At 70.9% G+C, this 226,694-nt stretch carries 200 protein-coding genes, 3 tRNA genes and 1 other RNA gene (1 of these 204 running past the window's edge); 124 read left to right on the top strand and 80 right to left on the bottom strand.

Annotated elements, in window-relative coordinates; all coding sequences use genetic code 11:
• Nucleotides 1-1,364 carry the start of an AsmA family protein gene (locus LH62_RS14295; protein ID WP_043362292.1) on the bottom strand. The gene continues 1,462 nt to the left of window position 1, outside the view, so 1,364 of the gene's 2,826 nt are visible here — the first part of the coding sequence; the start codon lies at nt 1,362-1,364; its stop codon lies beyond the left edge, outside the window.
• The gene (locus tag LH62_RS14290) at nt 1,364-5,002 is read right to left on the bottom strand and encodes a hydantoinase B/oxoprolinase family protein (protein ID WP_043362289.1); all 3,639 of its coding nucleotides are present in this window, start codon (nt 5,000-5,002) and stop codon (nt 1,364-1,366) included. The genes LH62_RS14295 and LH62_RS14290 overlap by 1 nt, the downstream gene beginning before the upstream one ends.
• Before the next feature lie 100 nt (nt 5,003-5,102).
• Here LH62_RS14290 and LH62_RS14285 point away from each other — a divergent pair, with 100 nt between their 5' ends.
• From LH62_RS14285 to LH62_RS14175, 25 genes are all read left to right on the top strand, one after another.
• Complete coding sequence (locus LH62_RS14285) at nt 5,103-5,612, top strand: winged helix DNA-binding protein (protein ID WP_236552551.1); 510 nt, start codon at nt 5,103-5,105, stop codon at nt 5,610-5,612.
• Nucleotides 5,613-6,117: 505 nt separating this feature from the next.
• A complete protein-coding gene (locus LH62_RS14280) occupies nt 6,118-6,921 on the top strand; it encodes a TerB family tellurite resistance protein (protein WP_043362282.1) in 804 nt (267 codons plus the stop codon).
• Nucleotides 6,918-7,613: an N-acetylmuramoyl-L-alanine amidase gene (locus tag LH62_RS14275; RefSeq protein WP_255360021.1), complete on the top strand. Its 696-nt coding sequence runs from the start codon at nt 6,918-6,920 to the stop codon at nt 7,611-7,613. The genes LH62_RS14280 and LH62_RS14275 overlap by 4 nt, the downstream gene beginning before the upstream one ends.
• Nucleotides 7,614-7,648: 35 nt before the next feature.
• Nucleotides 7,649-8,075: RNase P RNA component class A (gene rnpB, locus LH62_RS28735), an RNA gene on the top strand.
• Between the two features lie 402 nt (nt 8,076-8,477).
• Nucleotides 8,478-8,915 carry a division/cell wall cluster transcriptional repressor MraZ gene (locus tag LH62_RS28425; RefSeq protein ID WP_052214464.1) on the top strand — a complete coding sequence of 146 codons (438 nt, stop codon included), beginning with the start codon at nt 8,478-8,480 and terminating at the stop codon, nt 8,913-8,915.
• The gene (gene rsmH / locus LH62_RS14270) at nt 8,912-9,889 is read left to right on the top strand and encodes a 16S rRNA (cytosine(1402)-N(4))-methyltransferase RsmH (RefSeq protein ID WP_043365837.1); all 978 of its coding nucleotides are present in this window, start codon (nt 8,912-8,914) and stop codon (nt 9,887-9,889) included. Before LH62_RS28425 ends, rsmH begins: the two co-directional genes overlap by 4 nt.
• Nucleotides 9,886-10,932, top strand: coding sequence for a hypothetical protein (locus LH62_RS28420; protein ID WP_052214462.1), 1,047 nt, complete (start codon nt 9,886-9,888; stop codon nt 10,930-10,932). Before rsmH ends, LH62_RS28420 begins: the two co-directional genes overlap by 4 nt.
• Nucleotides 10,929-13,097: a penicillin-binding protein 2 gene (locus LH62_RS14260; RefSeq protein ID WP_052214460.1), complete on the top strand. Its 2,169-nt coding sequence runs from the start codon at nt 10,929-10,931 to the stop codon at nt 13,095-13,097. The genes LH62_RS28420 and LH62_RS14260 overlap by 4 nt, the downstream gene beginning before the upstream one ends.
• Nucleotides 13,098-13,116: 19 nt before the next feature.
• Nucleotides 13,117-14,544, top strand: a complete 1,428-nt coding sequence (locus LH62_RS14255; protein WP_144404662.1) for a UDP-N-acetylmuramoyl-L-alanyl-D-glutamate--2,6-diaminopimelate ligase — start codon at nt 13,117-13,119, stop codon at nt 14,542-14,544.
• Nucleotides 14,541-15,908: a UDP-N-acetylmuramoyl-tripeptide--D-alanyl-D-alanine ligase gene (murF, locus tag LH62_RS14250; protein WP_043362278.1), complete on the top strand. Its 1,368-nt coding sequence runs from the start codon at nt 14,541-14,543 to the stop codon at nt 15,906-15,908. The genes LH62_RS14255 and murF overlap by 4 nt, the downstream gene beginning before the upstream one ends.
• The gene (gene mraY / locus LH62_RS14245; RefSeq protein ID WP_043362277.1) at nt 15,905-16,993 is read left to right on the top strand and encodes a phospho-N-acetylmuramoyl-pentapeptide-transferase; all 1,089 of its coding nucleotides are present in this window, start codon (nt 15,905-15,907) and stop codon (nt 16,991-16,993) included. Before murF ends, mraY begins: the two co-directional genes overlap by 4 nt.
• On the top strand, nt 16,993-18,366 hold the full coding sequence (gene murD, locus LH62_RS14240) for a UDP-N-acetylmuramoyl-L-alanine--D-glutamate ligase (protein WP_043362274.1): 1,374 nt from the start codon (nt 16,993-16,995) through the stop codon (nt 18,364-18,366). The genes mraY and murD overlap by 1 nt, the downstream gene beginning before the upstream one ends.
• On the top strand, nt 18,363-19,547 hold the full coding sequence (locus LH62_RS14235) for a putative peptidoglycan glycosyltransferase FtsW (protein ID WP_144404489.1): 1,185 nt from the start codon (nt 18,363-18,365) through the stop codon (nt 19,545-19,547). Before murD ends, LH62_RS14235 begins: the two co-directional genes overlap by 4 nt.
• Entirely contained in the window at nt 19,544-20,671 is a 1,128-nt protein-coding gene (gene murG, locus LH62_RS14230) for an undecaprenyldiphospho-muramoylpentapeptide beta-N-acetylglucosaminyltransferase (RefSeq protein ID WP_043362270.1), read from the top strand. Before LH62_RS14235 ends, murG begins: the two co-directional genes overlap by 4 nt.
• On the top strand, nt 20,671-22,107 hold the full coding sequence (gene murC, locus LH62_RS14225) for a UDP-N-acetylmuramate--L-alanine ligase (protein ID WP_043362267.1): 1,437 nt from the start codon (nt 20,671-20,673) through the stop codon (nt 22,105-22,107). Before murG ends, murC begins: the two co-directional genes overlap by 1 nt.
• The gene (gene murB / locus LH62_RS14220) at nt 22,104-22,997 is read left to right on the top strand and encodes a UDP-N-acetylmuramate dehydrogenase (RefSeq protein WP_043362264.1); all 894 of its coding nucleotides are present in this window, start codon (nt 22,104-22,106) and stop codon (nt 22,995-22,997) included. Before murC ends, murB begins: the two co-directional genes overlap by 4 nt.
• Nucleotides 22,994-23,917 carry a D-alanine--D-alanine ligase gene (locus LH62_RS14215; protein ID WP_043362261.1) on the top strand — a complete coding sequence of 308 codons (924 nt, stop codon included), beginning with the start codon at nt 22,994-22,996 and terminating at the stop codon, nt 23,915-23,917. The genes murB and LH62_RS14215 overlap by 4 nt, the downstream gene beginning before the upstream one ends.
• The gene (locus LH62_RS14210) at nt 23,907-24,809 is read left to right on the top strand and encodes a cell division protein FtsQ/DivIB (RefSeq protein ID WP_082012572.1); all 903 of its coding nucleotides are present in this window, start codon (nt 23,907-23,909) and stop codon (nt 24,807-24,809) included. The genes LH62_RS14215 and LH62_RS14210 overlap by 11 nt, the downstream gene beginning before the upstream one ends.
• A complete protein-coding gene (ftsA, locus tag LH62_RS14205; protein ID WP_043362258.1) occupies nt 24,806-26,101 on the top strand; it encodes a cell division protein FtsA in 1,296 nt (431 codons plus the stop codon). The genes LH62_RS14210 and ftsA overlap by 4 nt, the downstream gene beginning before the upstream one ends.
• A gap of 112 nt (nt 26,102-26,213) precedes the next feature.
• Complete coding sequence (ftsZ, locus tag LH62_RS14200) at nt 26,214-27,734, top strand: cell division protein FtsZ (RefSeq protein ID WP_043362254.1); 1,521 nt, start codon at nt 26,214-26,216, stop codon at nt 27,732-27,734.
• 257 nt (nt 27,735-27,991) lie between these two features.
• On the top strand, nt 27,992-28,966 hold the full coding sequence (gene lpxC, locus LH62_RS14195) for a UDP-3-O-acyl-N-acetylglucosamine deacetylase (RefSeq protein ID WP_144404488.1): 975 nt from the start codon (nt 27,992-27,994) through the stop codon (nt 28,964-28,966).
• Between the two features lie 75 nt (nt 28,967-29,041).
• On the top strand, nt 29,042-29,911 hold the full coding sequence (locus LH62_RS14190; RefSeq protein ID WP_043362253.1) for an outer membrane protein assembly factor BamD: 870 nt from the start codon (nt 29,042-29,044) through the stop codon (nt 29,909-29,911).
• Between the two features lie 6 nt (nt 29,912-29,917).
• Nucleotides 29,918-31,597, top strand: coding sequence for a DNA repair protein RecN (gene recN, locus LH62_RS14185; protein ID WP_043362250.1), 1,680 nt, complete (start codon nt 29,918-29,920; stop codon nt 31,595-31,597).
• Nucleotides 31,598-31,599: 2 nt separating this feature from the next.
• Nucleotides 31,600-33,756, top strand: coding sequence for an NAD-dependent DNA ligase LigA (ligA, locus tag LH62_RS14180; protein WP_052214990.1), 2,157 nt, complete (start codon nt 31,600-31,602; stop codon nt 33,754-33,756).
• A gap of 139 nt (nt 33,757-33,895) precedes the next feature.
• Entirely contained in the window at nt 33,896-35,020 is a 1,125-nt protein-coding gene (locus LH62_RS14175; protein ID WP_144404487.1) for a hypothetical protein, read from the top strand.
• Here LH62_RS14175 and LH62_RS14170 read toward each other — a convergent pair.
• Nucleotides 35,013-36,785 (bottom strand): aminopeptidase P family protein, encoded by a 1,773-nt coding sequence (locus LH62_RS14170; RefSeq protein WP_043362245.1) that lies wholly within the window; start codon nt 36,783-36,785, stop codon nt 35,013-35,015. The genes LH62_RS14175 and LH62_RS14170 overlap by 8 nt on opposite strands.
• 173 nt (nt 36,786-36,958) lie before the next feature.
• Between LH62_RS14170 and LH62_RS28415 the strand changes: the two genes are divergently transcribed.
• A complete protein-coding gene (locus tag LH62_RS28415) occupies nt 36,959-37,237 on the top strand; it encodes a DUF1127 domain-containing protein (RefSeq protein ID WP_052214456.1) in 279 nt (92 codons plus the stop codon).
• 14 nt (nt 37,238-37,251) lie between these two features.
• Here LH62_RS28415 and LH62_RS14160 read toward each other — a convergent pair whose 3' ends face one another.
• Both LH62_RS14160 and LH62_RS14155 read right to left on the bottom strand, forming a co-directional pair.
• Nucleotides 37,252-38,139: a 50S ribosomal protein L11 methyltransferase gene (locus LH62_RS14160; protein ID WP_043362243.1), complete on the bottom strand. Its 888-nt coding sequence runs from the start codon at nt 38,137-38,139 to the stop codon at nt 37,252-37,254.
• Complete coding sequence (locus LH62_RS14155) at nt 38,139-40,358, bottom strand: ATP-dependent helicase (protein ID WP_043362240.1); 2,220 nt, start codon at nt 40,356-40,358, stop codon at nt 38,139-38,141. The genes LH62_RS14160 and LH62_RS14155 overlap by 1 nt, the downstream gene beginning before the upstream one ends.
• 269 nt (nt 40,359-40,627) lie before the next feature.
• Between LH62_RS14155 and LH62_RS14150 the strand changes: the two genes are divergently transcribed.
• Both LH62_RS14150 and LH62_RS32520 read left to right on the top strand, forming a co-directional pair.
• Nucleotides 40,628-41,047, top strand: coding sequence for a hypothetical protein (locus LH62_RS14150; RefSeq protein ID WP_144404486.1), 420 nt, complete (start codon nt 40,628-40,630; stop codon nt 41,045-41,047).
• Nucleotides 40,945-42,450 carry a family 16 glycosylhydrolase gene (locus LH62_RS32520; protein ID WP_082012570.1) on the top strand — a complete coding sequence of 502 codons (1,506 nt, stop codon included), beginning with the start codon at nt 40,945-40,947 and terminating at the stop codon, nt 42,448-42,450. Before LH62_RS14150 ends, LH62_RS32520 begins: the two co-directional genes overlap by 103 nt.
• A gap of 37 nt (nt 42,451-42,487) precedes the next feature.
• On the opposite strand, the gene LH62_RS31535 is transcribed toward LH62_RS32520, so the two are convergent.
• Both LH62_RS31535 and LH62_RS14135 read right to left on the bottom strand, forming a co-directional pair.
• Nucleotides 42,488-42,967 (bottom strand): DUF2171 domain-containing protein, encoded by a 480-nt coding sequence (locus LH62_RS31535; RefSeq protein WP_082012569.1) that lies wholly within the window; start codon nt 42,965-42,967, stop codon nt 42,488-42,490.
• 53 nt (nt 42,968-43,020) lie between these two features.
• Nucleotides 43,021-43,833, bottom strand: a complete 813-nt coding sequence (locus tag LH62_RS14135) for a phytanoyl-CoA dioxygenase family protein (protein WP_043362232.1) — start codon at nt 43,831-43,833, stop codon at nt 43,021-43,023.
• A 118-nt stretch (nt 43,834-43,951) separates the two neighbouring features.
• Here LH62_RS14135 and LH62_RS14130 point away from each other — a divergent pair, with 118 nt between their 5' ends.
• On the top strand, nt 43,952-44,920 hold the full coding sequence (locus tag LH62_RS14130; RefSeq protein ID WP_043362231.1) for a tripartite tricarboxylate transporter substrate binding protein: 969 nt from the start codon (nt 43,952-43,954) through the stop codon (nt 44,918-44,920).
• Here the strand turns inward: LH62_RS14130 and metF are convergent.
• Nucleotides 44,892-45,860 carry a methylenetetrahydrofolate reductase [NAD(P)H] gene (gene metF / locus LH62_RS14125; protein WP_043362228.1) on the bottom strand — a complete coding sequence of 323 codons (969 nt, stop codon included), beginning with the start codon at nt 45,858-45,860 and terminating at the stop codon, nt 44,892-44,894. The two genes, LH62_RS14130 and metF, sit on opposite strands and share 29 nt — an antisense overlap.
• A 352-nt stretch (nt 45,861-46,212) precedes the next feature.
• On the opposite strand from metF, the gene LH62_RS14120 reads away from it, so the two are divergent.
• Both LH62_RS14120 and LH62_RS14115 read left to right on the top strand, forming a co-directional pair.
• Nucleotides 46,213-47,031, top strand: a complete 819-nt coding sequence (locus LH62_RS14120; RefSeq protein ID WP_052214453.1) for a VacJ family lipoprotein — start codon at nt 46,213-46,215, stop codon at nt 47,029-47,031.
• A gap of 24 nt (nt 47,032-47,055) precedes the next feature.
• The gene (locus LH62_RS14115) at nt 47,056-47,694 is read left to right on the top strand and encodes a phospholipid-binding protein MlaC (RefSeq protein WP_043365823.1); all 639 of its coding nucleotides are present in this window, start codon (nt 47,056-47,058) and stop codon (nt 47,692-47,694) included.
• On the opposite strand, the gene LH62_RS32375 is transcribed toward LH62_RS14115, so the two are convergent.
• The 5 genes from LH62_RS32375 to ettA all read right to left on the bottom strand — a co-directional run bounded on the left by LH62_RS32375 (nt 47,691) and on the right by ettA (nt 51,062).
• The gene (locus LH62_RS32375; RefSeq protein WP_255359993.1) at nt 47,691-47,903 is read right to left on the bottom strand and encodes a DUF305 domain-containing protein; all 213 of its coding nucleotides are present in this window, start codon (nt 47,901-47,903) and stop codon (nt 47,691-47,693) included. The genes LH62_RS14115 and LH62_RS32375 overlap by 4 nt on opposite strands.
• A gap of 26 nt (nt 47,904-47,929) precedes the next feature.
• Complete coding sequence (locus LH62_RS32370) at nt 47,930-48,379, bottom strand: DUF305 domain-containing protein (protein ID WP_201445501.1); 450 nt, start codon at nt 48,377-48,379, stop codon at nt 47,930-47,932.
• 288 nt (nt 48,380-48,667) lie between these two features.
• Nucleotides 48,668-48,814 carry a hypothetical protein gene (locus LH62_RS31520; RefSeq protein ID WP_201445500.1) on the bottom strand — a complete coding sequence of 49 codons (147 nt, stop codon included), beginning with the start codon at nt 48,812-48,814 and terminating at the stop codon, nt 48,668-48,670.
• Nucleotides 48,815-48,849: 35 nt separating this feature from the next.
• On the bottom strand, nt 48,850-49,374 hold the full coding sequence (locus LH62_RS14105) for a GNAT family N-acetyltransferase (RefSeq protein ID WP_043362225.1): 525 nt from the start codon (nt 49,372-49,374) through the stop codon (nt 48,850-48,852).
• 8 nt (nt 49,375-49,382) lie between these two features.
• On the bottom strand, nt 49,383-51,062 hold the full coding sequence (gene ettA / locus LH62_RS14100) for an energy-dependent translational throttle protein EttA (protein ID WP_043365822.1): 1,680 nt from the start codon (nt 51,060-51,062) through the stop codon (nt 49,383-49,385).
• 163 nt (nt 51,063-51,225) lie between these two features.
• On the opposite strand from ettA, the gene LH62_RS14095 reads away from it, so the two are divergent.
• From LH62_RS14095 to LH62_RS14080, 4 genes are read left to right on the top strand one after another with little or no spacing between them, the layout of a single operon-like run.
• Entirely contained in the window at nt 51,226-51,798 is a 573-nt protein-coding gene (locus LH62_RS14095; RefSeq protein WP_043362223.1) for a carboxymuconolactone decarboxylase family protein, read from the top strand.
• 50 nt (nt 51,799-51,848) lie between these two features.
• Nucleotides 51,849-53,840 (top strand): FUSC family protein, encoded by a 1,992-nt coding sequence (locus tag LH62_RS14090; RefSeq protein WP_052214449.1) that lies wholly within the window; start codon nt 51,849-51,851, stop codon nt 53,838-53,840.
• Nucleotides 53,837-54,046 carry a DUF1656 domain-containing protein gene (locus tag LH62_RS14085; protein ID WP_043362219.1) on the top strand — a complete coding sequence of 70 codons (210 nt, stop codon included), beginning with the start codon at nt 53,837-53,839 and terminating at the stop codon, nt 54,044-54,046. Before LH62_RS14090 ends, LH62_RS14085 begins: the two co-directional genes overlap by 4 nt.
• Nucleotides 54,043-54,888, top strand: coding sequence for an HlyD family secretion protein (locus tag LH62_RS14080; RefSeq protein WP_043362217.1), 846 nt, complete (start codon nt 54,043-54,045; stop codon nt 54,886-54,888). The genes LH62_RS14085 and LH62_RS14080 overlap by 4 nt, the downstream gene beginning before the upstream one ends.
• Nucleotides 54,889-54,892: 4 nt before the next feature.
• On the opposite strand, the gene LH62_RS14075 is transcribed toward LH62_RS14080, so the two are convergent.
• A tRNA-Ile gene (locus LH62_RS14075) sits at nt 54,893-54,965 on the bottom strand.
• Between the two features lie 58 nt (nt 54,966-55,023).
• Between LH62_RS14075 and LH62_RS14070 the strand changes: the two genes are divergently transcribed.
• The 3 genes from LH62_RS14070 (at nt 55,024) to LH62_RS14060 (ending at nt 57,262) form a co-directional block, all read left to right on the top strand.
• Nucleotides 55,024-55,449 carry a CoA-binding protein gene (locus LH62_RS14070; RefSeq protein ID WP_043362215.1) on the top strand — a complete coding sequence of 142 codons (426 nt, stop codon included), beginning with the start codon at nt 55,024-55,026 and terminating at the stop codon, nt 55,447-55,449.
• Between the two features lie 107 nt (nt 55,450-55,556).
• Complete coding sequence (locus LH62_RS14065) at nt 55,557-56,357, top strand: DUF2076 domain-containing protein (RefSeq protein WP_043362212.1); 801 nt, start codon at nt 55,557-55,559, stop codon at nt 56,355-56,357.
• A 35-nt stretch (nt 56,358-56,392) separates the two neighbouring features.
• Nucleotides 56,393-57,262 carry a LysR substrate-binding domain-containing protein gene (locus LH62_RS14060; RefSeq protein ID WP_043362210.1) on the top strand — a complete coding sequence of 290 codons (870 nt, stop codon included), beginning with the start codon at nt 56,393-56,395 and terminating at the stop codon, nt 57,260-57,262.
• An 11-nt stretch (nt 57,263-57,273) separates the two neighbouring features.
• Here LH62_RS14060 and LH62_RS14055 read toward each other — a convergent pair whose 3' ends face one another.
• A complete protein-coding gene (locus tag LH62_RS14055; RefSeq protein WP_052214446.1) occupies nt 57,274-57,672 on the bottom strand; it encodes a DUF350 domain-containing protein in 399 nt (132 codons plus the stop codon).
• Nucleotides 57,669-58,919, bottom strand: a complete 1,251-nt coding sequence (locus tag LH62_RS14050) for a glutathionylspermidine synthase family protein (RefSeq protein ID WP_236552550.1) — start codon at nt 58,917-58,919, stop codon at nt 57,669-57,671. Before LH62_RS14050 ends, LH62_RS14055 begins: the two co-directional genes overlap by 4 nt.
• Before the next feature lie 211 nt (nt 58,920-59,130).
• Here LH62_RS14050 and LH62_RS14045 point away from each other — a divergent pair, with 211 nt between their 5' ends.
• The 5 genes from LH62_RS14045 to LH62_RS14025 are packed head-to-tail and all read left to right on the top strand — an operon-like array spanning nt 59,131 to nt 63,992.
• Nucleotides 59,131-60,366: an MFS transporter gene (locus LH62_RS14045; RefSeq protein WP_052214444.1), complete on the top strand. Its 1,236-nt coding sequence runs from the start codon at nt 59,131-59,133 to the stop codon at nt 60,364-60,366.
• A gap of 9 nt (nt 60,367-60,375) precedes the next feature.
• Complete coding sequence (locus LH62_RS14040; protein WP_201445499.1) at nt 60,376-61,002, top strand: trimeric intracellular cation channel family protein; 627 nt, start codon at nt 60,376-60,378, stop codon at nt 61,000-61,002.
• Between the two features lie 50 nt (nt 61,003-61,052).
• A complete protein-coding gene (locus LH62_RS14035; RefSeq protein WP_043362206.1) occupies nt 61,053-62,015 on the top strand; it encodes a tripartite tricarboxylate transporter substrate binding protein in 963 nt (320 codons plus the stop codon).
• A 1-nt stretch (nt 62,016) separates the two neighbouring features.
• Nucleotides 62,017-62,982, top strand: coding sequence for a tripartite tricarboxylate transporter substrate binding protein (locus tag LH62_RS14030; protein WP_052214441.1), 966 nt, complete (start codon nt 62,017-62,019; stop codon nt 62,980-62,982).
• 29 nt (nt 62,983-63,011) lie between these two features.
• The gene (locus LH62_RS14025; RefSeq protein WP_043362205.1) at nt 63,012-63,992 is read left to right on the top strand and encodes a tripartite tricarboxylate transporter substrate binding protein; all 981 of its coding nucleotides are present in this window, start codon (nt 63,012-63,014) and stop codon (nt 63,990-63,992) included.
• A gap of 4 nt (nt 63,993-63,996) precedes the next feature.
• Here LH62_RS14025 and LH62_RS14020 read toward each other — a convergent pair whose 3' ends face one another.
• From LH62_RS14020 to LH62_RS14000, 5 genes are read right to left on the bottom strand one after another with little or no spacing between them, the layout of a single operon-like run.
• Nucleotides 63,997-64,839: a (Fe-S)-binding protein gene (locus LH62_RS14020; protein WP_043362194.1), complete on the bottom strand. Its 843-nt coding sequence runs from the start codon at nt 64,837-64,839 to the stop codon at nt 63,997-63,999.
• Nucleotides 64,830-65,237: a hypothetical protein gene (locus tag LH62_RS28410; RefSeq protein WP_052214438.1), complete on the bottom strand. Its 408-nt coding sequence runs from the start codon at nt 65,235-65,237 to the stop codon at nt 64,830-64,832. The genes LH62_RS14020 and LH62_RS28410 overlap by 10 nt, the downstream gene beginning before the upstream one ends.
• Nucleotides 65,238-65,286: 49 nt before the next feature.
• Entirely contained in the window at nt 65,287-66,594 is a 1,308-nt protein-coding gene (locus LH62_RS14010) for a dicarboxylate/amino acid:cation symporter (RefSeq protein ID WP_043362190.1), read from the bottom strand.
• A gap of 11 nt (nt 66,595-66,605) precedes the next feature.
• On the bottom strand, nt 66,606-67,706 hold the full coding sequence (locus tag LH62_RS14005; protein ID WP_043362187.1) for an alanine racemase: 1,101 nt from the start codon (nt 67,704-67,706) through the stop codon (nt 66,606-66,608).
• The gene (locus LH62_RS14000) at nt 67,703-68,839 is read right to left on the bottom strand and encodes a pyridoxal-phosphate dependent enzyme (RefSeq protein ID WP_043362184.1); all 1,137 of its coding nucleotides are present in this window, start codon (nt 68,837-68,839) and stop codon (nt 67,703-67,705) included. The genes LH62_RS14005 and LH62_RS14000 overlap by 4 nt, the downstream gene beginning before the upstream one ends.
• A gap of 46 nt (nt 68,840-68,885) precedes the next feature.
• Between LH62_RS14000 and LH62_RS13995 the strand changes: the two genes are divergently transcribed.
• Together LH62_RS13995 and LH62_RS13990 are read left to right on the top strand one after the other, a co-directional pair.
• Nucleotides 68,886-69,983, top strand: a complete 1,098-nt coding sequence (locus LH62_RS13995) for a M20/M25/M40 family metallo-hydrolase (RefSeq protein WP_043362182.1) — start codon at nt 68,886-68,888, stop codon at nt 69,981-69,983.
• Nucleotides 69,984-70,071: 88 nt separating this feature from the next.
• Entirely contained in the window at nt 70,072-70,674 is a 603-nt protein-coding gene (locus LH62_RS13990) for a glycine zipper family protein (RefSeq protein ID WP_144404481.1), read from the top strand.
• A 4-nt stretch (nt 70,675-70,678) separates the two neighbouring features.
• Here LH62_RS13990 and LH62_RS13985 read toward each other — a convergent pair whose 3' ends face one another.
• A complete protein-coding gene (locus LH62_RS13985) occupies nt 70,679-71,668 on the bottom strand; it encodes a tripartite tricarboxylate transporter substrate binding protein (protein ID WP_043362180.1) in 990 nt (329 codons plus the stop codon).
• 147 nt (nt 71,669-71,815) lie between these two features.
• Here LH62_RS13985 and phbB point away from each other — a divergent pair, with 147 nt between their 5' ends.
• From phbB to LH62_RS13950, 6 genes are all read left to right on the top strand, one after another.
• Entirely contained in the window at nt 71,816-72,538 is a 723-nt protein-coding gene (gene phbB / locus LH62_RS13980; RefSeq protein WP_043362177.1) for an acetoacetyl-CoA reductase, read from the top strand.
• A 76-nt stretch (nt 72,539-72,614) separates the two neighbouring features.
• Nucleotides 72,615-72,857, top strand: coding sequence for a hypothetical protein (locus LH62_RS13975; RefSeq protein WP_201445498.1), 243 nt, complete (start codon nt 72,615-72,617; stop codon nt 72,855-72,857).
• 69 nt (nt 72,858-72,926) lie between these two features.
• Nucleotides 72,927-73,577, top strand: a complete 651-nt coding sequence (locus LH62_RS29345) for a YciI family protein (protein ID WP_082012565.1) — start codon at nt 72,927-72,929, stop codon at nt 73,575-73,577.
• Nucleotides 73,574-74,185: a GDSL-type esterase/lipase family protein gene (locus LH62_RS13960; RefSeq protein WP_043362175.1), complete on the top strand. Its 612-nt coding sequence runs from the start codon at nt 73,574-73,576 to the stop codon at nt 74,183-74,185. The genes LH62_RS29345 and LH62_RS13960 overlap by 4 nt, the downstream gene beginning before the upstream one ends.
• 138 nt (nt 74,186-74,323) lie before the next feature.
• Entirely contained in the window at nt 74,324-75,319 is a 996-nt protein-coding gene (locus LH62_RS13955; protein WP_052214437.1) for a glycosyltransferase, read from the top strand.
• A gap of 124 nt (nt 75,320-75,443) precedes the next feature.
• Nucleotides 75,444-76,373, top strand: a complete 930-nt coding sequence (locus LH62_RS13950; RefSeq protein WP_082012563.1) for an aminotransferase class IV — start codon at nt 75,444-75,446, stop codon at nt 76,371-76,373.
• On the opposite strand, the gene LH62_RS13945 is transcribed toward LH62_RS13950, so the two are convergent.
• Nucleotides 76,370-76,711: a phage holin family protein gene (locus tag LH62_RS13945; protein ID WP_043362171.1), complete on the bottom strand. Its 342-nt coding sequence runs from the start codon at nt 76,709-76,711 to the stop codon at nt 76,370-76,372. The genes LH62_RS13950 and LH62_RS13945 overlap by 4 nt on opposite strands.
• Before the next feature lie 66 nt (nt 76,712-76,777).
• Here LH62_RS13945 and LH62_RS13940 point away from each other — a divergent pair, with 66 nt between their 5' ends.
• On the top strand, nt 76,778-77,617 hold the full coding sequence (locus LH62_RS13940; RefSeq protein WP_043365809.1) for a DMT family transporter: 840 nt from the start codon (nt 76,778-76,780) through the stop codon (nt 77,615-77,617).
• Here LH62_RS13940 and LH62_RS13935 read toward each other — a convergent pair whose 3' ends face one another.
• The gene (locus tag LH62_RS13935; RefSeq protein ID WP_236552549.1) at nt 77,618-78,430 is read right to left on the bottom strand and encodes an aspartate dehydrogenase; all 813 of its coding nucleotides are present in this window, start codon (nt 78,428-78,430) and stop codon (nt 77,618-77,620) included. It lies immediately after the preceding gene.
• Nucleotides 78,431-78,545: 115 nt separating this feature from the next.
• Here LH62_RS13935 and LH62_RS13930 point away from each other — a divergent pair, with 115 nt between their 5' ends.
• The gene (locus LH62_RS13930; RefSeq protein ID WP_052214431.1) at nt 78,546-78,902 is read left to right on the top strand and encodes a hypothetical protein; all 357 of its coding nucleotides are present in this window, start codon (nt 78,546-78,548) and stop codon (nt 78,900-78,902) included.
• A 19-nt stretch (nt 78,903-78,921) separates the two neighbouring features.
• On the opposite strand, the gene LH62_RS13925 is transcribed toward LH62_RS13930, so the two are convergent.
• From LH62_RS13925 to LH62_RS13915, 3 genes are all read right to left on the bottom strand, one after another.
• On the bottom strand, nt 78,922-79,707 hold the full coding sequence (locus LH62_RS13925) for an SDR family oxidoreductase (protein WP_043362168.1): 786 nt from the start codon (nt 79,705-79,707) through the stop codon (nt 78,922-78,924).
• A 63-nt stretch (nt 79,708-79,770) separates the two neighbouring features.
• Nucleotides 79,771-79,843, bottom strand: a tRNA-His gene (locus LH62_RS13920).
• 47 nt (nt 79,844-79,890) lie between these two features.
• Nucleotides 79,891-81,087, bottom strand: a complete 1,197-nt coding sequence (locus LH62_RS13915; RefSeq protein WP_043362166.1) for an aminotransferase — start codon at nt 81,085-81,087, stop codon at nt 79,891-79,893.
• A gap of 467 nt (nt 81,088-81,554) precedes the next feature.
• Here LH62_RS13915 and LH62_RS13910 point away from each other — a divergent pair, with 467 nt between their 5' ends.
• The 5 genes from LH62_RS13910 (at nt 81,555) to LH62_RS13890 (ending at nt 86,620) form a co-directional block, all read left to right on the top strand.
• Nucleotides 81,555-81,893, top strand: coding sequence for a P-II family nitrogen regulator (locus tag LH62_RS13910; protein ID WP_043334525.1), 339 nt, complete (start codon nt 81,555-81,557; stop codon nt 81,891-81,893).
• Between the two features lie 216 nt (nt 81,894-82,109).
• On the top strand, nt 82,110-83,531 hold the full coding sequence (glnA, locus tag LH62_RS13905) for a type I glutamate--ammonia ligase (RefSeq protein WP_043362164.1): 1,422 nt from the start codon (nt 82,110-82,112) through the stop codon (nt 83,529-83,531).
• A 106-nt stretch (nt 83,532-83,637) separates the two neighbouring features.
• On the top strand, nt 83,638-84,837 hold the full coding sequence (locus tag LH62_RS13900; RefSeq protein ID WP_144404480.1) for a CaiB/BaiF CoA-transferase family protein: 1,200 nt from the start codon (nt 83,638-83,640) through the stop codon (nt 84,835-84,837).
• Nucleotides 84,834-86,006: an aminotransferase gene (locus tag LH62_RS13895; protein WP_043362160.1), complete on the top strand. Its 1,173-nt coding sequence runs from the start codon at nt 84,834-84,836 to the stop codon at nt 86,004-86,006. Before LH62_RS13900 ends, LH62_RS13895 begins: the two co-directional genes overlap by 4 nt.
• Before the next feature lie 77 nt (nt 86,007-86,083).
• Entirely contained in the window at nt 86,084-86,620 is a 537-nt protein-coding gene (locus LH62_RS13890; protein WP_043362156.1) for a hypothetical protein, read from the top strand.
• Here the strand turns inward: LH62_RS13890 and LH62_RS13885 are convergent, their stop codons facing one another.
• From LH62_RS13885 to LH62_RS13870, 4 genes are read right to left on the bottom strand one after another with little or no spacing between them, the layout of a single operon-like run.
• On the bottom strand, nt 86,621-87,577 hold the full coding sequence (locus tag LH62_RS13885) for a tripartite tricarboxylate transporter substrate binding protein (protein WP_043362153.1): 957 nt from the start codon (nt 87,575-87,577) through the stop codon (nt 86,621-86,623).
• On the bottom strand, nt 87,574-88,230 hold the full coding sequence (locus tag LH62_RS13880) for a polysaccharide deacetylase family protein (RefSeq protein ID WP_043362150.1): 657 nt from the start codon (nt 88,228-88,230) through the stop codon (nt 87,574-87,576). The genes LH62_RS13885 and LH62_RS13880 overlap by 4 nt, the downstream gene beginning before the upstream one ends.
• Nucleotides 88,231-88,232: 2 nt before the next feature.
• A complete protein-coding gene (locus LH62_RS13875; RefSeq protein ID WP_043362147.1) occupies nt 88,233-89,522 on the bottom strand; it encodes an NCS2 family permease in 1,290 nt (429 codons plus the stop codon).
• Nucleotides 89,523-89,524: 2 nt separating this feature from the next.
• Nucleotides 89,525-90,745 carry a polyhydroxyalkanoate depolymerase gene (locus LH62_RS13870; RefSeq protein WP_043362143.1) on the bottom strand — a complete coding sequence of 407 codons (1,221 nt, stop codon included), beginning with the start codon at nt 90,743-90,745 and terminating at the stop codon, nt 89,525-89,527.
• A gap of 109 nt (nt 90,746-90,854) precedes the next feature.
• Between LH62_RS13870 and LH62_RS13865 the strand changes: the two genes are divergently transcribed.
• Nucleotides 90,855-91,565: a glutathione S-transferase gene (locus tag LH62_RS13865; protein WP_052214429.1), complete on the top strand. Its 711-nt coding sequence runs from the start codon at nt 90,855-90,857 to the stop codon at nt 91,563-91,565.
• 88 nt (nt 91,566-91,653) lie between these two features.
• Nucleotides 91,654-93,255: an MFS transporter gene (locus LH62_RS13860; protein WP_043362137.1), complete on the top strand. Its 1,602-nt coding sequence runs from the start codon at nt 91,654-91,656 to the stop codon at nt 93,253-93,255.
• Here the strand turns inward: LH62_RS13860 and LH62_RS13855 are convergent, their stop codons facing one another.
• Nucleotides 93,256-93,450: a hypothetical protein gene (locus tag LH62_RS13855; RefSeq protein WP_043362134.1), complete on the bottom strand. Its 195-nt coding sequence runs from the start codon at nt 93,448-93,450 to the stop codon at nt 93,256-93,258.
• Between the two features lie 243 nt (nt 93,451-93,693).
• On the opposite strand from LH62_RS13855, the gene dps reads away from it, so the two are divergent.
• The 4 genes from dps to LH62_RS13835 all read left to right on the top strand — a co-directional run bounded on the left by dps (nt 93,694) and on the right by LH62_RS13835 (nt 99,773).
• A complete protein-coding gene (gene dps / locus LH62_RS13850) occupies nt 93,694-94,200 on the top strand; it encodes a DNA starvation/stationary phase protection protein Dps (RefSeq protein ID WP_043334499.1) in 507 nt (168 codons plus the stop codon).
• Nucleotides 94,201-94,310: 110 nt separating this feature from the next.
• Complete coding sequence (gene parE / locus LH62_RS13845; protein ID WP_043362132.1) at nt 94,311-96,305, top strand: DNA topoisomerase IV subunit B; 1,995 nt, start codon at nt 94,311-94,313, stop codon at nt 96,303-96,305.
• A gap of 78 nt (nt 96,306-96,383) precedes the next feature.
• A complete protein-coding gene (locus LH62_RS13840; protein WP_043362129.1) occupies nt 96,384-96,833 on the top strand; it encodes a hypothetical protein in 450 nt (149 codons plus the stop codon).
• 63 nt (nt 96,834-96,896) lie between these two features.
• Nucleotides 96,897-99,773: a PAS domain S-box protein gene (locus LH62_RS13835; protein WP_144404478.1), complete on the top strand. Its 2,877-nt coding sequence runs from the start codon at nt 96,897-96,899 to the stop codon at nt 99,771-99,773.
• Here the strand turns inward: LH62_RS13835 and LH62_RS13830 are convergent, their stop codons facing one another.
• Nucleotides 99,774-101,630, bottom strand: coding sequence for a sensor histidine kinase (locus LH62_RS13830; protein ID WP_144404477.1), 1,857 nt, complete (start codon nt 101,628-101,630; stop codon nt 99,774-99,776). It lies immediately after the preceding gene.
• A gap of 135 nt (nt 101,631-101,765) precedes the next feature.
• Nucleotides 101,766-103,928: a PAS domain S-box protein gene (locus tag LH62_RS28405; RefSeq protein WP_052214427.1), complete on the bottom strand. Its 2,163-nt coding sequence runs from the start codon at nt 103,926-103,928 to the stop codon at nt 101,766-101,768.
• A gap of 275 nt (nt 103,929-104,203) precedes the next feature.
• On the opposite strand from LH62_RS28405, the gene LH62_RS28400 reads away from it, so the two are divergent.
• On the top strand, nt 104,204-107,017 hold the full coding sequence (locus LH62_RS28400; RefSeq protein WP_052214424.1) for a PAS domain-containing protein: 2,814 nt from the start codon (nt 104,204-104,206) through the stop codon (nt 107,015-107,017).
• Between the two features lie 7 nt (nt 107,018-107,024).
• Here the strand turns inward: LH62_RS28400 and LH62_RS13815 are convergent, their stop codons facing one another.
• Nucleotides 107,025-107,723, bottom strand: a complete 699-nt coding sequence (locus LH62_RS13815; RefSeq protein WP_043365804.1) for an alpha/beta fold hydrolase — start codon at nt 107,721-107,723, stop codon at nt 107,025-107,027.
• A gap of 140 nt (nt 107,724-107,863) precedes the next feature.
• Between LH62_RS13815 and LH62_RS13810 the strand changes: the two genes are divergently transcribed.
• The 16 genes from LH62_RS13810 (at nt 107,864) to nth (ending at nt 124,304) form a co-directional block, all read left to right on the top strand.
• The gene (locus LH62_RS13810) at nt 107,864-109,858 is read left to right on the top strand and encodes a DEAD/DEAH box helicase (protein WP_082012561.1); all 1,995 of its coding nucleotides are present in this window, start codon (nt 107,864-107,866) and stop codon (nt 109,856-109,858) included.
• Nucleotides 109,859-109,961: 103 nt separating this feature from the next.
• Complete coding sequence (locus LH62_RS13805) at nt 109,962-111,164, top strand: acyl-CoA dehydrogenase (RefSeq protein WP_043362122.1); 1,203 nt, start codon at nt 109,962-109,964, stop codon at nt 111,162-111,164.
• A gap of 27 nt (nt 111,165-111,191) precedes the next feature.
• Complete coding sequence (locus LH62_RS31150; protein WP_160299837.1) at nt 111,192-111,368, top strand: hypothetical protein; 177 nt, start codon at nt 111,192-111,194, stop codon at nt 111,366-111,368.
• Nucleotides 111,369-111,425: 57 nt separating this feature from the next.
• The gene (locus LH62_RS13800) at nt 111,426-112,673 is read left to right on the top strand and encodes a class I SAM-dependent RNA methyltransferase (RefSeq protein ID WP_236552548.1); all 1,248 of its coding nucleotides are present in this window, start codon (nt 111,426-111,428) and stop codon (nt 112,671-112,673) included.
• Nucleotides 112,674-112,747: 74 nt separating this feature from the next.
• On the top strand, nt 112,748-113,746 hold the full coding sequence (locus LH62_RS13795) for an MBL fold metallo-hydrolase (RefSeq protein WP_043362118.1): 999 nt from the start codon (nt 112,748-112,750) through the stop codon (nt 113,744-113,746).
• Nucleotides 113,747-113,846: 100 nt separating this feature from the next.
• Nucleotides 113,847-114,425 carry a PadR family transcriptional regulator gene (locus LH62_RS13790; protein ID WP_043362116.1) on the top strand — a complete coding sequence of 193 codons (579 nt, stop codon included), beginning with the start codon at nt 113,847-113,849 and terminating at the stop codon, nt 114,423-114,425.
• A 5-nt stretch (nt 114,426-114,430) separates the two neighbouring features.
• Entirely contained in the window at nt 114,431-114,724 is a 294-nt protein-coding gene (locus tag LH62_RS13785) for a DUF2218 domain-containing protein (RefSeq protein WP_043362114.1), read from the top strand.
• A gap of 70 nt (nt 114,725-114,794) precedes the next feature.
• On the top strand, nt 114,795-115,706 hold the full coding sequence (locus LH62_RS13780; protein WP_043362111.1) for a 1-acyl-sn-glycerol-3-phosphate acyltransferase: 912 nt from the start codon (nt 114,795-114,797) through the stop codon (nt 115,704-115,706).
• Between the two features lie 177 nt (nt 115,707-115,883).
• Nucleotides 115,884-117,287: a tRNA (N6-isopentenyl adenosine(37)-C2)-methylthiotransferase MiaB gene (gene miaB / locus LH62_RS13775; RefSeq protein ID WP_043362109.1), complete on the top strand. Its 1,404-nt coding sequence runs from the start codon at nt 115,884-115,886 to the stop codon at nt 117,285-117,287.
• A complete protein-coding gene (locus LH62_RS13770; protein WP_369796771.1) occupies nt 117,284-118,378 on the top strand; it encodes a PhoH family protein in 1,095 nt (364 codons plus the stop codon). The genes miaB and LH62_RS13770 overlap by 4 nt, the downstream gene beginning before the upstream one ends.
• Nucleotides 118,353-118,868 carry an rRNA maturation RNase YbeY gene (ybeY, locus tag LH62_RS13765; protein WP_082012560.1) on the top strand — a complete coding sequence of 172 codons (516 nt, stop codon included), beginning with the start codon at nt 118,353-118,355 and terminating at the stop codon, nt 118,866-118,868. The genes LH62_RS13770 and ybeY overlap by 26 nt, the downstream gene beginning before the upstream one ends.
• Complete coding sequence (locus LH62_RS13760) at nt 118,865-119,770, top strand: hemolysin family protein (protein ID WP_043362108.1); 906 nt, start codon at nt 118,865-118,867, stop codon at nt 119,768-119,770. Before ybeY ends, LH62_RS13760 begins: the two co-directional genes overlap by 4 nt.
• 17 nt (nt 119,771-119,787) lie before the next feature.
• Nucleotides 119,788-120,222 (top strand): hypothetical protein, encoded by a 435-nt coding sequence (locus LH62_RS13755; protein WP_043362107.1) that lies wholly within the window; start codon nt 119,788-119,790, stop codon nt 120,220-120,222.
• Nucleotides 120,223-120,350: 128 nt separating this feature from the next.
• On the top strand, nt 120,351-121,868 hold the full coding sequence (locus tag LH62_RS13750; protein WP_201445497.1) for an ATPase domain-containing protein: 1,518 nt from the start codon (nt 120,351-120,353) through the stop codon (nt 121,866-121,868).
• Nucleotides 121,849-123,534 (top strand): ATP-binding protein, encoded by a 1,686-nt coding sequence (locus LH62_RS13745; protein WP_043362103.1) that lies wholly within the window; start codon nt 121,849-121,851, stop codon nt 123,532-123,534. Before LH62_RS13750 ends, LH62_RS13745 begins: the two co-directional genes overlap by 20 nt.
• Nucleotides 123,531-124,304, top strand: a complete 774-nt coding sequence (gene nth / locus LH62_RS13740) for an endonuclease III (RefSeq protein ID WP_236552547.1) — start codon at nt 123,531-123,533, stop codon at nt 124,302-124,304. Before LH62_RS13745 ends, nth begins: the two co-directional genes overlap by 4 nt.
• Here nth and LH62_RS13735 read toward each other — a convergent pair.
• The 6 genes from LH62_RS13735 to radA are packed head-to-tail and all read right to left on the bottom strand — an operon-like array spanning nt 124,225 to nt 130,339.
• Complete coding sequence (locus tag LH62_RS13735) at nt 124,225-125,202, bottom strand: NAD(P)H-dependent glycerol-3-phosphate dehydrogenase (RefSeq protein WP_043362101.1); 978 nt, start codon at nt 125,200-125,202, stop codon at nt 124,225-124,227. The genes nth and LH62_RS13735 overlap by 80 nt on opposite strands.
• A 15-nt stretch (nt 125,203-125,217) precedes the next feature.
• Nucleotides 125,218-126,045, bottom strand: a complete 828-nt coding sequence (locus tag LH62_RS13730) for a 23S rRNA (adenine(2030)-N(6))-methyltransferase RlmJ (protein WP_043362099.1) — start codon at nt 126,043-126,045, stop codon at nt 125,218-125,220.
• Nucleotides 126,042-126,755, bottom strand: coding sequence for an SDR family NAD(P)-dependent oxidoreductase (locus LH62_RS13725; protein ID WP_043362097.1), 714 nt, complete (start codon nt 126,753-126,755; stop codon nt 126,042-126,044). The genes LH62_RS13730 and LH62_RS13725 overlap by 4 nt, the downstream gene beginning before the upstream one ends.
• Nucleotides 126,755-128,236: an amidophosphoribosyltransferase gene (gene purF, locus LH62_RS13720; RefSeq protein WP_043362094.1), complete on the bottom strand. Its 1,482-nt coding sequence runs from the start codon at nt 128,234-128,236 to the stop codon at nt 126,755-126,757. The genes LH62_RS13725 and purF overlap by 1 nt, the downstream gene beginning before the upstream one ends.
• Nucleotides 128,237-128,246: 10 nt before the next feature.
• On the bottom strand, nt 128,247-128,846 hold the full coding sequence (locus LH62_RS13715) for a CvpA family protein (protein ID WP_236552546.1): 600 nt from the start codon (nt 128,844-128,846) through the stop codon (nt 128,247-128,249).
• A 47-nt stretch (nt 128,847-128,893) separates the two neighbouring features.
• Nucleotides 128,894-130,339 (bottom strand): DNA repair protein RadA, encoded by a 1,446-nt coding sequence (radA, locus tag LH62_RS13710; protein WP_369796769.1) that lies wholly within the window; start codon nt 130,337-130,339, stop codon nt 128,894-128,896.
• 62 nt (nt 130,340-130,401) lie between these two features.
• On the opposite strand from radA, the gene LH62_RS13705 reads away from it, so the two are divergent.
• The gene (locus tag LH62_RS13705) at nt 130,402-130,980 is read left to right on the top strand and encodes a tyrosine phosphatase family protein (protein WP_043362088.1); all 579 of its coding nucleotides are present in this window, start codon (nt 130,402-130,404) and stop codon (nt 130,978-130,980) included.
• Nucleotides 130,981-131,151: 171 nt separating this feature from the next.
• Here the strand turns inward: LH62_RS13705 and LH62_RS13700 are convergent, their stop codons facing one another.
• From LH62_RS13700 to LH62_RS13685, 4 genes are all read right to left on the bottom strand, one after another.
• Nucleotides 131,152-131,820 carry a glutathione S-transferase family protein gene (locus LH62_RS13700; RefSeq protein ID WP_043362086.1) on the bottom strand — a complete coding sequence of 223 codons (669 nt, stop codon included), beginning with the start codon at nt 131,818-131,820 and terminating at the stop codon, nt 131,152-131,154.
• Nucleotides 131,821-132,308: 488 nt separating this feature from the next.
• Nucleotides 132,309-136,841, bottom strand: coding sequence for a glutamate synthase large subunit (gene gltB, locus LH62_RS13695; protein ID WP_043362083.1), 4,533 nt, complete (start codon nt 136,839-136,841; stop codon nt 132,309-132,311).
• A gap of 5 nt (nt 136,842-136,846) precedes the next feature.
• Nucleotides 136,847-138,286 carry an NAD(P)-dependent oxidoreductase gene (locus LH62_RS13690; protein WP_043362081.1) on the bottom strand — a complete coding sequence of 480 codons (1,440 nt, stop codon included), beginning with the start codon at nt 138,284-138,286 and terminating at the stop codon, nt 136,847-136,849.
• Nucleotides 138,287-138,501: 215 nt separating this feature from the next.
• Nucleotides 138,502-139,461, bottom strand: coding sequence for a complex I NDUFA9 subunit family protein (locus LH62_RS13685; RefSeq protein ID WP_043362079.1), 960 nt, complete (start codon nt 139,459-139,461; stop codon nt 138,502-138,504).
• Nucleotides 139,462-139,608: 147 nt separating this feature from the next.
• On the opposite strand from LH62_RS13685, the gene LH62_RS13680 reads away from it, so the two are divergent.
• The 7 genes from LH62_RS13680 to hpf all read left to right on the top strand — a co-directional run bounded on the left by LH62_RS13680 (nt 139,609) and on the right by hpf (nt 145,250).
• Nucleotides 139,609-139,695: transfer RNA gene (locus LH62_RS13680), tRNA-Leu, on the top strand.
• 140 nt (nt 139,696-139,835) lie between these two features.
• Nucleotides 139,836-140,408, top strand: coding sequence for a ribonuclease D (locus LH62_RS13675; RefSeq protein ID WP_082012849.1), 573 nt, complete (start codon nt 139,836-139,838; stop codon nt 140,406-140,408).
• A gap of 166 nt (nt 140,409-140,574) precedes the next feature.
• Nucleotides 140,575-141,273, top strand: a complete 699-nt coding sequence (gene lptC, locus LH62_RS13670) for an LPS export ABC transporter periplasmic protein LptC (RefSeq protein ID WP_236552545.1) — start codon at nt 140,575-140,577, stop codon at nt 141,271-141,273.
• Nucleotides 141,270-142,265 carry an LptA/OstA family protein gene (locus LH62_RS13665; RefSeq protein WP_052214422.1) on the top strand — a complete coding sequence of 332 codons (996 nt, stop codon included), beginning with the start codon at nt 141,270-141,272 and terminating at the stop codon, nt 142,263-142,265. The genes lptC and LH62_RS13665 overlap by 4 nt, the downstream gene beginning before the upstream one ends.
• Entirely contained in the window at nt 142,262-143,038 is a 777-nt protein-coding gene (gene lptB, locus LH62_RS13660; protein ID WP_043362074.1) for an LPS export ABC transporter ATP-binding protein, read from the top strand. Before LH62_RS13665 ends, lptB begins: the two co-directional genes overlap by 4 nt.
• A 54-nt stretch (nt 143,039-143,092) precedes the next feature.
• Entirely contained in the window at nt 143,093-144,577 is a 1,485-nt protein-coding gene (rpoN, locus tag LH62_RS13655; RefSeq protein WP_043362072.1) for an RNA polymerase factor sigma-54, read from the top strand.
• 79 nt (nt 144,578-144,656) lie between these two features.
• Nucleotides 144,657-145,250: a ribosome hibernation-promoting factor, HPF/YfiA family gene (gene hpf / locus LH62_RS13650; RefSeq protein ID WP_043362070.1), complete on the top strand. Its 594-nt coding sequence runs from the start codon at nt 144,657-144,659 to the stop codon at nt 145,248-145,250.
• A gap of 41 nt (nt 145,251-145,291) precedes the next feature.
• Here the strand turns inward: hpf and LH62_RS13645 are convergent, their stop codons facing one another.
• Both LH62_RS13645 and LH62_RS13640 read right to left on the bottom strand, forming a co-directional pair.
• Nucleotides 145,292-145,546 (bottom strand): DUF1150 family protein, encoded by a 255-nt coding sequence (locus LH62_RS13645; RefSeq protein ID WP_043362068.1) that lies wholly within the window; start codon nt 145,544-145,546, stop codon nt 145,292-145,294.
• 64 nt (nt 145,547-145,610) lie between these two features.
• Complete coding sequence (locus LH62_RS13640; protein ID WP_052214986.1) at nt 145,611-146,081, bottom strand: Hsp20 family protein; 471 nt, start codon at nt 146,079-146,081, stop codon at nt 145,611-145,613.
• 187 nt (nt 146,082-146,268) lie between these two features.
• On the opposite strand from LH62_RS13640, the gene def reads away from it, so the two are divergent.
• Genes def through truA form a run of 3 tightly spaced genes read left to right on the top strand, consistent with a single transcriptional unit; the run spans nt 146,269 to nt 148,462 of the window.
• Complete coding sequence (gene def, locus LH62_RS13635; RefSeq protein ID WP_043362063.1) at nt 146,269-146,799, top strand: peptide deformylase; 531 nt, start codon at nt 146,269-146,271, stop codon at nt 146,797-146,799.
• Entirely contained in the window at nt 146,796-147,701 is a 906-nt protein-coding gene (gene fmt / locus LH62_RS13630; protein ID WP_043362061.1) for a methionyl-tRNA formyltransferase, read from the top strand. The genes def and fmt overlap by 4 nt, the downstream gene beginning before the upstream one ends.
• The gene (gene truA, locus LH62_RS13625) at nt 147,701-148,462 is read left to right on the top strand and encodes a tRNA pseudouridine(38-40) synthase TruA (protein WP_043362059.1); all 762 of its coding nucleotides are present in this window, start codon (nt 147,701-147,703) and stop codon (nt 148,460-148,462) included. The genes fmt and truA overlap by 1 nt, the downstream gene beginning before the upstream one ends.
• 99 nt (nt 148,463-148,561) lie before the next feature.
• On the opposite strand, the gene LH62_RS28395 is transcribed toward truA, so the two are convergent.
• Genes LH62_RS28395 through dapD form a run of 3 tightly spaced genes read right to left on the bottom strand, consistent with a single transcriptional unit; the run spans nt 148,562 to nt 151,129 of the window.
• Nucleotides 148,562-149,119, bottom strand: a complete 558-nt coding sequence (locus tag LH62_RS28395; RefSeq protein ID WP_052214419.1) for a hypothetical protein — start codon at nt 149,117-149,119, stop codon at nt 148,562-148,564.
• 32 nt (nt 149,120-149,151) lie between these two features.
• Entirely contained in the window at nt 149,152-150,285 is a 1,134-nt protein-coding gene (gene dapE / locus LH62_RS13615) for a succinyl-diaminopimelate desuccinylase (protein ID WP_043362055.1), read from the bottom strand.
• Nucleotides 150,286-150,292: 7 nt separating this feature from the next.
• Nucleotides 150,293-151,129: a 2,3,4,5-tetrahydropyridine-2,6-dicarboxylate N-succinyltransferase gene (gene dapD / locus LH62_RS13610; RefSeq protein WP_043362051.1), complete on the bottom strand. Its 837-nt coding sequence runs from the start codon at nt 151,127-151,129 to the stop codon at nt 150,293-150,295.
• 200 nt (nt 151,130-151,329) lie between these two features.
• Between dapD and LH62_RS28390 the strand changes: the two genes are divergently transcribed.
• Entirely contained in the window at nt 151,330-152,691 is a 1,362-nt protein-coding gene (locus LH62_RS28390; protein ID WP_052214416.1) for a GGDEF domain-containing protein, read from the top strand.
• On the top strand, nt 152,691-153,866 hold the full coding sequence (locus LH62_RS13600) for a DUF2336 domain-containing protein (protein ID WP_052214414.1): 1,176 nt from the start codon (nt 152,691-152,693) through the stop codon (nt 153,864-153,866). The genes LH62_RS28390 and LH62_RS13600 overlap by 1 nt, the downstream gene beginning before the upstream one ends.
• Here the strand turns inward: LH62_RS13600 and argB are convergent.
• From argB to rpmH, 6 genes are read right to left on the bottom strand one after another with little or no spacing between them, the layout of a single operon-like run.
• Entirely contained in the window at nt 153,856-154,740 is an 885-nt protein-coding gene (gene argB / locus LH62_RS13595) for an acetylglutamate kinase (protein ID WP_043362046.1), read from the bottom strand. The two genes, LH62_RS13600 and argB, sit on opposite strands and share 11 nt — an antisense overlap.
• A 55-nt stretch (nt 154,741-154,795) precedes the next feature.
• Entirely contained in the window at nt 154,796-155,497 is a 702-nt protein-coding gene (gene yihA, locus LH62_RS13590; protein WP_082012558.1) for a ribosome biogenesis GTP-binding protein YihA/YsxC, read from the bottom strand.
• The gene (yidC, locus tag LH62_RS13585; RefSeq protein ID WP_052214411.1) at nt 155,497-157,284 is read right to left on the bottom strand and encodes a membrane protein insertase YidC; all 1,788 of its coding nucleotides are present in this window, start codon (nt 157,282-157,284) and stop codon (nt 155,497-155,499) included. Before yidC ends, yihA begins: the two co-directional genes overlap by 1 nt.
• Before the next feature lie 9 nt (nt 157,285-157,293).
• Nucleotides 157,294-157,533 carry a membrane protein insertion efficiency factor YidD gene (yidD, locus tag LH62_RS13580; protein WP_043362043.1) on the bottom strand — a complete coding sequence of 80 codons (240 nt, stop codon included), beginning with the start codon at nt 157,531-157,533 and terminating at the stop codon, nt 157,294-157,296.
• On the bottom strand, nt 157,530-157,889 hold the full coding sequence (gene rnpA / locus LH62_RS13575) for a ribonuclease P protein component (protein ID WP_043362041.1): 360 nt from the start codon (nt 157,887-157,889) through the stop codon (nt 157,530-157,532). Before rnpA ends, yidD begins: the two co-directional genes overlap by 4 nt.
• Before the next feature lie 22 nt (nt 157,890-157,911).
• Entirely contained in the window at nt 157,912-158,046 is a 135-nt protein-coding gene (gene rpmH, locus LH62_RS13570) for a 50S ribosomal protein L34 (protein WP_043334407.1), read from the bottom strand.
• A gap of 221 nt (nt 158,047-158,267) precedes the next feature.
• On the opposite strand from rpmH, the gene LH62_RS13565 reads away from it, so the two are divergent.
• Genes LH62_RS13565 through LH62_RS13555 form a run of 3 tightly spaced genes read left to right on the top strand, consistent with a single transcriptional unit; the run spans nt 158,268 to nt 161,626 of the window.
• Nucleotides 158,268-159,722 (top strand): NAD(P)/FAD-dependent oxidoreductase, encoded by a 1,455-nt coding sequence (locus LH62_RS13565; RefSeq protein ID WP_201445496.1) that lies wholly within the window; start codon nt 158,268-158,270, stop codon nt 159,720-159,722.
• Between the two features lie 39 nt (nt 159,723-159,761).
• On the top strand, nt 159,762-160,556 hold the full coding sequence (locus LH62_RS13560) for a 3-hydroxybutyrate dehydrogenase (protein WP_043362037.1): 795 nt from the start codon (nt 159,762-159,764) through the stop codon (nt 160,554-160,556).
• Nucleotides 160,556-161,626, top strand: a complete 1,071-nt coding sequence (locus LH62_RS13555) for a patatin-like phospholipase family protein (RefSeq protein ID WP_043362034.1) — start codon at nt 160,556-160,558, stop codon at nt 161,624-161,626. Before LH62_RS13560 ends, LH62_RS13555 begins: the two co-directional genes overlap by 1 nt.
• Here the strand turns inward: LH62_RS13555 and LH62_RS13550 are convergent.
• The 3 genes from LH62_RS13550 to LH62_RS13540 form a co-directional block, all read right to left on the bottom strand.
• Entirely contained in the window at nt 161,617-162,009 is a 393-nt protein-coding gene (locus LH62_RS13550; RefSeq protein ID WP_052214409.1) for a DUF3293 domain-containing protein, read from the bottom strand. The two genes, LH62_RS13555 and LH62_RS13550, sit on opposite strands and share 10 nt — an antisense overlap.
• Nucleotides 162,006-163,202 carry a class I SAM-dependent rRNA methyltransferase gene (locus tag LH62_RS13545; RefSeq protein ID WP_043362033.1) on the bottom strand — a complete coding sequence of 399 codons (1,197 nt, stop codon included), beginning with the start codon at nt 163,200-163,202 and terminating at the stop codon, nt 162,006-162,008. The genes LH62_RS13550 and LH62_RS13545 overlap by 4 nt, the downstream gene beginning before the upstream one ends.
• A gap of 121 nt (nt 163,203-163,323) precedes the next feature.
• On the bottom strand, nt 163,324-163,698 hold the full coding sequence (locus tag LH62_RS13540; RefSeq protein WP_043362031.1) for a hypothetical protein: 375 nt from the start codon (nt 163,696-163,698) through the stop codon (nt 163,324-163,326).
• A gap of 52 nt (nt 163,699-163,750) precedes the next feature.
• Between LH62_RS13540 and LH62_RS13535 the strand changes: the two genes are divergently transcribed.
• Nucleotides 163,751-164,293, top strand: a complete 543-nt coding sequence (locus LH62_RS13535; protein WP_043362028.1) for a hypothetical protein — start codon at nt 163,751-163,753, stop codon at nt 164,291-164,293.
• A 79-nt stretch (nt 164,294-164,372) separates the two neighbouring features.
• Nucleotides 164,373-165,197, top strand: a complete 825-nt coding sequence (panC, locus tag LH62_RS13530; RefSeq protein WP_043362026.1) for a pantoate--beta-alanine ligase — start codon at nt 164,373-164,375, stop codon at nt 165,195-165,197.
• 73 nt (nt 165,198-165,270) lie between these two features.
• Here the strand turns inward: panC and LH62_RS31515 are convergent, their stop codons facing one another.
• The 4 genes from LH62_RS31515 to gluQRS form a co-directional block, all read right to left on the bottom strand.
• On the bottom strand, nt 165,271-166,368 hold the full coding sequence (locus LH62_RS31515; protein WP_201445495.1) for a DUF4336 domain-containing protein: 1,098 nt from the start codon (nt 166,366-166,368) through the stop codon (nt 165,271-165,273).
• A gap of 7 nt (nt 166,369-166,375) precedes the next feature.
• Complete coding sequence (locus LH62_RS13520) at nt 166,376-167,101, bottom strand: family 16 glycosylhydrolase (RefSeq protein ID WP_160299836.1); 726 nt, start codon at nt 167,099-167,101, stop codon at nt 166,376-166,378.
• A gap of 119 nt (nt 167,102-167,220) precedes the next feature.
• Nucleotides 167,221-168,174: a type I pantothenate kinase gene (gene coaA / locus LH62_RS13515; RefSeq protein WP_043365790.1), complete on the bottom strand. Its 954-nt coding sequence runs from the start codon at nt 168,172-168,174 to the stop codon at nt 167,221-167,223.
• A gap of 13 nt (nt 168,175-168,187) precedes the next feature.
• The gene (gene gluQRS, locus LH62_RS13510) at nt 168,188-169,036 is read right to left on the bottom strand and encodes a tRNA glutamyl-Q(34) synthetase GluQRS (RefSeq protein WP_043362021.1); all 849 of its coding nucleotides are present in this window, start codon (nt 169,034-169,036) and stop codon (nt 168,188-168,190) included.
• A 44-nt stretch (nt 169,037-169,080) separates the two neighbouring features.
• Here gluQRS and LH62_RS13505 point away from each other — a divergent pair, with 44 nt between their 5' ends.
• Together LH62_RS13505 and LH62_RS13500 are read left to right on the top strand one after the other, a co-directional pair.
• On the top strand, nt 169,081-169,740 hold the full coding sequence (locus LH62_RS13505) for an alpha/beta hydrolase (protein WP_043362019.1): 660 nt from the start codon (nt 169,081-169,083) through the stop codon (nt 169,738-169,740).
• Between the two features lie 213 nt (nt 169,741-169,953).
• Nucleotides 169,954-170,511, top strand: coding sequence for an HNH endonuclease (locus tag LH62_RS13500; protein ID WP_043362017.1), 558 nt, complete (start codon nt 169,954-169,956; stop codon nt 170,509-170,511).
• Here LH62_RS13500 and LH62_RS13495 read toward each other — a convergent pair.
• On the bottom strand, nt 170,508-171,116 hold the full coding sequence (locus tag LH62_RS13495) for an HdeD family acid-resistance protein (RefSeq protein ID WP_052214407.1): 609 nt from the start codon (nt 171,114-171,116) through the stop codon (nt 170,508-170,510). The two genes, LH62_RS13500 and LH62_RS13495, sit on opposite strands and share 4 nt — an antisense overlap.
• A gap of 165 nt (nt 171,117-171,281) precedes the next feature.
• Between LH62_RS13495 and LH62_RS13490 the strand changes: the two genes are divergently transcribed.
• Nucleotides 171,282-173,300, top strand: coding sequence for a TRAP transporter fused permease subunit (locus tag LH62_RS13490; protein WP_043362014.1), 2,019 nt, complete (start codon nt 171,282-171,284; stop codon nt 173,298-173,300).
• Between the two features lie 68 nt (nt 173,301-173,368).
• On the opposite strand, the gene purD is transcribed toward LH62_RS13490, so the two are convergent.
• Nucleotides 173,369-174,637, bottom strand: coding sequence for a phosphoribosylamine--glycine ligase (gene purD, locus LH62_RS13485; protein ID WP_043362012.1), 1,269 nt, complete (start codon nt 174,635-174,637; stop codon nt 173,369-173,371).
• A gap of 45 nt (nt 174,638-174,682) precedes the next feature.
• Between purD and xseA the strand changes: the two genes are divergently transcribed.
• From xseA to LH62_RS28385, 5 genes are all read left to right on the top strand, one after another.
• On the top strand, nt 174,683-176,140 hold the full coding sequence (gene xseA, locus LH62_RS13480) for an exodeoxyribonuclease VII large subunit (RefSeq protein WP_043362009.1): 1,458 nt from the start codon (nt 174,683-174,685) through the stop codon (nt 176,138-176,140).
• A complete protein-coding gene (locus LH62_RS13475) occupies nt 176,137-176,943 on the top strand; it encodes a M23 family metallopeptidase (RefSeq protein ID WP_043362007.1) in 807 nt (268 codons plus the stop codon). Before xseA ends, LH62_RS13475 begins: the two co-directional genes overlap by 4 nt.
• Nucleotides 176,944-176,998: 55 nt before the next feature.
• A complete protein-coding gene (locus LH62_RS13470) occupies nt 176,999-177,757 on the top strand; it encodes an SDR family NAD(P)-dependent oxidoreductase (protein WP_043362005.1) in 759 nt (252 codons plus the stop codon).
• 98 nt (nt 177,758-177,855) lie between these two features.
• Nucleotides 177,856-178,551, top strand: coding sequence for an FkbM family methyltransferase (locus tag LH62_RS13465; protein ID WP_043365788.1), 696 nt, complete (start codon nt 177,856-177,858; stop codon nt 178,549-178,551).
• An 11-nt stretch (nt 178,552-178,562) separates the two neighbouring features.
• Entirely contained in the window at nt 178,563-179,444 is an 882-nt protein-coding gene (locus tag LH62_RS28385; RefSeq protein WP_052214402.1) for a beta-1,6-N-acetylglucosaminyltransferase, read from the top strand.
• Nucleotides 179,445-179,465: 21 nt separating this feature from the next.
• On the opposite strand, the gene LH62_RS13455 is transcribed toward LH62_RS28385, so the two are convergent.
• Entirely contained in the window at nt 179,466-181,094 is a 1,629-nt protein-coding gene (locus tag LH62_RS13455; protein WP_201445494.1) for an ABC transporter substrate-binding protein, read from the bottom strand.
• Nucleotides 181,095-181,207: 113 nt separating this feature from the next.
• On the opposite strand from LH62_RS13455, the gene LH62_RS13450 reads away from it, so the two are divergent.
• Nucleotides 181,208-181,747, top strand: a complete 540-nt coding sequence (locus LH62_RS13450; RefSeq protein ID WP_052214400.1) for a cytochrome c — start codon at nt 181,208-181,210, stop codon at nt 181,745-181,747.
• A gap of 9 nt (nt 181,748-181,756) precedes the next feature.
• On the opposite strand, the gene LH62_RS13445 is transcribed toward LH62_RS13450, so the two are convergent.
• The 5 genes from LH62_RS13445 to LH62_RS13425 are packed head-to-tail and all read right to left on the bottom strand — an operon-like array spanning nt 181,757 to nt 185,462.
• Nucleotides 181,757-183,382, bottom strand: coding sequence for a CopD family protein (locus LH62_RS13445; RefSeq protein ID WP_043362002.1), 1,626 nt, complete (start codon nt 183,380-183,382; stop codon nt 181,757-181,759).
• Nucleotides 183,379-183,891, bottom strand: a complete 513-nt coding sequence (locus LH62_RS13440) for a YcnI family protein (protein ID WP_043361999.1) — start codon at nt 183,889-183,891, stop codon at nt 183,379-183,381. Before LH62_RS13440 ends, LH62_RS13445 begins: the two co-directional genes overlap by 4 nt.
• 15 nt (nt 183,892-183,906) lie before the next feature.
• Nucleotides 183,907-184,389, bottom strand: a complete 483-nt coding sequence (locus LH62_RS13435) for a copper chaperone PCu(A)C (RefSeq protein ID WP_043361996.1) — start codon at nt 184,387-184,389, stop codon at nt 183,907-183,909.
• 26 nt (nt 184,390-184,415) lie between these two features.
• Complete coding sequence (locus LH62_RS13430) at nt 184,416-185,030, bottom strand: SCO family protein (RefSeq protein WP_082012556.1); 615 nt, start codon at nt 185,028-185,030, stop codon at nt 184,416-184,418.
• Between the two features lie 60 nt (nt 185,031-185,090).
• Nucleotides 185,091-185,462 carry a DUF2946 family protein gene (locus tag LH62_RS13425; protein WP_043361993.1) on the bottom strand — a complete coding sequence of 124 codons (372 nt, stop codon included), beginning with the start codon at nt 185,460-185,462 and terminating at the stop codon, nt 185,091-185,093.
• A gap of 97 nt (nt 185,463-185,559) precedes the next feature.
• Here LH62_RS13425 and LH62_RS13420 point away from each other — a divergent pair, with 97 nt between their 5' ends.
• The gene (locus LH62_RS13420) at nt 185,560-186,684 is read left to right on the top strand and encodes a hypothetical protein (RefSeq protein WP_043361991.1); all 1,125 of its coding nucleotides are present in this window, start codon (nt 185,560-185,562) and stop codon (nt 186,682-186,684) included.
• 54 nt (nt 186,685-186,738) lie between these two features.
• On the opposite strand, the gene LH62_RS30335 is transcribed toward LH62_RS13420, so the two are convergent.
• Nucleotides 186,739-187,020, bottom strand: coding sequence for a hypothetical protein (locus tag LH62_RS30335; RefSeq protein WP_144404476.1), 282 nt, complete (start codon nt 187,018-187,020; stop codon nt 186,739-186,741).
• A 146-nt stretch (nt 187,021-187,166) separates the two neighbouring features.
• A complete protein-coding gene (locus LH62_RS31510) occupies nt 187,167-187,382 on the bottom strand; it encodes a hypothetical protein (RefSeq protein ID WP_144404475.1) in 216 nt (71 codons plus the stop codon).
• A gap of 246 nt (nt 187,383-187,628) precedes the next feature.
• Between LH62_RS31510 and LH62_RS13415 the strand changes: the two genes are divergently transcribed.
• The 3 genes from LH62_RS13415 to LH62_RS13405 all read left to right on the top strand — a co-directional run bounded on the left by LH62_RS13415 (nt 187,629) and on the right by LH62_RS13405 (nt 204,260).
• Entirely contained in the window at nt 187,629-201,125 is a 13,497-nt protein-coding gene (locus tag LH62_RS13415; protein ID WP_043361989.1) for a putative Ig domain-containing protein, read from the top strand.
• 79 nt (nt 201,126-201,204) lie between these two features.
• Entirely contained in the window at nt 201,205-202,965 is a 1,761-nt protein-coding gene (locus LH62_RS13410) for a type I secretion system permease/ATPase (RefSeq protein ID WP_043361987.1), read from the top strand.
• A complete protein-coding gene (locus tag LH62_RS13405; protein WP_043361984.1) occupies nt 202,962-204,260 on the top strand; it encodes an HlyD family type I secretion periplasmic adaptor subunit in 1,299 nt (432 codons plus the stop codon). The genes LH62_RS13410 and LH62_RS13405 overlap by 4 nt, the downstream gene beginning before the upstream one ends.
• Before the next feature lie 130 nt (nt 204,261-204,390).
• On the opposite strand, the gene gyrB is transcribed toward LH62_RS13405, so the two are convergent.
• The 3 genes from gyrB to LH62_RS13390 form a co-directional block, all read right to left on the bottom strand.
• Nucleotides 204,391-206,838: a DNA topoisomerase (ATP-hydrolyzing) subunit B gene (gene gyrB, locus LH62_RS13400; RefSeq protein ID WP_043361981.1), complete on the bottom strand. Its 2,448-nt coding sequence runs from the start codon at nt 206,836-206,838 to the stop codon at nt 204,391-204,393.
• A 64-nt stretch (nt 206,839-206,902) separates the two neighbouring features.
• Nucleotides 206,903-208,081: a DNA replication/repair protein RecF gene (gene recF, locus LH62_RS13395; RefSeq protein WP_043361978.1), complete on the bottom strand. Its 1,179-nt coding sequence runs from the start codon at nt 208,079-208,081 to the stop codon at nt 206,903-206,905.
• 21 nt (nt 208,082-208,102) lie between these two features.
• Nucleotides 208,103-208,429 (bottom strand): TIGR02300 family protein, encoded by a 327-nt coding sequence (locus tag LH62_RS13390; protein ID WP_043361975.1) that lies wholly within the window; start codon nt 208,427-208,429, stop codon nt 208,103-208,105.
• A 124-nt stretch (nt 208,430-208,553) separates the two neighbouring features.
• Here LH62_RS13390 and aroA point away from each other — a divergent pair, with 124 nt between their 5' ends.
• The 4 genes from aroA to LH62_RS13370 all read left to right on the top strand — a co-directional run bounded on the left by aroA (nt 208,554) and on the right by LH62_RS13370 (nt 213,402).
• Complete coding sequence (gene aroA / locus LH62_RS13385) at nt 208,554-209,903, top strand: 3-phosphoshikimate 1-carboxyvinyltransferase (protein WP_043361972.1); 1,350 nt, start codon at nt 208,554-208,556, stop codon at nt 209,901-209,903.
• Entirely contained in the window at nt 209,900-210,559 is a 660-nt protein-coding gene (gene cmk, locus LH62_RS13380) for a (d)CMP kinase (RefSeq protein WP_043361970.1), read from the top strand. The genes aroA and cmk overlap by 4 nt, the downstream gene beginning before the upstream one ends.
• A gap of 255 nt (nt 210,560-210,814) precedes the next feature.
• Entirely contained in the window at nt 210,815-212,533 is a 1,719-nt protein-coding gene (rpsA, locus tag LH62_RS13375; protein ID WP_043361968.1) for a 30S ribosomal protein S1, read from the top strand.
• Nucleotides 212,534-212,622: 89 nt separating this feature from the next.
• Entirely contained in the window at nt 212,623-213,402 is a 780-nt protein-coding gene (locus LH62_RS13370; protein WP_043361967.1) for an enoyl-CoA hydratase/isomerase family protein, read from the top strand.
• Between the two features lie 2 nt (nt 213,403-213,404).
• Here LH62_RS13370 and LH62_RS13365 read toward each other — a convergent pair whose 3' ends face one another.
• Nucleotides 213,405-214,388 carry a tripartite tricarboxylate transporter substrate binding protein gene (locus LH62_RS13365; RefSeq protein WP_043361965.1) on the bottom strand — a complete coding sequence of 328 codons (984 nt, stop codon included), beginning with the start codon at nt 214,386-214,388 and terminating at the stop codon, nt 213,405-213,407.
• Nucleotides 214,389-214,416: 28 nt separating this feature from the next.
• Nucleotides 214,417-215,619: an MFS transporter gene (locus LH62_RS13360; protein WP_043361962.1), complete on the bottom strand. Its 1,203-nt coding sequence runs from the start codon at nt 215,617-215,619 to the stop codon at nt 214,417-214,419.
• Between the two features lie 239 nt (nt 215,620-215,858).
• On the opposite strand from LH62_RS13360, the gene leuC reads away from it, so the two are divergent.
• The 6 genes from leuC (at nt 215,859) to LH62_RS13330 (ending at nt 221,053) form a co-directional block, all read left to right on the top strand.
• Nucleotides 215,859-217,274, top strand: coding sequence for a 3-isopropylmalate dehydratase large subunit (gene leuC / locus LH62_RS13355; protein WP_043365781.1), 1,416 nt, complete (start codon nt 215,859-215,861; stop codon nt 217,272-217,274).
• Nucleotide 217,275: 1 nt separating this feature from the next.
• Nucleotides 217,276-217,881 (top strand): 3-isopropylmalate dehydratase small subunit, encoded by a 606-nt coding sequence (gene leuD / locus LH62_RS13350; RefSeq protein ID WP_043365780.1) that lies wholly within the window; start codon nt 217,276-217,278, stop codon nt 217,879-217,881.
• Complete coding sequence (gene bla / locus LH62_RS13345; RefSeq protein WP_043361957.1) at nt 217,878-218,720, top strand: class A beta-lactamase; 843 nt, start codon at nt 217,878-217,880, stop codon at nt 218,718-218,720. The genes leuD and bla overlap by 4 nt, the downstream gene beginning before the upstream one ends.
• Before the next feature lie 216 nt (nt 218,721-218,936).
• Nucleotides 218,937-220,322 (top strand): aminotransferase, encoded by a 1,386-nt coding sequence (locus LH62_RS13340; protein ID WP_043361953.1) that lies wholly within the window; start codon nt 218,937-218,939, stop codon nt 220,320-220,322.
• A gap of 12 nt (nt 220,323-220,334) precedes the next feature.
• The gene (locus LH62_RS13335) at nt 220,335-220,604 is read left to right on the top strand and encodes a type II toxin-antitoxin system Phd/YefM family antitoxin (RefSeq protein WP_236552544.1); all 270 of its coding nucleotides are present in this window, start codon (nt 220,335-220,337) and stop codon (nt 220,602-220,604) included.
• The gene (locus tag LH62_RS13330; protein ID WP_043361949.1) at nt 220,601-221,053 is read left to right on the top strand and encodes a PIN domain-containing protein; all 453 of its coding nucleotides are present in this window, start codon (nt 220,601-220,603) and stop codon (nt 221,051-221,053) included. Before LH62_RS13335 ends, LH62_RS13330 begins: the two co-directional genes overlap by 4 nt.
• On the opposite strand, the gene argJ is transcribed toward LH62_RS13330, so the two are convergent.
• Both argJ and LH62_RS13320 read right to left on the bottom strand, forming a co-directional pair.
• Nucleotides 221,041-222,276, bottom strand: a complete 1,236-nt coding sequence (gene argJ, locus LH62_RS13325) for a bifunctional glutamate N-acetyltransferase/amino-acid acetyltransferase ArgJ (protein ID WP_043361947.1) — start codon at nt 222,274-222,276, stop codon at nt 221,041-221,043. The two genes, LH62_RS13330 and argJ, sit on opposite strands and share 13 nt — an antisense overlap.
• Before the next feature lie 19 nt (nt 222,277-222,295).
• Nucleotides 222,296-223,153 carry a peptidylprolyl isomerase gene (locus LH62_RS13320; protein ID WP_236552543.1) on the bottom strand — a complete coding sequence of 286 codons (858 nt, stop codon included), beginning with the start codon at nt 223,151-223,153 and terminating at the stop codon, nt 222,296-222,298.
• Between the two features lie 343 nt (nt 223,154-223,496).
• On the opposite strand from LH62_RS13320, the gene secA reads away from it, so the two are divergent.
• Nucleotides 223,497-226,214: a preprotein translocase subunit SecA gene (gene secA / locus LH62_RS13315; RefSeq protein WP_043361942.1), complete on the top strand. Its 2,718-nt coding sequence runs from the start codon at nt 223,497-223,499 to the stop codon at nt 226,212-226,214.
• Between the two features lie 139 nt (nt 226,215-226,353).
• Nucleotides 226,354-226,569, top strand: coding sequence for a hypothetical protein (locus LH62_RS28380; RefSeq protein ID WP_052214394.1), 216 nt, complete (start codon nt 226,354-226,356; stop codon nt 226,567-226,569).
• The last annotated feature ends 125 nt before the right edge of the window (nt 226,570-226,694 follow it).

Genomic DNA, 226,694 nt, shown 5'->3' with positions numbered 1-226,694 from the left:
AGGCCGCCGAGGTCGAGCCGGTCGAGGGTGAGGCCGAGTCCGACCTGGGGCCGGGCGCCGCCGAGGCGGAGCGAGCCGGCGCCGGTGACGCGGGTCTCGTCCACGGTCGCCGTGATGTCGGAGAGGGTGGCCTGCCCGTTCTCCAGGGCAAGGCGGAGGCGGCCTTCGGCGGAATGGAGGCGGGCCGGGTCGGTGCCGGCGAGCGGCAGGCCGAGGGCGGTCAGCGTCTCGCGCAGCGCCCGTCCGGAGAAGCGGAGGGCGAGTTCCATGCGCGGGCCGGCGGTGGCGCCGGCGACGTCCAGCTCCATCTCGCCGGGTAGCAGGGCAGAAACGTCGGAAAGGGTAAGGCGGTCGCCTTCGAGGAAGAAGCCGCCGCGCAGCCGCCGCAGCGGGATGCCGCCGAAGCCCGTCGCCTCGGCCGAGAGGTCGATGCTGACCGGAATGGGCAAAGCGCGGGCACTGCCGCGGGTCTGGCGGAGGGCGGCAAACCAGGCATCGAGGTCGAGCCGGCCGGCGGCGAGGGCGACGTCGAGACGGGATTCGGGCGCGAGTCGGAGGGTGGCGGCGCCGCGGGCGGGCTGGCCGGCGAGGTCGATCGAAAGGTCGTCGGCGGCGAAGAGGTCGGCGGCGACGGTGAGGCGGCCAGTAGCGCGGAAGGCGCCGGGCGGGGCCGGCAGCAGTAGGGAAAGGTCGGGGCCGGCGGCATCCATCCGTCCGTCGAAACCGTCCGGGGCGAGAACCCCACGGGCGACGAGCGTCGAGCCGGCCAGGGCGAGCGAGAGGTCGAGCGGGGCGACGCCGTCGAAGCCGGCGCGGCCGAGCTGGCCGGCGAAGCGGATGGCATAGCCGCGCCAGGCGAGTGTGCCTTCCGCGCTCAGCGCCTCCGCGGCGGCGCCGGTCCGGAGCCGGGCGTTCAGCGCCTCGAACTGCAGGCCGCCGAGCTTCAGGCGGCAATCCTCGAGGCGCGCATCGAGGGCGGAGAGCCAGGTCGGCGGGCGCAGGCCCGGCAGGGCCGTGGGTGGCCAGGGCATGGCGATCTCGCCGCCGACGAGCGCGATCTCGCGCGGCTCCAGATGGCCGGCGAGGAGGGCGCCGAGATCGAGGCGGAGGCGCATGGCGCGCGCCGTGATGGTCAGCCCGTCATCGTTGGAGCCGATGGCGACGGCGGCGGCCTCGACGCGGGGCTGGGGCAGCAGCGTCAGGGTAATGCGGCCGCCGAGCGTCACCGGGCGGCCGAGCCGGGTGCTGGCGATCTCGGCGAGGCGCGCGCGGTAGGGCTCCCAGTCCAGCAGGCGGGGGCCGATCCAGAGCGCGGCGCCGAGCAGCGCCAGCAGCGGCAGCAGGATGGCCGCGAGGCGGCGCATCAGGCGGCGGGCGGACCCCAGCCGCCGCCGCCCGGCGTCTCCACCACCAACGCGTCGCCGATGGCGAGGTCGGCGCTGCCGCTGTTGCCGGGGATGGGCTCGATGCGGCCATCGGCGCGCTCGACCCATTGCCGGCCGGGGAAGCCGTCGGCGCCGCCCATCATCCCGTGCGGCGCGACGTTGCGGCGGGAGGCGACGACGATGGCCTGCATCGGGCGGAGGAAGCGGATGCGCCGCCGGGCACCATCGCCGCCGCGCCACTGGCCCGCACCGCCGGAGCCGCGGCGGATGGCGAACTCCTCCAGCCGCACGGGGTAGCGGAGTTCCAGGATCTCCGGGTCGGTCATGCGGGTGTTGGTCATATGGGTCTGCACCGGGCCCCAGCCGTCGAATCCAGGGCCGGCACCGACGCCGCCGCAGACCGTTTCATAATACTGATAGAGATCGTCACCGAAAATCACGTTGTTCATGGTGGCCTGGGCGGAGGCGCAGGCGCCCAGCGCCGCGAGCAGGGCGTTGCAGGTCATCTGGCTGACCTCCGTATTGCCGGCGACGACGGCGGCGCCTCCTCCTTCACCATGGGGCAGCGGCGAGAGGAAGGTGCCGGCGGGGACGACGATCTCCAGAGGCTTGAGGCAGCCGTCGTTCAGCGGGATCTCCTCGCCGACCAGGGCGCGGAAGCAATAGAGTACCACGGCACGGCAGACGGCGGCGGGGGCGTTGAAATTCGACGGGCGCTGCGGGCCGGTGCCGGTGAAGTCGATCACGGCGCGGCGCCGCTCGCGGTCGACGCGGACGGCGACGACGAGGGGAGTGCCATCATCGGTGGTGGTGCGGAACTCGCCGTCCTGGAGCCTCGCCAGGACGCGGCGGACGCTCTCCTCCGCATTGTCCATGACGTGGCGCATATAGGCGCGGACGGTGTCCAGGCCCTGCTCGCGGACGGCGCGGCGGAGTTCCTGCACGCCCTTCTCGTTGGCGGCGACCTGGGCCTTGATGTCGGCGACGTTCACGTCGGGGCTGCGCGCCGGGTATTTCGCCGAGGTGAGCAGGGCGCGGAATTCGGCCTCGCGGAAGCGGCCCTGCTCCACTAGGAGGAAGTCGTCGATGACGACGCCCTCTTCCTCCAGCGTGCGGGAGAGCGGCGGGGTGGAGCCGGGGGTGAGGCCGCCGATGTCGGCGTGGTGGCCACGGCTGCCGAGGAAGAAGAGGATCTCCTTGCCCGCATCGTCGAAGACGGGGGTGATGACGGTGACGTCCGGCAGGTGGGTGCCGCCGTTATAGGGGTTGTTCAGCGCCACCACGTCGCCGGGGCGGAGCGTCCTGCCGCGCTGGCGGATGACGGTGCGGACGCTTTCGCCCATGGCACCGAGATGGACAGGGACGTGGGGGGCGTTCGCCACCAGCCCGCCGGTCGCGTCGAAGATGGCGCAGGAGAAGTCCAGCCGCTCCTTGATGTTCACGCTGAGCGAGGTGTTCTGCAGGACGGCGCCGGTCTGCTCGGCGATGGACATGAAGAGGTTGTTGAACAGCTCCAGCATCACCGGGTCGGGGCGGCCGGTCGCCTCGGTATGCGTCGCCTCGCGCGGGGTGGTGCGGCGGAGGATGAGGTGGTTGAGGGGCGTCACCTCGGCGGTCCAGCCGGGCTCGACCACTGTCGTGGCATTGGCCTCGCGGATCAGCGCCGGGCCGGGCAAGCGGTCGCCGGCAAGGAGGGCTTCGCGGTCGTAGACGGGGGCGGCGTGCTCGGCGCCGGCGGCGAAGAGGGGAACGGTGTCGAGGAGCGGGGTGGCGTCACCCGGCGGGCGGGTCGGAAGCTTCGCCTCCTCGACCGATTCGCCGGCGGCCGTCACCTCGGCGATGCAGGCCTCGACGACGATCTGGCGCTCGGGCGTGGCAAAGCCGAAGCGGACTCGATGGGCGGCGGTGAAGGCTTCGACCAGCGCGGCGTGCTCGCCGAAGGGGATGGGAAGGAAGCTGTCGGTGCCGGCGTAGCGCAAATGCAGGCGGCGGGCGGCGGCGATGCGGCCGGCCTCGGCGCCCTGACGGAGGAGTTCGGCGCGGCCTTCCCCTGCGAGGCGGTCGAGGGTTTCGGCGAGGCCCGTCATCGAGTCCGGCGAGAGCGGGGCTTCGACGGCGGCCTCGCGGATCACCGTCTGGTCGGCGAGGCCCATGCCATAGGCGGAGAGCACGCCAGCGAAGGGGTGGATGAAGACGGTTTCCATCCCAAGCTCGTCGGCGACGAGGCAGGCATGCTGGCCGCCGGCCCCGCCGAAGCATTGCAGGGCGTGGCGGGTGACGTCGTGGCCCTTCTGGATGGAAACCTGCTTGATCGCGTTCGCCATGTTGGCGACGGCGACGCGGAGGAAGCCTTCCGCGACCGCGCGGGGCTCGGGCGCCTCGCCGGTGGCGGCGGCGATCTCGGCGGCCAGCGCGGTGAACTTCTCCCGCACCACATCGGCGTCGAGGGGCTGGTCGGCATCGGGGCCGAAGATCGGCGGGAAGTGGCGCGGCTGGATCTTGCCGACCATCACATTGGCATCGGTCACGGTGAGCGGGCCGCCGCGGCGGTAGCAGGCGGGGCCGGGCACGGCGCCGGCGCTCTCGGGACCGACGCGGTAGCGGGCGCCGTCGAAGGCGAGGACGGAGCCGCCGCCGGCCGCCACCGTGTTGATCGCCATCATCGGCGCGCGCATCCGCACGCCGGCGACCAGCGTCTCGAAGGCGCGCTCGAACTCGCCGGCATAAAGTGCGACATCGGTGGAGGTGCCGCCCATGTCGAAGCCGATGATGCGGTCGAGGCCCGCCATGCCGGCGGTGCGCGCGGCGCCGACGATGCCGCCGGCGGGGCCTGAGAGGATCGCGTCCTTGCCCTGGAAATGCCCGGCCTCGGTGAGGCCGCCATTCGACTGCATGAAGTAGAGGCGGACGCCGGGGAGTTCGCCGGAAACCTGTTCCACGTAGCGGCGGAGGATGGGGGAAAGGTAGGCATCGACCACGGTGGTGTCGCCGCGGGGGACGATGCGGGGCAACGGGCTGGCCTGGTGGCTGAGCGAGACCTGGGAGAAGCCGGTTTCGCGCGCGATCTCGCCGAGGCGAAGCTCGTGGGCGGGATGCGCCCAGGCATGCATCAGCACGACGGCGACGGCGCGGATGCCCTCGGCATAGGCAGCTTCGAGGGCGAGGCGGGCGGCGGCCTCGTCGAGCGGTTCCAGTTCCTCGCCCGAGACTGCGATGCGGCCGCCGATCTCGGCGACCCGCTCGTGCAGCAGGTCGGGGAGTTTCACTGCGAGGTCGAAGAGGCGGGGGCGGGCCTGGTTGCCGATGCGCAGCATGTCTGCGAAGCCGCGGTTGACCAGCAGCAGGACGCGCTCGCCCTTGCGTTCCAGCAGGGCGTTGGTGGCGACCGTCGTGCCCATCTTCACCGCCTCGATCATCCCCGGCGGCATGGCGGCATCGGCGGCAAGGCCCACCTCCCGCGCCAGGATCTGGCGGATGCCGGCGACGGCCGCGTCGCGGTATCGGCCGGGATTCTCGGAAAGCAGCTTCGCCGTGGTCAGGCGGCCGGCGGGGTCGCGGGCGACGATGTCGGTGAAGGTGCCGCCGCGATCGATCCAGAACTGCCAGCCTGCGTCCATGATCGCCTCCGTTCGCGCCGTGATGGCGCCCCCTCGCCCGACGCGCAAGGCCGCCGCCGCCTCGTTGACGATTTATCGATATTTTGTCAATGTCTCACGCATGGCCGAGCCCCGCCCCGTCGTCTCCTCCGCACACCTGGCCGCCGGCGCCTCGCCTGGCCTGTCCGAGGTCGAGTACGGGCTGATCCTCGCCGGGCATGCCTTCCAGCGCTGGATGGTGCTGTGCGCCGCGGCGGCGGGGGCGGCGGGGCTGTCGCCGGTCGAGGTGCTGATCCTGCACACGGTGCACCATCGCGGGCGAGCGAAGCGGCAGGCGGAGATCCTGCTCGCGCTTGGCATCGAGGATGCGCATATCGCCACCTATGCCATCCGCAAGCTCGATGCGGCGGGGTTGGTGGCGACGAGCCGGCAGGGCAAGGAGAAGCTGGTCTCGGCGACGCCGGCGGGGGCAGCCTTCTGCGCGCACTATGCCGAGGTCAGGGAAAGGCTGCTGGCCGGAGCGGTGCGCGACAGCGGGCCGCCGGCGGCGGCGCTTTCGGAGCTGGCGGGGCTGCTGCGCGCCCTGTCGGGCTTCTACGACCAGGCCTCGCGGGCGGCGGCGACGCTGTAGCGCGGGCGGCTTGGCCTCCCGCCCTTAGGCCGGGGTCTACTTGCGCGCCTTCAGTTCGCCGATTTCGCCCAAAAGGCGACGGGCGACGCCTGGAAAACCGGAATTGGCGCAATCACCCGTCCGATGCCTAGTGAAACTCTCGATATCGCGAGCATGATGGGTATCAAGCCGCGCCGCGTCGACAGTCTTCGAGTCGGCCCGGCCCAATATTGATTGCCATTCGTCTAGTTCTCGCCATGAAAAACTCCGACACTCACATCGCGGAGGCTGTCTGCTGCTGTCGGTATTCGGTTCGGTTCGAAGCCAGCCATGGCGGCGGGGGCGGCATCGGCTGGCGACGACTCGGGTGGCCGCCATCCCGGGCCGAAGCCTGGGGCGGACGCCAACCTTTCGCGCCCGGCAGGGGCAACCCATCTAGCGGGCGAGCGGGGCCTCTCCCCGTCCGTCTCCGGCATGGTAAGGCTGGTCTGGCAAAGGCTGGGGCGAGAGCAATGGGGTGCGGCGCTTGACCCTCTGGGGCAAGATCATCGGCGGGGTGACGGGCTTCATGACCGGCGGGCCGCTCGGCGCCGTGGTCGGGGCGGCGCTCGGCCATGCGGCGGACCAGGGCGGGCGGGCGCCGGGCAACCCCTTCGGTGCCTTGTTCGGGCGCTCCGCGGTGCGGCAGGCGGCCGACGCGGCCGCGCTGATGGGCAGCAAGGAGCAGCTCTTCGCCATCACCGTCGTCGTGCTGGCGGCCAAGCTCGCCAAATGCGACGGGCCGGTGAAGCGCGAGGAGATCGACGCCTTCAAGCGGATGTTCCGCATCCCGCCCGAGAACCTGCGCGAGGTGGCGGCCCTGTTCGACCAGGCGCGGGACAGCGCCGACCCGCCGGAGCCCTTCGCCGAGAAGCTCGGGGAAAGCTTTGCCGACAACAAGGGGATGCTGGAGGACGTGCTCGGCGCGCTGTTCCAGATCGCCCGGGCGGACGGCCCGCTGACCAAGGCGGAGCTGGCCTTCCTCCAGGGAACGCAACGCGGGTTCGGCCTGGATGCGGCGGCCTGGGAGCGGGCGCGGGACGGGCGCAGCTCCCGCGCCGCGGGCGATTCGGCGGCGGCGAGCGGGCCGGACCCCTATACCATCCTCGGCGTGGCGCGGGATGCGCCGGACGATGCCGTGCGCCAGGCCTGGCGGCGGCTGATGCGGGAGAACCATCCCGACAGCCTGGCCTCGCGCGGGGTGCCGGCGGAGTTCGTCAAGCGGGCGACGGAGAAGGTGGCCGAGATCAACGCCGCCTGGGACCGCGTGAAGCGGGAGCGGAAGCTCTGAGGATCATCGACGCGCCGAGTCCGAACCAGGACGACCGGCCGGCGGGCGTGCCGGTTGATATCCTCATGCTCCACTATACGGGGATGCGGAGCGGCCGGGCGGCGATCGAGCGGCTGCGGGACCCGGCGGCGAAGGTTTCCTCACACTACGTCGTCGAGGAGGATGGGGCGGTCTTCCGGCTGGTGGCGGAGGAGCGGCGGGCCTGGCATGCCGGCATCTCGCACTGGCGCGGGCGGCGGGGGCTGAACGACCGCAGCGTTGGCATCGAGATCGTCAATCCGGGGCACGAATTCGGCTATCGCCCCTTCCCTGCCCTGCAGATGGCGGCCGTCTGCGACCTGTGCCTGGAGATCATCGCGCGGCATCCGGTGGCGCCCTGGGACGTGGTGGGGCACAGCGACGTGGCACCGGACCGGAAGCAGGACCCCGGCGAGCTCTTCGACTGGGAGGGGCTGGCGGCAAATGGAGTCGGCCTCTGGCCTGCGGCGGAGGCGGGGCCAGCGGAGGCGGGGCCGGAGGTGTTGCTGGCGGCCATCGGCTACCGGGGCGACCTGCCGATGCCGGTGCTGCTCACCGCCTTCCAGCGGCGTTGGCGGCCGGAGCGGGTGGATGGCCTCGCCGATGCCGGCTGCCTGGCGCGCCTGGCGGCCGTCGCCGCGATGATTCCGCCGGTGCCGCCGGAAGCCGGTTGACGCGGGGCTGACCGGGGGCGCATGACGCCGCCGCGTCAGGTGGCCGGGCGGCCGCTGGCGGGGCTGCGAGGCCCCGCTGGAGGAAAGTCCGGGCTCCACGGGAATACGATGCCGGCCAACGGCCGGCGGGGGTCGAACCGCAAGGGACGGCCTTCAGGGAAAGTGCCACAGAGAAGAGACCGCCGGGCCGCCGCGAGGCCGCCCGGCAAGGGTGAAACGGTGCGGCAAGAGCGCACCGCGCCCCCGGCAACGGGGGCGGCAGGGCAAACCCCATCGGGAGCAAGGCCGAATAGGGGCGACCGGCGCGGGTGGGTTTCGGCCCGCCTGGCGCAGGGGCATTCCCGCCCCGTCGCCCGGGTTGGCCGCGTGAGGCGCACCGCGAGGTGCGTCCCAGAGGAATGGTCGCCTCGTCCCCGGTTTTCCGGGGGCGGACAGAACCCGGCTTACAGGCCACCTGGCGCATTTTCCCCACAGCTTCATCCACGGAACCGCCCACAGCAGTCCGATGCGGGGAAGGAACAAACCGGGTAAGTATAACATATTGCTTTCGATCGCAGATGATTTCTCATGCGGTAGCGATGCCGGCCGCTAAGGCCTTAGGAATCGGGCAATTTGTCGGGCGCATTTAGTGCGTCGAAACGGTATTCGTGCTTGTGGTCCCACGAAATCCCGTGCTATCCCAAGTCATCCCGACGATGGGTCCAAAGCTCGGGGGGGCGAGGGATCCAAAGCGGGATGGTCGGGCGAGCCGGCGGGGTCGGGGGGCCCCGCCGGCCCGCTAACCCCAGGGGCCGCAAGCGTCCCTGAGCGCATCCTCCCGAAGGGCAAGTCAACAGGCGGTCACTGGGGGGCGGTCGCTGGGCGATGTCCGAGTTCATAGGCACCGTAGGCGGGGGGTACGACGCGAAGAAGGGGCGCATTTCGGTGCCTTCCCTCTTCCGCAGCCAGATCGCCGGCCCGGGTGCCCTGGAGATCATCCTGCGCCGTTCGCGCCACAAGCGCTGCATCGAAGTTTGGCCCAAGGCGGATTACATGGCCGAAGTGGATGCCCGCGTCGAAGGGCTCAGCAAGCTCTCCGCGGAATACCAGTCGGTGATGCGCAAGCTGGTCGGCAAGATCCATACCCTGACCCTCGATCCGGATGGCCGCGTGGTGATGCCGAAGGAGCTCGCCGAGCATGCGGGCTTCGAGGGCGAGCTGCAGTTCAGCGGGCGCGGCGCCTATTTCGAGATCTGGAACGCCGCGGCCTTCGCCGAGGAAGAAGCGCGGCTCGATGCCGAGGACGAGGGGGGCGACGTATGAGCGGCGCGAGCCCCCTTGGCGGGCATGTCCCTGTGATGCTGGCCGAGGTGCTGGAGCAGCTCGCGCCGCGCGACGGCGCCACCTATTGCGACGGCACCTTCGGCGGCGGCGGCTATGCCGGCGCCATCCTCGATGCGGCGCGCTGCACGCTCTTCGCCATCGACCGCGACCCGGAGGCGATCGCGCGCGGCGCGGCGCTGGCGGCGCGGCATGCAGGGCGGCTGCATCTCGTCGAGGGACGGTTCGGCGAGATGCTGGCGCTGCTCGCCGCGCGCGACGTCGCGCGACTCGACGGCGTGGTGCTCGATCTCGGTGTCTCCTCCTTCCAGCTCGACGACGGCGCGCGCGGCTTCTCCTTCCGCGGCGACGGGCCGCTTGACATGCGGATGTCGAAGCAGGGGAAGTCCGCCGCGGACCTCGTCAACACGCTGGACGAGTCGGAGCTGGCCGACATGCTCTATCAATTGGGCGAGGAGCGGTATTCGCGGCGCATCGCGCGCGTCATCGTCGCGGCGCGGCGCGAGGCGCCGATCGACACCACGGCGCGGCTCGCCGCCCTGGTGCGCGGCTGCATCCCCCGCGACCCGTCCGGCATCGACGGCGCGACGCGGAGCTTCCAGGCGCTGCGCCTCGCGGTGAACGACGAGTTGGGCGAGGTCGAGCGCGGGCTCGCCGCCGCGGCGGCGCTGCTGGCGCCGGGCGGGCGGCTCGTCGTTGTCGCTTTCCACTCGCTCGAGGACCGGCTGGTGAAGCGCTTCATGGCAGATGCCGCCGGGCGCCGCGCCGGGGCCTCGCGGCATGATCCGGCTTCGCTCGCCGGCCGCGCCGCGCCGGCCGGGTTCCGCCTGCTGACGCCGCGGGCGCTGCGCCCCGGCGCGGCCGAAACCGATGCCAACCCTCGCGCCCGGTCCGCCCGGCTGCGCGCGATCGAACGCCTGCCCCTCGACCACCCCGCCGCCCGGGATGCCGCATGATCTTCCGCCCCTTCACCTCGCTTTGCCTTGTCGCCTTCCTTGGCGCCGGGATGCATGTCTACAGCACCAAGCACGAAGCCGCGGTGATGGACCGGGAGCTGCGCTCGATCGCCCGCAAGGTCGAGGAGGCGGAGGCGCGGACGCAGACCCTGCAGGCGGAGTGGGCCTGGCTGAACGAGCCGGAGCGGCTGCGCGCCGTGGCGCAGCGGCACCTGCCGGAGCTGGAGGCGATGCAGCCGGCGCAATTCGTCCGCGCCAGCGAGGCGGAGCGGCGGCTGCCGGCGGTTGCGGCCTATGACGGGCCGGTCGCGCTCTTCGCGCCGCGCGAGCCGGCGCTGCCGGCGGGGAACACGGCGCTTGCCCTGCTGCCGCGCGTGGCGGAGCCGGTGCAGGTGGCGGTGGTGGCACCGAAGCCCGTACCGCTGGCGTCGCCCCTGGCCGCATCGGTGACCGCGCCGGCGCCGGTCGTGGCCCCTGTCCCGCTGCTGGCCATGATGCCGGCGGTGCCGGAGCTCGACCTGGCCGCGCTGCCCTTGCCGCCGCCGGAGCCGGCGGCGCCGCCGCCGCTGGTGCGGCTCGCCCTGCCGGTGTCGAAGCCGGTAGAGGCGGCGCCGCCGCGGCCGGCGCTGATCGACCTTGCGCGGGCGACGCTGCCGCGGCCCGCCGAGGCGCGGCCGGTGGAGGCGCCGCGGGCTGCCGAGCCGGTGCGGCCGGCGCAGCTCGAACTGGCGCGGGCGACGCTGCCGCGGCCGGCGCCGAAGCCGGCGGCGCGGCCGCCCGAGATTGCCGCGCTGCCGCCGGTCGCCGCCCCGGCACGGGCGCCGATGGCGAGCCCGGTGACGCAGGTGGCGGCCGCGGCCGCGCCGCGGGTGGCGCCGGTGCAGCCGGCCGTCGCGCCGGCGCGGGCGGCGGCGGTGCCGGCCTACCCGGCGCTTGGCGGCGGCTCGGCGCTCGGGCTCGGTGGCGGACAGCCGTTGCTGCCGCCGCCGGTGCCCTTCGGCAGCGCCTCGGCGGCAACGTTGAACGGGGGGATGGGCCGGTGAGCGGGCCGCAGGACGAGCTGCGGCTGCCACCTTCGCCGGATCAGGCGCCGGCCGGGCGGCCCAGGGGGTCGAATATCGGGGCGAGCCTCGCCGCCTCGCCTGCGCGTGCGCTGGTGCGCATCGCGGCGCCGGAGCTGGCGAAGCGGGCGCAGATGGAGAAGACGCGCGGGCGGTTGGTCATCGCCGCCGGCGGATTCGCCGTGCTGTTCGGCGCGGTGACGCTGAAGCTCGCCTTCGCCACGCTGATCGACCCGCTGACGCCGAAGCCGCGCGCCGCGGTGCGCATGCCGACCGGCGAGTCGAGCAGCGGCCGTGCGGCGATCACCGACCGCAACGGCGAGGTGCTGGCCGTCTCGCTGCAGGTGACGGAGCTTTATGCGAATCCGCAGGAGATCAACGACCCTGCGGAGGCGGCGGAGCGGCTGCTGACCGTGCTGCCCGGACTCGACCGCGAGCGGCTCATCGCGCGCATCAGCCCGCGCATGGTGCCGGGCACGGAGCGGCCGGTGGAGTTCGCCTATATCGCCCGCAACCTGCCGCCGCGGCAGCAGCAGGCGATCAACGACCTCGGCATCGCCGGCTTCCATTTCCGCCCGGCCGAGCGGCGCTTCTACCCGCAGGGTTCCGCGGCGGCGCATGTGCTCGGGCAGGTGGATGTCGACGGGCGCGGCATCGCGGGCGTGGAGCGCAGCTTCGACGAGCGGCTCAGGACGGAGCGCGGGCCGCTCAGGCTTTCGGTCGACGTGCGGGTGCAGGTGGCGCTGCGCGAATCGGTGCAGAAGGCGATCGCCGACTACAACGGCATCGGCGGCGCGGGCGTGGTGATGGACGTCAACACCGGCGAGGTGCTGGCGATGGTCAGCCTGCCGGATTACGACGCCTCCGACCCCGGCGGTTTGCAACGGCGCGAGGGGCAGGGCCAGGCGGCTGGTCAGGCAGCGGCAGGGCAGGCAGGGGCGGGGCAGCCGCTGCTGCGCCAGGCGGTGGCGCGGCCGATGGCCGCCGCCGGCACGGCCAAGCAGGACCAGGACCCGCATTTCAACCGGGCGACGGTCGGGCTCTACGAGCCGGGCTCGACCTTCAAGCTGCTGACCGCGGCGATGGCGCTCGATGCGGGCACCGCGAATATCTGGAGCACCTACGACGCGACCCGCCCGATCCGCTACGGGCGCTTCACCATCAGCGACTACAAGGGCAAGAACCGCGTCCTCAGCCTGCCGGAGGTGATGGCCTATTCCTCCAACCTCGGCGCGGCGCATATGGCGGTCGCGGTGGGGCCAGCGCGGCACCGCGAGTTCATGGGGCGGATGGGGATGCTCCAGCGGCTCGGCGTCGAGCTGCCGGAAGTGGCGCGGCCGCTGGCCCCCACGGCGAATGGCTGGCGCGACATCAACACCATGACCGTCGCCTTCGGCCATGGCATCTCGGTCTCGCCGCTGCATGTCGTCACCGGCATCGCGGCACTGGCCAATGGCGGCATCCTGCGGCCGCCGACGGTGGTGGCGCAGCCGGCGGACACGCAGCGCGAGGGCGTGCGCGTCATCTCCGAGCGGACCTCGGAGACGATGCGGCGGCTGATGCGGCTGGTGGTGACGGATGGCTCGGGCAAGGGCGCCGACGTGCCGGGCTACTTCGTCGGCGGCAAGACGGGCACGGCGCAGAAGGTCGGGCCGCGCGGCGGCTATCTCCAGGACAAGCGCATCGCCGCCTTTGTCGGTGCCTTCCCGCTGAATGCGCCGCGCTATGCGATCTACGTGATGGTCGACGAGCCGAAGCCGAATGCGCAGAGCCATGGCTATGCGACGGCGGGCTGGGTGGCGGCGCCGGCGGCGGGGGCGGTGATCCGCCGCGTCGCGCCGATCCTCGGCCTGGTGCCGGAGACGGGCGAGCGCATCCCGCAGATCCAGCAGACGCTGGCAATTCCCATGCAGCCGGGGCGGCCGCCGCGCGCCGCGCCGCCGGTCGCCGGGGCACCCTCACCCGGGCCGCGTGGGACGCCGGCCGCGGCGCCGCCGACGGCGCCCACCACCGGCGTCGCGCCGGGACCGAGCCTTGTGCCCCCTGCCCCCGCGCTGCGCCGCACCGACGCGGAGCCGCCCTCCGGCCTGCTCCGCTTCGCGCTCGGACCGGCCTCTCCGCGCGAGGCCGGCCTTGCGCCTCGGTGATCTCCTCCGGGCGGGCGGGCTGGCGCCGGATGCCGCGGGCGATGCGGCCGGGCGGCTGATCCGCGGCGTCACCGCGGATAGCCGGGCGGTGGCGCCCGGGATGCTGTTCGTCGCGCTGCCGGGCACGCGCCAGGACGGGCGTGCCTTCGTCGCCGATGCGGTGGCGCGGGGCGCGGTGGCGGTGCTGGCGCCGGAAGGCACGCAGGCCGCCGCAGGAGTGCCGGTGATCGGCGCCGTCGATCCGCGGCGGAGCCTCGCCCTGATGGCGGCATCGCTGGCGGGGGCGCAGCCGGCCACCGTTGTCGCGGTGACCGGGACCAACGGCAAGACGAGCACGGTCGATTTCCTGCGCCAGCTCTGGGCGCTGACGGGGCAGCGGGCGGCCTCCCTCGGGACGCTCGGACTGATCGCGCCGGGCTTCCCTGGCGGGGCGAGCCTGACGACGCCCGACCCGGTGGCGCTGCATGCGCAATTCGCGGCGCTCGCCCAGGCCGGGTTCGGGCATGCGGCGATTGAGGCTTCCTCGCACGGTATCGAGCAGCGGCGGCTGGACGGGGTGCGGCTGGCCGCGGCGGGCTTCACCAACCTGACGCGAGACCATCTCGACTACCACCGGACGATGGAGGCCTATCGGGCGGCGAAGCTTCGGCTGTTCGACACGCTGCTGGACCCAGGGGCGGCGGCGATCGCCTCGACGGAGATGGAGGCGGAGACGCTCGAGGCGCTGCGGGGGATCGCGCTGCGGCGGGGGCTGGAGCTGCTGACGGTCGGCGAGGCCGGCGAGGTGGTGCGGCTGCTGGCGCATCATCCGCTGCCGGACGGGCAGGCGCTGGAGATCGAGGCCTTCGGCCAGCGGCAGGCGGTGCACCTGCCGCTGCCGGGGCGGTTCCAGGCGGACAACGTGCTGATGGCGCTGGCGCTCGGAGTCGCCACCGGGATCGAGCCGGGCCGGGCGATGACGCTGCTGCCGCGGCTGCTCGGCGTGCGCGGGCGGATGGAGCTGGCGGCGCGGCTGCCGAACGGGGCGGCGGTCTATGTCGACTACGCCCATACGCCGGATGCGTTGGAGCGGCTGCTCGGGGCGCTCAGGCCGCATGTGGCGCCGGGCGGGCGGCTGCACGTCGTCTTCGGCGCGGGCGGCGACCGCGATCCCGGCAAGCGGCCGCTGATGGGCGCGGCGGCGGCGCGGGGCGCGGACCGGGCCTGGGTGACGGATGACAATCCGCGCAGCGAGGACCCGGCGGCCATCCGCGCGGCGGTGCTGGCGGGGTGTCCGGGTGGCATCGATGCCGGGGAGCGCCATGGGGCGATCGCGCGGGCGCTCGGCGATCTCGGGCCGGGGGATGTGCTGGCGGTCGCCGGCAAGGGGCATGAAAGCGGGCAGACCATCGCGGGCGTGACGACGCCTTTCGACGATGCCGAGGTGGTGCGGGAGCTCGCGGCATGAGCCTCTGGACGGGCGATGCGCTGCGGGCGGCGACGGGAGGGAGCCTCGCGGCCGAGGTCGCGGTGGGCGGCGTCTCCATCGACAGCCGGAATGTCGGGCCGGGCGAGCTTTTCATCGCGTTGCGCGATGCGCGCGATGGGCATGAGTTCGTCGCCGATGCTCTGGCGCGCGGGGCGGCGGCGGCGATGGTTGACCGCGATCCGCCGGGCGTCGCGCCGGGGGCGCCCTTGCTGTGCGTCGGCGATACGCTGGCGGGGCTGACGGCGCTCGGCGCGGCCGGGCGGGCGCGCTGTGCCGCGCGCGTCGTCGCCGTGACGGGCAGCGTCGGCAAGACCGGGACCAAGGAGATGCTGCGGCTGCTGCTCTCCGGCGCGGGCGGGACGCATGCAGCGGTCGCTTCCTACAACAATCATTGGGGCGTGCCGCTGACACTCGCCCGCATGCCGGCGGAGAGCAGCTTCGCCGTCGTCGAGATCGGGATGAACAATCCCGGCGAGATCGCCCCCCTCACCCGTCTTGCCCGGCCGCATGTGGCGATGGTGACGAATGTGGGCGCGGCGCATATCGGGCATCTCGGCAGCCTCGAGGCGATCGCGCGGGAGAAGGGCAGCATCGCGCTCGGGCTCGAGCCGGACGGCGTCGCCGTGCTGCCGGCGGAGGATGCGATGCTGCCGGTGCTGCGCGAGGCCGTAGGCGCGGGGCATCGCGTCATGACCTTCGGGGCGGGCGGCGAGGTCGAGGTGCTGGAGGTGCGCGCCGATGCCGAGGGGAGCGACGTCGTCGCCGGCATTGCCGGGCAGCGGGTCGCCTTCCGGCTCGGCGCTCCGGGGGCGCATCTGGTGCGGAATGCGATCGGCGCGCTGGCGGCGGTGCGGGCGCTCGGCTGCGACGCGGCGGCGCTGGCTCCCCGGCTCGGCGAGTACCGGGTGATGCAGGGGCGCGGGGCGCTGGAGCGGATCGCCACCCCGGATGACGGGACGGCGACGCTGCTCGACGAGGCCTTCAACGGGCAGCCGCCCTCGGTGCGGGCGGCGCTCGCCGTGCTGCGGCTGCTGCCGGCGCGGCGGCGCGTGGCGGTGCTGGGGCAGATGGGGGAGCTTGGGGATTTCAGCGCGGCGGAGCATGCCGCGCTGGCGCCGCATGTGCGGGAGGCGGCGGATGCCGTCTTCCTTTGCGGCAGGGACATGCCGCACCTGGCCGCGGCGCTGCCGCCGGAGCTGGTGCTGGCGGTGACGGAGAATTCGGCTGAGCTGGCGCCGCTGGTCGCGGCGGCGCTGCGGGATGGGGATGCGGTGCTGGTCAAGGGAAGCAAGGCGACGCTGATGGGCAGGGTGCTCGCGGCGATCAGGGGGACTCGGGCGTGATCTTCAATCTCTTCGCGCCCTATGCGGAGGATTTTCCCCTCTTCAACCTGATCCGCTACACGACCTTCCGGGCGGGGGCGGCCTGCCTGACCGCGCTGGTGCTCTCGCTCGCCCTCGGGCCGACGGTGATCAATTGGCTGCGCGGCTTCCAGCGCGGCGGGCAGCCGATCCGCGCCGATGGGCCGGCAAGCCACCTCGTTACCAAGAAAGGCACGCCGACCATGGGGGGCGTGCTGATCCTGCTCGCCCTCGTGCTCGCCACGCTGCTCTGGGCGGATCTGCGGAACGGGCTGGTCTGGGCGGCGCTGTTCGTGACGGTCGGCTATGGCGGGCTTGGGTTCGCCGATGACTGGCTGAAGGTGACGAAGCGGAACACCAAGGGCGTCTCGGCGCGGGGCAAGCTGGTCTGGCAGGCGGGCGTCGGGCTGGCCGGGGCGATCTGGATCGTGCTGCTGCTGCCGCCGGCGGTGGCGACGGGGCTCGCCTTCCCGGTCTTCAAGGAGACGCTGCTGCCCTTTGGCTTCCTCTTCCCGTTGGTCGGAATGCTGGTGCTGATGGGAGCGTCGAATGCCGTCAACCTGACGGACGGGCTGGATGGGCTCGCCATCGTGCCGGCGATGATCGCGGCGGCGGTCTTCACGCTGATCGCCTATCTCGTCGGCAACCGGGTCTTCTCCGAGTATCTGCAACTGCATTCGGTGCCAGGGGCCAATGAGTTGGCAGTGTTTTGCGCGGCACTGATCGGAGCGGGACTCGGCTTCCTCTGGTTCAATGCGCCGCCGGCCGCCGTCTTCATGGGAGATACGGGGTCGCTGGCGCTCGGCGGGGCGCTCGGCGCCGTTGCCGTCGCCACCAAGCATGAGATCGTGCTGGCGATTGTCGGCGGCCTGTTCGTGGTCGAGACGGTCAGCGTCATCATCCAGGTCTTCTGGTTCAAGCGGACCGGGCGGCGCGTCTTCCTGATGGCGCCGCTGCACCATCATTTCGAGAAGAAGGGCTGGGCCGAGGCCACCATCGTGATCCGCTTCTGGATCATCGCCATGGTGCTCGCGCTGGTCGGCCTGTCGACGCTGAAGATCCGCTGATGACGGCGCCCTTCACCCCTTTCGCTGGCGAACGCATCGCCCTGGTGGGGCTCGGCAAGGCCGGGCTGCCGGCGGCGCTGAGGCTCGTCGAATGGGGGGCGGAGGTTTCCTGCTGGGACGACAGGGAGGAGGGGCGCGTCGCGGCGAGCGAGGCCGGGCTCGCGGTCGAGGATCCTTCGCTCGGCGCGTTCCGCTGGGATGCGCTGCTGCTTTCGCCGGGCATCCCGCACCGGCTGCCGCGGGTGCATCCGGCGGCGGCGGCGGCGATCGCGGCCGGGCGGCCGGTGCTCTGCGACGTCGATTACCTTTATCGCGCCGTCCGCGCTGCGGGCTCGGCGGCGCGCTTCACCGGCATCACCGGGACGAACGGGAAGTCCACCACGACGGCGCTGTTGCACCACTTGCTGCGCGCGGCGGGGCGGGATGCGGAGGCGGGTGGGAATCTTGGGCCGGCGGCGCTTTCCCTCAATATCTTGGGAAGGGATGGCGTATACGCACTCGAGATGTCGTCATACATGTTGGAGCGAATTCAAAGCGTGCGCTTCAACCAAGGCATTATGCTGAACCTCTCGCCAGACCATCTCGACCGGCATGGCGGCATGGCGGGCTACCTGGATGCGAAGGCGCAGGTCTTCGCGCGGCAGGCGCGCGAGGATCTCGCGGTGCTCGGCATGGACGATGGCTGGAGCACGCAGCTGCGCGGGCGGCTGGTGGGGCGTTTCTGCCCGATCTCCGGCGAGGCGCGGCAGGCGGGCGGCCTCTGGGCCGAGGGACGGATGTTGCGCGACGATGGCGGCGCGATCCTCGACCTCGGCGAGGCCCCTGCCCTGCCCGGCAGCCACAATGCGCAGAATGCGGCGGCGGCGGCGGCCTGCGCGCTCGATCTCGGGCTGACGCGCGACGAGGTGGCGGCGGGGCTGCGCAGCTATCCGGGGCTGCCGCATCGGCAGGAGCGGGTCGGCACGTGGCGCGGCGTCGCCTTCGTCAACGACAGCAAGGGGACGAATGCGGATAGCACGGCGCGGGCGCTTGCCAGCTATGGGCGCGTCGTCTGGATCGCGGGCGGGACGGCGAAGGAGGGAGGCATCGAGAGCCTGGCCCCCTTCTTCCCGCGCATCGCGGAGGCGCTGCTAATCGGGCGGGATGCGCCGGTGCTGGCGGCGACGCTCGCCGCGCACGGCGTGAAACATCGCGTGGTGGGTACGCTGGACGTCGCTGTCGCCGAGGCAGCGGCGAGCGCCATGGCGGGCGCGGCGCCGGTCGTGCTGCTGTCGCCGGCCTGCGCGAGCTGGGACCAGTTCACCGGATTCGAGCAGCGGGGGGAGCGGTTCCGGGCGTTCGTCGCCGCGCTGGCCGAAGGGAGGGCCGCCTGATGGCCATTTCGCGCTCCGACAATTCCGTTCTTGGCCGCTGGTGGTGGACGGTCGACCGCTGGACCCTGGCGGCGCTGCTGATCCTTATCGGCTTCGGCTACGTCATGATGCTGGCGGCGAGCCCGGCGGTCGCGGAGCGCGTCATCGGCAGCGGGTCGCGCGAGCTGCTGTTTGCCAAGCAGGTGGTGTTCCTTGTCATGGCCGCGGCGCTGATGGTGATGGTCTCGCTGCTGACACCGCGGAACATCAAGCATCTGGCGATTCTCGGCTGCCTCGGGGCGCTGGCGCTGACGGCGGCGACGCTGGTGATCGGTTTCGAGACCAAGGGGGCGCGGCGCTGGCTGGCCCTGCCGCTGATGGGGACGATGCAGCCCTCCGAATTCCTCAAGCCCTGCTTCGCGGTGGTCGTCGCCTGGATGCTGGCCGAGGGCAAGGCGGCGGCGGCACGGCGTGCGGCGGCGGGCGAACGCGGGCTGGCGCTGCTGCATCCGCAGCGGCTCTGGCCCTTGGCAGCCTTCGGGCTGCTCGGCGTGGTCACCATCGTGCTGAAGTCGCAGCCGGATTTCGGCATGCTGATGGTCGTCGTCTGCATGTTCCTGGCGCAGTTCTTCGTCGCCGGGCTGAACCTCGCCTTCGTCGGCGCGCTCGGGGTGGGCGGCGTGGCGCTGGCCATCGGCGCCTACTTCACGCTGGACCACGTGCGGAGCCGCGTCGATCGCTTCCTCGACCCGTCCTCGGGCGACACCTTCCAGATCACCAAGGCGATGGAGGCCTTCGGCAATGGCGGGTTGTTCGGCCGGGGTCCTGGCGAGGGCCGCGTCAAGAACGCGCTGCCGGATGCGCATGCCGACTTCGTCTTCGCCGTCGCGGGGGAGGAATTCGGCTTCATCGTCTGCTTGGTGATCCTGGCGCTCTTCGCCTTCGTCGTCGTGCGGGGGCTGATCCGGCTTCTGGGCGAGGCGGAACTCTTCGTCATCCTGGCGGCGACGGGGCTGCTGGCGCAGTTCGGGCTGCAGGCCTTCGTCAACATGGCCTCCTCGCTGCACCTGATCCCGACCAAGGGGATGACGCTGCCTTTCGTCTCCTATGGCGGCTCCTCCGTGCTCGCCATCGCGCTGGGCATGGGAATGCTGCTGGCGCTGACGCGGAAGCGGACTTCCCGCATGGACGTGGTCGAATGAGAGGGCCCGCGGTGCATCCGATCATCATCGCGGCGGGCGGAACGGGCGGGCATCTGTTTCCCGCCGAGGCGCTGGCGGCGGAGCTGCTGGCGCGCGGCGAGCGGATCGCGCTGATGACGGATGCGCGCTCGGCCGCCTTCGAGAGCGCGGCCTTCGCCAATGCGGAGCGCTTCGTGCTGAAGGGCTCCGGCCTGTCGGGACGCGGGGCGGTGAGCGCGGCGCGCGGCGCGGTGGCGCTGGCCGCGGGCACGATGCAGGCGCGGGGGCTGGTGCGCCGGCTGGATGCCTCGGCGGTCGTCGGCTTCGGCGGCTATCCGAGCGTGCCGCCGCTGCTCGCGGCGCTCAGCATGGTTGGGCCGCGGCCGGTGACGGTGCTGCACGAGCAGAACGCCATCCTCGGCCGGGCCAACAGGCTGCTGAGCCGGCGGGCGGATGCGCTCGCCCTGTCCTATGCGGCGACCGGGCGGGTCCCTGCCGGCGCGCCGGTGCATGTGGTCGGCAACCCGGTGCGGCCGGCGCTGGCGGCGCTCGCGGGCCAGGGTTATCCGGGGACGGAAGGGGCGCTGCGGTTGCTGGTGGTCGGCGGCTCGCTCGGCGCACGCATCTTCGCCGATGTGGTGCCGGCGGCGGTGGCCGCGCTGCCGGAGGGGCTGCGCGGGCGGCTGGTCGTCGCGCAGCAATGCCGCGCGGAGGATCTCAACCGGGTGCGGGAAGCCTATGCCACGGCCGGCGTGCCGGCGGAGCTCTCGCCCTTCTTCCCCGATGTCGCGGGACGGCTGGCGACGGCGCATCTCGTCATCGCCCGCGCCGGCGCGGGGACGGTGGCGGAGCTCGCCTGTGCGGGGCGGCCCTCCATCCTCGTGCCGCTGCCGCATGCGATCGACGACCACCAGAAGGCCAATGCGCGCGCCATCGCCGAGGCGGGCGCCGCCACCGTCATGCCGCAGGGGGATTTCACCCCGGCGGCGCTCTCGGCCCAGCTTGCGTCCCAGTTCGGCGACCCGCCTGGGCTTGCCCGCGCCGCCGCCTCGGCCGCCCGCCTCGCCCAGCCGGATGCGGCGAAGCGGCTGGCCGACCTCGTCCTCTCGCTCGTCAGGGCGCGTGCCGCCCAGGAAACCCGTTGATGCGTGCGCTGCCCCTGACCATCGGTCCCATCCACTTCGTCGGCATCGGCGGCATCGGCATGTCCGGCATTGCCGAGGTCCTGCACAACCTGGGCTACCAGGTGCAGGGCAGCGACATCGCCGAGGGCTACAACACGGCACGGCTGCGTGGGGCGGGCATCCCCGTCGCCATCGGGCACGCGGCAGAGAATCTCGGCGGGGCGCAGGTCGTCGTCGTCTCGACCGCCGTGAAGAAGGACAACCCGGAGGTGCAGGCGGCGCGGGCGGCGCTCATCCCTGTCGTTCGCCGGGCGGAGATGCTGGCGGAGCTAATGCGGCTGAAATGGTCGGTCGCGGTCGGCGGGACGCATGGCAAGACAACGACGACCAGCCTCGTCGCCTGCGTGCTCGAGGCGGCGAAGATCGACCCGACCGTCATCAATGGCGGCATCGTCAATGCCTATGGCACCAACACCCGCCTCGGCGAGGGCGAGTGGATGGTGGTCGAGGCGGATGAGAGCGATGGCAGCTTCCTCCGCCTCCCTTCCGTCGTCGCCATCGTCACCAACATGGACCCAGAGCATCTGGACCATTGGGGGACGGCGGAGGCGATGAAGGACGGGTTCGCGCAATTCGTCTCGAACATCCCCTTCTACGGCTTCGCCGTGCTTTGCCTCGACCATCCCGAGGTGCAGGCGATGATCCCAAAGCTCGACCGGCGTATCGTCACCTATGGCTTCTCGCCGCAGGCCGATGTGCGGGCCGAGCGCGTCATCACCGACCGGATGGGCGCGACCTTCGAGGTCGTGGTGCAGGACCGGGCGACCAAGCGCAGCCGGACGATGAAGCCCTTCCGCCTGCCGATGCTCGGGCAGCACAATGTGCAGAATGCGCTGGCGGCGATCGCCGTCGGCGTCGAGATGGAGATCGACGAGGCGACCATCCGCAGCGCGCTGGCCGGCTTCAAGGGGGTGAAGCGGCGCTTCACCCGGGTCGGCGAGGCGGGCGGCATCACGGTCATCGACGACTACGGTCATCATCCGGTCGAGATCGCGGCGGTGCTGAAGGCGGCGCGGCAGGCGGGGGCGCGCGACGTGATCGCCGTGGTGCAGCCGCATCGTTACAGCCGCCTCGCCACGCTCTTCGAGGATTTCTCGAAATGCATGAATGATGCGGGGACGGTGATCGTCGCCGATGTCTATGCGGCGGGCGAGCAGCCGATTCCCGGCATGGACAAGGATGGGCTGGTCGAGGGGCTGCGCTCGCATGGGCACCGCAGTGTCGTGGCGCTGCCGGGGCCGGAGAGCCTGGCCGAGATGATCCATGCCATCGCCAAGCCGGGCGATTATGTCGTCTGCCTCGGGGCGGGCGACATCACCGCCTGGGCGCATGCGCTGCCGGAGCAGCTGGCCGCCTTGCAGCCGGGCTTGCGCGCGACGCCGCTGAGGCGGGCATGAGCGCGCGGACGATGCAACGCGCCATCCCGCATCTCCGCGGGCGGGTCCGGGCGGGGGTGGCGCTGGCGCCGCTCACCTGGTTCCGCGTCGGCGGGGCGGCGGAGTGGCTGGTGAGGCCGGCGGATGCGGAGGATTTGGTCACGCTGCTCGCCGGCGTTGCGCCGGGGATGCCGGTGACGGTGCTCGGGGCAGCGTCGAACCTCATCATCCGCGATGGCGGGTTGCCGGGGGTGGTGCTGCGGCTGGGCGGGGCCTTCGGCGAGGTCGTCGCCGAGGCGGATGGCGTCGTCGCAGGGGCTGCCGCGCTGGATGTCACCGTGGCGGAGCATGCGGCGGCGGCGGGGCTGAGCGGCCTCGAATTCCTTTGCGGGATTCCGGGCAGCATCGGCGGGGCCGTGGCGATGAACGCGGGCGCCTATGGGAGCGAGCTGCGCGACGTGCTCGATTGGGCTGAAGTGGCGACCAGCGCCGGCCTCGTGCGGCTGAGCGCCGGGGAGCTGCAGCTTTCCTACCGCCATGCGGTGCTGCCGGCGGGCGGCGTCGTCGTCCGCGCCCGCTTCCATGCGCGGCCGGGGGATGCGGCGCCGCGCATGGCGGAGATCCGCGCGGCGCGTGAGGCGGCGCAGCCGGTCCGGGCGCGCACGGGCGGCTCGACCTTCAAGAACCCGCCCGGCCAGAAGGCCTGGGCGCTGATCGATGCGGCAGGGTGCCGAGGCCTCATGCGCGGCGGCGCGCAGGTCTCGGAGAAGCACTGCAATTTCCTGCTCAATACCGGCACTGCCACGGCGGCGGAGCTGGAAGCGCTCGGCGAAGAGGTCCGCGCCCGGGTGCTCGACCACAGCGGCATCTCCCTCGACTGGGAGATCAAACGGCTTGGAGTTGCGGCATGACCCATGTGGTGGTCCTGCACGGGGGGATTTCGGCGGAGCGCGAGGTCAGCCTCGCCTCCGGCCAGCAATGCGTGGGGGCGCTGCGCGAGGCCGGCTTCGAGGTGACGCCGATCGATGTCGGACCCGATCTCGCCGTGACCATCGCGGCGATCCGGGCGGCAAAGCCGGATGTCGTCTTCAACGCGCTGCATGGGCGGTTCGGCGAGGACGGCTGCATCCAGGGCGTGCTGGACTGGATGGGCATCCCCTATACGCATTCCGGGCTGCGCGCCTCGGCGCTGGCGATGGACAAGGTGGCGGCGAAGGCGGTGTTCCATGCCGCCGGCCTGCCCGTGCCGGCTCATCGGCTGCTGGAGCCGGAGGAGCTGGAGGCGGATGACCCCCTGCCCCGGCCCTATGTGGTGAAGCCGGTGAACGAGGGCTCCTCGGTCGGGGTGCATATCCTCAGGAAGGGCGACAACCGCCGTGCCGAGATCGCGCAGGGCTGGCGCTTCGGCCGGACGGTGCTGGCGGAGGAGTTCATCCCCGGGCGGGAGCTGACGGTCGGCGTGCTGGGCGACAGGGCGCTCGCGGTGACCGACATCATCGCGGATGCGGGCGAGTTCTACGACTATTCGTCGAAATATGCCGAGGGCGGCTCGCGGCATGTGGTGCCGGCGGCGGTGCATCCCACGATCCGCGAGCAGGCGATGGAGGTGGCGCTCGCCGCCCATCGCGCGCTCGGCTGCCGCGGGGCGACGCGGGCGGATTTCCGCTACGACGACACGGCGGGGGAGCCGGGGCGGCTGGTGCTGCTCGAGGTGAACACCCAGCCGGGGCTGACGCCGACTTCGCTGCTGCCGGAGCAGGCTGCCCATGCCGGCATCGATTTTCCCGCGCTTTGCGCCTGGATGGTGGAGCAGGCCCGCCATGGCTCTTGATACGCCGCGCCCCCGCAACAAGGCACCGGTCCGTCGCAGCAAGGCGGAGGCCGCGCCGTCGCGCCCGAGCCGGCTGCGGCTCTGGCTGCGGCGCCGTCGCGGGCTGCTCCGTCCGGCGGGACTCGCCATCGGCATCGGCGGGCTGCTGACGGCCGCCGCGCTGGCGACGATGGCGGCCGACCCCTATGGGCGGCTGACGGCACTCTGGGACGGCGCGGCGGAGATCGCCGGGAATGCCGGGCTGACCGTGCATGAGGTGATGCTCGAGGGCAGCCGCAACACGCCGCCCGAGCTGGTGCTGGAAGCGCTCAACATCCGCCGTGGCGACCCGATCCTTGCCTTCGACCCGCAGGTGGCGAAGGAACGGCTGGAGCTGATCGCCTGGGTCGATGCCGCGCATGTGGAGCGGCACCTGAACGGCACCATCCGGGTACGGATCACCGAGCGGCAGCCCTTCGCCATCTGGCAGCGGGACGGCCGTTTCTCCGTCATCGACGAGAAGGGCGAGGTGGTCGCCAATGAGAATATCGGCGCCTTCGGCCGGCTGCCGCTGATCGTCGGCACGGGGGCCAACCGCATGGCGGCGCCGATGGTCGCGCTGCTGCGCACGGTGCCGGAGGTGCAGGACCGCACCCATGCCCTGGTGCGGGTGGCGGAGCGGCGGTGGAACCTGCGCCTGCGCAACAACGTCGACGTGCTGCTGCCGGATGGGCAGGAGGCGGCGGCGCTGGCACGGCTTGCCGAGCTGCATCAGAAGCAGGGGCTGCTCGACCGGCCGCTGGCCTCGATCGACCTGCGCCTGCCGGACAAGCTGGTGCTGCGCCTGCCTTCGCAGGCGGCGCCGGCGGCGCCGGAACCCACCGTGCAGCGCGTGAGGAGCGGCCGCGGATGAACCAGCTCGTGCGCCTTGGCCATCATGAGGGGCTGCCGGTGCAGGGGCGGCGCCGGCGCGGCGCGCGCAGCGGCATCTTCGGCGTGCTCGATATCGGCACGACCAAGATCGTCTGCGTCATCGCCCGCATCGAGAACGACGGCGAGCCGCGGGCGCTCGGCTTCGGCTGGCAGCGGGCGCGGGGGATCAAGGGCGGCAACATCGTCGACCTGGAGGAAGCCGAGCGCGCGATCCGCGCGGCGGTCGGCCAGGCGGAGGAGATGGCGGACACCCAGCTGAAGGGCGCCATCGTCAACCTTTCCTGCGGCCAGCCTGAGTCGCGGCAGCAGAACATCCAGTGGCCGATCGGCGGGCGGGCGATCACCGAGGCCGACCTACGCGCCATCATGGGCGAGGGGCGGCGGCGCAGCGCGGAGGACGGGCGCGAGACGGTGCATGCCTTCCCGCTCGGCTTCACCGTGGATGCGACGCCGGGCGCCGAAGACCCGCGCGGCATGATCTGCGAGACGGTGGCGGCGAAGCTGCACATGGTCGACGCGGCGCAGGCCTCGCTGCTCAACCTGGGTGCGACGCTGTTGCGCTGCGACCTCGTGGTCGAGGAGCTGGTCTCGGCGCCCTTCGCCGCCGGCCTCGCCACGCTGGTGGAGGACGAGAAGCAGCTCGGCGCGACCGTCATCGACATGGGCGGCGGGACGACGAGCATCTCCGTCTTCGCCGAGGGGCATCTGCTGCACACCTCCCAGATTCCGGTGGGCGGCTGGAACGTCACCAACGACCTGGCGCGCGGACTGTCCACGCCGATCGCCCATGCGGAGCGGCTGAAGACGCTGCATGGCGGCGTGCTCGGCGCGCCGGACGACGAGCGCGAATGGCTGCCGGTGCCGCAGGTGGGCGAGGAGGAGGACCAGATCGCCCGCATCCCGCGCGCGATGATCATCGGCATCATCCGGCCGCGGCTGGAGGAAACCTTCGAGCTGGTGAAGGACCGGCTGGAGGCGGCGGGGCTCAGCCAGGAAATGGGGCGGCGCGTGGTGCTGACCGGCGGCGCGAGCCAGCTCGTCGGCGTGCGCGAACTCGCCGCGCGCGTGCTGGAGCGGCAGGTGCGGCTCGGCCGGCCGCATCCGGTACGCGGCCTTCCGGAGACGGCGACGGGGCCGGCTTTCGCCGCGCCGCTCGGGCTGCTCGCCTGGGGCGCGGGCGAAGGACGTCCCTTGTTGGAACTGCTGCCCGGGCTCGAACGTCCTGCAAGCAGATTCCGCCGATTCGTCAACTGGCTGCGCGATCTCGCATGAGTGGATTGGTTAAAATTCTTTTGTGGATAACCGGGGCAAATCGCGGCGACGCGATGAAGTCCCGGTGCATGAACTGCCTCTCTCGTTTACGTTGCCGTGAGGAGATCCCCGCATGACCCTCAACCTCACCCTTCCCGTCGTCCAGCACACCGACTTCACCCCGCGCATCACCGTCATCGGCGTCGGTGGCGGCGGCACGAACGCGGTCAACAACATGATCGCCATGGGCCTCGAAGGGGTCGAGTTCGTCGTCGCCAACACGGATGCGCAGTCGCTGGTGCATTCCAAGGCGGAGAAGCGGGTGCAGCTTGGGCCGCACCTGACACAGGGGCTCGGCGCGGGCGCGAAGCCGGAGATCGGGCGCGCCGCGGCGGAGGAGGCGACGGAGGAGCTGGCGCGGCATCTCGACGGCTGCCACATGGTCTTCATCACTGCCGGCATGGGCGGCGGCACCGGCACGGGCGCGGCGCCGGTTATCGCCCGCATGGCGCGCGAGCGGGGCGTGCTGACGGTGGGCGTGGTGACGAAGCCCTTCGACTTCGAGGGGCCGAAGCGCAAGCGCGCCTCCGAGTCGGGCATCGAGGAACTGCAGAATTTCGTCGACACGCTGATCATCATCCCGAACCAGAACCTGTTCCGGATGGCGACGGAGCGCACCACCTTCGCCGAGGCCTTCAAGCTGGCGGACGAGGTGCTCTATGACGGCGTGCGCGGCGTCACCGACCTGATGATCAAGCCGGGCCTGGTGAACCTCGACTTCGCCGATATCCGCACCGTCATGGCGGAGATGGGCAAGGCGGTGATGGGCACCGGCGAGGCCGATGGCGACGACCGCGCGGTAAAGGCCGCCGAGCGCGCGATCAGCAACCCGCTGCTGGACGACGCCTCGCTGCGCGGCGCGCGCGGCGTGCTGATCAACATCACCGGCGGCTATGACATGACCCTCTTCGAGGTCGACGAGGCCGCCAACCGCATCCGCAAGGAAGTGGACGAGGATGCGCAGATCATCTTCGGCACCTCGGTCGAGGAGGACCTGAACGGGCGGCTGCGCGTTTCCGTCGTCGCCACGGGCATCGATGCGCAGGTGACGCAGGCGGCGGCGCCGGTCGCCGTGCAGGCGGCGCCGGTTGCGGCGGCCGCACCGCAGGGGGGCCTGACCATGCTGCCGGGCGGGCGCCCGGGCCGGCCGGCGATGACGGCGGCGGTGGCCGGTCCGCTGGGCGCGCCGCGGGTGATGCCGACGCGCAGCGGGGCGCTGCGGACGGCGGTGGCGGCGGCGCCCGTCGCCTCGGCGCCGGCCCCGGCCGCGCCGAACCTTCAGGTGATGATCCAGGCCGAGGAAGAGCCGGTCGCCACGGCGGCGCCCGTGACGGCGCCGGTTGCCGTGCAGCCGGTGGCCGCGGTGCAGGCGCCGGCCGTCCCGGCCCGGCCGGCAGGCGCGGGCGGCATCCGTGGCCTGTTCGGCCTCGTCACCGGCGCGGCGCAGAACGGCATGCGGCGGACGCTGACCGAGCCGACCCCGGCACCGGTCGCCCCGCGGCTCGACCAGCCGGTGGCGCAGCGCCCGGCCGAGGCGCCGCAAGGGCAGGTGGATTTCGAGATCCCGACCTTCCTGCGCCGCCAGTCGAACTGACACCAGGACATACTTCGTCGCCTGACGCGGGCCGCCCTGACCGGGGCGGCCCGTTTTGCGTCCGTGCTCATCACGGCTTGCGTGTGCAATGTGCGCCGCAAAAATCTCGCAAAATCAAAGCCTTATACCGTAATATGAAGTAATAAGCCTTGACTCGCGGAACCCCCGTTGTGGTGCCAGGTATTGGGCTGGGCAGACGCCTCAACGACATCCCGGCCGCTCCCTCCATGGGCGCCGGGTTTCCAACAGGGGTAGGCATGGACGGATACTTCCCGCTCGAGACAGGCCGCCGCCGGACGCTGAAGGCCGCCATCGGCTGCGTCGGCATCGGCCTGCACAGCGGCAAGCGCGTGAGCCTGACCCTGCGCCCGGCCGAAGCCGGGGCCGGCATCCGCTTCCGCCGCACCGACCTGGGGGTCGAGATCCCCGCCCTCTACGACCATGTGGTCGATACCCGGCTCTGCACCGCGCTCGGCCTCGCCGAGGCGCCGGAGGTGCGGGTCGGCACGGTCGAGCATGTGATGGCGGCGCTGGCCGGCTGCGGCGTCGATGACGCCATCATCGAGCTGGACGGGCCGGAGGTGCCGATTCTCGACGGGTCGGCGGCGCCCTTCGTCTTCCTCATCGATTGCACGGGCCTCGTCGCCCAGGCCGGGCTTGGCCTGCCGGAGGCGATCGAGGTGCTGCGGCCGGTGCAGGTGCAGGATGGCGAGGGTCCGGATGCGGCCTGGGCCATGCTGGAGCCAACCGGCGGCGACCGGCTGGAGGCGTCGCTCACCATCGATTTCCCGGGCACGGCGATCGGCCGACAGTCGCTCGAGGCGCGGATCTCGCCGCGCGAGTTCCGGGCGGAACTGGCCGAGGCGCGGACCTTCACCCTGGCAGAGGAGGTGGCCCGGCTGCGCGCCGCCGGCCTCGCCCAGGGCGGCAGCCTCGCCAATGCGGTGGTGGTCGACGGGCCGCTGGTGCTGAACCCGGGCGGGCTGCGCCAGGCGGACGAGTTCGTGCGGCACAAGCTGCTCGACGTGGTGGGCGACCTGGCGCTGGCTGGCGCGCCGATCCGCGGGCGGTTCAGCGGGCATCGCTCCGGCCATGCGCTGAACAACCGGCTGCTGCGGGCACTCTTCGCCGATCCGGCCAATTGGCGCGCGGTGCCCTCCTTCACCCTGCCGCAGGCGCTGCCGGCGGCCGAGTATGTGGCGACCCGGCAGCCGGCGATGGCGGTGGCCTGAGGCCGCGCCCCGGGTCCCTGTGGACCCGGGCGGCGGCGTGCTATAAGCCGGGCCCTCCCCTTCGACCGGTCCGTGATGATCCGACGCCTTTCCCCCTTGCTTTCCCTCTGGCTGGCCCTCGCGGCGCTGCCGGGCTGCTCGCTCTTCGGCGGCAATTGGGACGGCAAGCAATCGACCCTCGACAACGAGCGCCAGACCGCCGCGCGAACCAGCAACGTGCTCGACCGTTCGCCCGAGGGGTTGTACGCAGCGGGAATCGAGGCCTTGCAGGCGCGGCGCTACCAGGCGGCGGTCGATCTGTTCGACCAGGTGGAGCGGGACCATCCGCTCTCGGCCTGGGCGACCAATGCGAAGATCATGTCCGCCTATGGCGAGTACATGCGCAACCGCTACACCGAGGCCATCGGCGCGCTCGACCGCTTCATCCAGCTGCATCCGGCGCATCGCGACATCGCCTATGCCTATTACCTGCGTGCGCTCTGCTACTACGAGCAGATCGCCGAGGCGGACCGTGACCAGCGCACGACGGAACAGGCCATGGCGGCGCTGCAGGATGTGGTGAACCGCTTCCCCGACAGCGCCTATGCGCGGGATGCGCGGCTCAAGCTCGATCTCGGCCGCGACCACCTGGCAGGCAAGGAGATGAATATCGGCCGCTTCTACCAACGGCAGAAGCTCTATGGCGCCGCGATCGGGCGGTTCAGGAAGGTGGTCGAGGACTACCAGACCACCAACCACGTCCCGGAGGCGCTGCACCGGCTGACCGAGATCTACCTGACCCTCGGCCTGGTGGACGAGGCGAAGAAGACGGCGGCGGTGCTCGGCCACAACTTCCCCGGCAGCCCCTGGTACCAGGACAGCTACGCGCTGCTGGTCGATGGCGGGCGGCCCGCTCCGGGCGACCGGCCCGGCTTCGCGCGCCGGGCCTGGAACTGGATTTTCTAGCCAAGCATGCTCGCCTCCCTGGCGATCCGCGATGTGGTGCTGATCGAACGGCTCGACCTTTCCTTCGGGGTCGGGCTGACGGTGCTGACTGGCGAGACGGGTGCCGGCAAGTCGATCCTGCTCGACAGCCTTGGCCTCGCCTGTGGGCAGCGGGCGGAGGCGGGGATGGTGCGGTCCGGGCAGGCGCAATGCTCGGTCGCCGCCGGCTTCGTGCCACCCGAGGGGCATCCGGCCTATGCCATCCTTTCCGAGCAGGACATGGAGCCGGAGGAGACGCTGGTGCTCCGCCGCACCGTGCAGGCGGATGGGCGGAGCCGTGCCTTCGTCAATGGGCAGCCGGTCTCGGTCGGGTTGCTGCGCCGGCTGGCGGCGACGCTGGTGGAGGTGCAGGGGCAGCACGACCAGGTGGGGCTTGCCGATCCGGCGACGCATGCCGGGCTGCTGGATGCCTTCGGCGGGCTCGAGAGCAGGCGGACCACGGTCGGTGCGGCCTGGCGGGGCTGGCGGGAGGCGGAGCGCGGCCTCGCCTCGGCTCGCGAGGCGATCGCTGCGGCGCAGCGGGACGAGGAGTTCCTCCGCCATGCCGTGCAGGAACTCTCCGATCTCGCGCCAGTGGAGGGCGAGGAGGAAGAGCTGTCGCAGGAGCGGCAGCGCCTGCAGCAGGGCGAGCGGCGGGGCGAGAGCATCGCCAGCGCCCTGGCCGAGTTGCAGCCGAAGGACCGGCGCCGGGGCGGGCCGGCGGAGGCGCTGCGCAGTGCAGCACGCTCGCTGGAGCGGCTGCCGCCGCCCAATGAGGAAGCCCAGGCCATCGTCGCCCTGCTGGGCGCTGCGCAGGACTCGCTCGCCGAGGCGGAGACCCTGCTGCAACGGCTGATGCTGGAGGATGGGCCCGATCCGCGCCGGCTGGAAGTGCTGGAGGACCGGCTGTTCGGCCTGCGGGCGGCGGCGCGGAAGCATGGCGTGGCCGTGGTCGAGCTGCCGGGGCTTCTGGTGTCGTTGAAGGAGCGGCTCGGCGCTCTGGATGCCGGCAGCGGGCAGGTGGCGCGGCTGGAGCAGGCGGCGGGCGAGGCGCGCCGGGCTTATCTAGCGGCCGGCGAGGCGCTGTCCTCGGCACGGCGCGAGGCGGCGGGACGGCTGGAGCGGGCGCTGGCCAAGGAGCTGCCGCCCTTGAAGCTCGATCGGGCGCGCTTCTTTGTCGAGGTGGCGGCGCGGGACGAGAACAGCTGGGCGGCGGATGGGATGGACCGGGTGACCTTTCTCGTCTCGACCAATCCGGGGCAGACGCCGGGGCATCTGCAGAAGATCGCCTCGGGCGGCGAGTTGTCGCGGCTGATGCTGGCGCTGAAGGTGGTGCTGGCGCGCGGGTCGCCGGTGCCGACGCTGATATTCGACGAGGTGGATGCCGGCATCGGCGGCGCCACGGCGGCGGCCGTCGGCGAGCGGCTGGAGCGCGTGGCCGAACGGCTGCAGGTGCTGGTGGTGACGCACAGCCCGCAGGTAGCGGCGCGCGGGGCGCAGCAGCTGCGCGTCGCCAAGCAGGTGAAGGGCGAGCGGGCGACGACGGTGGTCGAGCCGCTCGACAAGCGCGAGAGGCGCGAGGAGATCGCGCGGATGCTGGCGGGCGAGCGGGTGACGGATGCGGCGCGGGCGGCGGCGGACAGCCTGCTGACGGGTGGGTTGCTGTGAGCCTGCGCAGCTTGCCGCCCGAGAAGCTGACAGAGGAGGAAGCGGCAGCCGAACTCGCCGCGCTCACGGCCGAGATCGCGGCGGCCGACATCGCCTATCACCAGAACGACGCGCCCGAGATCACCGATGCCGAATATGATGCGCTGCGGCGGCGCAACGCGGCGATCGAGGCGCGCTTTCCCGAGCTGAAGCGCAGCGACAGCCCGAGCGAAGCGGCGCCCGGCGCGGCGCCGGCGGCGGGCTTCGCCAAGGCGCGGCACGGCACGCCGATGCTGAGCCTCGACAATGTCTTCAACCCGGAGGAATTCGCCGAGTTCACGCGGACCATCCGGCGCTTCCTCGGCCTGCCGCAGGACGAGGTGCTGCGCTTCGTCGGCGAGCCGAAGATCGATGGGCTCTCGGTCAACCTGACCTATGAGAACGGCGCCTTTGTCCGCGGCGCGACGCGGGGTGACGGCACGCAGGGTGAGGACATCACCCGCAACCTCGAGACGCTGCGCGAGAGCGAGCTGCCGCGGCGGCTTGGGGAGGATGCGCCGGCGCGGATCGAGATCCGCGGCGAGGTCTTCATGGCGAAGGCCGACTTCATCGCCTTCCGCGACGAGCAGGCGCGGCTGGCGGAGGAGCGGGAGCAACGCCGCGCACGGGGCGAGAAGGTGGGGCCGGAGATTCGCATCCCGGCCAATCCGCGCAATGCGGCCGCCGGTTCGCTGCGGCAGCTCGACCCGGAGGTGACAGCGCGGCGGCCCTTGCAGTTCTTCGCCTATGCGCAGGGGGCGTCGAGCACGCCGGTGGCGGAGACGCATTCCGGGTATCTGGATGTGCTGAAGCGCTGGGGCTTCCGCGTCAACCCGCTCTCGGCGCCGCTGCCGGACGAGCATGCGGCGGCCGAGTTCCAGGCGCGCATGGGCACGGAGCGGGCCGGGCTCGACTACGATATCGACGGCGTCGTCTACAAGCTCGACCGGCTGGACTGGCAGTCGCGGCTCGGCTTCGTCGGGCGGGCGCCGCGCTGGGCGGTGGCGTGGAAATTCCCGGCGGAGCGGGCGACCACCACCCTGCTGCGGATCGAGATCCAGGTCGGGCGGACGGGGGCACTGACGCCGCGGGCGGTGATGCAGCCGGTCAATGTCGGCGGCGTCATGGTGCAGCATGCGACGCTGCACAACGAGGACGAGATCGCGCGCAAGGATGTGCGGCTCGGCGACACCGTCGTGCTGCAACGGGCAGGCGACGTGATCCCGCAAATCGTCTCCGTGGTGCTGGAGAAGCGGCCCGAGGGCGCCGAGCCCTTCGCCTTCCCCGAGCGTTGCCCGGCCTGCGGCAGCCATGCGGTGCGGGCGGCGGGCGAGGTGGTAAAGCGCTGCACCGGCGGGCTGATCTGCCCGGCGCAGACCGTCGAGCGGCTGAAGCATTTCGTCGCGCGCAACGCGATGGATATCGAGGGGCTTGGCGAGGAGAACATCCAGACGCTGCATGACGAGGGGCTGGTCAAGGGCCCGGCTGACATCTTCCGCCTCGCGCAGCATGCCGACCGGATGCGGCACTGGGAGGGCTGGGGCGCGCGCTCCAAGCGGGCGGAGGATTCGAAGAAGGTCTCGAACCTGCTTGCCGCCATCGAGGCGCGGCGGGCGCCGCCCTTCGACCGCTTCATTTTCGCGCTTGGCATCCGGCGCATCGGCGAGGCGAATGCCAAGCTGCTGGCGCGGCATTACGGCAGCCTCGTCGAATGGCGGGAGCGGATGCTGGCGGCGCGCATCGTCGGCTCCGAGGCAAGGGAGGAGCTGGGCTCGATCCAGGGCATCGGGCCGGCCATCGCGCAGGAACTGGTCGATTTCTTCGACGAGCCGCGCAACCTGGCGGCGCTCGACGATCTGGCGCAGGAGGTGACGCCGGTGCCGGTGGCGAGTGCCTCGGCCGCGGACAGCCCCTTCGCCGGCAAGACTCTGGTCTTCACCGGCACGCTTGAGACGATGACGCGGCCGGAGGCGGAGGCGCGGGCGGAGACGCTGGGCGCCAAGGTGACGAAGAGCGTCTCCGCGCGGACGGATTTCGTCGTGGTCGGGGCGGATGCGGGCAGCAAGGCGAAGAAGGCCGCGGAGCTTGGCCTTCGCGTGCTGACCGAGGCGGAGTGGCGGGACATGGCGGGGTTCGGGTAGGAACCCTTCCTTAACCCTCGCGGGGGCAAGCTGGGCGGGCAAAACGCATCGCAAGGCCATGCTCAGCGCAGCGGACCTCAGCTTCTGGGCCAGGCAGGCCTACACCCGGGCAACGCCGGCCACCGCCGGCGGCGGATCTGTGAGCGCGGCCACCACCCAACCCGCGGCTGGCGGGGGGACGCAGGACAGTGTCGAGCTGTCGGCGCAGGCGCGGCTGCTGCTCGGCCTCATCCAGGCGATGAATGGCGGGCAGGCGCGCCCCTCTGCGCCGCAGGTCTATGGGCCGCCGGGAATCAGGCTGACGGCGCCGGGATCGGGGACGCTCGGCGGGGCGGGCAGCATCGCGGCGGTATCGGGCGGCAGCCAGCCGCCGGCAGTGGCGGGCGTGCAGGTCGACCCGGCTTCGACAGGGAATGCCACCTCGACCGTCTCCATCACGCCGGCGGGCGGTGCGGTGGCGCAAGTCGCGGCACCGGCCGGGGATAACCTCATCAGCGCCCATGCCCTGGTTGCGGACCGGGCGCAGTCGGCGGCACTGCAGGTCACCACGGGCAGCGGGAAGGACCTGATCGCGGCGGATACGACGGGGCGGCTCAGCCTCGATGCCGGGGCGGGGGATGACCAGGTTTCGGCGCGCTTCGGCGACTTCAGCGATATCGACCTTGGCGATGGCGACAACATGGCGATCATCACCGGGCATTACGGCACGGTCCGCAGCGGCAAGGGCAATGACGTGATCTCGGTGCAGGGAATGGGGACGACTGTCTCGGCCGGGGCGGGCGATGACACGGTCAGCGGCGCGCAATGGGTGAATGCGGGGACGGGCCAGGACAGCGTCCATCTCGGCAATGCGGAGCTTTCGACACTGGTCTACCGGCCGGGCGACGGCTTGGATGAGGTCGTCCTGCCGCCCATCGAGAGCGGCGTGCAGCAGGGCGGCTCGCGGCCGGTGATCGGCGACGGGACTGGGTCCGTCGAGGCGCAGGCGATCGGGATCGACGACTGGGGCGGGTTCCGCATGGGGTTGCCATCCGCGGGCGAGCCGGGGCACGGCAGCGCTCATGCCGCGCTGGTGCTCCAAGGCTTCGGGACGCAGGATGTCACCGCCAGGCTGGATGGCACGGATCTCACCCTCACCCTGCCTGGCGGGCGCGACGCCATCACCATCCGCAACTACACGCCAGGGCGGGTCAGCTTCATCTTCGATGATCGGGCTTATGGCGGAGAGCTGACCGGGACGCGGACCCTGCCGGGCATCAGCTGAGCGGGCGGCAGGCCTCCTCCAGCCATGCGGAGGTGGCGGTGTCGCAGCCGGGGGCGACCAAGGCGAGGACGCGGGCGTGATAGGCGTCGATCCAGCCGCGCTCGGCCGCCGAGAGCAGGCCGGCATCGATCAGGGCGCGGGCATAGGGGGCGAGGGTCAGAGGCTCGAATTCGAGGAAGGGCTTCACCTGGTCAGGCTGCGGCTCGGCATCGCGGACAAGGAGGAGGTTCTCGATGCGGATGCCGTACTGGCCGGGCAGGTAGTAGCCGGGCTCGTCGGAAAGGATCATCCCGGCGGCGAGGGGGACGGGCTTCGCGGCGCGGCTGATGGAGGCGGGGCCTTCATGGACGGAAAGGAAGCTGCCGACGCCATGCCCCGTCCCGTGGTCGAAATCGAGCCCGGCCTGCCAGAGGGCGCGGCGGGCGATGGCGTCGATATGCGGGCCGGCGACGCCCTTCGGGAAGCGCAGCGTGGCGAGCGCCACATGCCCCTGGAGGACGCGGGTGTAGCGGGCGCGCAGCGCTTCGGGCGCCGGGCCGGGGCCGGTCCAAAGGGTACGCGTCACATCGGTGGTGCCGTCGAGGAATTGGGCGCCGCTATCGGTCAGGTAGCACTCGCCCGGGCGGATGGGGCGGTTGGTCTCGGGCGTCACGCGGTAATGGATGACGGCGCCGTTCTCGCCGGCGCCGCTGATGGCGGGGAAGCTTTCGGCCTGGAAAAGCGGCACCTCGCGGCGGAAGGCGAGCAGGCGCTCGGCGGCGCTCATCTCCGTCTCGCGGCCGGTGGGCGCGGCGGCGGCGAACCAGGCGAGGAAGCGGGCGAGCGCCACCGCATCCCGCCGGTGGGCGCTCCGGGCGCCCTCGCGCTCCACCGTGTTCTTGCAGGCGCGCGGCAGGCGGCAGGGGTCGTGGCCCGGGGCGATGGTGGCGCCGGCCTCGCGCAGGCGGGCAGCGAACCAGGCAGGCGTTGCATCCGGGTCGAGGCGGACCGTCTTCCCCGCAAGGCCCGACAGGGCGGCGGGGAGTTCGGAGCGGGGGCGGACCACCACGTCATTGCCAAGATGGCTGCGCGTCTCGGCCGGGACCTTGGCCGGGTCCATGTAGAGCTCGGCGGAGGCATCGGCGCGCAGCAGGGCGAAACCGAGGGCGAGCGGGGTGTGGTCGAGGTCGCCGCCGCGGATGTTCAGCAGCCAGGCGAGGGAGTGCGGGTCGGCCAGCACGGCGGCATCTTCGCCGGCGGCACGCAGGGACTCGGCGGCATTGGCGCGCTTCTCGGCGGCGGCGACGCCGGCATAGCGCAGCGGGTGCGGGCGGGCCTCGGCCATCGGCGGCGCGGGGCGGTCAGCCCAGACGGCGTCGAGCGGGTTGGCGACGAGCGGGACCAGGGCGACGCCGGGGCGCTCCAGCCGGGCCAGGGCGCCTTCGGCGTGGAGCCAGGGGTCGTAGCCGATGCGGCGGCCGGCGGCGTGCTCGGCGAGCCAATCGGCGGCGGGCTGCTCGGTGATGTGGCGCTGCTCCCAAAGCGTGGTGTCAGTCTGCTGGGCGGCCTGGGTGGTGTAGCGGCCATCGGTGAAGAGGGCGGCGCGGTCCATCAGCACCACGGCGAGGCCGGCGCTGCCGGTGAAGCCGGTGAGCCAGGCCAGGCGCTCGCCTGAAGGCGGGACGTATTCGCCGAGATACTCGTCGGCGCGCGGAATGAGGAAGCCGTCGACTCCGGCGCGGGCGAGTTCGGCGCGGAGAGCGGCGAGACGTTCGGCGGAATTCATCGGCAACCCTCACGAAATGGTAAAACAAAAATGCAGGGATCGTGGCAAAGCTCGGCGCCCGCCGCATGGCTCCACTGTGCTCTTCGCAGATGCAACAATCTGGTTTCGTGCCTAATTGCTGCACTGCGAAGCGAGACGGGAAAACCCGCCTCGCAAGGATTGGAACCCAAACCATGGACGCCCGCATGACCAAGGTGGAGGCAGCTCTGCTGCTCCCCCTGCCCCGCAACCCCGCCGCCGAGCAGATCGCCTCGCTGCGCGAGGCAGCCGGCCGCGCGAACCAGGCGGCCCTGCTGCACGGTCTGGCGCGGATCGCCGATGCGATCTTCGGCTGGCCGGCCCGGGCCCGGCTGCGCGCCGAGCTGGCCTCGCTCTCCGAGCGCGAGCTGAGCGATATCGGCCTGACCCGCGGCGATCTCGACCGCGTCGCTCGCGGTGAGCTGAAGCGCTAAGGCACGGGGCATCGCTACCGGCGCAGGACCAGCGTGGTCCAGGCGCCGATATCAATGCGCCGCTCCAGCCTGAGGCCCTGGCGGCGATGCGCCGCCAGCACCATCCGTGCCTGGGTGCCGAGCAGCCCGGCGAGGATGGCGGTGCCGCCCGGGGCCAGATGCGCCGCCAGCTCATGCGCCATGGCGCAGAGCGGCCGCGCAAGGATGTTGGCGAAGACCAGGTCGTAATTCCGGGCCTGCATCGCCCGGCTCTTCCAGCCATCCGCCAGGCGCGGATGCAGCAGGCGCTGTACCCCGTTCAGCGCTGCATTCTCCCGCGCGACGCGGACCGACCAGGGGTCGATATCCGTCGCCAGTACGGGGCGTTTCAGCCACAGCGCCGCGGCAAGGGCGAGGATCGCCGAGCCGGTGCCGAGATCGAGGATCCGGCGCGGGCGGCGATGCGCCATGCCCTCGAAGGCCATGAGGCAACCCTGCGTCGAGGCATGCTCGCCGCTGCCGAAGGCGAGGCCGGCATCCAGCCGCAGGACGATGCGGCCGTGCTCCCGCGGATTCGGCAGGTGGGTCGGGCGGATCAGGAAGCGGCGGCCGACCGGCGCCTCGGGGAAGCTCTCGATGGTGCGGGCGAGCCAGCCCTCGGCCTCGATCGGGCCGGCCTGGAGCGCGGGCATGTCGATGCCGGAGACCAGGGCCGCCAGGGCGAGCGCGCCTTCCAGCTCATCGTCACGCGCGCCGGCCTCGCGGACGCCTTCGAGGCGCCAAGTCTCGGCCGGCTCCTCGCGAAAATAGGCAACCGTGGCGCAGACGGTCTGCAAGGCGGCCTCGAAGGCAGGGATGGCCACCTCGGGCAAGCCTTCGATGGTGAGCACTTCCAACGGCTCGGCACGGCGGCGGGACAGCATCAGGCGCGCTCCAGGAAGCTGTCCAGCACCCGCTTGGGGTCGGATTTCTCGAAATCGACCTCGACGCGGTTGTCGTCCACCGCCGTCACCCGGCCATAGCCGAATTTCTTGTGGAAGACGCGCTCGCCGGGCTTCAGCGGCTGGGCGTGGGAGGGGCGGGCTTGGACTTCCCAGGCGCCGGCCTCGATCACCCGCGGCTTGCGGGATTGCAGCCCGCCGGCGCCGGTGAAGACGGAGGGCATCTCGGCGACGCGCTGGCGGGCCATGCTGGCGCTGCCTTCGCGCCGGATATGGGCGGCCGGCAGTTCCTCGAGGAAGCGGCTGGGGACGGAGGCGGACCAGTTGCCATAGATGCGGCGGTTGGCGGCGGCGGAGATGATGGCCTGCTTCCGAGCGCGCGTGATGCCCACATAGGCGAGGCGGCGCTCCTCCTCGAGCCCCTTCTCGCCGCCCTCCTCCATGGCGCGGGCATGGGGGAAGAGGCCCTCCTCCCAGCCGGGGAGGAAGACGGTGTCGAATTCCAGGCCCTTCGCCGCGTGCAGCGTCATCAGCGAGAGGCGGTCGCCATCCGAGTTCTCGTCGTTCTCCATCACCAGGGCGACGTGCTCGAGGAATCCGGCGAGGCTCTCGAACTCGCCGAGGGCCCGGATGAACTCCTTCAGGTTCTCGAGCCGGCCGGGGGCTTCGGGCGACTTGTCCTGCTTCCACATCTCCGTGTAGCCGCTCTCGTCGAGCAGCGTCGCGGCCACGACGACATGCCCTTCCTTCGACAGCCCTTCGCGCCAGCGGGCGAAGCCGTGCAGCAGCTCGCCGAGGGCGGCGCGGGGCTTGGCGGTGAGGTTCGGCAGCAGGCGATGGGCGGCTGCGGCGAGCGGGATGCTCTCGGCGCGGGCGATCTCGTGCATGCGGCGCATCGCCGTGTCGCCGAGGCCGCGCTTCGGCGTGTTGACGATGCGCTCGAAGGCCAGGTCGTCGGCCGGCTGGGCGAGGACGCGGAGATAGGCCATGGCGTCGCGGATCTCGGCGCGCTCGTAGAATTTGAGGCCGCCGATGACGCGGTAGGGCAGGCCGAGGGTGATCAGCCGCTCCTCGAAGGCGCGGGTCTGGAAGCCGGCGCGGACCAGGATGGCGATCTCGGCGAGCTTGTGGCCGCTGCGCTTGAAGGCCTCGATCCGCTCGCCGACCATCCGGGCTTCCTCCTCGGAATCCCAGAGCGAGACGACGCGGACCTTGTCGCCTTCGGCATCGTTGCGGCCGGCGCGCAGCGTCTTGCCGAGGCGGCCGCTGTTGTGGGCGATGAGGTGGGAGGCGGCGGCGAGGATCGGCTTGGTCGAGCGGTAGTTGCTCTCGAGGCGGACGACCTTGGCGTTCGGGAAGTCCTTCTCGAAGCGTAGGATGTTCTCGATCTCGGCGCCGCGCCAGGAATAGATCGACTGGTCGTCGTCGCCGACGCAGCAGATGTTGCGGTGCGACTGCGCCAGCAGGCGGAGCCAGTAGTACTGGACGAGGTTGGTGTCCTGGTACTCGTCGACCAGGATGTAGCGCAGGCGCCGCTGCCAGTCGGCCAGCACCTCGGGCCGGGTGCGGAAGATCTCCGTCACATGCAGCATGAGGTCGCCGAAGTCGCAGCAGTTGAGGTCGCGCAGGCGGGACTGGTAGGCGGCGTAGAGGCCGCGCGCCTTGCCCGCGGCGTAGTCCGTGTCCTCGGCCGGGGTGACGCGGTCGGGGGCGAGGCCGCGGTCCTTCCAGCGCTGGATCTGGCCCATCAGCCCCTGGGCGGGCCAGCGCTTCAGGTCGATGCCGGCGGCCTCCATCACCTGCTTGAGCAGGCGCATCTGGTCGTCGGTGTCGAGGATGGTGAAGGCGCTGGTGAGGCCGACGAACTCTGCATGGCGGCGGAGCATCCGCGCGCAGAGGGCGTGGAAGGTGCCGAGCCAGAGGCCTTCGGCCGGCTGGCCGAGGATGGCGGAAACGCGCTCGCGCATCTCGCGCGCCGCCTTGTTGGTGAAGGTGACGGCGAGGACCTGGCCGGGCCAGGCGCGGCCGGATTTCAGCAGATGGGCGAAGCGCGTGGTCAGCACGCGGGTCTTGCCGGTGCCGGCGCCGGCCAGGATCAGCACCGGGCCGTCAAGGGTCTCGACCGCCTCCCGCTGCTCGGGGTTGAGGCGGGCGAGGTAGTCGTCGCCGGGCGAAGGGGGGTGGGGACGTGGTGCGGACACCCCTCAGCTATAGAACCTTCGACGAACCTCTCCAACCGCATCGGCACCTCCTGCCTTGCCTGCCTCCTCAACTCGTCCGGGCTCCGTGACACGGTGCCGCTGGATCAGCGGGTGCGGCTGGCGCTGGCGGACCAGGCCTGGCCGGCGCTTGATGTAACTCACGCGGATTGGTTGCGATTCACGCGGTTTTAGTTTGACGGCCTTATCAACTTGAAGTTGTATACGGGGACAGGAGGGTGCTCCTCGGTTGTTGTTAGTGAGATCCCCCCATGCCCGTCATCACAGGTACCTCCAGCAAAGACACATTGAAGGGAGCAGCGGCGGCCGACACCATTACCGGCGGCACGGGCGCTGACCTGATGACCGGCGGGGCCGGGGCAGACCTGTTCGCCTTCAGGACCGGCGACGGGGCGGACATCATCAACGACTTCCAGCTCGGGGTGGACCGGCTGTCGATCGCCAGCGGCAGCTACAACCCCTGGGTGTACCAGACGACCGTCAACGGTATCCAGGGCGTCAGCGTCGTTTACAATGATTCCTGGAGCGATTCGATCTTTCTGGCCGGCCTGACCACCTCGAAGCTCGAATGGCTGACCAACCCGTCGCTGGTTCCGGCGGCGAATGTGGCGCAGACGAGCTTCAACCCCCTCTCCCTCACCGCCGGCAGCGGTCGGACAGCCTGGTCCTGAAGCTCACCCAGGATCACTGGCAGGGTAGCGCGCAGTACACCGTGAAGGTCGATGGCGTGCAGATCGGCGGCACCTTCACCGCCTCCGCGCTGCGGGGCTCGGGCCAGTACGACACGCTGACCCTGAAGGGCGACTGGACCGCCGGCACGCACAAGGTCGACGTCAACTTCCTCACCGACGGCGGCTCGGTGGCGCAGGACCGCAACCTCTACGTCGAGGGGGCGAGCTACGGTGGCGCCGACGTCTCGGATTCGAGCCTCTTTCTCGGCTCGACCGGGGTGAAGAGCTTCTCGTTCTTCGAGGCGCCGCCGCCCTCCGACACCCTCCTCCTCGCCGGCACGGCGGGCAACGACGTGCTCACCGGCAAGCTGGGCGCGGACACGATCAGCGGCGGCAGCGGCGGCGACACGATCACCGGCGGCCTCGGCAACGACAGCCTGGCCGGCGGCGCCGGCGCCGACGTCTTCGTCCTCAAGCCGGGCGACGGCGCCGACATCATTTCCGATTTCAGGCCGGGCGAGGACCGCCTCTCCATCACCACCGACGGAACCTTCTCCGTCTGGCAGGAGGCGGTGTCGGTGGGCGGCATCAGCGGCACGCTGGTGCATTACGGGCCGGGCTCGGGCGACACGGTGATGCTGGCCGGCGTCAGCGGCGCGGCGATGAACACGCTGGTCGACCCGTCCTGGACCTATGCGCCCTCCACGGGCTCCGGCGAGTTCGGCAACCTGATCTTCAACGACGATTTCAGCGGCACGCGGGTCGACTCGACCAAGTGGCCGATCAGCTATGGCGGCGCGACCTACTGGAACGGCGCCTTCCGCTGGGACAACTCGCAGGTCAGCGTCGGCAACGGGATGCTCGATATCGGCATCACCAAGATGGCCGACGGCAGCTGGGCGACGGGCGGCCTCTCCACCACGCTGAACCAATGGAACCCGGGCTTCGCCTTCACCTATGGCAAGGTGGAGATCATGGCGAAGATGAGCGCCGAGGTGACGGGGATGGGGCCGTGCTTCCTGCTCTGGCCGGCAGCAAACGGCGTCTGGCCGCCGGAGCTCGACATCCTCGAGACGCCGAAGGGCAACGGGATGGTCGCCCAGCACTGGCCCGACCCGGTGACCGGCGGCGACGTGTACGAGAGCCATATCTATGACATCGACCTGACCCAATGGCATGTCTACGGGCTGGAGTGGACGCCGGACCGGGTGTCGATGACCGTCAATGGCCAGGTGATGCACACCTACACGCAGAACGTCCCGACCATGAAGATGACGGTCGGGCTGCAGGGCCATGTCGGGGTACCGAGCGACACCTGGTATGGCGGCGCGCCGGGCGCGGATGCGCCGGCCCGCTACGACATCATGGTCGATTTCGTCCGGGTCTATGATTGGCTCGGGTGAACAAGGGGCGGGGCCGCCGCGCGGCGGCCCCTTCCGCCTACCGGTCCGGGTCGCCGCGGCCGCTCGGGTCCATGTTCGGGTCGTGGGCGATGCCGCCGCCGCTGCCCTGGCTGTAGGAGGCGGTGCCCCCTGCCCCGCCGCCGCTCGGCGCCATGGTGCCGCCGCCATGGATGTTGCCGGTGGCGCCGCCCTCCATCGGCGAGATGCCGGTGCGGTCCGGGCGGGCGATGCCGGCCTCGTCGGTTGCGGCGCTGCCCTCCTCCATGTCCTCCGGCGACTGGCCTCCGACGGCCATGGCGCGGGCCTGGCTGGCTGGCATGGTCAGCCAGACCCGGTCGCCCTCGATTATGCGGATGGCGCCGAGCGGGATGTGGTGGTGGTGCCGGCCGCTGCCGTCAGGGTCGTCCTGCTTCGTCAGCTTGATCGCGCCGCGCTCCAGCCCGTCCACCGTGCCGACATGCACGCCATCGGCGCCGACCACTTCCATATGTGGGCGAATCTCGCCAGAGCCTGACATCGCTGCCTCCTTTGCTGTCGGAGGCAGCAACGGGCGAGAGCCGGCGGGGATGCCTATTCGGCCGCCTGCTTCCAGCGGCGTGCGTAGTCGGTCAGCGCCTCGGCCGGGACCGGCTCGATCGGCGTGAAGTCGCGATGGGCGATCCAGTCCGGCCGGGTCGGGGTGCGGATGTGGTTCGAGACGGCGTTGAGCGTCAGGTAGACGATCTTGCGCGGATAGGGGGTGATGTTTGGCGCCGAGCCATGGACGAGATTGCCGTGGAACATCAGCACGCCGCCCGGCTTGCCGGTCGGGGCGACGATGCCGCCCTCCTGCACCAGCCGGGTCACCATGGCGTCATCGAGGGTCCAGAGCGGGTAGGAGGTGGTGCTGGTGTCGTGCCCGGCCTCCAGCGTGCCATGGGCCTGGCTGCGGGGGATCAGCATGAGGGGGCCGTTGATCGGCATCACCTCGTCGAGGAAGACGGCGATGTTCATGGCGCGGGGCTCGGGCATGCCGTCGTCGCGCTTCCAGGTGCCGTAATCCTGGTGCCACTGCCAGACATCGCCGGTGAAGGCGGCCTTCGCGTTGATCTTGAACTGGTGCATGTAGAGCCGTTCGCCGAAGATCTGCTCGACCGGGCCGACGAGGCGCGGATGGGCGCCGAGCAGGCGGAAGGCCTCGTTGAAGGTATGGGCGGCGAAGGCGGTGCGCGGGGCGCCCGACTTCTCGCGCCAGATCTCCGGGCGGTTCTCGGCATAGATCGCCTCCGCCTCGCGGGCGAGGACGGCGACCTCCTCCAGGCTGAAGGTCTCGGGGAGGAAAAGCCAGCCCTCCTCCTGGAATTGGCGGAGTTGTTCCGCATTCAGCGGGCCCTGGTGCTGCATCGCCGTTTCCTCCTGTGGCGTTGCCTGGAGTGTACGCCCGGTCAGGTCGCCCCCCAAAGCCTTTCGGGCGGCGGTGCTTGCCGGCAGGATGGGCCGCAACGCCAAGGGAGGTTCCGCCATGCCGCACCGCATCCCCCGCCGCCCGTTGCTGGCGGTGGCGCTCGCCCTGCCGCACCTGGCCCGCGCCGAGCCATGGCCGACCCGGCCGGTGCGGGTGGTGATCTCCTGGCCGCCGGGCGGTGGGGCGGATATCCCGATGCGGCTGGCGGCGCCCGCCATGCAGCAGGTGCTCGGCCAGCCGCTGGTGCTGGAGAACCGGGCGGGGGCGAGCGGCTCGGTCGGGGCCGGGGTGGTCGCCCAGGCGGCGCCGGATGGCTATACCACGCTGGCCGATACGGCGGCGGGGGCCGTGAACAACCTGCTGATCCCGGGCCTGCCTTATGACTTCGCTACGGCGCTGGTGCCGATCAGCCAGATGGTGAAGTCGCCGCTGATCTGCGTGGTACGCCAGGACCATCCGGCGCGGGACCTGCAAGGGCTGCTGGCGCGGTTGCGGTCGGCGCCGGGGCAGATCCCTTACGCGTCCTCCGGCACCGGGACGGCGACGCATCTGGCGCCGGCCATGCTGCTGCGGCAGGCGGGGGTGTCGGCCAACCATGTCTCCTACCGCGGCGGGGCGGCCTCCGTGGCCGGCGTCCTCGCCGGGGATGCGGAATTCGTCTTCTCCACCCTGCCCCAGGCGGCGCCGCTGGTGATCGAGGGGCGGCTGCGCGGCATTGCCGTCAGCACCAGGGAAAGGCTGGCGAACCTGCCGATGGTGCCGGCGGTGGCGGAGCAGGGTTTCCCCGGCTTCGACATCTATGACTGGCTCGGCTTCTACGCACCGCGGGGAACGCCGGAGCCAGCGGTCACCCGGCTGGCCGAGGCAGCGGCGGCCGGGATGCGCGACCCGGCGGCGGTGAAGCGGCTCGGCGAGATCGGCATGATCCCGGTCGGCAGCGGGCCGGACGAGTTCGGGGCGTTTTTCGCCGATCAGCGGCAGCGGATGGGAGAGCTGATCAAGGCCGAGGGGATCCGGGTGGAGTAGGCTCCGGCCGGGCGCCCAGGATATGGGCGATGGCATAGACCAGATCCGGCCGGTTCAGCGTGTAGAAGTGGAATTCATCGACTCCGTTCGCCTGCAGCAGGCGGACCTGCTCGGCCGCCATGATGACGGAGACCATCCGCCGCGTCTCCGGGTCGTCGTCCAGCCCTTCGAAGAGCCGGCCCATCCAGTCCGGCACGCCGGCGCCGCACATGGCGGAGAACTTCCTCATCTGGTTGAAGTTCGAGACCGGCATGATGCCGGGGACGATCGGCAGGGTGATGCCGGCCGCGGCGCAACGGTCGAGGAAGCGGAGAAAGACCTCGCTGTCGAAGAAGTACTGGGTGATTGCCCGGGTCGCCCCGGCATCGATCTTCCGCTTCAGGTTGTCGAGGTCATGATCGGAGGAGAGGGCTGTGGGATGCGTCTCCGGATAGGCGGCGACGCTGATCTCGAAGGGGGCGATGCGGGTGAGGCCGGCCACCAGGTCTGCGGCATAGGCATAGCCCTCCGGGTGCGGCTCGTAGCGCTCGGCACCGGCCGGCGCGTCGCCGCGGAGGGCGACGATGTGGCGGACCCCTGCATCCCAGTAGCCGCGCGCCACCTCGTCCACCTCGGCCCGCGAGGCACCGACGCAGGTGAGGTGGGCGGCCGGGGTCAGGCTGGTTTCCTTGACGATCCGTGCCACGGTCGCATGGGTGCGGGCCTGGGTGGTGCCGCCCGCGCCATAGGTGACGGAGACGAAGCACGGCCGCAGCGGCTCCAGCCGGCGGATGCAGGACCAGAGCTGGGCTTCCAGCGCATCGGTCTTCGGCGGGAAGAATTCGAAGGAGAGTTTGGGCGGCGGCAATTCCGCGAAGTTCGGCAGGCCACCGAAACGGGGGCCGGTCAGCCAGCGTTGCAGGGTTCCCTGCGGCGGAACTTCGGGAAGGGCATGGTCCATGGCGGACTATCTGCCCATTGCCACTCACCTCCGCAAGCGTCACGCAGGGAAACAGTTTGCAGCGTTATCGGTTACAGCAGATCAATGCTATACGTGTTCCGGAGCGGCTTCCGCCCGGCTGGGCCAGCGGGGATCACTCCGGATCGTCGTGAAAACGGGCGAATTGTCCCCCCCAGGTGATCCCACCTGTCCGAATTTTGTTTAGCGTGTTGTTTTGTCACATGATTTACGTCCCAGGCGATCATGCTTCAGCGGCGGGCCTATCGGCACGGCATGGGGATGCATGGCATCCTGCCGATGAATCCCTGGCTTCTCCGCAACCATGCCAAGACCGATGAGGGCAACCGGACCGATGCGTCAGCCAATCAGACTTCGCCCCTCCCGGGCCGCCCTCGCCGCCCCGCTCCTGGCGGCCGTGCTGCTCGCGGGCTGCGCGACGCGCCCGCCCGCCTCCGACCCCGATGCGACGGCCGAGTATCGGCAGAACAACGACCCGGCGGAGCCGACCAACCGGCGGCTCTTCGCCGTCCACCAGACGATCGACCAGTATGCGCTGCGCCCGGTGGCGGTCGGCTACCGGGCCGTGGTGCCGCAGCCGGTGCGGACGGGCGTCCGCAACGTGCTCGGCAACCTGCGGACGCCGGTGATCCTCGCCAACGACATGCTGCAGGGCGAACCCCGCCGGGCGGGCGACACGCTCGGGCGCTTCGTCATCAATTCGACGCTCGGCGTTGCCGGCATATTTGACGTCGCCGAGAGCTGGTTCGGCGTGCGGGGCCATGCCGAGGATTATGGCCAGACGCTCGCGCGCTGGGGCATCGGCGAAGGGCCGTACCTGTTCATCCCGGTGCTCGGTCCTTCCAACCCGCGCGACCTGGTGGGCTTCGGCCTCGGCATCGTCTCCGACCCGCTCAGCTGGTTCGGCCAGGGCGCGGTGGTGGATGGGCTGGTCTACGGCCGCGCCGGCGCGACCGTGGTCGATACCCGGGAGGGCCTCATCAACACCATCGACGACGTGAACCGCACCTCGCTCGACCCCTATTCCACCCTGCGCAGCGCCTATCGCCAGCGCCGTGCCGCCGAGATCAGCAATGCGGGAGAGGTTGCGCCCGCGGCGGCAACCAGCACGGGATTCGGCGTTGGCACCGGCATGGACCAGCAGCGCAGGTAAGGCCGGTCCGGGAGACAGATGACCATGCATGACCTCGACCGCCGTGCCCTTCTTGGCACGGCCCTCTTCCTCACCGTGGCGGGCTTCGCCGGGCCGGCGCAGGCCCAGGCGGATATCGGCCGCGCCTCCAACTTCATCCAGACCACCGGCCAGGAGCTGGTGGCGGCGATCAACGACCAGACCCGCGACCTGCCGGTGCGGCGGCAGCGTGTCGCCGCCGTCCTGCGTCGCGCCGTCGATGTGGAGCGCGTCGGCCGCTTCATCCTCGGCCGCTGGTGGAACCAGGCCTCGCCGCAGGAGCAGCAGGAGTACCTGAAGCTCTTCGAGGAGACGCTGATCCGCAACCTTTCCGCCCGCTTCGGCGAGTACCAGGGCGTGCGCTTCTCGCTCGGCCGGACGCAGCAGCGGACGGAGGACGACGTCCTGGTGAACACCGTCATCGAGCGGCCGAACACTGCCCCCTTCTCGCTCGACTGGCGCGTCGCCGATGTCGGAGGGCAGCCGAAGGTCGTCGACGTGATCGCCGAGGGGACCTCGCTGCGGCTGACCCAGCGGAGCGAGTATTCCAGCGTGATCCAGCGCAACAACGGATCGGTCGCGGCGCTGCTGACGGCGATGCGCGGACAGATCCAGCAGCTGGCGCAGCGGGAGCAGGGGCGCTAGGGCGGCTCCAGCCCGGGCGGCAGCGAACCGGGCTGATCCATCGCCGCCGCGCCAGCGGGAAGGAGCATGTTCCCGACCGCCGTCCGGACCGCGGCCCAGCCTTCGATCCCCTGCATGAGCGCGATCTCGCCCCGTTGCTCGTGGCGGACCGCATGCGACATCAGGCGGAGGCGTGGGTCGGCGGCCCGGCGGAGGGCTTCGTCTGCCATGGCGATTGCTCCACGGCGGTGGACGCTCATGGCGGCGACGAAGCCGGCGTCGAAAGCCTCGGCCGGGCGGCACGCAGCGCCCAGAATGTCGTCGAGGAGAGCATGCCGGGCATGGATGCGTGGTCCTCGTGACTCGCGGGCGGCAGGTCCGCACCGAACCAGCTTCGGTGCCATTGCGCCAGGATGGCGATCTCGCCGCGCTGCTCGGCCACCATCAGCCGGGCCAAGTCACGCAAGCGCGGGGCGGCGCCCCGCTCGGCGCCGAGTTCGGCGAGCCCCACGCCCTGGGCATGGTGGGCGGCCATCCGCCGAATACAGGCGGCATCGAAAGCAGTACCGGCACCCCAATGCGGTAGTTCGCGCCCCCGGCTGTCAAGCAGGGCCAACAGGGCGAGGCCCAATACACCCATACCCGCCAGCCCGACCCATAACCGGGTGAAGCGGCAGATACCGGGGCCCGGCTCGCGCCCGGCCATCCGCGCCTGGAGCCAGGGGAAGAGCGGATAAAGCGAGGCCGAGCCGAGATGGATGAGCAGGCCGATCCAATAGGCTTGGTTCAGGGTGAAGATCGGCTGCTAGAAGGGCAGCAGCGGCACCAGCACGAACCATTCGGTGGCGGAGGTGAGGACGGCCCAGGGCAGGCCGATCAGCAGGATCGGCCAGGGGCGAAGCCCGGCCGTCCACCGCCCCAGCAGGCCGAAGAAGGCGATGGCCCAGGAGCAGTCCGCCCAATGGTGGAACAGAATGCCGCCGAGCAGCGTGCCCTAGTCCGGGACCTGCTGCAGCACGCCGTCGCGCATCGGGATGGCGGCGACGATCATCCAGTCGACCGCCGCATCGCGCCCGATGCGGGCGGCGAGGAGCTGGGCAACCGCCGTCGAGAAACTGCTGGTGATGAGTCCGAGCACCATGGCCGCGCGCCAAGTAGGGCCCGGCGGCGGCAGGCTCATGCGAGGCTTTCGTAGACGATCATGCGGCGGTCGCGGTAGTCGAAGGCGTCGCACTGCGCCATGCCGATATCCGCCAGCACATGTCGGGAGGCATGGTTGTTCTCCCAAGCCACGGCGATGATGCGGGCGAGCCCGGCGCAATGTCCGAATTTCAGACCAGCCTTTGCCGCCTCGCGCGCATAGCCATGGCCGCGGCATTCCGGCCACAGGGCGAAGCGCAGCGCGATGCCGCGGCCATCCGGCCGCTCCATCAGTCCGGAGATGCCGAGGAATTCCCCGCTCTTGGTATGGAAGACGCACCAGGTGCCGTAGCCCCGCTGGGCCCAGAAGGCGATGTCATCCTCCAGCTCGGCCCGCGCCATCGCCTCCGTGCGGACGCCGTGAAGCATCAGCTCGAAGACGCGCGGGTCGCCCTTCAGCCGGACGAGGTCCGGCAGGTTCTCCTTGCCCGGTGGCGCGAGGGTCAGCCGCGCGGTGCGGACCAGCCGTGCCGGCAAGGGCACGGGATGCGCATGGCCCATGCCCTGCCCTACCGGGTCAGGGGGCGGTACTTGATTCGGTGCGGCTGGTCGGCCGCGGCGCCCAGGCGGCGTCGCTTGTCGGCCTCATAGGCCTGGAAGTTGCCCTCGAACCACTCGACATGGCTGTCGCCCTCGAAGGCGAGGATGTGGGTCGCCAGGCGGTCGAGGAACCAGCGGTCGTGGCTGATGATGACGGCGCAGCCGGCAAAGTCGGCCAGCGCCTCCTCCAGCGCGCGGAGCGTGTCGACGTCGAGGTCGTTGGTCGGCTCGTCGAGCAGCAGCACGTTGTGCGGGTTCTTCAGCATCTTGGCGAGATGCACCCGGTTGCGCTCGCCGCCCGAGAGCACGCCGACCGGCTTCTGCTGGTCGCCGCCCTTGAAGTTGAAGGCGGCGCAGTAGGCGCGGCTCGGCACCGTGCGCTTGCCCATGGTGATCTGGTCCTGGCCGCCGGAGATCTCCTGCCAGACGGTCTTCTTGTCGTCGAGGCTGTCGCGGCTTTGGTCGACATAGCCCAGTTGCACGCTCTCGCCGACAGTCATGGTCCCGGCATCGGGCTTGTCGACGCCGGTGATCATCTTGAACAGCGTGGTCTTGCCGGCGCCGTTCGGGCCGATGACGCCGACGATGCCGCCCGGCGGCAGCTTGAAGGACAGGTCGTCGATCAGCAGCCGATTGCCGAAGCCCTTGCGGATGGCGTCCGCCACGATGACGGTGTTGCCGAGGCGCGGGGCCGGCGGGATCTGGATTTCGGTTGGGTCGGGCGCCTTGTCCAGGCTCCGGGCCAGCAGCTCCTCATAGGCCTGGATGCGGGCCTTCGACTTCGCCTGCCGGGCGGAGGGGCTGCGGCCGATCCATTCCTGCTCCTCGGCGAGCTGGCGTTGGCGGGTGCTTTCCTCCTTCTCCTCCTGGGCGAGGCGCTTGCGCTTCTGGTCAAGGTAGGCGGAGTAGTTGCCCTGGTAGGGAATGCCCCGGCCGCGATCGACCTCGAGGATCCAGTTGGTGACGTTGTCGAGGAAGTAGCGGTCGTGGGTGACGATCAGCACGGCGCCGGAGTAGTCGCGCAGCGTCTTCTCGAGCCAGGAGACGCTCTCGGCGTCGAGGTGGTTGGTCGGCTCGTCGAGCAGCAGCATCTCGGGCTTCTCGAGCAGCAGGCGGCAGAGCGCCACGCGCCGCCGCTCGCCGCCCGAAAGGGTGGTCACGGGGCTCTCGGCCGGCGGGCAACGCAGCGCGTCGAGCGCGATCTCAACGGTACGGTCGATCTCCCAGCCGCCGCCGGCGTCGATCTTCTCCTGCAGGTCGGCCTGCTCGGCCAGCAGGTCGTTCATCTTGTCGTCCGACATCTCCTCGCCGAATGCGAGGGAGATCTCGTTGAAGCGGTCGAGATGGGCCTTCATCTCCTTGAAGGCGAGCATGACGTTCTCGCCGACGGTGAGGTCCGGCTCGAGATGCGGCTCCTGCGGCAGATAGCCGACGCGCACGCCCTCGGCCGCCCAGGCCTCGCCGCCATACTCCTTGTCCTGCCCCGCCATGATGCGCATCAAGGTCGACTTGCCGGCGCCGTTCGGGCCGAGCACGCCGATCTTCACGTCGGGCAGGAAGGACAGGGTGATGCCTTTGAAGACCTCGCGCCCGCCCGGATAGGACTTGGTCAGGTCTTTCATCACATAGGCGTACTGGTAGGAGGCCATGGGCATCGGTCCTGCGGGGCGTTTGGCTCTGGGTTCTAGCGAAGGGGGCCGGTGATTGAAAGCGGCGCCCGGGCATGGGACGGTCCGCGCCCCGATCAACGCGATGCCATGCGGCCGAGGGCCCCGGCCCACCGCCGGGCATCGCAACCGAGAGGATGTCACCATGCGCCTTCCCCTGATCAAGCCCGACGCGCTGACCGAGGAGCAGAAGCCGCTCTATGCCGACATGCGGGCCGGCATCGAGAAGAATTTCAAGGGTTTCGCCACCATCGACGGCGACGGTGCCCTGCTTGGCCCATGGAATCCCTGGCTGCACGAGCCGCAATTCGGCGGGCCGATCTGGGAGCTGACCAAGGCGCTTTCCTTCTCCACCAGCTTGCCGAAGCCGGTGCGGGAAATCGCCATCCTCGTCACCGGCGCGCATTTCCACTCGGCCTACGAAATCTATGCGCATGTCATCGCCGCCGAGCAACGCGGCCTCGCCGACGACACGCTGGCGACCATCGTCGCCGGCCAGCGGCCGGGCGACCTGCCGCGCGACCAGGCCATCGCCTATGACATTGCCTCCGCCTTGGTGAATGGCGGGGTGCTGCCGGCGCTGAGCTACAAGCAGGCCGTGGAGGCGTTCGGCCAGCATGGGGCGGCGGAGCTGATCTATCTGGTCGGGCTCTACTGCATGGTTTCGGTGACGCTGAACGGCTTCGACGTGCCGGTGCCGGAGACGGAGCGGCGCTGAACCGCACCATCCACGCCGCGTTGCCGGCCTGGCAGCGCGGAGGGATGGCATTGGAGCAATGGCTGCCTGGACGGCGGGAGTGGCTGTTCTCCCTCGTCACCTTCGCCGCGGCGGCCCTTGCGCTCTTCATCGCCTTCGGCACCGGGCTGGAGCGGCCCTACTGGGCGGCGACCACCGTCTATGTCACGGCGCAGCCCTCGGCCGGGGCGCTGCGGGCCAAGGGGATCTGGCGGCTCGGCGGGACCTTCGCCGGGGCCGCCTTCGCGGTGCTGGCGGTGCCGAACCTGGTCAATGCGCCGCCGCTGCTGGTGCTCGCCATGGCGCTCTGGGTGGGGGCCTGCCTCGCCGCGGCGCTGCTCGATGCGACGCCGCGCAGCTACGGCTTCATGCTGGCGGGCTATACGGCGGCCATCATCGGCTTCCCGGCGGTGGATGCGCCGGATGCGATCTTCATCACGGCGCTCCTCCGGGTGGAGGAGATCGGGCTCGGCATCGCCTGCGCCTGGGCGCTGCATGCGCTGCTGCTGCCGAACCCGGCAACGCCGCGGCTGCTGCGGCAGCTGGAGGCCTGGACGGCGGCGGTCGCGCGCCTCGCCGCCGATGCCCTGCAGGGTGCGAGCCTCACCGAGGACCGGCGGCGGCTGGCCATTGACGGGACGGCGCTCGACGCGCTGTTCCAGCAGGCGCGCTACGAGGATGGTGGTCGCGCGGCGCTGCGCTGGCTGCCGGTGCTGCGGGGCGAGGCGCGGCGGATGCCGGTGCTGGCGAGCTCGGCGGCCGACCGGGTGGCGGGACTCCGGGCGGCCGATCCGGCCGGCTTTGCGCGGGCCGAGCCGCTGCTGCGGGAGGTGACGGCGGCGATCGGGGCGCGGATCGGCGAGGCCGAACAGCGCTCGCTCGACGAACGGCTTGCCGCGGCGGAACGGGAGGCGGCGGCGGAGGGCGGCTGGCCGGGCCTGCTGCGCGAAGGGCTGCTTGCCCGGCTGCGGGAGCTGCTGGCGACCTGGGTGGCTTGCCAGGCCCATGCGGCGCGCATCGCCTCGCGGCATGCGGGGCGGGTGCCGGCGGCGCCGGCCGGACTGCCGGGCCATGCCGACCCGCTGCTGGTCGGGCTGTCGGGCCTCGCCGCGGCACTTGCCGTCATGCTCTGCTGCACCTTCTGGATCCTCGTCGGCTGGCCTGGCGGGGCGACGGCGGCGATGATGGCGGCGGTCGGGGCGAGCCTCTTCGCCCAGCTGGACGATCCCGCGCCGGCCATCCTGCGCTTCATGGAAGGTACCGCCATCGCCGTGGCGTTGGCGGGCCTGATGCTCTTCGCCGTGCTGCCGATGGTGGACGGCTTCGTGCCGCTCGTGCTCGTGCTGGGGGCGCTCTATCTGCCGGTCGGGGCACTGCTGGCGATGCCCGCCTTCCAGCCGCGGATGGCGCCCGTCGCCATCAACGGCTTCGCGCTGCTGGCCTTGCAATCGACCTACGGGGCCGAGTTCGACAGCTTCCTCGAGGGCGGCATCGCCATGATGCTCGGCTTCGGCGTGGCGCTGACGGTGACGCGGCTGGTGCGCGGGGCGGGCGTCGCCTGGCGGGTGGAGCGGCTGGTGGAGGCCGACCGGCGCGACTTGGTACGGTTGGCCGAGGGGCGGCGGCCAACCGACCTGCGTCGCATCGCGGCCGCCATGCTCGACCGGTTCGAGGCGCTCTCGGCCCGGCTCGGCGCCGCGGATGCGGCGGCGATGGGTCGGCGCGAACTGGCCGAGTTGCGCGCCGCCTTCAACCTGCTGCGGCTGCGCGCGGCGGTGCCGGCGCTGGCGGCGGCGGAGCAGCGGGCAGTGGAGGCGGCGATCGCGGCAACCGCCGGCTCGGTCCGCGGCAGCGTGCCGAAGGATGCAGCGCTGGCGCGGATCGATGCGGCGCTGCTCGCCACCCTCCATCCGGGTGATGCAGCGGCCCGGGCGGCGGCGCTGGCGCTCAGCGGGCTGCGCATGGCGCTGTTCCCGGAGGCGGCGCCGCCGGTGCTGCCGGGGCCGGTGGCGCTGGCGGCATGATCGCGGAACTCGACATCCTCGGCGTCTTCGTCCCGGCGCTGCTCGCCTGGGTGGTGCTGGCGCTGCTGCTGGCGGTGTTGGCCCGGCGCGGACTGCGATGGGCGGGCCTCTACCGGCATGTCTGGCATGCACCGCTCTTCGATGCGGCGCTCTTCCTTGTTCTGCTCGGCGGGATCGTCGCGCTGGCCCATGGGATCGGTTTATGAAGCGCCTTGCCCTGACCCTGCTCGCCGCAGCACTCGCCGGCCTCGTCGGCTGGCAGCTCTGGGACTATTACATTCTCGCGCCCTGGACGCGGGACGGGCGGGTGCGGGCGGATGTGGTCGGCGTCACGCCGGATGTCTCGGGCCTCGTCGCCGCGGTGGCGGTGCAGGACAACCAGGTGGTGGAGCGGGGGGCGCTGCTCTTCGAGATCGACCGGGCGCGCTTCGAGCTGGCGGTGCAGCAGGCGGATGCGGCGGCGCAGTCGCGTTGGGAGGCCTTGCAGCAGTCGCAGCGGGACGCCCGGCGGGTGACGCGGCTCGATCAGAGCGCGGTTTCCGTCCAGACGCAGGAGCGCGCGGTCTCGGACGCCAACCAGGCGGCGGCAGCCTATGCCCAGGCGATCGCCGAGCGGGACGTGGCGCGGCTCAACCTGGAACGGTCGCGGGTCATGGCGCCGGTCAGCGGGACGGTGACCAACCTGGAGCTGCGGCCGGGCGATTACGTCACGGCGGGCCGCGCGGTGCTGGCCCTGGTGGACCGGGACACCATCCGCATCGAGGGGTATTTCGAGGAAACCAAGCTGCCGCGCATCGCCCCCGGCGCCCCGGCGCAGGTGCGGCTGATGGGGGAGCGGGCGGATATCCGCGGCCATGTCGACAGCATCGCCGGCGGCATCGAGGACCGCGACCGGGCGGCAGGCCCCAACCTGCTGGCCAACGTCAACCCGACCTTCAGCTGGGTGCGGCTGGCGCAGCGCGTGCCGGTGCGGATCGCGATCGACAGCGTGCCGCAGGGCGTGCGGCTGTTGCCGGGACGGACGGCCACGGTGAGTATCGGCGAATGAGCGATGGGCCCGGCAGGACTCGAACCTGCAACCAAACCGTTATGAGCGGTCCGCTCTGACCATTGAGCTACAGGCCCTCGCCCGTGCAGGAATGCCGGGCGGCGCGGCGGAAGGCAAGCATCGGAGGCGAGGTCCATGAGCGATGACGAGATCCGCGACATCCTGCTGACCACGAGGCGCATCGCCGTGGTCGGCGCCTCGGCGCGTCCGGAGCGGCCGAGCTACGGCGTCGCCGGCTTCTTGGTCGGGCGCGGCTATGCGGTGACGCCGGTCAATCCCGGCCTCGCCGGCGGGGTCTTGCACGGGGCGGCGGTCGCGCCGAGCCTCGATGCGGCTGGGCCCCTCGACATGGTCGACGTCTTCCGCCGCAGCGAGGAGGCGGGGGCGGTGGTGGACGAGGCGATCCGCCTCGGCGCCCGCAGCGTGTGGTTGCAGCTCGGGGTGCGCGATGACGCGGCTGGGGAGCGGGCGCGGGCGGCCGGGCTGCGCTTCGTGCAGGATCGCTGCCCGGTGATCGAATGGCGGCGGCTTGGGCTGCCCGGGCGCATCGACGCCGCTTGAAACGGTTCGGGTGCCGGACCACTTCGCCGGCTATGGCACCGATGGCCGGACCAGCCCGGCAACAGGGCGGCGGCCGCCGGGAACGGGGCCAGGGAGACACGAGGACCATGAACGACGAGGAACGCCGGATCATCAGCCAGTTCGTGGAGCGGATCGCGGGCGCATCGCCCGCCGCGCCCGCGCCGGGGCCATGGGGCGGCAGCAGCGTGCCGGCGACCCAGTCGCGCCCCCCCCTGCCGCCGGTCGACCGTGAGGCGGATTCGCTGATCAGCGACCTCTTCTCCCGCTATCCGGAGGCGCGCTACCGCATCACCCAGACCGCCTTCGTGCAGGAGGCGGCGCTGGTTGAGGCGCAGAACCGCATCCGCCAGCTGGAATGGGAGGTGCAGAATGCCCGCACCCAGGCCCAGGCGGCGCAGCAGCCGCGCAGCGGTGGGCTGTTCGGCGGCATGTTCGGCGGGGGTGGTGCCAGCCGGCAGTCGCCGCAGATGCCGCCTCCCCCGCAGCCGGTCTATCCGCCGGGCTACAATCCCGGGATGCTGCAGCCGCAGCGCGGGGGCTCCGGCTTCCTCGGCACGGCGCTGACCACGGCGGCGGGCGTGGCCGGCGGCATGGTGGTCGGCAACATGCTGATGAACGCCTTCTCCGGCAGCCATGGGTCGGCGGCGGCGGCCACCGCGTCCGACGCGACCGGGGGCGGTGCCTTCGGGCAGGAAGCGGTGCCGGCCTCCTCCCCCTGGACCGATCCGGGCACGGCGGCGGCCGACCAGGGCTGGGGCAGCGGCGGCGGCCAGGATTATGCCTCCACCCAGGACGCGACCGGCGGCGGCTACGACACGGATACGAGCAACTACGACACCGGCGGCGGCATGGATGATGCCGGCGGCGGCTATGACGAAGAGGTCTGATTGAAGCGGCGCATGGGCTGAGGGAAGCTCCGCCCATGCGCATCCCCGATCTCGATCTCGACCTGCTCCGCTGCTTCGTCGCCGTGGCGGAGCGGGGCGGCTTCACCGCTGCGGGGGCGGCGCTCGGCCTCACCCAATCCGCCGTCAGCCTGAAGGTGAAGCGGCTGGAGGAGGTGGTGCAGCGCCGCGTGCTGGAGCGGACCAGCCGCAGCGTCGTGCTCACGCGCGATGGCGAGACGCTGCTGGCCTATGCGCGGCGCATCCTGGCATTGAACGACGAGGCGGTGCGGCGGATGGTGGCCCCGCCGGTGGCCGGGCGGCTGCGGCTCGGCGTCGCCGATCATTTCGTGCCGCGCAACCTGGCGCCGCTGCTGGCCCGCTTCGCCCGGACCTATCCCGAGGTGGCGCTGGAGGTGGAGGTCGGCCGCAGCCATGAGCTGCGGGCGGCGCAGGAGCGAGGCGCGCTCGACCTGGTGCTCGGCAAAAGGCGCGATGGCGAGACCGAGGGGCGGCCGATCTGGACCGAGGCCGTGGTCTGGGTCGCGGCGCCTGATTGGGCGGCGCCAGCCGGCCGGCCCCTGCCGCTCGCCATGCTACCGCCCGGCTGCATGTTCCGCGACCGGGCCCTGGCGGCGCTGGCGCGGGCGGGAATGGGTTTCGAGGTGGTCTATGTCTCGGCCAGCCTGCTCGGCGTGGCGGCGGCGGCACAGGCCGGCTTCGCGCTGAGCGTGCTGGGGCGGAGCGGGATGCCGCCCGGCCTGGTCGAGGTGCCGGGCCTGCCGGCGCTGGGGACGGCGGAGATGTGCGTCTTCGGCGATGCGGCGGGGCAGAACCCGCTGGCGGAGCCGCTGATGCGATTCATTCGGGAAAGCCTGGACGGGCCAGGGCTGGCAGCGGCGGCTTGAAGGGCCTGTGGCTAGGGGACCATCGCAGCCGCGTTCAGCAGGCCGACCGCGATCGCGACCGCGGCCTTCAGCGCCGCCGTCGCCATCTCTCCGCGCTCGATTGCCGCGCGCCATTCCGGCAGGAGCCAGGCGGTCGCCAGGAAGGCACCGAGCTGGGCGAGCAGGGCGACCACGGCCCAGACCACCGCATCGACCAGCCCGGCCGAATGCGATACCGCCGAGGCGATGGCCAGCGCCACGCCGATCACCGAGCCGCCAAGCGCGACGGCCGCAGGCAGGTTGCCGCGGCGGACAAGCGCCATCTCGTCATGCGGCGTCAGCCTGGTGAAGACCAGGAAGGCGGCGCCGAGCAGCGCCAGCCCGGCCAGGAAATGCGCGAGAAAGGCCGGCAGGGCGGCGAGGCTGGTCATGTGGAGCCTTCGGGCTGGAACCAGTGGGGGACGAAGCGGCTGGTGTCGCGGGTGATGGGCGTCGCATCCTCGCGGATGCCGAGGCCAGCCGGCGCGCCGGCGACGACCCAGCTGCCGAGCACGGGGTAGCGGCCGGCGAAGCAGGGCAGCTCGGCATAGCGCTGCCAGACCCGCGGCTGATCGGCGTATGGGCCGGGTGTCGCCATGCCCGGTGCGGTGATGTTGGCACCCTCGCGGCCCCAGAAGGGCTTGGCGATCTCCGGCCCGCCGCAGCGTCCGGGCTCCAGATGGGCGGGCAACAGGTTGGGATGGTCGGGGAAGAGCGCCCAGAGCAGGGCGAGGAAGGCCTTGCTGCTCGGCATCAGCCGCCAGGCTGGCTCGATCCAGCGGGTCGGGGCGCGGGGGATGTGGGCGCCGAAATCCTCGGCCAGCAGCCAGTCCCAGGGATAGAGCTTGAAGGCTGCCTCGATCGGCCGCTCCCCCGCGTCGCGGAAGCGGCGGCCGTCCCAGCCGATCTCGTCCATGGTCAGCGCCGGGGCGGCGAGGCCGGCCTGGATCGCGGTGTCGCGCAGGTAGTCGAGCGTGCCGCGGTCCTCGACGGAGTCTTTCGCGCAGGCGAAATGCACCCGGGCCGGCAGGCCGAGCCGCGGCCAGCTGGCGATCAGCGCCTCATGCAGGCCGTTGAACTGGTCGAGGGCGGGATCGATGCATTGCAGCCACTCCCATTGCACGACGGCGGCCTCGAACAGGGCGGTCGGGGTGTCGGCATTGTATTCGAGCAGCTTGGGCGGGCCGGTGCCGTCCCAGCGGAGGTCCATCCGGCCGTAGAGGCTCGGCTCGCCGCGGAGCCAGGAGCGTTTGGCGAGCGTCCAGGCGGCTTCCGACAGGCCGAGGGCACGGCCGGTATCCTCCCGCACCACATGCGCGCAGGCGAGGCGGGTGAGGCGCTCGAGCTCGGCCGTCGCCGCCTCCAGCATGTCGATCTCGGCCGCGGTGAAGGCGTAGCAGGCGCTTTCGTCCCAATAGGGCTCGCCCTCGATCTCGGCGAAGGCGAAGCCCATGCGGCGGGCGCGCTCCAACTGGTCCGGGCGCGGGGATTGCTCCAGCCGGCGCATCAGCCGCCCCCGCTGAAATGGCTGGCGGAGCTGCCGAAGCCGCCGCGGGCGCTGGCCGTGGTAGTCGAGCCGCTGCGATGCGAGGATGAGGAGGAAGACGAGGAATGACCGCCGCTCCGCGCGCTGCGGCACAGCTCCTCGGCATTGGGAAGGCCCTGGGCGCGGGCCTCGCGGCACTGCTCCGAGGTGTTATCGCACTGGCTGAAGCCGAAGGCGATGCCTCCGCCCAGCAGGACGAGGCCAATCCCGGTTGCACGCCGCATGGCGGAAGGCTAACCCGGATCGGCCGGACACTGCCAGCGCCGGCCGGAACGGCGCGGCGACACTTGATCGGGGCCTGCCCATGAGCCGCCTGCCTGAACCCGAAGCCGGCGCCGCCGGCGGCCGAGACATGCGCATCGTCGCGCTGATCGGCACCGGGCATTTCCTGTCGCATTTCTACATGCTCTGCCTGCCGCCGCTCTTCCTCGTCTGGCGGGAGGAATTCGGCGTGTCCTACGCCATGCTCGGCCTCTCGGTCGCGCTGATGAGCGCGACGACGGCCGTGCTGCAAACGCCGGTCGGCTTCTGGGTGGACCGCTGGGGGGCGAGGCCCTTCCTCATCGGCGGGACGCTGCTGATGGCGCTCTCCGTCTCCGCCATGGCCTTCGCGCCGGCCTTCTGGATGATCCTGCCGCTGGCCGTGCTGTCGGGCATCGGCAATAGTGTGATTCACCCGGCGGACTACGCCATCCTGACGGGCAGCGTGAACAAGTCCTTCATGGGGCGGGCCTTCGCGCTGCATACCTTTACCGGCAACCTTGGCTTCGCCCTCGCGCCGCCGGTCATCGCCCTGCTGCTCGGGGTGACGAATTGGCGAGGGGCGCTGCTGACCGTCGGCCTGCTCGGCGTGCCGGTGGTGGCGGCCATCCTGTTGCAGAGCGGCGTGCTGCGCGATCAGGCGAAGCCGGCCAAGGCGGAGGCGGCGCTCTCGAGCCGCGAGGTGCTGCTATCGCGGCCGATGCTGCTGTTCTTCGCCTTCTTCCTGCTGTCCTCCATGGCCGGCTCCGGCGTGCAGGCCTGGCTGGTGACGGTGCTCGGCAAGCTCTGGGGGACGCCGGTGCTGGTCGCCTCCAGCGCGCTCACCGGCTACATGGTGGGCGCGACCTGCGGCACGCTGGTCGGCGGCTGGATCGCCGACACGTCGAAGCGCAACCTGCTCGGCATGGTGACGGTGCTGACCCTCGTCGCCATGGCGCTGCTGCTCTCCCTCGGCACCGTGCCGATGCCGGAGGCGCTGCTGCCGGTGGTCGCGGTGGTGGCCGGGCTGGCACTCGGCACCTCGCGCACCCCGCGCGACGTGATGCTGAAGGACGCCTGCCCGCCGGGGCAGGTCGGCAAGGTCTTCGGCTTCGTCTCGGCCGGGCTGCCGCTAGGCTCGGCCATCACGCCGGTGCCGATGGGGATGCTGATCGACTTCGGCCATCCTGGGCTGGTGCTGCCGGTGGTCGCCGGGCTGCTCGGCCTGTCGCTGCTCTGCGCGGGGAGCGCGAAGGGGAGCGCCGCCGCGGCACGCGCCGAGGTGCTGCCGGCGGAATAGACGCGCGCCGTGATCGGCTTCGAGACCCTGCTGCGCTGGCTCGATCTCGCCGGCATCGCGGTCTTCGCCGCCTCGGGGGCGCTGGTCGCCTCGCGCAAGCAGTTGGACCTGGTGGGTTTCATGCTCATCGCCGCCGTCACCGGCTTCGGCGGCGGCACGGTGCGGGACCTGCTGATGGGCCGCACCCCGGTCTTCTGGCTGCGCGACCCGGCGCTGCTCGCGGTCGCCAGCGCCGTCGGCGTGCTGGTCTTCTTCACGGCGCACCGGATCGAGAACCGCTTCCGCGCCCTGCTCTGGGCGGATGCGGTGGGCCTCGCGCTCTACGCCGTACTCGGGGCGGAGATCGCGCTGGTCGGCGGCGTCGCTCCTTGGGCGGCGGTGCTGCTCGGCGTCGCCACGGCGACCTTCGGTGGCGTGCTGCGGGACGTGATCTGCAACGAGATCCCGCTGCTGCTGCGCAAGGAGGTCTATGCGCTGGCCGCGCTCGCCGGCGCCGCGGCCTTCGTGCTGCTGCGGATGCACGGCATATGGCGGGATACGGCGCTGCTGGCCGGCATGGCGCTCTGCTTCGCCATTCGTGCTGCCGCCATTGCCCGCGGATGGTCGCTGCCGGCCTATGTGGCGCGGCGGGATTGAACGGGCGGCGAAGCTCGGCCACTCTGCCTCCAAAAGATGGAGGGATCGCCATGTATCGCCGGAAGCTGCCCGCACTCGGGGCTGCGCTGCTCGCCGCGCCCGCGCTGGCGCAGGGCGCCTATCCGGACCGGCCGATCCGCTTCATCGTTCCCTTCCCCGCCGGCGGAGCGACCGATATCTGGTCGCGCCTGACCGCCGAGGCGATGGGCGCCGACCTTGGCCAGCCCATCGTCATCGAGAACCGCAGCGGTGCGGGCGGCATGCTCGGTGCCGAATACGTGGCGAAAGGCGCCACGGATGGCTACACGCTGCTCTTCACCATCAGCCCGCTGATCCAGTCGCCGGTTGTGTTCCGCCGCTGGCCCTACCAGCCGCTCGAGGATTTCGCGCCGATCGGCAAGATGGGCACGACGCCCCTGCCCTTCTGCATCCGGCCGGAGATCCCGGCAGCGACGCTCGCCGAATTCGTCGCCTATGCGCGCGGCAAGGATCTCTCTTTCGGCTCCTACGCCACCGGCTCATCGGGCCATGCCTTCGCCCAGCTCTTCTCCGATGTGGAGAAGCTCGGCATGACGCATGTCGCCTATCGCGGCGAGGCGCCGATGCTGACGGACATCCTCGGCGGGCGCATCCAGTGCGGCTTCCACAGCATGACGGCGGCGGGGGATTATATCCGCTCCGGCCGGCTGCGGCCGCTGGCGACGCTCGGGCGGCGGCGCATCCCATCCATGCCCGACCTGCCGAGCTTCATCGACCTCGGCTATCCGGAGGCCTTCGGCAATTCCGGCTTCATCGGCTTGTTCGCCCCGGCGCGGGTGGCGCCGCCGGTCCTGGCGCGGCTGGCGGAGAGCTTCGCCGGGGCGATGCGGAACGAGGCCGTGCTGCGCCGGCTGCTGGAGATCGACACCATCCCCGGCTACCTGCCGCCGGCCGAATTCAAGGCGGAGATGACGATGCAGCTCCGGCAATGGACGGAGCTGGCGACGTCGATGAACCTCAGCGTGGATGGTTGACATGATCCATAGGCGCACCCTGGCCGGCCTGCTGGCCCTGCCCGCCCTCGCCCATGCGCAGGGCGGCTACCCCGACCGGCCAATCCGCTTCCTCGTCCCCTTCCCGCCCGGCGGCGGCACCGATACCTGGGCGCGAATCGCGGCCGAGGGGATGCAGGCCGAGCTCGGCCAGCCCATCGTCATCGAGAACCGCGGCGGCGGCGGCGGGCTGATCGGCACCGAGGTTGCGGCCAAGGCGCCGGCGGATGGCTATACGCTGCTCTTCACCATCACCACCCATGTGCAGACTCCGGTGGTGATGCGGCGCTTCCCCTACGACCCGGTCGCGGATTTCGCGCCGATCGGGCGGCTCGGAACGACCTCGATCCTATTCTGCGTCGGGCCGAAGGTGCCGGCCGAAGTCCGGACCATGGCGCAGTTCACCGATTGGGGGCGCGGGCGCGACCTTTCCTTCGGCTCCTATGCACCGGGCAGCACCGGCCACGCCTTCGCCCTGATGCTGGCGGAGGAGGCGAAGCTCGAGATGACGCATGTCTCCTATCGCGGCGAGACGCCGATGCTGCAGGACATGCTGGGCGGCAACATCCATGGTGGCTTCCACAGCATGGCGGCGGCCGGCGAGATGATGAAGGCCGGGCGCATCCGGGCGCTGGCCGCGAGCGGTGACCGCCGCGTCCCCTCCATGCCCGATGTGCCGAACCTGAAGGAGCTGGGCTTCTCCAGCCGCTTCAGCTTCAGCGGCTTCTCCGGCCTGCTGGCGCCGGCGCGGACGCCGCAGCCGGTGCTCGACCGGCTGACCGAGGCCTTGCGGGTGACCGCCATGAAGCCCGAGACGCATCAGAGGCTGCTGGCGATCGACACCATCCCAAGCTACCAGGACCCGGCTGCCTTCCGGGCCCAGATCGCGCGCAACCTGCGGGAATGGACAGAGATCGCCGAGCGGCTGAACCTCAGTATCGAGGGCTGAGCTTCGGGACGATCCCAAGGGAGGGGGCCATGACGGTGCGGATCGGACGGCGTGGAGTGCTCGGGGGGCTGGCCGCGGCGCTGGCCGGCAATGCGGCGGCGCAAGAATCCTGGCCGGCGCGGCCGGTGCGCATCATCGTGCCCTTCCCCGCCGGGGGCACCACGGATTTGCTGGCGCGGCTCTATGCCCAGCGGCTGACCGAGACGCTCGGGCAATCCGTGGTGGTCGAGAACCGTGGCGGCGGCGGCGGCTCGATCGGGGCGGATGTGGTGGCGAAGGCCGCGCCCGATGGCCATACGCTGCTGTTCCACAACCTGACCTTCTGCACGACGACGGCGGCGCTGGAATTCGCCGGCCGCGCGCCGCACCGGATCGAGCAGGATTTCGCGCCGGTCTCGATGGGCGCCAACGTGCCGATGATGCTGCTGGTGAACCCCTCGGTGCCGGCGCGCGACCTGCGCGAGTTCGTCGCGGTGGCGAAGGAGCGGGGCAACCTGTTCTACGGCTCCACCGGGCCCGGCAGCACCATCAACCTGGTGGGCGAGGTGCTGAAGCGCGATGCCGGCATCCGCATGGACCACATCCCCTTCCGGGGCGCGGCGCCGCTGGTGCAGGACCTGTTGGCGGGACGAATTCAGTTCGGCGGCGACCAGCTGTCCTCCTCGCTGGCGAATATCCGGGCCGGGGTGCTGCGCCCGGTCGCCACCCTCGCCGCCCAGCGCGCCAGCGCATTGCCGGAGGTGCCGACGGCGCGCGAGCAGGGCTATCCGAGCATCGAGCTGCTGGGCTGGAACGGGTTCTTCGCCCCGGCAGGCACGCCGGCGCCGATCCTGGCGCGGCTGCAGCAGGAAGTCGCCGCCGCCGCGCGGCATCCGGAGGTAGCACGCCGCATCGCCGATCTGGGGGCGGAGCCGGGCGGCAATTCGGCCGAGGAATTCGGCGCCGCCGTGCGGGCCCAGCTGGCCCAGGTCCGGCCGCTCGTAGCGGAGCTGCGGATGCAGGTGGAGTAGCGGCTCAGATCGCGGGCGGCTTGCGCAGCTCCGGCTCCACCAGCCGGGTGAAGGGTACCTCGCCCGCGGCCTCGACCAGCGTCTCGCCGAGGGCGGCGCGTGGGTCGGCGGCATTGCGCATCGCCTTGTAGCCATCCTCCGCCTCCCAGCCGGCGCTCCAGGCGAGGAGGTGGATCCAGTTCACCACCCTGACCGGGTGGTTCCGCTCCAGCGCCACGCATTCCCGGTGGCAGGAATGGAAGATGGTGCAGAGCGTGTCGGCGCCCGTCTCCGCCATGGCGGCGAGCGTCGCGCGCTGCGCATCGGCCAGCGCGCCGGGGACGGCGGCGAGGGAGGAGCACATGTGGCCCGGCACGCGGCACCGGTGCTCGGCCAGATCGAGCCCGGGGATGAGGCGAAGCAGGTCCGGCACCAGCGCGTTCACCGGCACGCGGCCGTCGAAGCCGAGATGGGCATGCAGCAGCACCCGCGCCGGGACGGGGCGCGTGAGCAGAGGGCGGAGCGCATCGCGCCGGGCATGAAGCACCTCCGTCACATGCACGGTCTCGAAATTCGCGGGCGTCACCGGCGCCATGCTGTCCTGCATGTTCATGTGGCAGGACGGGCACCAGGTGACGACGGTGCCGCGGCCTGTCGCGTTGAAGGCCTCTATGGTGCGGCGGGCCATGCCCTCGTTGATGCGGGCATTGGCATCCTTCGGGCTGCCGCAGCAGGAGGCGGGGCCGCCGCGCGGCGCGGCCTCGACGCCGACGGCTTGCAGCAGGCGCGAGGTGGCGCGGATGACCTCGCCATGGCGGGTCATGTTGCAGCCATACCAGAAGATGGCTTTATGGCCGCCTACAGCCATTCGCGCCGCTCCTCCTCGGTCAGGGTGAGGCGCGCGAAGGCCTTCACCTTGGGTGAGAACTGCGTGTCCTCCTTCACCTCGATCAGCGGCGCGTCGCCGAGGGCACCCTTGGCCCGCCAGGTGGCGAGGCGGAGCATGAAGGCGGGATCGATCCTCTCGCGGCAGGCGGGGGTGCAGACGCCGCTGCGGGTGCAGGCGGCGATCCAGGCGCGGGCCTCGGGGGTGCCGGGGCCGGCGAGGAGCACGTCGCGCAGGCCGGTGGCGACGGCGACCGGCCCCGCCTCCGCGACACCCGGGGCATAGGGCGTCATCGGGCAAGCCGTGACGCAATCGCCGCAGGCGGTGCAGAGCGCGGCGAGGCGGGCGCTCTCGGAGCGGATGCGGTCGGCGAGGCTCATGCGGGGCACCTCCGGGCGAAGCCTCGCCCGGCGCGCTGCCGCCTGCAAGCTATTCCGCCGGTACGCGGACGGGCTCGGCGTCCTCCAGCGCATGGGTGCCGGGGCCGCGGGCCAGCTCGGCGCGGAGCTGGGCCGTGTCCAGCTCGCCCTCCCAGCGGCTGACGGCGACGCAGGCGACGCCGTTGCCGATCAGGTTGGTCAGCGCGCGGCACTCGCTCATGAACTTGTCGATGCCGACGAGGACGGCGAGCGCCGTGATCGGGATGTCGGGGATGACGGAGAGCGTCGCCGCCAGCGTCACGAAGCCCGCGCCGGTGACACCCGAGGCGCCTTTCGAGGTCAGCATGGCGACCAGCAGGATGGTGAGCTCCTGCCCCAGCGTCAGCGGCGTGTTCGTCGCATAGGCGAGGAACATCGTCGCCAGCGTCATGTAGATGTTGGTGCCGTCGAGGTTGAAGCTGTAGCCGAGCGGCACGGTGAGCCCCACCACATTGGGCGAGCAGCCGAGGCGCCGGAGCTTCTGCATGATCTGCGGCAGCACGCTCTCGCTGCTGGAGGTGCCGAGGACGATCAGCAGCTCCTCGCGGATATAGGCGACGAAGCGGATGATGGAGAAGCCGCAGAAGCGGGCGATGCTGCCGAGCACCAGCAGCACGAAAAGGATGGAGGTGAGGTAGAAGGTCGCCACCAGCTCCCCGAGGCGGATCAGCGAGCCGAAGCCATAGGCGCCGATGGTGAAGGCCATGGCGCCGAAGGCCCCGACGGGCGCCGCCCGCACCACGATCTTGACCACGCCGAAGAAGATGGCGCTGAGGCTGTCGACGGCATGGCTCGCGGCATCCCGCGCGCGCTCGGGCAGGGCGTTGATGGCGAAGCCGGTCAGCACGGCGAGGAAGAGCACCTGCAACAGGTCGCCGCCGGCGAAGGCGCCGATGAAGGTGTCCGGGATGATGTGCATGAAGTGGTCGGTCACGCTGTCCGACTGCGCGCGCTGGGCGTAACCCTGCACCGCCTTCGCATCGAGCTGGCTCGGGTCGATGTTGAAGCCCGAGCCGGTCTGGAAGAGTTTGGCGACGATCAGCCCGAGGGCGAGGGCGAAGGTGGAGACCACTTCGAAATAGACGAGCGCCTTGACACCGACGCGGCCGATGCGCCCGGCGTCCTTCACGCTGGCGATGCCGTGGACCACGGTGAGGAAGACGACCGGGGCGATCACCATCTTGATCAGCTTGATGAAGCCGTCGCCGAGCGGCTTCAGCGCCGCGCCGGTCTCGGGCCAGATCGCGCCGAGGGTGACGCCGATGACGATGGCGACCAGCACCTGGACATAGAGCAGGGAAAGCCAGCGCCTCGCCATCTTGCGTTTCCTTACCAGCCGTTCACCCGGTCCCAGACCGCGATCACCCGCTCGTCGCCGTCCACCACGTGGTAGCGGTCATGCGCCGCGGCGGTGAGGCAGCAATGGTTGGGCGCCACGCGGAGCCGCGTGCCGAGGGGCAACGCTGGCATCGGCGCCCCGTTGCGGACTTCGCCATGCTCCTGATAGGCGCGGGCGATGATGGCCTCGCCGAGGCTCGGCCGGCCGAGCTGGTCGAGCACCAGTCCGAAGCCGTATTCGCGCGGTGCCGCCTGGGTGCTGCGGTCCTTGGAAAGGGCCAGCGCCCCGGCATCCAGCAGCAGCGTGTTGCGCACAGCGCTGCGGCCGATGACGGAGGCGAGAACGGTGAGCGCGATGTCGCCGACCGCATGGGTGCCGAGCTGGGCCTGGAACAGGTCGCCGAACATGTAGACCCCGGCGCGGACATCGGTGACGCCGTCCATCCGCCTCGCATGCAGCGCGGTGGGCGAGGAGCCGAGCGAGACGATCGGGACGGGCAGCCCCGCCGCACGCAACCGGCCGGCAGCTGTGGTGATGCCGGCCCGCTCCGCTTCCGCCACGGCGGCCATGTCCTCGGGCGAGCGGCCGTTGTAGCTGTGGCCGGAATGGCTGAGCACGCCGGCGAGGCGCGGGCCGAGCGCGGCGCCGATCGCCTCCAGCAGCGGGTCCTCGGGCGCGATGCCGCCGCGGCCCTCGCCGACATCCACCTCGATCAGCGCCTCGACGGGGCCGGGATGGAGCGCGATGGCGCGGGCCACGTCTAGGTCGTCAGTGATGACCTTCACTGCGGCGCCGGCCTCGTTCAGCGCGGCGACGGCGTCGAGTTTCGCCGGCACGATGCCGACGGCATAGATCTGGTCGCGCCAGCCGGCCTCGGCGAAGTAGCGCGCCTCGGCGAGGGTGCTGACCGTGACCGGGCCGAAATCCGGCGAGGCGAGGCGGGCGACCTCGCGGCTCTTGGCGGTCTTGAGATGCGGGCGGAGGACGAGGCCCGGATGGCGCGCAACGGCCGCCTGCATGGCGGCGAGGTTCCGCTTCAGCAGGCCGATATCGAGAACGAGGCAGGGGGTCGGCAGGTCGTCGAGGGTCACAGCGCCACTCCCATCAACTCGGCGATCCGGGGCGTCGCCTTCAGCCCGGTACCGGTCAGCACCACCACGGTCCGCTCGGCCGGGCGGATCGTCCCCGCTTCCAGCAGCTTGGCGAAGGCCGCCGCCGCCTGGGCGCAGGTCGGCTCGACATAGATGCCGGTGCGGGCGAGGTCGAGCGTCGCGGCGGCGATGGCCTCTTCGCTCAGCATCACCGCGCCGCCCTGGGTCTGGCGCAGCACGCCGATGCATTCCGGCAGCCGCAGCGGGGCCGCGATCGCCGTGCCCTCGGCGATGGTCGGCTGCGCCGGCTCCGGGTCGAGGTCGAGGAAGGCGCGGGCGATGGGCGCGCAATTCGCCGGCTGCGCGGCGAAAATGCGCGGCAGCTGGTCGATGCTGCCGGCGCGCAGCAACTCGCTGAAGCCGATGGCGCAGCCGAGGACATTGGAGCCGGCGCCGCAGGGGATGATGACGTTGTCCGGCGCCCGGAAGCCAAGGTCCTCCCACAGCTCATAGGCGAGGGTCTTGGTGCCTTGGAGGAAGTAGGGATGCCAGTTGTGGCTGGCGTAGAAGATCCTGCTGGCCTCCCGCAGCGCGGCATCGGCGCAGTCCTGCCGGCTGCCGGGGACCAGCTCGATCTCGGCGCCGGCGGCGCGGCTTTGCACCGTCTTGGCCGGCGAGGTGCTGGCGGGGACCATGATCTTGGCCTGCATCCCGCCCGCCGCGGCATAGGCGGCGATGGCGGCGCCACCATTGCCGCTGCTGTCCTCCAGCACGGCCTGCACGCCCTCGGCGCGCAGCAGGGAAAGCATCACCGAGGCGCCGCGGTCCTTGAAGCTGCCGGTCGGCATGAACCATTCGCATTTCAGCAGCGCCGTTGCCCCGCTGATGGCGCGGGGGATGAGGGGGGTACAGCCCTCGCCCATGGTGATGGGGTCTCCTTGCAACGGCGGCAGGGCGGCGCGGTAGCGCCAGAGGCTGCGGGTGCCGGCCTCCACCTGCTCGCGGCCGATGCCCGGCAGGTCGGTGAGGAGCAGGGGTTCGCGGTTGTCGCCGCACCAGCGGGGGGCGCCGAGCGGCCAGGTGCGGCCGGTGCGCGGGTCGAGATAGGCCAGGGCTTCGGTGGGGGCTTCCATGGGCGGAGACTTGCCCTTTCGTTCGTCCGCGGCAAGGCTCGGCGGCATGGATAGCCTGCACCGCCTCGCCGCCGACCTCGTTGCCATCGACAGCCGCTCCGCGGTGTCGAACCTTGCCATCGCCGAACGGATCGAGGCGGAGTTGGGCGGGTTCGAGGTCGAGCGGCTGGATTACACCGATGCCGCGGGGGTGGCGAAGCGGGCGCTTGTCGCCCATCGCGGGCCGCCGGGGGGCCTCGCCCTCTCCGGCCATATGGATACGGTGCCGGAGACGGGCTGGACGGAGGACCCCTGGGCGCCACGGATCGAAGACGGCGTGCTGCATGGGCTCGGCAGCGTCGACATGAAGGGCGCGGTGGCGGCCTGCATTCTGGCGGCCCGGGCGGTGCCGGAGGGCGTGCCGGCGACGCTCCTCATCACCACCGACGAGGAGACGACCAAGGCCGGGGCGCGGGCGGTGGCCGGCAGTGCGCTGGCGCGGTCGCTCGGTCTCAGGGGGATCGTCGTCGCGGAGCCGACGGGCCTCGTGCCGGTGCGGGGGCATCGCTCCTCGGTCAACATCACCGCCCGGGCGCATGGGGTGCAGGCGCATTCCTCCGGCGCGGCGGGGCGCAACGCGAACTGGGCGCTGATCCCCTTCCTCGCCGAGATGCGGGCGATTCATCTGCGGCTCAGGGAGGACCCTGCCTTGCAGGATGCGACCTATGATCCGCCCTTCACCGACTTCAACCTGGTGATCGACAACCACGGCACGGCGGTGAACGTGACGGTGCCGCTGGCCACCTGCCGCATCAAGTTCCGCGCCAGCCGCAGCCTGGACCGGGAGCCGATCCTCGCCGAGATCTGCGCGGCGGCGGAGCGGGCGGGGGTGGAGCTTGCCATCGCGGCCGAGGGGTCGCCGCCGGAGCTGGCCGAGGACCATCCGCTGGTGCGGCAGGCGGTGCGGCTGGCCGGCCAGCCGGCGCGCACGGCGGCCTTCGGGACGGACGCCTCGGAACTGCAGGCTCTCGCCCCCTGCGTCGTGCTCGGGCCGGGCGCGATCGGCTCGGCGCATACGCCGCGGGAATGCGTGGAGCTGGCGGCGCTGGAGGCGGCGGTGCCGCTCTTCGCCCGGTTGCTCACCGAGGGTTCACGAGGGTCTTAACGCCTTGAAATGTAACGAACGGTGCGGCAATCCGGCGGCCGCTCCATATATCTGAACCAATGGTCCCTGCTGAAGAAGACGAGCCACGATGAGCCCCGCACGCGCCAGCCTCGCGCTGATCCTCCCGCTCTCCCTCGCCGCCTGCGCGGTGGCGCCGCCGAGCGGGCCAAGCCTCTATGCCATGCCGGCCAAGGGCAAGGATCTGGCCCAGTTCCAGAACGAGGATATCGGCTGCCGGAACTACGCCCAGGCTTCGATCGGTGGCGCCACGCCGGCCCAGGCGGCGAACCAGTCGGCCGTCGGCAGCGCCGCGGTCGGCACGGCGCTCGGCGCCGCGGCGGGGGCGCTGATCGGCTCGGCGGGCGGGGCGGCGGGAGCCGGGGCGGCGATCGGTGCCGGGGCCGGGCTGCTCACCGGCTCCGCGGTCGGCGCCAACAATGCGCAGGCCTCGTCAGGCAACCTGCAAGGGCGTTACGACACGGCCTACGCCCAATGCATGACCAGTGCCGGCAACACGATGCAGGCGCCGCAGCCGGCCATCACCGCCTATTCCGTGCCGGCCTATGGCTATGGCTATGCCGTGCCCTACGCCTACCCAGCCTATCCCTATTACTGGGGGCCGAGCGTATCCTTCGGCTTCTATGGTGGGCGTGGCTATTACGGCCGGCCCTGGGGCTGGCGGCGCTGGTAGGCGCCTATTCGAGCTGGAGGTTCAGCTCCTTCACCTTGCGGGCCCAGTAATCGCTCTCGGTGCGGACTGCAGCGGCGAAGGCGGCGCGAGGGCGGTCCGGTGCGGGCTCCAGCCCGTCATGCGCCAGGCGCTCCGCGAATTTCGGTGTGGCGGCGGCGCGGCGGGCGGCGGCTTCCATGCGGCTCATCAGCTCCGCCGGCGTGGCGGCCGGGGCGAAGACGCCGTGCCAGCCGGCGATGACCGCATTGGGCAGGCCCGCCTCCGTCAGGGTCGGCATATCCGGCAGGGCGGCGATGCGGCGCTCGCCGGTCACGGCGATGGCGCGCAGCTTGCCCTCCCGCACCATGGCCAGCGCCGGCGGGGGCGAGGAGAAATTCATCGTCACGCGCCCGGCCACCACGTCGAGCAGGGCGGGGGCGGTGCCGCGATAGGGGACGTGCTCCATCTCCACCTTCGCCGCCTCGGAGAACAGCACCCCGGCCAGGTGGTTGGCATTGCCGATGCCGCCCGAGGAATAGGTCAGCTCCCCCTTCGGCCGGCCGCGGATGAAGGCAAGCAGCTCCGGCAGGGTCTTCGCCGGCACGTCCGGATGCACCACCAGTACATACTGGTAGGAGGACACCTGCGCCACCGGTTGCAGCGCGGTGGCGAGGTCGAGGCGCTCGCCCTTCTGCAGATGCGGGTTGACGACGATGTTGGTGGAGACTGCGAAGAGCAGCGTCGTCCCGTCCGGCCTCGAGCGCGCGACGCTGACCGAGCCGACCTGGCCGGCCGCGCCGCCGCGGTTGTCGACCACCACGGTCTGGCCGATCTCCGGGGCGAAGATCTGGGCGAACTCCCGGGCGGTGATGTCGGTGCCGCCGCCGGCCGCATAGGGCACGACGACGGTGACCGCGCGCCCCGCCTGGGCACGGGCAGGGTGGACGAGGGCGGGGCGGATCAGGCCGGCAGCGCCGAGGCCGAGGAGTAGGCTCCGGCGGACAGGGAGGGTCATGGCGGGCTTCCCGGGCAGTTCGCGCATGCATGGCCTAGACCCGCCAGACGGCCGGGGCAATACCGGCCTCGTTGCATCATTGGTGCTTGATCCTTCGCCGCTTTCCGCGTTGACCTAGGGGCGCAAGCAAACACAGGGAGAAAGTTCATGGCACGGGTCGCACTGGTCACCGGCGGGCAACGCGGCATCGGCGCCGCAATCAGCGAGGGGCTGAAGGCCGCCGGCCGCACGGTGGTCGCCAGCTATGCGGGGAATGACGCGGCGGCGGCCGCCTTCACCGAGCGCACCGGCATCCCCTGCTACAAGTTCGACGTTTCGGACTTCACCTCCTGCGCCGAAGCGGTGGAAAAGATCGAGGCCGAAGTGGGGCCGGTCGACATCCTGGTGAACAATGCCGGCATCACCCGCGACGGCACGATGAAGCGCATGACCCGCGAGATGTGGGACAGCGTCATCGATACCAATCTCGGCTCCTGCTACAACATGGCGAAGCTGGTCTGGGACGGGATGTCGGCGCGGAAATTCGGGCGCATCGTCAATATCGGCTCGATCAACGGCCAGGCCGGGCAGTACGGCCAGGTAAACTACGCTGCGGCCAAGTCCGGCATCCATGGCTTCACCAAGGCCCTGGCGCAGGAGGGGGCGCGGCTCTCCATCACCGTCAACGCCATCGCGCCAGGCTATGTCGACACCGAGATGGTGCGCGCGGTGCCGGCCGATGTGCTCGAGAAGATCATCGCCCGCATCCCGCGCGGGCGGCTCGGCACGGCGGAGGACATCGCCCGCGGCGTCGTCTTCCTGACCGGGGACGATGCGGATTTCATCACCGGCTCGACGCTCTCCATCAACGGTGGCCAGCACATGTACTGAGGCGTGGCGTCCGGCGGCGGGGAACAGCATCCGCCGCCGGCCGTTCAGGGCATCTTCTGGACAAGGGGAGATGCCAGTGAGCAGCAAGCACAATATCGGTTCCGACAATCCCGGCGACGGCCGCAGCGTCGACACGCCGCGCCCGCCCGACGACCTGGAGCGCAACCCCGGCATCGGCACTTCCAAGGGCATTTTTTCCCGCACCGGCGTCGACCCGGAGGTGATCGAGGGCGAAAACACCATCGAGGGCGATGTGCTGAACGATGTCAGCCCCTCCGGCGCCGTCACGCCGAACCGTGTGGGGCGCACCAACAAGTAGCACCCCGGCCAATAGCACTCTGGTCTTCCCGCGCCCCGCACGCCATCCTCGGCGCGGGAGGATTCCGGTATGGGTTACGCAGTCCTGGCTTTCGACGGCGATGACGAGGGCGCATCCGCCCGGCGCATGGCCGTGCGGGACCGGCATCTCGATGTGGTTACGGCCTGGGCGGCGGATGGGCGGCTGGCGCTCGGCGTACCGCTCTTCACCGCCGCGGGGCGGGCCGCCGGCTCGCTGATGGTGCTGGACGTGCCGGACCGGGCGGGGCTCGATGCCTATCTTGCCGCCGAGCCCTTCAACCACGAGGGCGTGTGGCAGAAGGTGGAAACCTATCCTTTTCGCATCGCTCCCCTGCCCTACCGGCCGCTGCCGCAGCCCGGCGCGCCGATCGCCAGCGCCCCCACCCATATGGTCATCCTCGCCATGGACGGGCGGGACGCAGGGGCGGAGCAGCGGCGCCTCGCCGTGCGCGGCGCGCATATGGAGCGGGTTCGGCCGATGGCGGAGGATGGAACGCTCGCCATGGGGGGCGCCATCCTCGATGCACCGGAGGGGCGGATGATCGGCTCCATCGCCGTCATCGCCAGGGCGGACGAGGCCTCGGCCCGCGCCTGGCTGGCGGAGGATCCCTATGTCACCGGCGGCGTGTGGCAGGACATCGCCCTCCACCCGACGCGCTTCGCGCCGCTGCCCTACCGGAAGCTGCCAGGCGCGGCATGAGCCACGACCTCCGCATCTGCTTCGTCGGTGACAGCTTCACCGCCGGTGCCGGCGACGAGACGGCGCTCGGCTATGTCGGGCGCATCACCGCCGCGGCCTGGGGACGCGGCGTTGCGACGACCTCCTACAACCTCGGCATCCGCCGCGACACCAGCGCCGACATCCGCCGCCGGGCCGAGGCGGAAGTGCTGGCCCGGCTGCTCGCCGCCAGCGGCGACACCCATGCAGTGGTGTTCTGCTTCGGCGCCAATGACGTGACCTTCGAGGACGGCATGCCGCGGGTGCCGCTGGAGGCGACGCTCGACAATGCCGCGGCGATGCTTGGCTGGTCGGCGGCGCGATGGACGACGCTGATGTTGGGCCCGCCGCCGGCGCTGCACGATGCCGGGCATGATGCGCGCACCGCCGCCCTCTCGCCCGAGCTCGCGGCGGTGGCGGCGGCGGTGCAGGCGCCCTTCCTGCCGCTACATGGGCCGCTCTCGGCGAACGGCGCCTGGCGGCACGGCGCGGCGAAGGGCGACGGCATCCACCCCGACAGCGCCGGCTACGCCGCCATGGCGGCGCTGATCGAGTCCTGGGAGCCCTGGCGAAGGCTGACCGGCGGCTAGGGCGGCGCCACGGCGAGCGAATGCCTCCGGCCGGATGAAGCGATGTGATCGGAGCTGGCTCCGCCTCACCGAGAGGATATTGGACGCGGCCGAAACGGCATGCGCTTCTCCATGAGCGTAATGCGGAGATGCCTCGGCATGGTACAGGTCTGCGCGGTGGTCCTGACCTACAACCGGAAGGAGTTGCTAGGCCGCTGCCTGGCCGCGCTGGCGGCGCAGACAAGGCCCTGCGACCGCATCATCGTCCTCGACAATGCGAGCACCGACGGCACTCCGGCCATGCTGGAGACGGCCTGGCTCGGCCAGGTGGAAGCGCATGTGCTGGAGCGCAACATCGGCGCGGCGGGCGGCTTCAACCTGATGATGCGGCTCGGCTACCAGACGGGCGCCGACTATGTCTGGGTGATGGACGACGACGTGCTGCCGGAGCCGGATGCGCTCGAAGGGCTGCTGGCCGCGGCCGCGCTTCTGGCGGAGCGGCAGGTGACGCCGGCCTTCCTCAGCTCCGTGGTGCGGGCGCCGGACGGCCAGGCGATGAACGTGCCGGAGGTCGACCGGCGGCGGAACGCGCTCGCCTACGAGAACTGGCCCGACCTGCTGGAGCACCGGCTCCTGCCCGTCATCCGCACCGCGCTGGTCTCCGACCTGGTGCCGCGTGAGACGCTGGAGCGGCATGGCCTGCCGATCGCCGGGATGTTCATCTGGGGCGAGGATACCGAGTTCACGCTGCGGGTGACGCGGGACCGGCCGGGCTTCATCGTCGGCGACAGCTGCGCGCTGCATTTCCGCCGGATCGCCGGCGCGCTCGACATCCACACCGAGCGCGACCCGGTGCGGATCGCCTACCACTTCTACAGGATCCGCAACGACGTCTTCCTCAGGCGTCGCTTCGAGGGCGGGCGTGCCATGCTGCGGCTGCTGCGGCAGCAGGGGCTGCAGGCGCTCGACCTCGCCATCGGCGGGGAATTCGCCAAGGCCGGCATCATCCTGCGCGGGCTGCTCGCCGGACTCCGCTTCGACCCGGTGATCGAGGCCGCGGACAGCCCCTTCAGCGCCGTGCCGCTGCGCCGCCTGCACCGTGAGGCAGGGCAGGCAGGCGCAGGACCAGGCCGGGAACTGATGGCCGGGCCTTGATGCAGCGGTCCGGTTTCTGGCGATTTCGTAATGAACGGATAAGTGTGTCCCGCGCTGCGGAAGCCGCGGTTAGGATCGATTTCGCTTCGAAAAAGGCCATACGGCGCAGCGTGCGGACATAAGCATGAATCAAGTATCGGCGCCCTCGCCCAAGCCGCAGTTGCAGCGGCCACTCTGGATCTATGCCGGCGGCCGGGTGCGCCCCTGGGAGGAGGCGGTGCTGCACGTCACCTCCGAAGGGTGCCAGCGCGGCATGAACGTCTTCGAGGGGCTGAAGGGCTTCTGGCAACCGGACGGGCGGTTCGGCCTGCTGGCGATGCGGCGGCACTACCAGCGGCTGAAGCGCTCCGCCGCGCTGATGCACATGCCCTTCGCCATGAGCTTCGAGGCGTATGACGCCGCCTGCCACGCCATCACCGCCTGCCAGCGCGAGCCGGCGCGCAACATGTGGATTCGCGCCACCCTCTTCCTGGTCGAGGGGCACTGGGGCGTCGGCGACAGCACCGACCTGGTGCTGGCCGCCTACCATTATCCGCGAGGCGTGCCGGCGCGGATGGCGACCGGCGTCTCCACCTGGCGGCGGGCTGCGGACAACGCCGTGCCGGCGCGCATCAAGTCGAGCTTCAATTACCTCGCCGCCCGCTTCGCCAAGATCGAAGGACGCAGCCGGGGCTATCCCGAGATGGTGCTGCTGAACGAGCAGGGACGCGTGGCGGAGTTCATCGGCTCCGGCCTGGTGATGGTGCGGGACGGCACGGTGGTGGCGCCGCCGGCCAGCGAGGGCGCCTTCGAGAGCATCACCATCGACATCATCGCGGCCCTCTGCGCCGATCTCGGCATTGGCTTCGAGCGGCGGCCGATCGAGCGGACGGAGCTCATCATCGCGGATGAGATCGCCGCCGTCGGCACGCTGAACGACATCACCGTCATCGGCTCCATGGATGAGCGGCCGATGGGCCCCGCCCCGGTGCTCGACCGCATCCTGCTCCGCTACCTCGACGCCTGCGAGGGGCGGGAGCCGCATCCGGCGGTCGACCTGACCTTCGGCGACTAGAATCCGGCGAAGAGCCGGGCCGCCGCCCAGCTCACCACCGAGACGACGATCGAGCCGAGCAGCGCCGGCCAGAACCCATCGACGCGGAAGCCGGGCAGCAGCGCGGCGGTGAGGCCGAGCATCGCCGCGTTGATGACCAGCAGGAAGAGGCCGAGGGTCAGGATCGTCAGCGGCAGGGAAAGCAGCACCAGCACCGGCCGCACCACCGCATTCACCAGCCCGAAGATCAGCGCCGCCAGCAACAGGCTCGGCATGCTGCGCACCGCGATGCCGGAAACGATCTGCGTCGCGGCCCAGAGGGCGAAGGCAGTGATGACGAACTGGGCGAGGAATCCCATGGAGGCGTCTCCGCAAATGCTGTGGCGCAGCATATGGTGCCGCCGCGTTTTTGGAACCCATTCAACTTGTCGAACAATGCCACGCTTGCGGGATGCGCCGCGCTCGCGCTCTGGGCCTTCCTCGCGCCGCTCGCCCTGCTGGCACAGCCGCTGCCGCCGTTGCTGCTGACCGCGCTCGGCTTCGCCGCCGGCGGGGTGCTGGGGCTGGCCATGCTGGCGATGCGAGGGCGGCTCGGCGCGCTGCGGCAGTCGCCGCTGGCCTGGGCGCATGGGGTGGGCGGGCTGGCGGGGTACCACGCCCTCTATTTCGCCGCGCTCGCCCTGGCGCCGCCGCTCGAGGCCAACCTGTTGAACTATCTCTGGCCGCTGCTGATCGTGCTGCTGGCGGCGCCGATCCTTGGGCTGCCGCTCGGGCCGCGGCGGCTGGCCGGGGTGGCATTGGGGGCGGCGGGGGCGGCGGTGCTGCTGGCCGGCGGGGCGCGCTTCCCGGCCGAGGCGATGGCGGGCTTCGCCTGCGCCATCGGGGCGGCACTGACCTGGGCGCTCTATTCCGTCCTGTCCGGCCGGCTATCGGGCGTGCCGACCGAGGCGGTGGCGGGGTTCTGCCTGGTTTCGGCGCTGCTGGCCCTGGCGGCGCATCTCGGCTTCGAGCCGCCGGCCATGCCGGGGCCGCGGCAATGGCTGGCGGTGGCGCTGATGGGGCTCGGGCCGATGGGGGCGGCTTTCTTTCTCTGGGATATCGGGATGAAGCGGGGCGACCCGCGGCTGCTGGGCACGCTGGCCTATGCGACGCCGATCGCCTCCACCCTGCTGCTGATCGCACTCGGCGAGGGGACGCTCACCTGGCAGGTCGCCGCGGCGGCGGGGCTGGTCGCGGGCGGCGGAGTGCTGGCCGCCCGCGCCTGATCAGGTCCCGACCTTCAGCGTGCTGGTCAGGCCGCGCAGGCAGGCAAGGATCGAGAGCGGGGTGATCTTGCCGGTGCGGGGGTTCTCCTCGCTCGGCACGTTCTCAATGGTCATGGTCAGGCGGGCGGCGGCGGCCTCGACGCGGATGGTGTGGGTGTTGCGCGTCACCGCCGGGTCGGCCCAGATCTCGACCATGGTGCGCTCCGGGCCGATGCCGGCCAGCGCCAGCGCGGCGGCGACGTTCACATTGGCCGGGAAGCCGCGGGCGGCGTCGAAGGCATTGCCCTTGAAGACGAGGCGCGGCGCGGTCAGTCCCGCCACCTCGATGCCGTTCTCGACCAGGTAGGGCGCACCCTCGAGGCCACGGGGCGGCTTCCGCGTCTCGATGGTGACGCTGGCGACCGGCCCCTCGGCAGCGGCACGGACGGCATCCAGGCCGAGCAGCGCGCCGGTCGGGACGATGATGCGGGCGCCGGTCTCGCGGGCGCGGTCGATCAGGTGCATCCGCGGCAGCAAGGCGCCGACGCTGCTCGGGACGAAGATGCGGCCACGGGCGATGGCGGCCCCGGCGATGGCCTCGAAGACGGCGGCGGGGGCGGCCTCGACCACCACATCGGCCTCGTCGGCGAGTTCGGCGAGCGGGACCAGCGCCGGCGGGCTGCGGAAGCCGGCAACGACCTGGCGGGCCTTGCCCTGGTCCCGCGCCGCGACGGCGGTGAGGCGCAGGCCATCCACGCCCGCATCCAGCGCCCGGGCCAGATGGCCGCCGATGGCGCCGAGACCGCCGATCGCCACGCGCAAGCTGCCTGCCATGTCCATGCCCTCCCGAAATCGTTCGTCATCGCGCTGTAGCGGAAGCGCGATCGGTACGGAACCCGCGGGTGTCCCCTGCTTTAGCGCAACGACACAACCAGAAGGAGCCAGTCCGATGACATCCCCTCGCCTGCTGCCCGCCCTCGCTGCGACAGCCCTGCTGGCTGGCCTTGCCGCATGCAGCAGCGGCCCGCGCGACGGCACCGCCGGCAACCCGCCGAGCACGGCGCTGCAGCGCGCCTATGACCGGGCGACGGACAGCCCCCGCACCTCGGCCGATGGCCGCGGCAACAACCCGAGCGGCACTGCCGCCGAGCGCGCCGTGGACCGCACCGCCGGCACCGATCTCTCCGGCGCCTATCCGCGCCAGGCCGATGGCCGCCCGGGCAACCCGCCGGGCACGGCGGCGGAGCGCGCCTACGACCGCGCCACCGGCTCCAACACCTCCGGCGCCTATCCGGCCCGCCGGTAAGGCGCGCGGCGGGCGCAGCTCAGACCACGGGGCTGCGCCCGCCATCCACATTGATGGCGGTTCCGGTTACATAGCCGCCGACCTGGCTGCACAGGTAGAGCGCGAGCCCGGCGAATTCCTCCGGCTTGCCGAGACGACCGACGGGCACCGGCCTGCCCATCTCCTCCTTCCACTCCTCCCAGGTGATGTTGCGCTGGTCGGCCGCGTGGCGGCGGACCCACTGGTCGCTCTCGATGATGCCGACCAGCATCGCATTCACCAGGATGTTGTGCTTCGCCCCCTCATTCGCCTGCACCTTGGTGAGCGCCATGCCGGCGGCGCGGGAAACGGCAGTGGGCGCGCCCTCGGCGGGTGGGGCCTTGGCGCCGATATTCAGCACGTTGATGATCCGGCCCCAGCGCCGCGCCTGCATCCCCGGCCAAGCCAGCCGCGCCAGGCGAATGGCGGCGAAGAGCTTCAGGTCGAGGTCCTTCTGCCAGAGCTCGTCGGACACTTCGAGGAATGGCCCGCGCTGGCTGGTACCGGCATTGTTGACGAGGATATCGACCTGGCCGAGTGCCTGCTCCGCCGCGGCGAAGGCGGCGGCGCAGCCCTCGGCGGTCCCCACATCGGCGGCAATGGCGGCGACCTTGGACTGGGGCGCGGCGGCACGGATGGCGGCCGCGGCCTCGTCCAGCGCCGCCTGGCCGCGGGCGACGATGGCGACATGGCCGCCCGCCTCCGCGAAGGCCTTCGCCATGGCGAGCCCGAGTCCCTTGGAGCCGCCGGTGATGAGCGCGGCGCGGCCGTCGAGTGTCAATTGCATGGAGCATTCCCCTGTCCCGTCAGGACGCATCCTGCGCCGGCCGCGAGGAGGGGGAAAGGGATGGGCGACCTACGGGGCTCGAACCCGTGACATTCGGCACCACAAGCCGACGCTCTGCCAGCTGAGCTAAGGCCGCCACATCGAGCGCCGCGGCTGGCACCGCGGCGCAGGCAGGAGATAGAGCTAGCCGGCCACCGCCGTCAACTGCCGGCCGCCACGCGAGGCGAGCCAGTTGCGCATCCGCTCCAGTGCCGCGTCGATCACCGCCTCGCCCTTGCAGAAGGCGAAGCGGGCATAGTGGCCCGGTGCGTCGGCGCTGGCGTAGAAGGCGGTGACGGGGATGGCCGTCACCTTCGCCTCCTCGGTCAGCATGCGGCAGAAGGCCACATCGTCGCTGTTGAAGCCCAAGGGCCGGAAATCCGTGGTGATGAAGTAGCTGCCCTGGGTGGGCAGCACGCCGAAGCCGAGCTCGGCGAGGCCCGTCGCCAGCCGGTCCCGCCGGGCCTGGAGGCTGGCGGAGAGGCCGGCGAAATAGGCATCCTCCTTCGCCAGCCCGACGGCGACGCCCCGCTGCAGGTTAGGGGGCGTGGTGAAGGTGAGATTCTGGTGCGCCTTGGCGACGTTCGGGGCGAGCGTGCGGTCGCAGGTGATGTAGCCGACCTTCCAGCCGGTCAGGCTGAAGGTCTTGCCGGCCGAGCCGATCCGCATGCAGCGCTCCCGCATGCCCGGCAGGGTCATCAGCGGGATGTGCTTCCAGCCATCGAAGGTCAGGTGCTCATAAACCTCGTCGCAGATGGCGTAGCAGTCGTGCCGGGCGATGAGGTCGGCGAGGAAGGCGAGTTCCGCTGCGGTGAAGACCTTGCCGGTCGGGTTCATCGGCGAGTTGAGCAGGATCGCCTTGGTCTTCGGCCCGAAGGCGGCGGCCAGCTCGGCCCGCGGCAGCTCCCATTTCGGGGGAGAAAGGCGGACCAGCTTCGGGGTCGCGCCCAGCATCCGCACCACCGGCAGGTAGGTGTCGTAGAGCGGCTCGATCAGCACGCATTCGTCGCCCGGGTTGAGGACGGCCATGAGGCAGGCGGTGATCGCCTCGGTGGCGCCGGAGGTGACGATGACCTCGGCATTCGGGTCGGCCTCGATGCCGTAGAATCGCTGGTTGTGGGCGGAGACAGCCCCGCGCAGCTCCGGCACGCCGGTCAGCGGAGGGTACTGGTTGCGCCCGTCCTTCAGCGCCGCGGCGGCGGCCTCGATGACGTCCTCCGGCCCATCGTAATCGGGGAAGCCCTGGCCGAGATTGATGGCGCCGTGCTGGACGGCGAGCGCCGACATGACGGTGAAGATGGTCGTGCCGGTGGCCGAGAGCAGGTCGTTTTGCGGCTTCATCAAGCTGTTCCCTAGATGGTCCGCATATTGGGCATACCCCCCGCTTGCGGCAAGCGATGACGCTTGTTGCGGGTTGCGCACGATGCGGGTGATCCCCGCGCCTCGCGTCATCTGGCGCCGTCCGCCGGCCTTCCGAACCGGGGCCCTCCCGAAAGCACGGCCCGACATACCTTGCAGATCCTATCCCGGTCCGGGCGGGGTGCTGGCCGATCCACGCTTCCGTTCCGCTCTCCGTCGCCGACGCTTTTGCCTTTTTTATGGTCTGTTTGCTTTTAGAAAGAGCACAAGCAGGCTCGGGACCGGCGGATTCCCCAGCCGCGGCCGATTGAACCCGTGGCACGGGCCGTGCAAAACATCCCGCACGGCGACGGCGCAGCGGGTGTCCGCCGCGGGAAACGTCAGGCCGGAGAGATCCGGGGGTCGGTGTCCCGGCAGGGACCTCAACGCTGGAACGCAAAGCGGAGCCGATGAAAAAGATCGAGGCCATCATCAAGCCCTTCAAGCTCGACGAGGTGAAGGACGCGCTGCACGAGATCGGCCTGCAGGGCCTGACCGTGGTCGAGGCCAAGGGCTTCGGGCGCCAGAAGGGCCATACCGAGCTCTACCGGGGCGCCGAATATGTCGTCGACTTCCTGCCCAAGGTGAAGATCGAGGTGATCTGCACCGACGACCTGGTGGAGCGCGCCGTCGAGGCGATCTCCCAGGCCGCGCGCACCGGGCGGATCGGCGACGGCAAAATCTTCATCTCCGAGATCCAGGAGGTGATCCGCATCCGCACCGGCGAACGGGGCGACGACGCGGTCTAGCCAGGACGCCGATGCATCACGGATTCCGGATTTCGCCACGGGCCGGAATGGTGCATCAGTGCGGGCCATCAGCCGCAGCCGGGTTGCACCCGCGGCTGGCGGTGGAAAACCCGGCCAACCGGCCGGGTCGCGCGGCGGGCCCGGCCCGTGGCGCGGCAGGGGGCATCATGGGGGCGCCGCAAGGGGCCTCGGGACCAACGGTACAGGATAAAGCGCATGTCGGATAAGGCAGCCGCCGTCTCCAAGGTCATGGAGATGATCAAGGAGCACAGCGTCGAGTACGTGGACTTCCGCTTCACGGACCCGCGCGGCAAGTGGCAGCACACCGCCCAGCACGTCTCCACCATGGAGGCGGAGATGTTCGAGGACGGCATCATGTTCGACGGCTCCTCGATCGCCGGCTGGAAGGCGATCAACGAGTCCGACATGATCCTCATGCCGGACCCCGAGAATGCCTGCATGGATCCCTTCTCGGCCAAGCCGCAGCTCATCCTGTTCTGCGACATCATCGAGCCCTCGACCGGCCAGATGTACTCGCGCGACCCGCGCTCGACCGCGAAGCGCGCCGAGGCCTACCTGAAGTCGACCGGCATCGGCGACACCGCCTTCTTCGGCCCCGAGGCCGAGTTCTTCGTGTTCGACAGCGTGAAGTTCGGCACGGGCGGCAATTTCGGCCACTTCTCCCTCGAGAGCATCGAGGGCCCGGGCGCCAACATGAAGGACTACCCGGAAGGCAATATGGGCCACCGGCCCGGCGTGAAGGGCGGCTACTTCCCGGTCAACCCGGTCGACAGCGAGGTCGACCTGCGCGCCGAGATGCTCTCGACCATGATCGAGATGGGCGTCCCCGGCGAGAAGCACCACCATGAGGTGGCGCAGTCGCAGCACGAGCTCGGCACCAAGTTCGGCCCGCTGGTGCAGCAGGCGGACTTCATGCAGATCTACAAGTACTGCATCCACAACGTCGCCCACAGCTACGGCAAGACCGCGACCTTCATGCCGAAGCCGGTCTATGGCGACAACGGCTCGGGCATGCATGTCCACCAGTCGATCTGGCGGGACGGCAAGCCGCTCTTCGCCGGCAACGGCTATGCCGACCTGTCGATGGAAGCGCTCTACTACATCGGCGGCATCATCAAGCACGCCAAGGCGCTGAACGCCTTCACCAACCCGCTGACCAACAGCTACAAGCGGCTGATCCCGGGCTTCGAGGCCCCCGTGCTGCTGGCCTACTCGGCCCGCAACCGCTCCGCCTCCTGCCGCATCCCCTATGCGACGAGCCCGAAGGCGAAGCGCGTCGAGGTCCGCTTCCCGGACCCCGGCGCGAACCCCTACCTCGCCTTCTCGGCGATGCTGATGGCCGGCCTCGACGGCATCAAGAACAAGATCCACCCGGGCGACCCGATGGACAAGGACCTCTACGACCTGCCGCCGGAGGAGCTGAAGGGCATCCCGACCGTCTGCGGCTCGCTCCGCGAGGCGCTCGGCGCGCTCGAGGCCGACCACGAGTTCCTGCTGGCCGGCGACGTCTTCACCAAGGACCAGATCGAGAGCTACATCGAGCTGAAGTGGGGCGAGGTCTACCGCTTCGAGCACACCCCGCACCCGGTCGAGTTCGAGATGTACTACTCGGTCTGAGCAGGACCGACGCCGAAAGGGGGCCGCGCCGCGAGGCGCGGCCCTTTTCGATTCAGGGCCAGCCGCCCTATCCTCCCCGCAACGGGGGAATGCCATGCTAGACGAGATGCCCAAGGAAGCCACCGGCCCGCTGAAGGGGCTGCGCGTGCTCGACCTCACTGCCGTGGTGCTCGGCCCCTTCTGCACGCAGATGCTGGGCGACTGGGGTGCCGAGATCATCAAGGTCGAGCCTCCGAGCGGCGACATCGTGCGCAATTCCGGCGTCTACCGGAATCGCGGCATGGCCTCGGTCTTCCTCGGCATCAACCGCAACAAGCGCGACCTCGCCATCGACCTGAAGTCGCCCGAAGGGGCGGAGGTGCTGCGCCGCCTCATCCCGCAGATGGATGTGCTGGTGACGAATATCCGTCCCGCCGGCATGGCGCGCCTCGGCTTCGGGCCGGAGCAGTGCCGGGCGCTTAACCCGCGCCTGGTCTTTGCCGTCGCCACGGGCTTCGGGCAGGACGGGCCCTATCGTGCGCGGCCGGCCTTCGACGAGATCATCCAGGCCTCCTCCGGCTTTGCCGATATCGTCGGCGAGGACCAGGGCCAGCCGATGTTCGTCCCCTCGCTCATCGCCGACAAGGTGACGGGCATGCAACTGCTTTCCGGCGTGCTCGCCGCGCTCTACCACCGCGAGCGGACGGGCGAGGGCCAACTCGTCGAGGTGCCGATGCTGGAGACGCTGACGGCCTTCCTGAGCGTCGAGCATCTGGGCGGCCTCGGCTTCGAACCGCGTAACGGCGAGGCGGGGTACAAGCGCCTCCGCCACCGCAAGCCGGCGCCGACCAGGGACGGGCACATCACCCTGCTGCCCTATTCCACCGCCAACTGGGTCACCTTCTTCACAATCGCCGGGCGGGAGGACCTGATCGAGACGCTTTCCGTCCGCGACCCGGTGAGGCGCAACGCCAATATCGACGCGGTCTATGCGGCGATGGCCGAGATCGCGCGCGGCAAGACGACGGCGGAGTGGCTGGCGCTCTGCGAGCGGCACGACATACCGGCCACCGGCTTCACGCGCGTCGAGGACGTGCTGGAGCATCCGCACCTCAAGGCGGTCGGCATGTTCGAGGAGCACGACCACCCGAGCGAGGGGCGCATCCGCATGGCGAAGCCGCCGACGAGATTCGAGCGGACGCCGGCGAATATCCGCCGTCTCGCCCCACGCCTCGGCGAGCATACGGCGGAGGTGCTGCGGGAGCTTGGCTTCAGCGCGGAGGAGATCGAGGACATGCAGGCGCGCAAGGTGATCCGGCAGGCATGACGCCCACCCTTTCGCCCCGCATCCAGGCGACGGCGGCGCCGGCCATCCCGACCGTGCGCGGCTGGGCCGCGCGCTATGCAGGCGCGGCGGGGCCGCTGATCGACCTCACCCAGGCGGTGCCAGGCTATCCGCCGCATCCCGAGTTGCTGGCACGGCTGGCGAGCCTGGCGGGCGACCGCGCGACCTCCGGCTACGGGCCGATCGATGGCGACCTGCCGCTGCGCGAAGCGCTGGCGGAGGACATGGCAGCCTTCTACGGCGCCGATATCGCCGCGGCCGACATTGCCATCACCGCGGGCTGCAACCTCGCCTTCAGCATGACCATGGCGGTACTCGGCGGGCCGGTGGTGCTGCCGGTGCCCTGGTACTTCAACCATCGCATGGCGCTGGAGATGGCAGGCATCCCGGCGATCCCCCTGCCCTGCCGCGCGGAAGACGGCTTCGTGCCGACGCGCGAGGGGATCGAGGCGGCGCTCAAAGCCGGCGGGCGCGTGCTGGTGCTGGTGACGCCGAACAACCCGACCGGGGCGGTGTACCCGGCCACGCTGATCGCCGAGGCGGCGGCGCTCTGCCGAAGGCACGGCGCCTGGCTGGTGCTGGACGAAACCTACCGGGACTTCCTCCCCGCGGAAGCCTGCCCGCCGCACGACCTGTTCCGTGACGCCGGTTGGCGCGACGGGCTCGTGCATCTCTACAGCTTCTCCAAGGCCTATTGCGTGCCGGGCCACCGCGTCGGCGCCATCGCCTGTGGGCCGGTCTTCCGCGAAGCGCTGCTGAAGGCGCTGGATACGCAGCAGATCTGCCCGCCACGGGCGGCGCAGGCGGCGCTGGCCTGGGCGGTACCAGCGCTGCGCGACTGGCGGGCGGGCAACCGCGCCATCATGGCGGAGCGCGGCGAAGCCTTCCGGCGGGTGGCGGCGCGGCTGCCCGGCTGGCGCCTCGATGCGCTAGGCGCCTATTTCGCCTATCTCCGCCTGCCGGAGGATGGTCCGTCGGCCATGCCGGCGGCGGAGGCGCTGGCAACCGGACGCGGGCTGCTTGGCCTGCCCGGACCCTTCTTCGGCCCGGAGCAGGAGCGGCATCTGCGTCTCGCCTTCGCCAATGTCGAATTGCCGTCGATCAGCGCGATTGCTGACAGGGTAAGCAACGACGTCTCCGCAAGGGCCTGAAGTTTTCGTGCTTCCGTCGAACAGTGCCAGCGCCAGCCCGTTGATAGGCACGTCACACAGCAACGGGAGCCTATGACATGGCAACGAAGCAGGACGGTCGTCACGGGGATCATGGCCAGGGTGATGTGAAGCATCCGGAGACGGATCGTCGCCTCAAGGAGAACCGCGGCAGTGAGGGCGGCCAGAGCGGCGGCCAGCAGGCCGACCACACCGGCCAGCGCGGCCAGGTGAAGGACCCCGAGCATGACGGGCGCCTCAAGGGCAACCGTGGCGGCGAGGGCGGCCAGAGCGGCGGCCAGCACAGCGGCGGCCAGCAGGCGGACCACACCGGCCAGCGCGGCCAGGTGAAGGACCCGGAGCATGACGGGCGCCTCAAGGGCAACCGCGGCGGTGAGGGCGGCCAGAGCGGCGGCCAGCACAGCAGCGGCCAGCAGGCGGACCACACTGGCCAGCGCGGCCAGGTGAAGGACCCGGAGCATGACGGGCGCCTCAAGGAGAACCGCGACCAAGGCATCTCCAAGCACACCACGGATGGGCGCCAGGATGTCGAGCATGGCGGCCAGGGCCGGGTGAAGGACCCGGAGAATGACGGGCGGCTGAAGGAGAACCGCTGATCAGTCGGCGGTGATGCCGGCGGCCTGGACGAGTTCGCGCTGCGCCGCCACTTCGGCGCGGGTTTGCTCGGCCAGCGCCTCCGGCGTGCCGCCCATCACCTCGAGGCCCTGGCGGCGCAGTTCCGCCAGGGTCGCGGGCGCTGCCAGCGCAGCGTTCGTCAGGGCGTTGAGCCGCGCGATTATCGGCGTTGGCGTCCTCGCCGGGGCAAAGATTGCCCACCAGCCTTCCACCACCACGCCCGGCTGGCCGGCCTCCGCCATGGTCGGCACCTCGGGGAAAAGGGAATGCCGTGTCGCGCCGGTGACGGCGAGCGGCCGGATCGCACCCGACTGGATGTGCGGCAGGAAGCCGAGCGGGTGGTACACCATCGCATCCAGCGTGCCGTTCAGCAGGTCGGTCACCGCCCGTGCTCCGTCGCGATAGGGCACATGCGTCGTCGCCACGCCGCTGCGCAGTTGCAGCAGGGCCTGGGTGAGATGACCCGTCGTGCCGGTGCCCGCCGAGCCGACCGAAAGCGACCGCCGCCGCGCCAGCGCCAGGAACTCGTCAAGCGTCGCCACGCCGAGTTGCGGCCTGACGCCGAGCAGTACGGAGGTGCGCGCAAAGCTGGCGACCGACGCGAAGTCACGCAGCGGGTCGTAGGACAGGTTCGGCATGATCGCCGGGTTGGTTGCCATGGTGCCGCTGGTGCCGAAGAGCAGCGTGTGCCCGTCCGGCGCCGCCTGCGCCACCGCCGCCGTGCCGACCGTGCCGCCGGCGCCGCTGCGGTTGTCGACGACGACGGGCTGGCCCACCCCTTGGGCGATGGCAGCGCTGGCGATGCGGCCGAGGATATCGGTCGTCGTCCCGGCGGCGAAGGGCACGACCAATCGGACCGGATGGTCGGGCCAGGCCTGCGCCCGCGCGGCCGTGGCTGGCAGGGCGAGGGCGAGGGCAAGGAGATGGCGGCGCTTCATGGCATCGGGTCCTCCGAGACGCAGGCAGCGAAGCCGGGCATCGGCTGGCCGGCGCGGAGCGGGACGCACTCTGCCGGCGGCTCGGCGAGGAAGCGGGCGCCTCGATCGGCGAGCATGCCCAGCACGCGGTCGAGATGGCGCATGGCGCCGTTCGGCAGGTCGTGCAGCACCATCAGCACGGGCGCGGTCGCGGCCTCGGCCATGGCGAGGGCGGTGTCCGGCCAGCCCTCGGGGTCGGCGAAGTCGCGCGGCACGGCGTTCCACAGCACCACCGTATGGCCGCCCGTCCGGAGATACGCGGCCGCGGAGGCGTTCAGCAGATGCGGCCCGAGCGTGCCGCCGCCGCCATTCGGGCGGAACAGCCGCTCCGGTTCGCGCAGCGGGCCGAGCAGCGCATCCGTCTCCTGAATTTCATGGACGGCCTCGGCGCCGCCGCGGCGTCCGAGTGGCGCGCCATGCGTCAGCGTGTGGTTGCCGACCGGATGGCCCTCGGCCCGCGCGCGCTCGGCAAGCTTGCGCGCGGCCGGGTCACGCAGCCGCTCGCCGACGGTGAAGAACATCGCCGGGATGCGGCGGCGCGCCAGCACCTCCAGCACTGTCTCGGTCACGCCGGGCGTCGGGCCGTTGTCGAAGCTGAGGCAGATGGGTTGCATGGTCAGGCCAGTCCGAATTTGGCGATGCAGAGCGCTGCGATCAGCCAGACCGCGCCGCTCACCTCGGCCCCTCGCCCGGCCAGCAGCTTCAACGCCGCATAGCTGATGAATCCGATGCCGATGCCGGTGGCGATCGAGAAGGTGAAGGGCATCGCAAGGGCGGTGATCATGGCGGGGACGTATTCCGTCATCTCGTCCCACTCCACCGACCGCAACGCCTGGGCCATGAGGCAGGCGACGAAGACGAGCGCGGGCGCGGTAGCGAAGCCGGGGATCGCCGTCGCCAGCGGCGCGAGGAAGAGCGTCAGCAGGAAGAGCGCGGCCACCGTCACCGCCGTCAGCCCGGTGCGCCCGCCGGCCTGGATGCCGGCGGCACTCTCGATGTAGCTGACCGTCGTGCTGGTCCCGAGCGCGGCACCCAGGATCGCCCCGCCGCTGTCGGCGAAGAGCGCGCGGCCGAGATTGGGTACGGTGCCGTCCGGCCGCATCAGTCCGGCGCGGTGCGTTGTGGCGATCAGCGTGCCGGTGTTGTCGAGCAGGTCGGCCAGGAAGAAGGTGAAGACGATGCCGGCGATGCCGAGGCCGAGCGCGCCAGCGATGTCCATCTGCAGGAAGGTCGGCGCCAGCGAGGGCGGTACGCTGACGACGCCGCCGAACTCCGTCAGCCCGAAGGGCAGGCCAAGCAGCGCCGTCGCCAGGATGCCGATGACCAGCGCCCCCGGCACCCGCCGCGCCGAGAGCCCGGCGATCAGCAGGAAGCCGAGGCAGGAGAGCAGCGTCGAGGTTTCGGACAGCGGCCCGAGCGTCACCAGTGTCGCCGGATGCGCCACGACCAAGCCCATCCCCTTCAGCCCGATCAGGCCGAGGAAGAAGCCGATGCCGGCGGCGATGCCGAGCTTGAGGCCGAGCGGGATGCCGTTCACCAGCCACTCCCGGACGCGCAGCAGCGAGACGGCGAGGAAGATCAGCCCGGAAAGGAAGACGGCGCCCAGCGCCACCTGCCAGGACACGCCCATGCCGCCCACCACGGCGAAGGCGAAATAGGCGTTGAGCCCCATCCCCGGCGCGAGGGCGATCGGGAAATTCGCCAGCAGCCCCATCAGCGCCGAGCCGATGGCGGCGGCGAGGCAGGTGGCGGCGAAGGCGGCACCCGCATCCATCCCGGTGGTGGCCATGATCTGCGGATTAATGATGACGATATAGGCCATGGTGAGGAAGGTGGTGGCCCCTGCCAGCACCTCCCGCCGCGGCGTACTGCCGCGGGCAGCAATCGAAAACAGCCTATCGAGCATCCCTAGCCCTCATGTGCCTGAATCATCTCCCGCACCCGCGGGTAGATCGCCTGCGCATAGCGCCGGCCGCTGAAGACGCCGTAATGTCCGACGCCCGTTTGCAGGTGGTGCCGCCGCATCGTCACCGGCACGCTGCGGCAGAGGTCGAGCGCCGCCATGGTCTGGCCGATGCCGCAGATGTCGTCGCGCTCGCCCTCCACCGTCATGACGGCGGTGCGGCGGATCGCCTCGGGCCGCACCGGGCGGCCGCGCCAGGCGAGGCGTCCCTCAGGAAGCGCATGGTCCTGAAAGATGGCGGCGACGGTCTCGAGGAAGAATTCGGCAGGCAGGTCCATGACCGCGAAATACTCGTCGTAGAAGCGCCGATGCATGGCGGCCTTCGCCACCTCGCCATCGGCAAGGTGCCAGACCTGATGGTGATGCGCCGCCATGTGCCGCCCGAGATTCATCGCCATGAAGGCAGCGAGCTGGAGCATGCCGGGATAGACCCGCCGCCCCGCCCCGCGGTGGCGCCATGGCACGCGGTCGATCATCCTCCGCTCGAACCAGGCGATCGGCCGGGTCTTGGCCAGCCGGTTCACCTCCGTCGGGTGCTGGCGGGTGTCGATCGGGCCCGCCATCAGCGTCATCGTGCGGGGCGAGCAGGGGTTGCGGTCCTCGGCCATCAGCGCGACGGCGGCGAGCACCGCGGCCACCGGCTGGCAGACGGCGAGCACATGGCCGCCCGGCCCGACCTTCTCGATGAAGCGCATCACATGCTCGACGAACTCGTCGAGGCCGAAGCGGCCGGCCTCGGGGGGCACGTCCCGCGCGTTGTGCCAGTCGGTGATGTAGACATCGTGGTCCTGCAGCAGCACCTGCACGGTGCCGCGCAGCAGCGTCGCGAAATGGCCGGACATCGGCGCCACCACCAGCACGCGCGGCAGGCGGATGTCGATCTCCTTCCTGAAATGCAGCAGGCTGGCGAAGGGCGTGGCGGCGACGACCTCTTCCCGCACCTCGACCAGCCGGTTGCCGACGCGGACCGGGCCGATCCCGAAATCCGGGCGGCTATGGGTGACGCCGGCATGGCCGAAGGTCTCGAACGTGCCGCGCAGCACGTGCAGCGCATCGAAGGCCCGGTACCGCGCCGGCATCCGCGAGAGGATGCCGGCCCAGCCCCGCGCCTGGAGCCGCCAGGGAGTGAGCACGTCCTGCCCGGCCTGGAGCATCTGATAGATCATCGGCGGTCCCTGTCGCGCCTCGCCTGCGATGGCGCATGGTGACAGCAGAGCGTGGTTTCGCAACAGCGAACCGGCTGCTAGCCTGACACGGGCAGCGGGGGAGAGCGGGATGTCGGAAACCAGGCGTCGCAGGCCTGCCCCTCCGCAGCCCAAGGCGTCGCGTGCGGTGCTGCGCATCAGCAGCCGCAACTACTCCTCCTGGTCGCTGCGCGGCTGGCTGATCCTCCGCCTTTCCGGCCTGCCCTTCGACACCGAGCTGGTCTCGCCGGACGACCCGGCGACGCGGGCCGAGCTGCTGCTGCAATCCTCCTCGATCCTGCTGCCCTGCCTGCTGCATGACGGGGCGGAGCTGTGGGACACGCTCGCCATCGCCGAGTATCTGAACGAGCTGCGGCCGGAGGCAGGACTGTTGCCGGCGGAGCGGCTGGCCCGGGCGCGCTGCCGTTCGATCTGCGGCGAGATGCATGCAGGCTTCCATGCGCTGCGCTCCTCCCTGCCGATGAACCTCCGCGCCCATGTGCCAGGCTTCACCGTCTGGTCGGCGGCGCGGGCGGATCTCGAGCGCATCTTCTCCCTTTGGCGCGGCTGCCTGGAGCGTTGGGGCGGGCCCTGGCTGTTCGGCGACAGGCCCTGCCTCGCGGATGCGATGTATGCGCCGGTCGTGCTGCGCTGCCGCAGCTACGACGTGGCGCTGGACGAGGCCTGCGAGGGCTTCGCACACACCGTCCTCGGCTGGCCCGAGGTGCAGGAATGGATCGCCGCGGCGCGGCAGGAGCCGGAGGCGCGCATCACGGAATTGGAATTCGACGCCGAATTCTGAGGCAGTCTTGGCATCGGCTCGGCCCTGAGCGGGCCACCACAAGAGGTTCACTATCGGCAGGACCGGGTGAGGCTGGCACTCTGGCGGCATGGCTCTTCCCCGCGCATTCGCTCCTCTCCGACATTCCGTCTTCCGCATGCTCTGGCTGGCGACGCTCGCCAGCAATATCGGCGGCTGGATGCAGAACACCGGCGCCGGCTGGCTGATGACCAGCCTCTCGCCCTCACCCTTCATGGTCGGGCTGGTGCAGGCGGCGACCATGCTGCCGGTCTTCCTGCTGGCCCTGCCGGCGGGCGCCCTGGCCGACATCGTCGACCGACGCCTCTTCCTGCTCGGCGCCCAGGCCTGGGTGCTGCTGATGGCGCTGATCCTCGCCGTGCTGACGGTGACCGACGCGATCGGCCCCTGGGGCCTGCTGGCCCTTACCTTCGCCATCGGCATCGGCAGCGCGATGAACTTCCCCGCCTGGGCCGCCACCACCAACGAGCTGGTGCCGCGCGAAGACCTGGTCGGCGCCATTGCGCTGAACGGCATCGGCTTCAACCTGGCACGGGCGGTGGGGCCTGCGCTGGGCGGCTTCGCCATCGCCGCGGCCGGCCCGGAAGCGGCCTTCGCGCTGAACGCGGTCGCCTTCCTCGTGCTGATCCTGGCACTGCTGTTCTGGCGCAGGTCAGAGCCGCCGCGGCGGATGCCGAAGGAGCACCTGCTCTCCGCCATGCGGGCCGGGATGCGCTTCGTCCAGGCGAGCCCGGCGATGCAGGCGACCATCCTCCGGGCCTGCGCCTTCTTCCTCTTCACCGCGGCGGTCTGGGGGCTGCTGCCGCTCTTCGTCCGCCAGCAATTGGGGCTTGGCCCGCAGGCCTTCGGCCTGATGCTCGGGGTAATGGGCCTTTCTGCAGTAGCCGCCGGCTTCGCCCTGCCCGCGTTGCGCGGGCGGCTCGACCGCAGCGGCACGGTGTTCTGGGCCTCCATCCTCGCCGCCGTCGCCATGGCGATCCTCGCCGTCTCGCATCACTGGGCGCCGGCGGTGCTCGGGATGCTGTTCTACGGCGCGGCCTGGATCACGGCGGGGAGCACCCTCGCCGCCGCGGCGCAGCTGGCGGCGCCGGGCTGGGTGCGGGCGCGCGCCATCGCCATCTACCAGCTCAGCTTCTTCGGGGTAATGGCACTCGGTTCGGCACTGGCCGGCTGGCTCGGCGGCAGCTTCAGCGTGCCGCTCGCCCTCGGCCTGGCGGCGGCCGGCTGCGCCATCGCCGCGGTGCTGGTCAGGCCCTGGCGGATCGACAGCCTGGCGTTGAGCGAGGCGCCGCCCGCTTCCGCCGTCATGCCGCAGCCCGAGGCGCCCGCCGCCGAGCTGCGCGGCCTCCTGGGCGAGGCTTCCGGCCGGGTGATGGAGGTGGTCCGCTACCGGATCGACCCGGCGCAGCGCCGCGCCTTCCTCGCCGCCATGCAGGAGGTCCGGCGTGTCAGGCTGCGCTCAGGCGCGGGGAATTGGAGCCTCTACGAGGATGTCGCCCATCCCGAGCGCTGGGTGGAGCTCTGGATCGTCGACAGCTGGACCGAGCATCTGCGCGAGGAATCCCGCCTGACGGAGGGCGATCGCGCCGCCCTGTCCCGCGCCGCCGCCCTGCATCAGGGCGGGGATGGCGAGGCGCCGGAGGCGGCCCGCTTCCTCAACGTCCATCCATGATCAGGCGGGGTCGAGCTCGGGCGGGGCGCCCGGGTTGTCGCGCTCGCTCTTCCACATCAGCAGTATCCCACCGATGCAGGCCATCAGCGAGGCGAACTGGGTCTGACCAATGGCGGTCAGCCCCGCCGCCAACAGCAGCGCGACGGCGATCGACGGCAAGCTGTTCGTCCGCAGCACATGCATCAGCCCACCCATCGCACCGTCCCTCCGGTTGTCATGCGGCCGAGCTTGCGCCCCCAGGCGTGGCCCCGGCATGACGACGGGCTGACAGCGGGCCCATCTTCCCCCGCAATGGCCCCGCACACGGGTTTGTCACTGAAGCCCCGCGCGTCCCGGGCGGGCCTTCTGCGCTGCGGCATGGCAGCGGACGCGGCAAGGGGGGCTTCCCTCTGGCCCGGACGCTCCACATGTACCGGTGACCGAACGGAGGAGTTACCCATGGCGAAGGCCGCCAAGACCCATACCACCCGCAACGACGTGCCGAGCAATGCGAAGCAGGTCTCGATCGGCGTGCTGCAGGCTTGCCTGGTCGATACGATCGACCTCTACAATGCCACCCGGCAGGCGCATTGGAACGTGAAGGGCCCGCATTTCGGCGAGCTGCACAAGCTGTTCGAGGAATTCTACAACGCGCTCCAGGAATCGACCGATGACCTGGCCGAGCGCATCGTCCAGCTCGGCGGCACGGCCAACGGCGTGACCCAGACCCTGGCCGCCAGCACGCGCCTGCCGCCCTACCCGACCGATGTCTATGCCGGCATGGACCATGTGGTGCAGCTCGCCGACCGCTACGCCATGGTCGGCAAGGCGCTGCGCGAGGGCATCGACACCACGGACGAGGCGGGCGATGCCGACACGGCCGACCTGCTGACCGAGCAGTCCCGCGCCGCGGACAAGATGCTGTGGATGATCGAGGCGCACCTGCCGCAGGACAAGGCGCCCTGACTCAGGCGCCTCGAAAGCCACAGTGATGCGCCGGGCGGCGGGGCAACCCGCCGCCCTCATTGTATCGGGCGCCTCTGGCGGCTATCTTTGCCGCAACAGGGGAACAAGACATGAACGATCTTTTCGGCGGCCGCCGCCCCGGCGGCAAGGGCGGCATCGCCACCGCAACCGAGGCGGCCAGCTATTCCGCCAAGGATATCGAGGTGCTGGAGGGGCTGGAGCCCGTCCGCCGCCGGCCGGGCATGTATATCGGCGGCACCGACGAGAACGCCCTGCACCATCTCGCCGCCGAGATCATCGACAACGCCATGGACGAGGCGGTGGCGGGCCATGCCGACCGCATCGAGGTCACGCTGGAGCCGGGCAACTGGCTGACCGTCCGCGACAACGGGCGCGGCATCCCGACCGACCCGCACCCGAAATTCCCGAAGCTTTCGGCGCTCGAGGTGATCTTCACCACCTTGCACTCGGGCGGGAAATTCTCCGGCAAGGCCTACGAGACCTCGGGCGGCCTGCACGGCGTCGGCTCCTCGGTCGTCAATGCGCTGGCGGAGCGGCTGGAAGTGGAGGTGGCGCGCGACCGCACCCTCTTCACTCAGGCCTATGCGCGCGGCAAGCCGCTCGGCAAGCTGAAGAATGCCGGGCCGATCCACAACCGGCGCGGCACCACCATCCGCTTCAAGCCGGACCCGGAGATCTTCGGAAAGCTCGACTTCGCGGCCGCGCGGTTGTACCGGCTCTGCCGCTCCAAGGCTTATCTCTATCGCGGCGTCGAAATCCGCTGGGCCTGCGACGCCTCCCTCGCCACCGGAGAGACGCCGGCTGCGGCGACGCTGCATTTCCCGGGCGGCCTGGCCGACTTCCTCGGCTCGGCGCTCGAAGGCCGCAGCCAGGTCGTCCCCGCTCCCTATGTCGGCGAGGCGACCTTCCCGGAGGGCGCCGGGCGCTGCGAATGGGCCGTCACCTGGCTGGAGCAGGGCGACGGCTTCCTCTCCACCTATGCCAACACCATCCCGACGCCGCAGGGCGGCACGCATGAGGCCGGGCTGCGCGGCGCGCTGGTGAAGGGCCTCCGCGCCTATGGCGAGCTGAAGAAGGAGAAGCGCGCCGCCAGCGTCACCGCGGAGGACCTGTTCGGCGGTCTCGCCGGCATGCTGAGCGTCTTTGTCCGGGACCCGCAATTCCAGGGCCAGACCAAGGAGAAGCTGACCAGCCCCGAGGCCACGAAGTTGGTCGAGACGGCGCTGCGCGACCATTTCGACCATTGGCTCGCGGGCGACCCGACCACGGCCGGCAACCTCCTCACCTGGGCCATCGAACGAGCCGAGGAGCGCATCCGGCGCCGCGAGCAGAAGGACACGCCACGCAAGTCGGCGACGCGGAAGCTTCGCCTGCCCGGCAAGCTGGCGGACTGCTCGCGCGAGAGCGCCGAGGGCACCGAGCTGTTCCTGGTCGAGGGCGATTCGGCCGGCGGCTCAGCCAAGCAGGCGCGCGACCGGGAGACCCAGGCGGTGCTGCCGCTGCGCGGCAAGATCCTGAACGTCGCCTCCGCCTCGGCCGACAAGCTGCGGCAGAACCAGGAGCTGAAGGACCTGATCGAGGCGCTCGGCTGCGGCGCGGGCGAGCGGTTCGACATCGCCCGCCTGCGCTACGGCCGCATCGTCATCATGACCGATGCCGATGTGGACGGCGCCCATATCGCCGCCCTGCTGATGACATTCTTCTACAAGGAACTGCCCGAGCTGGTGCGCCAGGGCCGGCTCCACCTCGCCCAGCCACCGCTCTACCGGCTGCAGCATGGCGGCAAGTCGGTCTATGCGATGAACGACGCCGACCGCGAGCGCATCCTGAAGCGCGAGTTCAAGCCGAGCCACAAGGTCGAGGTCAGCCGCTTCAAGGGCCTCGGCGAGATGCCGCCGGCGGCGCTGAAGGAAACGACGATGGACCCGAAGCGCCGCACGCTGCTGAAGGTCGTCCTGCCGCCCGAGGAGCGCACGCGCACCGCGGAGCTGATGGAGGCGTTGATGGGCCGCAAGCCGGAGCTTCGGTTCAAATTCATCCAGGAGAATGCGGCGAAGCTCGACGAGGCGGAGGTGGACGTCTGACCAGCCTGCTTTGAGGGTGCCGCGCAACGGTCTATCCTCTCCCGCGCAGACTACCCTCCTTCCCAACGAGGATCCCCCATGCCCGCACTGGTCCGTGCCTCGCTCGGCTTCCTGGCCGCCGTGCTTGCCGTCCTGACCTTTCATCAGGGCATGTGGGGCCTGCTCCATGTGATCGGCTGGATGCCGCCGCCCTTCCCAACGAATCCGATGCCGCCCTACGGCGTGCCGCTGATCGCCAGCCTCTGCTTCTGGGGCGGCCTCTACGGCATTCCCTACGGGCTGGCGCTGCCGCGCCTGCGGCGGATGCCAGGTTGGCTGAGCGGCCTGCTGCTCGGCCTGGTGGCAGCGCTGGTCGGCTGGTTCGTCGTGGCGCCGCTGAAGGGCCAGCCGGTGGCCGCCGGCTTCAACCCGGTGCGGATGCTGATCTCGGTGCTGATCAACGGCGCCTGGGGCATCGGCGTCGGCATCATCCTGCCCATGCTGCTGCCCAGGGCGGCGCAATCGCAACTGGCGTCGTTGCGCCGGTAAGAGGCAGTATTGCCGCTCACGAAGGGGGCTGGGGAAAGCGGCATGGCCAGGCAGGGCGGGCCCATGGAACGCCACGGGCGCGTCGGCCTTGCCGGGCATCTGCTCGGGCTGGTGCTGGCGGTGCTCGTGCCGAGCCTCGCGCTCGGCGGCGCCACGGCCTGGCACTTGGCGGGCCTCTACCGCGCCGCCTCGGAGGAACGGCTCAAGGATACCGCCCGCGCGTTGTCACTGGCGGTTGATGGCGAGTTCGAGATCTTCCAGACCGCCGTGCTCGCCCTCGCCAGCTCGCCGCTGCTCCGGCTCGAGGACAGCCGCGCCTTCCGCATCTGGGCGGTGACGGCGACGACGCGGCTTGGCGGCGCCGTGGTGGTGCATGAGGCCGTGCAGGGCTACCCGCAGCGGCTGGACACCATGCGGTCCGAGGATGCGCTGCCCGATCCGGTCCCGGTGACCGCGCCGGCCACGGCCGAGCTGGTCCAGCGCGCATTGCTGACCCGCCAGGCGGCCATCGCCAACCTGATCGAAGGCCAGGCTTCGGGCCGCGCGCAGGCCGCCGCGGCGGCGCCGACGCCAGACGCCCAGGCGGTGGTGACGATGGCGGTTCCGGCCGAGCGGCTCGCCCGGCTGCTGGCCGACCAGGAGCTGAATCACGGCGCCGTCGCCGCGATTGTCGATGCACAGAACCGGATCGTCGCGCGCTCCGACGATGGCGGGGCCTCCCCCGGCGCCGCGGCCATTGCGGTGCCTCTCGGCAATGGTGCCGAGGCAAGCGGCATGTTCCGCGACACCGCCGAGGCCAGGCCGGTACTCTATGCCTTCCACCGCCTGCGCCGGGCGCCCGGCTGGAGCGTCGTCGTCGGCGAGCGGCTGGCCGATCATCGGACGAACTGGCTGCGGCCGCTGCTGATCTTTCTCGCCGGCGGCGCCGTCGCCTTCGGCCTCGGCCTCGCCCTGGCACTGTCGCTCGGGCGGCGCATCCGCAGCCCTGTCCTCGCCCTGGTGCGGCGGGCCGATAGGGTCAGGGGCGGCACGGGCGCGGAGCCGCCGCCCGCCCTGCCGCACAGCCCCGTCGCGGAATTCGAGGAGCTTCGCCTGGCCATGGAGCGGGCCGATGCCGCGCTGCGCGCGGGCGAGGCCGAATTCCGCGCCGCCTTCGAGCAGTCCGCCGTGCCGATGCAGCAGACCGATTGCGCCACCGGCTGCTTTCTTCGCGTCAACCGCGCCTTCTGCCAGTTGCTCGGCCGGCCGGCCGAGCAGCTCATCGGCCTCCCCTTCACCGAGGTCACCCATCCGGAGGACCGCGAGGTCGACCTTGCCGGTTTCTGGCGCATGGCGCGTGGCGAGGTGCCATCCTACGAGGGAGAGAAGCGCTTCCTCCGGCCAGATGGCTCGGTACGCTGGGCGCGCATCGCCTCCTCGCCGGTGCGCGATGCGCGGGGACAGCCGATCCGCACCATGGCGGTGGTGCTCGACGTGACCGCGCAGCACGAGGCGGAAGCGGCGCGGCGCAGCAGCGAGGCCTGGATGCGCCTGGCGCAGGAGGCGGGCGGCATCGGTTCCTGGGACACCAATTACGAAACCGGCACGACCCGCTGGTCGGACGAGAATTACCGGCTCTGGGGCCTGGAACCCGGCACACCGATCCAGGAGCAGTTCATCCTGTCGCTGGTTCATGCCGATGACCGGCAGGCCCTCATGCGGCAGCAGCAGATGGCGCTGGACCCGAACGGGCCGCATCCGATGGAGGTCGAATTCCGCATCCGCCGCGCCTCGGACGGTGCCGAGCGCCGGCTGCTCTCGATCGGCGAGCGGAGCCATGCCTCCGATGGGCGCCTCGTCGGCCATCGCGGCATCGTCCAGGACGTGACCGAGCGGCGCCAGGCCGAGGAGCAGCTGCGTCGCAGCGAGGAAAGGCTGCGCCTGGCGCAGGAGGCCGGCGGCATCGGCTCCTGGGAATGGGAGGTCGCAACGGGCGCCCTGTTCTGGTCGGAGAGCTGCCATCACCTGTTCGGCACCGACCCGGCGCAGCCGCTCACCGATGCCGACTGGCGCGCCCTGATGACGGAGGGGGACGGCCCGCGGGTGGAGGCGATGCTGGACGCCGCGCTCGCCGGCACCGCCACCGTCTGGGAAACGGAATTCCGAATCATCCGCCAAGGCGACCGGGCGCTGCGCTGGATCAATGGCCGCGGCAGCATCCTGCGCGACGCCGCGGATGGCAGGCCCCTGCGCGTGGTCGGCGTCGCCATGGACGTGACCGAGCGGCGGGAGGCGGAGGAAAGGCTGCGTCTTCTGGCCCGCGAGGTGGACCACCGCGCAAAGAACGCCCTCGCCGTGGTGCAGGCGGCGCTGCGCCTGACCCCCAAGGACGATGCCGTCCGCTATGCCCAGGCGGTCGAGGGGCGGGTCAACAACCTCGCCCGGGTCCACAACCTGCTCGCCGAGGCGCGCTGGTCCGGCACCCGGCTGCACCAGCTGGCCGAGGGGGAGCTGGCGCCCTTCCTTCCTGCTCGCACCGGCCGGGAGGAGCGGGCGCCGCGGGTGGTGCTGGACGGGCCTTCCGTGCTGCTCGGACCGAGCGCGGCCCAGGCGATCTCCATGGCGCTGCACGAGCTGGCGACCAATGCAACGAAGCATGGCGCGCTCTCCATGCCGGGCGGGGTGGTGCGGCTGTCCTGGGCGCTCGACCATCCGGCCGGGCTGCTGCGCATCCGCTGGTCGGAAACGGGAGGCCCGCCGATCGCCGCGCCGCCCGAGCGCCGCGGCTTCGGCAGCCGCGTGATGGAGGCGACCATCCGGGACCAGCTGGGCGGCGCGGTCGGCCGCGACTGGACCGCGGCCGGGCTCGATTGCGCGCTGGAGGTGCCGCTCGGCCGGCTGGCCTCCGATCTCGACGAAGGTGTCTCCGACCGGCCGCTCTTCGCCCACGGCCAGGTCTGATCAGCCGGGGCGCGCCGCCGGGACCTGCAACCAGAAGAGGCTGCCCGTCTGCCCGTCCGGCCGGTCGGCATGACCGACCTCGCCGCCGAGCTGCGCGGCAAGCCGGGCCGAGACCGAAAGGCCGAGGCCGAGCCCCCGCCCCGCCTGCCCGGCCGGATCCTGATGCGCGAAGTCCTGGAATAGCCGGTTGCGCAGCCCGGCCGGCACGCCGGGGCCATGGTCCAGCACCTCGGCCCGCAGCAGCCCCGTCGCGGCCTGCCAGGACAGCCGCAGCCGCACTTCGCCGCCGCGGCTGAACTTCACCGCATTCTCCAGCAGGCTGCGCAGGATCTGGCGCAGCCGCCGCTCGTCCGTCCGCAGGCGCGGCGGCAAGGCGGGAGCGGCCTCGAGCACCAGGCCGAGGCCGAGTTCAGCGGCGGCAGGGCGGACCTGGTCGAGGCAGGCCTCGCCGAGCCCGGCCGGATCGACCTCGCCCAGCTGCGGCGCCTCTGCCTCGAGCCGCGTCGCCTCCAGCAGCCGGGAGGCGATCTCGTTCAGCCGCCAGCCGGCACGGCCGATATCCTCCACCTGGTCCCGGAGCGCGAGCGGCAGGCGCGGGTCGATCAGCAGCGCCTGGGCCCAGCCGAGCACGCTGTTGAGCGGCGTCCGCAGCTCATGGCTGGCGGCGGCGAGGAACCAGCTCTTGGCCAGGCTCGCAGCCGTCGCCGCATCGCGGGCACGGATCAGCTCGCATTCATTCGCCGCAAGGCGCTCGGCCATTCGCGCCACCTGGGCGGCGAGCGCGGCCAGCTCGGGCGCCGAAAGCTGGCCGAGCCGTGGCCGGGCGGCGAGGTCGCCCTCGGCCAGCCGGTCGATGGTGCGGCGGAGGGCGGCGATCGGCCGGATCAGCAGCCATTCGCCGCCGGCCAGCCCGACCAGCAGGACCAGGACGCCGGACAAGGCGAGGACTAGGTAGGAGCTGCGGCTCTCCGCCTCGATCGGGCCGAGGATCGCCGCAGCCTCCCGCCCGATGAACACCCAGGCGCCCGAGGCCTCGACCGGGGCGAAGCCGAAGATGATGGGGCGCCCCTCGAGGCCGGAGACGAGGACATGGCCGGTCCGGTTGGCACGGGCGGCCACCACCCCCGGGCTGCCCTCATAGCTTCGGCCGATCGCCTCGGGGACCGGCGGGTGGCGCGCCACCAGCACGCCCTGGCCGTCGACGATGCCGATGCGCCGCTCATCCTCGAAGCGGGCGAGCAGGCTTTGCAGCAGCCAGTCCGAGTCGAGCGCGACCACCAGCAGCACCTCGACCGAGCCCCCCTCCCGCAGCACCGGTTCCACCGCATGGAGGCCGGTCGAACCGTGGACCCGCGAGATGGCCAGGTCGGAGAAGACGAAGCGCCGGCTCGCCAGCGCCTGGCGAAGATGCAGCTGGCTGCCGATGTTGAGGCCGGGCGCCATCGGGTTGGTGCTGCACAGCACATAGCCGTCGGTGCGGACGACGGAGAGGCTGGCCAGCCAGCCGGCGGTCGGCAACAAGCGGCGCAGCGTGTCGGCGCAGGCGGCGCCCTCGCCGCGGCGCACCTCCGGGATGGCGGACAGCGCCGTCACCATCATCCGGATCTGGGCAACCAGTGCATCGAGATCCCGCGCCCCGGCCTTGGCCTCGTCCACGGCGCGGATCTCGGCGAGGCGCAGGCGCTCGCGGGCGCGGCTTTCAAAATAGGCACTGGCCAGCACCGCCGGCACCGCCATGGCCATCAGCGCCAGGGCGAGAACCCGGGAGCGGATGCCAACCCGGGACGCCGCCTGAACCGGGGGACGCGCAGCCCCATCGGCAAGGTCGTAAGACCCCCGAAGGGGACCGGCCAGCATGGCATCTCCGGAGAGTACAAGGGAAGGAACGAACCGGCTGGTTCACGGTCCAACTACCGTAAATTCACCTTAGCGGCGAGCATTGCTTTTCATGCTGTCTCCGGAAGATCCGGCATATGCTTTGACGGCAACGGTTTAGCGGAAGGACGTTGCGATATTCTCGGGCACGGGTGGCGTGGTGCCGCCGGAGAGGGGAATGTCCATCTCCACCCGGATGCCCTCGGCCGACCAGCCCTGCCGGACCTTGCCGCCGAGTTGCGCGCGGACTGTGCCGTCGAGGACACGCGTGCCGAAGCCGCGCCGGCTCGGGCTGCCCGGCACCGGCGGCCCGCCGCTCTCGCGCCATTCGAGGCGAAGAAGGGGCGGCCCCGGCGGCTCCAGCTCCACCCGCCACTGCACCGTCACCGTCCCGCCGGAGCGACCAAGGGCGCCGTGCTTGACGGCATTGGTCGCCAACTCATGCACCGCCATGGAGAGGGCCTGGGTGGCGGCAGGCCAGAGCAGCACGGGTGGCCCATCCAGCCGGGCACGCGGAGCACCGGCGCCCTCGGCGAGGAAGGGGGCCAGCTCATCCTCCAACAGGGTGCGCAACTCGGCCCCGGTCCAGCGGCCGCGAGCCAGCAGGGTCTGCGCCCGGGCCAGCGCGGCGACGCGTCCCTCGACGGCGCGCATGTAGGAGGCCGGATCTTCCTTCGGCGTCAGGCGTAGCGCGGCCTGCACCACGGCGAGGGCATTCTTTGCCCGGTGGTCCACTTCGCGGGCCAGCAGGGTCTGCCGTTCCTCCGCCTGCTTGCGTTCCGTGATATCGAGCACCACGCCGATCGCCCGCACGGCCCGCCCGGCCGCATCCACGGTGAACTCGGTCCGCAGCATCAGCCAGCATGCGGTGTCATGCGGCCGGAGGTAGCGGAATTCGGCTTCGACGAATTGCTCACCACGGGCCAGCGCCGCCAGACCAATCTCGCGCAGCCTTTCCCGTTCGCCTGGAGCGAATCGGGCGCGGATCGTCTCGATGTCCGGCAGCGGGCCGTCCGGGAAGCCGAGCAGGCGTGGCAGCTCGGCGGAGCCCGTCACCATGCCTTGGCGAAGATCGGCATCCCAGACCGCCATCCGCCCGGCGCCGAGGGCGAGGCGCAGCCTCGCTTCACTGGCGAAGCGCTCCTCCTGCCATTGCCAGCGCTCGGTCACGTCGCGCAGCGTGCCGACCACGCGGATGGCGACGGCCTCGGCCGGCCGCTCGGCGAAAAGCGGCTCGCCCTGGATCACCACCTGGCGGACCGTGCCGTCAGGCCGGCGGATGCGGCAGGCCAGGTCCAGGTGGGTTCGCCGCGCCGGGTCGCGGGCGTTGCGGAACGCCCGAACCACCCGCCGCCGGTCGCCGGGATGCACCAGCCGCTGCGCCAGGGCGAGCGTCACCTCTGCTGAGGAATCGAGGCCGCAGATGGCCAGCACCTCGGCGGTGCAGACCAGCCGGGCGGCGGGCGAGGTCCAGTCCCAGATGCCGATCTCGGCGGCGGCGATGGCCAGGGCAAGGCGCGCCTCGCTCTCGGCCAGCGCCGCCTCCGCCGCGCGCTGCGCGGTGACGTCGGCGAGCGCCTCCAGCACCGCGACCGGCCGTCCCGAGCCGTCGCGTCGCAGCACCTTGCGGGCGGCAACGATCAGCTTCCGCCCGTCGCGTGCTACCTGATGGAGGTCTCCGGTCCATTCGCCGCCGCGCTCGAGCGCTGCCGTCACCTCTGCCACTGGCACCGGGAATTGCGTGCCGAGCAGGCGATGGGCGGAGCGGCCGAGCGCCTCCGCCGCCGTCCAGCCATAGAGGCGGGCGCAGCCTTCGGACCAGAAGGTGATGGTGCCATCCATGTCGCGCGCCATGGAATTGCCGAGGTCGAGCGTCGACAACAGGTCTCGCAGCCGCTCCTCGCTGGCCTGGAGGCTTTCGGTCGCGCGGCGGACCGCGGTGCGGTCGCGGAAGGCGATGCCAAGACCCTCGGCGATCGGGAAGAGCGTGAATTCAACCCATCGATCGGGTCGGATGGTGCCCGCCATCTCAAGCCGCACCGGGCGGCGATCTGCCATTGCCTGGCGCAGTAGGGGGCCGAGCGGTGGCTGGGCCGTGGCGGGAAAGGCGTCCCAGATCGAGCGGCCAAGCAAGCCGTCGGCAGGCTGGCCGAGATAGGCGGCGGCGGCCTCGTCGCAGGCCAGGAACCGGAAATCATGGTCCAAGGCACAGGTATTGTCGCCGAGCGCCTGGAACAGGCCCGCCGCACCGGCTGCCTTGGACGAGGCGATCAGGTCCAAAGCGGCAGGCTCCAACACAATCGGACGGGGGCGGCGTGGTGGTGCATCGAGGCTCCCTGGCGGCGATGCCATCATAGGCCCCTTCGGCTGATCGGGTGACCGGGTTTCTTGCTGGTCCGGGTGCATCCCGGTCCGGGAACAAATCCCCGCGAGCACCACTTCCGGTATACGATTTGAATCACTTTGGTGAGAGATTACCCTACAAGGCCGCTGTTCACGCTATTTCGACGAAACCGCTGAAAACCGATACAGATCGGCACTGGTTTGGAGATGCCATGTTCCGCTCCACGCTGCCTGGGTCCGGAGGGGAGAACGGGTTTCGGGCTTCGGCCTGGCTGTTCGCCTGCCTGCTGGCTGCGGCGATCGGCCTGCCGGCCGTGCTGCTCGGTGCCGGCGGGTGGCTCGCCTGGCAGGGCACGTGGCGGGAGGCTCGGAACGAGGTCGCGCGGGAAGCGGATGCCGGCGCCGACTATGCGTCCCGCCTGCTGCTCAACTACGGCATCGCCGCCAGCCGCCTCGACGACCTGTTGCAGGGGCTGGGCGATGCCGAGATCATGGCACAGGCCGAGAGCCTGCGGCCGGCGGCGCGGGCGGTGACCACCGAGCTTCCCCAGTTCGGCCATGCGGCCGTCTTCGACCGGCAGGGCACGGTGCTGCTGGCGACGAACGGCCACCCCCTGCCCCCGGGCGGGACGGGGTTCGACGACGGCTTCCTCGCCGCGATGCGGGCGTCCGGCGCACCGCCGCTGCATCTCGGCGAAGTCTTCACCAGCCCGCTGGACGGCAAGCTGATCTTCACCGTCGGCCGGCAGCGGACCCGGACCGGCAACCCACCCCCGGCCGATGGGTTCGACGGGCTGGTCAAGCTGGCGGTGGAGCCGGAGGTGGTCGCCGAAGGCCTGCGCCGGCTGCGCGCCACGCCGAATGACCTGATCAGCCTGCTGCGCAGCGATGGCCGCACCCTCGCCCGCACCGACGGCTTTTCCAGCCCGCTGCCGCCCCTGCCGACGAGGACGCCGTTCCATGCGGTCGCCGCGGCCGGGGCTGAGCGGGCGCTCATCGCCGACGACGCCATGCTGGATCGCAAGCCTGCGCTGATCGGCCTTCGCCGGCTGGATGGCTTTCCCGCCTATGCCGCCGCCATCCGGACCCGCGCCGCGATCATCGCCGCATGGCGCGAGGCGATGCTGCCGCAACTCGCCATCGCCCTGCCGGCGATGCTGGCGCTGCTTGGCCTCGCCGCGCTGGTCTGGCGTGGCCAGCGCCGGCTGATCGCCGCCCATGACCGGCTGGAGACGCGGGTCGCCGAGCGCACCGCGGCGCTCGCCGAGGTCTCGGAGGCCCTCGACCTGACGCCCTGCGTGATCACCGATCTCGATGGGCGCATCCTCCATTGGTCGGAGGGTTGCGTCCGGCTCTACGGGTACGGCCGGGAGGAAGCGGTGGGCCGGATGGTGGCGGCGCTGCTGCGCACCGAGTTCCAGGCGGGCGGCCGCGAGGGACTGCTCGCCAACCTGCTGCGGCAAGGCCAGTGGCAGGGCGAGGTGCGGCAATACCGGCGCGACGGCAGCCTGATCGTCACCAGCACGCAATGGACGCTGCGCCGTGACCCGCGGACCGGCGCGCCGCATTCGATCGTCAGCACCCGGGCCGACCTCAGCGCCCTGCACCAGGCGGAGCATGCGCTCCGCCGCAGCGAGGCGCGGCTGCAACGGGCCCAGGAGGCGAGCGGCGCGGTCGCCTTCGAACTCGCCGAGGATGGCTCGGTGCTCGCGGATGCCGCGATGCCGGGGCTGTTCGGACTCGCTCCCACTGGGCCGCTGACCCTGGCGCGCCTCGCTTCCCGCCTGCATCCGGAGGATTGCCGGCTGCTGGCCGGGACCTATCGCGGGCTTGCCCGGCATGGCGGCGCCTTCAACCTGGAATTCCGTATCCGCCAGCCGGATGGCTCGGTGCGCTGGATGCTGGCGCGCGGCGAGGCGCAGCCGCGGCAGCCCGGCCGCTTCGCCCCGCGCCTGGCCGCCGGCATCGTCCTCGACGTCACCGAGCGCCGCCATGCCGAGGCGGCGCTGGTGGCGAGCGGGGAGCGGCTGCGCCTTGCCCAGGAGGCGGCGGGCTTTGGCATCTACGACCATGACTTCCGCTCCGGGGCCGTGACCTGGGACAGCCGGATGCGTGCCTTCTGGAACGTGCCGGGGGAGGAGCCGGTCACCAGCCGCCACTTCCTCGCCGGCCTGCACCCGGACGACCGGCCGCTGCGGCGGGACGCCATACGCCGCGCCAAGGACCCCCAGGGGACCGGCACCTACCAGGCGGAGTTCCGCGTGGTCGCCGGCCCCGCGCGGGACGAGCGCTGGATCTTCACCATCGGCCAGGTGCATTTCGAGCGGGACCGCCCGGTGCGGCTGACCGGCCTCGCCCTCGACATCACCGAGCGCAAGCGCAGCGAGCAACGCAACGAGCTATTGATGCGGGAGGTCGATCACCGCGCCAAGAACGCGCTCGCCGTGGTGCAGGCGGCGCTGCGGCTGAGCCGGGCGGAGACGCCGGCGGAGCTGGTGCGGATCATCGAGGGGCGCGTCTCCGCGCTGGCCCGGGCGCAGACCATCCTCGCCCGTCGCCGCTGGGAAGGGGCGGAGTTGCATGCCCTGCTGGAGGGCGAGCTGGCCGCCTTCCTCACCGGCATCCGGCTCGACGCGCCGCGGGCCGAGCTGCATGGGCCGCCGGTGACCATCGCCGCCCATGCCGCCCAGCCGCTCAGCATGGCGGTGCACGAGCTGGCGACCAATGCGATGAAATACGGCGCCCTGTCCCGCCGCGGCGGGCTGTTGCAGGTGAGCTGGCGGCTGGACCCCTCGCAGCGGGTGCTGACCCTGCTCTGGCGCGAGCGTGGCGGGCCGGAGGAGGCGGCGAACCCGGTGCGGCGCGGCTTCGGCTCCCGCGTCATCGAGCAGACCTTGGAGATGCAGCTCGGCGGCCGGGTGACGCGGCGCTGGCTGCCGGGCGGGCTGCTTTGCGAAATCGCCATCCCGCTCGCGCGGCAGGAGGCGGCCGGGGCGCCGGCGGAGGAGAAGGCCGTGGCGGCCTAACGCCTGGCTAAGCCATCAGCCAGTCGCGCAACAGGCCGGTTACGATCTCCGGTGCCTCCATCGGCGGCAGGTGGCCACAGCCGGGGATGCGGTGCAGCCTGGCGCCGGGGATGCCGGCGGCACTCTCCTCGGCCAGCTCGGGCGGGGTCAGCAGATCGGCCTCGCCCACCGCAACCAGGGTGGGCAGGCGGATCCCGGCCAGGTCAGGGCGCGAGTCGGGCCGGGTGAGGATGGCCGCCTGCTGGCGCAGGAAGGCATCCCGCCCGACGCGCTCCGCCATTGCGATCACCGCCTGGCCGACCGGCCCCGCCAGCCGGTCCGGGTGGATGAGCTGCGGCAGCAGCCGCGGAGTGACGCCCTTGAACAACCCGCTGCGGGCGAGCGAGATCAACGCGCGGCGGCGGCGTCCCTGCTCCGGCGTGTCCGGCCGGGCCGAGGTGTCGAGCAAGGCGAGCCGCGTCACCCGCTCGGGCGCCTGGCGCAGCACTTCGAAGGCGAGGTAGCCACCCATGGAGAGCCCGGCCAGGGCGAAGCGCGGCGGCGCTGCGGCCAGCGCCCGGGCCGCCATGGCGGCGAGGCTGCCATCCTGCGCCACATCCGCCACCTGGCAGCGGGCCAGGCCCCGGAGGTCGGCGATCTGCGCCTCCCACAGCGCAGCATCGCAGAGCAGGCCGGGCAGCAGGAGGAGGTCGATGGGGTCTGGCATGTCGCACATGCCTCTACGAGGCGGGAAATGCTGCAGCAAGCCCTCCCGCGCCTTGATTTTCGGGCCTCATTGGCGCATATGCGCGGCGGACCTGGAACGGCAGCTTTGGAAAAGGGCGAGCCGGGCGTCGGTTTTCGGCCATGTGGGCCGCCATGCCGCCGCTGTCCCGGCGAAGGAACCGACCGCACTTGACCGATACCCCCGACCGGCCCGCTCCCGATGCGGCCGAGACTGTGCATAACGATCATCAGGCCGAAACCATGCCCGCAGCGGCCATGGCGGCCGAGCCCGCGCCTGCCCCGGCGCCCGAGGATTCGCCCGAATCACTGATGGCCGAGAGCGCGCCGACGGTCATCGAGTCCGTTGCCGAAGGCTCCGACCCCGCCCCTGGCACGGCCGATCTGCCGCCGCCCGCGATCGACGCCGCCGCGGAGCCCGAGGCCGAGGAGGACGCTGAGGACGAGGATGAGGACGGCGAGGAAGACGAGTCCGAGGACGAGGCGCCGCGCACCACCTTCGCCGATCTCGGCCTCTCCGAGCCGATCCTCCAAGCCGTCGCCGAGGCCGGCTACGTCTCGCCAACGCCGATCCAGGAAGCCGCCATCCCCATCGTGCTGATGGGCCGCGACGTGCTTGGCTGCGCCCAGACCGGCACCGGCAAGACCGCCGGCTTCACCTTGCCGATGCTCGACATCCTTGCCTCCGGCCGGGCCAAGGCGCGCATGCCGCGCAGCCTGATCCTGGAGCCGACGCGGGAGCTGGCGCTCCAGGTCGCCGAGAATTTCGTGAAGTACGGCAAGCACCTCAACCTGGTGCATGCCCTGCTGATCGGCGGCGAGAGCATGAACGACCAGCGCGCCGTGCTCGAAAAGGGCGTCGACGTGCTGATCGCGACGCCGGGCCGCCTGCTCGACCTGTTCGAGCGCGGCCGCATCCTGCTCGCCGACTGCAAGGTCCTCGTCATCGACGAAGCCGACCGCATGCTCGACATGGGCTTCATCCCGGATGTGGAGCGCATCGTCTCCATGCTGCCGCCGATGCGGCAGACGCTGTTCTTTTCCGCCACCATGGCGCCGGAGATCCGCAAGCTCGCGGACGCGTTCCTGCAGAACCCGAAGGAGATCAGCGTCTCCGCCCCGGCCAGCGTGGCGACGACCATCACCGCCGGCCTGCTCTGGACGCGCGAGCTCGACAAGCGCGAGGCGCTGCGCCGGCTGATCCGCCGCGAGGAGGTGCAGAACGCGCTGATCTTCTGCAACCGGAAGATCGAGGTCGATGTTCTCTACAAGTCGCTCAAGCGGCACGGCTTCTCGGTCGGCGCGCTGCATGGCGACATGGACCAGCCGAGCCGCTTCGCCACGCTGAATAAGTTCAAGGCGGGCGAGCTGCAGCTGCTGGTCTGCTCGGATGTCGCGGCGCGCGGCATCGATATCGGCGGGCTCAGCCACGTCTTCAATTTCGACGTGCCCTTCCACGCCGAGGATTACGTCCACCGCATCGGCCGCACCGGCCGGGCGGGCAAGGCAGGCGCGGCCTTCACGATCGCCACGCCCGACGATGCGCGCAACGTGGCGGCCATCGAGAGCCTGACCGGCAAGCCGATCCCGCGCATCGAGGTCGAGGGGCTTGACCCGATCAGCAACGAGGAGATTGCCGAGGCGGCCTCCCGCCCGAAGCGCGGGCGCGGCGGCAGCGCCGGGCGTGGCGGCGGGCGCGAGCGGGATCGTGGCGGCCGCGACCGGCGCCCTGCCCAGCAGGCCGATCGGCCGGAGCGTGGCGGGCGTGACCGCGACCGCGACCGCCCCGAGCGGAGCCGCGGCGAGCGCGATCGGCCCGAGCGCAACCGCGACCGGGACCGGGCCCCCGTTGCCGCCCGCGACGAGCGCCCCGCCCGTGACGAGCGCCCGGTCCGTGACGAGCGCCCGGTCCGTGAGGAGCGCCCCGCCCGTGACGAGCGCGCCCCGCGCGAGGAGCGCCGCTGGGACCGCGACGCGCCGCGCCGGCGCGACCGGGACCGCGACGATCTCGGCCCGGCCGTTGTCGGCTTCGGCGATGCCGTGCCCGCCTTCATGCTGATCCCCATCCCCCGCCCCCGCCGCGACCAGCAGCCGGAGCAGGAGGCCGAGGCGGCGTGATCCCCGGCCCGCGGGCAATGTCCCGCGGGCGCCTCGCTACCCGTTGTCCGACCGCGCCCCAGGCGCCAAATACCCGCGGCAGAAGAGCCCCAAGGAGCCAGCCATGAACGTTGTCACCCAGCCCCCCAAGCGCCTGGCCAGCTTCGCCTGGGAGGATGCGCTGCTCCTCGAGGACCAGCTGACCGAGGACGAGCGGATGATCCGCGAGTCGGCCCATCAGTTCTGCCAGGAGAAACTGTTCCCCCGCATCCTTCTGGCCAACCGGCACGAGAAGTTCGACCGGGAGATCATGAACGAGTTGGGCGAGATGGGCTTCCTCGGCGCCACGCTCGATGGCTATGGCTGCGCCGGCGTCTCCTATGTCGCCTACGGGCTGATGGCGCGCGAGGTGGAGCGGGTCGACAGCGGCTACCGCTCGGCCTTCTCCGTGCAGTCTTCCCTGGTGATGTATCCGATCCACGCCTTCGGCTCGGAGGCCCAGCGTGAGAAGTACCTGCCGAAGCTCCGCACCGGCGAATGGGTCGGCTGCTTCGGCTTGACCGAGCCGGATGCCGGCTCCGACCCCTCCTCCATGCGGACGCGGGCGAAGAAGGTCGATGGCGGCTACCTGATCTCCGGCTCCAAGACCTGGATTACCAACGCGCCGATCGCCGACCTCGCCGTGGTCTGGGCGAAGGACGACGAGGGCATCCTGCGTGGCTTCGTCCTCGAAAAGGGGATGAAGGGCCTCTCCTTCCCGAAGATCGAGGGCAAGTTCTCGCTGCGCGCCTCGACCACCGGCATGATCATGATGGACGAGGTCTTCGTCCCCGAGGAGAACCGGCTGCCGGGCGTGAAGTCCCTCGCCGGCCCCTTCTCCTGCCTCAACCGCGCGCGCTACGGCATTGCCTGGGGTGCGCTGGGTGCCGCCGAGTTCTGCTTCCACGCCGCGCGCGACTACACGCTGAACCGCACTATGTTCGGCCGGCCGCTGGCGCAGACCCAGCTGGTGCAGAAGAAGCTCGCCGACATGGAGACCGAGATCACTCTCGGTCTGCAGGCCGTGCTGCGGGTCGGCCGGCTCTTCGACGAGGGCAAGGTGGCGCCGGAGATGATCTCCCTGGTCAAGCGCAACAACTGCGGCAAGTCGCTCGACATCGCCCGCGTCGCGCGTGACATGCATGGCGGCAACGGGATCGTGGACGAGTACCACGTGATCCGCCACGTCATGAACCTCGAGACGGTGAACACCTACGAGGGCACGCATGACGTCCATGCGCTGATCCTCGGCCGGGCCATCACCGGGCTGAACGCCTTCGGGGGCTGACGTCCCACGGAGTTCAGCGTCCAGGACGTGGCCGAGCCGGGGCGTACGGTCCAGCTCGCCATCGCGCCGGCCGGGCAGCTTGCCCGGCTGATCGACCGGGAGCGGGCCGTCTGCAACGGCCTCTTCCTCGCCCTTACCGGCGAACGGCGATGCCTTGCCATGGCCTGGGTCCTGGCCGGACTGCTGATGGGCGCTTCTCCCTGACCTGGACGCGCATCGACGCCCCCCATCTGCCGCTGATCGGCGGCGAAGGCTGACCCTTTGGAATTGTTGATCGACTCGATGGGCGCGGCCGGCGACGGCGTGGCGCAGGCGGCCGGCGGCCCGGTCTTCCTGCCGCAGACCCTGCCCGGCGAGCGGGTACGGGCCCGCCTCTCGGGCAAGCGGGCCGAGGTGGAGGCCTGGCTGGAGGAGAGCCCGGCACGCGTCGCGCCGCCCTGCCGGCACTTCCCCGCCTGCGGCGGTTGCGTCTTGCAGCACTGGGCGCCGGACCCCTATGCCGAATGGAAGCGCAGCAGGCTGGTCGAAGCCCTTTCCCGCGCTGGCTTCCCCGATGCGCCGGTTGCCCCGCTGGTGACGACGCCGCGGAATTCCCGCCAGCGCGCCGATCTCGGCCTGGAGCGGCTGCCCGACGGCCGGGTGCAGATCGGCTTCCACCAGCGCGGCACCACGGCGCTGGTGCCGATGCAGGAATGCCATGTGCTGCAACCCGCGCTGGTTGCGCTGCTCGGGCCGCTGGCCGAGACGCTTCGCCATGTCGAGGGCCTGCGCCGGCTCGGCTCGGCCGTGATCAACATGCTGACCAGCGGGCCGGACATCCTGCTCCGCACTGATGCGCCGCTCTCCATGCCGGATCGCCGCCAGCTGGCCGCCTTCGCCACGGCGCAGCGCATTCCGCGCATTGCCTGGGGCGGCAAGGGCGGGCCGGCGGAAGTGGCGGCGCAGCTCGGGCCGGTGCGGCACCTGCTATCCGGGGCGGAGGTGGTGCCGGCGCCGGGTGCCTTCCTCCAGGCGAGCCCCGAGGGCGAGGCGGCCATCATCGCCGCGCTGCTGGAAGGGCTGCCGCGCAAGCTGCCGGGGCGTGCGGCCATTGCCGATCTCTATGCCGGGCTTGGCACGCTGAGCTTCCCGCTCGCGGCGCGTGCCCGGGTCACCGCCTTCGAGGCGGTGCCGGAGGCGGTCGCGGCCCTCGGCACGGCGGCGGGCAAGGCCGGGCTGCGGGTGAAGGCGGTGCGGCGCGACCTCGACCGGCAGCCGCTGGCGGGGCCGGAGCTGCGCGAGTTCGCCGCCGTGGTGCTCGACCCCCCCTATGCCGGCGCCGCCGAGCAGACGGCGCTGCTGGCCCGCGCCGGCGTGCCCTCCATCCTCTATGTTTCCTGCAATCCGGTCGCCCTGGCGCGGGATGCGAAACCGCTGAAGGCAGCCGGCTACCGCGTCACCACGGCGGTGCCGGTGGACCAATTCCTCTGGTCGCCGCACCTGGAGGCGGTGGTCGCCTTCACGCGCTGATCGAGGGGCGGAATGGCTTGATCCCAGATGGTCCCTCCCCACCAATAGGAGCGCGACATTCGCAGGAGAAAGCCATGACCGACACCACCAGCCGCCGCCTTGCGCTCGGCGGCCTCGCTGCCGGGCTGGCCGCCCCGGCGCTGCTGCGCAGCGCCGCGGCGCAGACCGCGCCGGCTGCCCCGGCCCCAGCCGCTGCCCCGGTGTCGCAGGCCCCCGGCTTCTACCGCTTCAAGGTCGGCGGCTTCACCGTCACCACGGTGCATGACGGCTTCTTCGTGCGGCCGCTGGAGGGCTTCATCCGCAACGCGCCGCTGGCCGAGGTGCAGAAGGTGCTGGCGGAGAGCTTCCTGCCGACCGACAGCTTCCGCATCCCCTTCACTGTCACCTTCCTCGACACCGGCAGCCGGTTGGTGATTTTCGACAGCGGCAACGGCGTGCTGCCCGCGACCGCGACCCAGGGGAAGATGATCCAGAACATGGCCGCGGCCGGCATCGACCCGGCCAAGGTCGATCTGGTGGTGATGAGCCATTTCCACGGCGACCATGTGAACGGGTTGCTGAACGGCGCCGGCGCCGCCGCCTTCCCCAATGCAGAAGTCGTCGTCCCCGCCGCCGAATGGGCCTGGTGGAGCGACACCGGCAACGAGACCCGCAGCCCGGAGGGCCAGCGCGGCAATTTCGCCAACAGCGCCCGTCGCTTCGCGCCCTATCAGGGCAAGATCCGCCAGGTCGAGGCCGGCGCCGAGGTCATCCCCGGCATCCGGGCAGTCGCCGCCCATGGCCATACGCCGGGCCATACCTGCTACCTGATCGCCGACGGCAATGCCCAGGCGATGTTCGTCGCCGATACCAGCAACCGACCGGAAGTGCTGGCGCGGCGCCCGGATTTCCACGCCATCTTCGACTTCGACGCGCAGATGGCCGAGGCGGCGCGGCGCAAGATTTACGACCAGGTGGCGGCCGACCGGATCCGCATCACCGGCTACCACTTCCCCTTCCCAGCGAATGGCTACCTCGCAAAGGAGGGCAGCGGCTACCGCTTCGTCCCGGCGGACTGGTCGAGCGCCGTCTGACCGAGGGCTCCCGGCGGGGCTCACCCGCCGGGACCTTGAAGCCGACTGGGTTTCGATATATCTGTTTTTCGATATGTCGAAATACTATCGGAGAACAGCGATGCGATTCCGCTTCTTCCACCGCGGCGAGCGGCACGACCCCTTCGGCCACCGCCATGCCCGCGGCGAGTTCGGTCCGCGCGGCGAGCGGCACCATGGCGAGCGGCATCGCCATGGCGGCCGGCCCGGCCGGCTGCTGGAGCATGGCGACCTCCGCATGCTGGTCCTGGCGCTGATCGCCGAGGCGCCGCGGCATGGCTATGACATCATCAAGGCCATCGAGGAGCGCGCCGGCGGTGCCTACTCGCCGAGCCCCGGCGTCGTTTACCCGACGCTGACCATGCTGGAGGAGCTTGGCCATATCGCCATCGGCCAGGCGGAGGGGCCGCGCAAGCTCTACGCCATCACCTCCGAAGGCGAGGCCTGGCTGGCGGCCAACCAGGCGGCGGCCTCGGCCATCCTTGCCCGGCTCGCCGAGCTCGGGGCGGAGGGCGGGCCCTCGCCGCAGATCATGCGGGCGATGCACAACCTGAAGCTTTCGCTGCGGCTCAGGCTCGGCCGCGGGCGGCTGGAGCCGGCCCAGGTGGCGGCCATCGCCGCGGCGATCGACGCCGCAGCCGTCGCCATCGAGCAGGTCTGACCGCCATGCAACATTCGGAAGCGCGCATCGCGCTGGACAGCCCTGGCCGCTACCTCGGCCAGCTCTGCAAGCATTTCGCCCACAAGCTACCGGTGACGCTGGAGGAGACGCGAGGCTCCATCGCCTTCCCCATGGGCATCTGCCGGCTGGAGGCGGCGGAGGGGCTGCTCGTGCTGCAGGCCGAGGCCGATGGGACCGAGGCGCTGGAGCGCCTGCAGGAGGTAGTGGCGCGGCACCTGCTGCGCTTCGCCTTCCGGGCGCCGCCCGAGATCAAATGGCTGCCACGCGAAGCGGGCTGAGCGGATATCACCCAGGCGTCGCACCGGCGACATTGCAGCGTCACGGAACGCGGGCTATCCGCTGCCCCTTATGGAAGCCGTGGCCCGCGACCCGATCGAAGCCCTTCGTCCCCGCCGCCTGCGGCGGAAGAAGCCCCTGCGGTTCAAGAGCAACCTGCCCGGCGGGCGATTGTTCGACGTCTTCGAGGACCGGCCGCTCGGCGGCCGCATCCGCGCGGTGCGGCGCATCGCCTCGGTGCTGCTCTGGACGCTGCTTGCCATTCCCATTCAGGCCGTGCTGCTCCTTGTGCCGGGGCGGCCGAAGGTGGTCTTCGCCCGGGTCTACCACGCCGTGCTCTGCCGGCTGATCGGCTTGCGGGTGCAGGTGATCGGCAAGGCGTCCGGGGAGAAGCCGGTGCTCTTCCTGGCCAACCACTGCTCCTGGCTCGATATTCTGGTGCTCGGCGGGACGCTGGAGGGCTGCTTCGTCTCCAAGGCCGAGGTCGGCACCTGGCCGCTGATCCGCACCGTGGCGCGGCTCGGCCGCACCGTCTTCGTCAGCCGCAGCCGCGGCCGCACAGGAAGCGAGGCCGAGGCGATGAAGGCGCGGCTTGCCGCCGGCGACAGCCTGATCCTCTTCCCCGAGGGCACCAGCAGCGACGGCACGCGTGTGCTGCCCTTCCGCAGCGCCTTCCTGGCGACGGCCGATGCGGCGCGGCAGGTGCAGCCGGTCTCGCTGGTCTATGACCGGCTGGGCGGGCTGCCGGCCTGCCGGCGCGACCGGCCGCTCTTCGCCTGGTATGGCGACATGTCGATCGCCAGCCATTTCTGGCGGCTGGCGCGGCGCAGCGGGGCGCGGGCGACGGTGGTGCTGCACGAGCCTTTCAGCCCCTCGGCGCTGCCCGACCGCAAGGCGATGGCGGCGGCGAGCTGGACGACGGTGTCCAGCAGCGCGGCGCTGCTGCGGCAGAACCGGCCGGCCGCGCCCCTGGCGACGGTGTGACCAGAGCAAGCTTGACCGGAGCGCCCCGCAAGCCCGACGCTCGTCCCACCATGCGATTCTCGCCCTCCCCCGGGGCGATGCCCCGGCCCCTCGCCGCTTGACCGCGGCCTCCTGCCTGCGCATTTGCGCAAGCAGCCTCGGCGCCGCCGCGCCGATGGGGTGGAGTGGGCCTTTGGCATGACGGTACCGGACGCAGCGACACGGAAGCGGCTCTTCCTCCGCACCTGGGGCTGCCAGATGAATGTTTATGACAGCACCCGCATGGCGGATGTGCTGGCCCCGCTCGGCTATGCGCCGGTCGAGGCGCCGGAGGGGGCCGACATGGTCATCCTCAACACCTGCCATATCCGCGAGAAGGCGAGCGAGAAGCTGTTCTCCGAGCTCGGTCGGCTGCGCGAGATGAAGCGGGAGCGCGAGGCCGCGGGCGGGGGCATGGTGCTGGCCGTCGCCGGCTGCGTTGCGCAGGCGGAGGGCGCGGAGATCACCCGCCGCGCCCCTTGGGTCGATATCGTCCTCGGGCCGCAGACCTATCACCGCCTGCCCGAGATGGTGGCGCGGGCGAGCCGGGCGGCCGGCGCCGTCATCGAGACGGAAATGCCGGTCGAGCAGAAATTCGACCACCTGCCGGAGCAAGCGGCCAGCCAGGGCATTACCGCCTTCCTCACCGTGCAGGAAGGCTGCGACAAGTTCTGTTCCTTCTGCGTGGTGCCCTATACGCGGGGGGCCGAGTACTCCCGCCCGGTGGCGGCGGTGGTGGCGGAGGCACGACGGCTGGTGGCGGGCGGGGCGCGGGAGATCACGCTGCTCGGGCAGAACGTCAACGCCTATCACGGCGAGGGGCCGGGCGGCCGCGCCTGGGGCCTCGGGCGGCTGATCCGCGAGCTGGCCGACATCCCCGGCCTGCTCCGGCTGCGCTACACCACCAGCCATCCGCGCGACATGGACGATGACCTGATCGCCGCCCACCGCGACGTGCCGGTGCTGATGCCTTACCTGCACCTGCCGGTGCAGTCGGGCAGCGACCGGGTGCTGGCGGCGATGAACCGGGGCCACACGGCGGCCGAATTCCTTACCGTGGTCGACCGGCTGCGGGAGGCGCGGCCGGACCTCGCCCTTTCCTCCGACTTCATTGCCGGGCACCCCGGCGAGACCGCAGAGGATTTTGCCCAGACCATGGCGCTGGTGGAGCGGGTCGGCTTCGCCATGGCCTACAGCTTCAAGTACTCGCCGCGGCCGGGAACACCGGCGGCCGGCGCACCTTGCCAGGTGCCGGAAGCCGAGAAGGATGCCCGGCTCCAGGCGCTCCAGGCGCTGCTCCGGGCGCAGCAGGACGAGTTCAACCGCTCCCGCGTCGGGCTGGTCGTGCCCGTGCTGCTCACCGGGCCGGGGCGGCATCCTGGACAGGTCGCCGGGCGTTCCCCCTGGCTGCAGCCGGTGCATCTGGCAGCACCGCTCGACATCGTCGGGCGCGAGGTGCCGGTGCGCATCCTCGCCGCCCATCCGAATTCCCTTTCCGGCCTCCTGGCGGCCGGGGAGGGCGTCCCCGCAAGCCTGCCCGCAGAGGAGCCCGCCCCCGCTTGAACACCGCCCCCATCGTCTTCCGCGCCGGGGAGGTCCGCGGAGCGCGGCCCACCTCTCCTCCTCCCGCATCGCCGGAGCAGCGCAGCGTCACGCTGCAATTCGACGATAATGCCCTGCTCCCCCTTCTCTACGGGGAACATGACCGCCATCTGGCGCGCATCGAGCAGCGATTGGGGGTCAGGCTCGGCTCGCGTGGCAATCGATTGACTATTGCCGGCGGGACGGCCCGAACCGAAGTGGCGGAAGTGGCGCTGAAAGCGCTGTGGCGGCGGCTCGAGAAGGGCCAGCCGGTAGGAACGGCAGAAGTGGAAGCAGCCTTGCGCATGGCCGAAGGAGACGCCGAGGGTGATCCTCGCCTGCCCTTGCAGGACCGGCCCGAGATCCGCACCCGGAAGGGGGCGATCGCGCCCCGCACCCCGGCCCAGGCGGCCTATATCGACCTGCTGGCGCGGCAGGAGATGGTCTTCGGCATCGGCCCGGCCGGCACCGGCAAGACCTATCTCGCCGTGGCGCAGGGGGTGGCGCTGCTGCAGGCCGGGCGGGTGGACCGCATCGTGCTCAGCCGGCCGGCGGTGGAAGCGGGCGAGCGGCTGGGCTTCCTTCCCGGCGACCTGAAGGAGAAGGTGGACCCTTATCTCCGCCCGCTCTATGACGCGCTGCACGACATGCTGCCGGCGGAACAGGTGGCGCGGCGGATCACCTCCGGGGAGATCGAGATCGCGCCGCTGGCCTTCATGCGTGGCCGCACGCTGGCGCATTGCTATGCGATCCTGGACGAGGCGCAGAACACCACGCCGGCGCAGATCAAGATGTTCCTCACCCGCATGGGCGAGGGCACGCGTATGGTGATTACCGGCGACCCGACCCAGGTCGACCTGCCGGCAGGCCAGAGAAGCGGGCTGAGCGACGCGCTGTCCATCCTCGACGGGGTGGAGGGCATCGGCGTCGCCCGCTTCGACGAACGCGACGTGGTGCGGCACCCGCTGGTGGCGCGCATCGTCGCGGCTTATGGGCGGGCCGATGGGCAGGCGGGACAGCCTGGCCGGGGGCCGAAGAAGGAACGCGATGGAACCGGACAGTTGCCCTCCTGACGACGAGACCCTGGAGGACCCCCTCCAACCGGCACTCCCCGCGGTGCAGGTCGATGTGATGGTGGAGGACCCTGCCTGGCGGCGCTTCCTGCCGCGGGCCGAGGCCCTGGCGCGTCGCGCCGTCGCCGCGGCGTTGGCGGGTAGCGGGGCGGAGGGCCTCGTCACCGTGCTGCTCGCGGATGACCGGGCGCTCAAGCGGCTGAACGGCGAGCATCGCGGCAAGGACAAGCCGACCAATGTCCTGAGCTTCCCGGCCGGGGCACCGGGCCATCTCGGCGACATCGCCCTCGCCCTCGGCGTGGTGCGGCGCGAGGCGGAGGCGGGCGGCAAGGCACTGCCGGCGCATTTCGCCCATCTCGTGGCGCATGGCGCGCTGCACCTGATCGGCCATGACCATCTGGCGGCCGGCGAGGCGCGGCGGATGGAGCGGGCCGAGGCGCGGGCCATGCACCGGCTGCGGCTGCCCAACCCCTGGAGGCATGCGGCATGAGCGCCTCGAACGGGAATGGCCGCGACGGGCTGCTCTGGCGCCTGCAGGGGCTGCTCCGGCGGCGGGAGGCGGAAAGCGTCCGCGACCGCATGGAGGAGCTGATCGAGGAACAGCGCGAGCCGCACGAGCCGGGCGAGCGCGGCGCGGCGGATGCCGACGACCTCGACGCGCAGGAGCGTGCCCTGCTCGGCAACGTGCTGAAGCTGCGGGACAAGACCGCGGGCGACGTCATGCTGCCGCGCGCCGACATCATGGCAATGCCGGAGGACTACACGCTGGAGCAGGCCATCCGCCTGATCCAGCGCGACGGCCACAGCCGCTACCCGGTCTTCCGCAAGCAGCTCGACGACATCGTCGGCATGGTCCACATCAAGGACGTGTTCGCGAGCGTCGGCAACGACGCCTCCTTCGACATGAAGGCGATCCTGCGCAAGCCGCTCTTCGTGGTGCCCTCCGTCCCCGTGCTCGACCTGCTGCTGCAGATGCGCCAGGCGCGGATCCACATGGCGCTGGTCGTCGACGAGTACGGCGGCATCGACGGCCTCGTCACCATCGAGGACTTGGTCGAGACCATCGTCGGCGACATCGCCGACGAGCATGACGAGCCGGGACCGCCGCAGCTGGTAGAGAAGCCGGACGGCACCATCGAGCTGGATGCGCGGATGCCGGTCGAGGATTTCGAGGCGAAGCTCGGCCCGGTGCTGACCGATGAGGAGCGCGCCTCCGACATCGACACCATGGGCGGCCTCGTCTTCAACCTCGCCGGGCGGGTTCCGGCCAAGGGCGAGCTGGTCTCGCATTCCTCGGGCCTCGAATTCCGCGTGCTGGAGGCCGACCCGCGGCGCATCCGCCGGCTGCGGGTACGCCGGCCCGGGGCGCAGCAGAAGCAGGCGGCGGAGTAGCGGAGGGAGGCCGGGCCATGGCGTTCAAGGGCAAGCCGCCGGGCAGCGGGTCGGGCGAGATGTCCCGCACTACCCAGGCGCTGCGCCCCGCCATCGCGCTCTCCGAGGCGGAGGCGCGGCGGGCCCGGGCCCTGCGCCGCCAGGGCGAGGCGCCGCCGGTGATCGCGGACAAGCTCGGCCTGCCGCTCGAGGAGGTGGAGAAGGCCCTCCTGCAGATGCGCAACCCGCGGCCGGAGACGACGCGCGGGACGCTCAACGTGACGCTGGCCGCGCATCGCTTCGTCCTGAGCGAGCGGCAGGGCGAGGAGCCGCTGTGGCAGACCATGGACCGGCTGGTGGACGAGCTGATCCGCCGGCGGGCGGAGGCGTCGCGCCGCAGTGCCACGCGCCGCACCGGCCAGGCGGCGGATGAGTGGCTGCCTGGACTCGACGTGCCGGAGCCCCAAGGTTGAACCCGGGAACCCAGGCCGTCTACGATACGTTCCCGATGGCATGACCTCGCGCCAGGCCCGTCGGTTGCGGGCTGGGCCGTCTCGGCAGCCTCCCGCTCGGGCGACCCGCCGGCCGTATGGGAGACAGGATGACCGCCCAGCCTGACACCACCGATGGCGACCCGCCTCGCGTATCGACCGGCAGCGCCGGCCTCGACCACATTCTCGGCGGCGGCTTCGATGCCAATCGCCTCTACCTCTGCGAAGGCCGGCCCGGCACCGGCAAGACAACCCTCGCCCTGCAATTCCTGCTGGAAGGCGTAGGTCGGGGCGAGCGGGTGCTCTACATCTCCCTCTCCGAGACGGAGCGCGAGCTGCGGCTGGTCGCCAAACGGCATGGCTGGACGCTGGACGGCATCACGGTCTTCGAGCTGGTGCCGGCGGAGGCGAGCCTCGACCCGAGCCGCGAGCTGACCGTCTTCCACCCCGCCGAGATCGAGCTGAACGAGACGACGCAACTCGTGTTCGATCGGGTGCAGGCATTGAACCCGGCGCGCGTCGTCTTCGACAGCCTCTCCGAGCTGCGGCTGCTGGCGCAGAACTCGCTCCGCTACCGCCGACAGATCCTGGCGCTGAAGCATTTCTTCACCGGCCGCGACTGTACGGTGCTGATGCTGGACGACATGTCCTCCAAGGCGGATGACCTGCAGCTCCACTCCATCGCCCACGGCGTGGTCTTCCTCGAGCAGTTGGCGCTCGACTACGGCTCCGAGCGGCGGCGGCTGCGCGTGGTCAAGATGCGGGGAATGCCCTTCCGTGGCGGCTACCACGACTTCACCATCCGGCGCGGCGGGCTCGAGATCTACCCGCGGCTGGTGGCGGCGGAGCATCGTGGGGCGCCGGCGACGGGGTTGGTCGGCAGCGGCAGGCCAGGGCTCGATACCATGCTGGGCGGCGGGCTGGAGCGCGGCACCAGCATGCTGCTGCTGGGCCCGGCCGGGGTCGGCAAGTCCGCCCTGTCGCTGACCTATGCACTTGCCGCGGCGGAGCGTGGCGAGCGTGCGGTTGTCTATGCCTTCGACGAGGGCGTCTCCACCATCCTCACCCGTGCCATGGCGCTCGGCATTTCCTTGCAGCCGGCGGTCGAGGCCGGGCTGGTGCGCATCCAGCAGATCGATCCGGCGGAACTCTCGCCGGGCGAGTTCGCGCATCTCGTTCGCAGCGCCGTGGAGCAGGACGGGGCGCGGGTCATCGTCATCGACAGCCTCAACGGCTATCTGAGCGCCATGCCGGACGAGCGCTTCCTCATCCTGCAGATGCATGAGCTGCTCAGCTACCTGAACCAGACCGGCGTGCTCACCCTCCTGGTGCTGGCGCAGCATGGGCTGGTTGGCCCGATGCAGACGCCGGTCGATATCAGCTATCTCAGCGATGCGGTGGTGATGCTGCGCTATTTCGAGTTCGAGGGCGTGGTGCGCCGGGCGCTGTCCGTGGTGAAGAAGCGGAGCGGGGCGCATGAGCGCTCCATCCGCGAGTTCAGGCTCGGGCGCGGCGGCATCGTCATCGGGCCGCCGCTGCGCGAGTTCAGCGGCATTTTCACCGGCACGCCGCAGTACAGCGGCACCAGCGCCCTCCTGCTGACCGACGATGAACCAGGCCAGCTCTGACCTCGCCAGCCCGCGCGTGCTGGTCCTCGCCCCCACCGGGCGGGACGGCACGGCTTCGGCCGAGTTGCTGCGGCGGGCGGCGCTCACCACCGAGGTCTGTGCCGATCTGGGCGCGCTGCTGGCGGGGCTGGAGGCGGGGGCGGATGCGGCCTTCGTCGCCGAGGAAGCGCTGATGGGCCAGCCGATCGAGCCGCTGCTCGATTGGGTGGAGCGGCAGCCGCCCTGGTCCGACATGCCCTTCGTCATCCTCACCAGCCACCGGCAGACGCCACAGGCGGTGGCCGGGCGGGCGCGGCTGGTGGCGGCGCTGCGCAACGTTTCCCTGCTGGAGCGGCCGGTGCAGGCCATCACCCTCACCAGCAGCCTGCAGGCGGCGGTGCGGGCGCGGCGGCGGCAATACGAGGTGCGGGCGCATCTGGCCGAGCGGGAGCGGGCCGAGCGTGGGCTGGAGGCGCTGGTCGCCGAGCGGACGCAGGAGCTGGAAGCGGCGAACGAGGCTCTCCGCGCGCAGATCGCCGAACGCGAGCGGGTGGAGGAGACGCTCCGCCATGCGCAGAAGATGGAGGCGATCGGCCAGCTCACCGGCGGCGTCGCCCACGATTTCAACAATCTGCTGATGGTGATCTCGGGCGGGCTCGACATGCTCGGCCGGCAGCGGGACCAGGCGCGGCAGAAGCTGTTGATGGACGGAATGCGCCAAGCGGCCGGGCGCGGCGCGGCGCTGACCCGCCAGTTGCTCGCCTTTTCGCGGCGGCAGGCGCTGACCTCGGAGGCGGTCGATCTCGCCCGCCAGATCGGCGGCATGCGGGAGCTGCTGGACCGCAGCCTTCGCGGCGACGTGCATGTGACGCTGGACTTCGCCGAGGGGCTGTGGCCGGTGGAGGTCGATCCCGGCGAGCTGGAGCTGGTGGTGCTGAACCTCGCGGTGAATGCGCGGGACGCGATGCCGGAGGGCGGCACCATCGTCATCCGCGGCGAGAACCGGCCGGGCCTCGATATGGACGGGCTGCACGGGGATTTCGTCGCCTTCTCCGTCGTCGATACCGGGACCGGCATCCCGCCCGAGGTGCTGGAGCGGGTCTTCGAGCCCTTCTTCACGACCAAGGATATCGGCAAGGGCTCCGGCCTCGGCCTGGCGCAGGTCTATGGCTTCGCGCAGCAATCCGGCGGCACGGTGCGGATCGACACGGAGCTTGGCCGGGGGACGACGATCCTTCTGCTGCTGCCGCGCTCCCGTCGCAGCCCGGCTGTCGCGGAGCGGCACCTGCTCGACCTGCGGGTCGAGCGGCGGACCGATACGCCGCTCGCCCATGTGCTGCTGGTCGAGGACGACGACGAGGTGGCAGCGCTGGTCGGCGAGATGCTGACGACGCTCGGCTTCGAAGCGACGCGTGCGGCGAGCGCCGCGGCTGCGCTCGGCGCACTGGCGGACGGACGGCCGATCGACCTCGTCTTCTCCGACGTGATGATGCCGGGCGGCATGAACGGTGTGGATCTCGCGCGGGAGGTGAAGCGGCGGCGGCCCGGCCTGCCCGTGATGCTGACCACCGCCTATGCCGAGGCGGCGAAGCGCGACGCCGAGGCGGAGGGCATCGCGGTGCTGCCCAAGCCCTACCGGCTGGAGGAGCTGGCGGCGGCGACGCGGATGGCGCTCGGCCGGCCGTGACCAAGCCTGCCCTGCCGCGTTGCGGCGGGATGGATGATGCAGCGACCAAGGACCCCTTCGATATCGACCTCGTCTTCCACCTGCTGCGGGAGGCCGTGGCGCGGCTGCCCAAGGCGGCGATGTTCGAGTTGCGGGACCGAGGCTTCGGCTCGCCCTTCGAGCAGCTCGTCGCGGCGCTGATCTCGGCGCGGACGCGGGACGAGGTGAGCCTGCCCGTCTCCGAGCGGCTCTTCGCCGTGGCGCGGACGGCGGAGGCGATGGCCGGGCTGGATGAGGCGCGGCTGATCGGGCTGCTGCACGGCGCGACCTTCCCGGAGCCGAAGGCGCGGGACATCCTGGCGCTCTCGCGGCAGATCGCGGCGGCGGGGGCAGTGCCCGATACGCTCGAGGGGCTGATGGCGCTGCGCGGCGTCGGGCCGAAGATCGCGGCGCTGACACTCGGCGTCGGCTTCGGCAGGCCGGCGATCTCGGTCGACATCCATGTGCATCGCATCGTCAACCGCTGGGGCTATGTCGCGGCGACGACGCCGGAGCGGACGATGCAGGCGCTGGCGGCGGTTCTGCCGGAGCGCTACTGGATCGAGATCAACGAGCGGCTGGTGCCCTTCGGCAAGGCGATCTGCACCGGCGAGCGGCCGCGCTGCGGCGGCTGCCTGCTGATCCAGCAGTGCCGGCAGGTAGGCGTGGCGCCTACTCGTCCCGGCGCGGACGGGCCAGGAGCTGCGCCATCGCCTCGGCGACGGTCGCCTCGCCGGCCAGCAATGCCGTGACGGCGGCGCAGACCGGCAACTCGACGCCGGCGGCCGTGGCGCGGGCGAGGAGGGCGGGGGCGGTGGCGGCGCCTTCGGCGACGCTCGACTTGCCGGCCAGCGCCTCCGCCAGGGTGAGGCCGCGGCCGAGGGCGAGGCCGAGCGCGGTGTTGCGGCTGGATGGGCCGGTCGCCGTCAGCAACAGGTCGCCGAGGCCGGACAGGCCGGCGGCGGTCTCGGCGCGGCCGCCGAGCGCGACGACCAGGCGGGAGAGTTCGGCAAGGCCGCGGGTGATGAGGGCAGCGCGGGCATTCTCGCCGAGCCCGGCGCCGATCACCGCGCCGGCGGCGATGGCGATGACGTTCTTCGCCGCGCCGCCGACCTGCACGCCGAGCGGGTCCTCGCTACCGTAGAGGCGAAAGCCAGGGGTAGCGAGGTGGTCGGCAGCCATCGCGCGGAGGGCAGCGTCCTGGCTGGCGAGCACGGCGGCGGTCGGGAGGCCGGCGGCGACTTCATGGGCGAAATTCGGCCCCGACAGGACGGCGGCGGGGTGTCCGGGGCGGAGTGCGTCGAGGAGTTCGAAGGGAAAGAGGAGGCTGCCCTGCTCGACGCCCTTCGCGGCGAGGATAAGGGGCGGCAAGCCCTCCGGCAGGCGACCGAGCAGCGGGCGGATGTGCTGGGTCGGGACGGCAAGCAGGGCGAAGGCGGCGCCATCGAGCATGGTCTGCTCGGCGGTGACGGTGATGGCAGGCGGGAGCGGCGTGCCGGGAAGGTGGAGGCTGTTCCCGCGCGTCGCCTGCATGATGGCGGCACGGCTCGGGTCGCGCGCCCAGAGCACTACCTCATGCCCGGCGCGGGCGGCCTGCACCGCAAGCGCCGTGCCCCAGGCGCCGGCGCCGATGACGGCAATGCGGGGCATCGCTTATCCCCTTCCCTACTCCGCGGCGATGCGGGTGATGGTCCAGCCCTCGCCCGGCTCGCGGCTGCCAAGGCGGTCGAGCAGGGCCGGGAGGATGCTGGCTGCTTGCTCCTCGAAATGCCAGGGCGGGTTGGAGATGAGCAGGCCGCAGCCGTTGAGCCGCTGCGGGTCGGTCGGCTCGCGCAGCCAAAGCTCGGCGGCGATGAGGTCGCGGACGCCCGATTCCTGCAAGGCGGTGTGGAAGGCGCGGACCGGGGCACGGTGCTTGATCGGGTACCAGCAGGCCTGGACGGCAGCGCGGAAGCGATGGGCGACGAGGGCGATGCCGGCGGCCATGCGCTCGAACTCGCCCTCCTGCTCGAAGGGTGGGTCGACCAGCACGAGGCCACGCCGCTCCGGGAAGGGCGTGAGGCCACGGAGCGCTTCCCAGCCGTCACGCAGATGGACGGCGACCTGCGGGTCGCGGCGGAACCGGGCACGGAGGGTCGCGTGGTCCTCCGGGTGGAGCTCGCAGGCCAGCAGATGATCCTGCGGGCGCAGCAGCGCGCGGACCAGGGCGGGGGAGCCCGGATACTGGGCCGGGGCGCCGGCGGCACGGACCAGAGCGAGATAGTCGGCGAGCGGGCCATCCTCGATGCTGAGCAGGCGGAGGATGCCGCGCTCCGCCTCTCCGGTGCGGCCGGCCTCGGGCGCGGCGAGGTCATAGGCGCCGAGCCCGGCATGGGTGTCGAGCACGCGGAAGGGCGTCGCCTTGGCGGCGAGCGCCCGCAGCAGCGCCACCAGCAGGGCATGCTTCATGCAATCGGCGAAATTGCCGGCATGGAAGGCGTGACGGTAATTCACGCGCCGAGCGCGATGCTCGCCCCGTGCCGGGTTTCTTCCGGCCGGCAGAGGGCGGCGATGGCGGGCGCCACATCGGCCGGCTGGCGGAGGCTGGCCGGGTCCTCGCCCGGCATGGCGACGGCGCGCAGGCGGCTGGCGACGGGGCCGGGATCGACCAGGTTCACGCGCAGCGGCGTGCTCTCCACCTCGGCCGCCCAGGAGCGGGCGAGATGCGCCTGCCCGGCCTTGCCGAAGCCGTAGAGGCCCCAGTAGGCGCGCGGCGCCTCGGCCACCGAATCGGCGAGGAAGACGGCCCGGCCGGCGGGTGCCGCGCGCAGCGGCGGGTCGCAGGTGCGGATCAGGCGCCAGGTGGCGGTGAGGTTGACGGCGACGCTCGCCTGCCAGTCGGGCGGCATGATGTGGGCGACCGGCGTCAGCTTCGCCAGCAGGCCGGCGGCATGGACCAGGATATCGAGCCGGCCGAAGCGATGTACGATCGAGGGGCCGAGCATGTCGATCTTCTCGGCATCCTTGGCGAGGTCGAGCGGCAAGAGCGTCGCCTGCCCGCCCGCGGTGCGGATGGCGTCGTCCAGCTCCTCCAGCGCGCCCTGGGTGCGGGCGGTGAGCACGCAATGGGCGCCGAGCCGCGCCAGCTCCAGCGCCACCGCGGCGCCGATGCCGCGGGAGGCGCCCGTGACCAGGGCGACGGAGCCCTCCAGCGGCCTGGCCATCAGCCGACCTGCAGCAGGGAGAGTTGCCGGTCGCTGTTCGCCTGGGCGTCGCTCAGCGGGATGGCGTAGTCGCCGGTGAAGCAGGCGTCGCAATAGGCCGGCTTGGCCATGTCGCGGCCGGGCTTGCCGAGCGCGCGGTACAGCCCGTCGAGGGAAATATAGGCGAGACTGTCGACGCCGATGATCTTCGCCATCTCCTCGAGGTCGTGCGTCGCGGCGAGCAGCTTGCCGCGCTCCGGCGTGTCGATGCCGTAGTAGCAGCTATGGGTCGTCGGCGGGGAGGAGATGCGCATATGCACCTCGCTGGCGCCGGCGGCACGGACCATCTCGACGATCTTCTTGCTGGTTGTGCCGCGGACGATGCTGTCATCGACGAGGATGACGCGCTTGCCCTCCAGCATCGGGCGGTTGGCGCTGTGCTTCAGCTTCACGCCGAGGTTGCGGATCTGGTCGGTCGGCTCGATGAAGGTGCGGCCGACATAGTGGTTGCGGATGATGCCGAGCTCGAAGGGGATGCCGCTCTCGAGCGCATAGCCCATCGCCGCCGGCACGCCGCTGTCGGGCACCGGGACGACGACATCGGCGGAAACCCCGCTCTCGCGGGCCAGCTCGGCGCCGATGCGCTTGCGGGTCTCGTAGACCGGCGTGCCCTCGACCACCGAATCCGGGCGGGCGAAGTAGATATACTCGAAGATGCAGAAGCGGTCCTGCTGCTTGCCGAAGGGCTTGATGCTGTGCACGCCCTTGTCGTCGATGATGATGATCTCGCCGGCATCGATGTCGCGGACGAACTCCGCCCCGACGATGTCGAGCGCGCAGGTCTCGCTGCACAGCACCCAGGAGGTCGGCACGCCGTCGGTGCCGCCCATGCGGCCGAGGACGAGGGGCCGGACGCCGAGCGGGTCGCGCGCGCCGATCAGGGCGCCGTCATGCAACGCGACCAGGCTGTAGGCGCCCTGGACCTGGCGCAGCGCGTCGATCAGCCGGTCCACCACCGTCGAGTAGAGGCTGATGGCGATGAGGTGGATGAAGACCTCGCTGTCCGTCGTGCTCTGGAACAGGCAGCCGCGGTTGACGAGGCTGCGGCGCAGCGCCATCGCATTGGTGAGGTTGCCGTTATGCGCCACGGCGAAGCCGCCGAAGGCGAAGTCGGCATAGAGCGGCTGGACGTTGCGCAGCGCCGTCTCGCCGGTGGTGGCGTAGCGGTTGTGGCCGAGGGCGGCGCGGCCGCGGAGCGAGGCCATGATCTTCGCGTCGGAGAAGGTATCGCCAACCAGGCCGCGGCCCCTGTGGGCGTGGAAGATGCCGCCTTCGTCGAGGCTGACGATGCCGGCCGCCTCCTGCCCGCGATGCTGCAGGGCGTGCAGGCCGAGCGCCGTCAGCGCCGCCGCGTCATTGGTGTTCCAGATGCCGAAGACGCCGCATTCCTCGTGGAATTTGTCGTCGTCGGGGGCGGCGAGCCGCAGGGCCTCTTCGGTCATGGGATGGTCCTCACGTCCGGTTGCGGGCAGGCGGCCGCTCGAAGTCTTCCTGCGTCGGGATGGGGCGGGCCGGGGGAGAGGCCACGCGGGGGCGGTATTCGGCGGGGAGCTGCACGACGAGCCATTGCGCGCCGTCGATCACCAGCGGCAGGGAGCGGGCCTCCCGCACCGGTACCGGCCATCGCTCGGTCGCCGGCAGCACCATGCCGCCGAGGATATAGGCAACGACCACGAGGAAGGCACCCCGGGCGATGCCGAAAAGCATCCCGAGCGCCCGGTCCGTGCCGCCGAGGACGGAATTCTGCACGAGGCGCGCGACCTGCGCGATGATGACCTTCAACACGATCAGCACCACGAGAAAGACGCCGCCGGCGGCCAGCGCGTCGGCGAGCCAGGGCGGATCGACCGTGCCCTGAAGCAGGGGCGCGACAGAAGGGCGCAGGACGAGGGCGAGGGCGGCGGCGCCGATCCAGGCCCCCACCCCCAGCACCTCCTGCACCAGTCCGCGCAGGAAAGCGAGCACCGCCGAAACGGCCAGCACCGCCAGGACCACAGCATCGACCCAGGTCATCGTACGCGGGATATAGCGATGGGGGGTGGGGGTGTCCACGCGCGCCAGCGGTAGGGCTGGGCAGCGCAGGGCACGGGTGTGGGGAATTACCCAGCCTTCGCCGGCTCCTTCCGCACCGTCCGCCCGGCGAATGGGGCGACCAGGTCGGCGAGGTGGCCGATTTCGGTGAGGCGAAGGCCATCCGGCGCGCTCGGCGTCCGCCCGCCCCGGGCGACCCGGCGAGGCAGGACGGAGGCGGTGAAGCCGAGCTTCTGCGCCTCGCGCAGCCGCGCCTCGGCCTGCGCCACCTGCCGAACCTCGCCGGAGAGGCCGACCTCGCCGAAATAGACGGTCTCCGGATCGGTCGGCCGGTCTGTGGCGGCGGAAACCAAGGCGGCGGCAACGGCGAGGTCGGCCGCCGGCTCGGCGATGCGAAGGCCGCCAGCGATGTTCAGATAAACGTCGTTCATGCCGAGGGTGAGGCCACAGCGAGCTTCGAGCACCGCCATCAGCATGGCGAGCCGCCCGGAATCCCAGCCCACCACCTGCCGCCGCGGGCTGCCGCCGGCCGAGGGGGCGAGCAGCGCCTGCACCTCGACCAGGACGGGCCGCGTACCCTCGATTCCGGCGAAGACCGCCGAGCCGGAGACATTGCCGCGCCGTTCGGCGAGGAAGAGGGCGGAGGGGTTCGGCACCTCGACCAGGCCGCGCTCGGTCATCTCGAAGACGCCGATCTCGTCGGTGGCGCCGAAGCGGTTCTTCACCGCGCGGAGGATGCGGAACTGGTGGCCGCGATCGCCCTCGAAGTAGAGCGTGGCGTCGACCATGTGCTCCAGCACGCGCGGGCCGGCCAGCGTCCCCTCCTTGGTCACATGGCCGACGAGGATCAGGGCGAAGCCCCGGGTCTTGGCGAGGCGGATCAGCTCCGCCGCGCAGGCACGGACCTGGGCAACGGTGCCCGGGGCGGAATCAAGCGCGTCGAGCCAGAGCGTCTGGATCGAGTCGATGACGACGAGCGCGGCCTCCTGCTCCTGCTCCAGGCTGGCGACGATGTCCCGCAGCGCGGTCGCGGCGGCGAGCGCCAGCGGTGCCTTCTCGAGCCCGAGGCGGAGCGCGCGGAGCCGGACCTGCTCCACCGCCTCCTCCCCGCTGACATAGAGGGCACGGTGGCCGGATGCCGCGATGCGGGCCGCGGCCTGGAGCAGGATGGTGGACTTGCCGATGCCGGGGTCGCCGCCGACCAGCACGGCGGAAGCGGGCACGATGCCGCCGCCGAGCACACGGTCGAGTTCCGGCAGGCCGGTCGGGATGCGCGGCGGCGGGGCGGAGCTGCCCTGGAGGCCTACGAATTCGACGCGCCGCCCGCCGGCAACCTTGGCAGCCGGGCCAGGGCCGCGGGCCGCCGCCGGGGCTTCCTCCTGCAAGGTGTTCCACTCGCCGCAGGCATCGCAGCGGCCCTGCCATTTCGGGTGGACGGCACCACAAGCCTGGCAAACATAGCGGGCGCGGTCCTTGGCCAAGCGGCCTCCCTCATCGGCACGAAACAGGAACATGGTGCAGCGCCGCCCGCGGTGCAAGCCTGGACCGCGGCGCCCGGCCGGCGCAGGCTATGGCGATGAGCGCGAGCCCCCTCCCCTTCCCCATCCATGTCTGCGGCATCGAGGAGCTGGGTGGCCACTGCGCCACCGGCGTCAGCCACGTGCTCTCGATCCTCGACCCGGACCGGGCGGAACCGGAAGCCTTCGGCAGCTTCGGCGAGCATGCCCGGCTGGAGCTGCGCTTCCACGACATCATCGAGGCCCAGGCGGATCACACACTGCCGGACGGAGAGCATGTCGCGGCGATCCTCGATTTCGGCCGCGGGCTGGCGGCGGACCGGACGGCGCGGCTCCTGGTGCATTGCCATGTCGGCATCTCTCGCTCGACGGCGGCGATGAGCCTGATCCTTGCCCAGGCACGGCCCGAGCTGTCGGCGGAGGAGGTCCTGCAAGGCATCCTCTCCATCCGCGAGAAGACCTGGCCGAACCTTCGGATGCTGGAACTGGGCGATGCGATGCTCGGGCGCGGCGGGACGCTGCCGCGGGCGGCGACGGCGATCTACCGCCATCAGCTCGCCATCCGGCCGCATCTGGCGGAGGTGATGCGGAAGGCCGGGCGCGGGCGGGAGGTGGATGCGGCGGAGGCGCTGACCTGAGCGTCCAACCCCAGCGGTAGCGCCATCGGCGGTTCGCCGACAGGCAGTTCATCGCCCCGCAACGCCTTCTCGAGTCGCGCCGAATGCTGACGGCCGGCTGTTCCGGCCGTTGCCGACCGGCCACCAGGGCGCAAGCAACGACAATGGCGGCTGTGCCGCGGCCTGCGGCGGTCAGAAATCCGGGTCGGCGTAATGGTCAGGCGGGGCGAGGCCGCTGATCCGGTCGGCCAGCAGGCCGCGGAAGCAGGGGCGGGACTTCATCCGCGCATACCAGTCCCGCGCCGGCTCGCTCAGCTCCCATTTCATGTCGCCGATATAGTCGAGCGAGGAAAGCTGCGCCGCCGCTGCGAAATCGGCGAGGCTGATCTGGGAACCAGCCAGCCAAGCCCGGTTCTCCGCTAGGTCGCCGATATACTCCATGTGCATCTTCATGTTCTGGTAGCCGGCACGCATGGCGGCGGCATCCGGGTTGCCGCGGCCGAGAAGGCGCTTCAGCTGCTTCTCGTAGAGCAGGTTGCGGGTGACCTCGGTGTGGAATTTGTGGTCGAACCAGGCCACCAGCCGGCGCACTTCGGCCCGCTCGCCGAGGGTGCGGCCGAAGAGCGGCATGTCGGGATAGGCTTCGTCCAGATACTCGCAGATGGCGTAGCTGTCGGCGATGGTGAAGCCGTTCTCCTCTTGCAGCACGGGCACGGTGCAGGCGGGGTTCATCGCCAGGAAATCCGGCCGCCTTTCCCAGAAGCGCTCGATGCGCAGCTCGAAAGGAATCCGCTTCTCCGCCAGGGCCAGGCGGACCTTGCGGGAAAAAGGCGACAGCGGGATGTGATACAGGGTTCGCACGGCAGCGCCTTATGGCACCCGCGCCGCGGCAGCGAAAGGCGTTCCGCATCGGCTGGGAAGCCGGATAGATCGGCGGCACGATGTCCCCGATCAGAAGGCCCGATCGAGAGGACGGTTCAGATGACGCTCACGGTGTCGACTGGCGAACTGCCGGTGTTCCAACGCCTGAGCCGGGCCGGCGGCCAGGTCGGGCCGGAGGACATCCGCTTTGCAGGTCAGGGCGATATCGGCCTGGGGATGTGGCGGCCTTCCGCTAGGCGACGGAGGCGGTGCGGCTGCCGAATGCCGGGCTGCAAAGCCGGCTGCAACACGGCGATCAGCACCCGAGGGTGAAGCCGCACACGCACTTCGCCGCCTTCCGCGAGGGCGAAGCGAGCTACCTGGCCGACATGGCGGCTGCAAGGCCTATCGCGGACGGTGGGGGCTCACTGGCCCCATGACGGCGAGGGCCAGTCCACCAAGGCGATGCGTCCCCGATGCGGGGCGGCCTATTCGGCCGCCACCGCCGCCTCGTCCCGCATCGGCACGGGCAGGTACTTCGCATACTCCTTCGGCACGACGTGCCAGAAGCGGCCACGCTCCGTCTCCCAGTCGTTCAGCAGCCGGGCGGCGAGGCGGCTGCCCGTCTCCGCCACATGCCGGCCGATGAGCACCTGGAGATGCGCCTCCCAATGGTTGGAAGCGAGGCGAGACCAGAGCAGCGTGTCCGGGTTCACCCGCCGCTCGAAGCTCTCCTCCGGATCGTAGATGAAGGCCATGCCGCCGGTGAAGCCGGCACCGAAATTATCGCCGACCGGGCCAAGGATCACGACCGTGCCGCCGGTCATGTACTCGCAGCCATTGGCGCCGCAGCCCTCGACCACCGTCGTCGCCCCGCTGTTGCGGACGGCGAAGCGCTCGCCCGCCTGGCCCGCGGCGAAAAGCTCGCCTGCCGTCGCGCCGTAGAGGCAGGTATTGCCGATAATGGTGTTCTCGTTCCAGACGAGGCTGGAAGAGGGCGCCGGGCGGACGACGATGGCGGCGCCGGAGAGGCCTTTGCCGACATAGTCGTTGGCATCGCCCAGGACTTCCAGCTTCAGCCCGCGCACGGCGAAGGCGCCGAGCGACTGGCCGGCGGTGCCGCGTAGCCGCACCGTCAGGTGGCCAGGCTGCAGGCCGGTCATGCCGAACTTCCGCACGATCTTGCTGCTGATCTTGGTACCGATCGCGCGGTGCGTGTTCCGGATGTTGTACTGCAGCTGCATTTTCTCGCCGCGCTCGAAGAGCGAGGCGGCATCGCGGATCATGTCCGCATCCAGTGTCTCCGGCACCTCGTTGCGGCCGTCCAGGGTGCAGTAGCTCGGCAGCCCGCCGGCATCGGCCTGGACCAGCAGCGGGTTCAGGTCGAGGTCGTCGAGATCCTCGGAGCCGCGGCTGACCTGCTTCAGCAGGTCAGTCCGGCCGATGACGTCGGTCAGCTTGCGGAAGCCGAGCGAGGCGAGGATCTCACGCACCTCCTCCGCCACGAAGGAGAAGAGATTGATGACCTTCTCCGGCGAGCCGGTGAACTTCTTCCGCAGCGTCTCGTCCTGGGTGCAGACGCCGACCGGGCAGGTGTTGCTGTGGCACTGCCGCACCATGATGCAGCCCATGGCGACGAGGCTCGCGGTGCCGATGCCGAACTCCTCGGCGCCGAGCATGGCGGCGATGACGACGTCGCGCCCGGTCTTGATGCCGCCATCGGTGCGCAGCTTCACCCGGTGCCGCAGCCGGTTGAGCTGCAGCACCTGGTGCGTCTCGGACAGCCCCATCTCCCAGGGCAGGCCGGCATACTTGATGGACGAGACGGGCGAAGCCCCGGTGCCGCCGGAATGGCCGGAGACGAGGATCGCGTCCGCCTTCGCCTTGGCCACGCCCGCCGCGATGGTGCCGATGCCGGAGCGGCTGACCAGCTTCACGCAGACCGTCGCCTCGGGGTTGATCTGCTTCAGGTCGTAGATGAGCTGCGCCAGATCCTCGATCGAGTAGATGTCGTGATGCGGCGGTGGCGAGATCAGCGTGACCCCCGGCGTCGCATGGCGCAGCCGGGCGATGATACCGCTGACCTTGAAGCCGGGCAGCTGGCCACCCTCGCCGGGCTTGGCGCCCTGGGCGACCTTGATCTCGATCTCGCGGCAGTTGTTGAGGTACTCCGCCGTCACGCCGAAGCGGCCGGAGGCGATCTGCTTGATCGCGCTGTTGGCGTTGTCGCCATTGGCGCGCGGGCGGGCGCGCTCCGGGTCCTCGCCCCCCTCGCCGCTGTCAGACTTGGCACCGATGCGGTTCATGGCGATGGAAAGCGTCTCGTGCGCCTCGGGGCTGAGAGCGCCCAGCGAGATGCCGGGAGCGACAAGGCGCTTCCGGATTTCGGTGATGCTCTCGACCTCCTCGAGCGCGATGGCGCCGCGGCCCTCGCTGCGGAAGTCGAGCAGGTCGCGCAGCGCCACGGGGGCCTGGCGCCGCACCGCATCCGAGTAGCGCTTGAACTTGGTGTAGCTGTCGGTCTCCACCGCCTCCTGCAGCGTGTGGATCAGGCCGCCGTCGAAGGCATGGTTCTCGCCGCGCAGGCGGCGCTTGTAGAGGCCGCCGACCGGCAGAGTGATGACATCCGCATCCCAGGCGCGGCGGTGCAGCGCCAGCACGCGGCGCGCGATGCCCTGGAAGCCGATGCCGGAGATGCGGCTCGGCACGCCAGGGAAGAACTCCGCGACCAAGGCGCGCGAAAGGCCGATCGCCTCGAAATTCATGCCGCCCCGGTAGCTGCTGATGACCGAGATGCCCATCTTGGACATGATCTTCAGCAGGCCCTTGTCCACCGCCTTCTTGTAATGGGCGACGCAGTCCTCGAACGAGGTGTTGCCGAAGAGGCCGCGGCGATGGCGGTCGGCAATGCTTTCCTGCGCCAGATAGGCGTTCACCGTCGTCGCGCCGGCGCCGATCAGCACGGCGAAGTAGTGGACGTCCACGCATTCCGAGCTGCGGACGTTGAGGCTGGTGAAGGTGCGGAGCGAATGCTTCACCAGATGCGTGTGGACGCCGCCGACGGCGAGGATCATCGGGATCGGTGCACGGGCCGCGGACTGGCGCTCGTCGGTCAGGATGACATGGGCGCAGCCGGAGCGGATACCCTCCTCCGCCTCGCGCCGGATGCGGTCGATCGCGCGGCGTAGGCCTGCTGCGCCCTCATCGGCGGCGTAGGTGCAGTCCACCTCGCAGGCCGTGGCGCCCATGTAGTCGCGCATGGCGGCGAATTCGGCGTTGGACAGCACGGGGCTGTCCAGCATCAGCATGTCGCACTGCGTCGGGTCCTCGTCGAGGATGTTCCCGAGATTGCCGAGGCGCGTCTTCAGCGTCATCACCCGCGTCTCGCGCAGGCTGTCGATCGGCGGGTTGGTGACCTGGCTGAAGGTCTGGCGGAAATAATGGTGCAGGCCGCGATACTGGCCGGAAAGCACGGCGACCGGCGTGTCGTCGCCCATGCTGCCGACGGCCTCGGCGCTGTCCTCGACCATCGGGTGGAGGATGGTCTCCAGCTCCTCCAGCGTGTAGCCGACGGCGAGTTGGCGACGGCGGAGCTCCTCGCCCTGGTAGGCGACGGGCTCGCCGGTGCCGGCGCGGACGATGCCGTCGATTCGCGTGGTGCGCTCGGTCCACTTGCCGAAGGGGTGGCGGGCCGAGAGTTCGTCCTTCAGCTCGGCATCGCGGTAGAAGCGGCCGGCCTCGAGGTCGACGCCGATGCACTGGCCGGGGCCGACGCGGCCCTTGGCGACGATGGCATCCTCGGAAACCTTCACCATCCCGGTCTCGGAGCCGACGATCAGCAGCCCGTCCGATGTCTGGGTGTAGCGCAGCGGGCGGAGCCCGTTGCGGTCGAGCCCGGCGATGACCCAGCGGCCATCCGTCGCGGCGATGGCGGCGGGGCCATCCCAGGGCTCCATCACCGCGTTGCAGTAGAGGAAGAACTCACGGTGCGCCTGCGGCATCGTCGCGTTGTTGGTGATGCTCTCCGGGATCAGCATCGACTTCGCCATCGGCGCGTCGCGGCCGCCGCGCACCAGCAGCTCGAAGACGTTGTCGAGCGTCGCCGTGTCGGAACCGCCGGCCTGGACGACCGGCTTGACGTCCTCGAGATAGGCATCCAGCAACGGGTGGGAGAGCCGCGTCTCGTGGCTCTTCATCCAGTTGGCATTGCCGTGCAGCGTGTTGATCTCGCCGTTATGGGCGAGCATGCGGAAGGGCTGGGCCAGCTTCCAGGTCGGGAAGGTGTTGGTGCTGTAGCGCTGGTGATAGATGGCGAAGCGCGAGACGAAGCGCGCGTCGAGCAGGTCCGGATAGAACTCCGTCAGGTGCTCGGCGAGGAACATCCCCTTGTAGATCAGCGAGCGGCAGGAGAGCGAGCACAGGTACAGCTCGGCGATCTGCGCCGCGATGGCCTGCTTCTCGATCCGCCGGCGGATGACGTAGAGGTCGCGCTCGAACTCCGCCTCGTCCCGCAGCTCCGGGTCGTAGATCAGGATCTGCTCGATCTCGGGCCGGGTGGCGTTCGCCTTCTCGCCGATACAGCCGATGTGGATCGGCACCTGGCGCCAGGAATAGATGGCGTAGCCCGCGGAAAGGATCTCCGTCTCGACGATCTGGCGGCAGCGCTCCTGCGCGCCGAGGTCGCTCTTCGGCAGGAAGGCCATGCCGACGCCGATGCGCCCCGGGCGCAGCCGGTCGCCGCCGCGCTGCACGACCTCGGCGAAGAAGTCCTGCGGGATCTCGATATGGATGCCCGCCCCGTCGCCGGTCTTGCCGTCGGCATCGACGGCGCCGCGGTGCCAGACGGCCTTAAGCGCGTCGATGCCGGCCTGGACGACCTTGCGCGAAGGCTTGCCGTCGAGCGCGGCGACGAGGCCGACGCCGCAAGCGTCGTGCTCGGTGGTGTCGACATGCGCCAGGTCACGGAGGCGGGCGGCGCTCACCTCGTAGGCGCGGGCGAATTCGGTTCCGGTCTCGCTCATCGCTCTCACTCCGCGGCGGTGGCGAGCGCGCTCGCCTTCTGCGTGACATAGGCCTCGATCTGGTCAGCGGCGTCGCGCCCGTCGCGGATCGCCCAGACGACGAGGGAGGCGCCGCGGACGATGTCGCCGCCGGCGAAGACGCCGGGCAGCGCGGTCATCATCGTGCGATGGTCGACCTTCAGCGTGCCCCAGCGGGTGACCGCCAGCGCCGGCTCGTTGAACATCGCCGGCAGGTCCTCGGCATCGAAGCCGAGCGCCTTGATGGCAAGGTCGCAGGGGATGCTGAACTCGCTCCCCGGGATGGCGGCCACCTGCTGGCGGCCGGTCGCATCCGGCAGGCCGAGATGCATCCGCGTCGCGCGCACCGCCTCGACCTTGCCGTTGCCGACGAAAGCGTCGGGGGCGGCGAGCCAGGTGAACTCCACGCCCTCCTCCTCGGCATTCTTCACCTCGCGCATGGAGCCTGGCATGTTCGCTTTGTCGCGACGGTACAGGCAGGTGACGGCCGAGGCGCCCTGGCGGATGGCGGTGCGGACGCAATCCATGGCCGTATCGCCGCCGCCGAGCACGACGACGCGCTTGCCATGGGCGTTCAGGCCGCCGGAGGCGAAGGCGGGCACGTCATCGCCCAGGTTGTCGCGGTTGGAGGCGGTCAGGTAGTCGAGCGCCGGGACGATGCCCGCGAGGTCGCTGCCCGGCACCTCGATGTCGCGCGCCTTGTAGACGCCCGTCGCGATGAAGACGGCGTCGTGCTTCGCGCGCAGCTCGTCGATGGTGATGTCGGTGCCGACCGCGACGTTCAGGTGGAAATGGATTCCGCCCGCCTCGAACAGCTTCCAGCGCCGCAGCACCACCTCCTTCTCCAGCTTGAAGTTGGGGATGCCGTAGATCATCAGCCCGCCGACGCGGTCGTAGCGGTCATAGACATGCACCTGCCAGCCGCGGCTGCGCAGCCGCTCGGCGGTGGCGAGTCCGGCGGGCCCGGCGCCGATGATGCCGATGCTGTGAGGCTTCTCCTGCCGCGGGCTCGGCGGCTTCACCCAGCCGTTTTCCCATGCGGTGTCGTTGATGTACTTCTCGACCGCACCGATGGTGACGCTCTCGAAGCCCTTCTCGATGACGCAGTTGCCTTCGCAGAGGCGATCCTGCGGGCAGATGCGGCCGCAGATCTCGGGGAAGGTGTTGGTCGCCGAGTTGACCTCATGCGCCTCCTCCAGCCGCCCTTCCGCCGTCAGCTTCAGCCAGTCGGGGATGTTCTGGTTGAGCGGGCAGTGGATGGAGCAGAAGGGCACGCCGCACTGGCTGCACCGGCTGGCCTGGGCCGAGGCGGCCTCGGCGGCGAATTCCCGGTAGATCTCGCCGAAGTCGGAACGGCGGGCGGCGATGTCGCGCTTCTCGGGCTGAGCCTGGGAGAGGCGCACGAATTGCAGCATCCGTTCGGCCATGGCGGCGTCCCCGCTTTCTGGATCAAGGGCGATGCGGGCACGCGGCGCCGCAGCCGCCTCGGCTGATGACAGGCGCAGCTTTAAGGCGCTGCGAGGTGTGACGCGAGTCTTTTTTGACCGAAAGGTCAGCTATACTGACCTAATAATGCCGACAAGCTGTCCGGCGGAAAGTTTCGCGCAAGCCTCTCCAGACAACAAGGTCCGTTTCGGACCATTTACGCGGCCGTAACCGGTCGGCGTCCGCCGCCGGGCCGGAAGCGGCTGAGGTAGCCCGGCACCACCGCCTCCACCGATTTCGCCTGGATCCCGAGATCGGCAAGGCCAGGCGCATCGGGAGCGGCGACGTTGTCCCGCCGCAGCATCAGCAGCTGATCCTCGGTCAGCGGCGGGTTCGGCAGGTAACGCCCGAGCGCCACCTGAAGCTTCACCAGCCCCTCCGGCAGATCGACCAGCGGCCGGCGATGGCCGGTGGTGTCGAGGATGAAACGCAGCAGCTCGCGGAAGCTGAGGACCCGCGGCCCGGCCAGCTCATAGGTCTTGCCGACCGCATCCTCCCGGCTGGCGGCGGCGATCACTGCATCGGCCACGTCGCCGACATAGACCGGCTGGAAGCGGGTCTTGCCGGCGACCACCGGCATCACCGGCAGCATCCGGGCGAGGCCGGCGAAGCGGTTGAAGAACTGGTCCTCCGGCCCGAAGACGATGGAGGGGCGGAGGATCGTCGCCCGCGGGAAGGCGGCGCGGACGGCCGTCTCGCCCTCGGCCTTGCTGCGGCCGTAGCGGCTTGGGCTCTGCGCATCGGCGCCGATCGCCGAGACATGGACCAGCCGTTCCACCCCGCCCGCCGCCGCCAAGCGGGCTACCCGCCCGGCGCCCTCGGCCTGCACGCGCTGGAAGTCGCCGGAGGCCCGCTCGGCCAGGATGCCGACCAGGTTGACGACCAGGTCCGCCCCGGCGATGGCCCGGGCCAGCTGGCCTTCATCGCCGAGATCGGCGGCGAGGGGCACGATCTGCCCCACCATTCCCTGGGTTTGCAGGAAGCGCGCCCGGGCCGGGTCTCGCCCGGCGATGCGCACCACCCAGCCGCGCGCCGCCAGCCGCTGCACCACGTAGCGGCCGATGAATCCGGCCCCGCCGAAAACGGTGGCGACCTGACGAATGGTGGGCTGACGCATGCGGGGCATCTCCAGGCTGACGGCGGGCGGACCATATGGCCGCGGCGATGCAACGCCAAGCGGGGCCGCAAAGCCGCTTGACGCCGGACGCTGGGCCTTCTATTTGCGCGCTCCCGGCGGCGATCCACCGCCGGCTCCGCAGCCTGTGCCCAGGTGGTGGAATTGGTAGACGCGCTGGCTTCAGGTGCCAGTGACCGCAAGGTCGTGAAGGTTCGAGTCCTTTCCTGGGCACCATTCCCCGCTTCGGGGACCGCGCATTGGGCACAACCCTCTTCTCTCCCCAGCCGGCCGGCCGCGGCAACGCTGCCGCAAGGAGCCCCGCCGTGATCCGCCTGCATCGCCATGACCTGCCCGACGGGCTCGACTTCGGCAGCATGGTCGCCATCGACACGGAGACGATGGGGCTCAACCCGCATCGCGACCGGCTTTGCCTTGTGCAGCTCTCGGCCGGCGACGGCAATGCGGAGTTGGTGCAGATCGTCCCGGAGAGCCTCGGCGGCCGCGGCGCGGATTGCCCGAACCTGAAGCGGCTGCTGGAAGACCCGGCGGTCACCAAACTGTTCCATTTTGCCCGCTTCGACTGCGCGGCGCTGCACCAGCATCTCGGGGTGACGGTGGCACCGGTCATCTGCACCAAGGTCGCCGCCAAGCTGGTCCGCACCTTCACCGACCGGCATGGGCTGAAGGATCTCTGCAAGGAATTGCTGGGGGTCGAGATCTCGAAGCAGCAGCAAAGCTCCGACTGGGGCGCGCCGGAGTTGTCGGCCGAGCAACTGGCCTATGCCGCCTCCGACGTGCTGCATCTGCATGCGCTTTGGGCCAAGCTCGAGGGGCTGCTGCGCCGCGAGGCGCGGCTGGATCTGGCGGAAGCCTGCTTCCGCTTCCTGCCGACGCGCGGCGCGCTCGATCTGCTCGGCTATGCGGAGCCGGATATTTTCGCCCACTGACGGTGCAATGATGAAGCGGTTGTCAAGCGTGACGACCCTTTTGGCACGATTCTTGTCCAGGCCGACCGCCGTCCGTTGACCGGGGCGTTCTCCGGGCCCATAGATGGGTTGTGCAGATGCGAACAGCCATTCCCTGGCCGGCCCCCCTAGGACAGCAGGCGGGCCCGTGACTCCGGACCGGCCGCCCCTGGCCCAGCCGGCGACGGGGCGCGTCTCGCTGCCGGCGGATCGCGCCATGCTGCCGCTTTCCCGCGCGCGCCGCGGCTTCAGCCAAGGGCAGATGGCGCGCCGGCGGTTCTTTGTCCGCTGGACCAAGCGGCTATTGCCCGCCCTTGCCCTGGCCCTGCTCGGCCTGGTGATGTTCTGGCCCGAGATCGAAGGCAATGAGGACCGCTCGCGCGTCAGCTTCCGCCGCATGGTGATGCCACGGGCGGAAGGGCTGCGGGTGGTCAACCCGCGCTACCAGGGCATCGACGAGCTGAACCGGCCCTTCACCGTCACCGCCCGCACCGGCCAGCAGCCGGGGGCGGAGCGGGTACTCGACCTCGAGGAGCCACGGGCCGATATGCTTCTCTCGGACGGCGCCTGGGTCTACCTGCAGGCCCATGCCGGCCGGTTCGACCGAGCCGCCAACCATCTCGACCTCAAGGGCGACGTGACGATCTACCACGACAGCGGCGTGACGATGCTCACCGAGACGGCGGCCGTGGAGACGGAGGCGGGCACCGCCAGCGGCGACGCCCCGGTGGCCGCTCAGGGCAGCTTCGGCACCATCACCTCGAACGGCTTCCGCATCCTCGAGCGTGGCGCGGTCGTCGTCTTCACCGGCAATGCCCATGCGGTGCTGGAAGGCGGCAGGCAATGAGGCGCTGGCTCCTCGCCGCCCTGCTCGCGTTGCCCCTGCACGCCATGGCCCAGGGCATCGACCTGTCCCAGGGCGGGCCGGTCGATGTCACCGCCTCGGACGGCATCGAGTGGCGCCAGGCGGAGCAGGTGGTCATCGCCCGCGGCAATGCCCGCGCCATCCGCGGCAGCGTCACCGTCTTCGCCGACCGGCTGCTGGCCCGCTACCGGCCGCAGGCGAGGCCCGGAGAGGCCCAGACGGGCGCGGTGCGCCCCGCCGCCGCGGCCGGCAGTCCGGACCAGGCACTTGGCGGCGGAGCCAACGAGATCTGGCGGCTCGAGGCGGAGGGGAATGTCCGCATCGTCACCGAAACCGATACCGCCCGCGGCGACCGCGCCGTCTATGACATCGACCAGGCCGTTCTGGTGCTGACCGGGCGGGGCGACCTTTCCCTCACCACGCCGAGCCAGCTCATCACCGCCAGGGACAGCCTGGAATACTGGTCGGCGCGGAAGATGGCCGTCGCCCGCGGCAATGCCGTCGTGGTGGACAATGCCGAGGGCGGACGGCGAATCGCCGGCGATACCCTCGTCTCCTACATGCTGGACGGACCCGGCCAGGGCAATGCCGCGCCCGCTCCCCCTCCCGTGGCGGCGAAGCCGGGCGAGCGGCCTGTGCCGGGCCAGGGCAAGGTCGATCGCGTCGAGGCCTTCGGCAATGTCGAGATCCGCACAGCGACCGATGTCGTGCGCGGCGACCGTGGCGTCTACAGCGCCCAGACCGGCATGGCCCGGCTGCTCGGCAATGTGCGGATCACCCGCACCGACAACCAGATCAACGGGCAGGAGGCGATCGTGAACCTCCGCACCAATGTGGCGCGGCTGGTTTCCGCGCCGGGCGCCCGTGTGCAAGGGCTCATCATGCCGAACCAGGATCAGGAGCGGTCCGGCCGCCAGGAGCCCGGCCGAGGCGCCTCGCCCCAACCCGCAACGCCGGAGCGCCGCGGCCGATGAACCAGACGACGCTGCCCGCCGAAGCCCGTTCGCTCCGCGCCATCGAGGGCGAAGGCGGGCTGGTTGCGACCGGGCTCGGCAAGCGCTACCGCAAGCGGCCGGTGGTGCGGAATGTCTCGATCAACCTGAAGCGCGGCGAGGCGGTCGGCCTGCTTGGGCCGAACGGCGCCGGCAAGACGACGACCTTCTACATGATCACCGGCCTCGTCCAGCCGGACGAGGGCAAGGTCGTCATGGACGGCCATGACGTGACGATGCTGCCGATGTATCGCCGCGCCCGCCTCGGCCTCGGCTACCTGCCGCAGGAGGCTTCGATCTTCCGCGGCCTCTCGGTCGAGGACAATATCCGCGCCGCGCTCGAGGTGGTGGAGCCGGTGCGCGATCGCCGCGAGCAGATGCTCGATGCGCTGCTGGCCGAGTTCGGCATCGCCCATCTTCGCCGCGCGCCGGCCCTTGCCCTGTCGGGCGGCGAGCGGCGCCGCTGCGAGATCGCCCGCGCGCTGGCAACCCACCCCGCCTATATCCTGCTCGACGAGCCGCTGGCCGGCATCGATCCGATCGCGGTCGGCGAGATCCGCGACCTGGTGAAGCACCTGAAGAACCGTGGCATCGGCGTGCTCATCACCGACCACAATGTGCGCGAGACGCTGGAGATCATCGACCGCGCCTACATCCTGCATGACGGCCAAGTGCTGATGGAGGGGCTCCCCCACGACATCGTCGCGCATGAGGGCGTGCGGCGGGTCTATCTCGGCGAAAGGTTCAGTCTGTAAGGGCATGCGGCACCTCTTCGCCTCGCCCCTTCCCGCCCCGCGGAGCGCCTGACCATGTCGCTGGCGCCGCGCCTCGATCTGCGGCAATCGCAATCGCTGGTGATGACGCCGCAGCTGCGGCAGGCCATCAAGCTGCTGCAATCCTCCAACCTCGAAGTCAGCGCCTTCGTTGAGGAGGAGCTGGAGCGCAACCCGCTGCTGGAGCGGGACGAGCGGGCACCGCCCGGACCGGATTCCGGGCACCGCGTCGATACCTCCCCCGTCGTCGCCGAGGGCGCGGACAGCCATGCCGCCGCCGTCTCCGACACGCTGCCGAGCGAGGCGGCCGGGCCGCTCGATGCCGAATGGGACAATGTCTATGACGCCGGCGGCGGCTACGAATCGCCCTACGGCCGCGGCGGCCGCGCCGATTTCGACGAGGACCTCGCCGGCATCGAGGATCTGGCGGCCGGCGCGCGCAGCCTCCGCGAGCATCTCGGCGAGCAGGTCCGCATCGCCTTCCACACCCCACGCGAGCGGCTGATCGCGGCCCAGCTCCTGGCGCTCGTCGACCCCGCCGGGCGGCTCGCGGTCGAGGATGCGCAGATCGCCGCGGTACTGGCTTGCGAGGAGGCGGAGGTCGCCGCCGTCCGCGGCCGGATGCAGCGCTTCGACCCGGTCGGCATGTTCTGCCGCAACCTCGCCGAATGCCTCGCCGTCCAGCTTGCCGAGCGCAACCGGCTCGACCCGGCCATGCAGGCGCTGCTCGACCATCTTGACCTGGTGGCGCGGCGCGATCGCGTGGCCCTGATGGCCACCTGCGGCGTCGATGCCGAGGACTTGGCGGAGATGCTGGCCGAGCTTCGCCGCCTCGACCCGAAGCCCGGCGCCAGCTTCGACGCCGCACCGGCCCCCGCCCTCGTCCCCGATGTGCTGATGCGCCGCGCGCCCGATGGCGGCTGGCTGCTGGAACTGAACCCGGAAACCTTGCCGCGGGTGCTGGTCAATCGCGGCTTCCATGCCCGCTGCCAGGTCGGTGCACGGAACAAGGAAGAGAAGGCCTTTCTCGCCGAGCGGCTGCAGAGCGCCAACTGGCTGTTGAAGAGCCTGGAGCAGCGGGCCAACACCATCCTGAAGGTCGCCAGCGAGATCGTCCGTCGGCAGGACGGCTTCTTCCGCCATGGCGTCGAGTATCTCCGCCCGCTGATCCTGCGCGACGTGGCGGAGGAAGTGCAGATGCATGAGAGCACCGTCTCCCGCGTCACCGCCAACAAGTACATCGCCACCCCCCGCGGTACCTTCGAGCTGAAATACTTCTTCACCACCGCCATCGCCGGCACCATGGGCGGCGAGAGCCACAGCGCCGAGGCGGTGCGGCACCGCATCCGCGCCATGATCGAGGCGGAGGACCCGGATGCCGTCCTCTCGGATGATGCAATCGTCGAACGGCTTAGGCAGGAAGGCGTAGACATCGCCAGGCGAACGGTGGCCAAATACCGGGAGGCGCTGCGCATCCCATCATCCGTGCAGCGCAAGCGGGAGAAGGCCGTCCCGGCCTGATCCTGCCGCGGGGCGCATCCCGCGCCCCCGGCGCTGCGGCCGGGCCGCCCTTCCGTCAGACGGAAGGAGGTTTGTCCACATGCACATCACCGTCGCAGGCAAGCAGGTCGAGACCGGGGAGGCGCTGAAGACGCATGTCCGGGAGGGGCTGGCGGTCATCGCCCGCAAGTATTTCGACCATGCGCTGGAGGCGAACGTCACCTTCCGCCGCGATGCCAAGGGCCGGATGGGGGCCTTCTTCGCTTGCGACATCAACCTGAAGGCCGGGCGCAACCTCTTCATGCGGGGCGAAGGCGAGGGCGTCGATGCCCACAAGGCCTTCGAGGTGGCGGCCGAGCATGTGGCCAAGCGGCTTCGCCGCTACCGCCGGCGGGTGAACGACCATGCCCGCAGCCTCGCCGAGGACCGGCTGGGGGAAGCGGCGACGCAGTACGTGCTGCAGGCCGAGCCGGAAGAGGCCGAGGAACCGGCCGAGCCCGCCGGCGACCACAGCCCGATCATCGCCGAGCAGCCGACCGACATCGCCCGTCTGACGGTGAGCGAGGCCGTGATGCGCCTCGACCTCACCCAGGTGCCCGTGCTGATGTTCCGCAACAGCGGCTCCGGCGCGCTGGCCGTGGTCTACCGCAGGCCGGATGGCTGCGTCGGCTGGATCGACACCCAGGCGGGGTGAGGACCCAGCGCCCCGGGCCGAAGCGCCCGGGACTTCCTTGCTTAGTGGACCCGAACGGCCGCCAGTTCGTGCTGCTCGATCGCGGCGATGGCGAGTTCGGCGGTCGGCGCAGCGCCGATCGGGGTGCCGTCGGCGGCATGAATCGACATGGCCGGCACGCCATTCACCACCACTGGGCGGATATAGGCGATCTCCTGCACGCCGAAGCGCGCCCAATCCTGCACGGAAAGGTGGCGCAGGGCGAGGGCAGCCTGGTTCGCATCATCCGAACCGTTGGAAAACTGATCGTTCTTCATTGCACTCTCTCCTTTCGGCATGGCCCCGTCCGGGCATCCATGCACTCGGCGCCCGTGCCGGGGCTCAGCCCCGGCTGGCACGCCCCTCGACAACGGGCAATGGCGCCCCGTTGACTGTTCTCGTCTCAACGCCCCGGGCGGCCGATGCGTTCGCTGCACTTCCCTGGGAAGCGCCGCTGCGGGCCCCGCTGCCGTTGATCTGGATGGTCCTGACCCTCACCTCCGGCTGCGGCCGCTGCAGATCGACATGCAACAGGCCGTTGTCCAGCCAGGCGCCCTCCACCTCGATTCCTTCGGCCAGGACGAAGGCGCGCTGGAACTGCCGGGCGGCGATGCCACGGTGGAGGAAAATCCTCCCCTCCGAATCGTCACGCTGCCGGCCGCGGATGACGAGCTGGTTGTCCTCCTGCGTGATCTGCAGGTCCTCCATCGCAAATCCCGCGACGGCCAGCGTGATCCGCAGCCGGTTCTCGGCAGTCTGCTCGATGTTGTAGGGCGGATAGCCGTCGGCATTCTTGGCGACGCGGTCGAGCATCTGCTCGAGATGGTCGAAGCCGAGGAAGAGCGGCGAGCCGAAAACCGATGGACGCGACAAAAGCGGAGCCTCCTCATCCGGAGCGGGGCAGGCGGCCGGACCCGAAGCACCCGGCCGCAACATGAATCTTGTCAGTGGCCGGGCCGGTTGCAAGGGGGGATCACGGGGGCTACATCGCCCCTCTCCCATGACCACCGAACCCGCCCTCCTGCCGATCCTGCTCGTCCCCGACCCCCGGCTGCGCGCCAAGGCCCGCCCGGTCGGCCAGGGCGATGCCGATACGGTCCGCGCCCTCGCCCCACGGATGCTCGATGCCATGTACAAGGCACCGGGCATCGGCCTCGCCGCCCCGCAGGTGGGGGAGCTGCTGCGGCTGATCGTCGTCGACCTCCAGCCGGAGGAGAAGCCGGCGCCGCTCGTGCTGGTGAACCCGGAGATCGTCGCCGCCAGCACCGAGCTCTCGACGCGGGAGGAGGGTTGCCTGTCCCTTCCCGGCCAGTATGCCGATGTCACGCGGCCGGCGCGGGTGAAGCTGCGCTACCTGGACCTGGAAGGCGCGAAGCGCGAGATCGAGGCGGAGGGGCTGCTGGCGACCTGCCTGCAGCACGAGGTCGACCACCTGAACGGCGTCCTCTTCGTCGACCACATCTCCCCGCTGAAGCGGAACATGCTGCTGCGCAAGCTGGCAAAGGATCTGAAGGCGCGGGGGCGGGAATGAGGCTCGCCTTCATGGGCAGCCCGGATTTCGCCGTGCCGGCGCTCCGGGCGCTGCATGGGGCGGGGCACGAGATCGCTGCCGTCTATTGTCAGCCACCGCGCCCGGCCGGGCGCGGGCAGAAGGAGCAGCCCTGTCCGGTGCACCGGGCGGCGCTGGAGCTCGGCCTGCTGGTGCGGACGCCGGCGCGGCTCAGGAAGGACGCGGCGGAACACGCCGCCTTCGCCGCGCTCGGACTGGAGGCGGCGGTCGTCGCCGCCTACGGGCTGATCCTGCCGCGGCCGATGCTGGAGGCGCCGCGGCGCGGCTGCCTCAACATCCATGCCTCGCTGCTGCCGCGCTGGCGCGGGGCGGCGCCGATCCAGGCGGCCATCCTCGCCGGCGATGCCGAGAGCGGCATCACCATCATGCAGATGGAGGAAGGGCTCGATACCGGCCCCATGCTGCTGAAGGGCACCATTTCGATCGGGCCGCGCACCACGACGCCCGAACTGCACGACGCGCTGTCGGCCATGGGCGCAAGGCTGGTGCTGGAGGCGCTCGACCGGTCCCCACCCGCCCTTCCCCAGCCGCCGGAGGGCGCGACCTACGCGCCGAAGCTCAGCAAGGCGGATGCGCCGCTCGACTGGACCCTGCCGGCCGCAGCGCTGGACCGCCGGGTGCGGGCGCTGAACCCCTGGCCGGGCACCGTCTTCACCCTGACCGGCGAGACGGTTCGCATACTGGCAGCGGAACCCGCCGAGGGCGCCGGCCCGCCCGGCACGGTGCTGGACGAGGCCGCGCTCATCGCCTGCGGCGAGGGCGCGCTGCGCCTGCTGCGGCTGCAACGGCCCGGGCGCGGCCCGCTGCCGGCCGGGGATTTCCTCCGTGGCTTCCCGCTGCCGCCCGGCACGGTGCTTGGGTAGTGCCGCTCTATGCGCTGACGCTGGAGTATGATGGCACGCCCTTCGTCGGCTGGCAGCGTCAGGGCAGCGGCCTCTCCATCCAGCAGGTGCTGGAGGAGGCGGGCGCCGTGCTCGACGGCGGCACCGTGCCGCTCGCCATCGCCGCAGGGCGCACCGATGCCGGCGTCCATGCCGAGGGCCAGGTGACGCAACTCGCCCTCATGCGGGAGCTGGCACCGGAGCGGCTGCGGGAGGCGCTCAATTTCCACATGAAGCCGCACCCGCTGGTGGTGGTGCGGGCCGCGCTCGCGCCGAATGGCTGGAACGCCCGCTTCTCCGCCGTGCAGCGGGGCTACCGCTACCGCATCCTCAATCGCCGCGCCCGGCCGGCGCTGGAAACTGGCCGCGTCTGGCATGTGCCGGCGCGCCTCGATGCCGCGGCGATGCATGCGGCGGCGCAGGGGCTGCTTGGCCGGCACGATTTCTCCGCCTATCGCGCCGCCGCCTGCCAGGCGAAGACGCCGGTGCGAACGCTGGAGCGACTCGACGTGATGCGCCACGGAGATGAGGTGGTGATCCTCGCCGAGGCACGCAGCTTCCTGCACCACCAGATCCGCAACCTGGCGGGGACGTTGCTGGAGGTCGGCCTCGGCAAGCGCGGGGTGGAGTGGCCACGGCGTGTGCTGGAGAGCCGGGACCGGGCCAAGGCCGGTCAGACGGCGCCATCGGAAGGTCTGACCTTCCTCTTCGTCCGCTATACGGAGGAGATCGGCTGGGTCTAGAGCAAACTCCGATCAGATGGAATCATCTGATCGGAGCGATTTGATCGCCAAAACAATGGGCTAGAGCGGGTGCCATGAGCCAGTGCGAACGGAACCGCTCTAGCCGCCGCTCAGCCGCCCGACGACCCCGCCGACCGCGAGCCCCAGCGCCAGATCGAGCACCACGAAGGCCGCCGCCATGCCGCCCGGGATGCGCAGCGCGCTCCGCGCCGCGAACCATTCGAGCCAGAGCGCATAACCGACCCCCGCCAGCCCCAGCCCATGCGCCAGCAGCGGCGGCAGGCCGAGCTCCGCCGGAACCGTCAGCGCCAGCATTACCAGGTACTGCACGACATTCGTCCAGTTCCAGGCGGCGACGAAGCGCGGCCACTCCGCCCTGCGCCCCGCCGCCTCCGCCAACGGCAGGGAGAGCAGGGCAAAGCCGACCCAGGCGCAGGCATAGCCGATCAGCTCCGCTACCAACCCGCGCAACAGGCCGAGTTCCGGCCCGCCATCCCCGGACCACGCGAGGAAGCGCAACGCGAGGAAGGCCGGCAGGCAGATCGCCGCCGCCCAGAAGCTGCGGCCGGCGCCAGCGGGGGAGCCCTCCATCAGCAGCAGCCCATCCACCCGACCACGGGCGAGCAGCAGGGCACCGCGCAGCCCGGCCTCGATCACCAGGCGATGCGGGACAGGGCCGGGCGGGTTGGTCAGCCGAGGCTCTCCTCGAGCACGGCGCGGTAGAGCGCGGCCAAGTCACGCAGCTCCTCGACCGGCACGCGTTCATCGGCCTTGTGCATGGTGCTGCCGACGCCGCCCAGCTCGGCAACCGGGCAGAAGCGGGCCAGGAAACGCGCATCGGATGTGCCGCCGCCGGTATCGAGCGCCGGCGTTCCGCCGGTGCTGCGCTCGACCGCCCGCTTCAACGCATCCACGAAGGGGCCGGGCGAGGTCAGGAAGCTTTCGCCGGAGCAGTCGATGCGCATCTCGTACCGCGCCTCCTCCGCCCGCAGCGCCGCATGCAGGCGCTCGGTGAGGCTGGCGCTCGTGTGCCGGTCGTTGAAGCGGATGTTGAGCATCGCCCGTGCCTCGCCGGGGATGACGTTGTTCGCCGCATTGCCGACATCGAAGCCGGTGACCTGCAAGGTCGTGGGCTCGAAGAATTCGCTGCCATGGTCGAGCGGCTCGGCGGTCAGGCGGTGCAGCACGCGGACCAGGCGATGGATCGGGTTGTCGGCACGCTGCGGATAGGCGCTGTGGCCCTGCGTGCCGAACAGGGTGATCCAGGCCGTCATGCTGCCACGCCGACCGACCTTGACGATGTCGCCGAGCCGCGCCCGCGAGCTCGGCTCGCCGACCAGCGCCATGTCGGGGATCTCGTCCCTGGCCGCCAGCCAGTCCAGCACGCGCACCGTGCCGTCCTTGGCGGGGCCTTCCTCGTCGCCGGTGATAAGCAGGCTGATGCTGCCCGGCGGGTTGGGGTTGGCGGCGAGATAATCGGTGAGGCCGGCAACGAAGGCGGCGATGCCGCCCTTCATGTCGCAGGCGCCGCGGCCATAGAGCAGGCCGTCACGGACGGTCGCGGCGAAAGGATCGTCGGTCCAACCCCCGGCGCCGGGCGGCACCACATCGGTATGGCCGGCATAGCAGAAATGCGGCCCCTCCGTGCCGCGGCGGGCGAAGAGGTTCTCCGTCTCGCCGAAGCGCATCCGATGGCAGGTGAAGCCGAGCGGGCGCAGCGCCGCTTCCAGCAGGGCGAGCGCGCCGGCATCGGCGGGCGTCACGCTCGGGCAGCGGATCAGCGCCTGGGCGAGCGGCAGCGGGTCGGTCGGGGCATTGCGCATGGGCAGATCAGTCGCGCAGCAGCTCGTTGATGCTGGTCTTGGCGCGCGTCTGCGCATCGACGCGCTTGACGATGACGGCGCAGTAGAGCGAAGGGCCGGGCGTGCCGTCCGGCAGCGGCTTGCCGGGCAGGCTGCCGGGAACCACGACGGAATAGGCCGGCACGCGGCCGATATGCACCTCGCCTGTCGCGCGATCGATGATCTTGGTGGAGGCGCCGAGGAAGACGCCCATGGAGAGCACCGCGCCACGCTCGACGATGACGCCTTCGGCCACCTCGGAGCGGGCGCCGATGAAGCAGTCATCCTCGATGATGACGGGGTTGGCCTGCAGCGGCTCTAGCACGCCGCCGATGCCGACGCCGCCCGAAAGGTGACAGTTCTTGCCGATCTGCGCGCAGGAGCCGACGGTCGCCCAGGTATCGACCATGGTGTTGCGGTCGACATAGGCGCCGACATTGACGAAGCTCGGCATCAGCACGACGCCCGGCGCGATATGGGCGGACTTGCGCACCACGGCGCCCGGCACCGCGCGGAAGCCGGCCTCCTTGAAGCGGTTCGGGCCCCAATCGGCGAATTTCAGCGGCACCTTGTCAAAGGCCCCGGCGGCGGTGTCCATCGGCGCCGAATCGGTGAGGCGGAAGGAGAGCAGCACGGCCTGCTTCAGCCACTGGTTCACCCGCCAGTCGCCCTGGCCATCGGGCTCGGCGACGCGAGCCTCGCCGCCATCGAGCGCCTCGAGCGCGGCCATGACCACGTCGCGCTCCTCGCCGCGCGTCGCCGAGGAGACGCTGTCGCGGCGCTCCCAGAGGGATTCGATCGGGGCCTGGAGGGCGGAAAGGGTCATCGGCGGGGTCCCTGGACGGAGGCGGCCGGACCATGCCGATGCGGGCGCGCCCGTGTCAACGGAGGGGGCGTGGGGAGTCTTCCGCAGGCGCCCACCGGACGGCCATCCCGGGTGGCGACCCGGCCGTCCGCGCCGCGTCCCGCAACACCAGGGCGGGCTTTTAACCCCGCATTCAGGGGCGGAGGAGCAAGGTAGTGCACATGGATTCCGCCGCTCCCTTGATCCTGCCCGCCGGCCTGCCCGGCGCCTTCCTGGAATCCCGCCAACGCTGGCAGGATTTCGCCAGCCTTGCCGCCGACCTGGCCTTCGAGACGGATGCGGGAGGCCGCCTCACCTTCCTTTGGCCGGAGCGGGTGCTGGGACAGGAGGCAGCGGCGCTGCTGGGCGAGCCGGCGCAGCGGCTGCTGCTCCATCCGGAGCCGGACCCTTTCGCCGCGCGGCAGCCCATGCGAGGCGTGCGGGCCTGGCTCGCCGGGGCGGAGCCAGGATGCTTCAACCTCTTGCTGGTGCCGCTCGCCGACACGGCGGGACGCTTCGCCGGGCTCCGCGGCATCGGCCGGGAGGTGACTGCCGAGTTGCGCGAGACAGAGGCGCAGGCGGCCACGCTGCGCCGCGCCAAGGCGCTGGAGACGCTGGTGCGCCGGGTGCGCCGCCAAGTGCTGGCGCCGCGCATGCTGACCTCGACGCTGGAGGCGCTGGGCCCGGCCCTTGGCTGCTCCAGCGCCGCCGTGCTCGAGATCGGCACAAACGGGCAGCTCCGGGCCCTCCACCGGCATGGCGCCGAGCCGACCCCGCTCTTCGCCGCTCTCGCCCCAATGCTGGAGACGATGGCGCCGGTCTTCGGCACCGGGCCCGCGGGCGAACCGCTGGCGCTGCTGCCGCATCCGCATTGCACGATGCCTCGCCATGCGCTGCTCGCCTGGCGCCAGGCCGGAGCGAGGCCCTTCGACAAGGATGACGAGCACCTGCTGGCGGCCGCCGCCGACCTGCTCTTCGTCGCCCTCGGCAACCAGGTCCTGCAACAGGAGCTGGAACTCCAGGCGCGGACCGATGGGCTGACCGGGCTGCTGAACCGCCGCGCCTTTCTCGATGATCTCAACCGCCGGCTCGACCGGCTGGCCATGTCGCGGGAGACGGTGGAACGCGGCGCCCTGCTCTTCCTCGACCTCGACAATTTCAAACCGCTGAATGACCGCATGGGCCATGAAGCGGGCGATTCCGCACTGGTCGCGGTGGGCCGGGTGTTGCGCGACATCGTCCGCCCGACCGATCTGGTCGCACGGCTTGGCGGCGATGAATTTGCCGCCTGGCTGGAAGGCGCCGACAGCGCGGCCGCCACCATGCGGGCGGAGGCGATCTGCCGAACAGCCCTCACCGTGCTGCCCGGGCTGGTTCCCGGGTTCACCCTGCCGCTGACCTTCAGCATCGGCATCGCCATGCGGGCGGTCGATGGCTCCGACACGCCGGACAGCCTGATCGCCCGGGCGGATACGGCCATGTATGCGACCAAGCGGCATGGCAGGAATGGCTGGCGCCTGGCGCCCGGGACGACGGAGGGGTGATGGCCAGCAAGACGAGCTTCGAGGTGGCCAAGCGCCTCGCGCGGGACGGGGCCGAGGCGGAGCGCATGGCCATCGCCGCCCTGCCCGGCACGCGGCCGGAACTGCTTTACTATCTGGCCGGCGACGGCAGCCCGGCGGTGCGCGGCGCGGTCGCCGGCAATGCTGCGGCCCCCACCCAGGCGGACCGGTTGCTGGCCAGCGATGCAGACCCGGCGGTGCGGGCCGCGCTCGGGCGGAAGCTGGCACCCCGCGCCGCCGCCCTCGCCATCGCCGAGGACCGGCTGGGGGCAATCGCATGGCATGCGCTGTGCAGCCTCGCCCAGGATACCGCGATCCACGTTCGCGCCGTCATCGCCGAGGAGTTGAAGGCGATGCCGGATGCGCCGCATGACCTTATCCTCCGCCTCGCAGCCGATGCGGCGATGGAGGTGGCGGAGCCCGTCATCCGCCTCTCGCCCATGCTGAGCGAGGAGGACCTGCTGGCGCTGATCGCCGCGCCACCCGTGCCGGATACCTTAACCGCGGTCGCCCGCCGGCCGGCGCTGAGCGAAATCCTTTCCGACGCCATCGCATCCTCAACGAATGAGGCAGCGATCGGCGCGCTGCTCGCCAACCCCTCGGCCGCCATCCGCGAGCAGACCCTGGACGGGCTGATCGTCCAGGCAGCGACGCGCATCCACTGGCAGGAAAGCCTAGTACGCCGCCCATCCTTGCCGCCCCGGGCGCAGCGGGCGCTCGCCCTTTGCGTCGCCGGCCATCTGCTGGAGGCGCTGGCCGACCGGCCCGACCTCGCGCCCGACCTGGCCCGCCGGCTGCAGGACCGCGTGGAGGCCCGGCTGCTGGAAGGGGCGGCAGACCCCCCGGCCAGCGCGCTCTTCGAAGCGGCGGCCCGGCGCGGCGACCATGCGGCGATGGCAAGACTGCTGGCGCAGGAGGCTTCCGTCACCCTCCAGGCGGTGGAGGAGGCGGTGCGGCTGCGCAGCGCCCGGGCACTGACCAGCCTTTGCTGGCAGGCGGGCTTCGGCATGCATTGCGCCGTGCTGGCACAGAGCGTGCTCGGCCAGCTTGCGCCGGGCACCGCGCTGCTGCCCGGGCCGGATGAGAAGTGGCCCCTCTCCACCGCCGAAATGCTCTGGCAGATCGAACTCCTGGCCGAGCCGGACGTCAGGGCTTGATGAGCGTCCCGGCCCCGCCATCGGTGAAGAGCTCGTGCAGCACCGCATGCGGGACGCGGCCATCGAGGATGACGGCGCCCTTTACCCCGCGCTCGATCGCATAGATGCAGGTCTCGACCTTTGGGATCATGCCGCCCGAAATCCAGCCCGCGGCGATGCCGGCCTGCACCTCGGAGACCGTCATCTCAGGGATCAGCTGGCCATCCGGGCCGAGCACGCCGCGCACGTCGGTCAGCATCAGCAGCCGTTCGGCGCCGAGCGCGCCGGCGATGGCGCCGGCCACCGTATCGGCATTGATGTTGTAGGTCTGTCCCCCCTCGCCGACGCCAACCGGGGCGACGACCGGGATGATGTCGGCGCCGATCAGCAGCCGCAGCACGCGGGTATCGACCGAGGCCGGCTCGCCAACGAAGCCGAGATCGAGCACCTGCTCGAGATGCGAGCTGGGGTCGCGCACCGTCCGCAGCAGCTTCCGCGCCGTGATCAGCCCGCCATCCTTGCCGGAGATGCCGACGGCGAGCGCGCCGGCACGGGTGATCGCCTCCGCAACCTGCTTGTTGACCGGCCCGGCGAGGACCATCTCGACCACGTCGAGCATCGCCTCGTCGGTGACGCGCAGCCCCTGGATGAAGGTGGACTGCACGTTCAGCCGCTTCAGCATGGCGTTGATCTGCGGCCCGCCGCCATGCACGACGACGGGGTTGACGCCCACCTGCTCCAGCAGGGCGATGTCGCGCCCGAAGCGGAGCGCCGTCTCCTCCTCGCCCATGGCATGGCCGCCATATTTCACGACGACGATCTGGTCGTCGTAGCGCTTGAGGAAGGGCAGCGCGCCGGCCAGAATCTTCATCGGGTCGGGGGTGTCGTCGGTCATCGGCCGGGAGTCTCCGGTGCTGGCGGCCGGGCTGTAGGGGGACGGCCGCAGCCGGTCAAGCGGCGCGGGCGAGCGAAGCCATCTCGGCCCGCAATTCCGGAATTCCCTCCCCGGTCCGGCTGCTGGTGACGAGCACCAGCGGGTGGCCGGCAGTCTCCTCGCGGGCAAGCTTCTCGGCCTCGGCGATCCTCTGCTTCAGCCACCAGGGCTTGGCGTCGTCGGCCTTGGTGAGGACGATCTGGAAGGGCACGGCTGCCTCGGTCAGGAGGCTCATCGCCGCCCGGTCGCCGGCCTTGGTCTCGATCCGCGCATCGAGCAGGAGGAGGACGCGCCGCAGGGTCGCCCGGCCACGCAGGAAGTCGAACATCAACCCCTGCCAATCGGCCTTCACGCTCTTCGAGGCCTGGGCATAGCCATAGCCCGGCATGTCGACCAGCGTGAGCTGGTCGCCGAGATTGAAGAAGTTGAGCTGCTTGGTCCGCCCCGGCGTGTGCGAGACGCGGGCCAGAGCATTCTGCCCGGTCAGGGCATTCACCAGCGAGGACTTGCCCACATTCGAACGGCCGCAGAAGGCGATCTCCGGCCCCTCGGCAGGCGGCAGCTGGTCGATCTTCTGCGAGGCGTAGAAGAAGGTGCAGGGCTTGGTGAACAGCTGTCGCCCTGCCTCGATCAGCGCGGCCCGCTCCGCCTCGGTCCGTGCCTCGCTGAGGCCGCCCGCCAGGATGGCGGCGTTGGCGGGCAGCGCGTGCTCGGCCATCAGCCCTTCTTCGCCACGGCCGGCACGGCGAGGCCCGGCTTGCCGCCCGTCCGCTTCGCCTCCAGCGCCATGATGTAGCGCTGCTGCAGGATGGAAAGCAGGTTGTTCCAGGACCAGTAGATGACGAGGCCGGCCGGGAAGCTTGCCAGCATGAAGGTGAAGATCACCGGCATCCACTGGAAGATCTTCGCCTGGATCGGGTCCGGCGGCTGCGGGTTCAGCTTCTGCTGGAAGTACATGGTGGCGCCCATGATCAGCGCCCAGGCCGGCATGTGCAGGTAGTGCGTCAGCTGCATCGGGTCGTAGGGGATGAGCCCGAACAGGTTGAACAAGTTGGTCGGATCGGGCGCCGAGAGGTCGTGAATCCAGCCGAAGAAGGGCGCGTGCCGCATCTCGATGGTGACGAAGAGCACCTTGTAGAGCGCGAAGAAGACCGGGATCTGGATGAGGATGGGCAGGCAGCCGGAGGCCGGGTTGATCTTCTCCGTCCGGTAGAGCGCCATCATCTCGGCCTGGGCCTTAGCCGGGTCCTCCTTATGCCGCTCACGGATCTCCTGCATCTTCGGGCCGAGGATTTTCATTCGGCTCATCGACTTGTAGGCCTTGTTGGCCAGCGGGAAGAAGGCCGCCTTCAGCGCCAGGGTGAAGACCAGGATGGCGACGCCGAAATTGCCGAAGATGCCGAAAAGCCAGTCGATCGCATAAAAGAACGGCTTGGTCAGGAAGTAGAACCAGCCGAAATCGACGGCCTTGTCGAAATCAGGGATGCCGAGCCGCTCGCCATAGCTGTCGAGCAGCCGCACCTCCTTGGCGCCGGCGAAAAGACGGATGCCGTTGGCGGCGCTGGCGCCGGGCGCAACGCTCTGCGGCGCGACAGGGGCGAAATCGACCTGCCAGCGATCCTCGGGCCCACGCGGCCCGGCATCGGTGGTGTGGCGGTAGGCCGCGCGGTGGCGCTGCGCAGGATCGACGGGCGAGAGGGCGGTCAGCCAGTACTTGTCGGTGAAGCCGGCCCAGCCCGCCCCGGTCTCCTGCTCGAAGGCGGCGCCGTTGCGCTTGGCCGCCTCGCTCTTGGCGTTGCCGTAGGTTTCTTCCCGCAGCCGCCCGTCGAGCACGCCGACGAAGCCCTCGTGCAGGATGTAGAAGCCCTGGGTCGGCGGCGTGCTTTCCCGGCGGATGCGCGACCAGGGCAGCACCTGCACCGGCTCGGCACCGTTGTTGCGCACGCGCTGCTCGGCGGTCAGCATGTAGTTCTCGTCGAGCGAGAGTCCGATCTCGAAGACCTGGCCCTGCCCGTTGTCCCAGCGCAGCGTCACCGGAGAGGCAGGCGCCAGCGCGCTGCCCTCCGCCGTCCAGTCCGTATCGTTGGCCGGCACGCGGGTGCGGCCATCGGCGGCCGTCCAGCCCCATTGCGCGTAGTAGGGCGCGCCACCTTCGCGCGGCGCCAGCAGGCGGACGAGCGGCGAATTCTGGTCAACCGTCTCGCGGTAGCCGCGCAGCACCAGGTCATCCAGCCGGGCGCCGCGGAGCGAGAGCGTGCCCTGCACGCGTGGCCCCTCGACCGGCAGGCGCGCGGCGGGCGCCGTCGGCACGCTGGCGGCAGGCGAGGCATCGGTTGGGGCACGGAGCGGCCCGGCCGGGCCGGGCGCCGGGGCCGGCTGCTGCGCATCGGCCGCCTGCTGCTGCTGGGCGCGCTGCGCCTCCCGCGCCGGGCGGTTGAGGGCATCGAAAGCCAGCAGGATGCCGATCGAGATGGCAATCGCCACGAAAAGGCGCTTCTGGTCCATGGAAAAGCTTCAGCCTTTCGGCAGGGTCTGGGGCGGCACCGGGTCGTAGCCGCCAGGGTGCCAGGGGTTGCAGCGGAGGATGCGCCCCGTGGCCATCCAGGCGCCGCGCAGCGCGCCATGGGTGCCGAGCGCGTCCAGCGCATAGTCGCTGCAGGAGGGGTAGAAGCGGCAATTGCAGCCGAGCACCGGCCGCAGCGTCCATTGATAGGCGAGGACGGCACCCTTCAGCGCGGTTTCGGCGGCGCTCATTCGGGCGTCACGCCGGCTTGGCGAAGGGCGCCGCGCAGGTCGGCGAGCAATTTGTCCCAGGGGCGGGCGCCGGTCCCGTCGCGGGCGATGAGCACGAGGTCCCAGCCCTGCGGCGGGGCCTCGCCCAAAGCCAAGCTTGCCAAGGTCAGCCGCGCCGCCTCCCGCAGCCGGCGCTTGGCGCGGTTGCGGATGACGGCATTGCCGATCTTCTTGGTGGCGGTGAAGCCGAGGCGCAGCGGCCCTTCGGGCTGCGGCAGGGCCTGCAACACCAGGGAAGGGCGCGCGGCCTTCCGGCCCCGGCTGGCGACCCGGAGGAATTCGCGGCGCTTGGTCAGCCGGGAAAGGCGGCCCGGCATGCGGAAATTCCCCCGTGGCCCGTCAGGCGCTGAGCTTGGCGCGGCCCTTGGAGCGGCGGTTGGCCAGCACCTTGCGGCCACCGACCGTCGCCATGCGGGCGCGGAAGCCATGCCGGCGCTTCCGGACGAGCTTGGAGGGCTGGTAGGTACGCTTCACGATCAATCTCCGACTGGGTTCGTCCGGCCATGCCCAAGGGGACTTGCCCAGAGGACTTGCGCGAACGGCCGGCGACCCTTGCGGCTGGGTCCCGGCGAAGGCGGGAACGTATAGGGAGGGGATAGGGGCGGCGTCAATCGCGGCCGGGCGCTCTGGCGCTGAGCGGCCGGCTGGCGTAACCCCCGCGCCGACACCTAACTCTGCTGAGCACGGGGATGCGCATGCCGGATTTCGACGTGGTGGTCATCGGCGCGGGCGCGGCCGGGCTGTCGGTCGCGTCCATCTCGGCCGGGCTCGGCCTCAGGGTCGCGCTGGTCGAGCGCGGACGGATGGGCGGCGACTGCCTCAACTATGGCTGCGTGCCCTCCAAGGCGCTGCTCGCCGCGGCCCATGCCGCCGCCTCGGCGCGGCAGGCGGCGCGCTTCGGCATCCGCCTGCCGCCGCCGGAAATCGACTGGGTCGGGGTGCGCGCCCATGTCCATGGCGCCATCGCCCGCATCGCGCCGAATGACAGCGCCGCCCGCTTCCGCGGCATGGGCGTCGAGGTGATCGAGGCCTCGGCGCATTTCATCGCCCCCGACGAGATCGAGGCCGGCGGGCGGCGCCTGACCTTCCGCCGCGCCGTCATCGCCGCCGGCAGCAGCGCGGTGGTGCCGGACCTGCCCGGGCTCGACGGCGTGCCCTGGCTGACCAACGAGACGCTGTTCGACCTGGAGGAGCCGCCGGGACACCTCATCATCCTCGGCGGCGGGCCGATCGGCCTCGAGATGGCGCAGGCCCATGCCCGGCTCGGCTGCCTTGTCACCGTCATCGAGGCGGGGCCGCGCATCGCCTCGCGCGAGGATCCGGAGCTGGCCGAAGGCCTCAAGGCCGCCCTGGTCCGCGACGGCGTCGAATTCCGCGAAGGGGCCAAGGTCGTCCGCCTTGAGCAGCTGGAACCGGACAGCCTTGCCGCCCAGGCCGGCGTCGTCGCGGTGCTGGAGGATGGCAGCCGCATCGCGGGGACGCATCTGCTGCTCGCCATCGGCCGGACGCCGCGGCTCGCCGGGCTCGACTTGGTGACGGCCGGGGTCGAGGCAAGCCCGCGCGGCATCGTGACCGGAGCCGATCTGCGATCCGTCTCCAACAAGCGGGTCTGGGCGGTGGGCGACATCGCCGATCCCCAGGGCATCGGCCCGCGTGCCTTCACCCATGTGGCGAGCCAGCATGCCGGCATCCTGGTCCGCTCCATGCTGTTCCGCCTGCCCTTCACCAAGGTGAGCTACGCCGCCCTGCCCCGCGTCACCTATGCCGATCCGGAGCTGGCGCAGATCGGCCTGACCGAGGCGGAAGCGCGCGAGGCAGGCCATGCCGGGCTGTCCATCCTCCGCTGGCCGGTCGCCGAGAATGACCGGGCCGCCGCCGAGGGGCTGACGGATGGCCTCGTCAAGCTGGTGGTGGACAAGGGCGGGCGGCTGCTCGGCGCCGGGGTGCTGGCGCCGCATGCGGGCGAGATGGCCGGGATGTTCGGGCTGATGATCGGCCGCCGCCTGCCGCTCTCGGCGCTGGCCGGCATGGTCCTCCCCTACCCCACCCTGGCCGAGGCCGCGAAGCGCGCCGCCGGGGATTATTATGCGCCGAAGCTTCTCGCACCCTTCACGAAACGTCTCGTCGGCTTGCTGAAACATCTTCCTTAGGCATTCATGCCGCCACCGGGGCTAAAGGAGTTCAGACGGATGGATCAGATTCTCGCGGGGCGCACCGCGCTCGTCACCGGCAGCACCAGCGGCATCGGGCTCGGCATCGCGAAGATTTATGCCGAGGCCGGGGCGAAGGTGATGCTGAACGGCTTCGGCAAGCCGGAGGAGATTGCCCGCGCGCGGGCCGAGATCGGCGCCCTGCAGGGCGGCGGCGACGCACCCTACTCGGCGGCCGACCTGTCGAAGCCCGAGGCGGTGCGGCAGATGGTCCGCGAGGCCGAGGCAGCGCTCGGCAAGATCGACATCCTCGTCAACAATGCCGGCATCCAGTTCGTCGCCCCGGTCGACGAATTCCCGGACGACAAGTTCGACGCCATCATCGCCATCAACTTCGCCTCTAATTTCCACGCCATCAAGGCGGCGCTGCCGGGGATGAAGGCGCGCAAATGGGGCCGGATCATCAACGTCGCCTCGGCGCACGGCCTCGTTGCCTCGCCGCACAAGGTCGCCTATGTCTCGGCCAAGCATGCGGTCGTCGGCATGACGAAGACCGTGGCGCTGGAAGTGGCGAAGCTGCCGATCACCTGCAACGCCATCTGCCCCGGCTTCGTCCGCACGCCGCTGGCGGAGGCGCAGGTCGGTCCGCTTGCCAAGGAGCATGGCGTCTCGGAGCAGCAGGCGCTCGAGGACTACCTGCTCGACAAGCAGCCCTCCAAGCGCTGGATCGAGGTGGATGAGGTGGCGCAGATGGCGCTCTACCTGGTTGGCCCCGGCAGCGGCGGGGTGAACGGCGCGGCGCTGTCCATCGACGGAGGCTGGCTGGCAGCCTGATGGAGGGAGAGGCACCAGGGACGGTACCGGCGCCGGCGGTGGCGAAGCCGCCGGCGCCCAAGCGGATCAACCTCGCGCTCCAGGGCGGCGGCACGCATGGCGCCTTCACCTGGGGCGTGCTGGAACGGCTGCTAGAAGACGAGAGGCTCGCGATCGACGGCGTCTCCGGCGCCTCGGCCGGGGCGATCAACGCCGCGGTGCTGGTCCAGGGCCTGGCGGATGGCGGGCGGGAGGGAGCGATCCGCGCTCTCGACCGCATGTGGCGCGACGTGGCGGCGCGGCTCGCCGTCAGCCCGCTGCGCAACACACCCTTCGAGAAGGCGCTCTGGGGCTTCGACCTGACCTATTCGGTCGCCTACCAGACCTTCGAGACGCTGACCCGCGTCTTCTCGCCCTACCAGTTCAACCCCTTCCCGATGGAGTTCAACCCGCTGCGGCAGGTGCTGGACGACAACCTGGACTGGCGGCGGCTGCGCACTGACCCGAAGGCGGTGCGCCTCTTCATCTCGGCGACCAATGTGCGGACGGGCAAGCCGCGCGTCTTCACCCGGGCGGAGATCAGCACGGACGTCGTGCTGGCCTCGGCCTGCTTGCCGAATGTCTTCCGCGCCGTCGAGATCGACGGCGAGGCCTTCTGGGACGGCGGCTATGTCGGCAACCCGGCGCTCTGGCCGCTTTACTACGAGCGGGGCGCGCCCGACATCGTGCTGGTGCAGATCAACGCCATCATGCGGGCGGAGCTGCCGACCAGCGCCACCGACATCATGAACCGGCTGAACGAGATCAACTTCAACGCCTCGCTGATGGCGGAGATGCGGGCGATCGACTTCGTGCAGCGCCTGCTCGATGCGGGGCGGCTGGAGCAGCCGCGCTACCGCCGCATCTTCCTCCACGTCATCGAGGACGAGGAGCGGATGCGGGAGTTCAAGCTCTCGACCAAGCTGAACGGCGACTGGGAATTCCTGCAGATCCTCCGCCGCTACGGGCGGGAGGCGGCGGACGGCTTCCTCGCCCGGCATTTCGACACGCTGGGCAAGGAGAGCACGCTCGACATCCAGCGCTACCTCTGAGGCTGGAGCACCGCCAGCCGCGCCGGCTGGCCGCGCCGCACCGTGACGATCGCCACCTGGCGGAAGCGCCGGCCAAGCACGGCGATGCGTCGCGGATCGCCGCCAAGCAGCAGGTGCCGCTCCTCCCAGCCCCCGGCGCCGCCTGCGCCCTCGGCCTGCGGCAGGCGATGTGCCACCTCGCGCAGCCGGGCGAGCATGCGGTCGTTCCAACCTTTCGGCATCTTCCGGCTGAACGGATTCCAGGCGGTGACGAAACCGCCTTCCCGCACCCCAAGCTGCGCGAGCAGCGCATCAACCGCGGCGCTGCGCCGGCCGATGCGGGCGCGGGCGCCATCGGCCTCGTAGGTGGTGCGGCGATAGGCGGCGATCAGGCCGGCGGTCATGCAAGCTGGAAGAGCATGGCCTTGAGGTAGGCACTCTCCGGCAGCAGCGGATGCACCGGATGATCGGGCCCCGCCCCACCCTGGAAGAGCAGCCGCCCCTCCCGCCTGGCACGCCCGATGCCCCAGATCACCGCATCGGCGAACTCGCCCGGCGCCACATGGTGGCTGCAGCTGGCGATGAAGAGGAATCCGCCCGGCGCCACCAGTCCCGCCGCCAGCCGGGCCAGCTTGCCATAGGCCCGCAGCGCCGCAGGCTGGTCCTTACGGCTCTTGGCAAAGGCCGGCGGGTCGGCGACCACCATGTCGAAGCGGGTGCCGGACTGGCCCATCCGCTCCAACGCTTCCATCGCCTCGCCCCGCTCCGCCGAGACGCGCTCCGCCAGGCCGTTCTCCGCCGCGCTCGCCATGGCGAGGTCGAGGGCATGGGCGCTGCGGTCGAGCAGCGTCACCCGCGCGGCGCCGGCCGCGGCGGCGCTGAGGCCGAAGCCGCCGGTATGGCAGAAGGCATCCAGCATCGTCCCGCCCGCGGCGAGCCGGGCGACGCGAGCCCGGTGCTCGCGCTGATCGAAGAACCAGCCGGTCTTCTGCCCGCCGAGCAGGTCGACGGCGAAGCGCAGCCCGCCCTCCTCGGCATGGACCGGCCCGGCCTCCCCGAGCAGCAGCCGCGTCTCCTGCGGCAGCCCCTCGAGCCCGCGCACCGAAGCGTCGTTGCGCGCGACGATGAGGCGCGGGCTGACCAGCCCTTGCAGGGCCTCCACCAGCGCCGGGGTCAGCGCCTCCATGCCGGCGGTATTGGCCTGGAGCGCCAGCGCATCGCCGTAGCGATCGATGACGAGGCCCGGCAGCCCATCCGCCTCGGCATGAACCAGCCGGTAGTGCGGCGCATCGAACAGCCGCTCCCGCAGCGCCAGGGCCGCACCGAGGCGGCCGCGCAGCCAGGCAGCGTCGATCATGGCCTCCGGGTCCCTGTCGAGCCGCCGGGCAGCGATCAGGCTGTGCGGGTTGAACAGCCAGGTGCCGTGGCGCTGGCCGTCATCCCCCTCCAGCCGCGCGACGGCGCCGGGCGGCAGCGCCTTGGCGGCCGGCGTCATGGTGATCTCGTTGGAGAAGGCCCAAGGGTGGCCGGTTTTCACCCGGCGGTCGCGGCCGGGCAGCAGGCGGATGAGGGGATGCGGCATGAGGCGGCGGACCATGCCGCCGCCCTGCCTGCAAGTCCATGCGGTTTGTCGCAGGGCCTCACCGGAAGGTGCCCCCCGCCGATGCTTCGCACATCACCGGCACTACCCGTCGCCGGCATTGCATTACCGGCGGCGCTTACTGCCCTTCGGAGCCGGCTGGGAGGAAATACACGGCCCACACATCCAAAAGGCCGGACCCTGCATGCCGAACAGGGAGGCAGTCATGGAAGTCTCGAATTTCGAATTGCTTCTGAAGCCCCAATCCCCCGCGGCGCCAAGCGGCTCGATGGCGGTGGACCGCGTCCTCCAGGGATACTTCCTCGAGATCACCAATCTGGAGCCCGTGCCGCTGCGATACGCGCTGGAGTTCGTCATCTTTCCGCCGCCTGTCGGCACGCCGGAACCAGGCCTTCCGCAGCCTCGCCGGCAATACGCTCTGCATCGTCGATACCGGCGGCACCGACAACCGCTTCGGCGTGCTGAACGGGTCGCTCGCTTCCAGCGTCTTCACGCCCCGCTTCCCGACGGCCAGCCCGTCCCCCTTTCCAGCCGCCGGCGATCGGTTGATCACGGTTCCCGCCGGCGGCACGGCCCTCGTCGCGGTGCTGCCGAGCGCCTTCGGCGTGATCGACCCGATCGAGCCGACGCCGCTCGTCATGACGAATTTCGAGGTACGCGGCTTCGTCCGCATCCGGCTGCCGCCGATCTTCCGCAAACCTTTCCCGTTCCTCGGCCGGCAGCTCGACCGTCCGGCCCGGACATTGCTGACGCCGCAGAACCGCGCCACCTTCCTGACCGCCACCGGCGCCATCTCGGACCAGACGCAGACCGGCCTGCCCCTCGCCAGCGGCAAGGCGCTCAACGAGATCGTCCCGGAATCCTTCATCTTCCCGCCGCTGGCGACAAGCCTCGGCAGCGAGGACAGGACCATGCTCGCTGCCGAGTATCTCCAGAACATACCGCCGGAGATCCAGGCCGACTTGCTGGCCATGCTGCTGGCGAGGCTGCCCGAGGATGCCGACCTGCCGGAATTCAACCGCGCGCTTGCGGCACTCGACATCCCGCATACGGTCGAGCGGCGCCAGAAGTCCGGGCAGGCGCGGTAGCCTGCCCTTGGCCCGGGCTGCCGAGCTCCGGCTGCCCGGGCCCGCTTCCATGCGACGGGCCGACGGAATAGCCTTGGCCATGCGCATCGCCCGAGACCTGCCGAACCTCCGCCACGCCCTCGATGGCCTGGGTCCCGTCGCCCTGGTGCCGACGATGGGGGCGCTGCATCCCGGCCACCTTTCCCTGCTGGCGGCGGCGCGGCGCGAGGTGGGCGAGGCCGGCACCCTCATCGCCTCGATCTTCGTCAACCCGCTGCAATTCGGCCCGGGCGAGGATTTCAGCCGCTATCCGCGGCAGGAGGAGGCAGACCTCGCCATGCTGCGCGAGGCCGGCTGCGACCTCGCCTGGCTGCCGGGCGTCGAGGCCATGTATCCGCCCGGCCGCGCGACAACGATTCAGGTGGATGGCCCGTCCGAGGGCTGGGAGGGCGCCGCGCGGCCCCGCCATTTCCGCGGCGTCGCCACGGTCTGCGCCAAGCTCTTCCTGCAGACCGGCGCGCGGGTCGCCGCCTTCGGCGAGAAGGATTGGCAGCAGCTCCAAGTGATCCGGCGGATGGTGCGGGACCTCGACCTGCCGGTGCGCATCCTCCCCTGCCCGACTCTGCGCGAGGCGGATGGCCTGGCCATGTCCTCCCGCAACCGCTACCTCGACCCGGAGGCGCGCGGCCGGGCGGCGGCGTTGCCGGGCGCGATGCGGGCGGCGATCGAGGCGATGGCCCGCGGCACCCCCCCTGCCGCGGCGCTGGCCACGGCGCGGGCGGGGCTGGCGGCGGCCGGCTTCGCCCTCGACTACCTCGCCCTGGTGGAGCCAGAAAGCCTGCGCGAGCTTGAGGCACCGCCCGGCCGGCTGATCGCCGCCGCCCGCCTCGGCGGCGTGCGGCTACTCGACAACATGGCGGCCTGAGCACGGCGAGGGCGGTGGGTGCCATTCACCGCCGTTGCCAGGGTGAGCGCGGCGGCCCGGCGCCCGCCGCCCATCAGCCGAGCAGCCAGCGCAGCGAGCGGCGCAGCGCCGTGGTGCCGTACCGCTCGAACCAGCGGCCATGGGCGAAGATCACCCGGTCCGGCTCCAAGGCCAGCAGCCGCTCCGCCGCACGGGTCGCGGCACGGCGGCGCCAGCGGATGACGGCGCGCAGATAGGGCGGCGGCATCCCGTCCGGCGCCAGGCTGCCGAACAGCCGGGCGACGGGCCGCAGCAGCGCCGGCAGGCGCGGCGCCTCGAGGTTCAGCACCAAGTCCGTCAGCACCAGCGTCCGGCTCGGCTCGTGGAAAAGGGCAACCTCGTGGAAGCCGAAGCCGCCCGGCACGGTGACGAGGGTGATTGCCCCGCCCCAAGCCGCGGGCGGGCTCGGGTGCAGGTCGTAGTCGAGCCGCACCCGGCTGCGCCGCACCTGGCCGCGCTGGCGCAGGCCGGGCGCCGCCCAGGTCACCGCCTCGGGGAAGGCGCGCTGCCAGGCCTCGAGGAAGGTCCAGTGCGCGATATTCGGCGCCACCAGGTGCCGCACCGGACCAAGCCCGGCGAGCGCCTCGCCGAGCGCGGGCGAGAAGCGCGTCGGCGAATGCAGCAGCAGGCTGCCATCCGGCAGCCGCAGCACCGTCATCCGCACCGGCAGCTCGGTGCCGAGCGGTCCCTCCATCAGGCTGTCGACGATATGCACGCCCTCCGCCACCGGCTTCGGCACATCGAGCGGCGGATAGCCGGGCGGCGCCTCAGTGCCGAGCAGGCGCGGGCCGCTCGCCGCCCGGTCCTCGCTGAAGGCGACCACCGCCAGCTCGGCAAGTCCGAGGCCGATGAGCAGCGCCCGCGCCTGGCCCGGCTGCCGCCGCAGGGCGAGCCCGGCGCCGAGCAGCGCCGCCCCGCCCAGGGCATCCAGCCCCAGATGCTGCCGCATGGTGAGGCGGGGCCGCAGCCCCATCTCGTAATCCGTCACCGCCGAGTAGGAGCCGTGATAGGCCGCCGCCACGCCGAGCACCCCGCGCACCGGTGGCGGCAGCGCCCGCGAGGCGGCAAGGCCGCCCAGCATCGCCGCCACGCCGTAATCGATCAGCCCATGCTGCCGGCTCGGGATCAGCATGGCGCGGTCAGTAGAACCAGTAGCCGGTTGCCTCGTAATTGGCCGTCGCCCGGGCCGCGAGTGCGTACCAGTCGATCGGCTCCTCGGCGACGGGCGCCGGGGCCGGCTCCGCCACCGGAGCTGCCGGCACCGGCGCGGCAGCGGGCGGCGTGCCGCCGAGCGGCACGTAATCCACGTCCGTCACCGTCAGCGTCGTATCGGGGCTGTTGTTGAGCACGCCGATGACGTTGTTCATCCCGCCATGGTCGTAGTCGCGCGGGACGTATTCGCGGTCGATCGCGGTCACCTGGCCATCGATCAGCCAGGTCAGCTTCCCCGGCTCCCAGACGAGCTGGTAGCTGTGGAACACGCCGCCCTTGACGCCCTCGTGGAAGTGCACGCGGATGGCGTCCTCGCCATCGTTGTTCCAGTGCAGCGTGGCGTACTGCCGCCCGCTTCCGTCGTTGGCGACCTCGGCGAGGTTGATCTCCTGTCCTGGCCAGTTGTTGTCGCCGGGCCAGAGGATGATGGCGGACCCGGGCATGTTGCCGTCGAACTTCGCAGTCACCGTGTAGGTGCCGTAGCCATGGCCCGAGGTGGTGGCCAAGGCCGGCTCCATCATCCCGGCATTGCCGGTGAGCGTCACCTGGCCGGGGACGGAATAGTCGGCGCCCCAGTTGTCCGTCAGTGCCCCGTGGCGGATGTCGAAGCTCTCATGGAAGGGCACGTCGGTCTCGATATCGGTCGTTGCCATCATCATTGTCCCGGTCTTGCCGCTGCCGTCCTGGCTGGCGGCTCCCGTCCGCAACGCGCGGCAACCGGAAGGGTGCCTGCATGGCAGGCGGAACGAGGCATGGCAGCTGGATGGCGCAGCTACATCCGCCTCAGCCAGACCTGCTCGATCGCATGGTCGCGCCCCTTGCGCAGCACGAGGCGCGCGCGGTGCCGGGTCGGCTGGATGTTCTGCTGCAGGTTCGGCAGGTTGATGCTGCGCCAGATGCCCCGCGCCACTTCCTTCGCCTCGTCGAGCGGCAGGTCGCGGTAGTGGTGGAAGTAGCTGTCGGGGTTGGGGAAGGCGATCTTCTGCAGCAGCAGGAAGCGCTCGATGTACCAGGCCTCGATCTCGCCGATGGCGGCGTCGAGATAGACCGAAAAATCGAAATAGTCCGAGGCGACGACCGGCGCACCGGCCGCGTGCTGCAGCACGTTCAGCCCCTCGAAGATGACGATGTCCGGCCGGCGCAGCACCTGCATCTCGCCGGGGATAATGTCGTATTTCAGGTGCGAGTAGACCGGCGCCGCCACCTCCGGCTCGCCCGCCTTCAGCGCATTGAGGAAGCCGAGCATGCGCTTCAGGTCGTAGCTCTCGGGGAAGCCCTTGCGCCGCATCAGCCCCCGCTCCTCCAGCACCTTGGTCGGGTGGAGGAAGCCATCGGTCGTCACCAGCTCGACGCGCGGATGGTCGGGCCAGCGGGCAAGGATGGCGCGCAGCACGCGGGCCAGCGTGCTCTTCCCCACCGCCACGCTGCCGGCGATGCCGATGACATAGGGCGGCGGTGCCGCCTGGTGGCCGAGGAAGGCATCCTGCGCCATGGCCAGCCGCCGCGCCGCCCGGACCTGGAGGTTCAGCAGGCGGGAGAGCGGCAGGTAGATCTCCTGCACGTCGGCCAGCGAGACGGTTTCGTTGAGGCCCTTCAGCGCGGTGATATCGGCCCGCGTCAGGGAAAGCGGCGTACTGGCCCGGAGCCCCGCCCAGGCAGCGCGGTCGAAGACCCGGTAGGCGGGTTCGGCAAGGGGCGGGTCCTCGGGCGGCGGCACGGCATCCATGGCAACCATCGTGTCATGTGCCGGCGAATCCGGCCAGGGCACGCACCTCGGCCGGGCTGCGGCCAGCCTCCCGCAGGGCGCGGAGGCTGGGCGCCCCATCGCGCTTGGCGAGACGCCGCCCCGCCGCGTCGGTCAGCAGCCGGTGATGGGCATAACGCGGCTCCGGCCAGCCCAGCAGCACCTGGAGCAGGCGATGCAGATGCGTCGCCGGCTTCAGGTCCAGGCCACGGGTGACGAGCGTCACGCCCTGGAGCGCGTCGTCATGGGTCACGCAGAGATGGTAGCTCGCCGGCACCTCCTTTCGTGCCAGCACCGCATCGCCGAATTGAGCCGGGTCGCAGCGCAGCCGCCCCTCCCCCGCCTCCTCGAAGGACAAGCCGGCCGGGGCGAGGGCGAGCGCCGCCGCCATGTCGAGCCGGAGGGCATAGGGTGCGCCGGCTGCGATCCGCGCTTCGCGCACCGCGGGGGCGAGGCGCCGGCAGGTTCCCGGATAGAGCGGCCCGTCCGGCCCCTGCGGCGCGGCGCCAGCGGCCGCTACCTCGCGCGCGATCCCGGCCCTCGTGCAGAAGCAGGGATAAAGCAGCCCGCGTACCGCGAGCCGGTCGAGCGCCGCCCGGTACTCCGCCATGTGCCGCGACTGCACCCGCACCTCCCCCTCCCAGTCGAGGCCGAGCCAGGCCAGGTCCTCGAGGATGGCCACGGCGAATTCCGGCCGGCAGCGCGTGCCGTCGATATCCTCGGTCCGGAGCAGGAACCGCCCGCCGGCCCGGCGCGCTGCGCTCCAGGCCGTGAGCGCGGCATGGGCATGGCCGAGATGCAGCAGGCCGGTCGGGCTCGGCGCGAAGCGGGTGATGACAGCCATGGCCCGCCGGGGTAGCGGGTCGGGCGGCAAGGGAGCAAGCGACGATGGCAGGCCTCGACGGACCTCGATTCGGCGCCCAGCCGGGCCAGGCGCGGCAGCTGGTGGTGGTGCTGCACGGCCTCGGCGCCGATGGGCAGGATCTGATCCAACTCGCTCCCGACTGGGGGGAGGCCCTGCCCGGGGCCGCCTTCATCGCCCCCGACGCCCCGCATCCCTGCGACATGGCGCCCTATGGCCGGCAATGGTTCAGCCTGCAGGACCGCACCCCCGCCGCGATGGCCGCGGGTGTGGCGCAGGCGGCGGCTGCTCTCGGCCCGTTGGTCGAGGCGGAGCTTGCCCGATTCAGCCTGCCGCCCGAGGCGCTGGCCCTTGCCGGCTTCAGCCAGGGGGCGATGATGGCGCTTCAGCTCGGCCTTCGGCGGCACCCGACGCCGGCCGCCATCCTGGCCTATTCGGGCGCGTTGCTGGCGCCCGAGTCGCTGTCGGCGGACATCCTTGGCCACCCGCCGGTGCTGCTGGTCCATGGCGAGGCGGACGACATCGTCCCCGTCGCCGCCAGCCGCATGGCCGAGGCGGCGCTGCGGGCTGCCGACGTTCCGGTCGAGGCGCTCTACCGGCCCGGCCTGCCGCATGCCATCGACCCGGCCGGGATCGAGGCCGGCGCCCGCACCCTCGCCCGGGCCTTCGGCATGACAGGGGGATGAAAGAAAGCCGCCAGCCTGTTGCGCCGCGGCAACCGGACTGGCAAGAATGCGCCTATAGATCGGCGGCGCCACAGGATATGGGGCCTTTCCGCCGTGACAGGCCCCATGGCTTGTTGGCACCGCACCGAACAGGGAGCGGCGCTTGCCTGACGGCGATGGCTATCTCACTGGGTTGATCCCTCGGGCCTCCTTCCGCAAGGCAGGACGGCTCAGATGACCCATGTGTCGAACCTCCAGACCCTGGTGCTGAATGCGGACATGCAGCCGCTCAGCTGGGGTCCTCTCTCCGTCTGGTCCTGGCAGGATGCGCTGGTCGCCGTGCTGCAGGACCGGGTGAACCGCATCGTCGACTACGAGGTCGAGGCGCATTCGGCGAGCCAGTCCTTCGCCATCCCCTCGGTCGTCGCGCTGAAGCGCTTCCACAAGCGGCGCAAGGTCGCCTTCACCCGCTACCACGTCTTCCTGCGGGACCGGTTCAGCTGCCAGTACTGCGGCGAAACCCTGCCGGCGAAGGAGCTGACCTTCGACCATGTGGTGCCGCGCAGCAAGGGCGGCGTCTCCTCCTGGACGAATGTCGTCACCTGCTGCCAGCGGGACAACCTGTTCAAGGGCAGCCGCTCGCTGCGGGAAAGCGGCCTCCGCCTGCTCTGTACGCCGATCGAGCCGACGCCGCACCAGATCGACGAGGCGGCCAAGCGCCAGGCGCCGCGCGAGAAGCTGCACCGGACCTGGCAGGACTTCCTCTACTGGGATGCGAGCCTCGAAGCCTAGCCGCGTCCCATCGCCGGCCCATGCGGGTCATGCGCGACGCGCCGCAGCCGCCAGCCAAGGCCGAGCAGCACCGCCCCGGTCGCCACCGCCTGGATGGCGACCAGCCAGATCAGCGCCAGCAGCCCCGCGCCCGGCGCCGCGATCATCCAGGCGCCGATGAAGACCGAAATCGCCCCGAACAGTCCCATCAGCACGCTGCCGAGGCGGAAGGCCATCACCAGCCGCACCACCCCGGTGACGACCGACCAGGCCGCCACGAGGAAGACCAGCCCGATCGCCGAGGCGACCGGCGCCAGCAGCAGCGCCGCCGCGGCGACGAGCGAAAGGATGCCATCGACCCAGAACCAGGCGCCATGCCGCTCCGGCGGCCCCTTCACCGCCTGATACAGCGTGCCGGCCCCATCCAGCGCCATCCAGGCCGCGAGGCAGCCGAGGATCACCGCGAGACCAAGCCCCGGCACCATGAAGGCGAGCAGGCCGAAGAGGATGGCGAAGACGCCGCGCAGCATGAACATCCACCAGCCGCGCGCCATCAGCCGCACCAGCGGGAAGCGGCCGGTGAGGGTCATCGGGCCGGGTTGGGTCGGGGTCGGGGTCAGGGCCATGGGGGCTTCCCTTGCTATCCGCGCACTGACGCGCCACGGCGGGCCGCGATCATGCACCGGCTGGTGACAAATCCGTAGGGGATGGGCGAAGCACACGCCTCCGGGTAGATGGAGGCGCAACGGGGGAGGGCAAACTCTCCCTAGCCGGCAGGAGCCCGCCCGAGAATGAGCACCACCCTTCCGCCCGAAATAGCCCCGGGAGCGCTCGACGACCAGACCGCCGCCCGCGTCGAGGCGCTGATCGAGGAGGAGGAGGGGGCGCAGAACCGCTTCTCCGGCTGGCTCGGCTGGGTCGGCACCGGCGTGGCGCTGGCGATGGCGCTTTTCCATCTCTGGGCCGCCTGGGACATCGTGCCGACGACGACGCTCCGCTTCGTCCATGTCGGCTTCGCCATGGCGCTCGGCTTCCTGCTCTTCCCCGTGGCGCGGCGCTTCCGCCACCGCTTCATGCCCTGGGACTGGGCGCTGCTCGCCGCTGGCATCTACGTTACCTACTACCTCATCGCCGGCGGCGACGACCTGCTGGACCGCTACGTCTTCCCCGAGCCGATGGACCTCGTCATCGGCTGGATCCTCGTCGTGCTGGTGCTGGAGGTGACGCGGCGCGCCACCGGCTGGGTGATGCCGGTCGTCGCCGGGCTCTTCATGCTCTACGCCTTCTTCGGCAACCTGCTGCCGCCGCCCTGGCGCCACCAGGGCTACGGGACCGACCGGCTGATCCCGCACCTCACCATCACCCTCGACGGCATCTTCGGCACGGCGGTCGATGTCTCGGCCAGCCTCATCATCCTCTTCACCATCTATGGCGCCATCCTCCAGCTCAGCGGCGCGGGCAAATTCTTCGTCGACTTCTCCTTCTCCGCGACGGGCGGCAAGGCGACCTCGGCGGGGCGGACGGTGGTGCTCTCCTCCTTCCTGCTCGGCGGGCCTTCCGGCTCCGGCGTCGCCACCACCGTGACGCTCGGCACCGTCGCCTGGCCGATGATGCGGCGCGTCGGCTACCGGCCGGACGATGCGGGCGGGCTGCTCGCCGCCGGCGGGCTCGGCGCCATCATCTCGCCGCCGGTGCTCGGTGCCGCGGCCTTCCTGATCGCCGAATACCTCAAGATCGGCTATCTCGAGGTGCTGCGCATGGCCGCCGTGCCGACCGTGCTCTACTACGCCTCGCTCCTCTTCATGGTGGAGCTCGACCAGCGCCGCATCGGCGCCAAGCACGCCGCGGCCGGCACGGAGCGCGAGGTCATCTCGGTCGAGAGCCCCTGGGCGCTGACGAAGAAGTACGGCTTCCACTTCTCCTCGTTGCTGGCGATCGTCGTCTTCATGGTGCTCGGCTACTCGCCGACGCTCTCCGTGCTCTACGCCATGGTCGTCGCCGTGCTGCTCTCCTTCCTCCGGCGGGATAGCGCGCTCTGGCCGCGCAAGCTGGTGGAGGCGCTGGCCTCCGGCGCCGTGCAATCGGTCGGCATCGCCGCGACCTGCGCCTGCGCCGGCATCATCGTCGGCGTCATCACCCTGACCGGGCTCGGGCTGAAATTCAGCGAAATCGCCATCCAGGCAGCCGGCGGCAACCTCGTCATCACGGCGCTCTACACCGCGCTGATCGTCTGGATCGTCGGCCTCGCCGTGCCGGTGACGGCCAGCTACATCATATGCGCCGTGGTCGCAGCACCCGCATTGATCAAGCTCGGCGTGCCGGACTACGCGGCGCACATGTTTGTCTTCTACTACGCCGTGCTGTCCGAGGTCTCGCCGCCGACCGCCCTTTCCCCCTTCGCCGCGGCGGCAATCACCGGCGCCGGCCCCTACCGGACGACGCTCCAGGCCTGGAAATACACCCTGCCCGCCTTCGTCCTGCCCTTCGTCTTCGTCACCGACCCGGACGGCGTCGGCCTGTTGCTCGCCTTCAAGCCGGGCATGGGCTGGGGCGATGTGGCGTTGCAGATCTTCCTCGCCGCCGCCGGCCTCGCCGCCCTCTCCGCCGCCTGCCAGGGCTTCGCGCGGCGGGCCATGGCGGGGTGGGAGCGCGTGGGCTTCGCCGTGGCGGGCCTGCTGATGATCTTCCCGGCGCTGGTCGAAGCGGCCTTCGGCAATGCGGTGCCGGCGCCGCATTGGATTGGCGTGGCGCTGGGCGCGGTGCTGCTGGCGCTGCAATGGCGCGGTGCGCCTCGGGCGGCGACCGCCTGATACGAGAGGGGCTTCGCCCCTGTTGCCCTTTCCCCACCAAAGGCCGAAAGGCCTTTGGAAACTTCGAGTTAAAGGGCGCGATAAGCGATGTCGTGGCGACAGAAGCCCTCGGGCCAGTCGGTCGCATCGACGGCCCGATAGGCTGCGTCCCGCGCCGTCCGCACCGTCTCGCCAACCGCGGTGACGCCGAGCACCCGGCCGCCATTCGCCAGAACCGCCCCGTCCGGCCCCGCCACCGTCCCGGCATGGAAGATCTGCACACCGGGCACCGCCGCCGCCCGGTCCAGCCCGCGGATCGCCGTCCCCTTGCGATAGGCCCCCGGATATCCCTCCGCCGCCATCACCACGCAGAGGCTCGGCCGCGGGTCCCACTCCAGCGCCACCTCGGCCAAGCGCCCCTCCGCCGCCGCCAGCAGCGCAACCAGCAAGTCGGAGCGCAGCCGCACCATCAGCGCCTGGCATTCCGGGTCGCCGAAGCGGACGTTGAACTCGATCAGCTTCGGCCCCGCCTCAGTCAGCATCAGCCCGGCGAAGAGCACCCCACGGAACGGCGTCCCCCGCCGCGCCATCTCGGCGAGGCTCGGCAGGACGATGCGCTCCATCACCTCCGCCTCCAGCGCGGGGGTGAAGGCGGGCGGCGGCGAATAGGCGCCCATGCCGCCCGTATTCGGCCCGGTATCGCCATCGCCGACCCGCTTGTGGTCCTGCGCGGCGCCGAGCGGCACGGCCGTCTCCCCGTCGCAGAGGGCGAAGAAGGAGACTTCCTCTCCGACCAGGCATTCCTCGATGACGACGCTCGCCCCGGCCGCGCCATGGATGCGGCTCTCCATGATGTCGGCGATGGCAGCCTCCGCTTCGGCAACGCTCGCTGCGACGACGACGCCCTTGCCGGCCGCCAGCCCATCCGCCTTGACGACGATCGGCGCCCCGCGCTCCTGCAGATGGGCCCGCGCCGCCGCCGCATCCTCGAACCGCGCCCAGGCCGCGGTCGGCACGCCGGCGGCATCCGCCACTTGCTTGGTGAAGGTCTTCGACCCCTCCAGCGCCGCCGCTGCCTGGCTAGGCCCGAAGACCTTGATCCCGGCCGCGGCCAGGGCATCCGCCAGCCCGAGCGTCAGCGGCGCCTCCGGCCCGACCACCACCAAGTCGACCACCTCGGTCCTGGCGAAGGCGACGAGTCCGGCCACGTCTTCGGTCCCGACCGGCACGCATTCCGCCACCGCCGCGATGCCGGCATTCCCCGGCGCGCAATACAGCCGCCCGAGCAAGGGTGACCGGGCGATGGCCCAGCACAGCGCATGTTCCCGCCCGCCGCCGCCGACCACCAGCACCTTCATCGCCGCACCCTCCAAACCGCGGCGGCTCTAGCATAAGCTAGGGCGATGGACACACCCGCGCCGCGCGCCAACATTCCCGAATTCGCCGTCTCCGAAATCGCCGGGGCCATCAAGCGGACGCTGGAGGAGAGCTTCGGCCGGGTCCGCGTGCGCGGCGAGATCACGGAGCTGAAGCGCTACCCTTCCGGCCATATCTATCTCTCGCTCAAGGATGAGGCGGCGAAGCTCGAATCGGTCATCTGGAAGACCTCGGTCGGCCGGCTCTCGGTGAAGCCCGAGAACGGCATCGAGGTCATCGCCACCGGGCGCATCGGCACCTATGCCGACCGCTCGAAATACCAGCTCGTCATCGACAGGCTGGAATTCGCCGGCGAGGGCGCCCTCCTCGCCCGCATCGAGATGCTGCGGAAGCGCCTGCTGGAGGAGGGGCTGTTCGACCCCGGGCGCAAGCGCCGCCTGCCCATGCTGCCGGCCACCATCGGCGCGGTGACGAGCGAGCGCGGCGCCGTCATCCAGGACATCCGCACCACCATCGCCCGGCGCTTTCCCCGCCGCATCCTGCTCTGGCCGGTGGCCGTCCAGGGCCAGGGTGCGGCCGAGCAGATCGCCGCCGCCATCCGCGGCTTCGGCCGGCTGGAAGGGGCGATGCGGCCGGACGTGATCATCGTCGCCCGCGGCGGCGGCAGCCTCGAGGACCTGATGGCCTTCAACGAGGAGATCGTCGTCCGCGCCGCGGCCGAGAGCCCGATCCCCCTCATCAGCGCCGTCGGCCACGAGACGGACACCACGCTGATCGACTTCGCCTCCGACCGTCGCGCCCCGACCCCGACGGCGGCGGCCGAGATGGCGATTCCCGCCCGCACCGACCTTCTCGCCGACCTGGCGCAGACCGAGGCCCGGCTGCTCCAGCTCGGCCGTACCCTGGTCGAGCGGGCCCGCCGCCGCCTGATGTTGGCCGAGCGCGGCCTGCCCGACCTGCCCAACATCCTCGGCGCCATGCGCCAGCGGCTGGAGGACCGGGGCGAGCGCCTCGCCCTCGCGCTCCCAGGCCTCGTCCAGCGCAAGCGCGGCGAGCTGAGCCGCCTCGCGCCACGCCTGCCGCATCCGCGCGAGGGCATCGCTGCGCGCCGAGCGATGATCGCCCTGCTCCAGGCCCGCGGCCGCGCCGCGTGGGGACGGACCGAGGCCCGCAACCGCACGGCCCCTCCCCTCGCCCGCTTCAGCGCCACGCCCGTCGAGTCGCTGTTGCGCGAGAAGCGGCTGCGGCTGGAAGGCTTGGCGGCGCGGCTGGAAGGCGGGTCCTTCCAGTCCGTCCTGTCCCGCGGCTTCGCCTTGGTGCGCGATGCCGAGGGTGCGCCGATCACCAGCGCAGACGCCATCCCGGCCGGCGGCCGTCTCGTCCTCACCTTCGCCGATGGCGAGGCGCAGGCGACGGCCGATGGCGCGAAGCCGCCCGGAAAGCGCAGGTCACGCGACAAGCCAGCGCAGGAGACCCTGCTATGATCCGTCGCCGCACCGCCCTCGCCCTCCCCGGCCTGTTGCTCGCCCGCCCAGCCTTCGCCGTGCCGGCCGAAGGGCTGGTCCAAGGTGGTCTCGTCCGCGGCCGCGTCGCGCCGGGGACGCGGCTGGCGCTGGATGGCAAGCCCATCCGCATCGGGCCGGGCGGCGAGCACGCCTTCGGCTTCGGCCGCGACCATGCGGCGGAGGCGACGCTCACCGTCACCCCGCCCGGCGGGCGGCCGGAGGCGCAACGCCTTGCCATCGCCCGGCGCGACTGGCCCGTGCAGCGCATCACCGGCCTCCCCCCGGCCCAGGTGACGCCGGACCCCGACGCCCTCCGCCGCATCACGGCCGAGCGTGAGCGGCTGGCCGCCGCCCGCACCACCGACAGCGCCCGCACCGATTTCGCTGCCGTTTTCCTACTGCCGGCGCATGGCCGCATCAGCGGCGTCTTCGGCAGCCAACGCATCCTGAACGGCGAGCCGCGCCAGCCGCATTATGGCTTCGACATCGCCGCCCCGACCGGCACCCCGATCCTGGCCATTGCCGCCGGGCAGGTGGTGCTGGCGGCGGATTTCTTCTTCTTCGGCCGGCTCACGGTCATCGACCACGGGCATGGGGTGAACAGCCTCTACGCCCATCAATCGGCCCAGCATGTGGCGGAGGGCGAGCGCGTCGGCGCCGGCCAGCAGATCGGCGCGGTCGGCGCCACCGGCCGCGCCACCGGGCCGCACCTGCATTTCGGGCTGTCCTGGTTCTCGACCTGGCTGGATGCCCAACCCGTCCTGCCGCCTGTCACCGGGTGAAACCACGGCGCGCATCGGCGGTTCAGGCCACGTGACCAACGAGGAGCGCCCCTGCATGAGCGGCACCGCAGCCTTCGCTCAATATCCCAGCCTCCAGGGCCGGGTGGTGCTGATCACCGGCGGCGCCAGCGGCATCGGCGCCAGCATGGTCGAGCATTTCGCGACCCAGGGCGCGCGGGTCGCCTTCCTCGACTTCGACCGGGAGAACGGGGCGAAGGTCGCCGAGCGCACCGGCGCGCTCTTCCTGCCCTGCGACCTGCGCGACATCGCCGCCCTGCGCGCCGCCGTCGGCGAGATCAGGGTGAAGCTTGGCCTCGTCACCGTGCTGGTGAACAACGCCGCCCGCGACGACCGGCATGGCTGGGAGACGGTCGAGCCCGATTACTGGGACGAGCGGATGCAGACCAATCTCCGCCACCAATTCTTCTGCGCCCAGGCCGTGGCGCCGATGATGATCGAGGCCGGCGGTGGCTCCATCGTCAATCTCGGCAGCGTCTCCTGGATGAAGGCGCAGGGCGGCATGCCGGCCTACACCACCGCCAAGGCCGCCGTCCGCGGCCTGACCCGCGGCCTAGCCCGCGACCTTGGCCCGAGCAAGATCCGGGTGAACGAGGTGGTCCCCGGCTGGATCTTCACCGAGCGCCAGCTGGAGAAATGGGCAAACCCCAAGGACGAGGCCGCGAATATGGACCGGCAATGTTTGAAGGAGCGGCTCTATCCGCCGGACATCGCCCGCATGGTGCTCTGGCTCGCCGCCGATGACAGCCGGATGGTGACGGCGCAGCATCTCGTCGTGGATGGCGGCACGGTCTGACCGCGGGCCGGGGAGATGCCCCGGCCCATTCTCGCCATGCCATTCTTCACGGTACCGTGTTACCCCTCCGCCGGAGAGGGCGCGGAATGGAGGATGGCATGAATCGTCAGCACGGCAGCGTCGTGACCGCCACGATCGCCGGCCGGGAGGTCCGCTTCTTCGTCGAGGACGAGCGGGACGTCATCCAGCAGTATCACGCCATCGGCCAGTTCTACGAGGTCGAGGAACTCCGCATCATCGAGGAATTCTTTCCGAAGGGCGGCGTCTTTGTCGATATCGGCTCGAATGTCGGCAACCACTCCCTCTATGTCGGGATGTACCTTCACCCGCAGCAGGTCATCGTTTTCGAGCCGAATCCGCCGGCCATCGCCATCCTGACGCTCAACCTCGCCCTTAACGGCCTGCAACGGGTGGCGGACCTCACTTATCTCGGCATTGGCCTCGCCGATGTGCCGAGCCGTGCGCAGGCCAGGGTGCCCGAGGGCAATCTCGGCGGCACCTGGCTCGCCCCCACCCAGGACGATGGCGCTCTGGCGCTGATCCGCGGCGACGATGCCCTGGCCCGGCGCCGGGTCGATTTCCTCAAGATCGATGTCGAAGGGATGGAGATGCAGGTGCTGGCCGGGCTGCAGCAGACCATCGCCACCTGGCGCCCGGCGATTTTCATTGAGATCGAGAACCGCAATGCCGAGGCCTTTCAGGCCTGGGCCGGGCGGCAGGGCTACCGCATCGAGCGCCGCTTCCGCCGGTACGAGGTGAACGAGAACTACCTCGTCCTCCCCGCCGAGGCCTGAGCTGCCGGCCGATGACGCTCTGCTGCCTGATCCTCGCCCATGCCAAGCCCGTCGTGACCGCGCGCCTGGTCCGGCGGATGCTCGGTGCCGGCATCGCCTGCCATGTCCATGTGGATGCCAAGGCCGATCTCGCCCCCTTCCGGCAGGCCCTCCCGGCGGAGGCGCATCTGCTGCGCGACCGGGTCGAGGTCTGGTGGGCCGGATTCTCGATGATCGAGGCGGTCTGCCGTCTGGCCGAGGCGGCGCTCGCCGAGCCGGCGCATACGCATTTCCTGCACCTCTCTGGCGACACCTACCCGATCAAGCCGATGCCGCGGCTGATCGAGATGATGACCGCCGATGCCGACTGGATCGACAGCGGAGAAGTTCCCCCGGGCGACCCCATCCTCAGCCGCATCGAGTGCTGCTACCTGCCGGATTGCGCCATCGGCAACCTGAGCCAGCGCGAGTCCTATACCGACCGCCACCTCGATGCCGCCACGGTTGGCAGGCTTGATGACTTCGCCCGCGCCTTCGCCATGAAGCAGGCCGGGCGCTTCCCCTGGCGCTATGCCAAGGGTGCGAATTGGTGGCTGCTGCGGCGCGAAACGCTGCTGCGCTGCCTCGATGTCTACCGGCACCGGCCGGAGATCGTCGACTGGTTCCGCTACTCCGCCCATCCCGACGAGAGCTTCTTCAACTCCGCGGTGCTGAACCTCTTCGGCAAGCCTTCGCCGCTCGGCTGCCCGATCTTCGCCCTGTGGGACCGCCAGCCGCGTCCCTACGAGTTCCGCACGGCGGAGGACCTGCCGCTCCTGCGCACCGCCTGGCAGCCACTTGCCCGCAAATTCGCCGCCGACAGCCTGCCGCTGCTGGAGGCGATCGATACCGAACTGGGGGTGGCGCCTGCCTGAACCAGGCGCCGCCCCGCGCCCTCAGCCGCCGACCCGGACCGGCGTCAGGTCCTGGAACCAAGACCGCGCCTGCACGAAGCCCTGCACCCGCCGGTTCATGGCACGCGGATTCAGGTCATGCGCGACGAAGAGGAAGAGCACGTCGTCCACGATCTTCGCGTGCAGCTCGGCGACCAGCCGGGTCTGCGCCGCCGGGTCGAATTCGGCGAGGATCCGGCCGATCAGCGCATCGTAGTCCGGGTCGGCGAAGCCGCCCCAGTTGTTCCCCGCCGGCGGCGTCAGGTCGGAGCGCAGGAAGCGGATCATCGCGGTGAACGGGTCGATCGCGGTGAAGGAGATGTTGATCCCGGTGATGCCGCGGTTGGAGGGCGCCTTCCAGCCGTCGCGCCAGATAGTCAGCAGCGTGTTCCACTCGAACACCTCGAACTCGATCTCGATGCCGATCTCCTTCAGCATCTGCTGCACGGCCTCGTTCATCGCCATCGGCTGCATCTGGCCGGAGCCGCTGGTGGAGATGCCGATCTTCGTGCGCAGTGGGTTGCGCGGCGAGAACCCTGCCTCCGCCATCAGCTTCTTCGCCGCCGGCAGATCATGGGTCCATTTGAATTTCGGCACGCTGTTCCACGGATCGCCGAGCGGGAGCAGGCCGGCGCCCTCATCCATCAGCCCGCCGAGCATGTCCTTCATCGCCGCCCGGTCGATGGCGAGGTTGGCCGCGCGGCGCACCCGCACGTCGCGCCAGGGCGAGCCCTCGGCCGTCGCCAGCTGCCAGGTCCAGTTGTGCGGGTATTGGTTGGTCACGATGGTGAAGCCGGCCTGCCGCAGGCTCGGCACCGCATCGGCCGGCGGCGCCTCGATCCAGTCCACCTGGTTGGAGCGCAGCGCGGCGACGCGGGTATTGGGCTCGGCCAGCGGCAGCAGCACCAGCCGCTCGCATTTCGGCACCCGCTTCGCGTCCCAGTACTCGGCATTGCGGGTGAGGACGGCGCGCTCGCGGATGTTGAAGCTTTCCAGCCGCCACGGCCCGGTGCCGACCGCCTTCGCCATGTAGGCATCCCAGTTGCGCCCCGCGGCTTCCCAGGCGCCCTGCTGGACAATGCCGATCCAGCTCACGCCATAGGGCAGCGTGCTGTCGACCGTCCGGGTCTCGATGGCGATGGTCCGTTCATCCACGGCCTCCCAGGCGACGACCGTCGGCACGCGGACCCGGCCGAAGGCGGCGGCGCGCTGGTCGAAATGCGGCGCATCCGTCTTCAGCACGCGGTCGAACGAGAAGACCACATCCTGTGCGGTCAGCGGCTTGCCGTCGTGGAATTTCACTCCCTGGCGCAGGGTGAAGGTCCAGCGTTTCGGGTTGGCCGGATCGACCTTCCACTCGGTCGCAAGCCCCGGGACCAGCACCGCCGGCGCATCGGCCTTGGAGAGGTCCCAGTGCACCAGCTGGTCATAGAGCGTGACGCCCATGAAGCGGTGCCCCTCGGCGCCCTGGTCCGGCACGCCATTGGTCAGCGGCACCGCGGCCGCGGTCATGCCAACGCGGAGTGTGCCGCCGGCCGCCTGCGCCTGGGCCAGGTCGAAGGGCAGCGCGCCGGCGGCGAGCAGCGTGCCGGCACCGCGCAGCAAGCCGCGACGCCTGAGATGCATGTCCATGGTGATCCCTCGCTCCCGAAAATCCGATGCAGGCCGCCATGCAATTTCGTGACCAGAACGCGGGTGGGCGGCCGGACCTTCCGGCCTGCGGGGTCGCGTCCTAGTCTGCCGCCATGCCCGAGCACCGCCGGACGACCGCCTTCCTTCCCCGCCTTGCAATCCTGGCCGGGATTCCGCTCGCCCTGGGCGCCGGGGCGGCGGAACCCGAGGCGGAGGCCGCTCGCGGCGAGCGCCTCTACGCCACCGAATGCGCCAGCTGCCACGGCCGCGCGCTCGAAGGCCAGCCCCGCTGGTGGCAGGCGGATGCCGCGGGCCAGGTGCCGGCCCCGCCGCTCGATGGCAGCGGCCATGCCTGGCAGCATCCCGACGCGCAGCTTTACGAGTTCATCGCCCACAGCATGGTCGGCGTGGCGGGCCCCGGCTATCGCTCCGCCATGCCTGCCTTCGCAGGACGGCTGGCGGAGGAGGACATCCGCGCCGTCATCGCCTTCATCAAGAGCCGCTGGCCGGAGGGCACACGCGCGGTGCAGACGGCCCTCAACCCCGGCGGCGAAGAGGCCCTTGCCGTCCTCTTGCAGCAGGGCGGCGATTGGACCTTCCCACCGGATTGCCTTGACCCCGCGCAGCGCGCCTCCCGCGGCCCTGCCCGGTAGGACCGGACCTCAGCGCCCGGCGTCCGGCGGCAGGTCGAGCCCGACCGCCAGCACGACCTGCTCGAAATCGCTGACCAGCACCTCCACCCGCACCGACCACCGCCCCGGCAAGGCAAATTCGGGCCCTTCATGCACGAAGCGCCCGGCGCCCTCGGGCCGCAGCCGGCGGCGGAACGGCCCGATGCCCGCCTCCGCACGCTCCAGTTCGGCCCAGATCTCGAGGGGTGGCAAGGCCTCGCCCGAGGCACGGCCGAGCGTGACCACCAGCCGGTTGGATCCGGCCCGGCCCGGCAGCAGCTCGACGAGGGCGGCCAGGCCGCCTCCTTCCGTCGCCACGGCGACGTCCTCCGCGGCTGCATGGTGCATAGGCATCGCCGCATGGGGCGGCGGCGTGCGGCCCAGCGCGGCGGTGAGGCCGAGCACCGCGGCGGCCACCACCATTTCCGCCAGGATGCTGCGCGACAGGCGTCGTGCGCCATCCTCCCGCATAGTGAGGGCAGGGCTCAGCCGCTGCCGGTTCAGCCCGGCCAGCGCCAGCAACAGGAGGAAGCCGACCGCCTTCGCCAGCACCAGCTGCCCATAGTCGCTGCCGACCACCTCACCCAGCGAGCCCAGGCGCAGTGCCCCGAGCACCACCCCCGCCAGCAGCAGCGCCGCCACGCCAGGCAGGGCAAGCCGGGAGAACCGCTCGACCACCGGAGCGCAGGCCGCTCCTTGCCCGGCCAGCAAGGCGCGGAGCGGCCAGAGGCTGCCGATCCAGAAAGCGGCCACCAGCCCGTGCACGGCGAGTGCCGCCGCCGCCAGCCAGCGCGGCTCGGCGGTGGCGGCATGGCCCGCCAGGGGTAGGCCGAGCGCCACAAGCAGCGCACCTCCCGCCCCCGCCCAGCGTGCGGCCGGATGCCGCATCCAGGCCACGGCCGCCACCAGCCCGAATCCCGCCGCCGCGAGGCCGAGGCTCGCCGCTGGCGATACCGCCAGCCCGGCCCGCCAGACGGCCGGATCGAGCAGGTCATCCCACCCCACCCCCGCCAGCAACCCGCCCTGCGCCCCGAGCGAGAGCAAGGCCGCCCCGAGGCCGAGGAGCCCGGCCCAGCCCATCCCTCGCACGACGTGCCGCGGCGGCTCGGCGATCAGCAGCCGGAACAGCGCGGCGCCCGGCCCGGCCACCAGCGCCGCGTAGAAGACGAGCCGCAGCCCTTGCAGCACCCGCGCCCAGGCCGTCGCCCGGCCGTCCTCGGCCGGCGCCGTGGCCGGTGCCGCCGCGACCCCCACCCCGAAGGCCAGCGCGCCGGCGATGGGATGGCCATCCGCCGACACCACCCGCCAACCGAGCAGGTAGATGCCCTGGCCGAGCCCCGGCGGAAGCCGCGCGCTCAGCACCGGCCCCGGCCCGGGCAAGGCAGGCAGCGCCAGCGCCGCGCCATCGGGCCCAACAATCCGCAGCGAGAGCGGCGTCACCGCTTCGTCGAAGCGCAGCGTCACCTCGGCCGGTGCCTCGGCGAGGCTCGCCCCGTCCTCGGGCACCGCCGCCACCAGCGCGGCATGGGCCCGGACCGCCCCCGGCGATGCCAGCCAGGCCGCCAGCAGCAGGGCCGGCAGGCGCGCGCGCCACCCGCCCCGGCCCGGTGGCCTCACGGCTTCGGCGTCAGCCGCAGCCCATAGGCCGGCCAGCGCGGCGCCGGCTGGCCGGGCTCGGCGCGTTCGATCCAGCGGGTAGCGGCGCCCCCCTCGCATTCCTGGATGAAAGGGAACCAGAGCGATTGGCCCGCCCGGTCCGGCGTGCGGACCATCAGCAGGAACTCGTCGAACTGGTCGTCCGGCAGCGGCCCGCCACGCCAAGCGATCTCCTTCACCGTGGAGGCGGCCGCGCCATGCTCGCCACGGCCCGGCGCCGGCTCGCCCGGCAGGATGGTGAGCGCCCAGCCCGGCTTCGGCGCCGGCCGCACCGAGGTCAGGCCCTCCGGCACCGCGAGGCGGATTCCGGTGGTCGCCGCCCCGGCGCAGCCATGCGGCACGCGGATGGCGAGGCGGACATAGCTGTCGGCCGGCGCCTCGGCGCGGTCGAGGGTGACATGCGCCGCCACCGGCAGGGCGGCGAGGCCGACCAGCAGGGCAAGGCCGGCGAGTCCGTGACGCAAGGTCATGATCGCTCCCCCTCCTCAGCGCGGCATGGCGGAATGGCCCGCCATGCCGCCGGCCCCGGCGCCCTGGACGGCGAGTTCGACCGCGACGCTGCCCGCATGTTCGAAGAACAGCGTCACCGGCACGCGCTCGCCCTGGCTCAGCGGCCGGTTGAGGCCGATGAGCATCATGTGCAACCCGCCCGGTTGCAGCTGCACCGCGCCATGCGCCGGCAGGTCGATCGCCTGCACCGGACGCATGCGCATGACGTCGCCGTCGCGCACCGTGGCATGCAGCTCGACCGCCCGCGCCACCGGGCTGGAGGCGGAGACCAGCCGGTCGGCGGCCGCGCCGCGATTCTCGATCCGCATGAAGGCGCCGCCGACGCCGCCCTGCACGGCGGCCCGCGCCCAGGGCTGCTCGACGGCTATGCCGCCCGCCTCCTGCGCGGCAAGGGGAAGGGCGAGGCCGCCGGCGGCGGCGAGGGCGATGGCGAGGCGGCGCAGGGTCGGAGCGGGCATGGCGACTCTCCAGGAGCGGCGATGGATCACGGGAGCCTCCGGCGCAGCGCCGCGGCGAGGTTCTCGGCGGTGGTGCCGGGCCGGAACAGGGCCCGCACCCCGCCATCCGGGTCGAGCAGGTAGATGAAGGAGGAATGGTCCATGAGGTAGGCGTCCCCACCACCGTCCCCTGGCCGGGCCCTGGCGTAATAGACCCGGTAGGCCCGCGCCGCCTGCGCCACCTGCGCCGCGCTGCCGGTCAGGCCGATGAGTTGCGGATGGAACAGCGCGACATAGTCGGCCAGCCGCTCCGGCGTGTCGCGCTCAGGGTCGATGGTGACGAAGACCGGCCGCACCCGCGCCCCGAGCTCCGGGCCGAGCGCATCCAGCGCCGCGGCCATGGTCTGCAATTCGGTCGGACAAACATCGGGGCAGGAGGTGTAGCCGAAATAAAGCAGCGCCCAGCGGCCGCGTAGGTCACCGTCGGCCACTGCCCGCCCGGCCTGGTCGGTCAGCGAGAAGGCACCGCCAAGGGCGACGCCCTGCGGCAGGGTGGTCTCGCCCGGCACGGCGGCAGGCGGTCGGTCAGAAGGTTGCGCATGGGTGGCAGGCGCGAGGAACAGCGCCAGGGCAAGGCCCGGCGCGAACAGGTTTCGGTGCATGATGGATGATGTCCTGACAGCGAGGATCGGCAGGCCCGGAGGCCCGGCGGCGGATCGGCGTCAGGCGGTGGGCGGGGCCCTCGGCTGCTGGGGCGGGGCACGCGGTGGCGCGACCGGAAGCCCCTCACCCCCCGACGGCGGCTGCCCGGCCGGCCAGACGACCGGCAGCGCCAGGACGGGCGGGGCCGGCCCCTCGAGCGCGACGGGGCCGCAGCAGCCGGGGCAGAGCCCGTGCTTGGCCGCCGGCTGCGGCACCGGCCGCCCCTCATCGTCCAGCACGGCGGTGGTCAGCCCCTCCGCGCCGCAGATGACGACGCTGTGCCCGCCGGCGAAGCGAGCCAGCGGCCGCATCCCATGCTCGAAGACGAGCCCCCACTGCACCAGGAGCAGCAGGGCGAGCAGGCGCGCAAAGGAGGGCCGGAGCCGGATCATCCTGCGCTTCCCTAGCACGCGACCGCCGCTCCGACCAATCGCGCCTGTCCGAGGGCCGCTGGCCTGCGTTAAGCCGCCTGGGCTTCGGGAGGCGCGGATGCCAGGATTCACCAGCCAGCAGGAGGAGGAGGTCGAGGCGGCGACCGCCCTCGCCATCGATGTGGCGCCGCTGCTCGACGCCGTCATCCTCACCCATTACCGCGATGCCGATACCCTCGACCTGATGCGCCCCGGCGAGGCCGAGCTCGAGACGACCCAGGCGGTGAACCGCGCCGTGGCGTCGGAGCTCGACCTCGAAGGGGTCGAGGTCATCGTCCAGCGGGCCGACCGCGCCGCCTTCCGCCGATGGATGCAGGGCCGTGAGGACACGCCGGAGAACCGCCGGGCCTGGATCGACCGCGCGCGGCTGGTCCGAGGCGCCGCGGCGCTGCGCCTGCTCGGCCTCGATGTCGAGGAGGATGAGGCCAACGCCGAACCGCCTGCCTTCGGCTTAGCCCCTGGCCCGGCCGCCGACCGCCTGCTGGCCGCCTATTTCGAGGATGGCGACCAGTTCCGCGACCTGACGCAGGCGATCCTGGAGGCCGGGCGCCTCGATATCCTCGACCTTGCCCGCCGCAAGATCAACGAGCGCCAGGGCGAGGACGGCATGACCGAATTCGGCGGCGCCCTGCTGGCACTGGCGGAGAGCGGCACGGCCGGCCCCGCGGGCTGGGCCGCGCTGGTGGCCCTGCCCGTCGCCCTGCCCACCGGGCAGGCCCCCGACGCGACCGCCCTGGCGGAGAGCCTGCTCGCCAGCGGCTTCTTCACCGAGAGCGAGGAGGTCCGCTTCCTGCCCGGCTGGCGCTCGCCGCAGGCGCTGGCCGGGCTCGATGCCGCGGCAATGCGCCGCATGCTGCTCGACCTCGTCGAAGGGCGTGAACCCGCCGACCTGCCGCCGGGCGACACGGACGACCTAGCCCGCCATGGCTTCGGCCTGCTGCTCGGGGTGCAGTTCGACTGGAGCATCCCGACTTGGGAGCAGATTGCCGCCGCCGGCGGGCTGCCGGACGAACCCGACCCGGAGGCGGAAGCGATGCGTCGTGCCGCCCTGTTCCAGCGCTGGCGGAGCGTCGCCTTCCGCGAGCAGGGCGGATGCGTCCCGCTCGAAGTCGTGCCGCCCTCCGAGGTCGGGAGCGAGATCGCCGAGTTTCTCGCGGAGGCCGGTGATCCGCCCGAACCATGAAGTCGGTCGAGGCGACGTCGGGAGCACGCTCAATGGAAGGGTGAATGGGGACGGCTATTTATAAACCTGCTCGATGCCTTCACCGACCATCGAAGCGATACCTTGCCCCGGCAAGGAGCCTCCGCCGCCGCTTCCTGTCGTCACGGCCAGCCGCTTCGATAATGTGAACGCCGTCACGGGCGGGCGCAGCGCTTGGCGGATGCACAACGCGAAGTTGCGTGGCGTCCTTCGCTGCCGCTTCCTGGCGACGATGTTGCCCGTGCCCGGGCAGTGGCCACCGACGCCCTCCTCGGCCGAGGCGCAAGCGCCACGGTCCCAGCCGACGGCGGTTGGCATGTCTTGCCACTGTGCCGATTGCGGTGAAGGTTCCCTCCTTATTCATCACATTTGACACCAATCCGCAGCGGATCGCCGCCTGAAGGCGCCGCAATGCTGATGAACAGGCCCGTCGGCACAGTATATCGCTCGGGCTCGAACAGCCGTTACATGCCGCTGGCCTTCGGCTTGTTATGCGGAATTACACGCATCACCGGCTGCATCGGCTTGGTCTTGTCTGGGACGTACGACAGCGCCATGCCAAGATGGCGCCCCTTTAACATTCCGGCAAAACCACTGTCTGGCGTGAAACGAGATGATCCAGTGGTGCCAAGGCTCGGTGTGACTGCAGCCGTGAGGCAAGCGGGCGGGAAAGGCAGCATCACGTTAAAAATCCACAACCATACCGAGACCAACACGAATTTTACACACTTGGCCGACTCAAGAACCAATTAGTTTATATTAAGTCCCACTTGATATTTCAGACGGCAATTTTTGATGCGATTCGAGTAAAGATCGTCAAATGCAAAGAAATCACGGTATTGCTAGTATGCAAACCATCTCGGCCGAGTACCGTCCGCACCAACAGGGCGCAACAAGGCGCATTCGTTGGCCGAGGAACGGACGTTATGGCTGGTATCAGGATCCAAGCTGAGACGGGTGCGATCACGCTTGCGTCTTCGGCTGACAGCGACAGCACTCAGGTTCGAAACGCGGGCAACCGGGAAGGCACTACCGGCCTGCCGAACGGTCTCCGTCCTGGCTACACCGGCACGGGCTATCTCGACTTCGGTAACGATGCAGGCGACCGCGTCACCTACACCTTCGAAGTCGAGACTGCAGGGCAATACACGGTCAACATCCGCTACGCTTCTTCTCCGTTCAGCGGCAACCCGCGCGCCCTTGCTTTAGCCGTCAACAGCGGCACGCCCACCAGCGTCACCTTCCCCAATACCGGCGGCAGCACCGGTGAGCTTCAGGGCTTCAATGTCTGGGGAACCCTTACCCAGACCGTGACCCTCCAGGCCGGCACCAATACCCTTTCCTTCGCCATTCCTCCCGGCGCCACTTCCGGGCCCAATCTCGATATAATCGAGATCATTTCGCCCGGCACGGCGCCCGACACCGTCGCCGATGCCGACAATAACCTCGCCTTCTCCGGACCGACGGCGCCGCTGGAGAAGGCCGCCGCCGCCTCCATCGCTCTTAACGTCGCCGGCCGCGACGACGACATCTACAAGGCCGAGATCAGCTTCGACGGCGGCACCACCCGCACCACCGTTTATCCTGATGCCCAGGGCAACTTCGTCTTCAACGGCTCCGCCCTTCCCTTCGGCACCAGCACCGCCACCCTCATCGTCACCGATATCGCCGGCAACGAGGCCAGGGCCGCGACCTCCGTCACCATCGGCGGCACGATCGGCTCTCCCTCCCCACTCATCATTCAGGCCGAAGACTTCACCATAAACGACACCACCGGCACCGGCTCGGCCCTTACGCAGGCGCGGAAGCCCGGGGCTCCGGGCACCGGCTTGACGCCCCCCCTCCGCGATGTGAACCGGGATGGTCTCTGGGACGGCTTCACCGGCTCCGGCTACATGGACATGGGCGGCAATAGCGGCGATGCCGTGAGCTTCGCCGTCAATATCCCCACCGCTGGCACCTACACCCTCGCCTTCCGCTACAGCAACGGCGGCGGCGGCGACAATGCACCGCGGCCCATGACCCTCACCGCTGGCGGCCAGACCCAGACAATCGCCTTCACCGGCACCGGCGTGGATGGCTGGGACAACTGGGCAACCGCCACCGTCACCGTCCAGCTCGCCGCAGGCCGGAACACCATCTCGCTCGCCAACACCATCGCCAACGGGCCTAATATCGACAGCGTCACCATTACTGCCCCCATTGAGCAGGAGCCGGAGAACACGGCGCCGGTTCTGGTGGGCGACGGCATCGCCGATGCGGACGCGGTGGAAGGTGTTCCCTTCAGCCTCGACCTCGCCACCCGCTTCAGCGACGCCGATGGCGAGAGCCTGAGCTTCACCGCCACGGGCCTGCCCAGCTGGCTGACGCTCGGCGCGAACGGCCTGCTGACCGGCACGCCGCCGAACGATGCCGCAGGCACTCCGCTGACGATCACGGTCACCGCCACGGACGCCGCCGGCGCCGAGGTGGACGACACCTTCCAGATAACGGTCACCGAGGCCGACGAGAACGCCCCGCCGGTGCTGGCGGCCGCCATCGCCGACCAGACCGGCCAGGTGGGCGAGGCGCTGAGCTTCACCCTGCCGGCCGGCACCTTCACCGACCCGGACAACGACGCGCTGGCCTTCACCCTCACCGGCCTGCCCCAGGGCGTCACCTACGACGCCGCGACCCGCACCCTCTCCGGCACCCCGACCGCAGCCGGCACCTACCAGCTGACCGTCACCGCCACCGACACGGCCGGCGCAACCGCCACCGACACCTTCAACCTGATCATCGAACCCGAGGAGGAAGAGCCGGAGAACGCCGCGCCGGTGCAGGCTGCCGCCATCGCCGACCAGGGCGGCAAGGTAGGCGAAGCGCTGAACTTCACCCTGCCGTCCGACGCCTTCACCGACCCGGATAACGACACGCTGACGCTGACTGTCGACACCCTGCCCGACGGGCTTGATTTCGACACCGCGACCCGCACCCTTTCCGGCACCCCGACCGCGGCCGGCACCTACCAGGTGACCGTCACCGCCACCGACACGGCCGGAGCATCCGTCAGCGGCACCTTCGACCTGATCATCGCGCCTGAGGATGAAGAGCCGGAGAACACGGCGCCGGTTCTGGTGGGCGACGGCATCGCCGATGCGGACGCGGTGGAAGGTGTTCCCTTCAGCCTCGACCTCGCCACCCGCTTCAGCGACGCCGATGGCGAGAGCCTGAGCTTCACCGCCACGGGCCTGCCCAGCTGGCTGACGCTCGGCGCGAACGGCCTGCTGACCGGCACGCCGCCGAACGATGCCGCAGGCACTCCGCTGACGATCACGGTCACCGCCACGGACGCCGCCGGCGCCGAGGTGGACGACACCTTCCAGATAATGGTCACTGAGGCCGACGAGAACGCCCCGCCGGTGCTGGCGGCCGCCATCGCCGACCAGACCGGCCAGGTGGGCGAGGCGCTGAGCTTCACCCTGCCGGCCGGCACCTTCACCGACCCGGACAACGACGCGCTGGCCTTCACCCTCACCGGCCTGCCCCAGGGCGTCACCTACGACGCCGCGACCCGCACCCTCTCCGGCACCCCGATCGCGGCCGGCACCTACCAGCTGACCGTCACCGCCACCGACACGGCCGGCGCAACCGCCACCGACACCTTCGCCCTGATCATCACCCCTGAGGGGCAGGCGCCGGCAGCGCCGGTGCGGATCGAGGCGGAGGCCTTCGAGCGTCGCACCGGCTTCACCTCCGAGGCCATCACCGGCGCCTCCGGCGGCCAGGTGATCCGTCTGCCCTCGCGCCAGAATGGCGCGACCTCGACCGACCTCGCCGATGTCGGAGTGACGGCCGGCACCTATGACGTCCGCATCGCCTATCTCGACGAGAACGACAGCAACATCGGCGCCTCGCTCTATGTCGATGGCATCAAGGTCGGCGACTGGCGCTTCGACCAGGCAACGCCGGGCAATGGCGCCCAGATCGGCAACCTGCGCGAGGTGACCTTCGCCAATGTCACGGTCGGCGCCAACTCCGTGCTCGAGTTGCGGGCCACTTCGGACAACCTCGAATTCGCCCGCATCGACTATGTCAAGCTGACCCCCAAGCCCGCATCGGAGGAGCCGGAGAACGCCGCGCCGGTGGTGGCGGACGACATCGCCGACCAAACCGGCCAGGTGGGCGAGGCGCTGAGCTTCGTCCTGCCGACCGGCACCTTCACCGACCCCGATGGCGACGCGCTGGCGTTCACCCTCACCGGCCTGCCGCAGGGCGTCACCTACGACGCCGCGACCCGCACCCTCTCCGGCACCCCGACCACGGCCGGCACCTACCAGCTGACCGTCACCGCCACCGACACGGCCGGCGCAACCGCCACCGACACCTTCGCCCTGATCATCAGCGCCGAGGAGGAAGAGCCGGCGGCGCCAATCCTGATCCAAGCTGAGTCGGGTTCGATCGCGCTGGCGACGGCGGCAGACGGCCAAAGCACGCAGGTCCGGGATCCAAGCAATCGGGAAAGCAACCCCGATCTGCCGAACGGCCTCCGCCCTGGCTTCACCGGCACGGGCTACCTCGACTTCGGCAATGACGGCGGCGATCGCGTCACCTACACCGTCCAAGTCGAAACGGCAGGCGCTTATACGCTCAGCGTGCGCTACGCCTCCGCTCCGTTCAACGGTGCTGACCGCTCCCTCGCCATCTCCGTCAACAACGGCACCCCCACCACCGTCCCCTTCCCCAGTACCGGCCCTGGCACTGGACCAGTCGCCGAACAGGGCTTCAATGTCTGGGGAACCCTCACCCAGACGGTGACCCTCCAGGCCGGCGCCAACACCATCTCCTTTGCCATCCCTGCCGGCGCAACCTCCGGCCCCAACCTTGACAGCATCGAGATCGCCCCAGTCGGGACCCCGACCGACACGACCGCCGATGCCGACAACAACCTCTTCCTCTCCGGGCCGGATGAGCCGCTCAACCAGACCGGCGCCGCCTCCATCAACTTCAACGTCGCCGGCCGCGACGCCGATATCGTCAAGACCGAGGTCAGCTTCGACGGCGGCGCCACCCGCACCACCGTTCTGCCCGACGCCGACGGCGACTTCGTCTTCAACGGCTCTGCCCTTCCCGCCGGCACCAGGACCGCGACCGTCATCGTCACCGACGCCGCTGGCAACGAGGCCGAGGCCACCACCTCCGTCATCATCGGCGGCACGACCGGCACGCCCTTCCAGCTCACCATCCAGGCCGAAACCTTCGTCATCAGCGACAACACGGGCACCGGCGCAGCTCTTACCCAGAAGCGCGAGGTCGGGAACACGGGCACCGGCTTCACGGCTCCTAGCCGCGACGTGAACGGCGATGGCCTCTGGGACGGCATCACCGGCAGCGGCTACATGGACATGGGCGGCAATGCCGGCGATGCCGTGAGCTTCGGCGTCACTGCCCCCACCGCCGGCACCTACACCCTGTCTTTCCGCTACAGCAACGGCAGCAACGACAGCGCGGCGCGACCCATGACCCTCAACGTAGGCGGCCAGACCCAGACCATCGCCTTCACCAGCACCGGCGTCGATGGCTGGGACAACTGGGCGACCGCCACCGTCACCGTTCAGCTCGCCGCGGGCCAGAACACCATCTCGCTCGCCAACAATGGCACGAGCGGACCCAATATCGACAGCGTCACCATCGCCAGCGAAGGCACTACGCCTGTCGACACGCGTGACCAGCTGACCTTCGAGCCGGTCGTCAAGATCAACTTCCAGCCGGCGCCCGGGCAGACGTCGAACGGGCTGCCCGCCGGCTATGTCACGCCGGCCGGCTATCTCGCCGATACCGGAGCGGGCTTCGGCGACCGCGGCAACGGCTTCAGCTATGGCTGGGTGACGGAGGCGAGCGTCGCCGACGGCACGGCGAACGGCACCATTGCCGCGGCGCAACCCGCGAATGCGCACTGGTACAAAGGCACCGTCGCCAACGCCTCGGACCTGCAGAAGACCTACGCGCATTTCGAGTATCCCGGCGCGCCCGCTGGCACTGCGCGGGCCTGGGAGATGGCGCTGGCTAACGGCACCTATCAGGTGAAGATGTCGATCGGCGACACGGCCGGAGCTTTCGACAGCACCTATCGCGTAAACCTCGAGGGCGTGCGGACCGGCGCGGACTGGGTACCGGCCAATCCCGGCGGCAACGGCGCGCAGACCGGCGGCGGCTTCCGCTCCACCCTCGTCACCCGCATCGTGCAGGTGACGGACGGACGGCTGACCATCGACTCGATCGGCGGCACCAACACCGAGATCCAGTATCTCGAGATCGAGCGCGTGCCTGACCTCACGCCGCAGGACACGCGCACGGCCGACCTGGACTACTCCTTCTTCGTCGCCCCCGTCGCCTCCTACCTGAACGAGCAGGTCTCCATCGCCATCGGCGAGAACGGATCGCTGCCGACAGGCATCAACCCCAACTCTGCCCTGGTGGTTGGCGTCAACGTGCAGGCGCCCGACCATCGCGGGCCGAACATCGCGCATGTGGACAACGTCAAGCTTGTCGAGACACTGACGGGCCAGCAGGTCGCGGTCACAGTTCAGATCAGCGGTGGCGCGGACAGCCTCACCATCCGCCCGACGCAGCCGCTGAAGGAGAACACCAGCTACACGCTGAAGGTCGAGGACGTGCTCGACCTCGGCGGCATCGAGAATCCGACGGCACCCCTGCACCAGATGCAGGACCTGACGACAACCTTCGTCACCGGCACCGCCCCGGTGGAGACTGCCCGCGAGGTGGCCTTCACCACCCAGACGCTCCTGGACGGCTTCGCCGATGGGGCCGGTGGCTTCACTACGGTGGAGTTCGGGCCGGACGGCAAGCTCTACGTGGCGACCATCACCGGGGAGATCTATCGCTGGGCCGTCAACTCCGACGGCTCCATCAACAACGGCTCGAAGGAAAGCCTGGTCCTCGACCACTTCAGCCAGGGTGCCGCAGGGCGGCGGGGCATCATCGGCTTCACCTTCGACCCGGAGAATCCGAACACCATCTGGGTCACGGACAACTATCCGATCCCGCGGGAGAACAAGGCGTTCGACACGCCGGAATTCTCTGGCCGCATCAGCAAGATCACGCTCGGAACCAATGGCTCCTTCACGGGCGCGACGGCCCAGGCCTATGTCACCGGCCTGCCGCGTTCTGGCGGCGACCATGTGACCAACAGCCTGGAGTTCCGTGCCAACCCGAATGCGGGCGCTGCGGGCGAGCCGGCCTACCTGCTCTACCTGTCCCAGGGTTCGAACTCCGCGGCGGGCAGCCCGGATGGCGCCTGGGGCAACCGGCCCGAGCGGTTGCTGAACGCGGCCGTGCTGGAGATCGACCCACGGCGGAGCGCGCCCTCGGGCGGCTTCGACGTGCGGACGGAGCCGGTCAGCGCTCCGACGACGACCAATCCGGCCTCGAGCTTTAACGCGAACGGTACCTATCAGGGCTTCTACAACCCCTTCGCCCCGGATGCGGTGCTCAAGATCTTCGCCACCGGCATCCGCAACGCCTATGACCTGGTCTGGCACTCGAACGGCCAGCTCTACGCGCCGACCAACGGCACGGCCTCCGGCGGCAGGACGCCGGACGATCCGGCCCAGACGGGCAGCCAGATCATCAGCAACTCGCCCAAGCAATACGACTATCTCTTCACGGTTGAGGAGGGCAAGTACTATGGCCATCCCAACCCGCTGCGCGGCACCTACGTCCTCAACGGCGGCAACCCCACTGGCGGCATCGACCCGAACGAGGTGACGGACCGGAAGGACGGCAACCCGAACACCGACGGCTATGATGTCGGCGTGCTGCCGGACGAGAATTACGACCTCGATGGCACCTACAACCTTGGCTACAACCAGTCGCCGAACGGCGCGACCGAGTACAAGGGCAATGCCTTCGGCGCCAACCTGAAGGGCGCGATCCTGATCGCGCAGTTCTCGACCGGCGACAACGTCCGCGTGATCCGCGTCGGCAGCGACGGCAAGATCGTCGGCGACGACGTGCTGCGCCGGCCGGACGGCTCCATCATCGACGACTACATCGACCCGCTCGACATCATCGAGAACCCGGTCACCGGCCAGCTCTACCTGATGACGCTGAACCGCGGGACCGGCGCCAGCCAGCTCGTGCTGCTCACCCCCGCCCCGGGCGGCGTGACGCAGGACGTGACGGCCGACGAGGGCGGCAACCTGGCCATCGCCGTGGCGAATGCCAGCAACCCGGCCGCTGTCGTCTTCCAGGTGAGCGGCCTCGACACCGACATCACCGCGCTCCGTGTCCGCATCGGCACGGGCCCGCAGCAGACGGTGACGCTGGACGCGAACAACCGCTTCACACTCGACCTCAGCACGCAGAGCGGGCCGGTTGCCGTCCAGCTCGAGGTCACGGACGACGCGCAGAACCGCGCGACGACCACCGCCACCTTCACACCGGGCGGCACTCCGGGCGGCGGCACCGGCGACCTCGTCTCGCTCGCCGTGGTCCAGGCCGAGGACGTGACGCCGAATAACGGCACATCCGTCAGTGTCTCGACCGGCGGCGCGGCGCAGATCCAGATCCGCACCACGGCCAATCCGGAGAGCGGCAACGACCTCGTCGGCGGCCTTCGCCCGGGCGCCTTCGGCCTCGACGGAAATACGGTCAATACCGATGGCGTGGCCGGCGGCTACGCCGATTACGGCGCGACGATCGGCGACCTGCTGACCTTCAACGTGAACGTCCCGGAGGACCAGGTCGGCTCGGGCCTGATCCGCGTGCGGTACGGCAATGGCGGCACGGCGGACCGTCCGCTCCAGGTGCTGGTGAACGGGGCGAGCGTCGGCACCTTCGGCTTCAGCCCCCCGCCGGGCGTGACGGGGGTGGCAGCCTGGTCCACCTGGCAGGTGATCGAGATCCCGGCGAACCTCATCGCCGGCACCAACGTCATCACCTTCCGCCAGACCACCGCGGCCGGCCCGAACATCGACCAGATCGAGGTGCTCGCGCCGCAGCCGGCGGCGCCCGGCGGCCAGACCTACGCCTATTACGAGGCGGAGGCGGCTGCGCTCTCCGGCGCTGTGGTGATCACGCAGGACCGCAACCAGGAGGGCACCGGCTTCGTCGATTTCGACGGCTCCGGCGACCAGTCCATCACCTGGACGGTGAACTCCGCGGCGGCCGGCTCCTTCGAGATCGCCTTCCGCTACGCCCTCGCCACGTCCAAGGGCGACCGGCCGCTGACGCTGACGGTGAACGGCGTCAACCTCGGCCCGCTCAGCTTCCCCGGCTTCAGCAACGCCGCCGAGGATCAGTGGCAGTTCCAGACGACGATGGTGAACCTCGTCGCCGGCGCCAACACGATCCGGCTGACGGCACCGAATGCGGTCGGGCCGAACATCGACCAGCTCCGCGTGGCAACGGGCGCGAGCTCCGGCCCCTTCGCGCCGGACTATGTCGCGGTCGAGGGCGATACGCGGATCCAGCTCGAGCAGACTGCGGATGACAGCACCCGCATCCTGAACAGCCAGAATGTCGAGTTCTACTTCACGGTGGACGAGGACGGCCTCTATGCCTTCGACCTCGCCGCCAATGCCGGGGCGCTGAACGGGCAGGGGCTGAACCTCTACCTCAACGGCGCGCTGGTCGAGAACATGGCCTTCCCCACGGCGGGAGAGCAGACGGTCTTCCTCGAGCTCGACGCCGGCACGCAGTACCAGCTCCGCGTGGTCTCGAACGCGCCGGGCGCCAACGCCATCGACTATCTCGACATCCGGCCGATGGCGGCCAACCCCAATGCCGATATCGCGGTGCAGAGCCTCGACCCGGCCTATTTCGACAACAGGCTGCACTTCAGCTACCTGGAGAACCCGAACGGCAGCGCTCCGAACCGCGACTTCAAGGAAAGCGGCACGGTCCGCATCTCCAACACCGGCACCGAGGCGCTCTCGGTGCTCGGCGCCGAGATCAACGGGCCCTTCGTTCTGGCGAACCCGGCGGTCTTCAACGGGCTGACGCTCGCGGCGGGCCAGTCGATCGACGTGACCGTGCTGTTCAACCGAGCGGCCTACACGCCGCCGACGAGCAATGTGGACGCGACCTCGACCGTCTTCGAGGGCTCCATCCGACTCATCACCAATGATGCCGACAGCCCGGTTGCGACCATCGACCTCGCCGGCTTCTGGCAGTCCCGCGACGAGGGTGGGCAGGAGCCCAATGTCAACGAGGTCTGGAAGGTCTTCGGCTTCGGCAACGTCATCGAGGGGCTGACGACCTCGGGCGGCGGCGAGAACTCGACCCTCAACGACTTCGACCTCTACCGCTCGGCCGATGCGACGGAGGTGCTCTCGCCCTATTGGCGAATCGCCGATGGCGTGACGCAGGTCAAGGTCACCCATATTGCCGCCTTCCACGGCCCTAGCGGCGCCACCTTCCAGATCCACAACCCTGGCAACAAGGGCCAGAACGTCGAGCTCTGGGACCATGGGAGCACCCAGAACCAGACCATCCTGCCGCTGGTCAGCGGCACCAACTTCGCCACAGCGTTCTTCAACGCAGCCCGCATCCCGGACAGCTGGATGGGCAACGACATATTCGGCATGTCGATCGCCGGCCTCTCCACCGATCCGCGACTGAACCCGGAGGGTGGCGGCACGCCGCCGGCCGGGACGGAGAACCTGGAACGCGGCTACACCCACCGCATCTTCCAGGCCGTGGACAAGGCCGGGAACATCATCCCGAACGTCTATCTCGGGATCATGGACTACACGGGCATCAACTACGACTACAACGACAACATGGTCGTCATCGAGGGCATCGCGCCGGTCGGCTTCGGCCAGGTGCTGAGCGTGACGGGCCTCGACGATGCGGCGGCTGACCAGCGGCTGGTCTTCACCAACATCGACACGCCGGCGAATGCCAGCCAGGCCTTCCGCAACGAGGCGGTGATCACCCTCCGCAATGACGGCTTCACGGCGCTCAACATCACCGGCATCACCGTCGCCGACACATCGGCCTTCCAGATCGTCGGCACGGTGCCGACCACGATCAATCCCGGCAGCACGGCGAATGTCACCGTGCGCTTCATCGGCACGCATGCCGGCACCACGGCCGGCGCGCAGCTCTACGAGAGCACGCTCACCATCCAGTCGAACGACTCGGTGAACGGGCCGCGCGTGATCACCCTCGCTGGCCTCGCCCAGGAATTCTCCGAAAGGGACTCGGAGCCGACCGTGGCGCAGATCGTCGATGCCTTCGGCTACGGCACCGACATGGCGCAGGGCGAGCTGGCAGGCGGCGGCGTCGTGGAGACCGTCGGCGACGAGGTGCTGCTGCCCTACATGCAGCGCCTCGACACCACCAGGCCGATCGAGGTCATCCAGCTCGCCGCCTTCCTGACCCAGGGCAACGTGGCGCGCATCGGCTTCCATGGCCTGCAATCCGCGCAGGTGACGCCGCTCTTCGCCAATGACGACCAGCAGGGCCAGACGGTGCTGCCGGATGCGCTGGTGCCGGGCGCCGGGGCGGGGGCGAATGTCGCCCGCGCCACCATCAACCAGAATGGCCCCTTCGGCCTCTACATCTCGGTCGATGGGCGGCCGACCTACTCCTCCTGGTCGGATCCGAAGATCAACAATGTCGATCCGAATATCGGCCAGCTGGTCGGCGACAACCAGGGCCACCTGATCCGCTTCTTCCAGGCCCTGGATGCGAGCGGCAAGGTGATCCCCGGCACCTATATCGGCATCCAGGATTACCCGGGCGCCGGAAACTACGACTACAACGACCATATGTTCGTCATCAAGAACGTCCAGGGCTACAGCCCGGCCGGGCGGGAGGATGCGAACAGCGATGGCGTGATCGACGCGCTACAGGCGGATGCCGACAACGACGGCACGCTGAACTTCTTCGACGTGACCGCCGGAAATCCGCCGACCGGCAACCAGACACCCTTTGGTGGGACGGCGCCGTCCTTCGTCAACAATGCGCTGACGGTGGATGCCTCCAACTACGACCAGGGCGGGCAGGGGATTGCCTTCAACGACAACGCCGGCAAGGCGGGCGGCAACGCCACCTTCCGCCCGGGCGACGGGGTGGAGACCGTCGGCGCGGAGAACGACATCGGCTACGTGCTGCCGGGCGAGTGGGTCGAGTACACCATCAACGTGCCCCAGGCCGGCACCTACCGCCTGAGCCTCAACGCCAAGACGCCGCTGGCCAATGCCACGGTCGCGGTGTCGCTCGGGCAGGCGGCGCCGCTTGCCACGGTCGCGCTGCAGGATGGCGGCACGAACTTCGGCACGGCGCCCTTCCAGGCCTCGGCGCCGGTCGACCTCACCCTGCCGGCGGGGCAGCAGACGATCCGCCTGACCTTCGGCGGCACGCCGCAGGCTGACTCACCCTACCTGCTGGACCTGCGGTCGTTCACCTTCAACTACGTGCAGGCGCCGCCGGCAGGGGGGCAGCAGTCGCCCTTCGGCGGAACGGCGGTTGCGATCGGGGCGGCGCCGGTGACGATCGGGGCGGCGCAGTTCGACCTCGGCGGCCAGGGCGTGGCCTTCAACGACACCACGCCCAACCTCGACGAGGGCGGCACCGCGGGCCGCAACGAGGGCGCCGACGTGGTCGGCAACAACCAGGCCCTCGGCTGGATCAACAACGGCGAGTGGGTCGAGTACACTGTCAACGTCCAGCAGGCCGGGCGCTACGACCTGGTCATGCGGACCGCGACCCCCGACCCGGGCCGCACCATCACCGCCAGCTTCGAGCAGGGCGGCACCGTCTACCGGACCAGCAGCGCCATCGCCCTGGCCGACACCAACAGCTACACCGTCTTCGCCGACAGCCAGGCGGCGCAGCTCGACCTCAACGCCGGCGTGCAGACGATCCGCCTGACCTTCAACGGCGGGGCCTTCGACCTGCAGTCCTTCACCCTCGACCGGGCCAACACCGCACCGGTCGCGGCGCAGCCGCTCGCCGGCCAGGCGGCAACCCAGGGGCAGGCCTTTACCTACGCCCTGCCGGCCGGGACCTTCACCGACGCGGATGGCGATGCGCTGACCTACTCGGCAACCGGACTGCCGCAGGGGCTGACCATCAGCACCGCCGGCGTCATCACCGGCACCCCCGCCGCCGCCGGCACCTACACCATCGGCGTCATCGCCTCCGACGGCACCGCCAACGCAACCGCCAACCTCGCCCTCACCGTCGCACCCTCCACACCAACACCAACCAACCAGACACCCTTCGGGGGGATACCGATTGCGGTCGGCGTCTCACCGATCTCGATCGTTGCAACGCAGTTCGACCTCGGCGGCCAGGGCGTGGCCTTCAACGACACCACGCCCAACACCGACCAGGGCGGCACCGCGGGCCGCAACGAGGGTGTCGACGTGGTCGGCAACAACCAGGCCATCGGCTGGATCACGAACGGCGAGTGGGTCGAGTACACCGTCAACGTCCAGCAGGCTGGGCGCTACAACCTGGCCTTCAATGCCGCGACGCTCGACCCGGGCCGGACCATTACCGCCAGCTCCGAGCGGAATGGCACCGTCTACGAGACCAGCAACACCGTCGCCGTGGTCGATACCAACAGCTACACCGCCTTCGCCCTCACCCAGGCGGCGCAGCTCGACCTCGAGGCCGGCGTCCAGACCGTTCGGCTGACCTTCAACGGCGGGCCGCTGGATCTGCAGTCCTTCAACTTCGCCTTCGCGCCGCCGGACGGCCAGGGTCCTTTCTCCGGCACGCCTGCCGTGATCGGAGCGGCGGCGGTGGTGATCAACGCCACCCAGTTCGACGTCGGCGGCCAGGGCGTGGCCTTCAGCGACACCACGCCCAACCTCGATGAGGGTGGTACCGCAGGCCGCAACGAGGGCGTCGATGTGGTTGGCAACAACCAAGCCATCGGCTGGGTCTCGAACAACGAGTGGGTCGAGTATACCGTCAACGTGCAGCAGGCCGGGCGCTACGCCCTCAGCTTCAGCACGGCGACGCCCGATCCCGGCCGCAGCATCTCCGCCAGCTTCACCCAGAACGGCACCATCTACGAGACCAGCGGCGCGGTCGCAGTGCCGGATACCAACAGCTACACGACCTTCGCCACCGGCCAGACGGTGCAGGTCGACCTGAATGCCGGGGTGCAGACGATCCGCCTGACCTTCAATGGCGGCCCCTTCGACCTGCAATCCTTCCGGCTTGCGCAGACCGCGGCGGCGCCGGCCACGCTACGCTCCTTCGCCGCGGAGGAAGGGTTCACCTTCGATGCCTTCGCCGCGAGGCAGGCACCGGTGACGATGCTGGCGGAGCCGCAGGGCCCCGACAGCGTCCTCGAGCTGGAGGCCACGGCGGAGACGACCGCGCTGCCGGAGGCGCCAGCGACCTTGCCGATCCTGGTGCTCGACGAGGCGGAGCCGCGCGGCTTCGAGGTGACCTGATCCAATCGGCCGGCCTGGCGCGTCCAGGCCGGCCGGCACCCTTCTCATTCCCATCGCTCCGTCCCGAGGCGCCCTCAACATGGCCAGCCCGTCTCCGATGCTGCCCGCCAGCGTGTTCCGATCCTGTCGCGGCGCCTTCCTCTGCGTCGCGCTGCTGAGCGGGGTCATCAACCTGCTGACCCTTTCGGGCTCCATCTTCATGCTCGAGGTCTACGACCGGGTCCTGCCGAGCCGCTCGATCCCGACACTGGTCGGCCTCTGCCTCGTGCTGCTGCTGCTCTACGCCTTCCAGGGCGGGTTCGACATGATCCGCGGCCGCATCCTCGCGCGGGTGGGTGCCGCGCTGGACGAGGAGCTGAGCCAGCCCGTCTTCCGCTCCAACCTGCGCGCCTCGGTCACCTCGCCGAAGGCCGGCGAAGGACAGCAGGCGATGCGGGACCTCGACCAGCTCCGCGCCTTCCTCGCCGGCAGCGGCCCGGGTGCGCTGTTCGACCTGCCATGGATGCCGCTCTACCTCGCCGTCTGCTTCGGCTTCCATTTTTGGATCGGGATGGTGGCGCTGGCCGGCGCGCTGCTGCTGGTGACCTTCACCCTGCTGACCGAGCTACTGACCCGCAGCGCCACGCGCGAGGCGGTGAAGGCGGCAGGCCTTCGCAACACCATCGCCGAAGGCGCGCGGCGCAATGCCGAGGCGGTGCAGGCGCTCGGCATGGCCAGGCGGCTCGCGCGGCGCTGGGGCCTGGCGAACGGCCTCTACCTGCGGCACCAGCAGCGCACCTCGGATGTCGCCGGCGGCTTCGGCGCCGTCTCCAAGGTGCTGCGGATGCTGCTGCAATCGGCGGTGCTGGCGGTCGGCGCCTATCTGGTGATCGCGGGCGAGGTGAGCGGCGGCGTCATGATCGCCGCCTCCATCCTCACCTCGCGCGCCCTGGCGCCGGTCGAGCTGGCCATCGCCAACTGGAAGGGCTTCGCCACCGCCCGGCAGGGCGCGCGTCGCCTTTCGGCGCTGCTGCAGGCCACGACGCCGCAGGGCGATCCGATGGCCTTGCCGGCTCCGCGCAAGTCCCTGGTGGTCGAGCAGGCGAGCAGCGGCGCGCCGGGCACCCAGCGGCCGCTGATCCACGAGGTCGCCTTCCAGCTTCCCGCCGGCAGCGGCCTCGGCGTCATCGGGCCGAGCGCCTCCGGCAAGTCCTCGCTGGCCCGCATGCTGGTCGGGGTCTGGCCGGCCTGGCGGGGGAAGGTGCGGCTGGACGGGGCGGCACTGGGACATTGGCTGCCGGAGGATCTCGGCCGGCACATCGGCTACCTGCCCCAGGATGTGGAGCTGTTCGCCGGCACCGTCGCGCAGAACATTGCCCGCTTCGAGGAGGAGGCCGATCCGGGCGCGATCATCGCCGCCGCCACCGCGGCCGATGTCCATGAGATGATCCTGCGCCTGCCCGAAGGCTACGACACGCAGATCGGCGAAGCCGGTGCCGCGCTTTCGGGCGGGCAGCGCCAGCGCATCGGCCTGGCCCGCGCGCTTTACGGCGATCCCTTCCTAGTGGTGCTGGACGAGCCGAACTCCAATCTCGACACCGAGGGCGAGCAGGCCCTTACCCAGGCGATCCTCGGCGTGCGTGCGAGGGGCGGGATCGTCATCGTCATCGCCCACCGGCCGAGCGCGCTCGCCGGCGTCAACCTCGTCATGGTCCTGAACGAGGGGCGGGTGCAGGGCATCGGGCCGCGGGACGAGGTGCTGAGCAAGGTGCTGCGTCCGGTGCCGGTCGGGCCGGAAACCAGGCCCGCGGCAGCCGTCTCCCTCGTCAGGCCGGCCGTCAGTGCAGGAGCAGCATCATGATCCTCCGTCCCGTCTCAGAGGCGCGCCGCTCGATTCGTCGCCACGGCCGCGTCGCTCTCGCCTCCGGCGTCCTGCTGGTGGGCGGCCTGGGCGGCTGGTCGGTCGCCACGGAGATCTCCGGCGCGGTGGCGGCACCCGGCAGCGTCGTCGTCGAAAGCAATGCGAAGAAGGTGCAGCACCCGACCGGCGGCGTGATCGGCCAAATCCTGGCGCGGGATGGCGACCGCGTGCGGGCCGGCGATGTGGTGATCCGGCTCGACGAGACGGTGGCACGGGCGAATGTCGCCATGCTGACGAAGGGCCTCGGCGAGTTGGCGGCACGGCAGGCGCGGCTCGAGGCGGAGCGTGACGGGCGGGAGGCGATGGTCCCCCTGCCGGATGAGTTCGGCCCGGAGGCCTATGCCCAGTGGCGGAGCGAGGCGCGGCTCTTCGAGAACCGGCGCCAGTCGCGCGAGGGGCAGAAGGCGCAGCTGCGCGAGCGCATCTCCCAGCTCGACGAGCAGATCGCCGGCCTCCGCCTGCAGGGCGCGGCGAAGGCCGATGAGATCAGGCTCATCCAGGAGGAGCTCCATGCCGTCGAGCATCTCTGGCGTCAGAACCTGGTGGCCATGAACCGGGTGACGCTGCTGCGCCGCGAGGAGACGCGGCTGCGCGGGGAGCATGGGCAGATCCTTTCCGGCATGGCCCAGGCCAGGGGGCGGGTCAGCGAGACGCAGCTGCAGATCCTGCAGATCGACCAGGATCTCCGCAGCGAGACGGGGAAGGAGCTGCGCGAAGTCGAGGCCCGCATCGCCGAAATGGTCGAGCGAAAGGTCGCCGCGGAGGACCAGCTGCGCCGCATCGACATCCGGGCCCCGCAGGACGGCATCGTCTACCAGTCCGCAGTGCACACCGTCGGTGGCGTGATCGCACCGGGCGAGCAGCTGATGCTGATCATGCCCGAGGCCGACGCCCTGACCGTCGAGGTCAAGGTGGCGCCGCAGGACATCGACCAGCTCCTGCCAGGGCAGGATACCATGCTGCGCCTTTCCGCCCTCAACCAGCGGACCACGCCGGAACTGCGCGGCCAGGTCCGGCTCATCGCCGCCGATCTCATAACCGACCAGCGCTCCGGATTGCAGTACTACCCCGTGCGGATCGCCATCGCCGAGGGCGAGGAGGAACGGCTGGGCGCCGCGAGGCTGGTGCCCGGCATGCCGGTCGAGAGCTTCATCCGCACCGGTGACCGGACGGTGCTGTCCTACCTGACCAAGCCCGTCTCGGACTACTTCACCCGAGCCTTCCGGGAGGAGTGAGGAAGCGCCGCATCGACTGCGGCGAAAGAACCAAGGCCTGCGGGATCGCCAGTACCGCAGGCCGCGCCCCAGCTTGAAGGGCCGCCCGGCCTGCCGGGTTTGGTCATGGCTGCCCCCCAGCCCTGAACCCCTACACGTCCAGGTTCGCCACCTTCAGAGCGTTGTCGACGATGAACTCGCGCCGCGGCTCGACAACATCGCCCATCAGTGTCGAGAAGGCCTTCTCCGCCTCCTCCACGCTGTCGACCTTCACCCGCAGCAGGGTGCGGACGGCGGGGTCCAGCGTCGTCTTCCAGAGCTGCTCGGGGTTCATCTCGCCGAGGCCCTTGAAGCGCTGGATTGTCAGCCCCTTGCGGCCCTGCTGAAGGATCCGCTCGAAGGCCATCACCGGACCCTGCACCGTGGCGCTCGTGCTGTCGAGCTGCAGCAGCGCCTCGCCGCCGAACTCGCGGATGAGCGTCTCGCGCCGCTCGTCCAGCCAGCGCGCCTCGGCGCTGCGGAGTGCGGCCGGGTTCAGCGCATGCCGCTCGGTCACGCCGCGGACGATGCGGGAGAGGATGAGGCCATCCGCATCCGCCGTCGCCTTCCAGCCGCGCTCGTTCGGGTTGGCCATCGCGTCCAGCCGTGCCGCCAGCACCTGCGCGGCGGCGAGCGCCCGCTCCGGCTCCAAGGTCAACGCGCCGGCGACGGCGGCCTGCTCGACGATCTCGGTCGGCACCTGCGACGCGAGGCGGCGGACGCGGCTCGCCACTTGGCGCAGCTGCTCCATCTCCGCCCGCAATTCCGGCCCGGCGAGTTCCCGGCCGTCGGCAAGGCGCAGCGTGGCGCCGGCCAGCGCCTTTTCCAGCAGGTAGTCCTCGAGCGCGCGGTCGTCCTTCAGGTAGCGCTCGTCATTGCCACGCTTCGCCCGGTAGAGCGGCGGCTGGGCGATGTAGAGGTGCCCGCGCTCCAGCAGCTCCGGCATCTGCCGGAAGAAGAAGGTGAGCAGCAGGGTGCGGATATGGCTGCCGTCCACGTCGGCGTCCGTCATGATGACGATGCGGTGGTAGCGCAGCTTGTTCGGGTCGAACCCGCCCTTGGCCGGCTCGCCCGGGCCGATGCCGGTGCCGAGCGCGGTGATGAGCGTGCCGATCTCAGCGGAGGACAGCATCTTGTCCATCCGCGCCCGCTCGACATTGAGGATCTTGCCCTTGAGCGGCAAGATCGCCTGGTAGGCGCGGTTGCGCCCCTGCTTGGCCGAACCGCCCGCGCTGTCGCCCTCGACGAGGAAGAGCTCGCACTTGCTCGGGTCGCGCTCCTGGCAATCGGCCAGCTTGCCCGGCAGGGTGCTGAATTCGAGCGCGTTCTTCCGCCCCACCTTGTCGCGCGCCAGCTGCGCCGCCTTCCGCGCCGCCGCCGAGAGCACGACCTGGTCGAGGACGGCCTTTGCCTCCTTCGGGTGCGTCTCGAACCAGTGGGAGAGCGCGTCGGCGACCGCCACCTGCACCACCGGCTGGACTTCGGAGGAAACCAGCTTGTCCTTGGTCTGCGAGCTGAACTTGGGGTCCGGCACCTTCACCGAGATGACCGCGGTGAGGCCTTCCCGCATGTCGTCGCCGATAAGCTCGACCTTCTCCTTCTTGGCCAGCTCCTCGGCATACTTCATCACGACGCGGGTCAGCGCCTGGCGGAAGCCCGCCTGGTGGGTGCCGCCGTCGCGCTGCGGGATGTTGTTGGTGAAGCAGAGCGCCAGCTCGCGCGGCGAGTTGTTCCACCACATCGCCAGCTCGACGCGGATGCCCTCGCTCTCCTTGCTGATGGCGGCGATCGGCGGGCGGAACAGCGGCTCCTTGCCCTGGTCGAGCCACTCGACGAAGGCGGTAAGGCCGCCGCGGAACTGGAAGAAGATCTCCTGCGCCGGGACGTGGCGGTCGTCCTTCAGGGCGATGGCCAGGCCGGAATTGAGGAAGGCGAGCTCCCGCAGCCGCCGCTCCAGCACGGCGAAGTCGTACTCCACCTTGGTAAAGGTGCCGCTGGACGGCTTGAAGGTGACCTCGGTGCCGGTGCGCTCGGCCGAGGCTCCGATGACGCGCAGCGGCTCGGTCGTGTCGCCATGCTCGAAGCGGATGAAGTGCTCGGTCCCGTTGCGCCAGATCCGCACCTCCATCCATTCGGACAGGGCGTTGACCACCGCGGCGCCGACGCCGTGCAAGCCGCCGGAGACCTTGTAGGAGTTCTGGTTGAACTTGCCGCCGGCATGGAGGCGGGTCAGCACCACCTCGGCGGCGGAGACCCCCTCCTCCTCATGCATGTCGACCGGGATGCCGCGGCCGTCGTCGCGCACGGTGACGCTGCCGTCGCCGTTCAGCGTAACCTCGACGCGGCTGGCGTAGCCCGCCTGGGCCTCGTCCACGGCGTTGTCGATGATCTCGAACGCCATGTGGTGCAGGCCCGAGCCGTCATCGGTATCGCCGATATACATGCCCGGCCGCTTGCGAACGGCCTCGAGGCCCTTCAGGACAGTGATGGATGCGCTGTTGTAATCGGCGCCCGACGATCCGGTCGGGGTGGATTCGGCGCGCACGGCGTCATCGTTCATGCCGGCGGCAAGCTCCTCGAATCATCGCTATGGGGACGGCACTCTATATAGGGACTCCCAGCGCTCAGGGCACGGGTAAATCGCTATCCGGAACGAGTGCGCCGGGTAGCGCCCGGAACCCCTCCGCCGTGCCGCGCAGCGGGGCGAAGATGCCGGCATCCGTCCCGGTAAGGAAGGACTGCGCCGGCAAGGCCGCCAGCGCCTCGAACAGCGCCTCCCGCCGCCTGGCATCCAGATGGGCCGCCACCTCGTCCAGCAGCAGCAGCGGGGCGAAGCCACGGGCGGCGGCGATCAGCCCGGCATGGGCCAGGACCACGGCGATCAGCAGGGCCTTCTGCTCGCCGGTGGAGCAGAGCGCCGCCGGCAGCCCCTTCGGCGCATGGGTGAAGAGCAGGTCGGCCCGATGCGGCCCCTCCAGCGTCGCCCCGGCCGCCGCGTCGCGGCCGCGGCTGGCGGCCCAGCCGGCCCGCAGCCCGTCCTCGACCGCGAGCGCCGGCGCCTCGTCCAGCGCGGTGGCCGCCATGCATTGCAGATCGAGCCGCGCCGCCGGGAAGGCGCCGGTGATGCCGCCCAGCAGCGCCGCGTTCAGCCGCCCGACCAGCCCCCGCCGGGCCGCCGCGGCAGCCACGCCGTGCCGTGCCATGGCATCCTCGAGCGCCGCAAGCCAGGCCGGGTCCACGCCCCTGCCCTCCCGCCGCTCCTGCGCCAGCAGCCGGTTGCGCTGGGCCATGGCGTTCTCATAGGCGGCGACCTCGCGGGCATGGTGCGGCTCCAGCGCCCAGACCAGCCGGTCGAGGAAGCGCCGTCGGTCGCCCGCCCCATCCTGGAACAGCCGGTCCATCTGTGGCGTCAGCCAGACGAGGGCGATCCGCTCGGCCAGTTCAGCCTGGCTCCGCACCGGGGCGCCGTCGAGGCGGAAGGTCCGCCGCTCGATCGGCCCGCCCTCCGGCGTGCCGGTGCCGATGTCGAAAGGGCCGTTGCCGAGGCTGTCGAAACGGCCTGCGACGGCCCAGGGCAGCGGCCCCTGCCCCGCCTGCCGGGCGCAATCGGCCATCCGCGCCCCGCGTAGCCCACGCCCGGGGCCGAGCAGGCTGATGGCTTCCAGCAGGTTGGTCTTGCCGACCCCGTTCTCGCCCGAGACGGCAACGATCGGAGACCCGAAGGACACGGTCAGCGCCGGATAGCTGCGGAAATCCCGCAGCATCAGCCGGGTCAGCAGCAGGGCGGGCGGCGGCGCCGTCATGGCGCGCCGCCCGCGCCGGGGTCAGCCTTCCTCGTCGCGATCGCCTTCGACCTCGATCTCCTCGCCGATCGCATCGGCCTCGTCGTCGAGCTCCTCGGCGTCCTCGACCGTCTCATCGGCCTCGACATCCTCCAGCTCGACATCATCCGCCTCGGCATCCGGCACGACGGCCCGCTTCTTCAGCTTGTCGTCCACCGGCAAGCTGCCGGCGGCGCGGCGCAGGCGCGGCTGCTCCGCCGGCTGCTCGGTGCCGCATTTCGGGCAGATGGCAGGGGCGCGAGTCAGGTCATAGAATTTCGTGCCGCAGGCGACGCAGACACGCTTAAGGCCCAGTTCGGGCTTGGCCATGGGGGAAAGCCTCGTATCGGAATGCCCCCGGCACGAAGAGGTGTAGGGCGGCTGCGTGCCGGCGGCTGAAAAAGGGTCACGCGCATTGCCACGTGGGGCCGGGGCATGTCAAACGCGCGGGGCCATGTCCCATGATGCCTTTCCTCGGCCGCTCCGCGCCCAGGCGCCCGCCGCGCCCCTCTCCGGCACCCATCGCGTACCGGGTGACAAGTCGATCAGCCATCGCGCACTGATGTTCGGCGCGCTCGCCATCGGCACCACAGTGATCGAGGGGCTGCTGGAGGGCGAGGACGTGCTGCGCACCGCCGCCGCCATGCGCGCCCTCGGCGCCACGGTGGAGCAGCAGGGCCCTGGCGCCTGGCGCGTCGCCGGCCGGGGCATCGGCGGCCTCACCGAGCCGGCCGACGTGCTCGACATGGGCAATAGCGGCACCGCCGCCCGGCTGCTTTGCGGCCTGCTCGCCGGCCACCCCATATTTGCGGTGATGACCGGCGACGCCTCGCTCCGACGCCGCCCCATGCTGCGGGTGACGGAACCGCTCGCCGCAACCGGCGCCAGCTTCCGGACCCGCGCGGGCGGCCGCCTGCCGCTCGCCGTCCAGGGTGCGGCGGACCCGCTGCCGCTCGACTACCGGCTGCCCGTCGCCTCGGCCCAGGTGAAGTCTGCCTGCCTGCTCGCCGGACTCTGCGCCCGGGGCACCACCCGCGTGGTAGAGCCGGAGCCGACCCGCGACCACACCGAGAACATGCTCCGCCATTTCGGCGCGACCGTCCGGGCGGAGGACACGCCCGAGGGACGGGTGATCGAGCTGGACGGCCAGCCGGAGCTGACCGCGGCGTCCATCCTCGTCCCTGGCGACCCCTCCTCCGCCGCCTTCCTGCTGGTGGCCGCCCTGCTCGTCCCCGGCTCGCGGGTGACGATCGCCAATGTCGGGCTCAACCCGCTGCGGACGGGCCTCTTCGCCACGATGCGCGAGATGGGGGCCGAGCTGCGGGTCGAAAATTCCCGGGTCGAGGGCGGCGAGCCGGTCGGCGACCTGGTCGCTACCCATGGCCCGCTCCGCGCCGTGGAGGTGCCGCCCGAGCGCGCGCCCTCGATGATCGACGAGTACCCCATCCTCGCCGTCGCCGCCGCCGCCGCCACGGGCACCACCCGGATGCGCGGCCTCGCCGAGCTGCGGGTGAAGGAGAGCGACCGCCTCGCCGCGACGGCCACCATGCTCGCCGCCAACGGCATCGCCGCCCGGATCGAGGGCGACGACCTGCTGGTCGAGGGCACAGGCGGCGCCATTCCCGGCGGCGGCACCGTCGCCACCCATATGGACCACCGCCTGGCGATGAGCGCCCTGGTCATGGGCCTCGCCGCCCGCGCGCCCGTCGCGGTGGACGATGCCGGCTTCATCGAGACCAGCTTCCCCGGCTTTGCCGCGCTGCTGAACCGCGCCGCCGGCACCGAGGCGATCCGCCCGGCATGAGCCTCGCCATCGTCATCGCCGTCGATGGTCCAGCCGCGGCGGGCAAGGGGACGCTCGCCCGCCGCCTCGCTGCCACGCTCTGCCTTCCCTATCTCGATACGGGCCTGCTCTACCGCGCGACCGGCCGCCGCGTGCTCGACCGCGAGGCCGACCCGCACGACGCCACCATCGCCGCCGCCGAGGCCGCCGCCCTCCGCCCGGAGGATCTCCACCGTGCCGACCTGCGCGGACCCGCCGCCGACATGGCCGCCAGCACCGTCGCCGCCATCCCCGCCGTGCGCGCCGCCCTGCTCGACTGGCAGCGCGAGTTCGGCCGCCGCCACGGCGCGGTGATGGACGGGCGCGACATCGGCACCGTCGTCTTCCCCGAGGCGCCGGTGAAGCTCTTCGTCACCGCGAGCCCGGAGGAGCGCGGCCGCCGCCGCTGGCTGGAGCTGCAAGCCCGCGGCGTCGCGGCCGATGCCGCCCAGGTCGAGGCCGAGATCCGCGCCCGCGATGCGCAGGATGCCGGGCGCCCGGTCGCCCCACTGAAACCCGCCGCCGATGCCCTGTTGCTCGACACCACGCGGATGGATGCCGAGGCCGCCTTCGCCGCCGCCCTGGCGATGGTGCGCTCCCGGCTGAATTTGCTTGACCCTGGGGCGACAAAAGCCTAGCGAAATCATGTCCGCGTACCCGTAAGGGCCGCGGCGCCCGCGGTTGAGGGTCCGACATCACAGCAATGTGAGGTGGCTTGCAGCCCAAGGGCCGGGACCGGGCGGGCCGTTACGCTGCCCAAGGCACAGGGTCGAACGCGCCTTTATCCGCCCGACAGGGACGGCACGGCGCCCGATCAAGCCGTGCCCGGCGGATCGCCGGGGGCGCAGGACCACCGCCCGCCGCTTGCGGGCAGTTCGGGACAGACAGACCGCATGGCATCCGCCACCACCCTCGCGCATGACGCGGGGATCGAAGACTTTGCCGCAATGCTCGACGAGACCCTGGGCGCCGATACCGGCTTCGCCGGCTCGGTCGTCTCCGGGCGCGTCATCCGCATCGATGACGACTTCGCCGTCGTCGATGTCGGGCTGAAGAGCGAGGGGCGCGTCCCCCTCAAGGAATTCGCCCCGCAGGGGCAGAAGCCGGAAGTGCAGGCCGGCGACGTGGTCGAGCTCTTCGTCGAGCGCTACGAGGACCGCGACGGCTCCATCGTGCTGTCGCGCGAGAAGGCGCGGCGCGAGGAAGCCTGGACCAACCTGGAGAAGGCCTACCAGGCCAACCAGCGCGTCAACGGCGTGATCTTCGGGCGCGTCAAGGGCGGCTTCACCGTCGATCTCGGCGGCGCCGTGGCCTTCCTCCCTGGCTCCCAGGTCGATATCCGCCCGGTGCGCGATGTCGGGCCGCTGATGGGCAGCCCGCAGCCCTTCCAGATCCTCAAGATGGACCGCGCCCGCGGCAACATCGTGGTGTCGCGTCGTGCGGTGCTCGAGGAGACCCGTGCGGAGCAGCGCAGCGAGCTGATCCAGGGCCTGAAGGAGGGCATGATCCTCGACGGCGTGGTCAAGAACATCACTGACTACGGTGCGTTCGTGGACCTCGGCGGCGTGGACGGCCTGCTACATGTCACCGACATCGCCTGGCGCCGCATCAACCACCCGTCCGAGGCGCTGACCATCGGCCAGCCGGTGAAGGTGCAGGTCATCCGCTTCAACAGCGAGACCCAGCGCATCAGCCTCGGCATGAAGCAGCTGATGGCCGATCCGTGGGATGGCGTCGCCATCAAGTACCCGGTGAACGCCAAGTTCAGCGGCCGCGTGACCAACATCACCGACTACGGCGCCTTCGTGGAGCTGGAGCCGGGCGTCGAGGGCCTCGTGCATGTGAGCGAGATGTCCTGGACGAAGAAGAACGTCCATCCGGGCAAGATCGTCGCCACCTCGCAGGAAGTGGACGTGATGATCCTCGACGTGGACGAGCCGAAGCGCCGCATCTCGCTCGGCCTGAAGCAGGCCCAGGGCAACCCGTGGGAGCTGTTCCTCGAGGCCCATCCGCCGGGCTCCGTGGTCGAGGGCGAGATCCGCAACATCACCGAGTTCGGCCTGTTCATCGGCATCGGCCCAGAGATCGACGGCATGGTCCACATGTCCGACCTCTCCTGGGAAGAGGCCGGCGAGGCGGCGATGGCCAACTTCGAGAAGGGCACGGTCATCAAGGCCAAGGTGCTCGATGTGGATGTCGAGAAGGAGCGCATCTCCCTCGGCGTGAAGCAGCTCGAGGCCGATCCGGCCGCCGAAGTGCTCGACAAGGTCCGCAAGGGCGACGTCGTCACCTGCATCGTCACGCAGGTGCAGGCCAACGGCATCGAGGTCCGGGTCGAGGACGTCCTCACCGGCTTCATCCGCCGCGCCGAGCTGGCGCGTGACCGTGGCGACCAGCGCCCCGACAAGTTCGCCGTGGGCGAGAAGGTCGATGCCAAGGTCACCGCCGTGGACCGCGCCGCCCGCCGCCTCGCCCTGACCATCAAGGGCAAGGAGATCGAGGAGGAGCGCGAGGCGATGAAGGAGTACGGCTCCACCGACAGCGGCGCCTCGCTCGGCGACATCCTGGGCGCGGCCATCCGCCGCCGCCGCGAGATGGCCGGCGAGGAGTAATCCTCGGGCCCTTCGGGCAAACCAGACGAGGCCGGCGGGGGCACCCCTGCCGGCTTTTTTTATGCGCGCGGCGGGTGCAGTCTCGCCCCATGTCGAACCCCCTCCTCGTCGAGCGCTCCGGCGCCGTCACCCGCCTCCGCTTCAACCGGCCGGAGCGGCTGAACGCCATCGATGCCGCCATGGCCGCGGCCTTCCGCGAAGCCGTCGATGCCCTGCCGCAGGACCCCGATCTCCGATGCGTCGTGCTTTGCGGCGCCGGGCGGGCCTTCATGGCGGGCGGCGACATCTCGGCCTTTCAGGGGCCGCAGGCATTGGCCGAGATCCGCCATATCCTGCAGCCGATGCACGAGGCGGTGGCCGGGCTCGCCGCCCTCCCCGTCCCGGTGCTTGCCAGCGTGCAGGGCGCGGCGGCGGGGGGCGGCTTCTCCCTCGCCCTCGGGGCCGATCTCATCATCGCGGCGGAGGATGCGCGCTTCGCCCTCGGCTACCTGAAGCTCGGCACCGTGCCGGATTGCGGCGGGAGCTGGGTGTTGCCGCGCCTGCTCGGCCTGCGCGGGGCGATGGGGCTGGCGATGCTCGGCGAGGAGCTGGACGGGCGGGCGGCGCTCGCCGCCGGGCTGGTGAACCGGGTCGTGCCAGCCGCCGAGCTGGAGGCGGCGACGGAGACGCTGGCGCAGCAGCTCGCCAGCGGGCCGACGGCCGCCTTCGGCCGGGCCAAGGCGCTGCTCCGCGGGGCGGCAGGCCGCGACCTGCCGACCCAGCTCGCCGCCGAGGAAGCAGCCTTCCTCGCCTCGGCCGGGACGGCGGATTTCGCCGAGGGCGTCGCTGCCTTCCTCGGCCGCCGCCGCCCGGACTTCACCGGGCGGTAGCCTTACTCGACGGTGACGTTGGCCGCGGTGATGACCTTGGCCCAGCGCTCCACCTCGCCGCGAAGAAAGGTCCCGGCTTCCTCCGGGCTGCTGCCGACCGCGTCGAAACCCAGGCCGCGCAGCCGCTCGGTCGCGGCCGGATCTTTGACGATCTTCGCCACCTCGGCCGAGACGCGCTCGACGATCTCGCGCGGCGTATTGGCCGGGGCGAGCAGCAGGCACCAGGTGCTGGAGACGAAATCCGGCAGGCCGCCCTCGCTCAGGGTCGGGATGTTTGGCGCCCAGGCCGGGCGCGTGGCGCTGGCGAAGCCGATCGGGCGGACGGCGCCGCTCTCGAACTGCGCCCGCAGCGAGGAATAGCTGTCGAACATCACGCCGATATTGCCGGAGAGCAGGTCCTGCAGCGCCGGCGCCGTGCCGCGATAGGGCACATGCACCATCTGGGTACCGGTGCGGACCTGCAGGTCCTCCATGGTCAGGTGGGCCGCGGCGCCGATGCCGCTCGAGCCGTAGTTCAACGCGCCCGGCCGCGCCTTGGCATAGGCCAGCATCCCGGGCAGGTCGGTGAAGGGCAGGCGGGGATTGGCGCCGAGCACCAGCGGCGCCAGCATCATCAGCGAGACCGGGGCGAAGCTCGCCACCGGGTCGAAGGGCAGCTTGCCCTTGTAGAGCGTGGCATTGGCGGCATGGGCGCCGATCACCACGGCGAAGCTGTAGCCATCGGGCGAGCTGGCGGCGACCGCGCCGGCGCCGACGATGCTGTTGGCGCCGGGCCGGTTCTCCACCACCACGGGCTGGCCGAGCGCCTTCGACAGCGGCTCCGCCACGAAGCGGGCGGCGACGTCGGTGGTGCCGCCCGGCGTGTAGGGGACGACGATGCGGACGGGCCGGTCCGGATAGCCGGCCGCCCGGGCGCCCCGCGCGGCCAGCAGGGCGGCGCCTGCCCCGAGCGCGGCGCGCCGGGTCATTGAAGCGAAGCCACTCATCTCCTGTATTCCTCCCGGTCGTCCTGGTTCACTCGACGGCGGCCGCCGGCCGCTTGAAGCGGCGCTCGCCGACGAAGGCCATCGCCATGGTCGCCAGGATGAAGCAGACCGAGGCGGCGAAGACCAGCAGCGGCCGGCCATGGTCCATCAGCGCGCCGTAGATCATCGGCCCCACCGCGCCGCCGATGTTGAAGCCCGTCGTCACGATGCCGAAGACCCGGCCGACCGCACCGGGCGGCGCCGCGGCGCGCACCAGCATGTCGCGCGAGGGCATGATCATGCCGGAGAAGAAGCCCGCCAGCCCCATCACGCCGATCAGCACCGCCGGCCCGAGCGGCACCAGCCCGACCAGGCCGATCAGTGCCCCGGTGAGGCCGAAGCCGAGGCTCGCCACGTCGCCATGGCGCGTGGTGCGGTCGGCGATGATGCCGCCGGCCAGCACGCCGAAGGCGCTCAGCAGCAGGAAGGCGCTGAGCGCGACATTGGCCGCGGCGAAGTCGACGCCGCGGCCGTTCACCAGCGCCACTACCGAGAAGTTCTGGATGCCGCCGAGCGAGAGGGCGAGCAGGGTGAAGAAGACCGTCAGCATGATGACGGCCGGCGTCAGCACCGATTCGGCCGGCGCCTTGGCCGATTTGGCTGCGGCGGCGCGGGGCGCGGGGGCCTCGTCGCGGGCGAAGGCGAGCGGCAGGGCGGCGAGGATGGCAAGCCCTCCGGCCGCGCCGAGTGCTGCCTCGAGCCCGGCGAGGCTGGAGAGGCCGAGCATCAGCGCCGGGGCCATCGCCCCGCCGAGATAGCCGGAGAAAGTGTGGATGGAGAAGGCGCGGCCGATCCGCTCCTCGCCGATGGAGCGGCCGAGGATCTCGTAATCCGCCGGGTGGTAGACCGCGTTCGCCAGGCCGAGCAGCGCCGCCGAGACCAGCAGCACCGGGTAGGTCGGCATCGCCGCCAGCAGGACGAGGGCAAAGGCGCCGAGGCCGAGCCCCGCCACCAGCACCCGGCGCGAGCCGTAGCGGTCCACCGCATAGCCGAGCGGTGCCTGGGTGACGCCGGAGACGATGTTGTAGAGCGTCAGCGCCAGCGCCAGCTCGACGAAGGAGACGCCGAGCTTGTCGCGCAGCAGGGGGAAGAGCGGCGGCAGGACGAGCTGGTGGATGTGGCTGACCATATGCGCGCCGGAGACGAGGGTCAGCGAGCGCAGTTCTGGCCGGGTCCAGCTGGCAGCCTGCATAGCGGGCATTCCCTCGTGTGCTTGGCCCTCGAGATGGGGCGGTGAGGCAGCATCGCCAGGATCAACGGCGAGGGAAAGGCATGGCTCCGCGCATCTGCCCCCACCGCAGCGCATTGCGCCGCGGTGGCTTGGCGCGGACAGCGGATTCACGCCTCCGGGCGATGCCGCGCTTCGGCGATCCGCTCTGGACCACACCCCTCCCCCGCCGCAGGATCGGCACAATGCAGGCGGAGGAAGCCATGTCCGAGGCGCCGAGGACGATGTTCGAGAAGATCTGGGAGCGCCATCGCGTCCTGGAGCGGGAGGACGGGCAGACGCTGCTCTATGTCGACCGGCACCTGGTGCATGAAGGGGGTGCTGCGGCCTTCGCGGCGCTCAGGCGGCGGGGGCTGGCGCCGCGGGCGCCGGAGCGGATCTTCACCGTGCCGGACCATTACGCCCCGACCGACAGCCGCCGGCTCGATGACATCCGCGACCCGCGCCACCGCGAGATGATCGAGCAGCTCGCCCGCAATTCCGAGGAGCATGGCATCCGGCATTTCGGCCTTGGCGGGCCGGAGCAGGGCATCGTGCATGTGATCGGGCCGGAGCTCGGCCTCTCCCAGCCGGGGATGCTGATCGTCTGCGGCGACAGCCATACCAGCACGCATGGGGCGCTCGGGGCGCTGGCCTTCGGCATCGGCAGCAGCGAGGTGGCGCATGTGCTGGCGACGCAGACGCTGTGGCAGCGCAAGCCCAAGACCATGCGCATCACGGTGGACGGGCGGCTCGGCGAGGGTGTTTCGGCGAAGGACGTGATCCTCGCCATCATCGCCCGCATCGGCGCGGCGGGGGCGACGGGGCATGTGATCGAGTATGCCGGCAGCGCCATCGCCGGCCTCTCGATGGAGGGGCGGCTGACGCTCTGCAACATGTCGATCGAGGCGGGTGGACGGGCCGGAATGGTGGCGCCGGACGAGCTGGCCTTCGACTATCTCGCCGGGCGGGCCTATGCGCCGGAGGATTGGGAGGCGGCGCTCGCGCGCTGGCGGGCGCTGCCGAGTGATTCGGGGGCGGTGTTCGATGCGGAGGTGACGCTCGACGGCGGCGCCATCGAGCCGATGGTCACCTGGGGCAACAGCCCGGAGGAGGCGCTGCCGATCGGGGGCACGGTGCCGGGACCGGAGGCCGCCGCCGATGCCGAGCGGCGCGAGACCCTTGCGCGGACGCTCGACTATATGGGCCTCGCGCCGGGGATGGCGCTGGAGGGGTTGGCAGTCGACCGCGTCTTCATCGGCTCCTGCACCAATTCGCGGATCGAGGATCTGCGCGCCGCTGCCGCCGTGGCGCGGGGGCGGCGCGTGGCGGAGAGCGTCGAGGCCTGGGTGGTCCCCGGCAGCGAGGCGGTGAAGCGCCAAGCCGAGGCGGAGGGGCTGCACGAGGTCTTCCGCGGCGCGGGCTTCGACTGGCGGGAGCCGGGGTGTTCGATGTGCGTCGGCATGAATGGCGACATCGCCCGGCCCGGCAGCCGCGTCGCCTCCACCAGCAACCGGAATTTCATGGGGCGGCAAGGGCCGGGGGCGCGGACGCACCTCGTCAGCCCGGCGATGGCGGCCGCCGCCGCCGTTTCGGGGCATTTCACCGATGTGCGGCGGCTGCTGGCGGGGGGCGGCTGAGATGGAGGCCTTCACCCGGCTCACCTCGGCGGCGGTGCCGCTGCCGCGGCCGAATATCGACACCGACCAGATCATCCCGGCGCGCTTCCTTTCCAGACCGAGGGAGGTCAACCACGGCGACTTCCTCTTCCACGATGCGCGACGGGTGCCAGGGACGGGGGAGCGGGACCCGGAATTTCCGCTGAACCGGGAGGTGTTCGGGGCGGCGCGGATCATCCTGGCGGGGCGGAATTTCGCCTGCGGGTCGTCGCGGGAGAGCGCGGTCTGGGCGCTGTTCGATGCGGGGTTCCGCTGCGCGATCGCGCCCAGCTTCGGCGACATCTTCCGCACCAACGGGATGAAGAACGGGCTGCTGCCGGTGGTGCTGCCTGCAGAGGCGGTGGCGGCGCTGATCGGGCAAATCGAGGCGGCGCCGGGGGCCGAGGTCACGGTCGATCTGCGAACGCTGGAGGTGACCTTCCCCGATGGTTCGGTGCACGGGTTCGAGGTCGATCCCTTCGCGCGGCATTGCCTGCTGGAGGGGCTGGACGAGATCGGGCTGACGCTGTCCCTGGAAGACGAGATCGCCGCCTTCGAGCGGCGCTATGGGCGGGAGAATGCGCGGTGAGGCGAAGGACGGTTCTGGCGGCGGGTGTGGTGCTGGCGATGCCGGCCGCCGCGGCCGAAGGGTTGGCGACGCTGGAGGCGCGGCAGGGCGGGCGGCTTGGCGTGGCCATCCTCGATACCGGCAGCGGGCGGATGCTGGCGCATCGGGGGGAGGAGCGGTTCGCGCTGTGCAGCACCTTCAAGCACCTCGCTGCGGCGCGGGTGCTGGCGCGGGTCGATGCGGGCGAGGAGCGGCTCGACCGGCACGTCGCCTATGGGCGGGAGGCGCTGGTGCCCTATTCGCCGACGACGGGGCCGGGGGCGGAGGCGGGCGGCCTCGGCATGGGGACGATCTGCGAGGCGGCGGTGGTGCTCAGCGACAACACGGCCGCCAACCTGATGCTCGACAGCTTCGGTGGGCCGGCGGGGCTGACCGCCTGGCTGCGCGGGCTCGGCGACGGGGTGACGCGGCTTGATCGGCGGGAGCCGGAGCTGAATGTGGTGCCGCCCGGGGATGAGCGGGATACGACGACGCCGCTCGCCATGGCCCGGACGATGCAACGGCTGCTGCTGGGCGAGGCGCTGTCGACGGACTCGCGGGAGCGGCTGGCGGGGTGGCTGGTCGGGTGCCGGACGGGCGATGCGCGGATCAGGGCCGGGATGCCGGTGGGATGGCGGGTCGGCGACAAGACCGGGACGGGGCCGGCGCCGCTGGTGCCGACCAACGACGTCGCCATCGCCTGGCCGCCAGGGCGGGCGCCGGTGATCGTCGCCGCCTATCTCGAAGGCGCGCGGGGGAGCGACGCGGAGCGGAGCGCGGTGCTGGCGGAAGTCGGGCGGATCGCGGCGCGACTGGGTTGAGATCCTGAAGCCCCGAAGGGTCAGACCCTTGGGCAGGCTCGGTTTCGCCCGTGGAATTTAGGGTTTCAAGGTTTTAGGCGGGTTGCCGAGCCAGCCTTCAGGCACGGCTTCGCCTTCGGTGAATATTCCTATAACGCGATGGGACCGGCGAGGCAAGGATCTTGCAGGGCGGGGGTGTGCGCCGCACGATGGCGCAAGCCCAGAGGAGCCCCGCCGATGCGTCCGAACAGCCTCCACGCCGCCGACCTGGCGCATCTCGTCCATCAGCAGACCGATCTCGGGGCGCATGAGGCGGAAGGGGCCATCCTCATCGCGCGGGGGGATGGGGTGCGCGTCACCGATACCGAGGGGCGGGAGTATATCGAGGCGATGGCAGGGCTGTGGTGCGCCTCGCTCGGCTTCTCCGAGCGGCGGCTGGCGGAGGCGGCCTACAAGCAGATGCTCGCCCTGCCCTACTACCACACCTTCTTCCAGAAGGGGCATGAGCCGAGCGTCCGGCTGGCCGAGAAGCTGGCGGCCATCGCGCCGGAGGGGCTCGGCCATGTGCTCTTCCAGTGCAGCGGGTCGGAGGCCAATGACGCGGCGATCAAGCTGATCTGGTACTACAACAACATCCGCGGCAAGCCGCAGAAGAAGAAGCTGATCGGGCGGGTGCGCGGCTATCACGGGAACACGGTGGCGACGGCCTCGCTCTCCGGCCAGCCGCATATGCAGGCGGATTTCGACCTGCCGCTGGGCGAGCGGTTCCTGCATCTCTCCAATCCCAACTACTACCGCTTCGGGCAGGAGGGGGAGAGCGAGGAGCAGTTCAGCGCGCGGATGGCCGCCGAGCTGGAAGCGCTGATCGAGCGGGAGGGCGCGGAGACCATCGCCGCGCTCTTCGCCGAGCCGGTGCAGGGTGGGGGTGGGGCGATCACCCCGCCGCGGGGGTATTTCGATCTCATCCAGCCGATCCTCACGCGCCACGACATCCTGCTCGTCGCCGATGAGGTGATCTGCGGCTTCGGGCGGACGGGCAATCTCTGGGGCTCCGAAACCTATGGGATGCGGCCGGACATGCTGGTCTCGGCCAAGCAGCTGACGGCGAGCTACCAGCCGCTCTCGGCGCTGCTGATCTCGGACCCGATCCATGCCGCGCTGATGGAAGGGAGCCGGAAGCACGGCAGCTTCGGCCATGGCTTCACCTATGGCGGGCACCCTGTGGCCTGCGCGGTCGCGCTCGAGACGCTGGCGATTTACGAGGAGCGGGACATCCTCGGCCATGTCCGCGCCGTCTCGCCCGCCTTCCTCGAGGGGCTGGGGGCGCTGCGGGACCATCCGCTGGTGGGCGACGTGCGGGGCGTCGGGCTGATCGCCGGCGTCGAGCTGGTGGCGGACAAGGCGACCAAGGCCCCCTTCCCCGCTGCGGCCAAGGCGGGGCTGCTGGTGCAGGAGCGGTGCCAGGCGGCGGGGCTGATCGTGCGGGCGATCGGGGACCGCATCGCCTTCACGCCGCCGCTCATTATCACCGCCAAGGAGATCGGGGAGATGTGCGCCCGGTTCCGGGCGGGGCTGGATGCGGCCTGGGCGGAGCTGGGCGGGAAGGCACTGGCGGCGGAGTAGTTGAGGAGTTATATGACCACTGTGGTCACACAAGGGTTTGGCATGGTCGAATTGCAGCTGCGCGATGCGAAGTCCGGCTTCTCGGCGGTGGTCGAGAAGGCGGCGCAGGGCGAGCCGAGCGTCGTCACGCGACATGGGGAGAAGGTGGCGGTGGTGCTCGGCTATGCCGAGTGGCAGCGGCTGACCGGGGCGCAGCCCTCCTTCGCCGATCTGTTGCTGGCCTTTCCCGAGGGCGATGAGGTCGGACGCGATCCGGCGCCGGTGCGCGACCTGGAGCTGTGAGCGGGGGGTTCCTGCTCGACACCAATGTCGTCTCGGCCACGGCGCCCGACCGGCGGGGCGTACCGGATGCGGCGAAGCGTGCGGCGCGGGACTGGGTGCTGGACAACCAGGACCGGCTGTTCCTGCCGGTGATCGCGGTCGCCGAGATCGCGGCGGGGATCGGGGCGCGGGAGGCGTCGGGGGCGGTGCGGCATGCGGCCGATCTCGCCGCCTGGCTGCGGGCGGTGCTGGCGGCCTATCCGGAGCGGGTGCTCGGCTTTGATGCCAGGGCGGCGCTGGAGGCGCGGGCGCTGGCCCGGACGGCGCGCCTCGCAGGGATGGAGCCGGGCTTCGCCGACCTCACCCTGGCCTGCATCGCCCGCGCCCATGGGCTGGTGCTGGCGACGCGGAACATGCAGCACTTCGCGCCGATGGGGCTCGAAGTGCTCGACCCGTTTCAGCTCCGGTAGGAGCCGTTGATGTCGATGTAGCCGTGGGTCAGGTCGCAGGTCCAGACGCGGGCCTTGCCGCGGCCGAGGCCGATATCGACGGTGATCTCGACCTCGCGGCCCTTCATATGGGCGACGACGGGGGCCTCGTCATAGCCGGGGACGACGCCGCCCTCCTGCGCCATCCAGGTGCCGCCGACGGCGATGCCGAGCTTGTCGCGGTCGGCCGGCTCGCCGGACTTGCCGACGGCCATGACGATGCGGCCCCAATTGGCGTCCTCGCCGGCGATGGCGGTCTTCACCAGGGGCGAGTTGGCGATGGCCATGGCGATGCGGTGGGCCGACTTGGCGCTGACGGCGCCGGTGACGTCGATCTGGATGAGCTTCTGCGCCCCCTCCCCGTCGCGGGCGACCTGGAGGGCGAGGTCGAGCAGCACCTCGTCCAGGGCGCGGGCGAAGTCGCGCAGCATGGCGCCGCCTTCGGCCGGGATGCGGGGGTGCTTCGCCTGGCCGGTGGCGAAGAGCAGGACGGTGTCGCTGGTGGAGGTGTCGCTGTCCACCGTGATGCAATTGAACGACTTGGCGACGCCCTTCGACAGCAGCGACTGGAGGGCGGCGGCGGGGATCTTCGCGTCGGTGGCGATGAAGCTCAGCATGGTCGCCATGTCGGGGGCGATCATGCCGCTGCCCTTGGCGATGCCGGCGATGGTCACCGTGGCGTCGCCGATGGTCGCCATGCGGAGGGCGGCCTTCGGGAAGGTGTCCGTCGTCATGATGCCGCGGGCGGCGTCGGGCCAGCGGTCGGGGGAGAGGCTGGAGTGCAGGGCCGGGAGGGCGGCGGTCAGGCGGTCATGCGGCAAGGTTTCGCCGATGACGCCGGTGCTGGCGAGGAAGACCTCGCGGGGCTTGCAGCCGACCAGCTTCGAGGCGGCCTCGGCGGTGGCGGCGGTGGCCTCGCGGCCGGCGCGGCCGGTGAAGACGTTGGCGTTGCCGGCGTTCACGACCAGGGCGCGGGCCTTCCCGCCCTTGAGGGCGGCGCGGCACCAGTCGATGGGGGCGCCCGGGCAGAGGTTGCGGGTGAAGACGCCCGCGACCGTCGTGCCGGGGGCGAATTCCAGCATCGTCAGGTCGGCGCGGCCCTTGTAGCGGATGCCCGCCTCGATGACGCCGAGGGTGACGCCGGCGATCGGCGGCAGCTCCGGCATCGGTTGGGCAAGCGGGGAGACGGGCAGCGGGCCGGCCATGGTCGAGGCTCTTCTCTAATCAGCGGCGTTGCGGTTGCGGGGCGGCGGGACGGGCCGGGGCCGCGGGCGTGGCCGCCCCAGGGGGCGTTGCACCATCCAGCATGGAGGGAGCAGGCTGGTCGAGGCGCTCGATCTTCGCCGCGTCGCGGGCGCGGGCGACGACCTGCTGCACCTGCTCCTCCAGCATCTTCTGGCGGAGCTGGCTGCGGCTCTCCTCGAAGCCCGGCACCGGGGCGGAGCGGCGCCCCTCCACCTTGATGACGTGCCAGCCGAAGGGGCTGCGGACCGGGGCCTGCGTCACCTGGCCGGGCTGCAGGGCGAAGGCGGCCTCGGCGAATTCCGGGACCATGTCGCCGCGCTTGAAGAAGCCAAGATCGCCGCCGTTCTGCGCGCCCGGGTCGCGGGAACGGCGCTTCGCCACATCGGCGAAATCGGCGCCGCCGGCCAGCTCGGTGATGACCGCCTTCGCCTCGGCCTCGCTCTGGACGAGGATGTGGCGGGCCTGGAGCTCCTCCTCGCCCTGGCGGCGGCCGGCCTCCTGGTCGTAGCGGGCGCGGAGGGCGGCGTCGGTGACGGCGGGGGTCACCTCGCGGGAAAGATAGGCCTGTTGCAGCTCCTGCTCCTCGGCGCGACGGATGCGGCGCTGGATCTCTGCATCCTTGTCGAGGCCGGCCGAGCGGGCGGCGTTGGTCAGCACGCGCTCGGTGACGGCGCGGTCGACGAGCTGCCGGGCGACCTCGGGCGGGAGCATCTGCATGAGCGCCGGGCCGGGCATGGTGCGCATTTCGGGCGGCAGCACGTCCTGGGCCGTTGCCATCACGTCCGAGAGGCGGACCGGGCTGCCATCGACCCGGGCGAGGATGGGGTCTTCCGCCACCTGGGGGGTTGCCTGGGGTGCCGGTGGGGGGGCGGCCGTTTGGGCGAGCGCGGCGGCAGGAGCCAGGAGGGCAGCCAGGAGAAGGGGGCGGAAGGTCATAAAGTCGGGGGGCTCCGAAGGGCGCCGGACAATGCCGGATGCGGGATGGCCGGGCAAGCGCGGCAACGTTGACCTGGACGCGGCGCTTGCCTATCTGTTCCGCGCTCCGGGGGTGCGCCCCATGGTCGTACGAGGACGCTGCCCGAAGCCTCGGCTTCGGCCCCATCCCGGCGGCCCTTGGGGCCCATAGACTGCCGAGGCCCGCGCGGGCAGTACCGCGCAATCCCGGAGAAACCAGGTTCGCATGTTCGCCCGCATCGCCCGCGCCCTGTTCGGCACCACCAATGACCGGGCGCTGAAGCGCCTCCAGGCCCGCGTGCCGGAGGTGAACGCGCTGGAGCCTGCCTTCGCCGCCCTCTCGGACGAGGCGCTGCAAGGCAAGACCGCCGAGTTCCGCGAGCGGTTGGGCCGCGGCGAGGAGCTCGACGCGCTGATGCCCGAGGCCTTTGCCACGGTGCGGGAGGCGGCGAGGCGCGTGCTCGGCCTCCGCCATTTCGACGTGCAGCTGATCGGCGGCATGGTGCTGCACGAGGGCAAGATCGCCGAGATGAAGACCGGCGAGGGCAAGACGCTGGTCGGAACGCTGCCGGTCTATCTCAACGCGCTGACCGGCAAGGGCGTCCATGTCGTCACGGTGAACGACTACCTGGCGAAGCGCGACAGCGAGTGGATGGGGCGGCTCTATCGCTTCCTTGGGCTGTCCACCGGCGTGATCGTGCATGGTCTCAATGACGAGGAGCGGCGCGCGGCCTATGCCGCCGACGTGACCTACGGCACCAACAACGAGTTCGGCTTCGACTACCTGCGCGACAACATGAAGTACCGGCTGGAGGAGATGGTCCAGCGCGACTTCAACTACGCGATCGTCGACGAGGTGGACAGCATCCTCATTGATGAGGCGCGGACGCCGCTCATCATCAGCGGGCCGTCGGATGACAGTTCCGACCTCTACCGCCGGGTGGACGAGGTGGTGAAGCAGCTGGTCGAGAACAAGGCGACCTTCGACAAGGACGAGAAGCAGCGGACAGCGAACCTCACCGACGAAGGGTCGGAGCGTGTCGAGGAGATGCTGCGCGAGGCGGGGATGCTGGAGGAGGGCAACCTCTACGACTTTCACAACGTGACGCTGGTGCATCACGTGAACCAGTCGCTGCGCGCCCATGTGTTGTTCAGCCGCGACGTGGACTACATCGTGCGGGACGACAAGGTCGTCATCATCGACGAGTTCACCGGGCGCATGATGGAGGGGCGGCGCTACTCGGACGGTCTGCACCAGGCGCTCGAGGCGAAGGAGCACGTCACCGTCCAGCCGGAGAACCAGACGCTCGCCTCCATCACCTTCCAGAACTACTTCCGGCTCTACCCGAAGCTTTCGGGCATGACGGGCACGGCGGCGACGGAGGCCGACGAGTTCGCCGAGATCTACAAGCTCGAAGTGGTCGAGATCCCGACCAACGTGCCCGTCGCGCGCAAGGACAGCGACGACGAGGTGTATCGCTCGGCCTCCGAGAAGTACGAGGCGGTCATCAAGCTGATCGACGAGGCGCGGATGCGGGGGCAGCCCTGCCTCGTCGGCACCACGAGCATCGAGAAGTCGGAGCTGATCGACGCGCTGCTGAAGAAGCGGGGCATTCCGCACAACGTGCTCAATGCGCGCTACCACGAGCAGGAGGCGACCATCATCGCCCAGGCGGGGCGGCCGGGCTCCGTCACCATCGCCACCAACATGGCGGGGCGCGGGACGGACATCCAGCTGGGCGGCAATGCGGAGATGCTGGCGCGGCAGGAGACGGGCGCGAGCGAGGGGCCGGAGTACGAGGCGGCGCTGGCGCGGCACAAGGCCGAGGTCGAGGAGGCGCGGGCCAAGGCGAAGGCGGCCGGCGGGCTCTTCGTCATCGGCACGGAGCGGCATGAGAGCCGGCGCATCGACAACCAGCTGCGCGGCCGCTCGGGGCGGCAGGGCGACCCGGGCGCGTCGCACTTCTTCCTCTCGCTGGAGGACGACCTGATGCGCATCTTCGGCAGCGACCGCATGGGCGGGATGCTGCAGAAGCTCGGGCTGAAGGACGGCGAGGCGATCGTCCACCCCTGGATCAACAAGGCGCTCGAGAAGGCGCAGAAGAAGGTCGAGGCGCGCAACTTCGACACGCGCAAGAACCTGCTGAAATACGACGACGTGATGAACGACCAGCGGCGCGAGGTCTATGCCCAGCGCCGCGCCTTCATGCAGGCGCCGGAAGTTGCCGAGACGGTGGCCGAGATGCGGCGCGAGTGCATCGAGGCAATGGTCGCGGCTGCCATCCCGGAGAATGCCTATCCCGAGAGCTGGGACGTGGCGGATCTCGAGGCGAAGGTGCGCGACCAGCTCGGACTCGACCTGCCGGTTGTCGCCTGGGCGAAGGAGGAGGGCATCGACGAGACACAGGTCCGCGAGCGGATCGAGGCCGCGGCCGAGCAGCACTATGCCGCCAAGGCCGCGAATATCGGGCCGGACCTGATGCGCGTCGTCGAGAAGTCGCTGCTGCTGCAGATCTTCGATGCGGTGTGGAAGGAGCACCTGCTGGCGCTCGACCATCTGCGCCAGGGCATCGGGCTGCGCGCCTATGGGCAGCGCGACCCGCTGAACGAGTACAAGTCGGAGGCCTTCGCCCTCTTCAACGCCATGCTGGCCGACATGCGCGAGCGGGTGACGAGCGTGCTGATGCGGCTCGAGCTGCAGCCGAACGCGCCGCCGCCGATGCCGGAGCCGGTGCGGGTGATGGACCTGCGCCATCCGGAGCCGGCAATGGGCGAGATGGCGATGGCGGGTGGCGGCTTCGAGGCTGCGCCGCTGCTGGCCCCGCCGCCGGTGGCGGAGGGCGTCAACCCATCCGACCAAGCGACCTGGGACCGGACGCCGCGCAACTCGCCCTGCCCGTGCGGCAGCGGGAAAAAGTACAAGCACTGCCACGGCCGGGTCTGACCGGCCCGGCGGCACATGAATTCGCTAGCCGGTTGTTACGCGCTTGTGGGGCATGGACGGACCCAAATGGAATGTCCATGCCCGATTGCACCGCCGTCACCCCTCATGGCGCCTGAGGTTGCATACGGGCAGGCAGCGGATGCGGGACCGCGGCAGCCAGTTCGTGATCGCGCGCGGCCCGATCGGCGCCGTGCATCTGCGTTTCGCCCCCTGGCACCAAGCCTTCTGGGACATCTCGACATCACCGCGGCTCCTGCACGACATCCAAAGCGTGGTGGCGCTCTCGCGCCGCGACTGCGGCGCGGCGAAGCTGGCGCTGGGCGAGCGCCGCGAGCGAGACCGCCAGCTATGCTGAAGTGCTGCGGGCCTTCCGGGCCGGGACGGCGAAGCGCAAGCCGGGGCTGCGCGTCATCACCGGCACCATGGCGCTGGACGGCTCGGTCGAGACGCTGACCTGAGCGTTCGGGTTGCATGGGCCAG

Source organism: Belnapia sp. F-4-1 (assembly GCF_000802185.1).
Taxonomy (GTDB): Bacteria; Pseudomonadota; Alphaproteobacteria; order Acetobacterales; family Acetobacteraceae; genus Belnapia.
Note: the sequence above shows the minus strand (reverse complement) of the source record. Positions and strands in the feature narration are given on the sequence as shown.

Excerpts from the sequence above, each read along its gene's own strand:
- leuC (WP_043365781.1), top strand. The coding sequence starts at position 215,859 with ATGTCCGAGGCGCCGAGGACGATGTTCGAGAAGATCTGGGAGCGCCAT.
- LH62_RS13930 (WP_052214431.1), top strand. The coding sequence starts at position 78,546 with ATGACATCCCCTCGCCTGCTGCCCGCCCTCGCTGCGACAGCCCTGCTG.
- recF (WP_043361978.1), bottom strand. The coding sequence starts at position 208,081 with ATGACGGCGCCGCCGCCCGCCCTGCTGCTGACCCGGCTGATGCTGCGG.
- LH62_RS13835 (WP_144404478.1), top strand. The coding sequence starts at position 96,897 with ATGGAACGCCACGGGCGCGTCGGCCTTGCCGGGCATCTGCTCGGGCTG.
- murG (WP_043362270.1), top strand. The coding sequence starts at position 19,544 with ATGAGAGGGCCCGCGGTGCATCCGATCATCATCGCGGCGGGCGGAACG.
- rsmH (WP_043365837.1), top strand. The coding sequence starts at position 8,912 with ATGAGCGGCGCGAGCCCCCTTGGCGGGCATGTCCCTGTGATGCTGGCC.
- panC (WP_043362026.1), top strand. The coding sequence starts at position 164,373 with ATGCGCATCGCCCGAGACCTGCCGAACCTCCGCCACGCCCTCGATGGC.
- LH62_RS13645 (WP_043362068.1), bottom strand. The coding sequence starts at position 145,546 with ATGAAGAACGATCAGTTTTCCAACGGTTCGGATGATGCGAACCAGGCT.
- LH62_RS13900 (WP_144404480.1), top strand. The coding sequence starts at position 83,638 with ATGCCCAAGGAAGCCACCGGCCCGCTGAAGGGGCTGCGCGTGCTCGAC.
- LH62_RS13370 (WP_043361967.1), top strand. The coding sequence starts at position 212,623 with ATGTCGAACCCCCTCCTCGTCGAGCGCTCCGGCGCCGTCACCCGCCTC.
- miaB (WP_043362109.1), top strand. The coding sequence starts at position 115,884 with ATGACGGTACCGGACGCAGCGACACGGAAGCGGCTCTTCCTCCGCACC.
- LH62_RS13565 (WP_201445496.1), top strand. The coding sequence starts at position 158,268 with ATGCCGGATTTCGACGTGGTGGTCATCGGCGCGGGCGCGGCCGGGCTG.
- ybeY (WP_082012560.1), top strand. The coding sequence starts at position 118,353 with ATGGAACCGGACAGTTGCCCTCCTGACGACGAGACCCTGGAGGACCCC.
- LH62_RS14095 (WP_043362223.1), top strand. The coding sequence starts at position 51,226 with ATGCGCCTTCCCCTGATCAAGCCCGACGCGCTGACCGAGGAGCAGAAG.
- LH62_RS13475 (WP_043362007.1), top strand. The coding sequence starts at position 176,137 with ATGATCCGTCGCCGCACCGCCCTCGCCCTCCCCGGCCTGTTGCTCGCC.
- LH62_RS13665 (WP_052214422.1), top strand. The coding sequence starts at position 141,270 with ATGAGGCGCTGGCTCCTCGCCGCCCTGCTCGCGTTGCCCCTGCACGCC.
- murB (WP_043362264.1), top strand. The coding sequence starts at position 22,104 with ATGAGCGCGCGGACGATGCAACGCGCCATCCCGCATCTCCGCGGGCGG.
- LH62_RS13810 (WP_082012561.1), top strand. The coding sequence starts at position 107,864 with ATGTGGGCCGCCATGCCGCCGCTGTCCCGGCGAAGGAACCGACCGCAC.
- rnpA (WP_043362041.1), bottom strand. The coding sequence starts at position 157,889 with ATGCCGGGCCGCCTTTCCCGGCTGACCAAGCGCCGCGAATTCCTCCGG.
- LH62_RS13675 (WP_082012849.1), top strand. The coding sequence starts at position 139,836 with ATGGTCGCCATCGACACGGAGACGATGGGGCTCAACCCGCATCGCGAC.
- radA (WP_369796769.1), bottom strand. The coding sequence starts at position 130,339 with ATGTTCCTGTTTCGTGCCGATGAGGGAGGCCGCTTGGCCAAGGACCGC.
- LH62_RS13855 (WP_043362134.1), bottom strand. The coding sequence starts at position 93,450 with ATGGGTGGGCTGATGCATGTGCTGCGGACGAACAGCTTGCCGTCGATC.
- LH62_RS14150 (WP_144404486.1), top strand. The coding sequence starts at position 40,628 with ATGCCCGTCATCACAGGTACCTCCAGCAAAGACACATTGAAGGGAGCA.
- lpxC (WP_144404488.1), top strand. The coding sequence starts at position 27,992 with ATGGACGGATACTTCCCGCTCGAGACAGGCCGCCGCCGGACGCTGAAG.
- LH62_RS14060 (WP_043362210.1), top strand. The coding sequence starts at position 56,393 with ATGCGCATCCCCGATCTCGATCTCGACCTGCTCCGCTGCTTCGTCGCC.
- LH62_RS14000 (WP_043362184.1), bottom strand. The coding sequence starts at position 68,839 with ATGGAAGCCCCCACCGAAGCCCTGGCCTATCTCGACCCGCGCACCGGC.
- LH62_RS14080 (WP_043362217.1), top strand. The coding sequence starts at position 54,043 with ATGAAGCGCCTTGCCCTGACCCTGCTCGCCGCAGCACTCGCCGGCCTC.
- LH62_RS14285 (WP_236552551.1), top strand. The coding sequence starts at position 5,103 with ATGGCCGAGCCCCGCCCCGTCGTCTCCTCCGCACACCTGGCCGCCGGC.
- murD (WP_043362274.1), top strand. The coding sequence starts at position 16,993 with ATGACGGCGCCCTTCACCCCTTTCGCTGGCGAACGCATCGCCCTGGTG.
- LH62_RS28400 (WP_052214424.1), top strand. The coding sequence starts at position 104,204 with ATGTTCCGCTCCACGCTGCCTGGGTCCGGAGGGGAGAACGGGTTTCGG.
- LH62_RS13440 (WP_043361999.1), bottom strand. The coding sequence starts at position 183,891 with ATGACCTTGCGTCACGGACTCGCCGGCCTTGCCCTGCTGGTCGGCCTC.
- LH62_RS14025 (WP_043362205.1), top strand. The coding sequence starts at position 63,012 with ATGACGGTGCGGATCGGACGGCGTGGAGTGCTCGGGGGGCTGGCCGCG.
- ftsZ (WP_043362254.1), top strand. The coding sequence starts at position 26,214 with ATGACCCTCAACCTCACCCTTCCCGTCGTCCAGCACACCGACTTCACC.
- LH62_RS13490 (WP_043362014.1), top strand. The coding sequence starts at position 171,282 with ATGAGCACCACCCTTCCGCCCGAAATAGCCCCGGGAGCGCTCGACGAC.
- hpf (WP_043362070.1), top strand. The coding sequence starts at position 144,657 with ATGCACATCACCGTCGCAGGCAAGCAGGTCGAGACCGGGGAGGCGCTG.
- gluQRS (WP_043362021.1), bottom strand. The coding sequence starts at position 169,036 with ATGGCTGTCATCACCCGCTTCGCGCCGAGCCCGACCGGCCTGCTGCAT.
- LH62_RS13815 (WP_043365804.1), bottom strand. The coding sequence starts at position 107,723 with ATGCCAGACCCCATCGACCTCCTCCTGCTGCCCGGCCTGCTCTGCGAT.
- LH62_RS13555 (WP_043362034.1), top strand. The coding sequence starts at position 160,556 with ATGGAGGGAGAGGCACCAGGGACGGTACCGGCGCCGGCGGTGGCGAAG.
- metF (WP_043362228.1), bottom strand. The coding sequence starts at position 45,860 with ATGGACCATGCCCTTCCCGAAGTTCCGCCGCAGGGAACCCTGCAACGC.
- parE (WP_043362132.1), top strand. The coding sequence starts at position 94,311 with ATGAACGATCTTTTCGGCGGCCGCCGCCCCGGCGGCAAGGGCGGCATC.
- LH62_RS13640 (WP_052214986.1), bottom strand. The coding sequence starts at position 146,081 with ATGCTCGACCGCGTCGCCAAGAATGCCGACGGCTATCCGCCCTACAAC.
- LH62_RS14170 (WP_043362245.1), bottom strand. The coding sequence starts at position 36,785 with ATGAATTCCGCCGAACGTCTCGCCGCTCTCCGCGCCGAACTCGCCCGC.
- LH62_RS13915 (WP_043362166.1), bottom strand. The coding sequence starts at position 81,087 with ATGAAGCCGCAAAACGACCTGCTCTCGGCCACCGGCACGACCATCTTC.
- LH62_RS13795 (WP_043362118.1), top strand. The coding sequence starts at position 112,748 with ATGACCGACACCACCAGCCGCCGCCTTGCGCTCGGCGGCCTCGCTGCC.
- LH62_RS14290 (WP_043362289.1), bottom strand. The coding sequence starts at position 5,002 with ATGGACGCAGGCTGGCAGTTCTGGATCGATCGCGGCGGCACCTTCACC.
- LH62_RS13360 (WP_043361962.1), bottom strand. The coding sequence starts at position 215,619 with ATGCAGGCTGCCAGCTGGACCCGGCCAGAACTGCGCTCGCTGACCCTC.
- LH62_RS13470 (WP_043362005.1), top strand. The coding sequence starts at position 176,999 with ATGAGCGGCACCGCAGCCTTCGCTCAATATCCCAGCCTCCAGGGCCGG.
- LH62_RS14035 (WP_043362206.1), top strand. The coding sequence starts at position 61,053 with ATGTATCGCCGGAAGCTGCCCGCACTCGGGGCTGCGCTGCTCGCCGCG.
- LH62_RS13780 (WP_043362111.1), top strand. The coding sequence starts at position 114,795 with ATGGAAGCCGTGGCCCGCGACCCGATCGAAGCCCTTCGTCCCCGCCGC.
- LH62_RS13495 (WP_052214407.1), bottom strand. The coding sequence starts at position 171,116 with ATGGCCCTGACCCCGACCCCGACCCAACCCGGCCCGATGACCCTCACC.
- LH62_RS29345 (WP_082012565.1), top strand. The coding sequence starts at position 72,927 with ATGGGTTACGCAGTCCTGGCTTTCGACGGCGATGACGAGGGCGCATCC.
- ftsA (WP_043362258.1), top strand. The coding sequence starts at position 24,806 with ATGAACCAGCTCGTGCGCCTTGGCCATCATGAGGGGCTGCCGGTGCAG.
- LH62_RS13750 (WP_201445497.1), top strand. The coding sequence starts at position 120,351 with ATGACCGCCCAGCCTGACACCACCGATGGCGACCCGCCTCGCGTATCG.
- LH62_RS13735 (WP_043362101.1), bottom strand. The coding sequence starts at position 125,202 with ATGCCCCGCATTGCCGTCATCGGCGCCGGCGCCTGGGGCACGGCGCTT.
- dapD (WP_043362051.1), bottom strand. The coding sequence starts at position 151,129 with ATGACCCTTTCCGCCCTCCAGGCCCCGATCGAATCCCTCTGGGAGCGC.
- LH62_RS13405 (WP_043361984.1), top strand. The coding sequence starts at position 202,962 with ATGATCCTCCGTCCCGTCTCAGAGGCGCGCCGCTCGATTCGTCGCCAC.
- dapE (WP_043362055.1), bottom strand. The coding sequence starts at position 150,285 with ATGCGCAATGCCCCGACCGACCCGCTGCCGCTCGCCCAGGCGCTGATC.
- LH62_RS13950 (WP_082012563.1), top strand. The coding sequence starts at position 75,444 with ATGAATCAAGTATCGGCGCCCTCGCCCAAGCCGCAGTTGCAGCGGCCA.
- LH62_RS32370 (WP_201445501.1), bottom strand. The coding sequence starts at position 48,379 with ATGGCCGGGCGCGAGCCGGGCCCCGGTATCTGCCGCTTCACCCGGTTA.
- argJ (WP_043361947.1), bottom strand. The coding sequence starts at position 222,276 with ATGGCCGGCCCGCTGCCCGTCTCCCCGCTTGCCCAACCGATGCCGGAG.
- purF (WP_043362094.1), bottom strand. The coding sequence starts at position 128,236 with ATGACCGAAGAGGCCCTGCGGCTCGCCGCCCCCGACGACGACAAATTC.
- LH62_RS13450 (WP_052214400.1), top strand. The coding sequence starts at position 181,208 with ATGCCCGAGCACCGCCGGACGACCGCCTTCCTTCCCCGCCTTGCAATC.
- LH62_RS14215 (WP_043362261.1), top strand. The coding sequence starts at position 22,994 with ATGACCCATGTGGTGGTCCTGCACGGGGGGATTTCGGCGGAGCGCGAG.
- LH62_RS14130 (WP_043362231.1), top strand. The coding sequence starts at position 43,952 with ATGCCGCACCGCATCCCCCGCCGCCCGTTGCTGGCGGTGGCGCTCGCC.
- purD (WP_043362012.1), bottom strand. The coding sequence starts at position 174,637 with ATGAAGGTGCTGGTGGTCGGCGGCGGCGGGCGGGAACATGCGCTGTGC.
- LH62_RS13760 (WP_043362108.1), top strand. The coding sequence starts at position 118,865 with ATGAGCGCCTCGAACGGGAATGGCCGCGACGGGCTGCTCTGGCGCCTG.
- LH62_RS31510 (WP_144404475.1), bottom strand. The coding sequence starts at position 187,382 with ATGCTGCCTTTCCCGCCCGCTTGCCTCACGGCTGCAGTCACACCGAGC.
- LH62_RS13415 (WP_043361989.1), top strand. The coding sequence starts at position 187,629 with ATGGCTGGTATCAGGATCCAAGCTGAGACGGGTGCGATCACGCTTGCG.
- LH62_RS13365 (WP_043361965.1), bottom strand. The coding sequence starts at position 214,388 with ATGAGTGGCTTCGCTTCAATGACCCGGCGCGCCGCGCTCGGGGCAGGC.
- def (WP_043362063.1), top strand. The coding sequence starts at position 146,269 with ATGACCACCGAACCCGCCCTCCTGCCGATCCTGCTCGTCCCCGACCCC.
- LH62_RS13435 (WP_043361996.1), bottom strand. The coding sequence starts at position 184,389 with ATGCCCGCTCCGACCCTGCGCCGCCTCGCCATCGCCCTCGCCGCCGCC.
- LH62_RS13875 (WP_043362147.1), bottom strand. The coding sequence starts at position 89,522 with ATGCTCGATAGGCTGTTTTCGATTGCTGCCCGCGGCAGTACGCCGCGG.
- LH62_RS31520 (WP_201445500.1), bottom strand. The coding sequence starts at position 48,814 with ATGGTGCTCGGACTCATCACCAGCAGTTTCTCGACGGCGGTTGCCCAG.
- LH62_RS32375 (WP_255359993.1), bottom strand. The coding sequence starts at position 47,903 with ATGGCAGACGAAGCCCTCCGCCGGGCCGCCGACCCACGCCTCCGCCTG.
- LH62_RS13685 (WP_043362079.1), bottom strand. The coding sequence starts at position 139,461 with ATGCGTCAGCCCACCATTCGTCAGGTCGCCACCGTTTTCGGCGGGGCC.
- LH62_RS28420 (WP_052214462.1), top strand. The coding sequence starts at position 9,886 with ATGATCTTCCGCCCCTTCACCTCGCTTTGCCTTGTCGCCTTCCTTGGC.
- LH62_RS13520 (WP_160299836.1), bottom strand. The coding sequence starts at position 167,101 with ATGGCAACGACCGATATCGAGACCGACGTGCCCTTCCATGAGAGCTTC.
- LH62_RS14010 (WP_043362190.1), bottom strand. The coding sequence starts at position 66,594 with ATGGCGAGGCGCTGGCTTTCCCTGCTCTATGTCCAGGTGCTGGTCGCC.
- LH62_RS13600 (WP_052214414.1), top strand. The coding sequence starts at position 152,691 with ATGGCCAGCAAGACGAGCTTCGAGGTGGCCAAGCGCCTCGCGCGGGAC.
- LH62_RS13805 (WP_043362122.1), top strand. The coding sequence starts at position 109,962 with ATGAACGTTGTCACCCAGCCCCCCAAGCGCCTGGCCAGCTTCGCCTGG.
- LH62_RS14070 (WP_043362215.1), top strand. The coding sequence starts at position 55,024 with ATGAGCGATGACGAGATCCGCGACATCCTGCTGACCACGAGGCGCATC.
- LH62_RS13990 (WP_144404481.1), top strand. The coding sequence starts at position 70,072 with ATGAGCCCCGCACGCGCCAGCCTCGCGCTGATCCTCCCGCTCTCCCTC.
- LH62_RS13465 (WP_043365788.1), top strand. The coding sequence starts at position 177,856 with ATGAATCGTCAGCACGGCAGCGTCGTGACCGCCACGATCGCCGGCCGG.
- LH62_RS28410 (WP_052214438.1), bottom strand. The coding sequence starts at position 65,237 with ATGAGCCTCGCCGACCGCATCCGCTCCGAGAGCGCCCGCCTCGCCGCG.
- rpoN (WP_043362072.1), top strand. The coding sequence starts at position 143,093 with ATGTCGCTGGCGCCGCGCCTCGATCTGCGGCAATCGCAATCGCTGGTG.
- LH62_RS13935 (WP_236552549.1), bottom strand. The coding sequence starts at position 78,430 with ATGGCAGGCAGCTTGCGCGTGGCGATCGGCGGTCTCGGCGCCATCGGC.
- lptB (WP_043362074.1), top strand. The coding sequence starts at position 142,262 with ATGAACCAGACGACGCTGCCCGCCGAAGCCCGTTCGCTCCGCGCCATC.
- LH62_RS14045 (WP_052214444.1), top strand. The coding sequence starts at position 59,131 with ATGAGCCGCCTGCCTGAACCCGAAGCCGGCGCCGCCGGCGGCCGAGAC.
- LH62_RS13745 (WP_043362103.1), top strand. The coding sequence starts at position 121,849 with ATGAACCAGGCCAGCTCTGACCTCGCCAGCCCGCGCGTGCTGGTCCTC.
- gyrB (WP_043361981.1), bottom strand. The coding sequence starts at position 206,838 with ATGAACGATGACGCCGTGCGCGCCGAATCCACCCCGACCGGATCGTCG.
- LH62_RS28415 (WP_052214456.1), top strand. The coding sequence starts at position 36,959 with ATGGACGCCCGCATGACCAAGGTGGAGGCAGCTCTGCTGCTCCCCCTG.
- LH62_RS13725 (WP_043362097.1), bottom strand. The coding sequence starts at position 126,755 with ATGGCCAGGCCGCTGGAGGGCTCCGTCGCCCTGGTCACGGGCGCCTCC.
- LH62_RS13840 (WP_043362129.1), top strand. The coding sequence starts at position 96,384 with ATGCCCGCACTGGTCCGTGCCTCGCTCGGCTTCCTGGCCGCCGTGCTT.
- LH62_RS14210 (WP_082012572.1), top strand. The coding sequence starts at position 23,907 with ATGGCTCTTGATACGCCGCGCCCCCGCAACAAGGCACCGGTCCGTCGC.
- LH62_RS14030 (WP_052214441.1), top strand. The coding sequence starts at position 62,017 with ATGATCCATAGGCGCACCCTGGCCGGCCTGCTGGCCCTGCCCGCCCTC.
- argB (WP_043362046.1), bottom strand. The coding sequence starts at position 154,740 with ATGACCGACGACACCCCCGACCCGATGAAGATTCTGGCCGGCGCGCTG.
- LH62_RS14065 (WP_043362212.1), top strand. The coding sequence starts at position 55,557 with ATGAACGACGAGGAACGCCGGATCATCAGCCAGTTCGTGGAGCGGATC.
- LH62_RS30335 (WP_144404476.1), bottom strand. The coding sequence starts at position 187,020 with ATGCCAACCGCCGTCGGCTGGGACCGTGGCGCTTGCGCCTCGGCCGAG.
- LH62_RS13430 (WP_082012556.1), bottom strand. The coding sequence starts at position 185,030 with ATGCACCGAAACCTGTTCGCGCCGGGCCTTGCCCTGGCGCTGTTCCTC.
- gltB (WP_043362083.1), bottom strand. The coding sequence starts at position 136,841 with ATGAGCGAGACCGGAACCGAATTCGCCCGCGCCTACGAGGTGAGCGCC.
- LH62_RS13500 (WP_043362017.1), top strand. The coding sequence starts at position 169,954 with ATGACCCATGTGTCGAACCTCCAGACCCTGGTGCTGAATGCGGACATG.
- LH62_RS13340 (WP_043361953.1), top strand. The coding sequence starts at position 218,937 with ATGCGTCCGAACAGCCTCCACGCCGCCGACCTGGCGCATCTCGTCCAT.
- LH62_RS13860 (WP_043362137.1), top strand. The coding sequence starts at position 91,654 with ATGGCTCTTCCCCGCGCATTCGCTCCTCTCCGACATTCCGTCTTCCGC.
- LH62_RS13755 (WP_043362107.1), top strand. The coding sequence starts at position 119,788 with ATGGCGTTCAAGGGCAAGCCGCCGGGCAGCGGGTCGGGCGAGATGTCC.
- murF (WP_043362278.1), top strand. The coding sequence starts at position 14,541 with ATGAGCCTCTGGACGGGCGATGCGCTGCGGGCGGCGACGGGAGGGAGC.
- LH62_RS13560 (WP_043362037.1), top strand. The coding sequence starts at position 159,762 with ATGGATCAGATTCTCGCGGGGCGCACCGCGCTCGTCACCGGCAGCACC.
- LH62_RS31515 (WP_201445495.1), bottom strand. The coding sequence starts at position 166,368 with ATGCTGATCCCGAGCCGGCAGCATGGGCTGATCGATTACGGCGTGGCG.
- rpsA (WP_043361968.1), top strand. The coding sequence starts at position 210,815 with ATGGCATCCGCCACCACCCTCGCGCATGACGCGGGGATCGAAGACTTT.
- LH62_RS14105 (WP_043362225.1), bottom strand. The coding sequence starts at position 49,374 with ATGGGCCATGCGCATCCCGTGCCCTTGCCGGCACGGCTGGTCCGCACC.
- cmk (WP_043361970.1), top strand. The coding sequence starts at position 209,900 with ATGAGCCTCGCCATCGTCATCGCCGTCGATGGTCCAGCCGCGGCGGGC.
- xseA (WP_043362009.1), top strand. The coding sequence starts at position 174,683 with ATGGACACACCCGCGCCGCGCGCCAACATTCCCGAATTCGCCGTCTCC.
- LH62_RS13865 (WP_052214429.1), top strand. The coding sequence starts at position 90,855 with ATGTCGGAAACCAGGCGTCGCAGGCCTGCCCCTCCGCAGCCCAAGGCG.
- LH62_RS13925 (WP_043362168.1), bottom strand. The coding sequence starts at position 79,707 with ATGCAATTGACACTCGACGGCCGCGCCGCGCTCATCACCGGCGGCTCC.
- LH62_RS13985 (WP_043362180.1), bottom strand. The coding sequence starts at position 71,668 with ATGACCCTCCCTGTCCGCCGGAGCCTACTCCTCGGCCTCGGCGCTGCC.
- LH62_RS14190 (WP_043362253.1), top strand. The coding sequence starts at position 29,042 with ATGATCCGACGCCTTTCCCCCTTGCTTTCCCTCTGGCTGGCCCTCGCG.
- LH62_RS28390 (WP_052214416.1), top strand. The coding sequence starts at position 151,330 with ATGGATTCCGCCGCTCCCTTGATCCTGCCCGCCGGCCTGCCCGGCGCC.
- LH62_RS14085 (WP_043362219.1), top strand. The coding sequence starts at position 53,837 with ATGATCGCGGAACTCGACATCCTCGGCGTCTTCGTCCCGGCGCTGCTC.
- LH62_RS32520 (WP_082012570.1), top strand. The coding sequence starts at position 40,945 with ATGGCTGACCAACCCGTCGCTGGTTCCGGCGGCGAATGTGGCGCAGAC.
- recN (WP_043362250.1), top strand. The coding sequence starts at position 29,918 with ATGCTCGCCTCCCTGGCGATCCGCGATGTGGTGCTGATCGAACGGCTC.
- dps (WP_043334499.1), top strand. The coding sequence starts at position 93,694 with ATGGCGAAGGCCGCCAAGACCCATACCACCCGCAACGACGTGCCGAGC.
- LH62_RS14115 (WP_043365823.1), top strand. The coding sequence starts at position 47,056 with ATGCATGACCTCGACCGCCGTGCCCTTCTTGGCACGGCCCTCTTCCTC.
- LH62_RS13880 (WP_043362150.1), bottom strand. The coding sequence starts at position 88,230 with ATGCAACCCATCTGCCTCAGCTTCGACAACGGCCCGACGCCCGGCGTG.
- glnA (WP_043362164.1), top strand. The coding sequence starts at position 82,110 with ATGTCGGATAAGGCAGCCGCCGTCTCCAAGGTCATGGAGATGATCAAG.
- LH62_RS13545 (WP_043362033.1), bottom strand. The coding sequence starts at position 163,202 with ATGGTCCGCCGCCTCATGCCGCATCCCCTCATCCGCCTGCTGCCCGGC.
- LH62_RS13960 (WP_043362175.1), top strand. The coding sequence starts at position 73,574 with ATGAGCCACGACCTCCGCATCTGCTTCGTCGGTGACAGCTTCACCGCC.
- LH62_RS13895 (WP_043362160.1), top strand. The coding sequence starts at position 84,834 with ATGACGCCCACCCTTTCGCCCCGCATCCAGGCGACGGCGGCGCCGGCC.
- LH62_RS13890 (WP_043362156.1), top strand. The coding sequence starts at position 86,084 with ATGGCAACGAAGCAGGACGGTCGTCACGGGGATCATGGCCAGGGTGAT.
- LH62_RS14055 (WP_052214446.1), bottom strand. The coding sequence starts at position 57,672 with ATGACCAGCCTCGCCGCCCTGCCGGCCTTTCTCGCGCATTTCCTGGCC.
- LH62_RS14135 (WP_043362232.1), bottom strand. The coding sequence starts at position 43,833 with ATGCAGCACCAGGGCCCGCTGAATGCGGAACAACTCCGCCAATTCCAG.
- LH62_RS13830 (WP_144404477.1), bottom strand. The coding sequence starts at position 101,630 with ATGCTGGCCGGTCCCCTTCGGGGGTCTTACGACCTTGCCGATGGGGCT.
- LH62_RS14020 (WP_043362194.1), bottom strand. The coding sequence starts at position 64,839 with ATGGCTGTAGGCGGCCATAAAGCCATCTTCTGGTATGGCTGCAACATG.
- LH62_RS14120 (WP_052214453.1), top strand. The coding sequence starts at position 46,213 with ATGCGTCAGCCAATCAGACTTCGCCCCTCCCGGGCCGCCCTCGCCGCC.
- LH62_RS28425 (WP_052214464.1), top strand. The coding sequence starts at position 8,478 with ATGTCCGAGTTCATAGGCACCGTAGGCGGGGGGTACGACGCGAAGAAG.
- LH62_RS13955 (WP_052214437.1), top strand. The coding sequence starts at position 74,324 with ATGGTACAGGTCTGCGCGGTGGTCCTGACCTACAACCGGAAGGAGTTG.
- coaA (WP_043365790.1), bottom strand. The coding sequence starts at position 168,174 with ATGGATGCCGTGCCGCCGCCCGAGGACCCGCCCCTTGCCGAACCCGCC.
- LH62_RS13910 (WP_043334525.1), top strand. The coding sequence starts at position 81,555 with ATGAAAAAGATCGAGGCCATCATCAAGCCCTTCAAGCTCGACGAGGTG.
- LH62_RS13885 (WP_043362153.1), bottom strand. The coding sequence starts at position 87,577 with ATGAAGCGCCGCCATCTCCTTGCCCTCGCCCTCGCCCTGCCAGCCACG.
- murC (WP_043362267.1), top strand. The coding sequence starts at position 20,671 with ATGCGTGCGCTGCCCCTGACCATCGGTCCCATCCACTTCGTCGGCATC.
- LH62_RS13550 (WP_052214409.1), bottom strand. The coding sequence starts at position 162,009 with ATGACCGCCGGCCTGATCGCCGCCTATCGCCGCACCACCTACGAGGCC.
- aroA (WP_043361972.1), top strand. The coding sequence starts at position 208,554 with ATGTCCCATGATGCCTTTCCTCGGCCGCTCCGCGCCCAGGCGCCCGCC.
- phbB (WP_043362177.1), top strand. The coding sequence starts at position 71,816 with ATGGCACGGGTCGCACTGGTCACCGGCGGGCAACGCGGCATCGGCGCC.
- LH62_RS13690 (WP_043362081.1), bottom strand. The coding sequence starts at position 138,286 with ATGGCCGAACGGATGCTGCAATTCGTGCGCCTCTCCCAGGCTCAGCCC.
- yidD (WP_043362043.1), bottom strand. The coding sequence starts at position 157,533 with ATGAGCGCCGCCGAAACCGCGCTGAAGGGTGCCGTCCTCGCCTATCAA.
- LH62_RS13790 (WP_043362116.1), top strand. The coding sequence starts at position 113,847 with ATGCGATTCCGCTTCTTCCACCGCGGCGAGCGGCACGACCCCTTCGGC.
- LH62_RS13505 (WP_043362019.1), top strand. The coding sequence starts at position 169,081 with ATGGCAGGCCTCGACGGACCTCGATTCGGCGCCCAGCCGGGCCAGGCG.
- LH62_RS13870 (WP_043362143.1), bottom strand. The coding sequence starts at position 90,745 with ATGATCTATCAGATGCTCCAGGCCGGGCAGGACGTGCTCACTCCCTGG.
- LH62_RS13455 (WP_201445494.1), bottom strand. The coding sequence starts at position 181,094 with ATGGACATGCATCTCAGGCGTCGCGGCTTGCTGCGCGGTGCCGGCACG.
- LH62_RS13785 (WP_043362114.1), top strand. The coding sequence starts at position 114,431 with ATGCAACATTCGGAAGCGCGCATCGCGCTGGACAGCCCTGGCCGCTAC.
- yihA (WP_082012558.1), bottom strand. The coding sequence starts at position 155,497 with ATGGCCGAGCACGCGCTGCCCGCCAACGCCGCCATCCTGGCGGGCGGC.
- LH62_RS31535 (WP_082012569.1), bottom strand. The coding sequence starts at position 42,967 with ATGTCAGGCTCTGGCGAGATTCGCCCACATATGGAAGTGGTCGGCGCC.
- yidC (WP_052214411.1), bottom strand. The coding sequence starts at position 157,284 with ATGGACCAGAAGCGCCTTTTCGTGGCGATTGCCATCTCGATCGGCATC.
- LH62_RS13335 (WP_236552544.1), top strand. The coding sequence starts at position 220,335 with ATGACCACTGTGGTCACACAAGGGTTTGGCATGGTCGAATTGCAGCTG.
- LH62_RS28385 (WP_052214402.1), top strand. The coding sequence starts at position 178,563 with ATGACGCTCTGCTGCCTGATCCTCGCCCATGCCAAGCCCGTCGTGACC.
- LH62_RS13945 (WP_043362171.1), bottom strand. The coding sequence starts at position 76,711 with ATGGGATTCCTCGCCCAGTTCGTCATCACTGCCTTCGCCCTCTGGGCC.
- LH62_RS13425 (WP_043361993.1), bottom strand. The coding sequence starts at position 185,462 with ATGATCCGGCTCCGGCCCTCCTTTGCGCGCCTGCTCGCCCTGCTGCTC.
- LH62_RS28380 (WP_052214394.1), top strand. The coding sequence starts at position 226,354 with ATGCGGGACCGCGGCAGCCAGTTCGTGATCGCGCGCGGCCCGATCGGC.
- LH62_RS13410 (WP_043361987.1), top strand. The coding sequence starts at position 201,205 with ATGGCCAGCCCGTCTCCGATGCTGCCCGCCAGCGTGTTCCGATCCTGT.
- ettA (WP_043365822.1), bottom strand. The coding sequence starts at position 51,062 with ATGGCCTCCTACCAGTACGCCTATGTGATGAAAGACCTGACCAAGTCC.
- LH62_RS13995 (WP_043362182.1), top strand. The coding sequence starts at position 68,886 with ATGGATAGCCTGCACCGCCTCGCCGCCGACCTCGTTGCCATCGACAGC.
- LH62_RS13705 (WP_043362088.1), top strand. The coding sequence starts at position 130,402 with ATGAGCGCGAGCCCCCTCCCCTTCCCCATCCATGTCTGCGGCATCGAG.
- LH62_RS14160 (WP_043362243.1), bottom strand. The coding sequence starts at position 38,139 with ATGCTGTCCCGCCGCCGTGCCGAGCCGTTGGAAGTGCTCACCATCGAA.
- secA (WP_043361942.1), top strand. The coding sequence starts at position 223,497 with ATGTTCGCCCGCATCGCCCGCGCCCTGTTCGGCACCACCAATGACCGG.
- LH62_RS13390 (WP_043361975.1), bottom strand. The coding sequence starts at position 208,429 with ATGGCCAAGCCCGAACTGGGCCTTAAGCGTGTCTGCGTCGCCTGCGGC.
- leuD (WP_043365780.1), top strand. The coding sequence starts at position 217,276 with ATGGAGGCCTTCACCCGGCTCACCTCGGCGGCGGTGCCGCTGCCGCGG.
- fmt (WP_043362061.1), top strand. The coding sequence starts at position 146,796 with ATGAGGCTCGCCTTCATGGGCAGCCCGGATTTCGCCGTGCCGGCGCTC.
- LH62_RS13420 (WP_043361991.1), top strand. The coding sequence starts at position 185,560 with ATGCCAGGATTCACCAGCCAGCAGGAGGAGGAGGTCGAGGCGGCGACC.